Origin of the sequence: Bacillus sp. MSP13 (genome assembly GCF_000815295.1) — a bacterium.
Lineage (GTDB): Bacteria > Bacillota > Bacilli > Bacillales > Bacillaceae > Bacillus > Bacillus vallismortis.
In genome coordinates, this window is record NZ_JXAQ01000004.1 from 57672 (window position 1) to 288357 (window position 230686).

The 230686-nt window shown below is 42.3% G+C and carries 223 protein-coding genes and 17 pseudogenes (2 of these 240 only partly in view); 190 read left to right on the forward strand and 50 right to left on the reverse strand.

From position 1 onward, the window contains the following. The 9 genes from recG to ftsY form a co-directional block, all read left to right on the forward strand. Positions 1–581, forward strand: partial view of an ATP-dependent DNA helicase RecG gene (recG, locus tag SC79_RS03655; protein ID WP_039073934.1) — the end only. The gene continues 1468 nt to the left of window position 1, outside the view; 581 of the gene's 2049 nt are visible here — the last part of the coding sequence; the start codon falls outside the window, past its left edge; its stop codon occupies positions 579–581. Positions 582–689: 108 nt separating this feature from the next. After that, entirely contained in the window at positions 690–1256 is a 567-nt protein-coding gene (gene fapR / locus SC79_RS03660) for a transcription factor FapR (protein ID WP_010327883.1), read from the forward strand. A gap of 13 nt (positions 1257–1269) precedes the next feature. Continuing rightward, positions 1270–2271 carry a phosphate acyltransferase PlsX gene (gene plsX, locus SC79_RS03665; protein WP_039073935.1) on the forward strand — a complete coding sequence of 334 codons (1002 nt, stop codon included), beginning with the start codon at positions 1270–1272 and terminating at the stop codon, positions 2269–2271. A 17-nt stretch (positions 2272–2288) separates the two neighbouring features. Continuing rightward, a complete protein-coding gene (gene fabD / locus SC79_RS03670; protein ID WP_039073936.1) occupies positions 2289–3242 on the forward strand; it encodes an ACP S-malonyltransferase in 954 nt (317 codons plus the stop codon). Further along, entirely contained in the window at positions 3235–3975 is a 741-nt protein-coding gene (fabG, locus tag SC79_RS03675) for a 3-oxoacyl-[acyl-carrier-protein] reductase (RefSeq protein WP_039073937.1), read from the forward strand. The genes fabD and fabG overlap by 8 nt, the downstream gene beginning before the upstream one ends. Before the next feature lie 84 nt (positions 3976–4059). Beyond that, positions 4060–4293: an acyl carrier protein gene (acpP, locus tag SC79_RS03680; protein ID WP_003154310.1), complete on the forward strand. Its 234-nt coding sequence runs from the start codon at positions 4060–4062 to the stop codon at positions 4291–4293. Between the two features lie 139 nt (positions 4294–4432). Further along, on the forward strand, positions 4433–5182 hold the full coding sequence (rncS, locus tag SC79_RS03685) for a ribonuclease III (protein WP_039073938.1): 750 nt from the start codon (positions 4433–4435) through the stop codon (positions 5180–5182). 101 nt (positions 5183–5283) lie between these two features. Next, the gene (gene smc, locus SC79_RS03690) at positions 5284–8844 is read left to right on the forward strand and encodes a chromosome segregation protein SMC (protein ID WP_039073939.1); all 3561 of its coding nucleotides are present in this window, start codon (positions 5284–5286) and stop codon (positions 8842–8844) included. A gap of 19 nt (positions 8845–8863) precedes the next feature. Beyond that, the gene (gene ftsY, locus SC79_RS03695; RefSeq protein ID WP_039073940.1) at positions 8864–9853 is read left to right on the forward strand and encodes a signal recognition particle-docking protein FtsY; all 990 of its coding nucleotides are present in this window, start codon (positions 8864–8866) and stop codon (positions 9851–9853) included. Positions 9854–9890: 37 nt separating this feature from the next. On the opposite strand, the gene SC79_RS03700 is transcribed toward ftsY, so the two are convergent. Continuing rightward, positions 9891–10376, reverse strand: a complete 486-nt coding sequence (locus SC79_RS03700) for an Ig-like domain-containing protein (protein ID WP_039073941.1) — start codon at positions 10374–10376, stop codon at positions 9891–9893. Positions 10377–10556: 180 nt separating this feature from the next. Here SC79_RS03700 and SC79_RS03705 point away from each other — a divergent pair, with 180 nt between their 5' ends. The 108 genes and pseudogenes from SC79_RS03705 to mutL all read left to right on the forward strand — a co-directional run bounded on the left by SC79_RS03705 (position 10557) and on the right by mutL (position 119466). Continuing rightward, complete coding sequence (locus tag SC79_RS03705; RefSeq protein ID WP_010327873.1) at positions 10557–10889, forward strand: putative DNA-binding protein; 333 nt, start codon at positions 10557–10559, stop codon at positions 10887–10889. A 13-nt stretch (positions 10890–10902) separates the two neighbouring features. Beyond that, a complete protein-coding gene (gene ffh / locus SC79_RS03710) occupies positions 10903–12243 on the forward strand; it encodes a signal recognition particle protein (protein ID WP_010327872.1) in 1341 nt (446 codons plus the stop codon). Between the two features lie 105 nt (positions 12244–12348). Next, on the forward strand, positions 12349–12621 hold the full coding sequence (gene rpsP, locus SC79_RS03715) for a 30S ribosomal protein S16 (RefSeq protein ID WP_003220815.1): 273 nt from the start codon (positions 12349–12351) through the stop codon (positions 12619–12621). Continuing rightward, positions 12621–12866 carry a KH domain-containing protein gene (locus SC79_RS03720; RefSeq protein WP_039073942.1) on the forward strand — a complete coding sequence of 82 codons (246 nt, stop codon included), beginning with the start codon at positions 12621–12623 and terminating at the stop codon, positions 12864–12866. Before rpsP ends, SC79_RS03720 begins: the two co-directional genes overlap by 1 nt. Positions 12867–12987: 121 nt before the next feature. Next, positions 12988–13374 (forward strand): YlqD family protein, encoded by a 387-nt coding sequence (locus tag SC79_RS03725; RefSeq protein ID WP_010331118.1) that lies wholly within the window; start codon positions 12988–12990, stop codon positions 13372–13374. Positions 13375–13378: 4 nt separating this feature from the next. Continuing rightward, positions 13379–13903 carry a ribosome maturation factor RimM gene (gene rimM, locus SC79_RS03730; RefSeq protein ID WP_039073943.1) on the forward strand — a complete coding sequence of 175 codons (525 nt, stop codon included), beginning with the start codon at positions 13379–13381 and terminating at the stop codon, positions 13901–13903. Next, complete coding sequence (trmD, locus tag SC79_RS03735) at positions 13900–14631, forward strand: tRNA (guanosine(37)-N1)-methyltransferase TrmD (RefSeq protein WP_039073944.1); 732 nt, start codon at positions 13900–13902, stop codon at positions 14629–14631. The genes rimM and trmD overlap by 4 nt, the downstream gene beginning before the upstream one ends. Positions 14632–14771: 140 nt before the next feature. Beyond that, on the forward strand, positions 14772–15119 hold the full coding sequence (gene rplS / locus SC79_RS03740; protein WP_003220825.1) for a 50S ribosomal protein L19: 348 nt from the start codon (positions 14772–14774) through the stop codon (positions 15117–15119). A gap of 143 nt (positions 15120–15262) precedes the next feature. Continuing rightward, the gene (gene ylqF / locus SC79_RS03745; RefSeq protein ID WP_039073945.1) at positions 15263–16111 is read left to right on the forward strand and encodes a ribosome biogenesis GTPase YlqF; all 849 of its coding nucleotides are present in this window, start codon (positions 15263–15265) and stop codon (positions 16109–16111) included. A gap of 70 nt (positions 16112–16181) precedes the next feature. Then, on the forward strand, positions 16182–16949 hold the full coding sequence (locus SC79_RS03750) for a ribonuclease HII (protein WP_039074260.1): 768 nt from the start codon (positions 16182–16184) through the stop codon (positions 16947–16949). Between the two features lie 29 nt (positions 16950–16978). After that, complete coding sequence (locus tag SC79_RS03755) at positions 16979–18718, forward strand: hypothetical protein (RefSeq protein WP_039073946.1); 1740 nt, start codon at positions 16979–16981, stop codon at positions 18716–18718. Beyond that, positions 18715–18996 carry a FlhB-like flagellar biosynthesis protein gene (locus SC79_RS03760; RefSeq protein WP_010331114.1) on the forward strand — a complete coding sequence of 94 codons (282 nt, stop codon included), beginning with the start codon at positions 18715–18717 and terminating at the stop codon, positions 18994–18996. Before SC79_RS03755 ends, SC79_RS03760 begins: the two co-directional genes overlap by 4 nt. A gap of 174 nt (positions 18997–19170) precedes the next feature. Continuing rightward, on the forward strand, positions 19171–20328 hold the full coding sequence (gene sucC, locus SC79_RS03765) for an ADP-forming succinate--CoA ligase subunit beta (RefSeq protein ID WP_039073947.1): 1158 nt from the start codon (positions 19171–19173) through the stop codon (positions 20326–20328). A 28-nt stretch (positions 20329–20356) separates the two neighbouring features. Next, a complete protein-coding gene (gene sucD, locus SC79_RS03770; protein WP_039073948.1) occupies positions 20357–21259 on the forward strand; it encodes a succinate--CoA ligase subunit alpha in 903 nt (300 codons plus the stop codon). Positions 21260–21319: 60 nt separating this feature from the next. Then, positions 21320–22213: a DNA-processing protein DprA gene (dprA, locus tag SC79_RS03775; protein ID WP_039073949.1), complete on the forward strand. Its 894-nt coding sequence runs from the start codon at positions 21320–21322 to the stop codon at positions 22211–22213. A 186-nt stretch (positions 22214–22399) separates the two neighbouring features. Next, positions 22400–24475: a type I DNA topoisomerase gene (gene topA, locus SC79_RS03780; RefSeq protein WP_039073950.1), complete on the forward strand. Its 2076-nt coding sequence runs from the start codon at positions 22400–22402 to the stop codon at positions 24473–24475. A 75-nt stretch (positions 24476–24550) separates the two neighbouring features. Beyond that, positions 24551–25858, forward strand: a complete 1308-nt coding sequence (trmFO, locus tag SC79_RS03785; RefSeq protein WP_010331110.1) for an FADH(2)-oxidizing methylenetetrahydrofolate--tRNA-(uracil(54)-C(5))-methyltransferase TrmFO — start codon at positions 24551–24553, stop codon at positions 25856–25858. A 66-nt stretch (positions 25859–25924) separates the two neighbouring features. Further along, positions 25925–26839: a tyrosine recombinase XerC gene (xerC, locus tag SC79_RS03790; RefSeq protein WP_010331109.1), complete on the forward strand. Its 915-nt coding sequence runs from the start codon at positions 25925–25927 to the stop codon at positions 26837–26839. Between the two features lie 12 nt (positions 26840–26851). After that, complete coding sequence (gene clpQ, locus SC79_RS03795) at positions 26852–27397, forward strand: ATP-dependent protease subunit ClpQ (RefSeq protein ID WP_039073951.1); 546 nt, start codon at positions 26852–26854, stop codon at positions 27395–27397. A 16-nt stretch (positions 27398–27413) separates the two neighbouring features. Further along, positions 27414–28817, forward strand: a complete 1404-nt coding sequence (gene hslU, locus SC79_RS03800; protein WP_039073952.1) for an HslU--HslV peptidase ATPase subunit — start codon at positions 27414–27416, stop codon at positions 28815–28817. Positions 28818–28856: 39 nt separating this feature from the next. Continuing rightward, positions 28857–29636: a GTP-sensing pleiotropic transcriptional regulator CodY gene (codY, locus tag SC79_RS03805; RefSeq protein WP_003238551.1), complete on the forward strand. Its 780-nt coding sequence runs from the start codon at positions 28857–28859 to the stop codon at positions 29634–29636. Between the two features lie 382 nt (positions 29637–30018). Beyond that, a complete protein-coding gene (gene flgB, locus SC79_RS03810) occupies positions 30019–30408 on the forward strand; it encodes a flagellar basal body rod protein FlgB (protein ID WP_010331105.1) in 390 nt (129 codons plus the stop codon). Next, positions 30408–30860, forward strand: a complete 453-nt coding sequence (flgC, locus tag SC79_RS03815) for a flagellar basal body rod protein FlgC (RefSeq protein WP_039073953.1) — start codon at positions 30408–30410, stop codon at positions 30858–30860. The genes flgB and flgC overlap by 1 nt, the downstream gene beginning before the upstream one ends. Positions 30861–30871: 11 nt before the next feature. Further along, positions 30872–31192, forward strand: coding sequence for a flagellar hook-basal body complex protein FliE (gene fliE, locus SC79_RS03820; protein WP_010331103.1), 321 nt, complete (start codon positions 30872–30874; stop codon positions 31190–31192). Between the two features lie 45 nt (positions 31193–31237). After that, complete coding sequence (gene fliF, locus SC79_RS03825) at positions 31238–32845, forward strand: flagellar basal-body MS-ring/collar protein FliF (RefSeq protein ID WP_039073954.1); 1608 nt, start codon at positions 31238–31240, stop codon at positions 32843–32845. Between the two features lie 12 nt (positions 32846–32857). After that, on the forward strand, positions 32858–33874 hold the full coding sequence (gene fliG / locus SC79_RS03830) for a flagellar motor switch protein FliG (RefSeq protein ID WP_039073955.1): 1017 nt from the start codon (positions 32858–32860) through the stop codon (positions 33872–33874). Beyond that, positions 33867–34619 (forward strand): flagellar assembly protein FliH, encoded by a 753-nt coding sequence (gene fliH, locus SC79_RS03835; protein ID WP_039073956.1) that lies wholly within the window; start codon positions 33867–33869, stop codon positions 34617–34619. Before fliG ends, fliH begins: the two co-directional genes overlap by 8 nt. Beyond that, positions 34616–35932, forward strand: coding sequence for a flagellar protein export ATPase FliI (gene fliI, locus SC79_RS03840; RefSeq protein WP_010331100.1), 1317 nt, complete (start codon positions 34616–34618; stop codon positions 35930–35932). The genes fliH and fliI overlap by 4 nt, the downstream gene beginning before the upstream one ends. A 2-nt stretch (positions 35933–35934) precedes the next feature. Then, a complete protein-coding gene (gene fliJ / locus SC79_RS03845; RefSeq protein WP_010331099.1) occupies positions 35935–36378 on the forward strand; it encodes a flagellar export protein FliJ in 444 nt (147 codons plus the stop codon). A gap of 11 nt (positions 36379–36389) precedes the next feature. Continuing rightward, positions 36390–36998 (forward strand): MotE family protein, encoded by a 609-nt coding sequence (locus SC79_RS03850; protein WP_039073957.1) that lies wholly within the window; start codon positions 36390–36392, stop codon positions 36996–36998. A 12-nt stretch (positions 36999–37010) separates the two neighbouring features. After that, entirely contained in the window at positions 37011–38450 is a 1440-nt protein-coding gene (locus SC79_RS03855; RefSeq protein ID WP_039073958.1) for a flagellar hook-length control protein FliK, read from the forward strand. Then, positions 38447–38869 (forward strand): flagellar hook assembly protein FlgD, encoded by a 423-nt coding sequence (gene flgD, locus SC79_RS03860; protein ID WP_039073959.1) that lies wholly within the window; start codon positions 38447–38449, stop codon positions 38867–38869. Before SC79_RS03855 ends, flgD begins: the two co-directional genes overlap by 4 nt. A gap of 21 nt (positions 38870–38890) precedes the next feature. Then, on the forward strand, positions 38891–39685 hold the full coding sequence (flgG, locus tag SC79_RS03865) for a flagellar basal body rod protein FlgG (RefSeq protein ID WP_039073960.1): 795 nt from the start codon (positions 38891–38893) through the stop codon (positions 39683–39685). A 38-nt stretch (positions 39686–39723) separates the two neighbouring features. After that, positions 39724–39939, forward strand: a complete 216-nt coding sequence (swrD, locus tag SC79_RS03870; protein ID WP_010331095.1) for a swarming motility protein SwrD — start codon at positions 39724–39726, stop codon at positions 39937–39939. Further along, a complete protein-coding gene (gene fliL / locus SC79_RS03875; protein ID WP_010331094.1) occupies positions 39936–40358 on the forward strand; it encodes a flagellar basal body-associated protein FliL in 423 nt (140 codons plus the stop codon). Before swrD ends, fliL begins: the two co-directional genes overlap by 4 nt. A gap of 33 nt (positions 40359–40391) precedes the next feature. Then, the gene (fliM, locus tag SC79_RS03880; protein ID WP_039073961.1) at positions 40392–41390 is read left to right on the forward strand and encodes a flagellar motor switch protein FliM; all 999 of its coding nucleotides are present in this window, start codon (positions 40392–40394) and stop codon (positions 41388–41390) included. Continuing rightward, on the forward strand, positions 41380–42534 hold the full coding sequence (fliY, locus tag SC79_RS03885) for a flagellar motor switch phosphatase FliY (RefSeq protein WP_039073962.1): 1155 nt from the start codon (positions 41380–41382) through the stop codon (positions 42532–42534). Before fliM ends, fliY begins: the two co-directional genes overlap by 11 nt. 25 nt (positions 42535–42559) lie before the next feature. Then, positions 42560–42922, forward strand: a complete 363-nt coding sequence (gene cheY / locus SC79_RS03890; RefSeq protein ID WP_039073963.1) for a chemotaxis protein CheY — start codon at positions 42560–42562, stop codon at positions 42920–42922. 14 nt (positions 42923–42936) lie between these two features. Continuing rightward, on the forward strand, positions 42937–43596 hold the full coding sequence (gene fliZ / locus SC79_RS03895; protein WP_039073964.1) for a flagella biosynthesis regulatory protein FliZ: 660 nt from the start codon (positions 42937–42939) through the stop codon (positions 43594–43596). Then, complete coding sequence (gene fliP, locus SC79_RS03900) at positions 43589–44254, forward strand: flagellar type III secretion system pore protein FliP (protein WP_010331090.1); 666 nt, start codon at positions 43589–43591, stop codon at positions 44252–44254. The genes fliZ and fliP overlap by 8 nt, the downstream gene beginning before the upstream one ends. A gap of 14 nt (positions 44255–44268) precedes the next feature. Further along, positions 44269–44538: a flagellar biosynthesis protein FliQ gene (gene fliQ / locus SC79_RS03905; RefSeq protein ID WP_010331089.1), complete on the forward strand. Its 270-nt coding sequence runs from the start codon at positions 44269–44271 to the stop codon at positions 44536–44538. A gap of 7 nt (positions 44539–44545) precedes the next feature. Beyond that, on the forward strand, positions 44546–45325 hold the full coding sequence (fliR, locus tag SC79_RS03910) for a flagellar biosynthetic protein FliR (RefSeq protein WP_039073965.1): 780 nt from the start codon (positions 44546–44548) through the stop codon (positions 45323–45325). Further along, positions 45325–46407, forward strand: coding sequence for a flagellar biosynthesis protein FlhB (flhB, locus tag SC79_RS03915; RefSeq protein ID WP_039073966.1), 1083 nt, complete (start codon positions 45325–45327; stop codon positions 46405–46407). Before fliR ends, flhB begins: the two co-directional genes overlap by 1 nt. 32 nt (positions 46408–46439) lie before the next feature. After that, a complete protein-coding gene (gene flhA, locus SC79_RS03920; RefSeq protein ID WP_039073967.1) occupies positions 46440–48473 on the forward strand; it encodes a flagellar biosynthesis protein FlhA in 2034 nt (677 codons plus the stop codon). Then, positions 48473–49573 (forward strand): flagellar biosynthesis protein FlhF, encoded by a 1101-nt coding sequence (locus tag SC79_RS03925; RefSeq protein ID WP_039073968.1) that lies wholly within the window; start codon positions 48473–48475, stop codon positions 49571–49573. Before flhA ends, SC79_RS03925 begins: the two co-directional genes overlap by 1 nt. Next, positions 49564–50460 (forward strand): flagellum location/number ATPase FlhG, encoded by an 897-nt coding sequence (gene flhG, locus SC79_RS03930; protein ID WP_082022534.1) that lies wholly within the window; start codon positions 49564–49566, stop codon positions 50458–50460. The genes SC79_RS03925 and flhG overlap by 10 nt, the downstream gene beginning before the upstream one ends. 1 nt (position 50461) lies before the next feature. After that, complete coding sequence (gene cheB, locus SC79_RS03935; RefSeq protein ID WP_039073970.1) at positions 50462–51532, forward strand: protein-glutamate O-methylesterase CheB; 1071 nt, start codon at positions 50462–50464, stop codon at positions 51530–51532. Positions 51533–51537: 5 nt separating this feature from the next. Next, positions 51538–53553: a chemotaxis protein CheA gene (gene cheA / locus SC79_RS03940; protein WP_039073971.1), complete on the forward strand. Its 2016-nt coding sequence runs from the start codon at positions 51538–51540 to the stop codon at positions 53551–53553. Positions 53554–53574: 21 nt separating this feature from the next. Next, positions 53575–54045 carry a chemotaxis protein CheW gene (gene cheW, locus SC79_RS03945; RefSeq protein WP_039073972.1) on the forward strand — a complete coding sequence of 157 codons (471 nt, stop codon included), beginning with the start codon at positions 53575–53577 and terminating at the stop codon, positions 54043–54045. Between the two features lie 18 nt (positions 54046–54063). Beyond that, positions 54064–54693: a CheY-P phosphatase CheC gene (gene cheC, locus SC79_RS03950; RefSeq protein ID WP_010331080.1), complete on the forward strand. Its 630-nt coding sequence runs from the start codon at positions 54064–54066 to the stop codon at positions 54691–54693. Next, entirely contained in the window at positions 54690–55190 is a 501-nt protein-coding gene (cheD, locus tag SC79_RS03955; RefSeq protein WP_039073973.1) for a chemoreceptor glutamine deamidase CheD, read from the forward strand. Before cheC ends, cheD begins: the two co-directional genes overlap by 4 nt. A gap of 22 nt (positions 55191–55212) precedes the next feature. After that, positions 55213–55977 carry an RNA polymerase sigma-28 factor SigD gene (gene sigD / locus SC79_RS03960; protein ID WP_010331078.1) on the forward strand — a complete coding sequence of 255 codons (765 nt, stop codon included), beginning with the start codon at positions 55213–55215 and terminating at the stop codon, positions 55975–55977. A 28-nt stretch (positions 55978–56005) separates the two neighbouring features. Beyond that, positions 56006–56509, forward strand: a complete 504-nt coding sequence (locus tag SC79_RS03965; RefSeq protein ID WP_039073974.1) for a hypothetical protein — start codon at positions 56006–56008, stop codon at positions 56507–56509. A gap of 143 nt (positions 56510–56652) precedes the next feature. Beyond that, positions 56653–57393 (forward strand): 30S ribosomal protein S2, encoded by a 741-nt coding sequence (gene rpsB / locus SC79_RS03970; RefSeq protein ID WP_039073975.1) that lies wholly within the window; start codon positions 56653–56655, stop codon positions 57391–57393. Positions 57394–57494: 101 nt separating this feature from the next. Further along, the gene (tsf, locus tag SC79_RS03975) at positions 57495–58376 is read left to right on the forward strand and encodes a translation elongation factor Ts (RefSeq protein ID WP_039073976.1); all 882 of its coding nucleotides are present in this window, start codon (positions 57495–57497) and stop codon (positions 58374–58376) included. Positions 58377–58520: 144 nt separating this feature from the next. Then, the gene (gene pyrH / locus SC79_RS03980; RefSeq protein ID WP_039073977.1) at positions 58521–59243 is read left to right on the forward strand and encodes a UMP kinase; all 723 of its coding nucleotides are present in this window, start codon (positions 58521–58523) and stop codon (positions 59241–59243) included. Between the two features lies 1 nt (position 59244). Then, entirely contained in the window at positions 59245–59802 is a 558-nt protein-coding gene (gene frr / locus SC79_RS03985; RefSeq protein WP_039073978.1) for a ribosome recycling factor, read from the forward strand. A 130-nt stretch (positions 59803–59932) separates the two neighbouring features. Beyond that, positions 59933–60715 (forward strand): isoprenyl transferase, encoded by a 783-nt coding sequence (locus tag SC79_RS03990; RefSeq protein WP_039073979.1) that lies wholly within the window; start codon positions 59933–59935, stop codon positions 60713–60715. Between the two features lie 3 nt (positions 60716–60718). Beyond that, a complete protein-coding gene (gene cdsA, locus SC79_RS03995; RefSeq protein WP_082022535.1) occupies positions 60719–61528 on the forward strand; it encodes a phosphatidate cytidylyltransferase in 810 nt (269 codons plus the stop codon). A 60-nt stretch (positions 61529–61588) separates the two neighbouring features. Continuing rightward, on the forward strand, positions 61589–62740 hold the full coding sequence (gene dxr, locus SC79_RS04000) for a 1-deoxy-D-xylulose-5-phosphate reductoisomerase (RefSeq protein WP_039073981.1): 1152 nt from the start codon (positions 61589–61591) through the stop codon (positions 62738–62740). Positions 62741–62746: 6 nt separating this feature from the next. Next, positions 62747–64015 carry an RIP metalloprotease RseP gene (gene rseP, locus SC79_RS04005; RefSeq protein ID WP_082022536.1) on the forward strand — a complete coding sequence of 423 codons (1269 nt, stop codon included), beginning with the start codon at positions 62747–62749 and terminating at the stop codon, positions 64013–64015. A 32-nt stretch (positions 64016–64047) separates the two neighbouring features. Then, the gene (proS, locus tag SC79_RS04010) at positions 64048–65742 is read left to right on the forward strand and encodes a proline--tRNA ligase (protein ID WP_039073983.1); all 1695 of its coding nucleotides are present in this window, start codon (positions 64048–64050) and stop codon (positions 65740–65742) included. A 108-nt stretch (positions 65743–65850) separates the two neighbouring features. Further along, positions 65851–70164, forward strand: a complete 4314-nt coding sequence (locus SC79_RS04015) for a PolC-type DNA polymerase III (RefSeq protein ID WP_039073984.1) — start codon at positions 65851–65853, stop codon at positions 70162–70164. 329 nt (positions 70165–70493) lie between these two features. Further along, on the forward strand, positions 70494–70964 hold the full coding sequence (gene rimP, locus SC79_RS04020) for a ribosome maturation factor RimP (protein ID WP_039073985.1): 471 nt from the start codon (positions 70494–70496) through the stop codon (positions 70962–70964). Positions 70965–70998: 34 nt separating this feature from the next. Further along, positions 70999–72117 (forward strand): transcription termination factor NusA, encoded by a 1119-nt coding sequence (gene nusA, locus SC79_RS04025; RefSeq protein WP_039073986.1) that lies wholly within the window; start codon positions 70999–71001, stop codon positions 72115–72117. A gap of 13 nt (positions 72118–72130) precedes the next feature. Beyond that, positions 72131–72406 carry a glucose-induced regulator RulR gene (rulR, locus tag SC79_RS04030; protein WP_039073987.1) on the forward strand — a complete coding sequence of 92 codons (276 nt, stop codon included), beginning with the start codon at positions 72131–72133 and terminating at the stop codon, positions 72404–72406. A gap of 1 nt (position 72407) precedes the next feature. Then, the gene (locus SC79_RS04035; RefSeq protein ID WP_003220946.1) at positions 72408–72710 is read left to right on the forward strand and encodes a YlxQ family RNA-binding protein; all 303 of its coding nucleotides are present in this window, start codon (positions 72408–72410) and stop codon (positions 72708–72710) included. 19 nt (positions 72711–72729) lie between these two features. Beyond that, a pseudogene (infB, locus tag SC79_RS04040) lies at positions 72730–74876 on the forward strand (translation initiation factor IF-2). Next, positions 74873–75151, forward strand: a complete 279-nt coding sequence (locus SC79_RS04045; protein ID WP_010328005.1) for a DUF503 domain-containing protein — start codon at positions 74873–74875, stop codon at positions 75149–75151. Before infB ends, SC79_RS04045 begins: the two are co-directional and overlap by 4 nt. Positions 75152–75167: 16 nt before the next feature. Further along, entirely contained in the window at positions 75168–75521 is a 354-nt protein-coding gene (rbfA, locus tag SC79_RS04050; RefSeq protein WP_009967251.1) for a 30S ribosome-binding factor RbfA, read from the forward strand. Between the two features lie 79 nt (positions 75522–75600). Beyond that, complete coding sequence (truB, locus tag SC79_RS04055) at positions 75601–76530, forward strand: tRNA pseudouridine(55) synthase TruB (RefSeq protein ID WP_039073988.1); 930 nt, start codon at positions 75601–75603, stop codon at positions 76528–76530. A gap of 18 nt (positions 76531–76548) precedes the next feature. After that, positions 76549–77499, forward strand: coding sequence for a bifunctional riboflavin kinase/FAD synthetase (ribF, locus tag SC79_RS04060; protein ID WP_039073989.1), 951 nt, complete (start codon positions 76549–76551; stop codon positions 77497–77499). A gap of 157 nt (positions 77500–77656) precedes the next feature. After that, on the forward strand, positions 77657–77926 hold the full coding sequence (rpsO, locus tag SC79_RS04065; RefSeq protein WP_003154182.1) for a 30S ribosomal protein S15: 270 nt from the start codon (positions 77657–77659) through the stop codon (positions 77924–77926). A 173-nt stretch (positions 77927–78099) separates the two neighbouring features. Further along, complete coding sequence (gene pnp, locus SC79_RS04070; RefSeq protein ID WP_010328001.1) at positions 78100–80220, forward strand: polyribonucleotide nucleotidyltransferase; 2121 nt, start codon at positions 78100–78102, stop codon at positions 80218–80220. 118 nt (positions 80221–80338) lie between these two features. Continuing rightward, the gene (locus SC79_RS04075) at positions 80339–81298 is read left to right on the forward strand and encodes a polysaccharide deacetylase family protein (RefSeq protein WP_039073990.1); all 960 of its coding nucleotides are present in this window, start codon (positions 80339–80341) and stop codon (positions 81296–81298) included. 39 nt (positions 81299–81337) lie between these two features. Continuing rightward, positions 81338–82567, forward strand: coding sequence for a M16 family metallopeptidase (locus SC79_RS04080; RefSeq protein ID WP_039073991.1), 1230 nt, complete (start codon positions 81338–81340; stop codon positions 82565–82567). A gap of 269 nt (positions 82568–82836) precedes the next feature. Continuing rightward, the gene (locus SC79_RS04085) at positions 82837–83094 is read left to right on the forward strand and encodes a YlmC/YmxH family sporulation protein (protein ID WP_010327998.1); all 258 of its coding nucleotides are present in this window, start codon (positions 82837–82839) and stop codon (positions 83092–83094) included. Between the two features lie 187 nt (positions 83095–83281). Beyond that, on the forward strand, positions 83282–84175 hold the full coding sequence (gene dpaA, locus SC79_RS04090) for a dipicolinic acid synthetase subunit A (RefSeq protein ID WP_039073992.1): 894 nt from the start codon (positions 83282–83284) through the stop codon (positions 84173–84175). Positions 84176–84177: 2 nt separating this feature from the next. After that, positions 84178–84780: a dipicolinate synthase subunit B gene (gene dpaB / locus SC79_RS04095; RefSeq protein ID WP_039073993.1), complete on the forward strand. Its 603-nt coding sequence runs from the start codon at positions 84178–84180 to the stop codon at positions 84778–84780. Positions 84781–84905: 125 nt separating this feature from the next. Further along, positions 84906–85946 carry an aspartate-semialdehyde dehydrogenase gene (gene asd, locus SC79_RS04100; RefSeq protein ID WP_039073994.1) on the forward strand — a complete coding sequence of 347 codons (1041 nt, stop codon included), beginning with the start codon at positions 84906–84908 and terminating at the stop codon, positions 85944–85946. A 91-nt stretch (positions 85947–86037) separates the two neighbouring features. Next, complete coding sequence (dapG, locus tag SC79_RS04105; protein ID WP_039073995.1) at positions 86038–87252, forward strand: aspartate kinase; 1215 nt, start codon at positions 86038–86040, stop codon at positions 87250–87252. A 30-nt stretch (positions 87253–87282) separates the two neighbouring features. Then, a complete protein-coding gene (gene dapA / locus SC79_RS04110) occupies positions 87283–88155 on the forward strand; it encodes a 4-hydroxy-tetrahydrodipicolinate synthase (RefSeq protein WP_039073996.1) in 873 nt (290 codons plus the stop codon). 177 nt (positions 88156–88332) lie between these two features. Further along, a pseudogene (rnjB, locus tag SC79_RS04115) lies at positions 88333–89999 on the forward strand (ribonuclease J2). 115 nt (positions 90000–90114) lie between these two features. Further along, the gene (gene tepA / locus SC79_RS04120) at positions 90115–90852 is read left to right on the forward strand and encodes a translocation-enhancing protein TepA (protein WP_010327991.1); all 738 of its coding nucleotides are present in this window, start codon (positions 90115–90117) and stop codon (positions 90850–90852) included. Next, entirely contained in the window at positions 90849–91061 is a 213-nt protein-coding gene (gene tepJ / locus SC79_RS04125) for a TepA modulator TepJ (protein WP_039073997.1), read from the forward strand. Before tepA ends, tepJ begins: the two co-directional genes overlap by 4 nt. 130 nt (positions 91062–91191) lie before the next feature. Next, positions 91192–93555 carry a DNA translocase SpoIIIE gene (gene spoIIIE, locus SC79_RS04130; RefSeq protein WP_039073998.1) on the forward strand — a complete coding sequence of 788 codons (2364 nt, stop codon included), beginning with the start codon at positions 91192–91194 and terminating at the stop codon, positions 93553–93555. Positions 93556–93702: 147 nt separating this feature from the next. Next, on the forward strand, positions 93703–94428 hold the full coding sequence (locus tag SC79_RS04135; RefSeq protein WP_039073999.1) for a GntR family transcriptional regulator: 726 nt from the start codon (positions 93703–93705) through the stop codon (positions 94426–94428). A 138-nt stretch (positions 94429–94566) separates the two neighbouring features. Next, the gene (bcbE, locus tag SC79_RS04140) at positions 94567–95778 is read left to right on the forward strand and encodes a bacillibactin exporter BcbE (protein ID WP_082022558.1); all 1212 of its coding nucleotides are present in this window, start codon (positions 94567–94569) and stop codon (positions 95776–95778) included. A 504-nt stretch (positions 95779–96282) separates the two neighbouring features. After that, on the forward strand, positions 96283–97563 hold the full coding sequence (yfmF, locus tag SC79_RS04145; RefSeq protein ID WP_039074000.1) for an EF-P 5-aminopentanol modification-associated protein YfmF: 1281 nt from the start codon (positions 96283–96285) through the stop codon (positions 97561–97563). Continuing rightward, positions 97560–98846, forward strand: coding sequence for an EF-P 5-aminopentanol modification-associated protein YfmH (yfmH, locus tag SC79_RS04150; protein ID WP_039074001.1), 1287 nt, complete (start codon positions 97560–97562; stop codon positions 98844–98846). The genes yfmF and yfmH overlap by 4 nt, the downstream gene beginning before the upstream one ends. A 54-nt stretch (positions 98847–98900) precedes the next feature. After that, positions 98901–99629 (forward strand): elongation factor P 5-aminopentanone reductase, encoded by a 729-nt coding sequence (gene ymfI / locus SC79_RS04155; RefSeq protein ID WP_039074002.1) that lies wholly within the window; start codon positions 98901–98903, stop codon positions 99627–99629. Positions 99630–99709: 80 nt separating this feature from the next. Beyond that, a complete protein-coding gene (locus tag SC79_RS04160) occupies positions 99710–99967 on the forward strand; it encodes a DUF3243 domain-containing protein (RefSeq protein WP_010327983.1) in 258 nt (85 codons plus the stop codon). A 129-nt stretch (positions 99968–100096) separates the two neighbouring features. Continuing rightward, the gene (locus SC79_RS04165) at positions 100097–100888 is read left to right on the forward strand and encodes a DUF3388 domain-containing protein (protein WP_010327982.1); all 792 of its coding nucleotides are present in this window, start codon (positions 100097–100099) and stop codon (positions 100886–100888) included. 18 nt (positions 100889–100906) lie between these two features. Then, complete coding sequence (gene rodZ, locus SC79_RS04170; protein WP_039074003.1) at positions 100907–101821, forward strand: cell shape determination protein RodZ; 915 nt, start codon at positions 100907–100909, stop codon at positions 101819–101821. 49 nt (positions 101822–101870) lie between these two features. Beyond that, positions 101871–102452 carry a CDP-diacylglycerol--glycerol-3-phosphate 3-phosphatidyltransferase gene (pgsA, locus tag SC79_RS04175; protein WP_039074004.1) on the forward strand — a complete coding sequence of 194 codons (582 nt, stop codon included), beginning with the start codon at positions 101871–101873 and terminating at the stop codon, positions 102450–102452. An 18-nt stretch (positions 102453–102470) separates the two neighbouring features. After that, complete coding sequence (locus SC79_RS04180; protein ID WP_039074005.1) at positions 102471–103721, forward strand: competence/damage-inducible protein A; 1251 nt, start codon at positions 102471–102473, stop codon at positions 103719–103721. Positions 103722–103891: 170 nt separating this feature from the next. After that, positions 103892–104938 (forward strand): recombinase RecA, encoded by a 1047-nt coding sequence (recA, locus tag SC79_RS04185; RefSeq protein ID WP_039074006.1) that lies wholly within the window; start codon positions 103892–103894, stop codon positions 104936–104938. A gap of 165 nt (positions 104939–105103) precedes the next feature. Next, positions 105104–106279, forward strand: coding sequence for a serine hydrolase domain-containing protein (locus tag SC79_RS04190; protein ID WP_039074007.1), 1176 nt, complete (start codon positions 105104–105106; stop codon positions 106277–106279). Positions 106280–106555: 276 nt separating this feature from the next. Continuing rightward, positions 106556–108118 carry a ribonuclease Y gene (gene rny, locus SC79_RS04195; RefSeq protein ID WP_010328352.1) on the forward strand — a complete coding sequence of 521 codons (1563 nt, stop codon included), beginning with the start codon at positions 106556–106558 and terminating at the stop codon, positions 108116–108118. Between the two features lie 70 nt (positions 108119–108188). Beyond that, a complete protein-coding gene (gene ymdB, locus SC79_RS04200; protein ID WP_010328353.1) occupies positions 108189–108983 on the forward strand; it encodes a 2',3'-cyclic-nucleotide 2'-phosphodiesterase in 795 nt (264 codons plus the stop codon). 199 nt (positions 108984–109182) lie between these two features. Further along, positions 109183–109443: a stage V sporulation protein SpoVS gene (gene spoVS / locus SC79_RS04205; protein WP_003154135.1), complete on the forward strand. Its 261-nt coding sequence runs from the start codon at positions 109183–109185 to the stop codon at positions 109441–109443. A gap of 265 nt (positions 109444–109708) precedes the next feature. Continuing rightward, the gene (tdh, locus tag SC79_RS04210; protein ID WP_039074008.1) at positions 109709–110752 is read left to right on the forward strand and encodes an L-threonine 3-dehydrogenase; all 1044 of its coding nucleotides are present in this window, start codon (positions 109709–109711) and stop codon (positions 110750–110752) included. Between the two features lie 13 nt (positions 110753–110765). Next, on the forward strand, positions 110766–111944 hold the full coding sequence (locus tag SC79_RS04215) for a glycine C-acetyltransferase (RefSeq protein WP_082022538.1): 1179 nt from the start codon (positions 110766–110768) through the stop codon (positions 111942–111944). Between the two features lie 144 nt (positions 111945–112088). Continuing rightward, the gene (miaB, locus tag SC79_RS04220; protein ID WP_039074009.1) at positions 112089–113618 is read left to right on the forward strand and encodes a tRNA (N6-isopentenyl adenosine(37)-C2)-methylthiotransferase MiaB; all 1530 of its coding nucleotides are present in this window, start codon (positions 112089–112091) and stop codon (positions 113616–113618) included. A gap of 1 nt (position 113619) precedes the next feature. Further along, positions 113620–114051, forward strand: a complete 432-nt coding sequence (gene ricA, locus SC79_RS04225) for a regulatory iron-sulfur-containing complex subunit RicA (protein ID WP_039074010.1) — start codon at positions 113620–113622, stop codon at positions 114049–114051. 258 nt (positions 114052–114309) lie between these two features. Then, positions 114310–114855 (forward strand): outer spore coat protein CotE, encoded by a 546-nt coding sequence (cotE, locus tag SC79_RS04230; RefSeq protein ID WP_003231833.1) that lies wholly within the window; start codon positions 114310–114312, stop codon positions 114853–114855. Between the two features lie 132 nt (positions 114856–114987). After that, a complete protein-coding gene (gene mutS, locus SC79_RS04235; protein WP_039074011.1) occupies positions 114988–117564 on the forward strand; it encodes a DNA mismatch repair protein MutS in 2577 nt (858 codons plus the stop codon). 15 nt (positions 117565–117579) lie between these two features. Continuing rightward, complete coding sequence (mutL, locus tag SC79_RS04240; RefSeq protein WP_039074012.1) at positions 117580–119466, forward strand: DNA mismatch repair endonuclease MutL; 1887 nt, start codon at positions 117580–117582, stop codon at positions 119464–119466. Positions 119467–120556: 1090 nt separating this feature from the next. Here mutL and SC79_RS04245 read toward each other — a convergent pair. Together SC79_RS04245 and SC79_RS04250 are read right to left on the reverse strand one after the other, a co-directional pair. Beyond that, complete coding sequence (locus tag SC79_RS04245) at positions 120557–120991, reverse strand: YrvL family regulatory protein (RefSeq protein WP_039074013.1); 435 nt, start codon at positions 120989–120991, stop codon at positions 120557–120559. Between the two features lie 187 nt (positions 120992–121178). Then, positions 121179–121736, reverse strand: a complete 558-nt coding sequence (locus tag SC79_RS04250; RefSeq protein ID WP_039074014.1) for a hypothetical protein — start codon at positions 121734–121736, stop codon at positions 121179–121181. 119 nt (positions 121737–121855) lie between these two features. Between SC79_RS04250 and SC79_RS04255 the strand changes: the two genes are divergently transcribed. Further along, positions 121856–122512: a TetR/AcrR family transcriptional regulator gene (locus SC79_RS04255; RefSeq protein ID WP_052245573.1), complete on the forward strand. Its 657-nt coding sequence runs from the start codon at positions 121856–121858 to the stop codon at positions 122510–122512. An 88-nt stretch (positions 122513–122600) separates the two neighbouring features. Here the strand turns inward: SC79_RS04255 and SC79_RS04260 are convergent, their stop codons facing one another. The 3 genes from SC79_RS04260 to SC79_RS04270 all read right to left on the reverse strand — a co-directional run bounded on the left by SC79_RS04260 (position 122601) and on the right by SC79_RS04270 (position 125297). Beyond that, positions 122601–122957 (reverse strand): hypothetical protein, encoded by a 357-nt coding sequence (locus tag SC79_RS04260; protein WP_039074015.1) that lies wholly within the window; start codon positions 122955–122957, stop codon positions 122601–122603. A 78-nt stretch (positions 122958–123035) separates the two neighbouring features. Then, complete coding sequence (locus SC79_RS04265; protein WP_039074016.1) at positions 123036–123860, reverse strand: MBL fold metallo-hydrolase; 825 nt, start codon at positions 123858–123860, stop codon at positions 123036–123038. Between the two features lie 108 nt (positions 123861–123968). Continuing rightward, positions 123969–125297: a S8 family peptidase gene (locus SC79_RS04270; RefSeq protein ID WP_039074017.1), complete on the reverse strand. Its 1329-nt coding sequence runs from the start codon at positions 125295–125297 to the stop codon at positions 123969–123971. Positions 125298–125512: 215 nt separating this feature from the next. Here SC79_RS04270 and SC79_RS21220 point away from each other — a divergent pair, with 215 nt between their 5' ends. The 3 genes from SC79_RS21220 to SC79_RS04285 all read left to right on the forward strand — a co-directional run bounded on the left by SC79_RS21220 (position 125513) and on the right by SC79_RS04285 (position 127258). After that, positions 125513–125746, forward strand: coding sequence for a hypothetical protein (locus SC79_RS21220; RefSeq protein WP_039074018.1), 234 nt, complete (start codon positions 125513–125515; stop codon positions 125744–125746). 277 nt (positions 125747–126023) lie between these two features. Next, on the forward strand, positions 126024–126731 hold the full coding sequence (locus tag SC79_RS04280) for a poly-gamma-glutamate hydrolase family protein (protein ID WP_039074019.1): 708 nt from the start codon (positions 126024–126026) through the stop codon (positions 126729–126731). Positions 126732–126805: 74 nt separating this feature from the next. Further along, positions 126806–127258: an OsmC family protein gene (locus SC79_RS04285; RefSeq protein ID WP_039074020.1), complete on the forward strand. Its 453-nt coding sequence runs from the start codon at positions 126806–126808 to the stop codon at positions 127256–127258. Between the two features lie 11 nt (positions 127259–127269). On the opposite strand, the gene ebrB is transcribed toward SC79_RS04285, so the two are convergent. The 3 genes from ebrB to SC79_RS04300 all read right to left on the reverse strand — a co-directional run bounded on the left by ebrB (position 127270) and on the right by SC79_RS04300 (position 128344). Continuing rightward, the gene (gene ebrB, locus SC79_RS04290; protein ID WP_039074021.1) at positions 127270–127623 is read right to left on the reverse strand and encodes a multidrug efflux SMR transporter subunit EbrB; all 354 of its coding nucleotides are present in this window, start codon (positions 127621–127623) and stop codon (positions 127270–127272) included. Positions 127624–127636: 13 nt separating this feature from the next. Further along, entirely contained in the window at positions 127637–127954 is a 318-nt protein-coding gene (ebrA, locus tag SC79_RS04295) for a multidrug efflux SMR transporter subunit EbrA (RefSeq protein ID WP_039074022.1), read from the reverse strand. A 144-nt stretch (positions 127955–128098) separates the two neighbouring features. Continuing rightward, positions 128099–128344 (reverse strand): hypothetical protein, encoded by a 246-nt coding sequence (locus SC79_RS04300; protein WP_039074023.1) that lies wholly within the window; start codon positions 128342–128344, stop codon positions 128099–128101. Between the two features lie 90 nt (positions 128345–128434). Here SC79_RS04300 and SC79_RS04305 point away from each other — a divergent pair, with 90 nt between their 5' ends. The 9 genes from SC79_RS04305 (at position 128435) to SC79_RS04345 (ending at position 135299) form a co-directional block, all read left to right on the forward strand. Next, positions 128435–128848, forward strand: coding sequence for a YmaF family protein (locus SC79_RS04305; protein WP_082022539.1), 414 nt, complete (start codon positions 128435–128437; stop codon positions 128846–128848). Positions 128849–128947: 99 nt separating this feature from the next. Next, positions 128948–129886: a tRNA (adenosine(37)-N6)-dimethylallyltransferase MiaA gene (gene miaA, locus SC79_RS04310; RefSeq protein WP_039074025.1), complete on the forward strand. Its 939-nt coding sequence runs from the start codon at positions 128948–128950 to the stop codon at positions 129884–129886. Between the two features lie 45 nt (positions 129887–129931). Further along, a complete protein-coding gene (gene hfq, locus SC79_RS04315; RefSeq protein WP_003221097.1) occupies positions 129932–130153 on the forward strand; it encodes an RNA chaperone Hfq in 222 nt (73 codons plus the stop codon). A gap of 193 nt (positions 130154–130346) precedes the next feature. Next, a complete protein-coding gene (locus SC79_RS04320) occupies positions 130347–130619 on the forward strand; it encodes a YmzC family protein (protein WP_039074026.1) in 273 nt (90 codons plus the stop codon). A gap of 79 nt (positions 130620–130698) precedes the next feature. Next, a complete protein-coding gene (locus SC79_RS04325) occupies positions 130699–130920 on the forward strand; it encodes a hypothetical protein (RefSeq protein ID WP_039074027.1) in 222 nt (73 codons plus the stop codon). Between the two features lie 251 nt (positions 130921–131171). After that, positions 131172–131564, forward strand: a complete 393-nt coding sequence (gene nrdI, locus SC79_RS04330; protein ID WP_003221104.1) for a class Ib ribonucleoside-diphosphate reductase assembly flavoprotein NrdI — start codon at positions 131172–131174, stop codon at positions 131562–131564. Continuing rightward, positions 131524–133626 carry a class 1b ribonucleoside-diphosphate reductase subunit alpha gene (nrdE, locus tag SC79_RS04335; protein WP_039074028.1) on the forward strand — a complete coding sequence of 701 codons (2103 nt, stop codon included), beginning with the start codon at positions 131524–131526 and terminating at the stop codon, positions 133624–133626. Before nrdI ends, nrdE begins: the two co-directional genes overlap by 41 nt. Before the next feature lie 17 nt (positions 133627–133643). Next, complete coding sequence (nrdF, locus tag SC79_RS04340) at positions 133644–134633, forward strand: class 1b ribonucleoside-diphosphate reductase subunit beta (RefSeq protein WP_039074029.1); 990 nt, start codon at positions 133644–133646, stop codon at positions 134631–134633. A 45-nt stretch (positions 134634–134678) separates the two neighbouring features. After that, positions 134679–135299 (forward strand): hypothetical protein, encoded by a 621-nt coding sequence (locus SC79_RS04345; RefSeq protein ID WP_039074030.1) that lies wholly within the window; start codon positions 134679–134681, stop codon positions 135297–135299. A gap of 62 nt (positions 135300–135361) precedes the next feature. Here SC79_RS04345 and SC79_RS04350 read toward each other — a convergent pair whose 3' ends face one another. Next, the gene (locus SC79_RS04350; RefSeq protein WP_039074031.1) at positions 135362–136129 is read right to left on the reverse strand and encodes an N-acetylmuramoyl-L-alanine amidase; all 768 of its coding nucleotides are present in this window, start codon (positions 136127–136129) and stop codon (positions 135362–135364) included. 785 nt (positions 136130–136914) lie between these two features. Here SC79_RS04350 and spoVK point away from each other — a divergent pair. The 10 genes and pseudogenes from spoVK (at position 136915) to SC79_RS04405 (ending at position 146481) form a co-directional block, all read left to right on the forward strand. Beyond that, positions 136915–137883: a stage V sporulation protein K gene (gene spoVK / locus SC79_RS04360; RefSeq protein ID WP_039074033.1), complete on the forward strand. Its 969-nt coding sequence runs from the start codon at positions 136915–136917 to the stop codon at positions 137881–137883. A gap of 134 nt (positions 137884–138017) precedes the next feature. Further along, positions 138018–139280: a GTPase HflX gene (hflX, locus tag SC79_RS04365; protein ID WP_039074034.1), complete on the forward strand. Its 1263-nt coding sequence runs from the start codon at positions 138018–138020 to the stop codon at positions 139278–139280. A gap of 16 nt (positions 139281–139296) precedes the next feature. Then, complete coding sequence (locus SC79_RS04370; RefSeq protein ID WP_039074035.1) at positions 139297–140562, forward strand: methionine gamma-lyase family protein; 1266 nt, start codon at positions 139297–139299, stop codon at positions 140560–140562. Positions 140563–140671: 109 nt separating this feature from the next. After that, a complete protein-coding gene (gene glnR, locus SC79_RS04375; protein WP_039074036.1) occupies positions 140672–141079 on the forward strand; it encodes a transcriptional repressor GlnR in 408 nt (135 codons plus the stop codon). A 58-nt stretch (positions 141080–141137) separates the two neighbouring features. Then, the gene (gene glnA / locus SC79_RS04380; RefSeq protein WP_010328577.1) at positions 141138–142472 is read left to right on the forward strand and encodes a type I glutamate--ammonia ligase; all 1335 of its coding nucleotides are present in this window, start codon (positions 141138–141140) and stop codon (positions 142470–142472) included. Positions 142473–142775: 303 nt separating this feature from the next. Beyond that, a pseudogene (locus tag SC79_RS21225) lies at positions 142776–144031 on the forward strand (HNH/ENDO VII family nuclease); the annotation flags it as partial. A gap of 9 nt (positions 144032–144040) precedes the next feature. After that, positions 144041–144490: pseudogene (locus SC79_RS04390) on the forward strand (SMI1/KNR4 family protein). Between the two features lie 128 nt (positions 144491–144618). Beyond that, positions 144619–144831, forward strand: a complete 213-nt coding sequence (locus tag SC79_RS21230; protein ID WP_231559178.1) for a hypothetical protein — start codon at positions 144619–144621, stop codon at positions 144829–144831. Between the two features lie 615 nt (positions 144832–145446). Then, a pseudogene (locus SC79_RS04400) lies at positions 145447–145666 on the forward strand (hypothetical protein); the annotation flags it as partial. A gap of 20 nt (positions 145667–145686) precedes the next feature. Continuing rightward, the gene (locus SC79_RS04405; RefSeq protein WP_231559179.1) at positions 145687–146481 is read left to right on the forward strand and encodes a hypothetical protein; all 795 of its coding nucleotides are present in this window, start codon (positions 145687–145689) and stop codon (positions 146479–146481) included. A gap of 57 nt (positions 146482–146538) precedes the next feature. Here the strand turns inward: SC79_RS04405 and SC79_RS04410 are convergent. After that, a pseudogene (locus SC79_RS04410) lies at positions 146539–147688 on the reverse strand (IS3 family transposase). A gap of 95 nt (positions 147689–147783) precedes the next feature. After that, positions 147784–148119 carry a hypothetical protein gene (locus SC79_RS04420; RefSeq protein ID WP_039074039.1) on the reverse strand — a complete coding sequence of 112 codons (336 nt, stop codon included), beginning with the start codon at positions 148117–148119 and terminating at the stop codon, positions 147784–147786. Between the two features lie 172 nt (positions 148120–148291). Between SC79_RS04420 and SC79_RS20385 the strand changes: the two are divergent. Continuing rightward, positions 148292–148622: pseudogene (locus tag SC79_RS20385) on the forward strand (YolD-like family protein). After that, positions 148615–149841 (forward strand): annotated as a pseudogene (locus SC79_RS19815) (DinB/UmuC family translesion DNA polymerase). Before SC79_RS20385 ends, SC79_RS19815 begins: the two co-directional pseudogenes overlap by 8 nt. 39 nt (positions 149842–149880) lie before the next feature. Here SC79_RS19815 and SC79_RS04440 read toward each other — a convergent pair. The 4 genes from SC79_RS04440 to SC79_RS21235 all read right to left on the reverse strand — a co-directional run bounded on the left by SC79_RS04440 (position 149881) and on the right by SC79_RS21235 (position 151998). Beyond that, complete coding sequence (locus SC79_RS04440) at positions 149881–150057, reverse strand: hypothetical protein (protein ID WP_039074040.1); 177 nt, start codon at positions 150055–150057, stop codon at positions 149881–149883. Further along, positions 150047–151183 (reverse strand): response regulator aspartate phosphatase, encoded by a 1137-nt coding sequence (locus SC79_RS04445; RefSeq protein WP_039074041.1) that lies wholly within the window; start codon positions 151181–151183, stop codon positions 150047–150049. The genes SC79_RS04440 and SC79_RS04445 overlap by 11 nt, the downstream gene beginning before the upstream one ends. Positions 151184–151311: 128 nt before the next feature. Continuing rightward, complete coding sequence (locus SC79_RS21585) at positions 151312–151431, reverse strand: phage holin (protein ID WP_371807367.1); 120 nt, start codon at positions 151429–151431, stop codon at positions 151312–151314. Positions 151432–151764: 333 nt separating this feature from the next. After that, positions 151765–151998 carry a hypothetical protein gene (locus SC79_RS21235; RefSeq protein ID WP_039074042.1) on the reverse strand — a complete coding sequence of 78 codons (234 nt, stop codon included), beginning with the start codon at positions 151996–151998 and terminating at the stop codon, positions 151765–151767. A 336-nt stretch (positions 151999–152334) separates the two neighbouring features. Between SC79_RS21235 and SC79_RS21240 the strand changes: the two are divergent. The 4 genes and pseudogenes from SC79_RS21240 to xynB form a co-directional block, all read left to right on the forward strand. Further along, a pseudogene (locus SC79_RS21240) lies at positions 152335–152529 on the forward strand (UPF0715 family protein); the annotation flags it as partial. Between the two features lie 175 nt (positions 152530–152704). Further along, on the forward strand, positions 152705–153196 hold the full coding sequence (locus tag SC79_RS04460; RefSeq protein WP_039074043.1) for a hypothetical protein: 492 nt from the start codon (positions 152705–152707) through the stop codon (positions 153194–153196). A gap of 733 nt (positions 153197–153929) precedes the next feature. Then, the gene (locus SC79_RS04465; RefSeq protein ID WP_039074044.1) at positions 153930–155321 is read left to right on the forward strand and encodes an MFS transporter; all 1392 of its coding nucleotides are present in this window, start codon (positions 153930–153932) and stop codon (positions 155319–155321) included. Between the two features lie 30 nt (positions 155322–155351). Then, on the forward strand, positions 155352–156953 hold the full coding sequence (gene xynB / locus SC79_RS04470; RefSeq protein WP_039074045.1) for a xylan 1,4-beta-xylosidase: 1602 nt from the start codon (positions 155352–155354) through the stop codon (positions 156951–156953). A gap of 148 nt (positions 156954–157101) precedes the next feature. On the opposite strand, the gene xylR is transcribed toward xynB, so the two are convergent. Beyond that, complete coding sequence (gene xylR, locus SC79_RS04475; RefSeq protein ID WP_039074046.1) at positions 157102–158253, reverse strand: transcriptional repressor XylR; 1152 nt, start codon at positions 158251–158253, stop codon at positions 157102–157104. Between the two features lie 251 nt (positions 158254–158504). On the opposite strand from xylR, the gene xylA reads away from it, so the two are divergent. Both xylA and xylB read left to right on the forward strand, forming a co-directional pair. Further along, positions 158505–159842, forward strand: coding sequence for a xylose isomerase (gene xylA / locus SC79_RS04480; protein WP_039074047.1), 1338 nt, complete (start codon positions 158505–158507; stop codon positions 159840–159842). A 160-nt stretch (positions 159843–160002) separates the two neighbouring features. Beyond that, positions 160003–161508 (forward strand): xylulokinase, encoded by a 1506-nt coding sequence (xylB, locus tag SC79_RS04485; RefSeq protein ID WP_039074048.1) that lies wholly within the window; start codon positions 160003–160005, stop codon positions 161506–161508. 586 nt (positions 161509–162094) lie between these two features. Here the strand turns inward: xylB and alr are convergent. Further along, positions 162095–163279 carry an alanine racemase gene (alr, locus tag SC79_RS04490; protein WP_039074049.1) on the reverse strand — a complete coding sequence of 395 codons (1185 nt, stop codon included), beginning with the start codon at positions 163277–163279 and terminating at the stop codon, positions 162095–162097. A gap of 372 nt (positions 163280–163651) precedes the next feature. Between alr and SC79_RS04495 the strand changes: the two are divergent. Both SC79_RS04495 and SC79_RS04500 read left to right on the forward strand, forming a co-directional pair. Further along, a pseudogene (locus tag SC79_RS04495) lies at positions 163652–164076 on the forward strand (DUF2691 family protein). Between the two features lie 27 nt (positions 164077–164103). Continuing rightward, complete coding sequence (locus SC79_RS04500; protein ID WP_039074050.1) at positions 164104–164538, forward strand: dUTP diphosphatase; 435 nt, start codon at positions 164104–164106, stop codon at positions 164536–164538. Positions 164539–165133: 595 nt separating this feature from the next. Here SC79_RS04500 and SC79_RS04505 read toward each other — a convergent pair. After that, a complete protein-coding gene (locus tag SC79_RS04505) occupies positions 165134–165439 on the reverse strand; it encodes a hypothetical protein (protein ID WP_082022541.1) in 306 nt (101 codons plus the stop codon). 571 nt (positions 165440–166010) lie between these two features. On the opposite strand from SC79_RS04505, the gene SC79_RS04510 reads away from it, so the two are divergent. Further along, entirely contained in the window at positions 166011–166850 is an 840-nt protein-coding gene (locus tag SC79_RS04510; protein WP_039074051.1) for a thymidylate synthase, read from the forward strand. 142 nt (positions 166851–166992) lie between these two features. On the opposite strand, the gene SC79_RS04515 is transcribed toward SC79_RS04510, so the two are convergent. From SC79_RS04515 to cotC, 3 genes are all read right to left on the reverse strand, one after another. Continuing rightward, the gene (locus tag SC79_RS04515; protein WP_142354824.1) at positions 166993–167277 is read right to left on the reverse strand and encodes a hypothetical protein; all 285 of its coding nucleotides are present in this window, start codon (positions 167275–167277) and stop codon (positions 166993–166995) included. A 45-nt stretch (positions 167278–167322) separates the two neighbouring features. Continuing rightward, complete coding sequence (locus tag SC79_RS04520; protein WP_156122657.1) at positions 167323–168045, reverse strand: YrpD family protein; 723 nt, start codon at positions 168043–168045, stop codon at positions 167323–167325. 671 nt (positions 168046–168716) lie between these two features. After that, entirely contained in the window at positions 168717–168929 is a 213-nt protein-coding gene (gene cotC, locus SC79_RS04525; protein ID WP_039074054.1) for a spore coat protein CotC, read from the reverse strand. 451 nt (positions 168930–169380) lie between these two features. On the opposite strand from cotC, the gene SC79_RS04530 reads away from it, so the two are divergent. The 11 genes and pseudogenes from SC79_RS04530 to SC79_RS04580 all read left to right on the forward strand — a co-directional run bounded on the left by SC79_RS04530 (position 169381) and on the right by SC79_RS04580 (position 179955). Next, on the forward strand, positions 169381–169641 hold the full coding sequence (locus SC79_RS04530; protein ID WP_039074055.1) for a hypothetical protein: 261 nt from the start codon (positions 169381–169383) through the stop codon (positions 169639–169641). Between the two features lie 22 nt (positions 169642–169663). Next, positions 169664–169852 carry a hypothetical protein gene (locus SC79_RS04535; RefSeq protein ID WP_039074056.1) on the forward strand — a complete coding sequence of 63 codons (189 nt, stop codon included), beginning with the start codon at positions 169664–169666 and terminating at the stop codon, positions 169850–169852. Positions 169853–170014: 162 nt separating this feature from the next. Next, the gene (chrA, locus tag SC79_RS04540; RefSeq protein ID WP_039074057.1) at positions 170015–171205 is read left to right on the forward strand and encodes a chromate efflux transporter; all 1191 of its coding nucleotides are present in this window, start codon (positions 170015–170017) and stop codon (positions 171203–171205) included. A 238-nt stretch (positions 171206–171443) separates the two neighbouring features. Beyond that, positions 171444–173008, forward strand: a pseudogene (locus SC79_RS04545) (spore germination protein). A 27-nt stretch (positions 173009–173035) separates the two neighbouring features. Continuing rightward, positions 173036–174127 carry a spore germination protein gene (locus SC79_RS04550; protein WP_039074058.1) on the forward strand — a complete coding sequence of 364 codons (1092 nt, stop codon included), beginning with the start codon at positions 173036–173038 and terminating at the stop codon, positions 174125–174127. Next, positions 174117–175330 (forward strand): annotated as a pseudogene (locus SC79_RS04555) (Ger(x)C family spore germination protein). The gene SC79_RS04550 and the pseudogene SC79_RS04555 overlap by 11 nt, the downstream one beginning before the upstream one ends. A 195-nt stretch (positions 175331–175525) precedes the next feature. Further along, positions 175526–176299, forward strand: coding sequence for a hypothetical protein (locus tag SC79_RS04560; protein WP_039074267.1), 774 nt, complete (start codon positions 175526–175528; stop codon positions 176297–176299). A gap of 4 nt (positions 176300–176303) precedes the next feature. After that, positions 176304–176924 (forward strand): DUF4166 domain-containing protein, encoded by a 621-nt coding sequence (locus SC79_RS04565; RefSeq protein WP_039074059.1) that lies wholly within the window; start codon positions 176304–176306, stop codon positions 176922–176924. Continuing rightward, the gene (locus SC79_RS04570; RefSeq protein ID WP_039074060.1) at positions 176918–178558 is read left to right on the forward strand and encodes a YndJ family protein; all 1641 of its coding nucleotides are present in this window, start codon (positions 176918–176920) and stop codon (positions 178556–178558) included. The genes SC79_RS04565 and SC79_RS04570 overlap by 7 nt, the downstream gene beginning before the upstream one ends. A gap of 93 nt (positions 178559–178651) precedes the next feature. Continuing rightward, positions 178652–178966 carry a hypothetical protein gene (locus tag SC79_RS04575; RefSeq protein WP_039074061.1) on the forward strand — a complete coding sequence of 105 codons (315 nt, stop codon included), beginning with the start codon at positions 178652–178654 and terminating at the stop codon, positions 178964–178966. Positions 178967–179196: 230 nt separating this feature from the next. Next, positions 179197–179955: a poly-gamma-glutamate hydrolase family protein gene (locus SC79_RS04580; RefSeq protein ID WP_039074062.1), complete on the forward strand. Its 759-nt coding sequence runs from the start codon at positions 179197–179199 to the stop codon at positions 179953–179955. Positions 179956–179981: 26 nt separating this feature from the next. Here the strand turns inward: SC79_RS04580 and SC79_RS04585 are convergent, their stop codons facing one another. Beyond that, on the reverse strand, positions 179982–180434 hold the full coding sequence (locus tag SC79_RS04585) for a YndM family protein (RefSeq protein WP_039074063.1): 453 nt from the start codon (positions 180432–180434) through the stop codon (positions 179982–179984). Positions 180435–180643: 209 nt separating this feature from the next. Between SC79_RS04585 and fosB the strand changes: the two genes are divergently transcribed. Then, positions 180644–181063, forward strand: a complete 420-nt coding sequence (gene fosB / locus SC79_RS04590) for a metallothiol transferase FosB (protein ID WP_442852859.1) — start codon at positions 180644–180646, stop codon at positions 181061–181063. An 82-nt stretch (positions 181064–181145) separates the two neighbouring features. After that, on the forward strand, positions 181146–181565 hold the full coding sequence (locus SC79_RS04595; protein WP_039074268.1) for a hypothetical protein: 420 nt from the start codon (positions 181146–181148) through the stop codon (positions 181563–181565). A 391-nt stretch (positions 181566–181956) separates the two neighbouring features. On the opposite strand, the gene lexA is transcribed toward SC79_RS04595, so the two are convergent. Further along, entirely contained in the window at positions 181957–182574 is a 618-nt protein-coding gene (gene lexA / locus SC79_RS04605; RefSeq protein WP_039074065.1) for a transcriptional repressor LexA, read from the reverse strand. 150 nt (positions 182575–182724) lie between these two features. On the opposite strand from lexA, the gene yneA reads away from it, so the two are divergent. The 6 genes from yneA (at position 182725) to SC79_RS04635 (ending at position 187085) form a co-directional block, all read left to right on the forward strand. Further along, positions 182725–183042, forward strand: a complete 318-nt coding sequence (yneA, locus tag SC79_RS04610; RefSeq protein ID WP_082022543.1) for a cell division suppressor protein YneA — start codon at positions 182725–182727, stop codon at positions 183040–183042. Between the two features lie 18 nt (positions 183043–183060). Beyond that, the gene (locus SC79_RS04615; RefSeq protein ID WP_039074067.1) at positions 183061–183714 is read left to right on the forward strand and encodes a YneB family resolvase-like protein; all 654 of its coding nucleotides are present in this window, start codon (positions 183061–183063) and stop codon (positions 183712–183714) included. A gap of 63 nt (positions 183715–183777) precedes the next feature. Further along, positions 183778–184011: a DUF896 domain-containing protein gene (locus SC79_RS04620; RefSeq protein WP_039074068.1), complete on the forward strand. Its 234-nt coding sequence runs from the start codon at positions 183778–183780 to the stop codon at positions 184009–184011. A gap of 168 nt (positions 184012–184179) precedes the next feature. Continuing rightward, on the forward strand, positions 184180–186183 hold the full coding sequence (gene tkt, locus SC79_RS04625) for a transketolase (RefSeq protein WP_039074069.1): 2004 nt from the start codon (positions 184180–184182) through the stop codon (positions 186181–186183). 151 nt (positions 186184–186334) lie between these two features. Then, positions 186335–186781, forward strand: a complete 447-nt coding sequence (sirA, locus tag SC79_RS04630) for a sporulation inhibitor of replication protein SirA (RefSeq protein WP_039074070.1) — start codon at positions 186335–186337, stop codon at positions 186779–186781. 85 nt (positions 186782–186866) lie between these two features. Further along, positions 186867–187085: a YneF family protein gene (locus SC79_RS04635; protein WP_003221221.1), complete on the forward strand. Its 219-nt coding sequence runs from the start codon at positions 186867–186869 to the stop codon at positions 187083–187085. 70 nt (positions 187086–187155) lie between these two features. Here SC79_RS04635 and ynzD read toward each other — a convergent pair whose 3' ends face one another. Beyond that, a complete protein-coding gene (ynzD, locus tag SC79_RS04640; protein ID WP_082022560.1) occupies positions 187156–187329 on the reverse strand; it encodes an aspartyl-phosphate phosphatase YnzD in 174 nt (57 codons plus the stop codon). A 216-nt stretch (positions 187330–187545) separates the two neighbouring features. Here ynzD and ccdA point away from each other — a divergent pair, with 216 nt between their 5' ends. From ccdA to SC79_RS04655, 3 genes are all read left to right on the forward strand, one after another. Beyond that, positions 187546–188253 carry a cytochrome c-type biogenesis protein CcdA gene (ccdA, locus tag SC79_RS04645; protein ID WP_010328596.1) on the forward strand — a complete coding sequence of 236 codons (708 nt, stop codon included), beginning with the start codon at positions 187546–187548 and terminating at the stop codon, positions 188251–188253. A gap of 87 nt (positions 188254–188340) precedes the next feature. Further along, complete coding sequence (locus SC79_RS04650; protein WP_010328597.1) at positions 188341–188703, forward strand: response regulator; 363 nt, start codon at positions 188341–188343, stop codon at positions 188701–188703. A gap of 77 nt (positions 188704–188780) precedes the next feature. Continuing rightward, positions 188781–189272: a CcdC family protein gene (locus SC79_RS04655; protein WP_082022544.1), complete on the forward strand. Its 492-nt coding sequence runs from the start codon at positions 188781–188783 to the stop codon at positions 189270–189272. Between the two features lie 229 nt (positions 189273–189501). Here the strand turns inward: SC79_RS04655 and SC79_RS04660 are convergent, their stop codons facing one another. From SC79_RS04660 to sspO, 4 genes are all read right to left on the reverse strand, one after another. Continuing rightward, a complete protein-coding gene (locus SC79_RS04660; RefSeq protein WP_039074073.1) occupies positions 189502–189930 on the reverse strand; it encodes a DUF2621 domain-containing protein in 429 nt (142 codons plus the stop codon). 232 nt (positions 189931–190162) lie between these two features. Continuing rightward, positions 190163–190555: an outer spore coat protein CotM gene (gene cotM / locus SC79_RS04665; protein WP_082022562.1), complete on the reverse strand. Its 393-nt coding sequence runs from the start codon at positions 190553–190555 to the stop codon at positions 190163–190165. Positions 190556–190635: 80 nt separating this feature from the next. Further along, entirely contained in the window at positions 190636–190782 is a 147-nt protein-coding gene (locus SC79_RS04670) for a small acid-soluble spore protein P (RefSeq protein WP_003221237.1), read from the reverse strand. A 31-nt stretch (positions 190783–190813) separates the two neighbouring features. Then, entirely contained in the window at positions 190814–190960 is a 147-nt protein-coding gene (gene sspO / locus SC79_RS04675; RefSeq protein WP_003221239.1) for an acid-soluble spore protein SspO, read from the reverse strand. A gap of 226 nt (positions 190961–191186) precedes the next feature. Between sspO and acnA the strand changes: the two genes are divergently transcribed. From acnA to SC79_RS04705, 7 genes are all read left to right on the forward strand, one after another. Then, positions 191187–193916, forward strand: coding sequence for an aconitate hydratase AcnA (acnA, locus tag SC79_RS04680; protein WP_039074075.1), 2730 nt, complete (start codon positions 191187–191189; stop codon positions 193914–193916). Positions 193917–193987: 71 nt separating this feature from the next. After that, complete coding sequence (locus tag SC79_RS04685) at positions 193988–194500, forward strand: redoxin domain-containing protein (RefSeq protein WP_039074076.1); 513 nt, start codon at positions 193988–193990, stop codon at positions 194498–194500. Between the two features lie 79 nt (positions 194501–194579). Next, on the forward strand, positions 194580–194705 hold the full coding sequence (locus SC79_RS19830; RefSeq protein WP_003328742.1) for an FbpB family small basic protein: 126 nt from the start codon (positions 194580–194582) through the stop codon (positions 194703–194705). Between the two features lie 64 nt (positions 194706–194769). Continuing rightward, positions 194770–194916, forward strand: a complete 147-nt coding sequence (locus SC79_RS04690; RefSeq protein WP_010328560.1) for an acid-soluble spore protein N — start codon at positions 194770–194772, stop codon at positions 194914–194916. 35 nt (positions 194917–194951) lie between these two features. After that, positions 194952–195203, forward strand: coding sequence for a small acid-soluble spore protein Tlp (gene tlp, locus SC79_RS04695; protein WP_039074077.1), 252 nt, complete (start codon positions 194952–194954; stop codon positions 195201–195203). Positions 195204–195286: 83 nt separating this feature from the next. Then, positions 195287–195703, forward strand: a complete 417-nt coding sequence (locus SC79_RS04700) for a YbgC/FadM family acyl-CoA thioesterase (protein WP_010328562.1) — start codon at positions 195287–195289, stop codon at positions 195701–195703. A 15-nt stretch (positions 195704–195718) separates the two neighbouring features. Further along, positions 195719–196018, forward strand: coding sequence for a hypothetical protein (locus SC79_RS04705; RefSeq protein WP_039074078.1), 300 nt, complete (start codon positions 195719–195721; stop codon positions 196016–196018). A 32-nt stretch (positions 196019–196050) separates the two neighbouring features. Here the strand turns inward: SC79_RS04705 and SC79_RS04710 are convergent, their stop codons facing one another. Both SC79_RS04710 and plsY read right to left on the reverse strand, forming a co-directional pair. Further along, positions 196051–196338, reverse strand: a complete 288-nt coding sequence (locus SC79_RS04710; RefSeq protein ID WP_010328564.1) for a HesB/YadR/YfhF family protein — start codon at positions 196336–196338, stop codon at positions 196051–196053. Positions 196339–196425: 87 nt separating this feature from the next. Next, on the reverse strand, positions 196426–197007 hold the full coding sequence (gene plsY / locus SC79_RS04715) for a glycerol-3-phosphate 1-O-acyltransferase PlsY (protein ID WP_010328565.1): 582 nt from the start codon (positions 197005–197007) through the stop codon (positions 196426–196428). A 168-nt stretch (positions 197008–197175) separates the two neighbouring features. Between plsY and SC79_RS04720 the strand changes: the two genes are divergently transcribed. From SC79_RS04720 to parC, 3 genes are all read left to right on the forward strand, one after another. Further along, positions 197176–197583: a CoA-binding protein gene (locus SC79_RS04720; RefSeq protein ID WP_010328566.1), complete on the forward strand. Its 408-nt coding sequence runs from the start codon at positions 197176–197178 to the stop codon at positions 197581–197583. A 395-nt stretch (positions 197584–197978) separates the two neighbouring features. Next, positions 197979–199946, forward strand: a complete 1968-nt coding sequence (parE, locus tag SC79_RS04725) for a DNA topoisomerase IV subunit B (protein ID WP_039074079.1) — start codon at positions 197979–197981, stop codon at positions 199944–199946. A 3-nt stretch (positions 199947–199949) separates the two neighbouring features. Then, a complete protein-coding gene (gene parC / locus SC79_RS04730) occupies positions 199950–202367 on the forward strand; it encodes a DNA topoisomerase IV subunit A (RefSeq protein ID WP_039074080.1) in 2418 nt (805 codons plus the stop codon). Between the two features lie 51 nt (positions 202368–202418). Here the strand turns inward: parC and SC79_RS21495 are convergent, their stop codons facing one another. Next, the gene (locus SC79_RS21495; RefSeq protein ID WP_052245566.1) at positions 202419–202544 is read right to left on the reverse strand and encodes a hypothetical protein; all 126 of its coding nucleotides are present in this window, start codon (positions 202542–202544) and stop codon (positions 202419–202421) included. A gap of 25 nt (positions 202545–202569) precedes the next feature. Beyond that, positions 202570–202923, reverse strand: a complete 354-nt coding sequence (locus SC79_RS04735) for a hypothetical protein (protein ID WP_039074081.1) — start codon at positions 202921–202923, stop codon at positions 202570–202572. A gap of 484 nt (positions 202924–203407) precedes the next feature. On the opposite strand from SC79_RS04735, the gene SC79_RS04740 reads away from it, so the two are divergent. The 3 genes from SC79_RS04740 to SC79_RS04750 all read left to right on the forward strand — a co-directional run bounded on the left by SC79_RS04740 (position 203408) and on the right by SC79_RS04750 (position 206968). Next, positions 203408–204805 carry an alanine/glycine:cation symporter family protein gene (locus SC79_RS04740; protein WP_039074082.1) on the forward strand — a complete coding sequence of 466 codons (1398 nt, stop codon included), beginning with the start codon at positions 203408–203410 and terminating at the stop codon, positions 204803–204805. A gap of 325 nt (positions 204806–205130) precedes the next feature. After that, positions 205131–206630, forward strand: coding sequence for a cellulase family glycosylhydrolase (locus SC79_RS04745; protein ID WP_039074269.1), 1500 nt, complete (start codon positions 205131–205133; stop codon positions 206628–206630). Positions 206631–206704: 74 nt separating this feature from the next. Beyond that, positions 206705–206968, forward strand: a complete 264-nt coding sequence (locus SC79_RS04750) for a YnfE family protein (RefSeq protein WP_039074083.1) — start codon at positions 206705–206707, stop codon at positions 206966–206968. 250 nt (positions 206969–207218) lie between these two features. On the opposite strand, the gene SC79_RS04755 is transcribed toward SC79_RS04750, so the two are convergent. Together SC79_RS04755 and SC79_RS04760 are read right to left on the reverse strand one after the other, a co-directional pair. Continuing rightward, the gene (locus tag SC79_RS04755) at positions 207219–208490 is read right to left on the reverse strand and encodes a glycoside hydrolase family 30 beta sandwich domain-containing protein (protein WP_039074084.1); all 1272 of its coding nucleotides are present in this window, start codon (positions 208488–208490) and stop codon (positions 207219–207221) included. 69 nt (positions 208491–208559) lie between these two features. Then, positions 208560–210098, reverse strand: a complete 1539-nt coding sequence (locus tag SC79_RS04760; protein ID WP_039074085.1) for a glycoside hydrolase family 43 protein — start codon at positions 210096–210098, stop codon at positions 208560–208562. 757 nt (positions 210099–210855) lie between these two features. Between SC79_RS04760 and SC79_RS04765 the strand changes: the two are divergent. The 3 genes and pseudogenes from SC79_RS04765 to SC79_RS04775 form a co-directional block, all read left to right on the forward strand. Then, positions 210856–211020, forward strand: a pseudogene (locus SC79_RS04765) (GtrA family protein); the annotation flags it as partial. An 18-nt stretch (positions 211021–211038) separates the two neighbouring features. Further along, positions 211039–211934: pseudogene (gene galU / locus SC79_RS04770) on the forward strand (UTP--glucose-1-phosphate uridylyltransferase GalU). A gap of 72 nt (positions 211935–212006) precedes the next feature. Continuing rightward, on the forward strand, positions 212007–212603 hold the full coding sequence (locus SC79_RS04775; protein WP_010330644.1) for a DedA family protein: 597 nt from the start codon (positions 212007–212009) through the stop codon (positions 212601–212603). Here SC79_RS04775 and SC79_RS20885 read toward each other — a convergent pair. The 3 genes and pseudogenes from SC79_RS20885 to SC79_RS04790 form a co-directional block, all read right to left on the reverse strand. Beyond that, positions 212604–212799 (reverse strand): annotated as a pseudogene (locus SC79_RS20885) (oligoribonuclease); the annotation flags it as partial. A 479-nt stretch (positions 212800–213278) separates the two neighbouring features. Further along, positions 213279–214028, reverse strand: coding sequence for an SDR family NAD(P)-dependent oxidoreductase (locus SC79_RS04785; protein WP_039074087.1), 750 nt, complete (start codon positions 214026–214028; stop codon positions 213279–213281). Between the two features lie 142 nt (positions 214029–214170). After that, positions 214171–214461 (reverse strand): annotated as a pseudogene (locus SC79_RS04790) (YolD-like family protein). Positions 214462–214622: 161 nt separating this feature from the next. Between SC79_RS04790 and SC79_RS04795 the strand changes: the two are divergent. Further along, positions 214623–214940: pseudogene (locus SC79_RS04795) on the forward strand (DedA family protein); the annotation flags it as partial. Between the two features lie 44 nt (positions 214941–214984). Here the strand turns inward: SC79_RS04795 and nrnB are convergent. From nrnB to SC79_RS04855, 12 genes are all read right to left on the reverse strand, one after another. After that, positions 214985–216184: an oligoribonuclease NrnB gene (gene nrnB, locus SC79_RS04800; RefSeq protein ID WP_039074088.1), complete on the reverse strand. Its 1200-nt coding sequence runs from the start codon at positions 216182–216184 to the stop codon at positions 214985–214987. A 173-nt stretch (positions 216185–216357) separates the two neighbouring features. Further along, entirely contained in the window at positions 216358–217893 is a 1536-nt protein-coding gene (locus tag SC79_RS04805) for an acyl-CoA carboxylase subunit beta (protein ID WP_082022545.1), read from the reverse strand. Positions 217894–217901: 8 nt separating this feature from the next. Next, the gene (locus SC79_RS04810; protein ID WP_039074090.1) at positions 217902–218684 is read right to left on the reverse strand and encodes an enoyl-CoA hydratase; all 783 of its coding nucleotides are present in this window, start codon (positions 218682–218684) and stop codon (positions 217902–217904) included. A 17-nt stretch (positions 218685–218701) separates the two neighbouring features. Then, the gene (ldeG, locus tag SC79_RS04815) at positions 218702–219604 is read right to left on the reverse strand and encodes a hydroxymethylglutaryl-CoA lyase (RefSeq protein ID WP_039074091.1); all 903 of its coding nucleotides are present in this window, start codon (positions 219602–219604) and stop codon (positions 218702–218704) included. A gap of 17 nt (positions 219605–219621) precedes the next feature. Beyond that, positions 219622–219840: an acetyl-CoA carboxylase biotin carboxyl carrier protein subunit gene (locus SC79_RS04820; protein WP_039074092.1), complete on the reverse strand. Its 219-nt coding sequence runs from the start codon at positions 219838–219840 to the stop codon at positions 219622–219624. A 14-nt stretch (positions 219841–219854) separates the two neighbouring features. Further along, positions 219855–221189, reverse strand: coding sequence for an acetyl-CoA carboxylase biotin carboxylase subunit (locus SC79_RS04825; protein ID WP_039074093.1), 1335 nt, complete (start codon positions 221187–221189; stop codon positions 219855–219857). A 9-nt stretch (positions 221190–221198) separates the two neighbouring features. Then, positions 221199–222845 (reverse strand): AMP-binding protein, encoded by a 1647-nt coding sequence (locus SC79_RS04830; RefSeq protein ID WP_039074094.1) that lies wholly within the window; start codon positions 222843–222845, stop codon positions 221199–221201. A 43-nt stretch (positions 222846–222888) separates the two neighbouring features. Then, positions 222889–224031: an acyl-CoA dehydrogenase family protein gene (locus SC79_RS04835; RefSeq protein WP_039074095.1), complete on the reverse strand. Its 1143-nt coding sequence runs from the start codon at positions 224029–224031 to the stop codon at positions 222889–222891. A 403-nt stretch (positions 224032–224434) separates the two neighbouring features. After that, on the reverse strand, positions 224435–225001 hold the full coding sequence (locus SC79_RS04840) for a GNAT family N-acetyltransferase (protein WP_039074096.1): 567 nt from the start codon (positions 224999–225001) through the stop codon (positions 224435–224437). A gap of 119 nt (positions 225002–225120) precedes the next feature. Then, positions 225121–226653 (reverse strand): glycoside hydrolase family 10 protein, encoded by a 1533-nt coding sequence (locus SC79_RS04845; RefSeq protein WP_039074097.1) that lies wholly within the window; start codon positions 226651–226653, stop codon positions 225121–225123. A 151-nt stretch (positions 226654–226804) separates the two neighbouring features. Next, positions 226805–227197 carry a DUF1360 domain-containing protein gene (locus tag SC79_RS04850; protein WP_039074098.1) on the reverse strand — a complete coding sequence of 131 codons (393 nt, stop codon included), beginning with the start codon at positions 227195–227197 and terminating at the stop codon, positions 226805–226807. Positions 227198–227305: 108 nt separating this feature from the next. Then, positions 227306–230686, reverse strand: the 3' portion of a protein-coding gene (locus tag SC79_RS04855; RefSeq protein WP_082022546.1) for a non-ribosomal peptide synthetase. Its footprint extends 450 nt past the window's final position; 3381 of the gene's 3831 nt are visible here — the last part of the coding sequence; its start codon lies off the right edge, out of view; the stop codon is at positions 227306–227308.

Consider the following 230686-nt stretch of genomic DNA (forward strand, 5'->3'; position numbering starts at 1 on the left):
TGTACAATATGCTTTCTGATATTTTCCGGGAGAAATGGAATGTCGGCCTGATGCACGGAAAGCTTCATTCCGATGAAAAGGATCAGGTCATGCGGGAGTTCAGTGCGAACCACTGTCAAATTCTCGTATCAACGACAGTTGTTGAGGTTGGCGTGAATGTTCCGAATGCAACCATTATGGTGATTTATGACGCCGACCGTTTCGGATTATCTCAGCTTCACCAGCTGCGCGGCCGTGTCGGACGGGGCGAGCACCAATCGTTCTGCATTCTGATGGCCGATCCTAAATCAGAAACAGGGAAAGAACGGATGAGAATCATGTCCGAGACCAATGACGGTTTTGAGCTGTCTGAAAAGGATCTGGAACTGAGAGGACCGGGAGATTTCTTCGGAAAAAAACAAAGCGGTATGCCTGAATTCAAGGTGGCGGACATGGTTCATGATTACAGAGCGCTTGAAACGGCGAGGCAGGATGCCGCGAATCTTGTGGCTTCTGACGCGTTTTGGAAGGAGCCGGAATATGGGGCGCTGAGAGATCAATTGCTGAAGAGCGGAGTAATGGACGGGGAAAAATTAAGTTAGTCACCAGAAGTTTTTAGTGTCCAGCTAGAAACAATCGTTGCATTCCAATCTATGAAATTATATACTACTATTAGTACCTAGTCTTAATTGTCCGGATGGTGTTTAGATATGAGAAGAAATAAGAGAGAACGCCAGGAATTACTTCAGCAGACGATTCAAGCAACCCCCTTTATTACAGATGAAGAATTAGCGGGTAAATTTGGGGTGAGCATCCAGACAATTCGTTTGGACCGCTTAGAGCTTTCGATACCGGAGCTGAGAGAAAGAATTAAGAATGTTGCAGAGAAAACGCTTGAAGATGAAGTGAAATCCCTGTCACTGGACGAAGTGATCGGAGAAATTATTGACCTTGAGCTGGATGATCAAGCGATATCCATTTTAGAAATAAAACAGGAGCATGTGTTCAGCCGGAATCAAATTGCCAGAGGACATCATTTATTTGCACAGGCGAATTCCTTGGCTGTGGCAGTTATTGATGACGAGCTGGCACTGACCGCAAGCGCAGACATCCGCTTTACAAGACAGGTGAAGCAGGGGGAACGTGTTGTAGCGAAAGCGAAAGTGACGGCGGTCGAAAAAGAAAAAGGAAGAACAGTTGTCGAAGTGAACAGCTATGTTGGCGAAGAAATTGTTTTTTCTGGACATTTTGACATGTACCGTTCAAAACAATCATAAAGGTGGAGCATGCATGAGAATAGCTGTAGATGCAATGGGAGGAGACCACGCTCCCAAAGCTGTTATTGACGGAGTTTTAAAGGGTATAGAGGCATTTGATGATCTCCATATCACACTTGTCGGTGACAAAACAACGATAGAATCACATTTAACAACAACATCAGACCGCATCACGGTGCTGCACGCAGATGAAGTGATTGAGCCAACGGATGAACCGGTTCGCGCCGTGCGAAGAAAAAAGAACTCATCTATGGTCCTTATGGCGCAGGAAGTTTCGGAAAGCAGAGCTGACGCCTGCATTTCAGCAGGAAATACCGGCGCATTAATGACAGCCGGTCTGTTTATTGTCGGCCGAATTCAAGGGATTGACCGTCCGGCGCTTGCCCCGACGCTTCCCACCGTTTCAGGAGATGGATTTCTCCTTCTTGATGTCGGCGCCAATGTCGATGCCAAGCCGGAGCACCTCGTCCAATATGCCATCATGGGTTCTGTTTATTCTCAGCAAGTGCGCGGTGTCACTTCACCGAGAGTCGGGCTTTTAAATGTTGGAACAGAAGATAAAAAAGGAAACGAACTGACGAAGCAGACGTTTCAATTATTAAAAGAAACAGCTAATATTCATTTTATCGGAAACATAGAAGCGCGAGACCTTTTAGATGATGTGGCGGATGTTGTAGTAACAGACGGCTTTACCGGGAATGTTACACTCAAAACGCTGGAAGGTTCTGCGTTGTCTATTTTTAAAATGATGAAAGAAGTCATGACGTCTAATTTCACATCAAAGCTTGCGGCAGCTGTGCTGAAGCCGAAGATGAAAGAAATGAAAATGAAAATGGAGTATTCGAATTATGGCGGAGCGAGTCTGTTCGGCTTAAAAGCGCCTGTGATCAAGGCGCATGGCTCTTCAGATTCTAATGCTGTATTTCATGCGATTCGCCAAGCAAGAGAGATGGTCAGCCAAAATGTGGCTGCGCTCATTCAGGAAGAAGTAAAAGAAGAAAAAACAGATGAATAGTCTGGAGGTTTTGCATCATGAGTAAAATTGCATTTTTGTTCCCGGGACAGGGATCACAATTTATCGGCATGGGGAAAGAGCTTTATGAGCAGGTGCCTGCTGCAAAGCGTCTGTTTGATGAAGCGGATGAAACATTGGAAACAAAACTCAGCTCACTGATTTTTGAAGGTGATGCGAAAGAATTAACACTTACATACAATGCGCAGCCTGCTTTGCTGACGACAAGCATTGCTGTTCTTGAGAAATTTAAAGAATCTGGCATTACACCTGATTTCACAGCAGGACACAGCCTTGGTGAATATTCCGCGCTTGTTGCGTCTGGCGCGCTGTCTTTCAAAGATGCTGTTTATACCGTCAGAAAACGCGGAGAGTTTATGAATGAAGCAGTTCCTGCTGGCGAAGGAGCTATGGCCGCGATTCTTGGCATGGATGCCGAAGCATTAAAGCAAGTAACCGATAAAGTCACGGAGGATGGCCATCTGGTTCAGCTTGCGAATCTCAACAGTCCTGGACAAATCGTTATTTCCGGTACAGCTAAAGGGGTAGAGCTTGCAAGTGAACAGGCAAAAGAGAACGGTGCAAAACGCGCGATCCCGCTTGAAGTAAGCGGTCCCTTCCATTCTGAACTGATGAAGCCAGCTGCGGAAAAGCTGAAAGAAGTATTGGATTCCTGTGACATAAAAGACGCTGGCGTTCCGGTCGTTTCAAATGTTTCTGCTGATGTCATGACCGCTAAAGCAGAAATCAAAGAGAAGCTCATTGAACAGCTCTACTCTCCGGTTCGTTTTGAGGAAAGCATTAACAAGCTGATTGAAGAGGGTGTTACGACCTTTATTGAAATTGGCCCCGGAAAAGTGCTTTCAGGCCTTGTGAAAAAAGTAAACAGACGCTTGAAAACAATTGCTGTATCAGATCCGGAAACGATCGAGCTGGCAATTCAAACGCTTAAGGAGGAGAATGAAAATGCTTAATGACAAAACAGCTATTGTCACTGGGGCATCCCGCGGAATCGGCCGCGCAATTGCCCTTGACCTGGCAAAAAGCGGCGCGAACGTTGTCGTCAACTACTCCGGCAATGAAGCGAAAGCAAATGAAGTGGTGGATGAAATCAAATCAATGGGCAGAGAAGCAATTGCTGTCAAAGCGGATGTATCAAATCCTGAAGATGTACAAAACATGATAAAAGAAACGTTATCTGTTTTTTCTGCGATTGACATTCTTGTTAATAATGCCGGAATTACAAGAGACAATCTCATCATGAGAATGAAAGAAGATGAATGGGATGATGTCATTAACATTAACCTTAAAGGTGTTTTCAACTGCACGAAAGCTGTTACAAGACAAATGATGAAACAGCGTTCAGGCCGAATTATTAACGTATCGTCTATCGTCGGCGTCAGCGGAAATCCTGGACAAGCCAACTATGTGGCTGCAAAAGCTGGCGTAATCGGTTTAACAAAATCTTCTGCTAAGGAGCTTGCAAGCCGAAATATTACGGTAAATGCGATTGCGCCTGGATTTATCTCAACTGATATGACAGATAAGCTTGCCGAAGACGTTCAAGACGAAATGCTGAAACAAATTCCGCTCGCGCGCTTTGGTGAACCAGGTGACATCAGCAGTGTTGTCACGTTCCTTGCTTCAGAGGGAGCACGTTACATGACAGGCCAGACGCTTCATATTGACGGCGGAATGGTGATGTAAGTTTTTTTCTCGAAAATTTCATCATAGTTTCTCTAGTTTTTTAAAAACGAATCCACTATAATACTTGAGGGGAGGTGAATTGCTATGGCAGATACATTAGAGCGTGTAACGAAAATCATCGTAGATCGCCTTGGCGTTGATGAAGCAGACGTCAAACTTGAAGCTTCTTTCAAGGAAGACTTAGGTGCTGATTCCCTAGATGTAGTTGAGCTTGTTATGGAACTTGAAGACGAGTTTGATATGGAGATTTCTGACGAAGATGCTGAAAAGATTGCAACAGTCGGCGACGCTGTGAACTACATACAAAACCAGCAATAAGCTGATGCTAAAAGTCCCGCCGAGATGCGGGGCTTTAGCCCTTTATTCGTGCAGTTATTACAGCATGCCGCTTTTACGCGCGCTGTATCCGGTTTAGTCAGAGAAGCGCGGTGAACCTGATGTGCCTATGGAGGTTACTATGTCAAAACACTCACATTATAAAGATAAAAAAAAGTTCTATAAAAAAGTAGAACAATTTAAAGAGTTTCAAGAACGGATTTCGGTTCACTTTCAAAATGAAAAGCTTTTGTATCAAGCATTTACACATTCATCTTATGTGAATGAGCATCGGAAAAAGCCGTATGAAGATAATGAAAGGCTTGAATTTTTAGGTGACGCTGTTTTGGAACTGACGATCTCCAGATTCTTATTTGCCAAGTATCCGGCTATGAGTGAAGGAGATTTGACGAAATTGAGAGCCGCGATTGTATGCGAACCATCTCTCGTTTCATTGGCTCACGAACTGTCATTCGGCGATCTTGTCCTGTTGGGCAAAGGTGAGGAAATGACAGGCGGAAGAAAGCGTCCTGCCCTATTGGCGGATGTATTTGAGGCATTTATAGGAGCCTTGTATCTTGACCAGGGATTAGAGCCGGTCGAAAGTTTCTTAAAAGTCTATGTGTTCCCTAAAATTAACGATGGTGCTTTTTCTCATGTGATGGATTTTAAAAGCCAGCTGCAGGAATACGTGCAGCGGGACGGCAAAGGCTCTCTGGAGTATAAAATTTCCAACGAAAAAGGGCCTGCGCACAACCGTGAATTTGAAGCCATCGTATCGCTAAAAGGTGAACCACTCGGAGTCGGAAACGGCCGATCAAAGAAAGAAGCCGAACAGCATGCTGCTCAGGAAGCTTTGGCTAAATTGCAAAAATATCATACGAAACAATAAAATCCCCCTGAATCATAAGGGGGATTTCAGTATGTATGCCGTCTTATTTTATCCATGTTTTATGATAGAATTGAAATACTTATTACATAAGGAGGATCGCTATGTTCCTCAAACGTTTAGACGTTATAGGATTTAAATCATTTGCAGAACGGATTTCCGTGGATTTTGTAAAAGGCGTTACAGCGGTTGTCGGTCCAAATGGTAGCGGAAAAAGCAACATCACTGATGCCATTCGCTGGGTTCTTGGAGAACAATCGGCACGGTCTCTTCGAGGCGGAAAAATGGAAGATATCATTTTTGCCGGCAGTGATTCGAGAAAGCGATTAAATTTGGCTGAAGTTACACTTACCCTTGATAATGATGATCATTTCTTGCCGATTGACTTCCATGAGGTCAGCGTGACACGACGTGTATACAGATCAGGCGAGAGTGAGTTTCTGATTAACAATCAGCCGTGCCGCTTAAAAGATATTATTGATTTATTTATGGACTCTGGCCTCGGTAAAGAAGCATTTTCTATTATTAGCCAAGGAAAAGTGGAAGAGATCCTGAGCAGTAAAGCGGAGGATCGCCGCAGTATCTTTGAAGAAGCGGCCGGGGTGCTTAAATATAAAACGAGAAAGAAAAAAGCAGAAAATAAACTGTTTGAGACACAGGACAATTTAAACCGGGTAGAGGACATATTACATGAGCTTGAAGGACAGGTTGAACCTCTTAAAATTCAAGCATCCATAGCGAAAGACTATCTGGAGAAAAAGAAAGAGCTGGAGCATGTTGAAATAGCGCTGACTGCCTATGATATCGAAGAACTGCATGGTAAATGGTCAGCTCTCAAAGAGAAAGTGCAGCTCGCAAAGGAAGAAGAGCTCGCTGAATCGGCTGCGATTTCTGCGAAAGAAGCAAAAATTGAAGAGGCGCGAGACAAAATTCAAGCGCTGGATGAATCAGTAGATGAGCTCCAGCAGGTCTTATTGGTGACAAGTGAAGAGCTGGAAAAGCTTGAAGGCCGTAAAGAAGTCCTAAAAGAACGCAAGAAAAACGCTGTGCAAAACCGAGAACAGCTTGAAGAAGCCATTGTTCAGTACCAGCAAAAAGAAACGGTCCTGAAAGAAGAGCTTGCGAAGCAGGAGGCTGTCTTTGAAACGCTTCAGGCAGAGGTGAAACAGTTAAGAGCTCAGGTAAAAGAAAAACAGCAGGCTCTCAGTCTTCACAATGAAAATGTCGAAGAAAAAATCGAGCAGCTGAAAAGCGATTACTTTGAGCTGTTAAACAGCCAGGCTTCGACCCGCAACGAGCTCCAGCTGCTTGATGACCAGATGTCCCAATCCGCTGTCACATTACAGAGGCTTGCGGACAACAATGAAAAGCATCTAGAGGAACGGCGCGATATTTCTGCGCGAAAAGCCGCATGTGAAACGGAGTTTGCCCGAATTGAGCAGGAGATTCACAGCCAAGTCGGCGCATATCGTGACATGCAGACAAAATATGAGCAGAAAAAGCGCCAATACGAAAAAAATGAATCCGCTCTGTATCAGGCATATCAATACGTTCAGCAAGCGAGATCGAAAAAGGACATGCTTGAGACGATGCAGGGTGATTTCTCCGGCTTTTATCAAGGTGTTAAAGAAGTCCTGAAAGCGAAAGAGCGGCTCGGCGGAATTCGCGGAGCGGTCCTAGAGCTGATCTCAACAGAACAGAAGTATGAAGCGGCCATTGAAATTGCGCTCGGCGCTTCTGCCCAGCATGTCGTAACCGACGATGAACAGTCTGCCCGTAAAGCGATTCAATATTTAAAACAGAATTCCTTCGGCCGGGCGACGTTTCTGCCTCTTTCTGTAATCAGAGACCGGCAGCTTCAAAGCCGGGACGCGGAAACAGCGGCGCAGCACTCGTCGTTTCTCGGGGTCGCCAGTGAACTTGTCACATTTGATCCTGCGTATCGGCGCATCATCCAGAACCTTCTTGGAACTGTGCTGATCACAGAGGATTTAAAGGGAGCAAACGAGCTTGCGAAGCTTCTCGGGCACCGGTACCGCATCGTAACCCTTGAGGGAGATGTCGTGAATCCGGGTGGTTCAATGACGGGCGGAGCGGTTAAAAAGAAAAATAACTCGCTGCTCGGGAGAAGCCGTGAGCTTGAAGATGTGAGCAAACGGCTCACTGAAATGGAAGAGAAAACAGCGCTGCTTGAACAAGAAGTGAAAACACTTAAGCAATCTCTTCAGGATATGGAGAAAAAACTGGCTGACTTAAGAGAAGCCGGGGAAAGCTTGAGAGTAAAGCAGCAGGATGTAAAAGGCCAGCTGTACGAACTTCAAGTTGCCGAGAAAAATATCAACACTCATTTAGAGCTCTATGATCAAGAAAAATCTGCTCTGTCAGAAAGCGATGAAGAGAAGAAAACGCGTAAACGCAAGCTGGAAGAAGAGCTTTCTGCCGTATCGGAAAAGATGAAGCAGCTTGAAGAGGATATAGATAGGCTGACAAAACAAAAACAAACGCAATCCTCAACGAAAGAGTCTCTTTCCAATGAGCTGACTGAGCTGAAGATCACAGCAGCCAAAAAAGAGCAGGCATGCCAGAGTGAAGAGGACAACCTTGCCAGACGTAAGAAAGAGCTCGCAGAAACAGAGTTTGCGTTAAAAGAAGCGAAAGAAGACTTAAGCTTCTTAACGTCAGAGATGTCATCAAGCACCAGTGGCGAAGAAAAGCTTGAAGAAGCTGCAAAACATAAATTGAATGACAAAACGAAAACGATTGAACTGATCGCGTTAAGGCGCGACCAGCGTATCAAGCTTCAGCACGGGCTTGATACATACGAGCGTGAGCTGAAAGAAATGAAACGTCTGTATAAACAAAAAACAACGCTTCTAAAAGACGAAGAGGTCAAACTGGGCCGAATGGAAGTTGAGCTTGATAATTTGCTCCAGTACTTACGGGAAGAATACAGCTTGTCCTTCGAGGGGGCAAAAGAGACCTATCCGCTGGAAACCGATCCAGAAGAAGCCAGAAAGCGCGTGAAGCTGATTAAGCTCGCAATTGAAGAACTTGGTACTGTAAACCTTGGAAGCATAGATGAGTTTGAGAGGGTCAACGAACGGTATAAGTTTCTGTCAGAACAAAAAGAAGATTTGACAGAAGCGAAAAATACCCTGTTCCAAGTGATTGAAGAAATGGATGAAGAAATGACAAAGCGCTTTAATGACACATTCGTCCAAATCCGATCACACTTTGATCAAGTCTTCCGCTCCTTATTCGGAGGAGGACGAGCTGAACTGAGGCTCACCGATCCGAACGATCTGCTTCACTCAGGAGTCGAGATTATCGCACAGCCGCCGGGGAAAAAACTGCAAAACTTAAATCTTTTGTCAGGCGGAGAACGTGCCCTTACTGCTATAGCGCTCTTATTCTCAATCTTAAAGGTTCGCCCTGTACCGTTTTGCGTCCTCGACGAAGTAGAGGCTGCGCTTGACGAAGCGAATGTGTTCCGATTTTCACAGTATTTAAAAAAATACAGCAGCGATACCCAGTTTATAGTGATTACCCACAGAAAAGGGACGATGGAGGAAGCGGATGTGCTATACGGCGTAACCATGCAGGAGTCTGGTGTTTCCAAGGTAATCTCAGTTAAGCTGGAAGAAACAAAAGAATTCGTTCAGTAACGAGGAAAGAGGGTAAAAGATGAGCTTTTTTAAAAAATTAAAAGAGAAAATCACAAAACAAACAGATTCCGTATCTGAAAAGTTTAAGGATGGCCTTGAAAAAACAAGAAACTCCTTTCAAAACAAAGTGAATGATCTTGTATCCCGTTACCGTAAAGTGGATGAGGATTTCTTTGAAGAGCTTGAAGAGGTTCTTATCGGCGCGGATGTCGGCTTTACAACCGTTATGGAATTAATAGATGAGCTGAAAAAAGAAGTGAAACGAAGAAATATTCAAGATCCGGCGGAAGTCCAGTCTGTGATTTCCGAGAAGCTGGTCGACATTTATAATAGCGGTGATGGGCAAATTTCTGAGTTGAATATTCAGGATGGGCGTTTAAATGTAATCCTCCTCGTAGGTGTAAACGGAGTCGGCAAAACGACAACAATCGGAAAGCTTGCCCATAAATTAAAGCAAGAAGGAAAGTCTGTCGTACTTGCTGCCGGAGACACATTTAGAGCGGGTGCTATTGAACAGCTGGAAGTATGGGGAGAGCGTACGGGAGTGCCTGTCATTAAGCAAACGGCCGGAAGCGATCCCGCGGCTGTTATCTACGATGCTGTCCATGCTGCCAAAGCAAGAAATGCTGATGTTTTAATCTGTGATACGGCAGGTCGTCTTCAAAACAAAGTGAATCTGATGAAAGAGCTTGAAAAAGTGAAGCGCGTCATTGAGAGAGAAGTGCCTGAAGCGCCGCATGAGGTGCTGCTTGCCCTAGATGCCACGACCGGCCAAAACGCGATGGCGCAGGCGAAAGAGTTCTCTAAAGCAACAAATGTTACGGGTATTGCTTTAACGAAGCTCGATGGTACGGCAAAAGGCGGGATCGTTCTCGCGATCCGCAACGAGCTCCATATTCCGGTTAAACTAGTCGGATTAGGTGAAAAAGTGGATGATCTTCAGGAATTCAACGCAGAATCGTATGTATACGGCCTGTTTTCAGATTTAGTGGAAAACGCCGATGATTAACAAAAAAAGGCCCCCGAAAAAGGGCCTTTTTCCTTTATTATCTTCTCACTTGATAGGCGAAATGATAAAGGCTGTTATCTGTGGATACCAGTCTCGCATCTCCTGAATAAACTCTGAATGGGATGATGTCGTAGTAATGAACGGAAACAGATGTGTAATACGTATAGTACCCAGCGGCTGGCCCCAAATACATTGGAACCTCAAATGTTCCGTTTTCATCGGTTGTTCCTGAAGCTGTTTTTGTTGTGTTTCCGACTTTCGTATCTGCCTCAAATCGTACTGGAGCGTTTGGCACTGGCTGTCCGTTTTGATCGAGTAATTTGCCGCTTACGGTGATATTGTACTTCACTCGCCAATATTGACCTTGGCCGTAATTGATTTTACCGTAAACTCCTCCATCTGTGCTGATATTTGTGATCGAAGCCTTATAAGGCGCCTCAGCAGCGTCTGCTTGCTGTGCCGGGACAATGAGTGTAAACACAGCTGCCAAGCATAGCGTAAACAATAAACCGATTTTTTTCATATAAACTCCTCCTTTAAAATAGGGTTCATATATAACATCGGAATAAAATGGATAATATTTAGTGTATTTTGGAAAAAAGGCAATCATTGCTTTGACAAGATAAAAACTTGACAGTCTTCATGAAACCGTGTAAACTAAGTTATCGTAAAGGGATTTGACTTAACAAAGGGGAGAGCTCAAATGTCGCTTGAAAAGACAACGAGAATGAATTATCTGTTTGATTTTTATCAGTCGTTGTTGACGTCAAAACAGAAGAGCTATATGTCGCTTTATTATTTGGACGATTTCTCCCTAGGCGAAATAGCCGAAGAATATGAGGTTTCAAGACAAGCTGTTTATGATAACATCAAACGAACAGAAGCGATGCTTGAACAATATGAAGAAAAGCTGCTCCTTTTGAAAAAGTTTCAGGAGCGTAAAGAGATGTTTAATAAGCTGAAGGAGCTTGCTTCCGGTTCAATAGAAGAGGAAGAAATTACAGCTCTGATTGAAGCGCTTGAGAAATTAGATTAGGAGGCGGCAAACTATGGCATTTGAAGGATTAGCCGACCGACTGCAGCAGACGATTTCCAAAATTCGCGGAAAAGGGAAAGTCAGCGAACAAGATGTCAAAGAGATGATGCGTGAGGTTCGTCTTGCGCTGCTTGAGGCTGACGTTAACTTTAAAGTAGTCAAGGATTTTGTCAAAAAAGTAAGTGAACGCGCTGTAGGCCAAGACGTCATGAAAAGTCTGACGCCCGGCCAGCAGGTCATTAAAGTTGTTCAAGAGGAACTGACTGAGCTGATGGGCGGCGAAGAGAGCAAAATCGCCGCCGCAAAAAAGCCGCCGACTGTTATTATGATGGTCGGTCTACAAGGTGCCGGTAAAACGACAACAAGCGGTAAGCTTGCGAACCTGCTGCGCAAAAAGCATAATCGCAAACCGATGCTGGTTGCTGCCGATATTTACCGTCCGGCCGCTATTAAACAGCTGGAAACGCTCGGCAAACAGCTTGACATGCCTGTTTTCTCACTTGGTGATCAGGTCAGTCCTGTAGAAATAGCGAAACAGGCTATTGAAAAAGCCAAGGAAGAACATTATGACTATGTCATTTTGGATACGGCAGGCCGCTTGCATATTGACCATGAATTGATGGATGAACTCACCAGCGTGAAGGAAATCGCGAATCCGGAAGAAATTTTCCTGGTTGTCGATTCAATGACCGGACAGGACGCTGTGAATGTCGCCCAAAGCTTTAATGAACAGCTCGGTTTAACCGGTGTTGTGCTGACTAAGCTTGATGGCGACACACGCGGCGGTGCTGCGCTTTCTATTCGCGCGGTCACAAACACGCCGATTAAGTTCGCTGGTCTAGGCGAAAAGCTTGATGCGTTAGAACCGTTCCATCCTGAACGCATGGCATCAAGGATTCTCGGTATGGGCGATGTGCTGACATTAATTGAAAAAGCACAGGCCAGCGTCGATGAAGATAAAGCCAAAGAGCTGGAACAAAAAATGAGAACCATGAGCTTCACATTGGACGATTTTTTGGAGCAGCTCGGGCAGGTCAGAAACATGGGGCCTCTTGATGAGCTTCTGCAAATGATGCCAGGTGCCGGCAAAATGAAAGGCCTGAAAAACATCCAAGTGGATGAAAAACAGCTGAATCATGTGGAGGCAATCATTAAATCAATGACTGTTCGTGAAAAAGAACAGCCGGATATCATCAATGCCAGCCGGCGAAAGCGGATTGCGAAAGGGAGCGGGACATCCGTTCAGGAGGTCAACCGTCTGCTTAAGCAGTTTGACGAAATGAAAAAAATGATGAAGCAGATGACAAACATGTCAAAAGGTAAGAAAAAAGGGTTTAAGCTACCTTTTATGTAATCGGTTATACATGATAAAACCGTTGTTAAGAAAAAACACTTTACAAACACTTTTATCATTGTTAATATACTATCTTGTTGAAATATTTTCGGAGGTGCTAGTAAAATGGCAGTAAAAATTCGTTTAAAACGTATGGGAGCAAAAAAATCTCCTTTCTATCGTATTGTTGTAGCAGATTCTCGTTCACCGCGTGACGGCCGTTTCATCGAAACAGTCGGAACATACAACCCGGTTGCAAAACCAGCGGAAGTAAAAATCGACGAAGAGCTTGCTCTTAAATGGCTTCAAACTGGAGCGAAACCATCTGATACAGTTCGCAACTTGTTCTCTAGCCAAGGAATCATGGAAAAATTCCACAACGCTAAACAAGGCAAGTAATGACTGATCGACACTTGGAAGATTTGATTGTCCAAATTGTGACGCCGCTTGTTGATCACCCAGATGACATTCGCGTCATAAGAGAAGAAACCGATCAAAAGATTGCGCTGCGCTTATCTGTCCATAAGTCAGATACCGGTAAAGTTATCGGAAAGCAAGGCCGGACTGCAAAAGCGATTCGAACAGCTGTATTTGCAGCTGGCGCACAGTCTTCTAAGAAAGTTCAATTTGAGATATTTGACTAAAAGGGAGAGGGCCGGCACCTCCCCTTTTTTTACACGCAAAAAAAGGGTAAACTGATAGAAGCTTAGGCAAAATAGAGAGGCCTGAGCCAAAAAAAGTTTTAAAAGCGGGGAGCTTGGTGCGATGCAAATTATTCACCGTGTAGCCGTTATGCAAGTCTTAACCGAGCACAGCAAGGAAAAGCTTTTAGCTTCTTTTGCCGAAAAGAAACAAATGCTTGAACGAGAATGCAGCCAGCTCTATTTTCAGCTAAGAAAACATGAGAAAGAACAGCAAAACCCTGATATGATCGAACAATTTAAAAAGGCAATAGAAAAGCGGAAAGACAACATAAAAATAATCGATTTTCAAATTGCTCAAGTACATACATTGCCGCTTGGCAGTGAGATGAAAGAAAAGGAAGTCGATGCGCTGCTGACAATTGAAGCCGGAGATAACTGGCATGAGAAAACAGCAGCAAACACCATCGTCATAAAAGACGGACAAGTAATTGAAATTCGCCAGAGGTGATCATATGACAAAGCGATGGTTTCATGTAGGTAAAATCGTAAATACCCACGGAATTAAAGGCGAGGTACGGGTGATTTCGAAAACAGATTTTGCCGAGGAACGGTACAAGCCGGGCAACACGCTGTATTTGTTTAGGGAGGGACATAACGAACCCGTTGAAGTAACGGTAAACACGCACAGACTGCATAAACAATTTCATCTGCTGCAGTTTGAAGAAAGACAAAGCCTGAATGAAGTGGAAGAGCTGAAAAACGCAATCATTAAAGTTCCAGAAGAAGATTTAGGAGAGCTGAATGAGGGAGAATTTTATTTCCACGAAATCATTGGGTGTGAAGTATTTACCGAGGACGGCCAACTAATCGGAAAGGTAAAAGAAATTTTGACGCCTGGAGCTAATGACGTGTGGGTCATCGGCCGAAAAGGGAAAAAAGACGCGCTGATTCCTTACATTGAATCAGTGGTCAAACATATCGATGTCAGCGAAAAGAAAATTGAGGTTGAACTCATGGAAGGATTAATAGACGAATGAAAATCGATTTTTTGACGCTGTTTCCCGACATGTTTGAAGGCGTGCTCGGTTCATCGATTCTTCAAAAAGCGCAGGATAAAGACGCGGTGCAGTTTCAGGTCGTAAATTTCCGACAGTATTCTGATAACAAGCACAATACTGTCGATGATTATCCTTATGGCGGCGGCGCAGGCATGGTTCTCAAGCCTCAGCCTGTTTTTGACGCGGTCGAGGACCTGACATCAAAGGCGGCCGCTGCTCCGCGTATTATCCTCGTTTGCCCGCAAGGTGAGCGTTTCACCCAAAACAAAGCCGAACAATTAGCGAAGGAAGAGCATTTGCTGTTCATTTGCGGCCACTATGAAGGCTATGATGAACGCATTCGCGAGCATTTGGTAACGGATGAAATATCCATTGGCGATTTTGTCCTGACCGGCGGCGAGCTCCCTGCAATGATGATTGCAGACAGTGTGGTCCGACTGCTTCCGGGTGTGCTGGGCAAAGAGGCTTCCCATATTGAGGATTCATTCAGCACCGGCCTCTTAGAGCACCCGCATTATACAAGACCGGCAGATTACAAAGGTTTAAAAGTGCCTGAAACACTTCTGTCAGGAAACCATGCAAAAATCAAAGAGTGGCGGAATAAAGAATCAATCAGAAGAACCTATGTAAGACGCCCGGATCTTCTGAAAGACTATCCGCTTACAGACCAGCAAAGAAAATGGATTTCTGAATGGGAAAAAGAATAGATTTTATTGCACAGATTATGAAATTGTGATAAGATACTACTTGTGGCTTAAAGCGGGCTTATCCGCTGCAAGCTTGAAAACGATGTTCCGCTGTGCCGGGGTATGTGGCCAAGAGCATCTGTTGGAAGGAGTTGAAAACGATGCAAAAACTAATTGAAGATATCACAAAAGAACAGCTTCGCACTGATCTTCCTGCGTTCCGTCCTGGTGACACTTTACGTGTACACGTTAAAGTTGTTGAGGGTAACCGTGAGCGTATCCAGATCTTTGAAGGTGTTGTGATCAAGCGTCGTGGTGGTGGAATCAGCGAAACGTTCACAGTTCGTAAGATTTCTTACGGTGTTGGTGTTGAACGTACTTTCCCTGTACACACACCAAAAATCGCGAAAATCGAAGTTGTGCGTTACGGTAAAGTACGCCGTGCTAAGCTTTACTACCTGCGTGAACTTCGCGGAAAAGCGGCTCGTATTAAAGAGATCAGACGATAATGATAACGACGAAAAGAGCTTGTTACCTGTAACAAGCTCTTTTTTTATACACAATTTGAAAATGCCGGACAGGCATCGTAAAATACATAAAGGACAACAAAGAATCTTGCATACTGAAGAGATAAAGGCGGTGTTCGTGTCACATGACAATTCAATGGTTCCCGGGCCATATGGCCAAGGCAAGAAGGGAAGTAACCGAAAAATTAAAATTAATCGATATTGTATATGAATTGGTAGATGCCAGAATTCCGATGTCATCAAGAAACCCAATGATTGAAGACATTCTAAAAAATAAACCGAGAATTATGCTGTTAAATAAAGCTGACAAAGCAGATGCGGCAGTTACACAGCAATGGAAAGAGCACTTTGAAAAGGAAGGGATCCGCTCTTTATCCATAAATTCTGTAAACGGACAAGGCTTAAATCAAATTGTGCCTGTGTCAAAAGAGATCCTCCAACAAAAATTTGACCGGATGAGAGCCAAAGGTGTAAAGCCTAGAGCAATTCGCGCTTTAATTATCGGCATTCCAAACGTCGGAAAATCAACGCTTATCAACCGGCTGGCAAAGAAAAACATCGCAAAGACGGGAGACAGACCTGGTATTACGACATCTCAGCAGTGGGTGAAAGTCGGGAAGGAATTAGAGCTCTTAGATACACCGGGGATTTTATGGCCTAAATTTGAAGACGAGCTTGTCGGCTTGAGGCTGGCAGTCACCGGCGCTATTAAAGACACAATTATCAATCTGCAGGATGTGGCCGTGTTTGGTCTTCGTTTTCTCGAAGAACACTATCCTGAACGGCTTAAAGAGCGTTACGGCCTTGAGGAAATCCCAGAGGACATTGCGGAGCTGTTTGATGCAATAGGTGAAAAGCGCGGCTGCCTCATGAGCGGAGGGCTTATTAACTACGATAAAACGACTGAAGTTATCATTCGCGATATCCGCACTGAAAAGTTCGGCAGGCTGTCATTTGAACAGCCCGCTAAGTAAAGGCGCGCAGAAATGCGGGTCTTTATTTTTGCCTGACCGAACCGATACATACAGTAAGGGAGAAGAGAAAGTGAATACATTAACCGTAAAGGACGTTAAAGACCGTTTGCAGGAAGTGAAGGATGAGCAGGACCCATTCCTTACCCTATGCGAAAACGACCCGAGAAAGAGCGTTCAAACGCTTGTAGAGCAATGGCTTAAAAAGCAGGCGAAAGAAAAAGCGCTGAAAGAACAATGGCTGAATATGACTTCCTTTGAAAGGTTGGCAAGAAACAAAGGATTTCGCTTGATCGCAGGTGTAGACGAGGTCGGCCGGGGGCCATTGGCGGGACCCGTTGTCGCCAGCGCAGTCATTCTTCCGGAGGAAGGTGAAATACTTGGGCTGACAGACTCCAAAAAGCTTTCAGAAAAAAAGCGTGACGAATATTATGAGCTTATTATGAAAGAAGCACTGGCGGTCGGAATAGGAATTGTAGAAGCCTCTGTCATTGATGAAATCAATATATATGAAGCTTCAAAGATGGCAATGGTGAAAGCGATACACGATTTGTCAGATACACCTGATTATTTGCTTGTTGACGCAATGACGCTACCGATCGGCATAGACCAGTCGTCAATTATAAAAGGCGATGCCAAAAGCGTGTCTATTGCGGCAGGTGCGTGTATCGCGAAAGTGACAAGAGACCGGATGATGAGCGCCTATGCCGAAACCTATCCTATGTACGGCTTTGAAAAAAATAAAGGCTATGGGACAAAAGAGCATCTCGAAGCTCTCGCCGCATACGGCCCGACTGAATTGCACCGCAAAACTTTCGCTCCTGTTCAATCTGCCAGATAAATCAATGGACAAGGAGGCACCTCTTGTAAATGAATATAAGAAATGATATGCAAAAGGCGCTGCAGCACCTTTTTAAACATACAGCAGTCCCGCAGGAATCATCAAATGTCAGCGAATCGCAAAACGGGGAGAAGCGCCTTCTTTTAGGAAAAGTCCTTCGTTTATTAGGCGATCAGCATGCATTGATCCAAGTCGGCAATCAAACTGTCCAGGGAAAACTTGAAACTCAGCTTCGTCCCCAGGCGTACTATTGGTTTTCCTACGAAAAAAAAACATCAGAACAGACAGGCCGTCTTCAGGTCGTTCAAAGCTTTGACCAACATCCCAAAACCATTCAGGAAGCCGCTGGAAAGCTTCTGAATGCCATATCGGTAAAGCAGACAAACGCTGCTCTAATGATGGCAGGAGCGATGCTGAAGAGCAAAACACCAGTAACAGAAAATGATATTAAAACAGCTGTTCGCTGGATGGATGCGCTGCCTGCGTCAGATACAAAAAAAGCGATTGAAACGGTCTTGTTCGCTTTAAAACGTGAATTACCCATTCACCCCGAGGTTTTGAGCGGCATACATGCTGTGAAATCGCCTGTTCCGCTCCATCAGCACGTATCCAAGCTGCTTCAGGCTATCAATCAAAATCCTCAGCAGAGCCAAATGATGACAAAGCTAAAAGAAGCAATTACAATGCTTTTTAATAGTGAAATCGATGTCCATGCAGAACGTCTGATCGATAAGCTTGTCTCTATAACGGACAATGCCAAAGCGCATTCTTCAGGCACTACAGCCGGAAACAGGGAGCTTAGCGCACCATCCGGCTCTCTCGAAAAGGCCGGCTTGCCGCCTGTAAATCATCCAGCGGAACAGAGAAGCATACAAGAAGCGCCCGCTAAAACCGTAGCGGACATTCCGATGAAAGAAGCCCGGCAGCTGCTGACAAAACTGACAGAATCTGCAGAAAAAAACAATCTTCAACTTGTAAAAGAAGCAGCAAATTGGCTGAAGGCGGCTGCTTCATCGGGGGACAGTAAGTCACCGTCACCTGCCGCTTCAGCTGTTTTACAGGCTGCACAAGTCACAGATCAGGAAGCCGAAGTCTTTTTAAAGGCTGTTCAGCAAACTGCACCTAGTCTGGCCGATAAGGCAGATGTTCTTTCTTTCTTGGCCAAAGTGAAAATGGCAATCGGCGCAAGGGACGAGCTTGCATTCATAAAAGCGTTTGAACAAGGGAGCGCCGCGGCCCCTCCTGATGAAATGCAATCCATCAAGCTGGCTCTCCAGGCCGCAAAAGGGTCGCATGAGGTAGCGGAACCTGTCAAACAGGAAGCCGATCAGCTTTTTCACAAATTAAACGGCCAGCTTTTCATGCAGCAGCATCACCCGTCATACAGCCAAATTATGCTGTCATTTCCGCTATTTTCGAAGTCAGGCGTACAGGATATGACAGTTCTGTTCAAAGGCAAGAAAGAAGCCGATGGAAAGCTTGATCCTTCCCATTGCCGCCTTTTGTTTTTGCTGCAACTGGACACGTTAAAAGAAACCGTTGTTGATTGCTTGATACAGCAAAAAGTCATGACCATTACAATTGAGACTGAATTTGACCTTCAGGCTGCGATCGATCCGATGGTGCCTGCACTTAAACAGGGTCTTATGGAAATGGGATACAGCCTTTCAGGGGTGAACGCTAAAAAAAGAATTCACACCGAAGAGAAGGCTGCAATTGACCAATATGTAACAAGCATCAGTGACCGGGAAGTGGATGTGAAAATATGAAAGAGCAGATGCCAGCCAGAAAAGCTATGGCTCTCCATTATGACGAACAAAAAGACAAGGCGCCGAGAGTGGTTGCGACAGGGAAAGGCCATGTAGCCGACAACATTATCAAAGAAGCAAAAAAGGCAGGGGTTCCGATACAAGAAGATCGGACCCTTGTCGAATTAATGCGTCATTTGACTGTAGATGATCAAATCCCGGAAGCTCTCTACGAAACGGTAGCTGAGATTTTTTCGTTCATTTACAGATTGGACGAAAGCGTAAAAAACAAAAAATAACAATAATATTCCCCATCCTCTGTTTGAAATTTTATGTTTTTAATAAAATAAAAGTTTGAATGTTTAGAAGGATTTAAAGATTTTGCATCGAACTCTAGACAATTCTTCCAGTATTATTATAGAATGAAAGCGCAGTCTATTTTAGTTTTGTTACATAAGTTAGGAGGATGGGAAATGAATATCCATGAATACCAGGGAAAAGAAGTCCTCAGAAAATATGGGGTATCTGTTCCTGAAGGTAAAGTGGCTTTTACAGCAGAAGAAGCAGTTGAGAAAGCAAAGAACTTATCCAGCTCGGTTTATGTCGTAAAGGCTCAAATTCATGCTGGCGGTCGAGGCAAAGCTGGTGGGGTAAAAATAGCAAAATCATTAGACGATGTGAAAGCGTATGCCGAAGAACTCTTAGGGAAGACTCTAGTAACACATCAGACCGGTCCGGACGGCCAAGTAATAAAACGCTTACTTATTGAAGAAGGCTGCGATATTAAAAAAGAATACTACGTGGGTCTTGTGCTTGACCGCGCCACTTCCAGAATCGTTCTGATGGCTTCTGAAGAAGGCGGAACAGAAATCGAAGAAGTTGCGGAAAAAACACCGGAAAAAATCATAAAAGCTGTTATTGATCCGGCTGTCGGCCTCCAAGGCTATCAAGCCAGAGAAATCGCATTCGCTATTAATATTCCAAAAGAGCTCGTGGGAAAAGCTGCTAAATTTATGCTTGGACTATATAAAGCGTTTGTTGAAAAAGACTGCTCAATCGCTGAAATCAACCCGCTCGTTGTTACCGGCGACGGAAATGTGATGGCGCTTGATGCGAAATTGAATTTCGACAGCAATGCGTTGTATAGACAAAAGGACATTATGGAATACAGAGATTTGGATGAGGAAGATCCGAAAGAAATCGAAGCGTCCAAATATGATCTAAGCTACATTTCCCTTGATGGAAACATCGGCTGTATGGTTAACGGCGCGGGACTTGCGATGTCAACAATGGATATTATCAAGCATTACGGAGGAGAACCGGCCAACTTCCTTGATGTGGGGGGCGGTGCAACCGCGGAAAAAGTCACGGAAGCATTTAAAATCATTCTTTCAGATCAAAACGTTAAAGGGATTTTTGTCAACATTTTCGGCGGCATTATGAAATGTGATGTTATCGCAGAAGGGGTTGTTGAAGCGACAAGACAAGTCGGTTTAACATTGCCGCTTGTCGTCCGTCTAGAAGGCACAAACGTGGATCTAGGGAAGAAAATCCTTAGTGAATCAGGATTAAATATTACATCTGCGGAATCCATGGCTGACGGCGCGCAGAAAATCGTATCCTTAGTTTAGGAAAGAATGAAAGGCAGGGGACCAGATAATGAGTGTTTTTATTAATAAAGATACAAGAGTTATTGTGCAAGGGATTACAGGTTCTACCGCTTTATTTCATACGAAACAGATGCTCGAATACGGCACAAATATCGTAGGCGGTGTAACACCTGGAAAAGGCGGGACTGAAGCGGAAGGTGTTCCTGTATTTAATACGGTGGCTGACGCAGTTCAAACGACCGGTGCTAACGCGTCTGTTATTTATGTGCCGGCACCGTTTGCAGCTGATGCGATTATGGAAGCGGTAGATGCGGAGCTTGATCTTGTGATCTGCATCACTGAACATATCCCGGTTCTGGATATGATAAAGGTCAAACGCTTTATGGAAGGCAAGAAAACGAGATTGATAGGGCCGAACTGCCCTGGTGTCATCACGCCTGAAGAATGTAAAATCGGCATTATGCCTGGATATATCCATAAAAAAGGTCATGTAGGCGTTGTATCGCGTTCAGGAACATTAACATACGAAGCGGTGCATCAGCTTTCAGAAGCAGGTGTAGGACAATCTACAGCTGTCGGAATCGGCGGCGACCCTGTAAATGGAACAAATTTTATCGACGTTTTAAAAGCGTTTAACGAAGATCCTGATACACATGCTGTCATTATGATCGGTGAAATCGGCGGTACTGCCGAAGAGGAAGCGGCAGAGTGGGTAAAAGCCAACATGACAAAACCGGTAGTCGGTTTTATCGGTGGTAAAACAGCACCGCCAGGGAAGCGCATGGGGCATGCCGGCGCCATTATTTCCGGCGGAAAAGGTACAGCTGATGAAAAAATCAAAACCCTTAATGCATGCGGTATCGAAGTTGCAGAGACACCTTCTGTAATGGGTGAAACCTTAATTAAGGTACTGAAGGAGAAAAACTTGTTCGAGACTTGCAAAACGCATTAATAAAAAGGGACAGCCGCCAAGGCTGTTCCTGCTTTTTCCGTCAAAAAGGAGGTCAATATATTGGATCAGGCCGCTGCGTGTTTAATGATTTGCAGAATCAATCAACTATTATCCCCATCTCTTCTATTAAAATGGTGGAAAGCCGATGCATCTATGTCGCTGACATCACCTGTGTTAGAAACTGTTACTCGCGATAAAGGAAAGGCGGCTGCATTAAAGAACAAAATTGAAGAACATTATCCAAAGCTTCAGCGTGTACTTGCTGCTTACCGTGGGCAAGGCATTATCCCCATCCCGATTTCTTCTAAACAATATCCTTTCTGGCTGAAAACGATTTATGATCCCCCCGCCGTCCTGTTTGCAAAGGGTGATATGGCCCTTCTTTCTCAAGGGAGGAAAATTGGAATTGTAGGGACAAGAAATCCAACATCTTATGGGATACATGTTGTTAACCACCTTACAAAAGAGCTTTGCCGCAAAGAGTGGGTGATTGTCAGCGGGCTGGCGTCTGGGATAGACGGAATGTCCCATGCGGCAAGCATTAAGGCGAAGGGGCGGACAATCGGCGTTATTGCAGGGGGATTTCAACACATTTATCCCCGCGAAAACCTTCAGTTAGCAGATCACATGGCGAAACACCATATCCTTCTGTCAGAGCATCCACCTGAAACGAAACCCCAAAAATGGCATTTTCCTATGAGAAATCGTATCATCAGCGGATTAAGTGAAGGCGTTATTGTCGTGCAGGGCAAAGAAAAAAGCGGTTCTCTGATTACTGCATATCAAGCACTGGAACAAGGGAGAGAAGTTTTTGCCGTACCCGGTTCATTATTTGATCCTTGCGCCGGAGGTCCTATAAAACTGATCCAGCAGGGGGCTAAAGCCATATGGTCAGCAGAGGATATTTTCGAGGAGCTTCCTGAGAGAAACGTTCAATATACGGAACCCTTTTGAATTATCGTTTGACAAATGGCGTTGTAATATTTAATAATAGTGAGGATTTGAAGTTGCATATTGTTTTCTATTTAAATAATAATGTTCATCATAAAGAATGAAATGTTGAAAGCCAAATAAAGACAGCAGCAAAAATAAGATTGAAATACTTGAAAAGAGAGAGAACACCTCTTGAGGGGGATGAAAATGTCTGATTATCTAGTCATCGTGGAATCGCCTGCTAAGGCGAAAACGATTGAACGTTACTTAGGTAAAAAATATAAAGTGAAAGCATCAATGGGACATGTCCGGGATCTCCCAAAAAGTCAAATGGGAGTTGACATAGAACAGAATTTCGAGCCGAAATATATTACCATTCGAGGCAAAGGCCCGGTATTAAAAGAGCTGAAAACGGCTGCGAAAAAAGCGAAAAAAGTCTATCTCGCGGCCGACCCCGACAGAGAAGGGGAAGCGATTGCATGGCACTTGGCGCACAGCCTTGATTTAGATCTCGATTCAGACTGCCGGGTGGTGTTTAACGAAATTACAAAGGACGCCATTAAGGAATCGTTTAAGCATCCCCGCATGATCAATATGGATTTAGTGGATGCACAGCAGGCGAGACGTGTTTTAGACAGGCTTGTAGGCTATAAAATCAGTCCTATCCTATGGAAAAAAGTCAAGAAAGGACTTAGCGCAGGCCGCGTCCAATCCGTTGCCCTCCGTTTGATTATTGACCGCGAAAAGGAAATTAACGACTTTAAGCCGGAGGAATATTGGACAATAGGCGGTACGTTTTTAAAAGGAAAGGAATCGTTCGAGGCGGGCTTTTTCGGAAAAAACGGCAAAAAACTTCCTTTAAATAGTGAAGCAGACGTAAAAGACATTCTTTCTCAGCTCAAAGGCAATAAATATACAGTTGAAAAAGTAACGAAAAAGGAACGGAAACGTAATCCGGCCTTGCCTTTTACCACTTCCACCCTGCAGCAGGAAGCGGCTCGCAAACTCAATTTCAGAGCGAAGAAAACGATGATGATTGCACAGCAATTATATGAAGGAATCGATCTTGGAAGAGAAGGAACAGTCGGTTTGATCACATATATGAGAACGGATTCAACCCGTATTTCAAATACGGCGGTTGATGAAGCTGCTGCATTTATTGATCAGGCATACGGCAAAGAGTTTTTAGGCGGCAAACGAAAACCTGCGAAAAAGAATGAAAATGCTCAGGATGCCCACGAAGCCATCCGTCCGACATCAGTTCTCAGAAAACCTAGTGAATTAAAAGCAGTACTCGGCAGAGATCAGATGAGATTGTATAAATTAATTTGGGAACGTTTTGTTGCCAGCCAAATGGCACCTGCAGTTCTCGACACAATGAGTGTCGACCTGGGGAACAATGGTTTGACATTTCGCGCAAATGGAAGTAAAGTCAAGTTTTCCGGGTTTATGAAGGTGTATGTTGAAGGAAAAGACGATCAAACGGAAGAAAAAAACCGAATGCTGCCTGACTTAAAAGAAGGCGACACAGTATTATCTAAAGATATAGAACCGGAGCAGCATTTTACCCAGCCTCCTCCGCGATATACAGAAGCAAGGCTCGTGAAAACCATGGAAGAACTTGGTATCGGACGTCCTTCCACATATGCTCCGACGCTTGATACCATTCAGCGGCGCGGCTACGTGTCTTTGGATAACAAACGTTTTGTTCCAACAGAACTGGGGCAAATTGTATTAGACTCGATGATGGAATTTTTCCCTGAAATCATTAACGTTGAATTTACAGCGAAAATGGAAAAAGACCTTGATTATGTTGAAGAAGGCGATACCGAATGGGTTAAGATTATTGATAACTTCTACGCCGATTTTGAAAAACGCGTGAAAAAAGCTGAAGCGGAAATGAAAGAAGTTGAAATCGAGCCTGAATACGCAGGGGAAGATTGTGAACTGTGCAGTTCTCCAATGGTATATAAAATGGGCCGATACGGTAAATTCTTAGCTTGCTCCAATTTCCCGGACTGCCGGAACACAAAACCGATTGTGAAACAAATCGGCGTGAAGTGCCCGAGCTGCGGTGAAGGAAATATTGTTGAACGAAAATCGAAAAAGAAACGGATTTTTTACGGCTGTGACCGTTATCCGGAATGTGAATTCGTTTCCTGGGACAAACCAATTGAACGAGAATGCCCGAAATGCGGAAAAATGCTTGTCGAGAAAAAACTCAAAAAAGGCATACAAGTCCAATGCGTGGAATGCGATTATAAGGAAGAACCACAGAAGTAGCGGTGAGCAGGGTCTTGCTCACCTTCTTTGTGTGTTAAAAGAAGACCTTGAATAATAAACTAGGAGATGTGAAAGATGAACCAACAAACAGTGAATGTAATCGGAGCCGGACTCGCAGGAAGTGAAGCGGCTTGGCAGCTTGCCAAACGGGGAATTCAAGTCAAATTATATGAAATGCGTCCTGTTAAACAAACGCCTGCTCACCATACAGATAAATTTGCCGAACTTGTGTGCAGCAACTCTCTGCGCTCCAACACACTTGCTAATGCTGTCGGTGTATTAAAGGAAGAAATGCGGGTGCTAGACTCAGCAATCATCGCGGCTGCTGACGAATGTTCGGTGCCTGCCGGCGGTGCTCTCGCGGTAGACCGACATGAATTTGCCGCAAGCGTGACAAATCGGGTGAAAAACCATCCGAACGTAACCGTTATGAATGAAGAAGTGACAGAAATTCCAGAAGGTCCAACAATTATCGCGACAGGACCGTTAACGTCTGAATCGCTGTCTGCCCAGCTGAAAGAGCTGACGGGAGAAGACTATTTATATTTTTATGACGCAGCGGCGCCAATTGTAGAAAAAGACAGCCTTGATATGGATAAAGTATACTTGAAATCCCGTTATGATAAAGGTGAGGCGGCGTACTTAAACTGCCCGATGACAGAAGAAGAGTTTGACCGTTTTCATGAAGCATTAACATCAGCAGAAACAGTCCCTTTAAAAGAATTTGAAAAAGAGATTTTCTTTGAAGGATGCATGCCGATCGAAGTGATGGCAAAACGTGGAAAGAAAACAATGCTTTTTGGACCGATGAAGCCGGTTGGACTAGAGCATCCTGTCACAGGAAAACGTCCTTATGCTGTTGTTCAGCTCAGACAGGATGATGCTGCAGGGACACTCTATAATATTGTAGGGTTCCAGACTCATTTAAAATGGGGAGACCAAAAGGAAGTTCTCAAATTGATTCCGGGGCTGGAAAATGTAGAAATCGTCAGATATGGCGTAATGCACAGAAATACATTTATTAATTCTCCAAGCCTGTTAAAGCCGACTTATCAATTTAAAAACCGCACTGATTTGTTCTTTGCAGGCCAAATGACGGGTGTAGAAGGGTACGTGGAATCAGCTGCATCAGGACTCATTGCAGGCATTAATGCGGCTAAACTTGTACTAGGAGAAGAGCTGGTCACTTTCCCTCAGGAAACAGCAATAGGCAGTATGGCTCACTATATTACAACAACAAACCAGAAAAACTTTCAGCCGATGAATGCGAACTTTGGGCTTTTGAAAGAATTGCCTGTTAAAATTAAAAATAAAAAAGAGCGGAATGAACAATACGCGAACCGCGCAATTGAGACAATTCAAACAATTTCGAAAACAATATAGGTATTGATTGCAACCTGAACGCGATTTGTGATACCATTTAAAAGCCCTTTCTGGGGAGGTTTAGGCATGGAGAATGTTAAGAATTTCGTAAAGTTATTCGTTGAATATTTACAAATTGAAAAAAATTATTCACAATATACTATTGTGAATTATGTGGATTCAATTGAAGAATTCGAGACTTTTCTGCGCGTTCAAGGTATAAATGGATTTGAAGAAGCTGCATATCAGGATACTAGGATTTTTTTGACTGAAGCCTATGAAAAAGGTTTATCGAGAAGAACGATAAGCAAAAAGATATCTGCATTAAGAAGCTTTTATAAGTTTCTGATGCGGGAAAAGCTTGTTGAAGAAAATCCGTTTCAGCTTGTTCATCTGCCGAAACAAGAAAAACGGATACCGAAGTTTCTATATCAAAAAGAGCTTGAGGAGCTGTTTGAAGTTTCAGATATAAGCCAGCCGGCCGGAATGAGGGATCAAGCGTTGTTGGAGCTTCTCTATGCCACCGGAATGAGGGTCAGTGAATGCTGTTCCATAACTGTTAACAATGTTGATTTATTTATGGACACTGTGCTTGTTCACGGTAAGGGAAAGAAGCAACGCTATATCCCCTTTGGGTCTTACGCCCGCGAAGCGTTGAAGTTATATATGAATAGCGGAAGACAGTGCTTGCTGATGAAAGCAAAAGAACCTCATGATCTATTATTCGTGAATCAAAGAGGCGGACCGCTTACAGCCCGAGGCATCAGGCATATTTTAAGCGGGCTGGTTCAAAAAGCGTCCGGTACTTTACATATCCATCCGCATATGCTTCGACATACGTTCGCCACTCATCTGTTAAACGAAGGAGCAGATTTGAGAAGCGTTCAAGAGCTGCTCGGGCATTCCAATCTGTCTTCGACACAGATATACACGCACGTTTCGAAGGAAATGTTGAGAAACACATATATGTCTCACCATCCAAGAGCTTTTAAGAAAAATTAAAGGAGGCCTCTTATGTCATCTTTTCATGCGACCACAATATTTGCCGTACAGCATAAGGGACGAAGTGCTATGTCCGGAGACGGCCAAGTGACATTCGGTCAGGCTGTTGTCATGAAACACACTGCAAGAAAAGTGAGAAAACTGTTTAACGGTAAGGTTCTTGCTGGGTTTGCGGGATCTGTTGCAGACGCTTTCACTTTATTTGAAAAGTTTGAAGCTAAACTTGAAGAGTATAATGGCAACTTAAAACGAGCCGCTGTTGAGCTTGCAAAGGAATGGCGCAGCGATAAAGTGCTTAGAAAGCTTGAAGCCATGCTAATCGTTATGAACCAGGATACTTTGCTTCTTGTATCGGGAACAGGCGAGGTAATCGAACCAGATGACGGCATTCTCGCGATTGGATCAGGAGGCAATTACGCTTTAGCGGCCGGGAGAGCTTTGAAAAAGCATGCCGGTGAAAATATGTTTGCAAGCGAGATTGCCAGAGCCGCGTTAGAAACAGCGGGAGAAATTTGTGTTTACACGAACGATCAAATCATACTGGAAGAACTTGAATAGAAAGGACTTGAGGCGCATGGAAAATAAACCGTTAACACCAAGGCAGATTGTAGATCGGTTAGACCAATATATTGTCGGTCAGCAAAACGCGAAAAAAGCTGTCGCCGTGGCATTAAGAAACCGCTATAGAAGAAGTCTTCTAGATGAAAAATTGAAGGATGAAGTCGTTCCGAAAAACATTTTAATGATGGGGCCAACCGGCGTTGGAAAAACTGAAATTGCCAGACGAATCGCCAAGCTCTCAGGTGCGCCATTTATCAAAATTGAAGCAACAAAATTTACCGAAGTCGGCTATGTAGGCAGAGACGTTGAATCAATGGTCAGAGACCTTGTGGAGACTTCTGTTCGGCTTATAAAAGAAGAAAAAATCAATGAAGTAAAGGATCAGGCTGAAGAGAATGCAAATAAACGCATTGTACGCCTGCTAGTTCCTGGAAAGAAAAAACAATCAGGCGTTAAAAATCCGTTTGAAATGTTTTTTGGCGGCAACCAGCCAAGTGGCGAAGATGAAGCGGAGAGCCAGGAAGAAGCAAACATTGAAGAAAAAAGAAAGCGCATGGCGCATCAGCTGGCTTTAGGAGAGCTAGAAGACCACTATGTAACAGTAGAAGTCGAAGAACAGCAGCCTTCTATGTTTGACATGCTGCAGGGCTCGGGTATGGAGCAGATGGGCATGAATATGCAGGACGCGCTAAGCGGATTAATGCCAAAGAAGAAGAAACGGCGTAAAATGACAGTCAGAGAAGCGAGAAAAGTCCTGACGAATGAAGAAGCAAGTAAGCTTATCGATATGGATGAAGTCGGCCAGAAAGCTGTTCAGAGAGCAGAAGAGAGCGGAATTATCTTTATCGACGAGATTGATAAAATTGCAAAAAACGGCGGCGCGTCATCCTCTGCCGATGTATCAAGAGAAGGTGTTCAGCGAGATATCCTCCCAATCGTTGAGGGTTCTACCGTTGTCACTAAATATGGTTCGGTGAAAACAGACCATGTGTTATTTATTGCAGCAGGAGCGTTTCATATGGCCAAACCATCTGATTTGATTCCTGAGCTGCAGGGGCGTTTCCCGATTCGTGTAGAACTGAGCAAACTTACGGTTCACGATTTTGTGAGAATTTTAGTGGAGCCGGATAATGCGCTGCTGAAACAGTATCAGGCATTATTGCACACAGAAGGTATATCTCTTGAATTTTCTGACGAAGCTATTCATAAGATTGCTGAAGTAGCGTATCATGTGAATCAGGACACAGACAATATCGGTGCGAGACGCCTTCATACAATACTTGAACGCCTATTAGAAGACCTGTCGTTTGAAGCTCCTGATGTAACAATGGAGAAAATAACAATTACACCGCAGTATGTCGAAGATAAGCTCGGAACGATAGCCAAAAACAAAGATTTAAGTCAATTTATATTGTGAAAAATTTAATATGAGGAATATTTAGGAGGATTATTTATCATGGCTTTATTACAAAAAACAAGAATTATTAACTCCATGCTGCAAGCTGCGGCAGGGAAACCGGTGAACTTCAAGGAAATGGCGGAGACGCTGCGGGACGTAATCGATTCCAATATTTTCGTTGTAAGCCGCAGAGGCAAACTCCTTGGATATTCTATTAACCAGCAAATTGAAAATGATCGTATGAAAAAAATGCTTGAGGATCGTCAATTCCCTGAAGAGTATACAAAAAATCTGTTTAATGTACCTGAAACATCTTCTAACTTGGATATTAATAGTGAATATACAGCTTTCCCTGTTGAGAACAGAGACCTGTTCCAGGCTGGTTTAACAACAATCGTACCGATCATCGGAGGCGGAGAAAGATTAGGAACGCTCATTCTTTCACGTTTACAGGATCAATTTCATGACGATGATTTAATTCTCGCAGAATACGGTGCAACTGTTGTCGGAATGGAAATCTTGCGAGAAAAAGCAGAAGAAATTGAAGAGGAAGCAAGAAGCAAAGCTGTCGTACAAATGGCCATCAGCTCTCTTTCTTACAGTGAGCTTGAAGCAATTGAGCACATTTTTGAAGAGCTTGACGGAAACGAAGGCCTGCTCGTTGCAAGTAAAATCGCGGACCGCGTTGGCATTACCCGTTCTGTTATTGTTAACGCACTGAGAAAGCTGGAAAGCGCCGGTGTCATCGAGTCAAGATCATTAGGAATGAAAGGGACTTATATTAAAGTCCTTAACAACAAATTCCTAATTGAATTAGAAAATTTAAAATCTCATTAATCATCGACATAGAACTCCTTTAAAGGGGTTCTTTTTTATACTCAAATAAAGGAAATTGATAAGCTTTATTTCCTGGGTTGAAAGTCTTTCTTTGTCATATTTTTAATAAATCTTACAATTCCCACAAAAATGGCTTGAAAAAGGTGAGAAAAATGTCGAAAAAACAGAAATTCGGCTATTTTCAGGCTTATATCAAGGCAAAAAACATAGTTCTAATAATCTAGGACTATATACCTAGTTACAAAATAGATAATTGTGAGGACATTTTTTTACACGAACTTCATAGACTTTATGCCTGTTATTTCTTACAATAAGCATATAGTTTTACAATTCTCGACAAGGATATTGAGGTTGAAAAAAACTGAAATGGAGGTAAGTGGATTTGAGCTTATTTTCTGGAACGATACAAAATCTTGAAAATGCCTTGAGCAGAGCGAATATTAAGCAAAAAGTCATAACTAATAATATCGCCAATATAGATACACCGAACTATAAGGCAAAAAAAGTCTCTTTTCAAAATTTATTGAATCAAGAATCCTCGCGTCTCGAAGCGACAAAAACAGACTATCGTCATGTTGATTTTTCTGATACTGATTCGAATTATTCAATTGTAACGAGCGCGGATACATCGTACCAGCAAAACGGAAACAATGTTGATGTCGACAAAGAAATGACAGAATTGGCGCAAAACCAAATCAACTATCAAGCTTTAGTTCAAAGAATGAACGGTAAATTTAATTCGCTGAAGACCGTATTAACAGGAGGGAAATAATGACAGCTTTTCACAGCTTAAATGTTTCAGCATCAGCTTTAACAGCTCAGCGTGTCAGGATGGACGTTGTATCATCTAACTTGGCTAATATGGATACGACAAGAGCTAAGCAGGTCGACGGAGAATGGGTGCCTTACAGAAGAAAGATGGTTTCTCTTCAGTCAAAAGGTGAATCGTTCTCTTCCATTCTCAATTCTCAAATGAGCGGAAGCGGTAATGCTGGAAACGGTGTAAAGGTTTCTAAAATCACAGAAGATGGTTCGGATTTTAATCTTGTTTACGATCCGACAAACCCTGATGCCAACGCTGAAGGATATGTACAAAAGCCTAATGTTGACCCATTGAAAGAAATGGTTGACCTTGTCAGCAGCACAAGATCATATGAGGCGAATGTCACAGCAATGAATGCGACAAAAGGAATGCTGATGAAGGCGTTAGAAATCGGAAGGTAAGGTGAACGAACGTGATTAATGCAATTTCTCCTTTTCAGGTTCAAAATACTCAAAACACTCAAAATGCAACAAATCAAATAAACAATAGCCAAAAAACAGACTCTTCAAATCAAACAAGCTTTTCGGAGCTTTTAAAAAACTCTATTAGTTCGTTAAATGATTCCCAAGTAGCTTCTGACAACATGACTAATGCCTTGGCTGCAGGAAAAGATGTAAATCTAGATGAGGTCATGATCGCCGCTCAAAAAGCAAGCGTCTCACTAACTGCTGCAACAGAGTTCCGCAATAAAGCAGTGGAAGCCTATCAGGAGATAATGAGAATGCAAATGTAGGGGGTCTGACGATTAAGAGAAAGAGTGGAATGACCGGGGGTTAACATGAATCGTACTCTAATGCAAATGAAAAACAAAACGAGTGAGTTTTGGAATAATAGATCTAAATTACAAAAGATATTCATGATTAGTGCTTTAGCGGCAATTATTATTATTGGTATTATTATCAGTGTTTTTGCTTCTAGTTCAAAAATGGCGCCGCTGTACAAAGATTTGTCTGCCGAAGAAGCGGGGCACATCAAAGAAGAGCTTGACGCGAAAAAAGTGTCAAACGAACTTTCAAACGGAGGAACAGTGATAAGCGTTCCGGAAGATCAGGTTGATTCATTGAAAGTGCAGCTGGCTGCAGAAGGACTTCCCAAAACCGGATCAATTGATTATTCATTTTTTGGACAGAATGCCGGCTTTGGTTTGACAGACAATGAGTTTGATATGGTCAAAGTGAAAGCGACACAGACAGAACTGTCGAATTTGATCAATGAAATGGACGGTATTAAAAATTCAAAAGTCATGATTAACCTTCCGAAAGACGCTGTGTTTGTCGGTGAGGAGCAATCTGCGGCATCCGCATCAATCGTGCTGCAGGTACAACCGGGCTATACGCTTAATCAAAGTCAGGTCAACGGACTGTATCATCTGGTGTCGAAAAGTGTGCCGAACCTAAAAGAAGATAACATCGTCATCATGGACCAGAATTCTACATACTACGACAAATCAGACAGCGATGCAGGGTCCTACGCGGATAGTTATTCTTCACAGCAGGGAATTAAATCTCAAGTCGAAAAAGACATTCAAAAGCATGTTCAGACATTGCTCGGTACGATGATGGGACAAGATAAAGTCGTTGTTTCCGTTACAGCAGACATTGATTTTACAAAAGAAAATCGGACAGAAGACATTGTCGAACCTGTTGATAAAGAAAACATGGCAGGCATTGCGGTCAGCGCGGAAAAGGTATCTGAAACATACCAGGGTAACGGTGCCGCTAATGGCGGAGTCGCCGGAACCGGTGAAGATGATATACCAAATTATGAAGCTGACGGGGAAAACACCGAAGGCGGAGGTTATGAAAAAAGCAGCGAAAAAATCAACTATGAGGTTAACCGGATCCATAAAGAAATCGCAGAAAGTCCTTATAAAGTCAGAGATTTAGGAATCCAAGTCATGGTTGAGCCGCCGGACGCTAAAGATGTCGCGTCGCTTTCAGCTGAAAGACAAGAAGATATTCAAAAAATACTTTCAACTGTAGTCAGAACTTCTATTGATAAGGATGCACAAGAACAAGAGCTTACTGACGAGGACATCAATAATAAAATTGTCTTATCCGTTCAGCCTTTTGACGGCAAAGTAAATATGGATGCTGGTACAGAAGAAGCCACAGGTGTGCCGATTTGGGTTTATATTGCAGGAGGCATCTTGATTGCTGCTATCATCGTCCTCATTATAATGCTGGTTAGAAAGAAACGGGCGCAAGAGGATGAATTTGAGGAATATGAGTATGAGGTTCCTCAAGAACCGATCAACCTGCCTGATATCAACGAAGAGGAAAATGAAACAGAGGAAACAGTCAGACGAAAACAGCTTGAAAAGATGGCGAAAGACAAGCCCGAAGATTTTGCTAAACTGCTGAGAAGCTGGCTGGCCGAGGATTAGGAGGATTTAGAAATGGCGAGACGTGATCAAGATAAGCTTACAGGAAAACAAAAAGCAGCCATTCTTATGATTTCCTTGGGGTTAGATGTGTCAGCTTCTGTATATAAGCACTTAACCGATGAAGAAATTGAAAGGCTTACCCTGGAGATATCAGGGGTTCGAAGTGTCGATCATCAAAAAAAGGATGAAATTATAGAAGAATTTCATAATATAGCCATTGCGCAAGATTTTATTTCTCAAGGAGGCTTAAGCTATGCGAGACAAGTTCTTGAGAAGGCGCTTGGAGAGAATAAGGCGGAAAACATTTTAAACAGGCTGACTTCTTCTTTACAGGTGAAACCATTTGATTTTGCCAGAAAAGCAGGGCCTGAACAAATTTTGAATTTTATCCAGCATGAGCATCCTCAGACAATGGCTTTAATTTTGTCTTATTTAGATCCTGTGCAAGCTGGACAAATTTTATCCGAGCTGAATCCTGAAGTGCAGGCTGAGGTCGCGAGAAGAATTGCTGTTATGGATAGAACGTCACCGGAAATTATCAATGAGGTAGAACAGATACTAGAACAAAAATTGTCTTCTGCATTTACTCAGGATTATACACAAACAGGCGGAGTTGAAGCTGTTGTGGAAGTCTTAAACGGGGTAGACAGAGGAACAGAGAAGACGATCTTGGATTCATTGGAAATTCAGGATCCTGATCTTGCTGAAGAAATTAAAAAGCGGATGTTTGTCTTTGAAGACATTGTTACACTTGATAACCGCGCGATTCAGAGAGTCATTCGTGACGTTGAAAATGACGATTTGCTCCTTTCACTAAAAGTTGCAAGCGAAGAAGTCAAAGAAATTGTATTCAACAATATGTCACAGCGTATGGTTGAAACTTTCAAAGAAGAAATGGAATTTATGGGCCCTGTGCGCTTGAAAGATGTGGAAGAAGCTCAGTCTAGAATTGTAAGCATCGTCAGAAAGCTTGAAGAGGCCGGTGAAATTGTAATAGCAAGAGGCGGAGGGGACGATATTATTGTCTAATATCATTAAACAAGAATCATCTTTTTCTCCACAAAAGGAAAGAAGAAAACTCTCTATCCAAGAGGTGCAAATCGATCATTCTCACCTTTTGCAGGCTGAAGAGGATCCAGAAGCGCTTATAGCACGGGTGAAAGAGGAAGCTGATCGGATTTCTGAGCAGGCCAACAGCCATATCGAAAATATTCGCCGTCAAATTGAACAGGAAAAAAACAATTGGGCGGATGAAAAACAGAAGCTGATTGAGGAAGCAAAAGCTGAGGGCTTTGAACAAGGCATGGCATTAGGTAGAGCTGAAGCAATTGAACAGTATACCGAACTGCTTGGCCAAGCGAACAGCATAACTGAAATGTCCAGAAAAGCCGTAGAGGATAAGCTTGAAGACGCTTCTGAAGAAATCGTTGAGCTTGCCGTTGCACTAGCTAAAAAAGTGTGGCAGCAAAAATCTGATGATAAAGAAGCCTTTCTCCTGCTTGTGAAACAGGTCGTAAACGAAGTAAAGGAATATGACGATATATCAATATATGTGGATCCGCATTACTATGAGACAGTTTTTCAGCAAAAGGATGAAATCATGCAGCTTCTTTATAAAGAATGCCGGCTTGGCATATATGCTGATGAAAAAGCTCAAAAAGGATCATGTTATATAGAAACTCCTTTTGGCAGAGTAGATGCGAGTGTTGACACTCAATTAATGCAATTGAAAGAAAAACTTCTGACAGCGCTGGAAGCGGGTGCAGCTGAATGAAGACACAGAGTCTGATAGATTGTATAGAAATGACGGACTCGTATAAACGGTATGGTAAAGTCAAACGGGTAATCGGCCTGATGATTGAATCAAAAGGGCCTGCAAGCTCAATTGGAGACGTGTGCCTGATTTATGCAAAAGGGCAATCAGGTAAAGTCATTAAAGCTGAAGTAGTCGGCTTCCAGGAAGAAAATATTTTGCTTATGCCTTATTTAGAGGCAGCAAGCATTGCGCCTGGCAGTATTGTTGAAGCCACTGGTGAATCTCTTCGGGTTAAAGTTGGAGCCGGACTGATCGGACAAGTCATCGATGCATTTGGTGAGCCGCTTGATGGAAAACTTCTGCCGAAAGGGCTTTCGCCTGTATCGACTGAGCAATCACCGCCCAATCCGATGAAGCGGCCGCCTATTCGAGAAAAGATGGGCGTCGGTGTCAGGTCGATTGACAGCTTGCTGACAGTCGGTAAAGGACAGAGGATTGGTATTTTTGCAGGAAGCGGTGTCGGAAAAAGCACATTAATGGGGATGATCGCCAAGCAGACAGAGGCTGACTTAAATGTCATTGCACTTGTCGGAGAACGCGGGCGAGAGGTTCGTGAATTTATTGAAAAAGATCTTGGGGAAGAGGGGCTGAAACGATCGATTGTAGTTGTTGCCACCTCAGATCAGCCGGCATTAATGAGATTAAAAGCGGCATATACAGCAACTGCAATTGCCGAGTATTTCCGTGATAAAGGCCAAAATGTCATGTTTATGATGGATTCAGTCACTAGGGTGGCAATGGCGCAGCGTGAGATTGGGCTGGCTGCCGGCGAGCCACCGACGACAAAGGGTTATACACCTTCTGTGTTCGCTATTTTACCTCGTTTATTAGAACGGACCGGTGCAAACGAGCACGGAACCATTACGGCGTTTTATACAGTATTGGTAGATGGCGATGACATGAATGAGCCGATTGCTGATACCGTTCGCGGGATTTTAGACGGGCATATTGTGTTGGACAGGGCGCTTGCGAATAAAGGCCAGTTTCCAGCAGTTAATGTACTAAAGAGCATCAGCAGGGTGATGTCTAACATATCGACAAGGCAACACTTGAATGCAGCAAACAAATTTCGTGAGCTTTTATCGACTTATCAAAATTCGGAAGATCTTATAAATATCGGAGCTTATAAACGAGGATCCTCAAGAGAAATAGATGAAGCAATACAATTTTATCCGCAGCTTATTCAATTTTTAAAGCAGGGAACAGACGAAGCGGCATTATTGGAAGAAAGCATTGCTGCATTAACTAGTTTGACAGGAAATGAGGAATAAACGTGGCCTATCAATTTAGATTCCAAAAGCTGCTGGAACTAAAAGAAAATGAGAAAGATCAATCCTTATCTGAGTATCAGCAATCCGTTTCTGAATTTGAAAATGTTGCTGAGAAATTATATGAGAATATGAACAAAAAGGAACTGCTCGAACAAAATAAGGAAGAGAAATTGAAAAGCGGCATGAGTGTACAAGAAATGAGACATTACCAGCAATTTGTGTCAAATCTTGATAACACGATTTATCATTATCAAAAGCTTGTCATTATGAAACGAAATCAAATGAATCAAAAACAAGAAATTTTGACAGAGAAAAATATTGAAGTGAAAAAGTTTGAAAAAATGCGTGAAAAACAGTTTAAAATGTTTGCACTTGAAGACAAAGCTGCAGAGATGAAAGAAATGGATGACATTTCGATCAAGCAGTTTATGATTCAAGGCCATTAGGAGCGAATGTAATGTCAGGCAAAAAGAAAGAATCAGGTAAGTCCCGTTCGGTTTTGCTTATCATTATCCTTCCGCTGATGTTTCTTCTCATCGCAGCGGGAATTGTTCTTTGGGCTGCTGGTGTGAATGTTTTAAAGCCGGTACAGGAAGCTGCGGCAAAAACGCCGATTCTTAAAGAATTGGTTCCTGAAACCGAAAATAAAAAAGACATAGCGTCAAGCAAGGATAGCAGTAATACGGCAGCTCTGGAAAAGACCATTAAGGACCAAAAAAGTGAAATCAGCATATTGAATAAAGATTTAGAAACGAGTAAATCTGAAATCGACAGGCTCAACCAAAAGATCCGTTCTCTTGAAAAGACGGCGGAGGATCAAAAAAAGTCATCAGATGATACTGAAGAAACTACGGGTTCAAATTCTTCTAAGGATGACAAAGTCATCAGTGTATATAAGAGCATGGATAGCGGAAAGGCTGCTAAAATTATTGCCCAATTAAATGAGCAGGAAGCGCTAAAAATATTGAATGGCCTAAGCAAAAAGCAGCTTGCCGACATATTGGCGAAAATGACTCCTGAGCAAGCGGCAACCTATACGGAAAAAATTGCTGCCAGCCAAGAATAGGGGGAATTAAAGGTGAAGCTGCTTGAATTGGCGGGACCTTTGCTGCAAACTACAGCAGGTACTGCGGCTAAAACCATGAATAGTAGCCAGGGGGTTTTTCAAAACTGGCTTATGTCTGAGGCGGGTTTGAAGGGGATCTCAGAACAAGGGAAGGGAACCCCTTATTCCGGAGATCAGCTTTTAACAGATGCACTTCATAAGATCAGTGATTGGCTGAAAGCAAGCCCTGAAGATCAAGACAAACATAAAGCGGAACTTCTGCAAACCTTAACCAAACTAACAGGGAAGCAGTTGGATGGAACTGCTCAGCAAATGCTGCAGAATCTTCTGCAAGCGGTTGAATCAAAAATGTCCGGCGAGACAGAAGACAATATTCTTTCGGAAGGTAAAACGGCTCTGATTGAAAATGATTCTTTTGCTGACAGTAATGAAAATCTGAAAGTTGATACAGAACAATCAACTTCGGAAAATGAAGTCCCTGAGAATGAGAAAGAACTTGCCCTTATTCAGATGTTTATTAGCCAGCTGCTAGAAGAGAATAAGCTGATTGACAGCGGGAATGCCGATGAAGCCCATCGCATTTACAAGAATGGAGAACAATTTCTTGCTGCATTAGAAAAAAAGGGCGTACCTCAACAGCTCATTCAGGATCTTAAACAGCAAATGTTCACTAAAGACGAGTCGAGTTCAAAACTTTACTCGATGACAGCGTCAGAGCTGAAAAGCTTTCAAAGTTTAATGGAGCAAATGTCTATGCTTCCCCAAAAAGGGACTAAAGAATGGAATTTAGCTGAAAGCCAGCTGAAAGCTTTCTTGTTATCGAAATCATCCGAATCATCGCAAGATTTTGGAAAGCGTGTCCTCACACCGCTTTCACAGAATTCAAGCAGCAAAAGCGGATCTGATGCTTCTGGGAGTATTCAGCCCGTAGATAGTAAATCAGGACTTCAAATGCTGTTTTCAGGGTACAGGGGTACGGGAGCAGTTCAAACATTCGATTTGCAGCAGCTCTCATCTGATTTACCGGCTGCCGAGACAAAAACGGTGGCTGATCAAGTGGTCAATGCGTGGAAGCAGATGAAATATACGCCATTCGGCAGATCAACGGGAAGCTTCACCATCCGACTGAATCCTGAACATTTAGGATTTGTCACAATCAAACTGACAAATGAAAATGGGATGTTTCAGAGTAAAATTATTGCATCGAGCCAATCAGCAAAAGAACTGCTAGAACAGCATCTTCCTCAGCTGAAGCAATCACTGCCGAATATGGCTGTTCAAATTGACCGTTTTACGCTCCCGGTTCAAAGCGGGGATCAGCCGTTATATGGCCAGCTTGCTGATGAACAGAGACAGCAGCAAGAGGAACAAAAACAGCAAAAACAGAAAAAGCAATCAAATGATTTTGGCGAACTGCTCGATGAAGTGTCGAAAATGGAGGAAGAAGAATGACTTCTATCAGTTCAGAATATAAACTGCCTGAAAAAACAAGCACCGTGTCAACTAACAATAGCAGCTTAGGGAAAGATGAGTTCTTGAAAATATTAATGACCCAAGTCCAAAACCAAGATCCGCTTAACCCGGTTGATGACAAAGAATTTATCAGCCAGATGGCGACTTTTTCAAGCTTGGAGCAAATGGTGAATCTAAATACTACAATGACTCAATTCGTCGAAAAACAAGATCCGTTTACCACGTATCTTAATTGGATGGGGAAAGAAGTTTCTTGGACTGCTGACGGAAGTGCAACAGAAAAAACAGGCACAGTAAGCTCAGTTAAACAGTCAAAAGGAAAATATTATCTCGTTCTTAATGATGGTACTGAAATCAGCCCGTCTCATGTGTTGGCTGTAGCACAGTCTTCTAAATAAAAAAATCTGGGGGAATACATTATGTTACGTTCACTTTATTCTGGAATCAGCGGTATGAAAAACTTTCAAACAAAGCTTGATGTTATCGGCAACAACATCGCCAACGTGAATACAGTAGGATTTAAAAAGAGCCGTGTTACCTTTAAAGATATGATAAGCCAAACGGTTGCCGGCGGTTCTGCGGCTGGCGGGGCAATTGGAGGAACGAACTCTAAGCAGATCGGTTTAGGTTCATCATCCGGCACAATTGATACCATTCATTCAACAAGCGCGCCACAAAGCACAGGAAGAACCCTTGATTTAGCGATTGACGGTGACGGTTACTTTCAAATTGATTCAGGCGACGGAACAGTTTATACACGAGCAGGAAACTTCTATTTGGATAATACGGGAACACTCGTTACCGGTGATGGCTACCATGTGTTGAATATGACCGGGGGCACAATTAAAATCCCTCTTGATGCACAAAGCTTCAGCATCGGTTCTGATGGAAACGTATCAATCGTTGATGCAGGCGGCCAAACACAAGATGGCGGGCAAATCGGGATTGTTACTTTTGCAAACAGCGACGGTTTAGATAAAATCGGAAGCAACTTATACCGTGAATCTCTAAACTCTGGAGCGGCCAGTGCAGCCAACCAGCCTGGCGACGGCGGAACAGGTTCTCTTAAATCAGGATTTCTCGAAATGTCTAACGTTGATTTAACTGACGAATTTACTGAAATGATTGTTGCCCAACGCGGATTCCAATCAAACTCAAAAATTATTACAACATCAGATGAAATCCTTCAGGAACTGGTTAACCTTAAACGTTAAGGAGGGAGGGGAGGCGATAATCGCTTCTCCGCTGTTTTATGATTAAAGTAACCCGTTTGAATGGGCAGCCCTTTACACTGAATGCGCTGTTTATAGAACAGATTGAATGCTTTCCGGATACGACTATCACTCTTTCAAATGGCAAGAAGTTTGTCGTAAAAGAAGATGAAGAAGCTGTTATGGAAAAGATCGCATCTTTCTACCGAAAAATACAAATATTTTCAATGGATCAAGGAATAGAGGAACCAGAATGAAGAATAAATTAATGATCATTTTACTAATTATGCTTATCGTAATTGGTGCTCTTGGGGCGGCAGCTTATTTTGTCCTAGGTGGTGAGTCCGAAGATAGTAAAGCGGAAAAAAGTATTGACGAAATCGTTGCATCTTCTGTCGATGTAGAAGAGATTACAACCAATTTAAAGTCCGATAACATTATCCGGCTTGCTATTAAGCTTGAAACTGACTCTGATAAATCAAAAGAAGAACTTGAGAAACGTGATTTTCAAGTGAAGGACGCTGTAATATCATTGCTGGCTGATACGAATGCTAATGCGATTGAGGGAGACAAGGGAAAAGAAGCCTTTAAGAAGGAACTAAAAGATAAAATCAATAGCTACCTCCAAGAAGGAAAAGTAGAAAAAGTGTATATTACCTCCTTTAATCTGCAATAAACCATCATTTGACAGAATACGGAGGTGAGGAAGATGTCAGGAGAAGTTCTCTCCCAAAATGAAATAGATGCACTGCTTTCCGCAATATCAACTGGTGAAATGGACGCTGAAGAGCTGAAAAAAGAAGAAAAAGAGAAGAAAGTGAAGGTCTATGATTTCAAACGTGCGCTGCGGTTTTCTAAGGATCAGATCCGCAGTTTAACGAGAATACATGACAATTTTGCAAGACTTTTAACGACTCACTTTTCTGCTCAGCTCAGAACCTATATTCATATATCTGTCAGTTCAGTTGACCAGGTGCCGTATGAGGAATTCATCAGGTCAATACCGAATATGACGATTCTGAATCTGTTTGACGTCCATCCAATGGAAGGCAGAATTATGATGGAGGTTAATCCGACAATCGCTTATACGATGATGGATCGGGTAATGGGCGGTATTGGACTCAGTCATAATAAGGTAGACAGCTTGACAGAAATTGAAACAAAAATCATTTCTAATTTATTTGAAAATGCACTGGGAAATTATAAAGAAGCTTGGCAGTCAATTGCTGATATTGAACCGGAAATGACTGAGTTTGAGGTGAATCCGCAATTCGTTCAGATGGTGTCTCCTAATGAAACGGTCGTGGTGATCTCTCTCAATACCCAAATCGGTGAAATCAGCGGTGTCATTAATCTTTGTATCCCGCATATTGTCCTCGAGCCGCTCATACCGAAGCTTTCGGTCCACTATTGGATGCAATCAGATAGAAACGAGCCGCAGCCTGAGGAAACAAAGTCGCTTGAAAAACGTATCATGACAGCACAAATACCTGTCGTGGCCGAGCTCGGCACATCTGAACTGACAATAGAAGAGTTTTTACGTTTAGAAGTCGGAGACTGCATAACTTTGGACAATTCAGTCACGGATCCTCTTACTGTATTGGTCGGAGATAAGCCGAAATTTTTAGGACAAGCCGGCCGGGTGAATCGAAAGCAGGCAGTGCAAATTTTAGATCACGACCTAAGAGGTGAACAAGATGGAGAATAATAGATTATCTCAAGATGAGATTGACGCGCTTCTTAACGGTACTGGCAGTACGCCGGATGAACCAGAGGCTCCGGAAGTACATGACTTATCGGAAATGGAGCGTGATGCGATCGGTGAAATCGGGAATATTTCATTCGGCAGTTCTGCGACAGCCTTGTCAACGCTTTTAAATCAAAAAGTTGATATTACGACTCCGAGTGTAGCTGTCATTCCTAAAAGTAAAATCAGCGATGCGTTTCCTGAACCGTATGTAGCGATTGAAGTGAATTATACGGAGGGCTTCAGCGGCAGCAACCTGCTGGTCGTGGAACAAAATGACGCGGCGATTATCGCTGACTTAATGATGGGGGGAGACGGAAAAGGCGCGGACCCTTCACTGGGTGAAATTCATTTAAGTGCGGTTCAAGAAGCGATGAACCAAATGATGGGATCGGCAGCCACGTCAATGTCTACTGTATTCAGCAAAAAAATTGATATTTCACCGCCTCGGGTTGAATTGCTCGATGTTACTGAAGAAAAGGGAACAGACCGCATACCTGATGATGAAATGCTGGTGAAAGTGTCTTTCAACTTAAAGGTGGGAGATTTAATAGATTCCAGTATTATGCAGCTGTACCCGCTGTCATTTGCAAAAGATTTAATTGCAAATCTGATGAACACAGAAAGTGCAGAGGAAGAAACTGCGCCGCAGCCTGATGTTACATATGAGCAGCCGAAAGCGCCTGTGACCCCAGAGCCGCGTATGGAACCGCAGCAGCAACAACAGCAGCAACAACAGCAACTGCCGCCAAAAAGGCAGGGAACACCAAAAAAAGCAGCACCAGTTCAGGTTTCGCCAGTGGAATTTTCCGCGTTTGATCCCAATGAGGCTTCTCAGGCCCCTGTAAACAACCTGGATATGCTTTTGGACATTCCGCTTTCAATCACTGTTGAGCTTGGCAGAACGAAGAGAAGTGTAAAAGAGATTTTGGAGCTTTCTGCCGGAAGTATTATTGAGCTTGATAAATTAGCCGGGGAGCCGGTAGATATTTTAGTGAATCGGCGTATCGTTGCCAAAGGCGAAGTCGTTGTCATTGAAGAAAACTTCGGTGTAAGAGTCACTGACATTTTAAGCCAGGCAGAGCGCATTAATAATTTAAAATAACGAAACACAAGGAGAGAGATAGATTATGGCACACAGAATTTTAATTGTAGATGACGCAGCATTTATGCGAATGATGATTAAAGACATTTTGGTAAAAAACGGTTTTGAAGTAGTAGCGGAAGCTGAAAATGGAGCGCAAGCAGTAGAAAAATATAAAGAGCTTACTCCTGATCTTGTTACTATGGATATCACGATGCCGGAAATGGACGGCATAGCAGCATTAAAAGAAATTAAACAAATTGATGCACAGGCTAGAATCATCATGTGTTCAGCTATGGGACAACAATCAATGGTTATTGATGCCATCCAGGCCGGTGCCAAGGATTTTATCGTAAAACCTTTCCAGGCAGACCGTGTGCTTGAAGCAATCAACAAAACATTAAGTTAAAGGGTGTACGACTGTTGAAAAAGAGTCAATATTTCATCGTTTTTACTTGTTTTTTCGTTTTATTCAGTGTACAGCCGATTGCGGCTGCCGCGGCAGACTCTGACAATTCAACTGTAAACGAATGGTTTCAAAAGAAAGATGAAAAAACTGCAGATAAGCCAGAGCAAAAGGAAGAAAAAACAACACAAACTGCTGATGAGACGGAGGGGGCGGCTGCTCCTTCTGTCTCAGCTTTTGATTTCGTGAAGATGATTTTCGCTTTACTGTTTGTTGTCGTGCTGATTTACGGGCTGGTTAAGCTTATGAACAAAAGAAATCGGCTCCTCAAGCCTTTTCAATATGTTGAAAATATTGGCGGCACATCGGTCGGGCAAAATAGATCCATCCAATTGATCAAAGTCGGAAACAATGTGCTCGTCGTTGGTGTAGGAGAGACGATCCAGTTGCTGAAAGAAATTGAGGATGAAAAAGAGATTGAGATTATTCTCAGCCAGCATGAAGAGGCAATGTCAAGCAAAATAGAGTGGACAAAGCTAGTAAAGCCGCTGAAGGGTGCTGAACATCAGCCGCAGCAAAAACTGCCTTCATTTTCAAAAGCGTTAAAAGAGCAGCTTGAAGAGTTAAAACAAAATCGTTCTGAAGGAAAGAAGAAAGGCCCACGTCATCATGAATGAGTTTATAAATATTTTCAGTTCAAGCGATCCGGAAAACGTAAGTTCATCTGTTAAATTACTATTATTGTTAACTGTATTTTCAGTGGCGCCTGGAATATTGATTCTTATGACTTGTTTTACTCGCATCGTCATTGTTCTATCATTTGTCAGAACTTCACTGGCGACACAATCTATGCCGCCAAACCAGGTTCTGATTGGGCTGGCGCTGTTTTTAACGTTTTTTATTATGGCTCCTACTTTTTCAGAGATTAATAAAGAGGCGCTGACACCATTGATGGACAACAAAATCAGCTTGGACGAAGCGTATACAAAAGCTGAGGAACCGATTAAAGAGTTTATGAGTAAACACACAAGGCAGAAGGATCTGGCATTGTTTATGAATTACGCGAATATGGATAAACCTGAATCATTAAAGGATATCCCGCTAACAACAATGGTTCCCGCTTTTGCCATATCGGAGCTCAAAACAGCGTTTCAAATAGGTTTTATGATTTTTATCCCATTTTTAATTATAGATATGGTCGTAGCGAGCGTCTTAATGTCAATGGGAATGATGATGCTCCCTCCAGTTATGATTTCTCTGCCCTTTAAAATATTACTTTTTGTTTTAGTAGACGGCTGGTATTTAATTGTGAAATCTTTGCTTCAGAGCTTTTAGGGTAGGTGCTAAACGTGAGTTCAGAATTTGTAATTTCTATGGCGGAAAAAGCCGTATACGTAACGCTGATGATCAGCGGGCCATTATTGGCTATTGCTTTACTGGTCGGTTTAATCGTCAGCATATTTCAGGCGACAACTCAAATCCAGGAACAGACTTTGGCGTTTATTCCGAAAATCGTGGCAGTTCTTCTGGCCCTGATTTTTTTTGGTCCATGGATGCTGTCTATCATTCTTTCATTTACAACAGAGTTGTTTTCTAATTTAAATCGTTTTGCAGGGTAGTGTAGAGATGAATTCGATTATTGATTTATTTCCTGCTTTTTTATTGGTTTTTATTAGAATTTCTGCTTTTTTTGTAACGATTCCGCTATTCGGACACCGAAATGTACCAGCTGTTCATCGAATTGGATTTGCTTTTTTTCTCGCGGTCATTTGTTTCAGCACCATTGATAAGCCTCCCTCTTTAGAGATAGATGGACAATATATGCTCCTGGCGTTTAAAGAAGCTTTGGTTGGTCTCTGTCTGGGATTAATCGCTTATATGATGATTGCCGCAGTTCAAATTGCCGGCTCGTTTATTGATTTTCAAATGGGTTTTTCAATTGCGAACGTTATTGATCCGCAAACCGGGGCACAAAGTCCGCTAATCGGCCAGTTTATCTATACGATGGCACTTTTGTTTATGCTCAGTGTCAACGCCCATCATTTGCTGCTCGACGGTATTTACTACAGCTTTCAGTATATTTCAATTGATCAGGCATTTCTGAATTTCGGCGATGAGAAGTTTGCTTATTTTATCGCCAAAAGCTTTAATGCGATGTTTATTATCGCTTTTCAAATGTCAGCGCCTGTTGTGGCCAGTTTGTTTCTGGTTGACTTAGCATTGGGCATTGTTGCTCGAACTGTTCCGCAATTAAATGTATTTGTGGTCGGTCTGCCTTTAAAGATCGCTGTCAGTTTTATCATGCTTATTGTGTGTATGTCTGTTATCTTCGTCGTTGTGAGGAATGTCTTCAGTTTAACGATTGAAACGATGCGGAATCTTTTAGCATTGGTCGGTGTTTCTTAATGAAGCTTAGAGTTGACCTGCAGTTTTTTGCGGGAGAGAAAACAGAGAAAGCCACTCCAAAAAAACGGCAGGATACGCGAAAAAAAGGACAGGTTGCCAAAAGTGCTGATGTCAATACTGCCGTTTCTTTAATAGTGATATTCCTTTCATTCATTGCGATTGGGCCTTTTATGAGGGACAGGCTACTGTCATTTATAGAAACATTTTATACCAAGTCGCTCTTAATGAAGCTCTCAGAATCGAATGTGCATATGCTGTTTATCAGCTTATTAAAAGATACGGCCTTTGTGCTTGCGCCTATTATGCTTGTCGCTCTTGTCGCAGGGGTCGCCAGCAACTATATGCAGGTGGGCTTCTTATTTTCTACAGAGGTCATAAAGCCTAAGCTTGAAAAACTGGACCCGATTAAAGGCTTTAAACGAATTTACAGCATGCGGGCCATAGTAGAACTGCTTAAATCCATTTTGAAAATCACTGTAGTCGGTTTTGCTGCTTTCGCTGTACTTTGGCTGCATTATGGAGAAATTCTCCGGCTCCCGCTTCTGACACCCGAAGAAGCACTTTCTTTTGTTTCAAAACTCACCCTGTGGATGGGGCTGAGCGGTGCAGGGGCTTTGTTGATTCTTGCTGGTCTCGATTATTTATATCAAAAGTTTGACCATGAGAAAAACATCAAAATGTCAAAGCAGGATATAAAAGATGAGTACAAAAAGTCTGAAGGAGACCCGATTATCAAGTCTAAAATTAAACAAAGGCAGCGAGAAATGGCAATGAGGCGGATGATGCAGGAAGTTCCAAAAGCAGATGTCATTATCACAAACCCGACTCACTATGCGATCGCCCTGAAGTATGACGAAGAAAAAATGGACGCTCCTTATATTGTTGCAAAAGGTGTTGACCACCTCGCGTTAAAAATCAGGAAAATTGCGAAAGAGCATGATGTCACGATGGTCGAAAACAGGCCGCTTGCCCGTGCGTTATATGATCAGGTAGAAATTGATCAGGCTGTGCCGGAAGAATTTTTTAAAGTCTTGGCTGAAATTCTGGCTTACGTATATAAAACAAAACAAAAAGTATATTGAATTTTTCGATTTAAAAGGAGAGAAAAAACAGCATGTCAACAAGAGATTTATCCGTTTTAATAAGTGTTGTCCTCATTGTGGCGATGCTGGTGATTCCATTTCCTCCATGGCTGTTAAGTATTTTGATCATTATTAATATTTCTCTTGCGTTGATCGTGCTTCTCACCACAATGAATATGCAGGAAGCGCTGCAGTTTTCAATTTTCCCGTCACTGTTGCTGCTTTTAACCCTATTTCGTTTGGGCTTGAACGTCTCAACGACCCGTTCAATTCTTTCACATGGTGAAGGCGGAAAAGTCGTCGAGACGTTCGGAAATTTCGTTGTCGGCGGAAATGTATTAGTTGGACTTGTTGTATTTATCATCCTGATTATTATTCAGTTTATCGTCATTACGAAAGGTTCTGAACGTGTTTCCGAGGTTGCAGCAAGATTTACGCTGGACGCAATGCCGGGGAAGCAAATGAGTATTGATGCTGATTTAAACGCAGGGATGATTACCGAACAGGAAGCGAAGCACCGCCGCGAAAAAGTGGCAAGAGAGGCTGACTTTTATGGAGCGATGGACGGTGCCAGTAAATTTGTAAAAGGTGACGCGATTGCCGGAATCATCATTGTCATGATCAATATTATTTTCGGTATCGTAATCGGAATGCTTCAGCAGGACATGTCCATTCAAGAGGCAGCTTCAAAATTTACGATGCTGACCGTAGGAGATGGAATTGTTTCGCAAATACCGGCCCTGTTAATTTCTACAGCCACGGGTATTGTCGTGACAAGAGCTGCCTCTGAAGGAAACTTAGGGCATGACATTACAGGTCAGCTTTTTGCTTATCCAAAGCTTTTATACGTCGCAGCATCTACGATTTTGCTTCTTGGTATTTTCACTCCGATTGGCATTTTTCTGACGGGCCCGCTTGCAGGGCTGCTTGCTTTCGGCGCATATATGCTATCTAAATCAGGTAAGGAAAAAGAAGAAGTGGATGAGATTCTCGAGGAAGAGGCTGAGGTCGACGACCTTAAAAGTCCTGAAAGCGTTGTGCAGCTTCTGCACATCGATCCGATAGAATTTGAGTTTGGATATGGTTTGATTCCGCTTGCTGATGCCAATCAAGGCGGTGATTTATTAGACAGAATTGTAATGATTCGCCGTCAATTGGCCCTGGAACTCGGCCTTGTCATTCCTGTTGTGCGTATCAGAGACAATATAGCATTGCAGCCTAATGAATACCGATTAAAAATTAAAGGGAACGAAGTAGCAAAAGGCGAGCTGTTGCTTGATCATTATTTAGCGATGTCGCCTACGCCTGAAGATGATCTCATTGAAGGGATTGAAACAGTTGAACCGTCATTCGGACTTCCGGCCAAATGGATTGCTGAATCGGTAAAAGATGAAGCTGACATGCTTGGTTATACAGTGGTTGATCCTGCTTCAGTCGTTTCCACCCATATTACGGAGAAGATTAAGCAGTATGCCCACGAACTGATCGGGAGACAGGAGACGAAACAGCTGATCGATCACTTGAAAGAAACGTATCCCGTTCTTGTTGAAGAGGTTACGCCTAATCCGTTGTCTGTCGGTGATATTCAGAAGGTGCTGGCTAAGCTTTTAAAAGAAAAAGTTTCAATCCGAAACTTAGTAACGATTTTTGAAACGCTTGCTGATTATGGAAAGTTAACAACAGATTCCGATCTTTTGACAGAGTATACAAGACAGGCGCTGGCCAAACAAATTACAGCCCAGTTTGCAAAAGAAAATGAAGTGTTAAAGGTTGTTACTTGTTCGGGCCGTGTAGAAAAGGCGATAGCTGACGGTGTACAGCAAACGGAACACGGAAATTATTTGTCGCTTGAACCAGATATTTCAGAAAGTATTGTGCGCTCTGTCGCTAAAGAAGCCGAACAGCTCTCATTACGTCAGGAAACAGCGATTCTTCTTTGCTCGCCCCCTGTCAGAATGTATGTAAAACAGCTTCTGGAACGATACTTCCCTGATCTTCCGGTCCTCTCATATAACGAACTTGAGGCGAATGTTGAGGTACAAAGCATTGGAGTGGTGGATATTTAATGAAAATAAAAAAATTTACTGCTGCTTCAATGCAAGAAGCGGCACTTCTTATCAGAAAAGAGTTAGGTAATGATGCCGTCATCTTAAATTCGAAAAAGATTAAAAAGCAAAAGTGGTTTGGACTCATCAACAAGCCTGCTGTTGAAGTCATTGCTGTATTGGATCAGGACTTTCCTAATAAAAAAACGCCTCAGAAGGAAATTGAGCCGCAACAAACATTAAAAACTCCGGTCAGCAGTCCGAAAATAGAGGAGAGGACATATCTCCCTCAATTTCCGTCGCCGCATGAGCCTGGTGATTTTTCAGCGTATCAATCTGTACTTCCTGAACCGCTGCGAAAAGCGGAAAAGCTTTTGCAAGAAAGCGGGATTAAAGAGTCAGTGAAGACGAGCGTGCTGAAAAAATTGCTTCGCTGCTCTGTGGAAGCAGGCGGTCTGACGGAAGATAACGTGATCGGTAAACTCGAGGATATACTATGCGATGCATTGCCTGGATCAGACAAGTGGCAGGAGCCTATTCATTCAAAGTATATCGTGCTGTTTGGTTCAACGGGCGCAGGTAAAACGACAACACTGGCAAAGCTCGCAGCTATATCTATGCTTGAAAAACAGAAAAAAATCGCTTTTATTACAACAGATACGTATCGGATTGCAGCCGTTGAACAGTTGAAAACATATGCCGAACTGCTGCAGGCTCCTCTGGAAGTTTGTTATACAAAAGAAGAATTCCAGAAGGCGAAAGAGTTATTCAGTGAGTATGATCATGTGTTTATTGATACAGCCGGAAGAAACTTCAAGGAGCAGCAGTACATTGATGAATTGAAAGAGACAATCCCTTTTGAGAGCGGTATTCAGTCGTTTCTTGTTTTATCCGCGACTGCGAAATATGAGGATATGAAGCATATGGTCAAACGGTTTTCATCTGTCCCTGTCAATCAGTTTATTTTTACGAAAATTGATGAAACTGCTTCCTTAGGTTCTGTATTTAATATACTTTCAGAAACCAAGATAGGTGTCGGATTTATGACAAACGGCCAGAATGTGCCAGAGGATATACAGACTGTATCAACTCTTGATTTTGTAAGGATGCTGTGCAGATGAACAGATTTGACCAAGCAGCAACTTTACGGGCGAAAATGGAAAAGCGTCAGCGTGTTCTGCCAATGGTTCATTCACAAAAAGCGAAAACACTTGCTGTCATCAGCGGCAAGGGCGGTGTCGGAAAGTCCAATATTACCTTAAACATGGCTCTTGCGCTTCAGGATAAAGGTAAGAAGGTATTGCTCATCGATCTTGATATCGGCATGGGGAACATTGATATATTAATGGGAAACTCATCATCCGCCACAATTATCGATATATTAACCGATCGCAAGCCTTTGCTGCAGTCATTATCCACTGGCCCAATGGGTTTGCGGTATATATCTGGGGGAACCGGTCTGGATGTGATTTTTCAGCTGGATCAGAGAAAATGGGCGTTTTTTGCCAATGAGCTTTCTCACGCGTTAAGCCAGTTCGATTATGTCTTGTTTGACATGGGAGCGGGCTTATCAAAAGATCAGCTGCCCTTTATTTTATCAGCGGAAGATATTTTGATCATAACAACACCTGAACCGACGGCCATCATGGACGCGTACAGTGCTGTCAAGCACTTGGTTTTGACAGGAAATAAGCTTTCAATGAAGGTGGCTGTCAATCGGTGCCGAGATCAAAAGGAAGGGCTGGACGCTTTTACACGCCTTTCCCGCACGATTCATATGTTTTTAGATGTTCAGATTCAGTTTGCGGGTTCCATTTCTGATGATGCGATCGTAAGCAAAGCGGTTGTCGAACAGGTTCCTTTTTTTATAAAAAGTCCTCAGGCGAAAGCCAGCCGGTCAGTCCGTCTTTTAGCGGACGCCTTGTTTGAAAGAGAAGAAACCAGACACAAAGAAGGCAAACAGACATTTATTGAGAAATTATCTTCTTTTTTAATGAGGAGGGCTTAATTTGATTCGTGTGCTTGTAGTTGATGATTCAGCTTTCATGAGAAAAATGATAAGTGATTTTCTAACCGAGGAAAAGCAGATTGAAGTAATCGGAACTGCGAGAAACGGAGAAGAAGCGCTTAAGAAGATCGAGTTACTAAAGCCGGATGTTATTACGCTTGATGTGGAAATGCCGGTCATGAATGGGACAGACACACTGCGCAAAATTATTGAAATTTATAACTTGCCGGTCATCATGGTGTCAAGTCAGACTGAGAAAGGAAAAGCGTGCACAATTAATTGTTTGGAGATCGGTGCCTTTGACTTTATCACAAAGCCATCAGGTTCTATCTCTCTGGATCTGTATAAAATTAAAGAACAATTAGTTGAGCGTGTCCTCGCGGCTGGACTTTCCGGTCAGGGAAAACACTCAGTTTCGCAGGCAGCGAGTCCTGAGCCTATCGTACGTCCTGTAAAGCCTGATGTAAGCAAGCCGAGGACAAGCACAGGCGGACAAATTGTATGTATCGGTACATCAACAGGCGGTCCGAGAGCGTTACAAAAGGTGATACCGAAGCTCCCGAAGGGGTTGAATGCACCAGTGGTTGTTGTTCAGCACATGCCTGAAGGTTTTACTGCTTCTTTGGCCGAGCGTCTGAATCATTTATCTGATATTCAAGTAAAAGAAGCAAAAGATGGTGAAGCGGCTCTCAACGGCTGTGTGTACATAGCGCCGGGCGGAAAAAACATATCCGTTATCAAAAATAGCGGAGGGCTCCAGATCGTTCTTGATAATCTCGACACGCCAAGCCGGCATAAACCATCAGCCGATTATTTATTCCGTTCTGTTGGTAAGCTTGCAGACTATGAAAAAATAGCGGTTATCATGACCGGGATGGGCAGTGACGGCACTGCCGGCCTTAAAGACATGCTTACAGCCGGCAATGTGAAAACCATTGCGGAGTCTGAGGAATCTTGTGTCGTATATGGAATGCCAAAAGCTGCTGTTAAAGCGGGTCTCATTCATGAGATTAAACATGTGGAAGATATCGCAGCATCCATCACAAGCTGTGTGAAAAAAGAGAGGGTGTGATTCAAATGGATATGAATCAGTATTTAGATGTCTTTATTGATGAGAGTAAAGAACATTTACAAACATGTAATGAAAAGCTTCTCCTTTTAGAGAAAGACCCGGCTGACCTTCAGCTCGTTCATGATATATTCAGGGCTGCCCATACATTAAAAGGAATGAGCGCAACGATGGGCTATACAGATTTAGCACATCTAACCCACCTGCTTGAAAACGTGCTGGATGCATTCCGAAATGGAGACATGGCAGTTACCGCAGATTGGCTTGACATTTTGTTTGAAGCTCTGGACCACCTAGAAGCTATGGTCCAATCTATTATTGACGGCGGAGACGGTAAAAGAGATATTTCAGAAGTGAGCGCCAAGCTTGATGTGAATGGTGCGCATGCTGAAACAGCTGCCTCTGCGGAGCCTGCAGAAGAACAGAGTTCAGCAGTTGATTGGGGATATGACGAATTTGAACGGACTGTCATACAAGAAGCGGAGGAGCAAGGTTTCAAACGATATGAAATCAAGATTTCTCTGAACGAAAACTGTATGTTAAAAGCAGTTCGGGTATATATGGTGTTTGAAAAACTTAATGAAGTCGGAGAAGTGGCTAAAACAATCCCAAGTGCGGAAGTGCTTGAAACAGAAGATTTCGGCACTGACTTTCAAGTTTGCTTCTTAACACATCAATCATCTGAAGAAATTGAACAATTAATCAATGGAGTTTCAGAAATTGAGCATGTCGAAGTCATTCAAGGGGCTCCTTTAACATCAGCTGAAAAGCCGGGAGAATCTAAGCCGGCGGAATCACAAGCGCCTGTACCGGTAAAGCAGGAAAAACAAAAACAGCCTGCCAAAAATGACGATCAGGCGAAGCATACCGCTGGGGGATCTAAAACAATCCGTGTCAACATTGACAGACTGGATTCTTTAATGAACTTATTTGAAGAGCTTGTCATTGACCGCGGGCGTCTAGAACAGATTGCAAAAGAGCTTGAGCACAATGAACTGACTGAAACGGTTGAACGAATGACCAGAATTTCCGGAGATTTGCAGTCAATTATTCTCAATATGAGAATGGTTCCGGTTGAAACTGTTTTTAACCGGTTCCCGAGAATGATTCGCCAGCTTCAAAAAGAGCTGAATAAAAAAATAGAACTCTCGATCATTGGTGCAGAAACTGAACTTGATCGAACAGTAATTGATGAAATCGGAGATCCTCTCGTTCACTTGATCAGAAACAGTATTGATCACGGTATCGAGTCTCCGGAAACGCGTTTGCAAAAGGGGAAACCGGAATCAGGAAAAGTTGTGCTAAAAGCTTATCACAGCGGCAACCATGTCTTTATCGAAGTAGAGGACGACGGCGCAGGCCTTAATCGCAAAAAAATTCTTGAAAAAGCGCTTGAGCGCGGCGTCGTTACGGAAAAAGAAGCTGAAACTTTAGAAGATAACCAAATTTACGAATTGATCTTCGCTCCAGGGTTCTCAACTGCTGATCAAATTTCTGACATTTCCGGCCGCGGCGTCGGACTTGACGTTGTGAAAAATAAACTGGAATCTCTTGGCGGTTCAGTAAGTGTGAAATCTGCAGAAGGCCAAGGCTCTCTATTCAGCATTCAGCTTCCGCTTACATTGTCCATTATTTCAGTTCTGCTGGTCAAATTGGAAGAAGAGACATTTGCCATTCCGATTTCTTCAATCATTGAAACAGCAGTTATTAACAGAAAAGACATTTTACAAACACATGACCGTGAAGTGATTGATTTTAGAGGGCACATTGTCCCTGTCGTTTATTTAAAAGAAGAGTTTAAAATAGATGATACAAGACAAGATGCGGAACAGCTCCATATTATTGTCGTGAAAAAAGGCGACAAACCTACTGCATTTGTAGTGGACTCCTTTATTGGTCAGCAGGAAGTTGTGCTGAAATCACTCGGAGATTATTTAACAAACGTCTTTGCAATTTCCGGAGCTACTATTTTAGGAGATGGAGAAGTAGCGCTCATTATTGATTGTAATGCACTGATTATTTAACCATTCGAGGAGGTGTCTCACATGACTGCAGAAATTAAAACAGGCGAAAAAATGATTGTTTTTGTGGTAAATGGCAAAGAATATGCCATTTCCGTCACTGAGGTGAAATCAATTGAAAAATGGCAAAAGCCGACGAGAGTGCCTGGCGTCGAACCATATATTTGCGGGGTAATCAATTTGCGCGGGGTGGTGACTCCGGTTATTGATTTTAGAAAGCGCCTGAATTTGCCAGAATATCAAATTACAGATGAAACACGAATTATCATTATTGCTTATCGTGATATTGAAGTTGGCTGGATTGTAGATGAAGCTAATGATGTGATTACCGTACACGAAAATGAAATAGAATCTGCTCCAGAAAGCGTCCAGAAAGATACGGGTGTGGCAATCGAACAGATTGTGAAACAAGAGAACAGACTCTTAAATATTATTGATGCGAACGCGGTTTTGGATAAAGAATCATCTCAGTCCGCTGTGCCCGATCAAGCTTAATCTTAAAGGGGTTATGACATGAGTATTTTTAATGGAATCAAAGAAGAGCAGATGGACATTTTGCGGGAAGTCGGCAATATTGGCGCCGGCCACTCCGCCTCTGCAATGGCCCAGCTGTTAAATAGAAAGATAGATATGGAAGTCCCGTTTGCAAAGCTGCTGTCTTTCGATGAACTTGTCGATTTTTTCGGCGGCGCCGATACCCCGGTTGCCAGCATCTTCTTAAGGATGGAAGGCGATTTAACGGGTTCAATGTTCTTTATAATGCCTTTTTATCAGGCGGAGCAGTTTATCAGAGAGCTGATTGGAAACCCCGAATTTGATATAGAGGATTTAGGTGAAGATCAAATGAGCTCATCCGCTTTGCATGAACTGGGCAATATTTTAGCAGGGTCATATTTAACAGCCTTGGCGGATTTGACGAAACTCCAGCTTTACCCAAGCGTACCTGAAGTTTCATTGGACATGTTCGGCGCTGTGATCAGCGAAGGGCTGATGGAGCTCAGTCAGGTTGGAGAACACGCTATTGTTGTCGACACGTCAATTTTTGACCAAAGCCATCAGCAGGAGCTGAAAGCGCATATGTTTATGCTGCCGGACTATGATTCATTTGAAAAGCTCTTTGTCGCCTTGGGTGCATCATTATGAGTACAACTGAGGCTGTTGTTGTAAAGGTTGGAATTGCTGATGTGAAGATCGCCCGCTTCCCGGAGACCATCAGGACCTCTGGCTTGGGGTCATGTGTGGGGCTGGTGCTTTATGATAAAGAAAAGCAAACAGCAGGGCTTGTTCACGTCATGCTGCCGGATTCAACATTATCGAAAACTGCCGAACTCAACCGGGCCAAGTACGCTGATACTGCCGTGAAGACCACAATTGATATGCTGGTAGAAGCGGGGTGCAGGAAATTTGCATTAAAAGCAAAGCTAGCCGGCGGATCGGAAATGTTTAAATTTAAATCAACAAATGATTTGATGAAGATCGGACCGAGAAATGTATTAGCGATAAAGGAACAGCTGTCTTTATATAAAATTCCTATCATTAGTGAAGATACGGGCGGCTCAAGCGGCCGGACGATAGAATTTGAACCGAAGTCCTGCATGCTGCATATTCGAACTGTTAAACAAGGTGAAAAAACGATTTAATAAAGGTATTAGGGGGATAACGATGCAATCCTTGAATTATGAAGATCAGGTGCTTTGGACGCGCTGGAAAGAGTGGAAAGATCCTAAAGCCGGTGACGATTTAATGCGCCGTTACATGCCGCTTGTCACATATCATGTAGGCAGAATTTCTGTCGGACTGCCGAAATCAGTGCATAAAGACGATCTAATGAGCCTTGGTATGCTTGGTTTATATGATGCCCTTGAAAAATTTGACCCCAGCCGGGACTTAAAATTTGATACCTACGCCTCGTTTAGAATTCGCGGTGCAATCATAGACGGGCTTCGCAAAGAAGATTGGCTGCCCAGAACCTCACGTGAAAAAACAAAGAAGGTTGAAGCGACAATTGAAAAGCTTGAACAGCGCTATCTTCGGAACGTAACGCCCGCAGAAATTGCAGAGGAACTCGGAATGACGGTACAGGATGTAGTGTCAACAATGAATGAAGGCTTTTTTGCCAATCTGCTGTCAATTGATGAAAAGCTCCATGATCAAGATGATGGTGAAAACATTCAGGTCATGATCAGAGATGACAAAAATGTTCCGCCTGAGGAAAAGATTATGAAGGATGAACTGATTGCGCAGCTTGCAGAAAAAATTCACGAACTCTCTGAAAAAGAACAGCTGGTCGTCAGTTTGTTCTACAAAGAGGAGTTGACATTGACAGAAATCGGACAAGTATTAAATCTTTCTACGTCCCGCATATCACAAATCCATTCAAAGGCACTATTTAAATTAAAGAATTTGCTTGAAAAAGTGATTCAATAAAGAATTTCATGGTTAGCGAGTGAAAAACATGTCAACACTATTATGGCTTTTAAGCTTTGCGCTCCACGGCGTTCTTCTGTACGCTGTCATGATCCTATATACAAGGCTCGCGGCTGTGAAAGAAACAGAAAAACAACAAAAGAAGATACTTGAAGAAACAGAAAACACCTTGGCGGCATTTCTTCTTGAATTAAAAGAAGAAAATGAGAAACTGATAGAAAATACCGATTCACTTCCAAGCCAAGCCGATGGAGAAGCCCAAACGCCAGACCTTCAGGACGCTAAAACATATTCAGAGCGGAATATAGTTCAAGAAGAAGAGAATCTTCCTGAACATATTGAAGGCCTGATTACTGAGGTTGAGCGTCAGGAAGAGAGCGTAAACAGCGATGCCCAAACTTTTGAAGACCAGGTCATAGATTTATATGAGCAGGGGTATTCAGCCAGTCAAATCGCTCAGAAACTGAAGAGCGGAAAGACAGAAATTGAGCTATTTTTAAAATTTCGCTCCAAAGGTGTAAAGGATTCTTGATTGTCGGATAAAGCTGTGTTATATTATGTCTTGGTGTTAAATACACACGCTTAACGATTTATGCAGAGGGTGCTGCAGGCGGCAGTTCTGCACAAAAATGACCTAAGCGGAGGAAAAAAACCATTATATTAGGAGGAAATAACATGTCAGTCATTTCTATGAAGCAATTGCTTGAAGCTGGTGTTCACTTCGGTCACCAAACACGCCGTTGGAACCCAAAAATGAAGCGTTACATTTTCACGGAGCGTAACGGAATCTATATCATTGACCTTCAAAAAACAGTCAAAAAAGTAGAGGAAGCTTACAACTTCACTAAAAATCTTGCTGCTGAAGGCGGAAAAATCCTTTTCGTCGGAACAAAAAAACAAGCTCAAGATTCTGTTAAAGAAGAAGCTCAGCGCTCTGGCATGTACTATGTCAACCAACGCTGGTTGGGCGGTACATTAACAAACTTTGAAACAATCCAAAAACGTATTAAACGTCTTAAAGACATTGAAAAAATGCAAGAAAACGGTACGTTTGAAGTACTTCCTAAAAAAGAAGTCGTTCAATTGAAAAAAGAATTAGAGCGTCTTGAAAAATTCCTAGGCGGAATTAAAGATATGAAGGATCTTCCTGATGCATTATTCATCATCGATCCTCGCAAAGAGCGTATCGCTGTTGCGGAAGCTCGTAAATTAAACATCCCTATCATCGGTATCGTTGATACTAACTGTGATCCTGATGAGATCGATGTTGTAATCCCAGCGAACGATGACGCTATCCGCGCTGTTAAACTTCTAACTTCTAAAATGGCAGATGCAATCTTAGAAGCGAAGCAAGGCGAAGAAGAAGCGGAAGTTGCTGAAGAAACTGCACCAGAAACTGAAACAACAACTGCGTAACCTATTTAAAAGGTGATAAGAGGGACTGCCTTTTATCACCTTTTTTCAAGAAAAATGTGTAATATACATACTCTTGTTTAAACATATAAGGAGGAATACAAATGGCAATTACTGCACAGCAAGTAAAAGAACTGCGCGAAAAAACTGGCGCGGGCATGATGGATTGTAAAAAAGCGTTAACTGAAACTGACGGAAATATGGACAAAGCAATTGACCTTTTAAGAGAAAAAGGAATTGCGAAAGCGGCGAAAAAAGCTGACCGTATCGCAGCGGAAGGTTCTACTATTATTAAAACTGACGGCAACAAAGGTGTTATCCTAGAAGTAAACTCCGAAACTGACTTCGTTGCGAAAAACGAAGGCTTCAAAGAGCTTCTTAACACGTTAGCTGACCACCTTCTTACAAATGCTCCAGCAAATGTTGAAGAAGCAATGGGTCAAAAAATGGAAAATGGTGCTACTGTTGAAGAGTACATCACAAGCGCAGTTGCTAAAATCGGTGAGAAAATCACTCTTCGCCGCTTTACAGTTCTTACAAAAGACGACAGCTCTGCATTCGGTGCTTACCTTCACATGGGCGGCCGCATCGGTGTATTAACTGTTCTGAACGGTACAACTGACGAAGAAATTGCGAAAGATATCGCTATGCACGTTGCTGCGGTTAACCCTCGTTACATTTCTCGCGATCAAGTATCTGAAGAAGAAAGAAATCATGAGCGGCAAATCCTAACTCAGCAAGCCCTTCAAGAAGGCAAACCTGAAAACATCGTAGCGAAAATGGTTGAAGGCCGTCTGAACAAATTCTTCGAAGAAATTTGTCTTTTAGATCAAGCGTTCGTTAAAAACCCAGATGAAAAAGTGAAACAAGTTGTCGCAGCGAAAAATGCAACTGTTCAAACTTATGTCCGCTATGAAGTTGGAGAAGGCATCGAAAAACGTCAAGAAAACTTTGCTGAAGAAGTAATGAACCAAGTGAAAAAATAATGGCGAAAAGATTTCGCGGCCAAGTCGCGTCTTTTCAGGCAGTATAGGGGACACAATTGTGTTCCCTATTTTTAAAACTATATTTACAAACCTTTTTTTCTCTTGCATAATAGAAAACGGCAATGTTTACACTTGGAGGTTATCATGGAAAAACCAAAATACAAACGTATCGTATTAAAGCTTAGCGGAGAAGCATTGGCAGGAGAACAGGGTAACGGAATTAACCCAACTGTCATTCAATCCATTGCAAAGCAAGTGAAAGAAATCGCTGAGCTTGAAGTCGAAGTGGCTGTTGTAGTAGGCGGCGGCAACTTATGGCGCGGAAAAACAGGAAGTGACCTGGGTATGGACCGTGCAACTGCTGATTATATGGGAATGCTGGCGACAGTTATGAATTCGCTTGCTCTTCAAGACAGCTTGGAAACACTCGGAATCCAGTCCAGAGTGCAAACATCCATTGAAATGAGACAAGTTGCTGAACCGTACATAAGAAGAAAAGCGATACGCCACTTAGAGAAAAAACGTGTCGTTATTTTCGCTGCGGGTACAGGAAACCCATATTTCTCAACTGATACGACAGCTGCACTGCGGGCTGCTGAAATTGAAGCAGACGTTATTTTAATGGCTAAAAATAATGTTGACGGTGTGTATAATGCGGATCCTAGAAAAGATGAAACAGCTGTTAAATATGAATCACTTTCTTATCTTGACGTTCTAAAAGACGGCCTGGAAGTCATGGATTCTACAGCATCATCTTTATGCATGGATAATGACATTCCGCTTATCGTCTTTTCTATTATGGAAGAAGGAAATATCAAACGTGCCGTTATCGGTGAATCAATCGGAACGATCGTGAGGGGGAAATAACGTGTCAAAAGAAGTCTTAACTCAAACTAAAGAAAAAATGGAAAAAGCAATTGCTGCTTATCAGCGCGAATTGGCTGCTGTACGTGCAGGCCGTGCCAATCCATCTTTGCTAGATAAAGTAACGGTAGAATATTACGGAGCACAGACACCTTTAAATCAGCTGTCTTCAATTAACGTGCCTGAAGCTCGTATGCTTGTGGTAACGCCTTATGACAAAACAGCTATCGGTGATATTGAAAAAGCGATTTTAAAAGCTGACTTAGGCGTAACGCCGACAAGTGACGGGAATATGATTCGAATTGCGATTCCTGCATTAACAGAAGAAAGACGTAAGGAATTAGTGAAAGTTGTAAAAAAATATGCTGAAGAGGCGAAAGTAGCTGTCCGTAACGTTCGCCGTGATGCTAACGATGATCTCAAAAAGCTTGAGAAAAACGGAGACATTACTGAAGATGAACTGCGTGCTTCCACTGAAGACGTTCAAAAACTGACAGATGAATATGTGTCAAAAATTGACAGTGTCACAAAAGACAAAGAAAAAGAAATCATGGAAGTTTAATGAAAAACTATGTACAATAGATAATAGTGAAAAGACCCTCTCATGTTTACAGGGGGTTTTTTTGTTAATACTGTTGATTACATCGGTTATCAGCAGGGAATGCAACCTTTTTGGGTGACGGAGGAATCTCATGCTCAACATACTCAAAAATTGGAAGAATCAGCAAACTGCGGCTTCCAACTTAGAACATTATACAAAAGAAGACATACTTAAGGGAGAAATTCCCGAACACATTGCCATTATCATGGATGGAAATGGCCGTTGGGCTAAAAAACGCTCTCTTCCCCGAATTGCAGGTCACCATGAAGGGATGAAGGTGGTAAAAAGGACAACGAAGCTTGCGAACGAACTTGGTGTCAAAGTACTGACGTTGTATGCATTTTCAACGGAAAACTGGAAGAGGCCGAAAATAGAAGTCGATTTTTTAATGAAGCTTCCTGAAGAATTTTTAAATACGTATCTCCCAGAGCTTGTTGAGGAAAATGTACAGGTCCGGATTATAGGGGATGAAACGGCTTTGCCGGCGCACACATTACGTGCGATTGAAAAGGCTGTACAGGATACAGCGCAAAATGATGGAATGATCCTTAATTTTGCTCTCAATTATGGTGGTCGTACCGAAATTGTCACTGCTGCAAAAACGCTTGCGGAAAAAGTGAAGGACGGGTCTTTGCATATTGAAGATATTGATGAATCACTTTTTGCTAATTACTTAATGACTGAATCTTTGCAGGATCCTGAACTTTTAATTCGGACGAGCGGCGAGATTAGGCTGAGCAATTTTATGCTATGGCAGGTTGCCTACAGCGAATTTGTGTTTACTGACGTCCTGTGGCCTGACTTTAAGGAAGATCACTTCTTAAAGGCGTTAGGAGAGTATCAGCAAAGGGGCCGGAGGTTTGGCGGAATTTAGAGGATGGTGGACATGAAACAAAGAATTTTGACAGGTGTTCTGGCAGCAATTGTATTTTTATTTTTGGTTATTGTCGGGAAATTGCCGTTCACCATATTAGTTTATGTAATGGGCAGTGTAGCGTTTTTTGAACTTTTACGGATGAAAAAGCTGAGGATGGTTTCACTGCCGGGTTTGATCGGTCTTTTCTTATTATGGGTGTTCTTATTGCCAAGCCAGTACTCGTTTTTTGAGGCGGATGGTATTTCAAAAATGGAAATCGCTTTGTTCGCGGTACTGCTTTTGCTGACTTACACAGTGTTGGTGAAAAACACCTTTACGTTTGATGAAGTCGGGTTTATTACGCTTGCAGCAATTTATATCGGAATGTGTTTTCATTATTTTATAGAAATCAGAAATCTTGACCAATATGGGTTAATATACATTTTCTATGCTTGTATTGTGATTTGGTCTACTGATTCCGGTGCATATTTTGTCGGAAAAGCGCTCGGTAAGCGAAAACTGTGGCCTGAAATCAGTCCGAATAAAACAGTGGAAGGATTCGCAGGCGGAATTGTCATCTCGCTTGTACTTGCGACGATTTTTCAACTTGTTGTACACCTTCCGATCCCGTATATCTATCTGCTGTTGATTACGCTGTTTTTATCTATTTTCGGCCAGCTTGGAGATTTAGTGGAATCCGCCTTGAAAAGACATTACGATGTTAAGGATTCCGGGCGTATTCTTCCAGGGCATGGCGGTATCTTGGACCGTTTTGACAGTTTCTTGTTTGTCATGCCTTTCTTGTACTTTCTGCTTGCCCTTTTTTCATAAAAAAGTCTAATATGAATATAAGAATGATCATGCAGCAAAAAGAATAGGAGTAGTGGCACTTTGAAAAATATTTGTCTTTTAGGAGCAACAGGGTCAATCGGCGAACAGACGCTCGATGTATTGCGTACGCATCAAGATCAATTTCAGCTGGTATCTATGTCGTTTGGCAGAAATATTGAGAAGGCTGTTCCGATGATAGAGGCCTTTCAGCCGAAATTTGTTTCTGTCGGTGATCTGGATACATATCATAAATTAAAACAAGTATCTTTTTCTTATGAATGCCAAATTGGGCTGGGAGAAGAAGGATTGATAGAAGCAGCGGTGTACGAAGAGGTAGACATTGTTGTCAACGCTTTGCTCGGAAGCGTCGGTCTTGTCCCGACGTTAAAGGCAATTGAACAGAAAAAAACAATTGCGCTTGCAAATAAGGAAACTCTCGTCACTGCAGGGCATATAGTTAAAGAACATGCGAAGAAATATGATGTTCCGCTGCTGCCTGTCGACAGTGAGCATTCGGCGATTTTTCAAGCACTCCAAGGCGAACAGGCAAAAAATATTGAACGCCTCATCATTACGGCCTCCGGCGGAAGCTTTCGGGACAAGACGCGGGAGGAGCTCGAATCGGTAACAGTTGAGGACGCATTAAAACACCCAAATTGGTCAATGGGTGCAAAAATTACGATCGATTCGGCTACAATGATGAATAAGGGATTAGAGGTGATCGAGGCACATTGGCTTTTCGATATACCATATGAACAAATTGATGTCATTTTACATAAGGAGAGCATCATCCATTCAATGGTTGAGTTTCATGACAGAAGTGTGATCGCACAGCTTGGAACTCCCGATATGAGGGTTCCAATTCAATATGCCCTCACTTATCCGGATCGGTCGCCATTACCGAATGCGAAAAGTCTTGAATTATGGGAAATCGGCAGCCTTCATTTTGAGAAAGCTGATTTTGACAGGTTCCGTTGCTTACAATTTGCTTTTGAATCAGGTAAAATAGGAGGAACAATGCCGACAGTGCTAAATGCGGCGAATGAAATAGCTGTCGCTGCCTTTTTAGCAGGCAAGATACCGTTTTTGGCTATTGAAGACTGTATCGAAAAGGCACTATCCCGCCATCAGGTAATGAACAAACCGAGCCTGGCGGACATTCAAGAAGTGGACAAAGATACCCGGGGATACGTCAACTCAATACTCACATAAGGTGGTATGTTCGTGAATACAGTTATAGCGTTTATCATTATTTTCGGAGCGCTCGTTTTCTTCCATGAACTGGGCCATTTATTGCTAGCCCAAAGAGCGGGAATTCTCTGCCGTGAATTTGCGATCGGATTCGGTCCAAAGATTTTTTCTTTCAAAAAAAATGAAACGGTTTATACGATTAGGCTGCTACCGGTCGGCGGATTTGTCCGTATGGCCGGGGAAGACCCGGAAATGATTGAGGTAAAACCCGGTTACACGGTAGGGCTTTTGTTTAATAAAGATGATCAAGTTGAGAAAGTCATTATTAATCAAAAGGAAAAGTACCCGGATGCTCTAGTCATTGAAGTAGAAACTGCTGATTTAGAGCATGACATGAAGATCACTGGCTATGAACAGGGGAAAGAGGATGAACTTTCCAACTTTACTGTCAGCGAAACATCCTTCTTCATTGTAGACGGAGAAGAAGTGCAAATTGCGCCGTATAATCGCCAATTTGGTTCCAAACCTGTGTGGCAGCGAATCAAAGCAATTGCTGCAGGGCCGATTATGAACTTTATTTTAGCTTACGTCATATTAGTGATGCTTGGGCTCATTCAAGGCGTACCTTCAAATGATCCTATGCTGGGACAGCTGACTGACAATGGGCGGGCAGCCGAAGCTGGGCTAAAAGAAGGAGATTATATTCAAAGCATTAACGGAGAGAAAATGAGGTCTTGGACGGACATTGTATCCGCTGTAAAGGAAAATCCGGAAAAAGAAATGGATGTTGCCGTAAAAAGAGATAACAAAACGCTTCATATTTCAGTGACTCCGGAAGCAGTAAAAGATGAGAACAAAAAAACGATCGGACGTTTCGGCTCCTATGCGCCGACTGAAAAAGGCGTTCTCTCAGCGGTTGCTTACGGCGCGACATCAACAGTTGATGTCACTAAAGCCATTTTAACCAACTTAAGCAAATTAGTAACAGGCCAATTTAAACTTGACATGCTGTCAGGTCCTGTCGGCATATATGACATGACAGACCAGGTGGCGAAAACAGGGTTAGTGAACTTATTCCAGTTTGCTGCGTTTTTAAGCATTAACCTTGGGATTGTCAACCTGCTTCCGATTCCGGCACTTGACGGTGGAAGACTGTTATTTCTCTTTATTGAAGCGATTCGGGGCAAACCGATTAACAGGGAAAAAGAAGCTTTTGTTGTGTTTATCGGGGTGGCTTTCCTAATGCTTCTTATGCTGGTTGTCACATGGAACGATATCCAGCGGCTGTTCTTGTAAACGAAAAGTAAATCAATCAGAGGTGCGAAGAAATGAGACAAAGTTTGACGCTTATTCCTACGCTCCGTGAAGTTCCAGCTGATGCCGAAGCAAAAAGTCATCAGCTTCTTCTGAGAGCAGGATTTATCAGACAGAATACGAGCGGGGTATACAGCTATATGCCTCTGGCATATAAAGTGATTCAAAACATTCAGCAGATTGTTCGTGAAGAAATGGAGAAAATTGATGCCGTGGAAATGCTTATGCCCGCATTGCAGCAGGCTGAAACATGGCAGGAATCAGGCAGATGGTATACGTATGGTCCTGAGCTGATGAGGCTAAAAGACCGTCATGGCCGTGAATTTGCTTTAGGGGCAACGCATGAAGAAGTTATCACTTCACTTGTACGCGATGAGGTTAAATCTTATAAGCGTCTCCCTCTGACCCTTTATCAAATTCAATCTAAGTTCAGAGATGAAAAACGTCCTCGCTTCGGCCTGTTAAGAGGCCGCGAATTTATTATGAAGGATGCGTATTCTTTCCATGCATCTGAAGAGAGCCTGGATGAAACGTATCAAAAAATGTACGAGGCCTATTCTAATATTTTCGCCCGCTGCGGGATCAATGTTAGACCTGTTATCGCAGATTCAGGCGCAATGGGAGGAAAGGATACGCACGAGTTTATGGCGCTTTCTGCCATCGGAGAGGATACAATTGCGTATTCCGATGAATCACAGTATGCGGCTAATATCGAAATGGCTGAAGTTCTTTATCAAGAAGCACCTTCTGATGAGGAGCCTAAAGCTTTAGAGAAAGTCCACACGCCTAACGTGAAAACAATAGAAGAACTGACTGCGTTTTTACAGGTGTCCGCCGACGCATGCATCAAGTCAGTCTTGTTTAAAGCAGATGACCGTTTTGTCTTAGTGCTTGTAAGAGGCGACCATGAAGTCAACGATATTAAAGTGAAAAACTTGCTTCATGCAGAAGTTGTTGAGCTTGCTTCCCATGAAGAGGTCATTCAGCAGCTCGGAACAGAGCCTGGCTTTGTCGGCCCTGTCGGTGTCAATCAAGATGTTGAAGTATATGCAGATCAAGCAGTGAAAGCAATGGTCAATGCTGTTGCCGGTGCAAATGAAGGAGATCATCATTATCAAAATGTCAACGTAACCCGTGACGCGCAAATCAAAGAATTTGCTGATCTTCGTTTTATTAAAGAAGGCGATCCTTCACCAGACGGCAAAGGCACAATCCGTTTTGCAGAAGGAATCGAAGTCGGACAAGTCTTTAAGCTTGGAACACGCTATTCAGAAGCGATGAATGCGACATATTTAGATGAAAACGGGCGCGCACAGCCAATGCTGATGGGCTGTTACGGAGTCGGCGTGTCAAGAACACTTTCTGCTATTGCTGAACAGCATCACGATGAAAAAGGATTAATATGGCCAAAAAGCGTTGCCCCGTACGATCTTCACATTCTTGCTTTGAATGTGAAAAACGATGGGCAAAGAGAGCTTGCTGAAAAGCTGTATGCTGAATTAAAAGTGGGAGGCTATGAAGTGCTTTATGACGATCGTGCTGAGCGCGCCGGTGTAAAATTCGCTGATTCAGATCTCATCGGCCTTCCAATCCGCATCACAGTCGGAAAACGTGCGGACGAAGGAATTGTCGAAGTGAAAGTCCGCAAAACAGGTGAGTCAACTGAGATTTCAGTAGACGAATTATCTGCATTTATCAGCAAGCAGTAATCACCATAACGATTTATCAAAAAACATGTTAAAATAGAAATAATAGAAGGTACCTCATTGCCTGGGGTACCTTCACTTATGATGTTTTTAGGGAGGGATACTGTCTGAATGGAACAGTTATCAGTCAACAGAAGGCAGTTTCAAATTCTTCTGCAGCAGATTAATATGACAGATGATACCTTCATGACATATTTTGAAGATGGCGAGATTAAAAAGCTGGCGATACACAAAGCTTCAAAGTCTTGGCATTTTCATTTTCAATTTAAATCTTTGCTGCCTTTTCAAATATATGACACATTAACAACGAGGCTGACGCAATCGTTTGCCCACATAGCAAAAGTGACATCTTCAATCGAAGTGCAAGATGCCGAGATCAGTGAAAGTCTTGTACAAGACTACTGGTCACGCTGCATTGAAGAGCTGCAAGGCATTTCACCGCCGATTATCAGCCTATTAAACCAGCAAAAACCGAAACTGAAGGGCAATAAGCTGATTGTCAAAACAAAAACGGACACGGAGGCAGCTGCTCTTAAGAGCAAATATAGTTCCATGATTCAAGACGGCTACCGCCAATTTGGTTTCCCGGACCTTCAGCTTGATGCCGAAATCTTTGTATCCGAACAAGAAGTTCAAAAGTTTCGGGAGCAAAAGCTTGCGGAAGACCAAGAGCGAGCCATGCAGGCGCTGATTGAAATGGAGAAGAAAGATAAAGAAAGTGATGAAGACCAAATGCCATCCGGTCCTCTTGTTATCGGTTATCAAATTAAAGATAACGAAGAAATCCGGACACTTGACAGCATTATGGACGAAGAACGGAGAATTACGGTCCAAGGTTACGTGTTTGATGTGGAGACCCGAGAGCTGAAAAGCGGGCGCACGTTGTGTATCTTCAAAATTACAGACTACACAAATAGTATTTTAATCAAAATGTTTGCACGTGAAAAAGAAGATGCGGCACTGATGAAATCTCTGAAAAAAGGAATGTGGGTAAAAGCACGCGGCAGCATTCAAAATGACACTTTTGTCAGAGATCTCGTTATGATCGCAAATGACGTGAACGAAATGAAAGCGAAAACCCGTGAAGATTCGGCTCCTGAAGGAGAAAAAAGAGTGGAATTGCACTTGCATTCCCCAATGAGCCAAATGGATGCTGTCACGGGTATCGGAAAACTCGTCGAACAGGCGAAAAAATGGGGTCATGAGGCCATCGCTTTGACGGACCATGCTGTCGTTCAATCCTTCCCTGATGCGTATTCCGCCGCTAAAAAGCATGGAATTAAAATGATTTACGGGATGGAAGCGAACCTCGTTGATGATGGCGTGCCAATCGCTTATAATGCTGCACATCGTTTGCTTGAGGAAGAAACATATGTTGTGTTTGACGTCGAGACGACTGGCTTATCTGCTGTATACGATACGATCATTGAGCTGGCTGCAGTAAAAGTAAAAGACGGAGAAATTATTGACAAATTTGAGGCGTTTGCGAACCCGCATCGTCCGCTTTCAGCCACAATCATAGAGCTGACCGGCATCACCGATGATATGCTTCGCGACGCTCCAGATGTCGTAGATGTCATAAGAGATTTCAGAGAATGGATCGGCGATGATATCCTTGTCGCCCATAATGCGAGTTTTGATATGGGATTCTTAAACGTAGCTTATAAAAGGCTTCTTGAAGTCGAAAAAGCTAAAAACCCAGTTATTGATACGCTTGAGCTTGGCCGTTTTCTCTATCCTGAATTTAAGAACCACCGTTTGAACACACTTTGTAAAAAGTTTGATATCGAACTCACACAGCATCACCGTGCGATCTACGATACGGAAGCGACTGCTTATTTGCTCCTGAAAATGCTGAAGGACGCAGCTGAAAAAGGCATTCAGTATCATGATGAGCTGAATGAAAATATGGGGCAGTCCAACGCTTATCAAAGATCGAGGCCTTATCACGCAACCTTACTTGCTGTAAATAACACAGGGCTTAAAAATTTATTTAAGCTTGTGTCACTATCTCATATTCATTATTTTTACAGAGTGCCTCGTATCCCAAGATCTCAGCTTGAGAAATACAGGGAAGGGCTTCTCATCGGTTCAGCCTGTGACAGGGGAGAGGTTTTTGAAGGCATGATGCAAAAATCGCCTGAAGAGGTGGAAGATATCGCGTCATTCTACGATTATCTTGAGGTTCAGCCGCCGGAAGTATACCGTCACTTGCTGGAGCTTGAACTGGTGCGCGATGAAAAAGCGCTGAAAGAAATTATTGCCAATATCACGAAACTGGGTGAAAAGCTTAATAAACCGGTTGTGGCTACAGGAAATGTTCATTACTTGAATGATGAGGATAAAATCTACAGGAAGATCTTAATTTCCTCCCAAGGCGGGGCTAATCCGCTGAACAGGCATGAACTGCCGAAAGTGCATTTCAGAACGACAGACGAAATGCTTGAAGCATTTTCATTCTTAGGTGACGAAAAAGCGAAGGAAATCGTTGTCGCCAATACCCAAAAGGTTGCTTCTATGATCGATGACATCAAGCCGATTAAAGACGATTTGTACACACCGAAAATCGAAGGCGCCGATGAAGAGATCAGAGAAATGAGCTATCAGCGTGCTAAAAGCATTTACGGAGAAGAGCTGCCTGACATTGTGGAAGCGCGGATTGAAAAAGAATTAAAGAGTATCATTGGCCACGGCTTCGCTGTTATTTATTTGATCTCTCACAAACTTGTAAAACGTTCACTGGATGACGGATATCTCGTAGGTTCCCGTGGTTCCGTAGGCTCCTCATTGGTTGCGACGCTTACTGAGATCACTGAGGTCAACCCGCTGCCGCCGCATTATGTATGCTCTGAGTGCCAGCATTCTGAGTTCTTTAATGACGGGTCTGTCGGTTCGGGTTTTGACCTGCCTGACAAGCTCTGTCCTCATTGCGGAACGCCTCTGAAAAAAGACGGCCATGATATTCCGTTTGAAACGTTCTTAGGATTTAAAGGGGACAAAGTGCCTGATATTGATTTGAACTTCTCAGGGGAATATCAGCCGCAAGCACACAATTACACAAAAGTATTGTTCGGAGAGGACAACGTATATCGAGCGGGAACGATAGGAACCGTTGCAGAAAAAACAGCTTACGGGTATGTAAAAGGCTACGCCGGAGACCATAATCTTCATATGCGCGGGGCCGAAGTAGATCGGCTCGTACAGGGATGTACAGGTGTCAAACGGACGACCGGACAGCACCCTGGGGGTATTATCGTAGTTCCGGATTATATGGATATTTATGATTTTTCACCAATTCAGTTTCCGGCAGATGCCACAGGTTCAGAATGGAAAACGACGCACTTTGATTTCCATTCCATCCATGACAACCTGTTAAAGCTGGATATTCTCGGACACGATGACCCGACCGTCATTCGGATGCTGCAAGACTTAAGCGGAATTGATCCGAAAACCATTCCAACTGATGATCCTGAAGTAATGAAGATCTTCCAGGGAACCGAATCACTCGGTGTTACAGAAGAACAGATTGGCTGTAAAACAGGTACTCTTGGAATCCCTGAATTCGGAACCCGATTTGTGCGGCAGATGCTTGAAGATACAAAGCCGACAACTTTTTCCGAGCTCGTTCAGATTTCAGGCTTGTCTCACGGAACTGATGTATGGCTCGGCAATGCGCAGGAACTCATCCACAATAATATCTGCGAGCTGAGTGAAGTGATCGGCTGCCGTGATGACATTATGGTTTATTTAATCTATCAAGGCCTTGAGCCGTCCCTTGCCTTTAAAATCATGGAATTTGTGCGTAAAGGAAAAGGATTAACGCCTGAATGGGAAGAAGAAATGAAAAATAACAATGTCCCGGACTGGTATATTGATTCTTGTAAAAAGATTAAATACATGTTCCCGAAAGCCCATGCCGCGGCTTATGTATTAATGGCGGTCCGTATCGCTTACTTTAAAGTGCATCACGCACTATTGTATTATGCGGCTTATTTTACTGTTCGTGCAGACGACTTTGATATCGATACGATGATTAAAGGCTCTACAGCAATCAAATCCGTAATGGAGGACATTAACGGTAAAGGGCTTGATGCTTCACCGAAGGAAAAAAACCTTCTCACTGTGTTAGAACTATCGCTTGAAATGTGTGAGAGGGGCTATTCATTCCAAAAAGTCGATTTATATCGCTCCAGCGCTGCTGAGTTTATCATAGACGGCAATAGCCTGATCCCGCCGTTTAACTCCATTCCAGGACTAGGGACGAACGCAGCTCTGAATATTGTAAAGGCTCGTGAAGAAGGCGAATTCCTCTCTAAAGAAGATTTGCAAAAAAGAGGGAAAGTGTCCAAAACGATTTTAGAGTATTTAGATCGCCATGGCTGTCTGGAATCACTGCCTGATCAAAACCAATTGTCACTGTTTTAACATGGAAAGCAGAGTTTCTTTGGAAATTCTGCTTCTATGTATACATAAGCGCAAAAAGTGACATTGTAACATCAAACCCTCTGTCACGTTGCTTAGGTGAAAGTAAGCGCATATCCATTTGCAATAAAAATATGGTTATGGTATAGTTTTATTGGAAATGCTAACGATTACCGAGGCAAAGAGTGGGGAAACCCGCTCTTTTGTATTGAACAGGAGAATTTTGTCTCGACATGTTCATCGTTTACTTTTAACCCCTGCTCTTTTGAAGCAGGGTTTTTATGCAGAGTGACGAGACGAATATGAGATCGACAGCACAAGGAGGAAGAACATTGAGCAAAAAAGTGACTGACACCGTTCAAGAGATGGCTCAGCCAATCGTAGACAGCCTTCAGCTGGAACTCATCGACATTGAATTTGTCAAAGAGGGTCAAAGCTGGTTCCTTCGCGTGTTTATTGATTCCGATGACGGTGTGGATATTGAGGAATGTGCCAAAGTAAGCGAAGCTTTAAGCGAAAAGCTTGATGAGGCAGACCCAATCAGCCAAAATTACTTTCTTGAAGTCTCATCTCCAGGAGCTGAGCGTCCGCTAAAGAAAAAAGCCGATTTTGAAAAATCACTTGGAAAAAATGTGTACATTAAGACGTATGAGCCTATTGAGGGCGCAAAAGTGTTTGAAGGTGAACTGGCTGAATTTGATGGACAAACAGTGACAGTTGAGATCACGATCAAAACAAGAAAGAAACGGATCAATATTCCGTATGACAAAATAGCTAATGCAAGACTAGCTGTTACATTCTAATGAATACAAATGCTTTAAGGGGGGAGACCGTTAAATGAGCAGTGAATTATTAGATGCTCTCACGATTCTTGAAAAAGAAAAAGGCATCAGTAAAGAAATTATCATTGAAGCAATCGAAGCTGCGTTAATTTCTGCTTATAAGCGGAATTTTAATCAAGCGCAAAATGTACGGGTAGATTTAAACCGTGAAACAGGCTCCATCCGTGTTTTTGCTAGAAAAGATGTCGTTGACGAAGTATACGACCAAAGACTGGAGATCTCTATTGAAGAGGCGCAGGGCATCCATCCGGAATATATGGTCGGCGATGTCGTTGAAATCGAAGTAACACCTAAAGATTTCGGGCGCATAGCTGCTCAAACAGCGAAGCAGGTCGTCACACAGCGTGTGCGGGAAGCTGAGCGCGGCGTGATTTATTCTGAATTTATCGACCGTGAAGAAGATATTATGACAGGTATCGTTCAGCGGCTGGACAATAAGTTTATCTACGTGTCCTTGGGCAAAATAGAAGCTTTGCTGCCGGTTAATGAGCAAATGCCAAATGAAAGCTACAAGCCTCATGACCGCATTAAGGTATTTATCACAAAAGTGGAAAAAACGACGAAGGGCCCGCAGATTTACGTATCTAGAACACATCCAGGCCTGTTAAAGCGCTTGTTTGAAATCGAAGTGCCTGAAATTTATGATGGAACTGTGGAGCTGAAATCTGTTGCCAGAGAAGCCGGCGACCGTTCAAAAATTTCGGTTCGCACAGACGACCCTGACGTCGATCCTGTCGGCTCATGCGTAGGCCCTAAAGGCCAGCGTGTTCAGGCGATCGTCAATGAATTAAAAGGTGAAAAAATTGACATTGTCAACTGGTCTAGTGATCCTGTAGAATTTGTCGCGAATGCACTCAGCCCTTCGAAAGTGCTGGATGTCATCGTTAATGAGGAGGAAAAAGCGACAACTGTTGTTGTTCCTGATTACCAGCTGTCTCTAGCGATTGGCAAAAGAGGACAAAACGCACGCTTAGCTGCTAAACTGACAGGCTGGAAGATTGATATTAAGAGCGAAACGGACGCAAGAGAACTTGAAATCTATCCGAGAGAACTTGAAGAAGAAGACGATGAGCCGCTCTTTACGGAGCCTGAAACTGCTGAATCGGATGAATAAGAGGTGACCTTAGGTGAATAAACACAAGAAGATCCCGTTACGCAAATGTGTAGTGACTGGTGAAATGAAGCCTAAAAAGGAACTGATCCGAGTTGTACGTTCGAAAGAAGGCGAAATCTCCGTAGACCCGACCGGAAAGAAGAACGGGCGGGGTGCGTATGTAACGCTGGATAAAGAGTCTATCTTAGCAGCAAAAAAGAAAAACACTTTGCAAAATCAATTTCAATCACAAATCGATGACCAGATTTTCGAAGAATTGCTGGAGCTGGCGGAAAAGGTGAAAAAATAAAATGTCTGGAATGGAATGGTTTCCCTTGCTGGGTCTGGCCAATCGAGCTCGTAAGGTCGTGTCAGGCGAGGACTTGGTAATTAAAGAAATCAGGAATGCGCGTGCAAAGCTTGTCCTGCTTACAGAGGATGCGTCTTCTAACACAGCGAAAAAAGTAACCGACAAGTGCAATTATTATAAAGTCCCTTATAAAAAAGTCGAGAGTCGCGCGGTTCTTGGACGCTCTATCGGTAAAGAAGCCCGTGTCGTTGTCGCCGTCACTGACCAAGGTTTTGCGAATAAGCTGATCAGCTTGCTCGATTAATATTTTTGGGGGTGAACGAATGGCTAAAATGAGAGTATACGAATATGCAAAAGCGTTAAATGTTTCAAGTAAGGAAATTTTGACCGCACTGAAAAACATGAATTTAGAAGTGAATAATCATATGGCCATGCTTGAAGAAAAGGCTATTAAACAGCTTGATGCCAAATATAAAAAGGGCGGCGCAGCCGTTAAATCTCAAAAGCCTGCAGAAACGAACAAAAACAAACAGACGCAAGGGGTTAATCAGCAATCTGCTGGAAATCAACCAAATAAAATTCGAGACGGAAAGAAGAATGACGTGCAGAATAATCAATTTAACAAAAACAAGAAGAATAACAACAACAAAAAAATAAACGCAACCACAATAACAAAAACCAACATCAGCAAAAGCCTGTAAAGCCGAAAAAAGAGCTTCCTGAGAAAATTACATTCTCTGGCACTTTAACAGTCGGCGCATTGGCTGAGGAGCTTGGCAAAGAGCCTTCAGAACTCATTAAAAAGCTGATGCTTCTTGGCGTAATGGCAACCATTAACCAAGAGCTTGATAAAGATACAATTGAACTCATTGCATCGGAATATGGTGTAGAAACAGAAGAAGTCATTGTGCTTGAAGAAACAGAACTTGAAAAATATGAAGAGCCCGATAAAGAAGAGGATCTTGAAATTCGTCCTCCTGTCGTGACAATCATGGGTCACGTTGACCATGGGAAAACGACGCTTCTTGACAGCATCCGTAAAACGAAGGTTGTTGAAGGAGAAGCAGGCGGAATCACCCAGCATATCGGTGCTTACCAAATTGAAGAGAACGGCAAAAAAATTACGTTCTTGGATACTCCGGGCCACGCCGCATTTACGACAATGCGTGCGCGCGGTGCAGAAGTAACTGATATTACGATTCTCGTTGTGGCTGCAGATGACGGTGTAATGCCGCAAACTGTAGAAGCGATTAACCATGCAAAAGCAGCTGAGGTTCCAATTATCGTTGCTGTGAATAAAGTTGATAAAGAATCCGCAAATCCTGACCGTGTGATGCAAGAACTGACGGAATACGGACTTGTCCCTGAAGCTTGGGGCGGAGAAACCATTTTTGTTCCACTTTCCGCTTTAACCGGAAAAGGCATTGATGAACTCGTTGAAATGATTTTGCTTGTCAGTGAAGTAGAGGAACTGAAAGCGAATCCGAAACGCCAGGCAAAAGGAACGGTTATTGAAGCGGAACTTGATAAAGGCAGAGGATCAGTTGCGACATTGCTCGTACAGACTGGAACACTGCATGTCGGTGATCCGATTGTAGTCGGCAACACATTTGGCCGTGTCCGTGCAATGGTAAACGACATTGGACGCCGCACGAAAACTGCTGGCCCGTCAACTCCGGTTGAAATTACCGGCTTGAATGATGTCCCTCAAGCGGGAGACCAATTCCTTGTCTTTAAGGATGAAAAAACAGCACGTTCTGTCGGGGAAGCCCGTGCTTCGAAACAGCTTGAAGAGCAGCGCAGCGATAAAGCGAAGCTCAGTCTTGATGACTTATTCGAGCAAATTAAACAAGGTGATGTAAAAGACATCAACCTTATCGTAAAAGCTGACGTTCAAGGATCGGCAGAAGCCTTAACCGCTGCCCTTCAAAAAATTGAAGTGGAAGGCGTTAAAGTGAAAATCATCCATACAGGCGTTGGTGCGATTACTGAATCTGACATTATCCTGGCATCTGCTTCCAATGCAATTGTTATCGGGTTTAATGTGAGACCGGACGGAAATGCTAAGAGTACGGCTGAAGCTGAAAATGTAGATATTCGACTTCACCGTATCATTTACAAAGTCATTGACGAGATTGAAGCTGCTATGAAAGGTATGCTTGATCCTGAATATGAAGAAAAAGTAATTGGTCAAGTAGAAGTGCGCCAAACATTCAAAGTATCTAAGATCGGTACAATTGCCGGCGGATATGTTACTGAAGGAAACATTACGCGCGACAGCGGCCTCCGTTTAATTCGTGATGGTGTTGTCATCTTCGAAGGCGAAGTAGATGTTCTGAAACGCTTTAAAGACGATGTGAAAGAAGTTTCACAAGGCTATGAATGTGGTATTACAATTAAGAAATACAATGACATTCGCGAAGGTGACATCCTTGAAGCGTTTGTCATGCAAGAAATTGAAAGAAAGTGATCGGATTTGCGGAATGTGAATGCATCATTTATGATGCAGGATCGTTAAAAGAAAAGCGTGCCGTTCTGAAGCGTGTTTTAACCAGGGTTCAAAACAAGTTCAATGTCTCGATTTCGGAGATTGACTATCAGGACACATGGCAAAGGACCAGCTTCGGAATCGCCGCTGTTTCTTCCTCTCGCGTTCAAACAGAAAAAGAGCTGCAGCGCGTCCTAGCGTTTATCGATTCTTTTCCTGAAATTGAACGGACGATCACTAGGACAGAGTGGTTTTAACTTAGAGGTGATTGAATTGAGTATGAGAGCAAACCGTGTCGGCGAGCAAATGAAAAAAGAACTCGGTGACATTATCAGCCGCAAGCTGAAAGATCCGAGAATTGGTTTTCTGACAGTAACCGATGTACGTGTATCAGGTGATTTGCAAATTGCAAAGGTGTATATCTCGGTTCTCGGTGACGAGAAAAAACGGGAGGAAGCGCTGAAAGGGCTGGCAAAGGCGAAAGGGTTTATCCGATCCGAAATCGGCAGCCGCATCAGACTTCGAAAAACGCCTGAAATTGAATTTGAGTTCGATGAATCAATCGATTACGGAAATCGAATCGAAACGCTGATTCACGAATTGCATTCAGAGAAACCATCTGAATAAAAAAGGAGAGGATAGGCGTATATCGTCTGTCCTCTTTCTTCGTTTAACGAAAAAACTCAAAAGAAGGAGTGAAAGACAAATGGTTAATGGAGTTCTCCTTTTACATAAACCGGTTGGCATGACATCGCACGACTGTGTCATGAGAATCCGAAAACTGTTAAAAACAAAAAAAGTAGGTCATACGGGAACGCTCGATCCAGAAGTCTCAGGCGTACTTCCGATTTGTGTGGGAAGGGCGACTAAAATCGTCGAATACTTAACTGAAAAATCTAAAACATATGACGCGGAAATAACACTTGGCTTTTCTACGACAACAGAGGACCAAACAGGAGAAACGGTTGAAACAAAGCCTGTTAACCAAGACATTGATAAAGCAGATGTTGAAAAAGTTCTAAACAGCTTAAAGGGTAAACAAGAACAAATTCCTCCCATGTATTCAGCTGTCAAAGTAAACGGCAAAAAGCTATACGAATATGCTAGGGCAGGGATTGAAGTAGAACGTCCGAAACGTATGATTACCATTGAAGACATTGATTTAACGACAGAGATTAAACATAATGGAGAAACCGCAAGCTTCCGTTTTACAGTGACATGCTCCAAAGGAACCTATGTCAGAACGCTGGCGGTCATGATTGGGGAAAAGCTCGGATATCCGGCTCACATGTCTCATTTAATCCGTACAGCATCCGGAGATTTTTCTCTCGACGAATGCTTTACCTTTGATGAACTGGAAGCACAGGCTCAGTCCGGAAACGTGGAAGAGCATGCAGTTCCTATTGAACGCGCGCTCAATCATTTGCCGAAATGGGTCATAAGTGATACATTAGCTAAGAAAGTAGAAAATGGGGCTTTGCTTGAGACGCCCGAGCAGTTTTCTGAAATGACCAGTGAAGACCGCATTGCCGTCTTTACTGAATCCGGAAGCTGTTTGGCGATCTATTTCCCCCATCCTGCTAAAATAGGGCTGTTAAAGCCGGCAAAAGTATTGATGCAAAAAAGCGAACAATAGAAAAAAGGTGACCGTTCTGTGAAGACGATACATATTACACATCCTCATCATTTAATCAAAGAGGAGCAGGCAAAGTCTGTGATGGCGTTAGGGTATTTTGACGGCGTTCATCTGGGACATCAAAAGGTAATCGGCACAGCGAAGCAGATAGCTGAAGAAAAGGGCCTGACATTAGCTGTAATGACCTTTCATCCTCATCCTTCTCATGTATTGGGCAGGAATCGGGAGCCAAAGGATCTGATTACGCCTCTTGAAGATAAAATTAATCAAATTGAACAATTAGGCACAGATATTCTGTATATTGTTACATTTAATGAAGCATTTGCTGCCCTTTCTCCTAAGCAGTTTGCAGACCAGTATATTATCGGTCTTAATGTGCAGCACGCAGTGGCGGGCTTTGACTTTACGTACGGCAAATACGGCAAGGGAACTATGGAGACCATGCCGCTTGATTTAGACGGAAAAGCTGAGTGCACAATGGTTGAAAAATTAATGGAACAGGACAAAAAAATCAGTTCTACGTATATCCGCACCGCGCTTCAAAACGGAGATGTTGAATTGGCAAAAGTCTTGCTTGGACAGCCTTATTATATCAAAGGAATTGTCATTCACGGTGATAAGAGAGGGCGGACCATCGGGTTTCCGACAGCAAATGTCGGTTTAAATAATAGCTATATCGTTCCGCCGACAGGTGTATATGCCGTAAAAGCGGAAGTGAACGGCGAAGCCTACAATGGCGTTTGCAATATCGGTTATAAGCCGACGTTTTATGAAAAACGTCCGGAGCAGCCTTCAATCGAGGTCAATTTGTTTGATTTCGATCAGGAGGTATACGGAGCCGCTATAAAAATCGAATGGTATAAACGGATTCGGAGCGAGCGGAAATTCAATGGCATCAAAGAATTAACAGAGCAAATTGAGAAGGATAAGCAGGAAGCCATCCGTTATTTCAGCAATCTGCGGAAATAACATGCAATGGACACAAATTTTATTCTAAAATATTTGCATATAGGCCTGATTTTTAGTATGATAGTTCTCGTAGTCTTAAAACCATTGCTTGGCAATCCGAAGTCACCGACGGTTGCTAGGTAACTGGGGCTAAATTTGATTTTGGAGGTGAAACAGGATGGCAATTACTCAAGAGCGTAAAAACCAACTCATCAGTGAGTTCAAAACACACGAATCTGATACTGGATCTCCAGAAGTTCAGATCGCTATCCTAACTGACTCAATTAACAACTTGAACGAGCATTTACGTACTCACAAGAAAGACCACCATTCACGTCGCGGTCTTCTTAAAATGGTAGGTAAGCGTCGTAATCTTCTTACGTATCTGCGTAATAAAGACGTAACTCGTTACCGTGAGTTAATTAACAAACTAGGCTTACGTCGATAATCGTAAAAAGCGGGAGGATTCCCGCTTTTTTATCGTATTAAAGCGAAAATTACTTATAACAAATCATTGAAATCCTTTTACATACTACTTTGACATTGATATGTTCAATTCATTTCGTTCATAATAGGAGTAATTGATTATTTCACACAACGAAGAGAGGAGTTCGTAATTGTATGGGACAAGAAAAACATGTCTTTACCATAGATTGGGCCGGCAGAACGCTTACCGTTGAAACCGGCCAGCTTGCCAAACAGGCAAACGGTGCTGTGATGATCCGTTACGGTGATACAGCAGTGCTTAGTACAGCAACTGCTTCAAAAGAGCCAAAACCGCTTGATTTCTTCCCGCTTACTGTAAACTATGAGGAAAGATTATATGCGGTAGGGAAAATTCCGGGCGGATTTATTAAAAGAGAAGGACGCCCGAGCGAAAAGGCAATTCTCGCCAGTCGTTTAATCGACCGTCCGATCCGTCCTTTGTTTGCTGATGGATTCCGTAATGAGGTTCAAGTTATCAGCATTGTCATGAGTGTTGACCAAGACTGCTCTTCTGAAATGGCTGCTATGTTCGGTTCATCTCTTGCTCTTTCTGTATCGGATATTCCGTTTGAAGGGCCGATTGCAGGGGTTACTGTCGGGCGCATTGATGACAAATTTATCATTAATCCGACAGTCGATCAGCTTGAAAAAAGCGATATCAATCTTGTGGTGGCCGGTACGAAAGATGCCATTAACATGGTAGAAGCAGGCGCGGACGAGGTTCCTGAGGAAACGATGCTTGAAGCCATTATGTTCGGCCATGATGAGATTAAACGCCTGATTGCATTCCAAGAAGAAATTGTAGCTGCAGTTGGCAAAGAAAAATCAGAAATTGCGCTATATGAAATTGATGAAGAGCTTAGTGAAAAAGTAAAAGCTTTAGCAGAAGAGGATCTGCTGAAAGCTATCCAGGTTCATGAAAAGCATGCCCGAGAAGATGCCATTAATGAAGTGAAAAATACCGTTGTGGCAAAATTCGAGGATGAAGAGCATGATGAAGACACAATCAAACAAGTGAAGCAGATTTTATCCAAGATGGTGAAAAATGAAGTTCGCCGCTTGATTACTGAAGAGAAAGTAAGACCGGACGGCCGCGGTGTCGATCAAATCCGCCCGCTTTCTTCTGAGGTCGGCCTCTTGCCAAGAACGCACGGATCAGGGCTATTTACAAGGGGACAAACACAGGCCCTCAGCGTATGTACGTTAGGCGCTCTAGGTGATGTGCAAATCCTTGACGGCTTAGGTGTGGAAGAGTCGAAACGGTTTATGCATCATTACAATTTCCCGCAATTCAGCGTTGGGGAAACAGGGCCAATGCGCGGACCGGGACGCCGTGAAATCGGACACGGAGCACTGGGTGAGCGAGCGCTTGAGCCAGTTATTCCGTCTGAAAAAGACTTCCCTTACACTGTCCGTCTTGTGTCAGAAGTGCTGGAATCAAACGGTTCTACGTCTCAAGCAAGTATTTGCGCAAGCACACTTGCAATGATGGATGCCGGTGTACCGATCAAAGCCCCGGTTGCAGGTATTGCGATGGGTCTTGTTAAATCAGGCGAACATTACACTGTTCTGACCGATATTCAAGGCATGGAAGACGCGCTTGGAGATATGGACTTTAAAGTAGCCGGAACTGATAAAGGCGTAACGGCGCTGCAAATGGATATTAAAATCGAAGGCCTTTCCAGAGAGATTCTTGAAGAAGCGCTGCAGCAGGCGAAAAAAGGAAGAATGGAAATCCTTGACAGTATGCTTGCGACATTAAGCGAATCACGAAAAGAGCTTTCTCAATATGCGCCTAAGATTTTAACAATGGCCATTAATCCTGATAAGATCCGCGATGTCATCGGGCCAAGCGGAAAACAAATCAATAAAATCATTGAAGAAACCGGTGTTAAAATTGATATTGAACAGGACGGCACCATCTTTATTTCTTCAACAGATGAAAGCAGCAACCATAAAGCGAAAAAAATCATCGAAGACCTTGTCAGAGAGGTTGAAGTCGGCCAGCTTTATCTAGGTAAAGTGAAACGAATCGAAAAATTCGGGGCTTTTGTTGAAATTTTCAGCGGAAAAGACGGTTTGGTGCACATCTCAGAGCTTGCGCTTGAACGCGTAGGGAAAGTTGAAGATGTTGTGAAAATCGGGGACGAGATCCTTGTCAAGGTCACTGAAATTGATAAACAAGGACGAGTCAATTTGTCCCGTAAAGCGGTGCTCCGTGAAGAGAAAGAAAAAGAAGAACAACAACAATCTTAAATGAAAACATAAAAGGAGCCTGGGAGACCCGGCTTCTTTATTTTGAAGCTTTTAAAAAAGCTGACGGGTTCTACCTTGTCCTTCTCCTTCATAATGTGAGGTGAGGGGGGGACAGAACATGTACAAAAAATTTGTGCCGTTTGCCGTGTTTCTATTTCTGTTTTTTGTTTCATTTGAGATGATGAAAAATCCGTATACACTTGATTATATAGGGGCTATGAAAAAAGATACGGTGACTGTCACGGCATCTAAAGACCCGTTATATGAAGAATTGCTTCAAAAAGCGCCTGAGTACGAAGTGAAGCCCCAGGATGCCAGAATCGATAAGGTGTGGAAAAGTATTCCTGGTTACAATGGGTTAAAGGTCAATATAGAAAAATCATATAAAAAAATGAAAAAGCAAGGCGAGTTTCGGGAAAGTAATCTAGTGTACAGCCAAGTAAAACCAACCGTTCATCTTGAGTCTCTTCAACCTGAGCCTATTTATAAAGGAAATCCAGACAAACCGATGGTGTCTTTTTTAATCAATGTGGCATGGGGAAATGAGTGTTTAGAAAAAATGCTCCCTATTTTGCAAAAGCATCAGGTCAAGGCTACGTTCTTTTTAGAAGGCAATTGGGTGAGGAAAAATGAACAGCTCGCTAAGAAGATTGCGGAAGATGGACATGAGATAGGAAATCATTCATACAATCATCCGGATATGAGCAAACTGACTACAGAAAGAATTTCCGAACAGCTCGACAAGACAAATGAGCAAATAGAAAAAACGATCGGTGTTAAGCCGAAGTGGTTTGCTCCGCCGAGCGGAAGTTTTCGAAAAGCGGTCGTCGACATTGCAGCTGAGAAACAGATGGGAACAGTCATGTGGACAGTTGATACGATCGATTGGCAAAAACCGGCTCCGTCTGTACTTCAAACGAGAGTGTTAAGCAAGATACATAATGGTGCCATGATTTTAATGCATCCGACTGACCCTACGGCGGAAAGTCTTGAAGCGCTGATTACAAAGATAAAAGATAAAGGATACGCGCTTGGAACAGTCACCGAACTAATGGATGAAACAAGACTGTTGAAGTAACAGTTACAGGTAGCTTGTCTTTGAATAGGAGGAACAAATTTGATGAAACGATATACGTGTCAAAATGGTGTAAGAGTTGTGCTGGAAAATAACCCGACAGTCCGTTCTGTTGCGATTGGCGTGTGGATCGGCACAGGTTCGCGGCATGAAACACCGGAGATCAACGGGATTTCTCACTTTTTAGAGCATATGTTCTTTAAAGGGACGAGCACAAGATCTGCACGTGAGATAGCAGAATCTTTTGATCGTATTGGCGGTCAGGTTAATGCGTTTACCTCAAAGGAATATACGTGCTACTATGCAAAAGTGCTTGACGAGCATGCGAATTACGCGCTGGACGTATTAGCAGATATGTTCTTTCATTCAACGTTTGATGAAAACGAGCTGAAAAAAGAAAAAAATGTAGTATATGAAGAGATTAAAATGTACGAAGATGCGCCGGACGATATTGTGCATGATTTACTGAGCAAAGCCACTTACGGCAATCATTCTTTAGGCTACCCGATTCTAGGCACAGAAGAAACGCTTGATTCCTTCAACGGTGATTCTCTCAGACAATACATGCATGATTATTATACACCGGACCGAGTGGTAATTTCGGTAGCGGGCAATATATCTGAAAGCTTTATCAAAGATGTAGAAAAATGGTTCGGATCATACGAAGCGAAAGGCAAAGCGACAGGCCTTGCAAAGCCTGAGTTCTACACGGAAAAACTGACGAGAAAAAAAGAAACAGAGCAGGCTCATTTATGCCTTGGTTTTAAAGGCCTAGAGGTTGGCCATAAAAGCATTTATGATTTAATCGTCCTGAATAATGTGCTCGGAGGCAGCATGAGCAGCCGGCTGTTTCAAGATGTCCGCGAAGATAAAGGGCTCGCTTATTCTGTTTACAGCTATCACAGCTCTTATGAGGACGGCGGAATGCTTACCATTTACGGCGGGACCGGTGCAAATCAGCTTCATCAGCTGTCAGAAACCATTCAAGAAACCCTTGCCACATTAAAACGCGAGGGGATTACCTCGAAGGAGCTGGAAAACAGCAAAGAGCAAATGAAAGGAAGCTTGATGCTGAGCTTAGAAAGCACAAACAGCAAAATGAGCCGAAATGGGAAAAATGAACTGCTGCTTGGCAAACATAAAACATTAGATGAAATCATCAAGGAATTAAACGCCGTGAACTTAGAGCGGGTCAACGGCCTTGCCAGACAGTTATTTACTGAAGACTATGCATTGGCGCTCATCAGCCCTTCCGGCACTATACCGTCTTAACAAGGAAAAGCCTGTACCATAACGGAGCAGGCTTTTCAGCATATGGATAAATCCTCGCATTCGTTGCCTGCGCGCGGCGCTCACGAATGAGAACTTTTGCTCCGCTCCAATGCGTCTTTCCTAGTTCTCCATTTTCAATCACGCAGAAAAAATGCAACCCCAAACTAAAAGTGTTTGAGGATCTTGTCAATAACTGAATGCCTGCCTCCGTTAAACGGCAGGCATTTTTCCCCCTCTTTAATCATACATAGTACAAGGGGGTGACAGACATGCGGCTCAGTGAATTATCAGGGAAGGAAATTGTAGACATCAAGAGAGCTGAACGGCTGGGAGTGCTAGGACAGACAGATTTAGAAATTAATGAACAGGATGGACAGATTACGGCACTTCTCATTCCGACAGTTAAGTGGTTTGGTTTGAGAAAACAAGGCCATGGCATTCGTGTCCCCTGGCATCATATTCAAAAAATCGGCTCCGATATGATTATATTAGACGTACCTGAGGAAATATCTCCTCGGCAAGAGTGAATGAAAAAGCCCAAAAGAATGTAGAGAGCGCCCTAAAGTAAACTGATGAAACACCGGCTTCGGCAGCCGGTGTTTTTTTGTGTGAAAAAAGCGCGTTTTAATTCACCGGTCCTCCCTTTCCATCATAAGATGAAGGGGAGCTTAACAACTAGAGATCCAGTATATACAAAGAAGGTGAACGTTTAACATGTTAACCGGATTGAAAATTGCAGTTATCGGCGGTGACGCAAGACAGCTCGAAATTATAAGAAAGCTCACTGAACAGCAGGCTGATATTTATCTTGTTGGTTTTGACCAATTGGATCACGGTTTTACTGGAGCAGTAAAATGCTATATTGATGAAATTCCTTTTCAGCAAATTGACAGTGTTATTCTCCCAGTATCAGCAACAACAGGAGAAGGTGTCGTATCGACTGTATTTTCGAATGAAGAGGTTGTGTTAAAACAGGAGCATCTCGACAAAACGCCTGCACACTGCATCATTTTTTCAGGAATTTCTAACGCCTATTTAGAAAGCATTGCAGCTCAAGCAAACAGAAAACTTGTTAAGCTGTTTGAACGGGATGACATTGCGATATACAATTCTATTCCGACAGTAGAAGGAACGATTATGCTGGCTATTCAGCACACGGATTATACGATACACGGATCTCAGGTGGCCGTTCTCGGCCTGGGGCGCACCGGGATGACGATTGCCCGTACATTTGCCGCGCTCGGAGCGAATGTAAAAGTGGGGGCAAGAAGTTCAGCGCATCTGGCGCGTATTACTGAAATGGGACTCGTTCCTTTTCATACCGATGAGCTGAAAGAACATGTGAAAGATATAGATATTTGTATTAATACAATACCGAGTATGATTTTAGATCAAAAGGTGCTTTCTAGCATGACACCAAAAACCTTAATATTGGATCTGGCCTCACGTCCCGGAGGCACGGATTTCAAATTTGCCGAAAAACAGGGAATTAAAGCACTTCTTGCCCCTGGTCTTCCAGGAATTGTCGCTCCTAAAACAGCTGGGCAAATCCTCGCGAACGTCTTGAGCAAGCTATTGGCTGACATACAAGCTGAGGAGGGGAAATAAGCATGTCGTCATTAAAAGGAAAAAGAATTGGGTTTGGACTCACGGGATCACACTGCACATACGAAGCGGTTTTTCCGCAAATCGAGGCACTGGTTAACGAAGGGGCGGAAGTCCGGCCGGTTGTCACGTTTAATGTAAAATCCACAAATACCCGATTTGGCGAAGGAGCGGAATGGGTTCGTAAAATAGAAGACCTGACCGGATATGAGGCCATCGATTCGATTGTAAAGGCTGAGCCCCTTGGGCCGAAGCTGCCCCTTGACTGCATGATCATTGCTCCCTTAACCGGAAACTCAATGAGCAAGTTTGCAAATGCCATGACAGACAGTCCGGTGCTGATGGCGGCAAAAGCGACAATTCGGAACAATCGGCCGGTCGTTCTTGGCATCTCGACAAATGATGCTCTCGGTTTAAACGGAACAAATTTAATGAGACTCATGTCAACAAAAAACATCTTTTTTATTCCATTTGGGCAAGATGATCCATTTAAAAAACCGAATTCAATGGTAGCCAAAATGGACCTGCTTCCGCAAACCATTGAAAAGGCGCTTATGCATCAACAGCTTCAGCCGGTCCTGGTTGAGAATTATCAGGGAAATGACTAAATTTACAGAAAATCTTACCCAAACTAAAAAATTCGGTCATCACCCGCATATTCTATGGTAAAATAAAACGTAAAATCATAGTCAAATCAATTCAATGAGGCTGATTGGCGGAAGGAGTTTTACAGATGGGAAGAGGTTTACACGTAGCTGTTGTCGGAGCGACAGGGGCTGTAGGACAACAAATGCTGAAAACACTTGAAGACAGAAACTTTGAAATGGACACACTTACATTGCTATCTTCAAAACGCTCTGCGGGGACAAAAGTCACGTTTAAAGGCGAAGAGCTGACTGTTCAAGAAGCTACTCCTGAGAGCTTTGAAGGGATAAATATTGCTTTGTTCAGCGCCGGTGGAAGCGTATCACAGGCATTGGCACCAGAAGCTGTAAAACGCGGCGCTATATGTATCGATAATACGAGTGCGTTCCGTATGGACGAAAATACACCGCTTGTTGTGCCTGAAGTGAATGAGGCAGACTTGCGTGAACACAACGGCATCATTGCCAATCCGAACTGCTCTACAATCCAAATGGTTGCGGCCCTTGAACCGATCCGCAAAGCATACGGTTTAAACAAAGTCATCGTATCAACGTACCAGGCGGTATCAGGAGCAGGAAATGAAGCTGTAAAAGAGCTTTACAGCCAAACACAGGCGATTTTAGACCAAGAAGAAATTGAGCCTGCGATCATGCCTGTAAAAGGTGACGAAAAGCACTATCAAATCGCCTTCAACGCGATTCCACAAATTGATAAATTCCAAGATAACGGCTATACGTTTGAGGAAATGAAAATGATAAATGAAACGAAAAAAATCATGCACATGCCTGACCTTCAAGTAGCGGCTACATGTGTGAGACTGCCAATTCAAACTGGACACTCAGAGTCCGTCTACATCGAGGTAGACCGTGATGACGCTACGGTTGAAGATATCAAAAATCTTTTAAAAGAAGCTCCGGGCGTGACGCTTCAGGACGACCCAAGCCAGCAGCTTTATCCGATGCCTGCTGATGCCGTTGGCAAAAATGATGTGTTTGTTGGCCGCATTCGCAAAGACTTGGACAGAGCAAACGGTTTTCATTTATGGGTTGTTTCTGATAACCTGTTAAAAGGCGCGGCATGGAACTCTGTTCAGATTGCAGAAAGCCTGAAAAAACTAAACCTCGTATAAAAGAGAGAATTTCCCAAAGACGAATAGAAGAGAGTAAGGCGCTATCAGCCTGCTCTCTTCTGTTACGTCCGAATAATTTGGAGTGAAAACAGTGAAGATAATTGTTCAAAAGTTCGGCGGAACATCTGTAAAAGATGATAAAGGCCGGAAACTGGCTTTAGAGCATATTACAGAAGCAATCAGTGAAGGATATAAGGTTGTCGTTGTCGTTTCAGCGATGGGCCGGAAAGGAGACCCATATGCAACGGATTCTTTGCTTGGGCTGCTTTACGGCGATCAGTCAGCGATTTCTCCGAGAGAGCAGGATTTGCTTTTATCATGCGGAGAAACCATTTCCTCTGTCGTCTTTACAAGCATGCTGCTTGATAACGGTGTGAATGCAGCTGCGCTGACAGGGGCTCAGGCTGGCTTTTTAACGAATGATCAGCATACCAATGCAAAAATCCTTGAAATGAGACCGGAGCGTTTATTCAGTGTGCTCGCGAATCATGACGCTGTAGTCGTCGCAGGGTTCCAGGGCGCAACTGAAAAGGGTGATACAACTACGATCGGCAGAGGGGGCAGCGATACGTCCGCAGCCGCACTCGGCGCAGCGGTTGACGCGGAATACATCGATATTTTCACCGATGTAGAAGGTGTGATGACTGCTGACCCAAGAGTAGTAGAAAATGCGAAACCGCTTCCTGTCGTGACGTATACGGAAATTTGCAACCTGGCGTATCAAGGGGCAAAGGTCATTCATCCGCGGGCCGTGGAGATTGCGATGCAGGCCAAGGTTCCGATCCGCGTCCGTTCGACTTATTCAAAAGATAAAGGCACACTGGTGACATCACATCACTCTTCCAAAGTCGGAAGCGATGTTTTTGAAAGGCTGATTACGGGAATTGCCCATGTCAAAGATGTCACGCAGTTCAAAGTGCCAGCGAAAATCGGCCAGTATAACGTTCAGACTGAAGTGTTCAAGGCAATGGCGAATGCGGGAATCAGTGTCGATTTCTTCAACATTACACCTAGTGAAATCGTATATACGGTGGCCGGGAATAAAACAGAAACAGCTCAGCGCATTTTAATGGATATGGGCTATGATCCGATGGTTACGAGAAATTGCGCAAAGGTTTCGGCAGTCGGAGCGGGCATTATGGGTGTTCCTGGTGTCACGTCAAAAATTGTTTCGGCTCTTTCAGATAAAGAAATTCCGATTCTTCAATCGGCTGACAGCCATACGACGATATGGGTGCTTGTCCATGAAGCCGATTTAGTTCCTGCTGTAAACGCTTTGCATGAAGTGTTTGAACTTTCCAAGTAAATGTGATTGAATCATGATGAGGTGAATAAAATGAATTTCGGAAATGTGTCTACAGCGATGATTACACCTTTTGACAATAAAGGGAACGTAGACTTTCAAAAACTGTCTACACTGATTGATTACTTGTTAAAAAACGGAACGGATTCTTTAGTAGTGGCGGGAACAACTGGGGAGTCGCCAACCCTTTCCACTGAAGAAAAAATTGCGCTTTTTGAATATACGGTAAAAGTAGTAAACGGACGGGTGCCGGTTATCGCGGGTACTGGAAGCAACAACACGAAAGATTCCATTAAGCTGACAAAAAAAGCTGAGGAAGCTGGCGTTGACGCGGTCATGCTCGTTACGCCGTATTACAATAAACCTTCTCAAGAAGGGATGTACCAGCATTTTAAAGCAATTGCGGCAGAAACGTCTCTTCCTGTCATGCTGTATAATGTGCCGGGCCGCACAGTCGCTTCCCTCGCTCCGGAAACGACGATTCGTTTGGCGTCAGACATTCCGAATGTTGTTGCGATTAAAGAAGCGAGCGGAGACCTCGAAGCGATTACGAAGATTGTTGCGGAAACGCAGGAAGACTTTTCTGTCTATTCAGGGGATGACGCCTTGACGCTTCCTATTCTCTCAGTCGGAGGAAGAGGAGTGGTGTCAGTCGCGAGCCATATTGCAGGCTCTGATATGCAGCAAATGATCAAAAATTATACGAATGGGCAAACAGCTAATGCGGCACTGATCCATCAGAAACTGCTGCCGATTATGAAGGAACTGTTTAAAGCGCCTAACCCGGCTCCTGTCAAAACAGCGCTTCAGCTGAGAGGCCTTGATGTCGGATCAGTGCGGCTTCCTCTTATTCCGCTAAGCGAAGATGAACGGCTGAGCTTAAGCAGCACGATCAGCGAACTGTAAGAAAAATTCATACAGTGGAACAAACGCGGTCATTCTCACATTTAGCTGAGTTTGACCGTTTCTTATACATATTGGTTTTCCCTAAACCTTCTGCTTTATCTTGTTTTCTAAATTTACTTTCAGTTATAATAGGAACAAGTGATGATGGACGGGTATGAGACTAGGAGGATATAGATTTTGAAAAAGAAAAATACAGAAAACGTTAGAATTATCGCCCTTGGCGGTGTCGGAGAAATTGGGAAGAACCTTTATGTCATCGAAATTGACTCAGACATATTTGTCGTTGATGCCGGCCTTATGCATCCAGAAAACGAAATGCTCGGTATTGATGTAGTGATTCCTGACATATCATATTTGATTGAACGGGCTGACCGCGTCAAGGCCATCTTTTTAACACATGGGCATGATGAAAATATCGGCGGCGTTTTTTACTTATTAAACAAGCTGTCCGTTCCAGTGTATGGAACAAAACTGACGCTTGCGCTATTAAGAGAAAAGTTAAAACAATACGGACATAACCGAAAATCTGATTTAAGAGAAATTCACTCCAAATCTGTCATTACATTTGAATCGACTAAAGTATCGTTCTTTAGAACAATTCACAGCATCCCTGATTCAGTAGGTGTGAGTTTTAAAACATCACTTGGATCTATTGTATGCACGGGCGATTTCAAATTTGACCAAACACCTGCGCTTAATCAAATCTGTGACATTGGCGAGATCGCCAAGATCGGAAATAGCGGCGTGCTTGCCCTGCTATCTGACAGTGCAAATGCGGAACGTCCGGGACATACACCTTCGGAAGCAGCTGTCAGCGGAGAAATTTCGGACGCGCTGTATAATTCAGAGAACCGGGTCATTGTTGCTGTTTTCGCATCTAATATTAACCGGATTCAGCAAGTCATTCATGCAGCGTCTCAAAATGGAAGAAAGATTGCCATCGCCGGAAAAAATCTTCAATCTATCTTGCAGCTGGCAAGAAAGCTCGGCTATATTGAAGCGGATGATGAATTGTTTATTTCTGTGCAGGATGTTAAAAAATATCCGAAGCGTGAAGTGGCCATTATAACTGCCGGCAGCCAAGGTGAACCGTTAGCTGCCCTGACAAGAATGGCAAACAAGGCTCACAAACAGCTGAATATTGAAGAAGGGGATACAGTTGTCATTGCGTCCACACCAATCCCTGGACAGGAACTCATTTATTCGAAAACAGTAGATCTTCTTGCGAGAGCCGGAGCGCAAGTCATCTTTGCCCAAAAGCGTGTCCATGTTTCTGGCCACGGCTCACAAGAAGAGTTAAAGCTGATGATCAATCTGCTTAAACCAACTTATTTAATTCCTGTAAACGGCGAATACAGAATGCAAAAAGCTCATTCGAAAATCGCTGAAGAAACCGGCATGAAGCGCAGTGACATCTTCTTAATTGAAAAAGGAGACGTCGTTGAATTTCGCGGCCAGAACGTAAAAATTGGGGATAAAGTTCCGTATGGCAATATTTTAATTGATGGTTTAGGTGTCGGTGATATCGGTAATATCGTACTGAGAGACCGCCGTTTGCTTTCACAGGACGGAATCTTAATCGTTGTCATTACACTTGATAAAAAAATAAACATCTTGTATCCGGACCAGAAATTATCACACGCGGTTTTGTTTATGTAAGAGAGTCTGAAGGCCTTATCGTACAGGCTACTGAACTTGTCCGTTCCATCGTGACAGAAGCGACTGAAACATCAAATGTGGAATGGTCAACGCTGAAGCAGGCGATGCGGGATGCTTTGAACCAATTCCTATATGAAAAAACGAAACGTAAACCGATGATCATCCCAATTATTATGGAAGTATAATGTCAGACGAAAGACCGGAGCTGCTCCGGTCTTTATTTTTTGCCTTGTAAACCGGGGATTGAATGCAGTGACTTTGTTCATAATACAAAGAGAAACTCGGAAAGGGTGAAAGCAAATGGATCATCGTATGGAAAACACAGAAGAAGAGCGTCCTGAAAAAAATGATGCGAAGGACAGCATTATGAATAAAATACAGCAGCTTGGTGAAACGGCGCTCCCCCAGCTGCCTCAAGATACAAATATTCATTGTCTGACCATTATCGGACAAATAGAAGGCCATGTTCAGCTTCCTCCGCAAAACAAAACAACCAAATATGAGCATGTGATCCCGCAGATTGTCGCAATTGAACAGAATCCCAAAATTGAAGGCCTGCTGATTATATTAAATACTGTCGGAGGAGATGTTGAAGCAGGTCTTGCAATAGCAGAAATGCTCGCATCTTTATCAAAACCGACTGTTTCCATTGTGCTTGGCGGAGGACATTCCATCGGCGTTCCGATTGCCGTATCCTGTGATTACAGCTATATCGCTGAAACAGCAACAATGACCATTCATCCGGTTCGGCTGACCGGATTGGTAATCGGCGTGCCGCAAACGTTTGAATACCTGGATAAAATGCAAGAAAGAGTTGTTAATTTTGTGACTAGCCACTCCAATATAACCGAAGAGAAGTTTAAAGAGCTGATGTTTTCAAAAGGAAATTTAACACGCGACATCGGAACAAATGTTGTCGGCAAGGATGCAGTTGAATACGGATTAATCGATCACGCAGGCGGTGTCGGGCAGGCGATCAATAAACTGAATGAGCTTATTGAGGAAGCAAGGGAAGAAGAAGGACGGATGATTCAATGATACTGTATACCGTGATGCCGCAGGAAATTGTGTTTGCAGAACAGAACCAGGAGACAAACATACACGAGCAGATTGAGTATAAAGGTGTGCCGCTTCTTGTCGAGATGAAAGGCAATGAAGCGGAAGTCATTCAAATCATGAGCACAAATCCAATGCATTTTCTGCACCCAGACATTTCTCCGGGACAAAAGCTGAAATTAAACGTATAAGATTCCAACCCTTTTTTAAGGGCAAAATATGCTATAATAGGGGAATCCTACAGAAAAAACGCAGCCTGTAAACGGCTGCTTTCTTCATTATGTATGAACTTACATTTTTTAACGCAGTAAGGTGATGAGTGTGGCAAAGAAAAAACGAAAAACAAGAAAAAAACAGGCGAAACAGCTCAATATAAAGTTCGAACTAAACGGATTGCTGTGTATCGCCATTTCCATTATCGCGATTCTGCAGCTGGGAGTAGTCGGGCAAACCTTTATCTATTTGTTCCGCTTTTTTGCTGGAGAATGGTTTATTTTATGCTTGTTAGGTTTATTGGTCTTAGGAGTCTCGCTGTTTTGGAAGAAGAAAACGCCAAGCCTATTAACGAGACGAAAGGCCGGATTGTATTGTATTATCGCAAGCATATTGCTGCTTTCTCACGTGCAGCTGTTTAAAAACTTGACGCACAAGGGGTCGATTGAGTCCGCAAGCGTGGTGCGCAACACGTGGGAATTGTTTTTGATGGACATGAACGGCAGTTCCGCTTCACCTGATTTAGGCGGAGGAATGATCGGAGCGTTGCTGTTTGCGGCTTCACACTTTTTATTTGCGTCAACCGGTTCTCAGATTATGGCGATTGTCATGATTTTAATTGGAATGATTTTAGTCACTGGGCGATCTCTTCAAGAAACGCTGAAAAAGTGGATGAGTCCGATTGGCCGCTTTATAAAAGAGCAATGGTTTGCATTTATTGATGATATGAAATCCGTCAAAACAAATATGAAGTCATCGAAAAAAACGAAAGCTCCTAGCAAAAAGAAAAAGCCGGCCCGCAATAAACAGCAAATGGAACAAAAGCCTCCTGATGATGAGGAGGACCCGGAAACGGCATCGCCTCTCCTTCATTCAGAGCCGATTATCTCAAGCTTTTCAGATCGTAACGAAGATGAAGATTCTTCAGTCGTAGAACAACGCGCTGAATCTGTATCAGAGCCGCTTCAGGACATCCAAACGGAGACAGGTGACCAAGAAGCTGTTTCTGCTCCCGCAATGACCTTTACAGAGCTTGAAAATAAAGATTACGAAATGCCGTCACTGGATTTACTGGCCGATCCAAAGCATACCGGCCAGCAGGCTGACAAAAAGAATATATATGAAAATGCAAGAAAGCTCGAACACACCTTTCAAAGCTTTGGGGTAAAGGCGAAAGTTACACAAGTTCATCTAGGTCCGGCGGTAACAAAATATGAGGTATATCCTGATGTCGGAGTGAAGGTTAGTAAAATTGTCAATTTAAGTGATGATTTAGCGCTTGCACTTGCTGCGAAGGATATCAGGATAGAGGCGCCTATACCAGGGAAATCAGCGATTGGAATTGAGGTTCCGAACGCAGAAGTGGCGATGGTATCGCTGAAGGAAGTGCTGGAGTCTAAATTGAATGACAGGCCTGATGCAAAGCTGCTAATCGGACTCGGCCGCAATATTTCAGGTGAAGCTGTACTGGCGGAGTTAAACAAGATGCCTCACCTTTTAGTCGCAGGCGCAACCGGAAGCGGGAAGAGTGTGTGTGTCAATGGCATTATTACGAGTATTTTGATGCGCGCGAAACCGCATGAAGTGAAAATGATGATGATCGATCCTAAAATGGTAGAGCTGAATGTCTACAACGGAATTCCGCATCTGCTTGCACCAGTCGTAACCGACCCGAAAAAAGCGTCACAGGCCTTGAAAAAGGTTGTCAATGAAATGGAGCGGCGTTACGAATTATTTTCTCATACAGGTACAAGAAATATTGAAGGATACAATGATTATATAAAACGCTCTAACAATGAAGAAGAAGCGAAGCAGCCGGAGCTGCCCTATATCGTAGTCATTGTGGACGAGCTTGCCGACCTCATGATGGTCGCTTCATCTGATGTGGAAGATTCAATTACAAGGTTGTCTCAAATGGCGCGGGCTGCCGGCATCCACCTCATTATTGCAACACAGCGGCCGTCGGTTGACGTTATCACAGGGGTCATTAAAGCGAATATTCCGTCACGAATCGCGTTTAGCGTATCTTCACAGACGGATTCAAGGACGATTCTTGACATGGGTGGTGCTGAGAAGCTGCTAGGCCGCGGCGATATGCTGTTTTTGCCTGTCGGGGCTAACAAACCTGTCCGTGTACAGGGAGCATTTTTGTCGGATGACGAAGTGGAGAAGATCGTCGACCATGTGATTACGCAGCAGAAAGCGCAATATCAGGAGGAGATGATTCCTGAGGAGACAACGGAAACCCATTCCGAGGTGACCGATGAACTTTATGATGAAGCTGTTGAATTAATCGTCGGCATGCAGACGGCATCTGTTTCCATGCTGCAAAGAAGATTTAGAATCGGTTATACGAGAGCGGCCCGCCTCATTGACGCAATGGAGGAACGAGGCGTTGTCGGGCCATATGAAGGCAGCAAACCGAGGGAAGTTCTATTATCCAAAGAGAAATATGACGAACTCTCTTCTTAATGAAGGGAGTTTGTTATATTTGAATTTGGTCACCAATAATAACATTATGTAAACTAAAACCTTTCTATTTATTTTTTCGACAAAACATGATATAGTTGTCCCAATTGTTCAATAATTTTTATCGAAAGTGGTTTACGGAGGGAAAACATGTCTACAAAAGCTGATAATCGGCACTTGTATTTAAAAGTAATTGAACGAATCAAAGAGGATATTAAAAATGGAATCTACACTGAGAAGGAAAAGCTGCCTTCCGAATTTGAGCTTTCTAAAAAGCTTGGTGTCAGCAGAGCGACGCTAAGAGAAGCCTTGCGGATCCTTGAAGAAGAGCATGTGATTATCAGAAGGCATGGTGTAGGCACTTTTGTCCATTCTAAGCCGTTATTTCTTTCGGGCATTGAACAGCTGAACAGTGTAACCAAGATGATAGAACAGGCGAATATGACGCCTGGCACGATTTTTTTATCATCGCAAGTGCTTATGCCGTCTGAGGATGATATCAAGAGATTTCACTTGGAAGAGGGACAAGAACTTTTTTATCTCGAACGTGTCAGGACAGCTAACGGACAGCCGATTGTGTATTGTATAGACAAAATTCCGATGAATATTCTGCCGGATTCTTTTTCTCATCAGCAAGAATCTATGTTTGATTTGCTTGAGAAAAATTCAGGCTCCGTGATCAGCTATGCTGTGACTGATATTGAGCCAATCGGCTATCATGATACCATTTCTCCAGTGCTTGAATGCGATCCGGAAACAGCTCTATTGCTGTTAAAACAAACCCATTACGATCAGCACGATAAACCGGTGCTTTACTCCTTAAATTATTTTAGAGCGGATAAATTCAGATTTCATGTTTTACGTAAACGATTCTAAAACGGACGCCTGTGATGTGTCTGTTTTTTTATTTGGGCTGATTCATGTTTCTTTGTACATACTTTCACTCCGGTTAACGCAACATATAAGGGATGACAAGAAAGTGAATGGGTGAAAATGTTGAGAAAGAAAAATGGAATGAAACATATTATTGCATTGTCTTCCGTACCGCTTGTGATGACACTTGGGAATTCCATGCTGATTCCCGTTCTGCCGATGATGGAGAAAAAACTCTCGGTGACTTCATTTCAAGTATCTTTAATCATAACTGTATATTCGGTAGTGGCAATTATTTGCATTCCGATTGCGGGGTATCTGTCAGATCGATTCGGGAGGAAAAAAATATTGCTTCCGTGTCTCCTCATTGCAGGATTGGGAGGGGCGGTGGCTGCTTTTGCCTCAACCTATATGAAAAACCCGTACGCTATGATTTTGGCGGGACGGGTACTTCAAGGCGTCGGTTCTGCAGGGGCCGCTCCTATCGTCATGCCGTTTATCGGCGATTTGTTTGAAGGAGACGATGAAAAGGTCAGCGCCGGTCTTGGCGATATTGAAACCGCCAACACGTCAGGGAAGGTACTGAGTCCCATACTCGGCGCCTTATTGGCTACCTGGTACTGGTTTGTACCGTTTTGGTTTATTCCGTTTTTCTGTTTGATCAGCTTTTTGCTCGTGTTGTTTCTGGTGGCTAAACCTGAAAAAGATGAAGATGCGCCCGCGGTGTCTGAGTTTATTAAGAATGTGCGAAAAATCTTTAAGCAAGACGGACGCTGGCTTTATACGGTCTTTATTATCGGGTGTGTCATTATGTTTTTGCTATTCGGCGTCTTATTTTATTTATCAGATACGCTGGAGAAGAAGTATGCCATTGACGGAGTGGCTAAAGGCGGTTTACTGGCGATCCCGCTTTTATTTTTATCAACCAGTTCCTATATAGCTGGAAAAAATATTGGCAAAGATAAAGGCCGAATGAAGTTTTGTGTGGTTACAGGAATGATTATGTTAACCCTTTCGTTTATAGCTTTGTGGTGGAACCATAGTTTTTATTTTTTATTTGTCTTTTTAAGTTTTGGCGGAATTGGGATCGGGATGGCGCTTCCTGCTTTAGATGCACTGATAACCGAAGGGATTGAAAGTGAGGAATGCGGAACCATTTCGTCCTTTTACAATAGCATGCGCTTTATAGGAGTAGCTCTCGGCCCCCCTGTTTTTGCTGCATTAATGTCTAAAGCAAACTGGCTTATTTTCATTCTATCGGCGTTTTGCAGTATCGTTGCTTTATTCTTAGTCATCTTCACTGTGGATACGAAAAAAAGTGAAGAGGAAGAAAAAAACTTAGGGACGGTCTAGCCAACCGTCTCAGCGTGTCGACAAACCCTCGCATTCGTTGTCAGGCCTGCGCGTCGGTGCTCACGAATTACGAAAGGAACGGCGGGCTAAATGCTTAGGCGTCCTGCCTAAACACCGCCGTCATCACATCCTGTGAAAGTCTGCTCCGATGTTCGTCCTTCTTAGACTTCAGGGGTTTTCAATCACGCTGAAAAGATGACAAAGTCATAAAACAAAAACCGTTTTATGACTTTATCAACAATCTGGGACGGTCTAGCCAACCGTCTTTTTTGCTATTATCGAAAATCTTCTCTCTCCTGCAATGTCCAACTGTCGTTCTGCAGCCGCAACCAGCTGTCTTTCAGTTGAAAATGGATTAATCTAGCAGCCTCCGTTCAGTCAGACGGAGGTTATTGTTTCCTTATAAATCCTACAGTTGCTATAATTACATGAAAGAGTGATTCTGCGTATGCTGAAAATGGGTCATAATACATACTAATAAGAAATGAACGAAGGAGGTTCCATATGTCATATGTAAATGAAATCAAAACAAAGCACGGCGGTTTAACCGCGCACATTGTAAAAACAGAAAAATTCAAAACCGTCTCGCTTATTTTTAAAATGCTTGCGCCGCTGACAAAGGAGCAAGTCACCAAAAGGGCGCTGCTTCCGCATGTGCTCCTTCGCGGCACAAAAAAACATCCGAAAACCGCAGAATTACGTTCTTATTTAGATGAACTGTACGGCACGTCCGTTTCGGCTGATCTTTCAAAAAAAGGAGAGCGGCACGTTATTACGTTCAGGCTTGAAATCCCGAATGAAAAGTATTTAAAAGACCAAACGCCGCTTCTTGAAAAGGGACTGAAGCTTCTTGCAGAAATTGTCTTTTCGCCAGCTCTAGAGGGAGGCACTTTTCAATCGCAATATGTGACTCAGGAAAAACGGACGCTCAAACAAAGAATCCAAGCGGTTTATGATGATAAAATGCGCTACTCAAATTTAAGGCTGATACAGGAAATGTGCAAAAACGAGCCTTACGCGCTCCATGTCAACGGGGAAATTGAAGATGTCGAAGCCATTACGGCTGATCAATTATATGAAACATACAAAAGCGCTATCCAACAAGACCAGCTTGATCTTTATGTTGTTGGCGATGTGGACAGCAACCAAGTGCAAGCGTCAATCGACAAGTATTTTCAAACAGAAGAGCGCGGCCTTGGGGCGATGGGAAACAATCACGCCGAGCAAAACGCACAGCCTAAAGAAGTGATTGATGAAGAAGATGTCAAACAAGGAAAGCTGAATATCGGCTACCGCACCAGCATCACTTATACGGATCGGGATTATCCTGCCTTACAAGTGTTTAACGGGCTGTTTGGCGGATTCTCTCACTCCAAGCTTTTCATCAATGTTCGGGAAAAAGCCAGTCTTGCTTACTACGCCGCTTCGCGTATAGAAAGCTTTAAAGGCTTGTTGATGGTGATGTCGGGCATTGAAGTGGAAAATTATGAACAGGCTGTTTCTATTATTGCTGAGCAATTTCAAGCAATGAAAAACGGCGACTTTAGTGAGCAGGATATCGCTCAGACAAAGGCTGTCATTCGAAATCAAGTGCTGGAAACCATTGATACTGCGTACGGTTTATCGGAATTTTTATATCAGCAGGCCGCTGCCCAAGTCGACGTTCCAATTGAAGATTTTCTCGCCAATATTGATCAGGTCACAAAAGAGGATATCATGAAAGCTGGCGAAAAGATTCAGCTTGATACGACTTATTTCTTAAAAGGGACGGAGGGTGCATCTTGATCAAACCAATCAAATATGAACAGCTTCAGGAGACACTGTACCATGAAAAAATGCCAAACGGCCTTGATGTTTACGTTTTGCCGAAAAAAGGCTTCAACAAGACGTATGCGGTCTTTACTACAAAGTATGGCTCTATAGATAACCGATTTGTCCCTTTAGGCAAAAATGAGATGGTTCATGTGCCGGACGGCATCGCCCATTTTCTTGAGCATAAGCTGTTTGAAAAAGAGGACGGAGACGTTTTTCAAGATTTCAGCAAACAGGGCGCTTCTGCCAATGCGTTTACGTCATTTACAAGAACCGCTTATCTTTTCTCAAGCACATCGAATGTTGAACGCAATTTAGAGACGCTAATTGATTTTGTGCAGGATCCGTATTTTACTGAAAAAACGGTTGAGAAGGAAAAAGGGATTATCGGGCAGGAGATTAACATGTATGACGACAATCCTGATTGGAGGCTTTACTTCGGGGTCATTGAAAACATGTACAAAGAACATCCTGTCAAAATTGATATAGCCGGAACGGTGGAAAGCATTTCGCCTATCACGAAAGACCTTCTGTATGAATGCTATGAAACGTTTTATCACCCGAGTAACATGCTCCTCTTCATTGTAGGGCCTGTAGATCCTGAAGCGATCATTTCTCAGGTAAGAGAAAATCAGGAGAGAAAGCCATATACTGACCAGCCGGAGATCCAACGAGAGGAAGTACAGGAACAAGAAGCGGTGTTCCGCAAAGAAAAAGAGATCAAAATGAACGTGCAGGGACCGAAATGCCTGGTCGGGCTAAAATCAAAGAACCCGTATAGATTAGGCAAAGAGCTGTTAAAGCATGAACTTTCTATGAACTTATTGCTTGAAGCTCTTTTCGGCAAAAGCTCTGCCCAGTATGAATCACTTTATGAAAAAGGATTTATTGACGAAACGTTCAGCTTTGATTTTACTGCTGAATATGGGTTCGGTTTTGCAGCGATTGGCGGCGATACGCCCGATCCTGATCGATTGGCTGAAGACATTTCAAGCATGCTTCTGCGCGCCGGTGAATTGATTACTGCTGAAAAGATTGAACTTGCCAGAAAGAAAAAGATCGGTACATTCTTAAAAGCGCTGAATTCACCTGAGTACATTGCAAATCAATTTACCCGTTATGCTTTCTTGGATATGAGCCTGTTTGATGTCGTATCGGTTCTCGAACAAATTACCCTCGAGGATGTCCGGCAAGTCATACAAGAGGAAATGGCTGCGGATAGACTGACTGTCTGCAAGGTTGTTCCTAAATCATAAACAAAACATCCCTCCAGTGTGAGGGGTGTTTTTCTGCGGAAAGAAGGAAAGAGGATGAATAAAACAGCACTCATTACCGGAGCAAGTGGCGGCATCGGCAAAAGCATAAGCGAAACGCTTGCGGCAGAGGGATACAATCTGCTGCTGCATTACCATACAAATCAAAACGCGGCAGCGGCGCTTGCTGAAAAACTTAAAGAGGCGTATGGTGTGCATGCTGAGATCTTGCAAGCCGATCTGTCCGCACCGGAAGGAGCAGATAAGCTGACAAATTTAATTGTTCAGCCAATTGATGCCATTATTTTAAATAGCGGAAAAAGCCATTTTGGGCTAATTACGGATGTAGATAATGCAACGGTTCAGGAAATGGTTCAGCTCCACGTGGCGAGTCCGTATATGCTGACGAGAAACCTTCTTCCAGGGATGATCCGGAATAGATCCGGGGCAATTGTTGCTGTCAGCTCTATTTGGGGAGAAACTGGAGCATCTTGTGAAGTGCTGTACAGTATGGCAAAGGGAGCCCAACACTCGCTTGTGAAAGGACTGGCTAAGGAGCTGGCGCCAAGCGGAATCAGAGTAAACGCCGTAGCGCCGGGCGCGGTTGATACAAATATGATGAATCAATTTTCTCCGCCTGAAAAAGAAGAGATTGCAGATGATATTCCGATCGGCCGGCTGGCCCGGCCGCAAGAAATTGCGGATGCAATAGCTTTTCTCTTGTCTGAAAAAGCGTCATATATCACCGGACAAATTCTGTCGGTGAATGGCGGCTGGCATTGCTGATCCGAAAATATTCGGTGTATAGTATCTTTTGTGAAGGACACAATAAGCTTGTAACTTCACATGAAATGGAGGAAAAGAGCATGTCAGTATTAGAAAACTGGGATAGCTGGAAAAACTTCCTTGGCGACCGTTTGAACTATGCGCAAGATAAAGGCATGAGCCAGGATACCATTACAGAACTTGCGACAGAAATAGGCGGTTACTTGGCAAATGAAGTGGAATCTAAGAACGAGCAGGAAAAAGTGCTGGCAGATCTTTGGAGCGTTGCATCAAAAGATGAACAGCGCGCCATTGCCAATATGATGGTTAAGCTTGTTGAAAATAACAGCACGCACTAGCAAGAGAGGAGATTTTTCCTCTCTTTTTTATGTTTTCCTCGTCACAGCAACATTCTTCTTTCTAATTAGAGAAAAATGCTTTATGATAAAGGAAGGTAAAATTTTGCCACAATGAAGGGGGTATATCATTTGGCAAAGCTCGAATGGTATTTTGAATATGAAATTCAAGTCAACCGCCCCGGACTGCTCGGGGATATTTCATCTCTTCTTGGGATGCTATCTATTAACATTGTAACGATTAACGGCGTCGACCTTTCCAGAAGGGGAATGCTTCTCAGGTGCCGCCATATAGATCAAATCAAGCGATTAGAATCAATCTTAAAAACGATGGAAACAATTAAAGTAACGAAGCTGCGAGAACCGAGGCTTCGCGACCGTCTTGCGGTACGCCACGGCCGCTACATACAAAGGGATGCCGATGACAAAAAAACGTTCCGCTTTGAACGGGACGAGCTAGGCTTATTAGTCGATTTCATGGCGGAATTGTTCAAAAAAGAAGGCCATAAATTAATCGGGATCCGGGGGATGCCGCGTGTCGGAAAAACGGAATCGATTGTGGCCTCTAGTGTATGTGCAAGCAAAAGGTGGCTGTTTGTGTCATCAACTTTGCTAAAGCAGACGATAAGAAGCCAGCTGATCGCCGATGAATACAGCACTGAAAATGTCTTTATCGTTGACGGAATTGTGTCAACAAGAAGAGGATCAGAACGCCATCTCCAGCTGGTCAGAGAAATCATGAGACTGCCTGCAACAAAAGTGGTGGAGCATCCGGACATATTCGTTCAAAACACAGAGTATACACTAGATGACTTTGATTATATTATTGAACTGAGAAATGGCCCCGATGAGGTTATTACATATGAACATGCTGAAGAACCCCAAATGTTTGATCAATCCGGGTTTTCAAGCTTTGATTTTTAAAATTGGAAGGTGTTTGTTGTGACTGAACTAGGAATCCGGCTGAAAGAGGCCAGAGAGGAAAAAGCAATGTCATTGGATGATCTCCAAGCGGCAACAAAGATTCAAAAAAGGTATTTAACCGCCTTGGAGGAAGGAAACTATGACATTATTCCGGGGAAGTTTTATGTTCGGGCATTCATTAAGCAATATGCTGAAGCCGTTGGGCTTGATGCCGATCAGCTGTTTGAGGAGCATAAAAAAGATATCCCGAATACGTATCATGACGATGTGTCTGAAAAAATTTCCGGCATGAAGCTTCAAAAGGAAATGCCAAAGCCAGCATCTAGAGTGCTGGACTTGCTGCCAACGATACTGGTGATTCTCGGCGTGATTGTCGTGATTGCGATTGTGTACGCGATCATACAATTTGCGATCCATAAAAGCAGTGAGGGTGACAATGCAGCTTCAGAAAAATCAATTACGCAAAGTGAAAGCAAGTATGAAATCCCTAAAGATTCTACGCTAAAAGAGAATCAAAATAACAGCTCTGAAAAAGAGGAAGACACTAAAAAAGAAACAAAAGAAAATGAAGATCAAAAAGAAGAAAATGACAGTGAAAAACTGGAGATGAAAGCAACTGGCACTGAAGGATCGTTAACGACTTATGAAGTGTCCGGCGCTGACAAAATCGAGCTTGAACTGAAGGCATCAGACAGCTCTTGGATTCGGGTGCGTGATGAAAACAGCAGCTCTTTAAAAGAGGGAACGCTGAAAAAAGACGAAACCTATAAAAAAGATATAACTGATCAGAAACAAGTTGAGATCCGCACCGGATATGCACCTAATCTGAAAATAAAAATCAACGGCAAGGTTCTTTCCTATGAACTTGATCCGAAAAAAGTGATGGCACAAACGATTAAGATTGTAAATAAAAAGGAAGAAAAGTCATCTTAATTACCAGATGACTTTTCTTCACGTCCGAGTATGAAATTGGAGGGGCTTTATGTTTAACTTACCAAATAAAATTACACTAGCTAGAATCGCATTAATCCCAATCTTCATGATTATCATGCTGGCGCCGTTTGACTGGGGCAGGCTGGAATTTGGAGACGAATCGATCCCGGTCGCACATTTGGCGGGTGCCATTCTATTTATTGTTGCATCCACAACAGACTGGGTGGACGGGTACTATGCCCGAAAGCTGAATCTCGTGACAAACTTCGGGAAATTTCTTGATCCGCTTGCGGACAAACTGCTTGTATCCGCGGCGTTAATTATCCTTGTTCAATTTGATCTTGCTCCTGCTTGGATGGTCATTGTGATTATCAGCAGGGAGTTTGCCGTGACAGGTTTAAGGCTTGTCTTAGCCGGAACAGGAGAAGTGGTAGCTGCTAATATGCTTGGTAAAATTAAAACATGGGCACAAATCATTGCGGTTTCAGCATTGCTTCTTCATAATCTTCCGTTTGAACTCGTGTCATTCCCGTTTGCTGACTTGGCGCTATGGGTAGCCGTCTTCTTTACTGTCGTCTCAGGTTGGGAATATTTCTCGAAAAACTGGGAAGCGTTAAAAACAACCAATTAAGAAAGAAGGACTTACGTCATGGAATTTCCAAAGAAAGCAGAAATTATTGCAGTCGGTTCTGAGCTGTTGCTTGGCCAAATCGCCAATACAAATGCTCAATTTATCAGCAAACAGCTTGCTGACATCGGAGTGAACGTATTTTATCATACAGCAGTCGGAGATAATCCGGAGCGGCTGAAGCAGGTCATTCGCATTGCTGAAGAACGCTCTGACTTCATTATTTTTTCAGGAGGTCTCGGGCCGACAAAAGATGATCTGACGAAAGAAACGATTGCAAATGCGCTGGGACGTCCGCTTGTGTTAGATGATGAGGCGTTCCAATCCATTGAGGACTATTTCAAACGGACCAAACGCACGATGTCACCTAATAACCGAAAACAGGCGCTTGTGATCGAAGGATCTGACGTACTGGCAAATCACTTCGGAATGGCGCCGGGAATGCTCCTAGAGCACGATTCGCGCTTTTATATGCTTCTTCCTGGGCCGCCAAGCGAATTGCGTCCCATGTTTGAAAACGAGGCAAAGTCTCTTCTGCTGAAAAAGATGGGCTCAAATGAAAAAATCGTATCAACCGTTCTTCGTTTTTTCGGTATCGGCGAATCTCAGCTTGAAGCTGATTTAGAAGATATTATTGATGCGCAAACCAATCCGACAATCGCTCCTTTGGCAGCCGACGGAGAGGTGACGCTGCGTCTGACAGCCAAACATGCTGACGAAAAGGAAACGGAGCGTCTGCTAAAAGAAACAGAGGCTGTTATCTTAGAGCGTGTAGGAGAATTTTTCTATGGCTACGATGATACTTCCCTAGTAAAAGAGCTTTCTAAAGCATGTAAGGAAAAAGGCATTACAATTGCCGCGGCAGAAAGTTTTACCGGCGGGCTGTTTTCTGAATGGCTGACGGACCTTAGCGGTGCTTCAACATTGTTTGCCGGCGGCATCGTTTGCTATACAAACGACGTGAAGGAGCATGTGCTTAGCGTCAAGAAGGATACATTAGACCGTTTTGGAGCGGTCAGCAAAGAGTGCGCATTAGAGCTGGCAAAAGGTGTTCAACAGCTCACTGGCAGCGATATCGGCATCAGTTTTACCGGTGTAGCAGGTCCTGATACTCAAGAAGGGCATGAGCCTGGACATGTGTTTATCGGCATTTCAGCAAATGGAACAGAAGAGGTTCACGAGTTTCATTTTGCGGGGTCCAGAACGGGAATCAGAAAACGCGGCGCCAAATACGGCTGCCATTTACTCTTGAAGCTTTTAGAGCAAAAATAATATTTTCAGCACATTATCCTCCTAAAAAACATGATTTCTCTGATACATGATGGTATTTTGATAGAAATCTGCCAAGAAAAAATCCGAATATGCGTTCGCTTTTTTCTTGGCAAATCCCTTCAAACAGGGTATAGTATATGTAGTGGTAACATAAAGGAGGAAAAAATAGAATGAGTGATCGTCAGGCAGCCTTAGATATGGCTCTTAAACAAATAGAAAAACAGTTCGGCAAAGGTTCCATTATGAAACTGGGAGAAAAGACAGATACAAGAATTTCCACTGTCCCAAGCGGCTCCCTCACTCTTGATACAGCATTAGGAATTGGCGGATATCCGCGCGGACGGATTATTGAAGTATACGGTCCTGAAAGTTCAGGTAAAACAACTGTGGCACTTCATGCGATTGCTGAGGTTCAGCAGCAGGGCGGACAAGCCGCATTTATCGATGCAGAGCATGCATTAGATCCGGTATACGCACAAAAGCTCGGTGTCAACATCGAAGAGCTTTTACTGTCTCAGCCTGACACGGGCGAGCAGGCGCTTGAAATTGCGGAGGCATTGGTTCGAAGCGGTGCAGTTGACATTGTTGTTGTTGACTCTGTGGCAGCTCTCGTTCCGAAAGCAGAAATTGAAGGAGACATGGGAGATTCGCATGTTGGTTTACAGGCACGCTTAATGTCCCAAGCGCTTCGTAAGCTTTCAGGCGCCATTAACAAATCGAAGACAATCGCGATTTTCATTAACCAAATTCGTGAAAAAGTCGGCGTTATGTTCGGGAATCCGGAAACAACTCCTGGCGGCCGCGCGCTGAAATTCTACTCTTCCGTACGTCTAGAAGTGCGCCGTGCTGAACAGCTGAAACAAGGAAACGACGTAATGGGGAATAAAACGAAAATCAAAGTTGTCAAAAACAAGGTGGCACCGCCGTTCCGTACAGCCGAGGTTGATATTATGTACGGAGAAGGCATTTCAAAAGAAGGCGAAATCATTGATCTTGGAACTGAACTTGATATCGTGCAAAAAAGCGGTTCATGGTACTCTTATGAAGAAGAGCGCCTCGGACAAGGCCGTGAAAATGCAAAACAATTCTTGAAAGAAAATAAAGATATCATGCTAATGATCCAGGAACAAATTCGCGAACATTACGGCTTGGATAATCACGGAGCAGCGCAGCAGCAAGCTGAAGGTGCACAAGAAGAACTTGAATTTGAAGAATAAAAATAAAATCAGTTTGAAATGATACAAAAGGCTGGGTGAAAAACTCAGTCTTTTTATTTTTGTAAAAAATGATAAAAATATTGCTTTTTTTGACAACTTTTTCGGTGCTTCATTCGTCTAACAAAACGTGTGCAAGATGGAATTTATTTTGGGAGGAAAAACTGAATGACAAGCCCAGCCAGCAGAAGAACTGCGAAACGCAGACAGAAAAAACTAAATAAAAGAAGCAAACTTTTGCTTGGTTTTTTAGCAGCGATGATTTGCTTTACGATTTGGAATGCGCTTCACCGAGATAATGAAGAGAACGAGCCATCTCAAGAAACTGCAGCAGCTTCAAATAGCGGTCAGAAAAAAGAGGTTAAAAAGAAAACCGCCAAAAAAACAGAGGAACAAATCAAAACAGTGGACCGTAATCAAAAAATCAGCCATTATTTAAATGAGATTGGCTTCAGTGGAACAGCCATGATTGTCAGAAATGGAGAAATCGTAACACATAAAGGTTTTGGTTATGCCGATCGTAAACATCACATCCCTAATAATCCATTGACCGCTTTTTATGTCGGTTCGTCACAAAAAGCGCTGATTGCAACCGCTATTTTGCAGCTAGAGGAGAAGGGAAAACTTCAGACAAGTGATCCGGTAAGCGCGTATTTACCTCGATTCCCTAACGGGCAAACGATTACTTTGAAAAACCTGCTCACACATACATCGGGAATACACGGGCATGTTGAAGGAAATGGTGCAATCACTCCGGACGATTTAATAAAAGACATAGAACGTCAGGGAATCAAACGTCAGCCAGGTGTATGGGACTATCAGGATTCCAATTATTCCGTTCTCGCTTATATTGTTGCTGAAGTAAGCGGTGAGTCATATGAACAATACATAACGAATCATATTTTTAAACCAGCGAAAATGACGCATGCAGGCTTTTACAAAACATATCATAAAGAACCTTATCCGGCTGTCGGTTATAAGCTGAAGGGCGGCAAGCCGATTACACCGTATATGCCTGATTTATCCCAGCTGTATGGAGCCGGTGATATTTATATGAGCGCTTCAGATATGTACAAATTTGACCAAGCGCTGATAAACGGCAAACTATATTCGCAAAAAAGCTATGAAAAGATGTTTACGCCGGGAAGCAGCTCCACATACGGTATGGGATTTTATATTGCTCCCGGAAGCTATTCAAACCATGGTGTCATGCCGGGCTTCAACATCTTAAACAGCTTTAGTAAATCTGGGCAAACCATTGTGCTTTTGTTGTCAAACATTCAAAATAACGCTAAACTGGGCCAAGTGAACAATAAAATATACCAGCTTCTGAATCAAGAATGATCCATGATCTTCTTTTGGATGAATTGCATTCGGCACGGGATAAGACGTCGGCTCTGCAAACGTTAAGATGGCAAGCTTGACAAGTATTTCCGACACATTTACAATGAAGTTGTAACATTTGTTTTTTTAACATGATTGTTAAACCATTTAAACTTGACAAGGGCGATGAAAATACTCATTCCCTGTGAAGGTTCTGTATGTTGAGAAAACTAGACAATGTACATGCCGACACTTAATGAAGCAACAACCAAGTTCATAGCAAGAGGAGGTGAAAGTATGACCCCAATTATGATGGTTCTCATCTCCATTTTGCTGATTCTACTCGGTTTAGTTGTTGGCTACTTTGTTCGTAAAACCATTGCCGAAGCGAAAATTGCGGGCGCACGCGGTGCAGCCGAGCAAATTCTTGAAGATGCTAAGCGTGATGCTGAAGCACTGAAAAAAGAAGCTCTGCTTGAAGCAAAGGATGAAATCCACACACTTCGAATAGATGCTGAACAGGAAGTTCGTGAAAGACGAAATGAGCTTCAAAAACAAGAAAACCGTTTACTCCAAAAGGAGGAAAACCTTGATCGCAAACATGAGGGAATTGATAAACGGGAAGCGATGTTGGAGAAGAAAGATCATTCTCTGAATGAACGACAACAACATATTGAAGAGATGGAAAGCAAAGTGGATGAGATGATTCGTATGCAGCAGTCAGAGTTGGAACGAATTTCGAGCCTGACTCGCGATGAAGCAAAACAAATCATTCTTGAACGGGTTGAAAACGAGCTTTCACATGACATCGCCATCATGACAAAAGAAACTGAAAACCGCGCGAAAGAAGAGGCGGATAAGAAAGCGAAAAACATTCTTTCACTCGCCTTACAGCGTTGCGCAGCGGACCACGTTGCTGAAACAACGGTATCAGTTGTTAATCTTCCAAATGATGAGATGAAAGGACGTATCATTGGGCGGGAAGGGCGTAATATTCGTACGCTTGAAACGCTGACAGGAATTGACCTGATTATTGATGATACACCTGAAGCTGTCATTCTTTCCGGATTTGATCCGATCAGACGTGAGACAGCAAGGATCGCTCTAGACAAACTCGTTCAGGATGGCCGTATTCATCCGGCACGGATTGAAGAAATGGTTGAAAAATCTCGCCGCGAGGTCGATGACTATATTCGTGAGATGGGTGAGCAAACGACATTTGAGGTTGGCGTTCACGGTCTCCACCCAGATCTCATCAAGATCCTCGGCCGCTTAAAGTTCCGTACAAGCTATGGTCAAAATGTGCTTAAGCATTCCATGGAAGTCGCATTCTTGGCCGGTTTAATGGCATCGGAGCTCGGAGAAGACGCAAAGCTTGCTAAACGTGCGGGCCTTCTTCACGACATCGGTAAAGCAATTGACCATGAAGTAGAAGGCAGCCACGTTGAAATCGGGGTAGAGCTTGCGACTAAATATAAAGAGCACCCAGTCGTGATTAACAGTATTGCATCACACCATGGGGATGAGGAGCCGACTTCCATTATCGCTGTGCTGGTAGCTGCAGCAGATGCGCTTTCAGCTGCAAGGCCTGGCGCAAGAAGTGAGACGCTCGAGAATTATATTCGAAGACTTGAAAAGCTCGAAGAAATTTCTGAGTCCTATGAAGGTGTTGAAAAATCATTTGCCATTCAGGCTGGACGCGAAGTGCGTATTATGGTGAAGCCGGATTCAATTAATGATCTTGAAGCTCATCGACTGGCGCGAGATATCCGTAAGCGAATTGAGGACGAGCTCGATTATCCAGGTCATATTAAAGTGACAGTAATCAGAGAAACTCGAGCCGTTGAGTATGCAAAATAAAGTGATGCGCTAAGCATCACTTTATTTTTTTGACGGCGAAAGAATTTTAAGAATAGAAGGGATTTACAAAATGAGAATGTTATTTATTGGAGATGTTGTCGGTTCACCAGGCCGTGACATGGTAAAAGAATATGTGCCAAAGCTAAAAACAAAATATAAGCCGCACTTTACCATTATTAATGGTGAAAACGCCGCACATGGGAAAGGGCTCACGGAAAAAATTTATCACAGTTTAATCCAGGCTGGCGCCGATGCAATCACGATGGGAAACCACACATGGGACAAAAAAGAAATTTTTGATTTTATAGATGACGTTCCGAACTTGGTTCGTCCTGCAAACTTTCCTGAAGGAACACCGGGAAAAGGGATCACATATGTGAAAGCAAACGGTAAAGAGCTTGCTGTTATTAATTTACAAGGCCGCACGTTTTTACCGCCGCTTGATGATCCGTTTTTAAAAGCGGATGAGTTAATTGCCGAAGCTGCAAAAAGAACACCGTACATTTTTATCGACTTCCATGCCGAGGCGACAAGTGAAAAGCTTGCACTCGGCTGGTACACGGATGGACGGGCGTCCGCTGTCGTCGGAACTCATACACACGTGCAAACAGCGGATAACCGCATTTTGCCGAAGGGGACGGCATATATTACTGATGTAGGAATGACTGGCCCATATGATGGTATACTGGGGATGGACAGAGAAACGATTATTAAGCGATTCAAAACGAACCTTCCAGTACGATTTACTGTCGCTGAAGGAAAAACAACATTGAGCGGAGTAGTGATTGACATCGACGACCAAACGAAAAAGGCTGTCAAAATTGAGCGAATTTTGATCAATGATGATCACATGTTCTTTGAATAATTGAGCATATGGTTATTTTATAAAAATATTAAAAAGAAAAGCAGGAATATAGCGACTCCTTAGTGAATATAGTAAAAATGGAAGGTAGCCCGCTATTTTTGAAAAGCATTGTGGGGATGGCTTTTTGGATAGCAACATCTAATAATGATTGTTCTAATGAACACTCACTTATCCATTGTAAAACTAAGGGGGAGCAGAAATGGAAATCTTAAAAGTTTCAGCAAAATCGAGTCCAAATTCAGTGGCAGGTGCGCTTGCAGGCGTGTTAAGAGAACGAGGAGCCGCCGAGATTCAAGCGATTGGAGCGGGTGCATTAAACCAAGCTGTAAAAGCTGTGGCGATTGCCAGGGGATTTGTGGCGCCAAGCGGCGTTGATTTGATTTGTATTCCGGCTTTTACAGATATTCAGATCGATGGGGAAGAAAGAACGGCGATTAAATTAATCGTGGAGCCTCGCTAAAAACTAATAAAGCATTCTCAACCTGTTTGCGTCATGCAGACAGGTTGTTTTTCATTTGTTGTGATATTTTCTTCCGATAATATTTTCGACATATAAATGATGAATATACAAAAGTAAGGAATAACGTAGAACGATTCAGAAAAAAATTACGCCCATTTTTCAAGACGAACACTTTTGTCTTTTTCAGAAAGACAGTGCTGTTTACGCTTATTCCATATCATGGTACAATCCGAATGTAACAAGAATTTGTTAAGGAGGATTGTACATGCAGGGTGGAAAGATGAAAGCTCTAATGAAAAAGGACGGGACGTTCGGTGCTGTGCTGACTGAAGTTCCCATTCCTGAGATCGACAAACATGAAGTCCTCATAAAAGTGAAAGCTGCTTCCATATGCGGCACGGATGTGCACATTTATAATTGGGATCAATGGGCACGCCAGAGAATCAAAACTCCCTATGTTTTCGGCCACGAGTTCAGCGGCATTGTTGAAGCTGTAGGAGAGAATGCCGGGAATGTAAAAGTGGGAGAATATGTGTCTGCGGAAACGCATATCGTCTGCGGTAAATGTGTGCCTTGCGTAACCGGAAAAGCTCATGTTTGCACCAATACCTCTATTATCGGGGTAGACACGGCAGGCTGTTTTGCGGAGTATGTGAAAGTTCCGGCTGATAACGTTTGGAAGAATCCCGCTGATATGGACCCGGCGGTTGCATCCATTCAAGAGCCTTTAGGAAATGCGGTTCATACAGTGCTTGAGAGCCAGCCGGCAGGAGGAACAACTGCAATCATTGGATGCGGACCGATTGGCCTTATGGCTGTTGCGGTTGCAAAAGCAGCAGGTGCTTCCCAAGTAATAGCGGTTGATAAAAATAAATACCGATTGGCGCTTGCCAAACAAATGGGAGCCACACGTACTGTTTCTATTGAAAAAGAAGATCCGCTCAAAATTGTAAGCGCTTTAACTGATGGGGAAGGAGTGGATCTCGTTTGCGAGATGTCGGGCCACCCCTCTGCTATCGCGCAAGGTTTGACGATGGCTGCGAATGGCGGGAAATTTCATATTCTCAGCTTGCCGGAACATCCGGTGACAATTGATTTGACGAATAAAGTGGTATTTAAAGGACTAACGATCAAAGGTATCACAGGAAGAAAAATGTTTTCGACATGGCGGCAGGTGTCTCAATTGCTCACATCCCATGTGCTTGATCTTTCACCTGTTATTACCCATCAGTTTCCGTTAGAGGAGTTCGAGAAAGGGTTCGAGCTGATGAGAAGCGGCCAGTGCGGAAAAGTGATTTTCATTCCATAAAAGGGGGATAAACATGATGAAGGAATTTGAGTTTTTAAAAGCAGAGCTTGATAGAATGAAAGAAAATCATACGTGGCAAGAGATAAAACAGCTTGATTCAATGCAGGGACCCTCTGTCACAATCAATCACAAAAACGTCATTCAGCTTTCTTCTAATAATTACCTCGGTTTTACTTTACATCCAAGACTCATCAAAGCTGCGCAGGAGGCCGTTCAGCAATTTGGAGCCGGCACCGGATCAGTGAGAACAATTGCCGGCACATTTACCATGCACCAAGAGCTTGAGAGAAAGCTGGCAGCCTTTAAAAAAACAGAGGCGGCGCTTGTATTTCAATCAGGATTCACAACAAATCAAGGCGTCCTTTCAAGTATTCTTTCAAAAGATGATATTGTCATCTCAGATCAATTAAACCATGCCTCTATTATTGACGGAATCAGACTGACAAAGGCGGATAAAAAGGTGTATCAGCATGTCGATATGAGTGACTTAGAGAGAGTGTTGAGAAAGTCAATGAATTATCGGATGCGCCTGATTGTGACAGACGGCGTATTTTCCATGGATGGCAATATAGCCCCTTTGCCTGATATTGTAGAGCTTGCTGAGAAATATGACGCATTTGTAATGGTGGATGACGCTCATGCATCCGGAGTACTTGGCGAAAACGGCAGGGGAACGGTGAATCACTTCGGTCTGGACGGCAGAGTCCATATTCAAGTCGGAACGCTAAGCAAGGCAATAGGAGTTCTCGGCGGCTATGCTGCCGGTTCAAAGGTGCTGATCGATTATCTGCGCCATAAAGGCCGCCCGTTTTTATTCAGTACGTCCCATCCGCCGGCTGTGACCGCGGCTTGTATGGAAGCGATTGATGTCTTGCTGGAAGAGGCCGAGCATATGGAGCGCTTGTGGGAGAATACGGCCTATTTTAAATCTATGCTTGTGAAAATGGGTCTGACTCTCACGCAGAGTGAAACACCGATTCTTCCTATTTTAATAGGTGATGAAGCTATGGCGAAGCAATTTTCTGATCAGCTCCTTTCACGCGGCATATTTGCCCAAAGCATCGTTTTTCCAACTGTAGCAAAGGGAAAAGCCAGAATTCGGACGATCATTACCGCTGAGCACTCAAGAAAAGAACTGGATCAGGCGCTTCATGTCATCGAAAAGACAGCTAAGGAGCTCCAGCTGTTGTAAGAGGAAGAGAATGCTCTTCCTCTTTTGAATCCTTATTGATTATTATTCTCAACGAGTGTACAATAATAGGTTGCCAGTTGTGCAGAGCTTCAATAACCTTTATACTGAGGGGTGGAAGTTTGGTTTGAAAGGAGAAATGATCACATGAATGAAAAACAAAAATTAGAGAGCGGACAAGTTCATCCATCGGACAAAAAATCCGAGAAGGATTACAGCAAGTACTTTGAAGCTGTTTATATTCCGCCTTCTTTAAAAGATGCGAAAAAACGGGGCAAGGAAGCCGTTACTTATCATAATGACTTTACAATTTCTGAACAATTTAAAGGATTGGGAGACGGGCGAAAGTTCTATATCCGTACGTACGGCTGCCAAATGAATGAACATGATACAGAGGTTATGGCAGGGATTTTTATGGCGCTCGGTTATGAAGCGACAAACTCCGTTGACGATGCCAATGTCATTTTGTTAAACACATGTGCGATCCGTGAAAATGCCGAGAACAAGGTGTTTGGTGAACTGGGGCACTTAAAAGCGCTGAAAAAAAACAATCCCGATCTGATTTTAGGCGTGTGCGGCTGTATGTCCCAAGAGGAATCAGTCGTGAACCGGATTTTGAAAAAACATCCGTTTGTCGATATGATTTTCGGAACGCATAACATCCACCGCCTGCCGGAGCTTTTGTCAGAAGCATACCTTTCAAAAGAAATGGTCGTAGAAGTTTGGTCCAAGGAAGGGGACGTGATTGAAAACCTTCCGAAAGTCCGGAACGGGAAAATTAAGGGCTGGGTCAATATCATGTACGGCTGTGACAAATTCTGTACGTATTGCATCGTGCCTTACACACGCGGAAAAGAAAGAAGCCGCCGCCCTGAAGAAATTATTCAGGAAGTGAGAAGGCTCGCAAGTGAAGGCTATAAGGAAATTACACTATTAGGCCAAAACGTAAACGCGTACGGAAAAGACTTTGAAGATATCACGTACGGCCTCGGTGATTTGATGGATGAACTGAGAAAAATCGATATCCCGAGAATCCGTTTTACAACGAGTCATCCGCGTGACTTTGACGACCATCTCATTGACGTGCTGGCAAAAGGCGGCAACCTGCTTGATCACATTCATCTGCCGGTTCAATCAGGAAGCTCAGAGGTTCTGAAGCTGATGGCCCGCAAATATGACAGAGAGCGATACATGGAGCTCGTTAGAAAAATCAAAGAGGCAATGCCAAACGCTTCTTTAACAACAGACATTATCGTCGGATTCCCGAACGAAACGGACGAACAGTTTGAAGAAACGCTATCTCTTTACCGTGAAGTGGAATTTGACAGCGCCTATACGTTCATTTACTCTCCGCGCGAGGGCACTCCGGCTGCCAAAATGAAAGATAATGTACCGATGCGTGTGAAAAAAGAACGCCTGCAGCGTCTGAACGCACTGGTGAAAGAAATTTCTGCTAAAAAAATGAAGGAATACGAAGGCAAGGTTGTCGAAGTATTAGTTGAGGGTGAAAGCAAAAATAACCCTGATATTCTTGCCGGCTACACTGAAAAAAGCAAGCTTGTCAATTTCAAAGGGACGAAGGAAGCCGTCGGCAAAATCGTCCGCGTGAAAATCCAGCAAGCGAAAACATGGTCGCTTGACGGAGAGATGGTAGGAGAAGCAATCGAGGTGAAATAAGATGACGGTCTACTCAAAAAAAGACATTGTACAGCAAGCGCGAAACCTTGCAAAAATGATCTCTGAAACAGAAGAGGTTGATTTTTTCAAACGGGCTGAAGCGCAAATCAATGAGAATGACAAAGTGTCTGCAATCGTTAATCAGATTAAAGCCCTGCAAAAGCAGGCTGTCAATCTGAAGCATTATGAAAAGCAAGAAGCGCTCAAACAAGTAGAAGCAAAAATTGACGCGCTACAGGAAGAGCTTGAAGAGATTCCTGTCATTCAGGAATTCAGAGACTCGCAGCTGGAGGTCAATGACCTTTTGCAGCTCGTTGCACACACCATTTCCAACCAAGTCACAAATGAAATCATTACATCAACCGGAGGCAACCTGCTGAAAGGTGAAACCGGTTCGAAGGTGAAACATTCTAATAACAGCTGTTCTTTCTAAACACGGTGCCTTTACAGGCCCGTGTTTTTATTTTGCAGGGGTTAGAAATGAACTAAATAATCTGTGTACCAAATGTTCAATTTGTTTTTCTGTGCTCAGCCGCGAGTAAACTTTATCGTATCTAAAAGTAAAGTTTCTAGGCACACCTGCATACAATGGAACAGAAACTTTGTATTTTTATATTTTAATTATAAAAATGCACACTAGACAAATGCCCAGCATAAGATAACACGAAGAAGAACAAGGAGGCATGCCGGAATGTCTGAATACAGGGAAATTATTACGAAGGCGGTAGTAGCGAAAGGCAGAAAATTTACCCAATGCACCAATACCATCTCCCCTGAGAAAAAACCGAGCAGCATTTTGGGCGGTTGGATTATTAACCACAAGTATGACGCAGAAAAAATCGGGAAAACAGTAGAAATTGAAGGGTATTATGATATAAATGTATGGTACTCTTACGCGGACAACACCAAAACAGAGGTTGTCACAGAACGGGTAAAATACGTTGATGTCATTAAACTCAGATACAGAGACAACAATTACTTAGATGATGAGCATGAAGTGATTGCCAAAGTCCTTCAGCAGCCTAACTGTCTTGAAGTGACCATTTCACCGAACGGAAATAAAATCGTTGTGCAGGCAGAGAGGGAGTTTTTGGCGGAAGTGGTAGGAGAAACAAAGGTAGTGGTTGAGGTCAATCCTGATTGGGAAGAGGATGACGAAGAAGATTGGGAAGATGAGCTTGATGAAGAGCTGGAAGACATCAACCCGGAATTTTTAGTGGGAGATCCTGAAGAATAAAAAAGGGACTAGGGGAGGCAGTACCCCCAAGTCTCTTTTTTATATTGATATATCATTCTTTTATCACTTTTTGTTTATGTTATAATGAAGGATAGGAAATAGAAACGTTGATACATAGTGAGGGATTAAACAATGGCCGGTTATACGCCTATGATACAGCAATATTTAAAAATAAAGGCAGAGCACCAGGATGCCTTTTTATTTTTTCGCCTGGGTGATTTTTACGAAATGTTTTTTGAGGACGCCAAAAAGGCGTCACAAGAGCTGGAAATTACGTTAACGAGCAGAGACGGCGGTGCGGCCGAAAAAATACCGATGTGCGGGGTGCCGTATCATTCTGCTTCCGCGTATATCGAGCAGCTGATTAAAAAAGGGTACAAAGTGGCGATCTGCGAACAGACAGAAGATCCAAAAGCCGCAAAGGGCGTTGTGAAACGAGAAGTGGTTCAGCTTATTACGCCTGGAACCGTAATGGACGGCAAAGGCATCCATGAATCAGAAAATAACTTTATCGCATCTGTTTCCGCCTGCTCGAACGGATACGGGCTGGCGCTGTCTGATTTAACAACGGGGGAAAATTTGGCTGTCTTGATTGAACGGCTCGAAGATGTCATATCAGAGATTTATTCAGTCGGCGCACGTGAAATCGTCGTTTCAGGAAGCATGGATGCCAAAACGGTCGCACAGCTGAAAGAGCGATGCGGTGCAACGATCTCAATTGAAGATGGAGAAACAGACGAGCATGTAACGATCGTTGAACACTTAAATAATGAAGATATAACAAAAACATTTATGCGTTTATATACGTATCTGAAAAGAACCCAAAAACGCAGCCTTGATCATCTTCAGCCCGTTCAGGTGTATGAGCTTGAGGAAGCGATGAAAATTGATTTGTACTCAAAGCGAAATCTGGAACTGACTGAAACGATCCGTTCGAAAAATAAAAAAGGATCTCTTTTGTGGCTGCTGGATGAAACAAAAACGGCAATGGGAGGCCGGCTGCTGAAACAGTGGATTGACCGGCCGCTCATCAGAGTCAATCAAATTGAAGAGCGCCAAGAAATGGTGGGAACCTTGATGTCCCATTTCTTCGAGCGGGAAGATCTGCGTGAACGGTTAAAAGAAGTATATGACTTAGAACGGCTTGCAGGCCGCGTCGCATTTGGAAATGTTAATGCACGGGATCTCATTCAGCTGAAGGAATCGTTGAAGCAAGTGCCTGGCATCAAACAGCTTGTTGCTTCACTGGCTCATGACAAGGCCAAGGAACGCGCAGAGCGGATTGACCCTTGCGGAGATGTCCTTGAATTGCTGGAAGAAGCGCTGTACGCAAACCCTCCTTTATCGTTAAAAGAAGGGAACCTGATTAAAGATGGATACAACCAAAAGCTTGATGAATATCGTGATGCAAGCAGAAACGGAAAAGACTGGATTGCCCGCCTGGAACAGCAGGAACGGGAATACACCGGCATTCGCTCTTTAAAGGTCGGCTTCAATAAAGTCTTCGGTTATTACATTGAAGTGACAAGAGCGAATTTGCATTTGCTTGAGGAAGGGCGCTATGAGCGGAAGCAAACGTTAACGAATGCAGAGCGCTACATTACACCTGAATTAAAAGAAAAAGAAGCGCTCATTTTAGAAGCGGAGAATAACATCTGCGAGCTGGAGTACGAGCTGTTCACCGAGCTGCGCGAGAAAGTGAAATTGTATATTCCGCGGCTGCAGCAGCTTGCCAAACAGATGAGCGAGCTTGACGCACTGCAATGCTTTGCGACAATCAGTGAAAATCGCCATTATACGAAACCGGAGTTCTCAAAAGATGAAGTCGAATTGATTGACGGCAGACACCCGGTCGTTGAAAAAGTCATGGACAGCCAGGAATACGTTCCGAACAGTTGTATGATGGGCGATAACAGACAAATGCTTCTCATTACCGGTCCAAACATGTCAGGGAAAAGCACGTATATGAGACAAATCGCGCTCATATCCATCATGGCTCAAATCGGCTGCTTTGTACCCGCGAAGAAAGCGGTGCTTCCGATTTTCGACCAAATTTTTACGAGAATCGGCGCTGCGGATGATTTGATTTCCGGACAAAGTACATTTATGGTGGAAATGCTTGAAGCGAAAAATGCGATTGTCAATGCGACGGAAAACAGCCTCATACTGTTTGATGAAATTGGGCGGGGAACGTCCACTTATGACGGCATGGCGCTGGCACAAGCAATTATCGAATATGTTCACGACCATATTGGCGCCAAGACGCTATTCAGTACGCACTATCACGAGCTGACCGTTCTTGAGGACAAGCTGCCGCAGCTGAAAAATGTTCATGTGCGCGCTGAAGAATATAACGGTACGGTTGTCTTTCTTCATCAAATGAAAGAAGGGGCGGCTGACAAAAGCTATGGGATCCATGTAGCCCAGCTTGCCGAGCTGCCGAAAGACCTTATTTCGCGCGCTCAAGATATTTTAATAGAACTTGAGCATTCAGGGAACAAACCGGAAGTGCCGGTGCAACAACCCCAGGTGAAAGAAGAGCCGGCACAGCTGTCCTTTTTCGAGGAAGCGGAAAAGCCGGCTGAAGCGCCGAAGCTTTCCAAAAAAGAAAAGCAAGTGCTCGATGCCTTCAAATCACTTAATATACTGGATATGACGCCGCTTGAAGCGATGAATGAAATGTACAAGCTGCAAAAGAAATTACATTAAAACGGGGTGATGAATGTGGCAAAAGTCATCCAGCTGTCAGATGAGCTTTCGAATAAAATAGCGGCCGGCGAGGTTGTGGAACGGCCCGCCTCAGTCGTCAAGGAATTGGTGGAAAATGCGATCGACGCTGACAGCACAGTCATTGAAATCGATATTGAGGAAGCAGGTCTTGCATCCATTCGAGTGTTGGATAACGGCGAAGGAATGGAAACGGAAGATTGCAAGCGTGCTTTTCGCCGCCACGCAACGAGTAAAATAAAAGATGAAAATGATTTATTCAGGGTGAGAACGCTTGGTTTTAGGGGAGAGGCACTGCCGAGTATCGCGTCAGTCTCACATCTCGAGATGACGACAAGCACCGGTGAAGGAGCAGGGACGAAACTCGTGCTCCAAGGAGGAAATGTCATTTCCGAATCGCGTTCCTCAAGCAGAAAGGGAACTGAAATTGTCGTTTCCAACCTGTTTTTTAACACACCGGCCCGCTTGAAATATATGAAAACCGTTCATACAGAGCTTGGGAACATTACAGATGTGGTCAACCGCATTGCGCTGGCCCATCCAGAGGTATCGATCCGCCTGCGCCATCACGGGAAAAACCTGCTTCAAACGAATGGAAACGGAGATGTGCGCCAAGTCCTGGCAGCGATTTACGGCACGGCTGTCGCCAAAAAAATGCTTCCGTTGCATGTAAGTTCTTTGGATTTTGAAGTGAAGGGATATATCGCCCTCCCAGAGATTACACGTGCGTCGAGAAACTATATGTCGTCTGTCATTAACGGCCGTTACATTAAAAATTTCCCGCTCGTCAAAGCGGTGCATGAAGGATATCATACGCTTCTGCCGATCGGACGCCATCCGATTACCTTTATAGAAATTACGATGGACCCGATTTTAGTCGATGTCAATGTGCACCCATCGAAGCTTGAGGTCCGTCTCAGCAAGGAAACAGAGCTTCATGATTTAATTCGTGACGGAATTAAAGATGTGTTTAAACAGCAGCAGCTGATTCCGAGTGCCCAGCTCCCGAAAAAATCGGCACCTGTTATCAAAAATGAGCAGCAGTTCATCACCTTTGATGAAAAGCCTGCGGAAAGAAAAGTTCCGGAAAAAACGCCTGCGCCATCTTATTCACCAATGAAGTTAAGCTCAGTCGTGAAAGACCCGGTTGACACGGAGGAAGAACTGCCGCCTCTTCAATTTGATGCTCCTCCTATCGTTGAGCAGGAACAAAGCATTGAGGCACCTGATGTTTCAGAAGAACAGCCTGAAGCATTTGAGCAGGAACACCATCAAGAAGAACAGCCTGAGCCAACGTCTGAGCGGGTTCCGATTATGTATCCGATCGGCCAGATGCATGGGACATATATTTTGGCACAAAACGAAAACGGCTTGTATATTATTGACCAGCACGCCGCACAAGAGCGTATTAAATACGAATACTTCCGGGAAAAAGTAGGAGAGGTTGAGCCTGAGGTGCAGGATATGATCGTGCCGCTGACGTTCCACTACTCCACGAATGAGGCGCTGATTATTGAACAGCACAAACAAGAGCTTGAAAGCGTCGGCGTCTTTTTAGAATCATTTGGATCGAACAGCTACATCGTCCGCTGCCACCCAGCCTGGTTTCCAAAGGGAGAAGAAGCCGAGCTGATCGAAGAAATCATTCAGCAGGTGCTCGATTCCAAACAGATTGATATTAAAAAACTGCGCGAGGAAGCGGCGATTATGATGAGCTGCAAGGGCTCCATCAAAGCAAACCGCCACCTCAGAAACGACGAAATCAAAGCGCTTCTGGACGACCTCCGAAGCACATCAGACCCATTTACATGCCCACACGGCCGTCCGATTATCATTCACCATTCCACTTATGAGATGGAAAAGATGTTCAAACGCGTGATGTAGCGGGGGTTGGGCGAAAGGGAATATACTCTTTGCCCATATATTTTTTCAGCATTGAAACATTCTTTGAATGGATCAATGCTTTTTTTGTACACATTTGGAATAACAGATTACAACAAGCTTTCATTTACAAATAATTAAATGTATATTTTGGATATAAGGGGATGAGAACATGACATTAAGCCCAAAGATAGTTATCATTTTGGATGAACTGACTATTGAGAATGTAGGAATCCTTGTTTTTGAATACAGAATCTAAATTCAATCATCATTGTTTTGCTTCCTGTTTCTTATGAGCAGAGAGTTTTGTTTTGCGTTGAAGGAATTTGAGGCTGTCGCCCGGTTTTATACATGAGTAATTAAAAAATGAGAAGAGGGTGTTTCGTGATGGACATGTGTTTCTGGCGTACATTTATTTTTAATGAATTATGAACCGATATTTGGATACTTTGATTTTCAAAGGTTTAAAAGAAATATCAAGACTGGTGAAAATGGAAATGAAAAAGTGAAGTGTTATGTTCGTACGATGATCGGATTATAGATTCCCGCGCCGGCAATACAAATAGATCCTCTCGGTCCGCTTGTATCCTATTTTTTTCAATGATTAAGTCTTTCATATGTAATCCCTGTAATGTATTGTATCATCGGTTTTAGACTTAGCCCAAAGATAAGTCGAGATATAGCAAAGAAAAAAGCGGAGTTAAAGGCTTCGACCGCTGAGCACATCCTGCCTGTTTCGTTGAATGAGAATGTTGTATTCTTAACAGCCGGTGTAACGGAGGAAATCATTTATAGAGGGTTTTTAATGTTTGTTCTCGTGTTTTTGTTCCCGCACATTTCAAACTGGGTCATCATCCTGATTTGATCACTCCTTTTGGATTAGCTCATACATATCAGGGGCTATAGCAGGGAGTGATCAGAACTTCACTGGCTAGGGCTTTGTTTTCCGCTTATATATCATCATTGATTCTATTATTCCGCTGATCATTTTACATTTTCTTGTCAATTGTCTCGCAAAATTAGACAATGGGAATGATGTAAAGACAAAAGCCGCTTGAATCATCCCAGGCGATTTTAAGTCGCTTCCGGCTAGTTAGTTACCAAAGGCAAGTTCAATGAAAGCCATCAATGCTGATATTACAAAAAGAAAGACATCTGGAATATATATAGACTGCATAAAGTAATCTGCGAAACAGATTGTGATGAAGTTGCTCACAAAGTAAAGTGTAAAAGTAAAGAGAGCAGTCTTTCTCAATGAAAATGATTTTGCCAGAATCATAGAGACAATCTTTGTGAGTGGATCTATGATCAAGCCGACAGCAAAACAGACCAAAATAAATAAAACCAATGTTTGATTGGAATCGTAAGTAATGCCCAGAATGGAGAATAATCCTTTCATTCCGAAGAAAAAGCCGCCGAAGATCACCGCAAGTGCAACGGCAACGATAAGAATGATAGATACAATTGCGATTAATGTTGAGCTCAGGTTTAGCTTTTTACACTGCTCGTTCTGTCCTTTTTGGCTCAAGCATGCCACTCCTTTCACCTGCTAACTCATACAACGGTTACTCGACTAGAATCTGAAGCTCTTAAGCTAAGTTCTATAAAAATAGCTAGAGTTTAGGGGCCTCTAGTATTTCGAAAAACAGTATAACATATATTGACAACAACCAAAAAGCCCTTTACTAGCGGAAAGGACCCTCTTTTTCATCAAATTAACTTCTGAAATTCTTCGAAGCTTTTTCTTTTTTTGGCCAAATAAAATAGCTGGCTGTAATGAGAAAGTCAATGCCTATGATGACAGTCCACAGTTTAAGAATGCCGCTCAATGCCCCGGTTCTGGCAGAATCATTGATAAAATAGATCATTCCTGCTAATAATCCCGCACCAATAAGGTAAGCCAGCACATGTCTGACCCAGCCTTTCGCATAATGCTTGGCATGATCCATTCCATAGCGTTTCAGCGGTTTAGACCCTTGTTTTGTCACATAATATTGAAATGTTTCATCAGCCCATTGAATCATTTGTTTTCCAAAAGCAATCGATACACCGATATAAACAGCCGCAATCCCGTGTGCTGCAGTTGCTGAAGCCCCTCGGTAAAGGTCCGCAGCAGTTGCCGCTAGTAAAATCAAATCGATCACTGGGGTTAAGGCAAGGAATAGCAGTCCTAATGTATGCTGTTTGAATAGGTAGCGTACAGCAAGCCCTAAAGCAATCACAATCCAAAACGCAATTTCGCAAGAGACAATCATCCATGCGATACCGTTCAATCCATTCCCCTCTTTTCAATACAGTTGTGTTATTTAGTACTATGTTATCACCTTTATTTTTGCGATACAACTGTATTATAAAAATTGCTCTCTTATTTTTTTCTTGCTACAATAAAGCCATGCCAAAACAAATTGACCATAAGAAAAGAAGAAGACAAATTGCAGAAGCGACGTGGCGGGTGATTTTAAAGCGGGGGATGGAGGGAGCCTCAGCCAGAAACATTGCAAAGGAAGCAGGGCTTTCATTAGGTGCGCTGCGCCATTATTTCCCTACTCAGGATGACCTGCTTGATTTTGCAATGAAACTCGTTCAAGAAAAAGCGATGGCCCGAATTCAGGACATTACAATGAAGGATTTGCCTCCTAAGGAAAAGGTGTTGCATATTTTGCTTGAAATTGTCCCGACAAATGAAGAAACAATTAGAGAGATGGAGGTGTGGTTTGCTTTTACGGTCTACGCCAGACATAAAAAGGATATGTATGATGCGAATCATGACGGGATTTACAGCGGCATGCGGAAACTGATTGCCTATTTAGATGAATTCGATTTACTGAAGCAGGGTGCTGATAAAGACATTGAAGCCGAGAGACTTTACGCATTGATTGACGGCTTGGCTTTACATGCGATGCTTGACCCTGTGCGAGTGAATAAAGAACGGATCAATCGTGTCATTATGCAGCATGTAGAATCAATTTGCGTGGAAGAAATATATGAGACTGAAGGGAAGAAATTTAATAAAGCTGTAAAAGGAAACGGTTCAAATCACCAAGTATAGCATGCATAAACATATATTGTATGTAAAGCAGCGCCTTTGAATGAAAGCTCAAAGGCGCTGAGCTATATTATTTTGATAAAAGTGACTGTCAGCTGTGCTGGACATCAATTGTGTAGACTGCACGATCTGTTACAACCTTCAATCCTTCGTTTTCTTGGTGGATATGAATATCACCTAATAAAGGAATCTCATAGGCATTTTGCGGAAGCGGTATGTTGCCTTCTTCTGTGAATGTTGTTCCTTCTCCTTCTAAAACGAGTTCTTCATCTGCAACATAGTCATCAGGATGATTAGTGCTGCGCATCCCTACTTTTTTAAGGTGGAGAACAATCTGATCCAGGTCTGAAATCTCTTCATCATGGGTCAATTCACCTTTTCTAATATCAAGTGTTTGGCCGACTTTTGATTCCAGCCATTGAGAAAGCTGTGTATTCGAGTGTGCCATCAATATTCCTCCTTTTAATCTACACGATACTATTCCCAATTGCTGCATCTTTTACACGGAAAAGAGCCGCCTCACCCTTTATGTATGAAATAACTTGTTGTTCAGTGCCTTGATATAACGTACAGCAGAACGCTGGACCGCTTCGTCGGCATTTTCTTTGACAACTTTTGAAAAAGCATTATAAATCCGGTTAAATTGAATCGGTTTTACTTTGGCTGCTATTTCTTCAACTTTGGAGGCGGGGAGGGGGATGAGATTTGGATAGCTGTACATAAAGCTGACCCAGTTCCGATCGGCCGCAACCGCAATGATATCCCCGGTCAATAGACAGCCTTTCCCTTCATTGCCGTTGCGCCAATGGAGAACAGCACCGCCTTTAAAGTGTCCGCCCAAGCGGTGAAGAGCCAGTCCCGGCTTCAAGTTTAACGTTTCACCTGACCAGAACTGAATGTGATTGCTTGGCCTTGTCACCCATTCTTTGTCATCTTCATGAATATAGATCGGGGCCTGAAACGCTTCAGCCCACTCCACCTGAGCAGAGTAATAATGCGGATGAGACAAAGCGATGGCTTGAATTCCGCCTAATTCATTGATTTGGTCAATTGTCTTTTGATCAAGATATGAAATACAATCCCATAGCGCGTTGAAGCCCTCTTGCTGGATCAAATGTGCTGTTTGTCCGATTGCAAACTCTGGTTCGGTTTTGATGCTGTAAAGATGCTCTTCTTCCTTTTTAAGGATGTTTTGAAGGTTACCATTTTCACGCATGTTTTCAAGAGTTGTCCAAGCTTGTCCATCCGGATGAATATACTGCCTTTCGTCATCGCAAATCAGACAAGAGGACGGCGGATTTACAGTCTGTGCATGTTGTGCGCCGCATGTTTTACAGATAAAATATGGCATTTTTCCACTTCCTTGATCCATTTTCTACTATTCTATCTCATTATTGGAAATATTCAAAACATAAAGCCGGCAGTTCCGCAGAGGGATTTGCCGGCTTTATGAAGCTGTCTATTGGCCGGGAATGGAATGTTCTGCGTTAATAGCGCCCGCTCCGTATACGTTTGGGTCTTCATCTTTCCATTTGTCCGTGCCGTTTTTCAAAAGCTCTTTCACTTCATCAGGTGAAAGGTCCGGGTTTTGCTGAAGAATTAAAGCTGTGATACCTGCGCAGATTGGGGTTGCCATCGATGTTCCTGACATTGTAAAGTACTGAGATCCTACACGGCTTGACTTTTGAAGCTTATCGATATAAGAATTCGGAGAGCGAAGGGAAATGATATCAACACCCGGCGCTAAAATATCGGGCTTTACTTTCCCATATACTGTCGGCCCGCGGCTTGAGAAGGATGCGACCGTATCATCATCGCTGGTTGCGGTATTGTTATCGTCAAGGGCACCTACAGTAATCACCTTTTCGCTCACGCCCGGGCTTGCGATCGTTTGTGGATCAGGCCCGGAGTTTCCGGCAGCGACACAGACGACAATCCCTGCGTTCCACGCTTCGTCAACCGCTCTGACTAACGGGTCTTCCTGTTCATTATCATATCTAAGCGCATCGCCCCCAAGCGACATACTGATAATATCGATCGCTTCATTCGGGTTGTCTTCATTGTAATGGATACACCACTCCACACCTTCGATAATATCTGCTAACGTTCCAGATCCTGTCTTGTTCAATACCTTCACGCCGATTAAATTGGCTTCGGGCGCAGGTCCGCGGTATTGGCCGGAAGAAGATGCTCCGCTGCTGGCGACATCACCTGCACAGTGTGTGCCATGGCCATTATCATCATACGGCTCTGTTTTTTGATTGACCATGTCCGCAAATCCGATAATCCTGCCTTCTAAATCAGGATGCGGGTAGATTCCTGTGTCGACAACAGCGACAGTAACACCTTTTCCTGTCAGGGTCTGCCCGTTTCTGACGATTTCCTTCGCGTGACTTGCTTCGGTTGCCGTGTCTAGAAGCGCTTTGACTTCGCGGTTTAAATACACTTTGCGGATATCGCTGCATTCAGAAAGAAGTGAATCTAACGCTTGTGGGGTCACCTCCGCGCTGCAGCAATTGATTTTGTTGAAACGTTTTTTTAGCTTGCTGCGTTTTTCTTTTTGCAGCACCTCTCCAGCCATTTGAAAGCCTGTCTCGTGACAGCCTTCCTCAAATTCAATAATGACTGACAATTTTTTTCGGTTTTTCAATTTGGTTTCGAAAAATGGATGCAAGAAGCAAGGAGTCCATTTGAAGGGCTTGTAAAGCTGCAAGACGCTTTCCCGTAACGGCCAATCTAGCTTATGAGCATTTGCTCTCACCATTTGTACCATAGAGTACCCAAACATGTATTTTCCTCCTAGTATAAGGTTTTCTGTATACTCTATGAGCAGAGGAAAGGTTTGGTAAGTTTGTTTGTCCTTTATAATAGATGGACAAGAGTTGGTTTTTATGAATCTGTCAAATCAAACTTGGAGCCGTGGCATTTATTGGGGTATTGAAAAGGAACATACGTTCGTATTATAATGTTGTTATATCAAACTGGCAAGGGGAGAGCAGCTGTATGAATGTCTTCTTACATCGGTCTTTGGAAAGCCAAATACCAATCAGCATTATATATATGAAGAAAGACGGAACGATCAGTAAGAGAACAATTATTGTTAGACAGAAAAGCAAAACGCAAATCAAAGCTTTTTGTTTTTCGAAACAACAGATCAGAACGTTTTTGTTAGATTCGATCCTCTCCTGTGACTTTGTAAGAACAAATAAACAAGACCTTTATTTGGCAGGCCGATAAGGCTGTCCGTCTCAGCAATCGGACAGCCGTTAATAAAACCCTCCTTACACCTCTATACATGTAATTGCCAAGTGAGGTTATTCCTACCTTTTTTGTCTTTCCTCTCAATCTTTTTTCACTCATATTTGAAATGAACCGTTATGAACCGTGACAATCAATTGATTTTTTGAAACCGGGAACTTTTTCACTGATGATATAGCGTATACAATGGTAAGATAAAACCTATTGGCTAAACCTCATATAATGAACCGTGCCATTCTTATGAAAGGAGTTAAACATGAGAAGATTTCTATTAAATGTCATATTAGTCTTAGCCATTGTCTTATTTCTGAAATACGTTCATTACTCATTAGAACCTGAACCATCTGATCAGCCAGATACATATTCAAATTTCAGCAGCTTGGCAGAGAATGAGAGCCCGGCTGATTATGATATTTCCTATAATGAGAAAAAAGGAAGCAAAGTGTTAATTATGTCTCCGCACGGCGGCAGAATTGAAGGCGGAGTAAGCGAGCTTGTGCGGTATTTCAATAATGAATACTCTACATACCTGTTTGAAGGGCTGAAGTCACAGGATAACCAAACACTGCACATTACAAGCACCAACTTTGATGAGCCATTGGCTGAAAAGAAAATCAAGGAGCATCAATATGTTGTGGCTTTTCACGGATATAAAGGGGAGAACAAGCATACACTTGTTGGGGGCACAGACCGAAAGCGAGCGAAAATGATGGTAAGGGCCCTTGAGAGAAGAGGGTTTTCCGCTGAGTTAGCGTCATCTAAAAGCGGCCTTGCCGGGTTAAGTGCAGAAAACATTAACAACAAAGGGGAAACGGGGCTTAGTATCCAGCTTGAAATTAGCCGCGAGCAGAGAGAGGCATTTTTCGATGATTTTTATTATAAAAATAGGAAATACACAAAGAACAATGAATTTTATGATTATGTCCGTGCGGTCAACAGTGTCCTTGAAAAAGAGTATTCGTAACAAGCAGATCAGGAGACAAAAGAAGAGAAGACCAGTAGACTGAAATAGGATGATAAAAGGAGGCGAAACGGACGATGGCAGACCATCATTTTTATTTAAAGGCAAACTGGCCGGGTAAACGCAACGACGTTGGTACGATCGAAAGCGGGAACCTGGTTACATCCATTTCCATTCCTAAAGAAATGGATGGACCGGGAGAGGGGACCAACCCGGATGAAATGCTTCTCGGGGCGGCCGCAACCTGTTACATTATTACACTCGCTGCGATGATGGAAAGAAGCGGGCTGGAAAAAGAAGACCTGCAGATGGAGTCAGAAGGCGTTGTCGACGTCACCAAAGGAGTCTTTACATACAAAAAAATTATTCACCGTCCCTCCGTTGTCCTCAAACAGGATGCTTCACAAGAGGATGTCGCTTTAGCGCACAAGCTTTGTGAAAAGGCGGAGTCGTCTTGCATGATTTCACGCGCCATCCAAGGGAATGTCGAGCTGAAGCTAGAAGCCTCTGTAAAACAGGCTGGTGAATAAGAAACAGACGGTCACTCACAGACCGTCTGATTTTTTTCTTTAGCAGGGGCTTTCGACTGATTTAACACGACAACGCCTGCAATGACAAGCGTGAGTCCGAACACTCCCTTTAAACTGATGGTTTCGCCAAAAAGCAAAAATCCGACAATGGCTGTAAGCGCCGTTCCAACACCCGACCATGTCGCATACGCGCTAGATAAGTCAACGGTTTTTAAAGAAAAGCTCAGGAAGGTAAAAGCAGAAAGAAATCCGGCTACGACCCCGGCAATGGGCAAGGCTTGTGTAAATCCTTCTGAAAGCTTCAGCATGGTACTCCCGAAAACCTCAAATACAATGGCAAGAGCCAAATAAAACAATCCTTTCATCATGAGCACTCCTTTACTGCCAATTAAGTAGCACGACTCCCGATAGTAATAAAAGAATGCCGATAAGCCCTTTGACATTCAGTTCTTCCTTAAACCATTTCACTCCGATCACAGCTGTCAGCACCGTGCCCACACCGCTCCAAGTCGCATATGAGAGGCTCAGGGGGATGTGGTTTAAGGTGAGTGACAGCATGTAAAAGGCGATGAAATAGCCAATTATGACCATGGCGCTGGGTTTCCACTTTTTAAAGCCGTCAGACACCTTCAGCATAGCCGCTCCAAGTGATTCTGAGCATATCGCAATCGTGAGGAATATGTATCCTAACAACATTGTGAATTCTCCTCACTTCAAATTTGTTTTGAGATTATAAAATCGTCAGCTAGAAAAATAGTAGTGCATGCCTAACGGCCAGTCAAGAGATTCATTTTACTCACAGACAAGAGACCTCTTTTTAAGAGGCCTCTTTTTTCATTATTAGTAATAAGGATATGGAGGATAATAGGGATAACCGCCATAAAAATAAGGATTAAATAAAGCGCTTCCTATAAGCCCGCCTGCAAGGCCGCCGATAAACGGTCCCCCAAAAAAGCCGAATGGCCGCCCAAAACCAAATCCATAGCCAAATCCAGGTCTTCCAAACCCAAATGGTCTTCCGAATCCGAAAGGCCTTCCAATGATCCTTGTATCTGCAGCAGTGAAATAATGATCTACTTCATTCATGTTTTCTTTCCTCCTGTCATAAAGTGTAGATGATGCAGTGTATTCAGCCTATCGGGATTTGATTGGGCGAATCGAGGAAATGGAAGGGAAGTGAACATATTGGGCCTGTATCCATCTGACTGGTCAAAAGCGCCGCCTCACGTACACGCTTATCATGCCAAAACGACGAGGGAACAGGGGCATTATCATCTTATTGAAGGGTTTACACAGCCGGCAAATGGATCGAATACGGATCAGCATACACACTATTTTTCAGGGATTACATCTTTTGAAAACGGTCATTTTCACCGGTATTATGGAATCTCGGGTCCTGCGATTCCTCGTACTGACGGCACTCATTATCATAAAATCGAAGAAACGACGTATCTGGCCTATAACGAACCGATTGAGATCCAGTACGGAGGCGTTGTATATGCTTCTGGTAATGACGAAAAGAAAACGCATCGGCATATCCTGAAAGGAAAGACGAGAGAAATCGTCGGCAATGAGCCGCTCGGCTGGTAGAAGAATGTTTACCGATGCAAAAAAAGGGCAAAATGGATAGGTGGTTATACATGATGAATGCTATAATGGGGGGAGATTTATAAAAGAGAGTGATACATATTGAATAATACAAAGCAGCCCGTTGTCATTTTAGTAGGACCGACGGCAGTGGGGAAAACAAATTTAAGTATTCAGCTGGCTAAATCCTTGAACGCTGAAATTATCAGCGGAGATTCAATGCAGGTTTATAAAGGGATGGATATTGGAACAGCTAAAATCACCGAACAGGAGATGGAGGGAGTGCCCCATCATCTGATTGACATTTTAGATCCCCAAGATTCCTTCTCCACCGCAGATTATCAAAACGTAGTGAGAAACAAAATCACTGAGATTGCAAAAAGAGGAAAGCTTCCGATGATTGTCGGCGGTACAGGGCTTTACATACAATCTGTGCTTTACGATTATACATTTACGGAAGAGGCGAACGATCCTGAGTTTCGGCAGAGCCTGCAAATGGCTGCTGAGCGGGAAGGCGCTGATTTTCTTCACGCCAAACTTGCTGCGGCAGATCCAGAAGCAGCAGCTGCGATTCATCCCAATAATACAAGAAGGGTTATTCGCGCCCTGGAAATTTTACATACGTCTGGAAAAACGATGTCTCAGCATTTGAAGGGGCAAAAACGAGAACTCCTGTACAATGCAGTGTTAATCGGGCTGACGATGGAGAGAGAGACGCTGTATGCAAGGATTAATCAGCGGGTCGACATGATGATGGAGGCAGGTCTTCTTCCGGAAGTAAAGCGCCTCTACGACAGGAATGTGAGAGACTGTCAATCAATTCAAGCGATAGGCTATAAGGAGCTATACGCCTATTTTGACGGTTTTGTGACAATTTCTGATGCCGTCGCTCAACTAAAGCAGAACTCAAGGCGGTATGCGAAACGCCAGCTGACATGGTTTCGCAACAAAATGCAGGTTACCTGGTTCGATATGACACCGCCCGTTGATATGGAGCTGAAAAAAAAGGAAATTTTCACACATATAGCAGGAAAACTCTAACTTTAATCGAAACTGTATGATATAGAGAATCAAGGAGGACGAAACATGAAACCGATTAATATTCAGGATCAGTTTTTGAATCAAATCCGGAAAGAAAATACGTATGTCACTGTTTTTTTGCTGAATGGCTTTCAGTTGCGGGGCCAGGTAAAAGGTTTTGATAACTTTACCGTATTGCTGGAATCAGAAGGGAAGCAGCAGCTTATATATAAACATGCGATCTCAACGTTTGCGCCGCAAAAAAACGTCCAGCTTGAACTCGAATAGATCAAAAATCAACATGTTAATGCATGCGAAGGCTGTCGGGAAATCCCGGCAGCCGTTTTTTAACATCATCCAATTTCGATTCGACAATTTGTAAGAAGACCATGCCAAGGCACGGTCTTTTTTTATGGTATCAACATATGTGAATTGAAATGGTATATTATGTATTAAAAAAGAATCCGGGGGTGACGCAACCTTGTTTGAAAGTGAGACAGAACTGAGACGAATTAGGATAGCGCTTGTGTGGATAGCTGTATTTTTGCTGTTCGGGGCGTGTGGGAATCAAGATACCATCATCGAAACAAACAGCGGTAATTCAGGTTATGAAACGCCTCAGCCAACCACGTTTCCTCTTGAGCATAATCATTTTGGTGTTATGGAGGACGGCTATATCAAAATTTATGAGTATGATGAGTCCCGCAATGAGGTAAAGCTGAAGAAAGAATACGCTGATTATGAGCTTGAATAAATTTCACAAGCATCCGAATTTACAAAGCGAATGCTTCCCGCTAAACTAAATACAGACAGATCAAACAGAGGGTGAAAAAATGAAGCATAAAGTGATCGTGAATCATTGGGAAGAAATTTGCGAAGATGATTCTTGCTATGAATATGGAACAAGCATCATTGTGAATGGAAAAGAATTAATTAGAGAAGCGTCAATTATCAGCGCATTGAAGGCGGTATTAGAAGAAATCGGTGCGGATGTTGAAATAGAAGAAACAGTAGAGAGTGAAAAATGCTGTGATAGCTTAAGAAAAAAAATCTAGACTACTAAGCAGTTTTTTTTCATGTTATGATATACATCGGCTTAAAAACGACACCCCGAGTAGGACGAGAGACCATTCTCGTTCTGCTCTCTTTTTTGGGCCCTAATGAGCCTGCCCATTTGCCTGATTTGATCAAAATATGAATTTTTCATAAAAACAAATCTATATGTTGTGTTTTCGCTAGAGGATAGTATACTATATATAGTGTTAGTGATGAGAGATTCATATTTTTTGATAGGTCGTGATAAATCGTGGTACAAATCATATTTGATTCAAAAACAGGGAATGTTCAGCGGTTTGTGAATAAAATAGGCTTTCAGCAGATACGCAAGGTGGACGAAATTGACCACCTGGACACTCCGTTTGTTTTGGTCACCTACACGACAAACTTCGGTCAGGTACCGGCATCAACACAATCATTTCTCGAAAAATACGCCCATCTTTTATTAGGAGTCGCTGCGAGCGGCAATAAAGTATGGGGCGATAACTTTGCAAAAAGCGCCGATACCATTTCAAGACAATATCAGGTGCCGATCTTGCACAAATTTGAACTCAGCGGCACATCTAAAGACGTTGAATTGTTTACTCAGGAGGTAGAAAGAGTTGTCACAAAATCAAGTGCCAAAATGGATCCAGTTAAATAACGAAATCATGATCCAAAAAGATGGAAAATTCCAGTTTGATAAGGATAAAGAGGCTGTACATAGCTATTTTGTAGATTATATCAATCAAAACACAGTGTTCTTTCACGATTTAAAAGAGAAGCTGGATTATTTGATTGAAAACCAATACTACGAAGAGGAATTCTTAAGCCTGTATTCTTTTGAAGACATTAAAGACGTGTTTAAGACAGCTTACGCTAAGAAGTTTCGTTTTCCTTCCTTCATGAGTGCGTTTAAATTCTATAATGACTATGCTTTGAAGACGAATGACAAGAAAAAAATCCTCGAGCGTTATGAGGACCGAATCTCAATTGTTGCGCTGTTCTTCGCAAACGGCGACACGGAGAAAGCAAAAGAATATGTGAATCTGATGATCAATCAGGAATATCAGCCAAGCACACCGACATTTTTGAACGCCGGCAGAAAACGCCGCGGTGAACTAGTGAGCTGCTTCTTGCTTGAAGTCAATGATTCTTTAAACGACATTTCACGAGCAATCGATATCTCCATGCAGCTTTCTAAGCTCGGCGGAGGGGTTTCTCTTAACTTGTCCAAGCTTCGCGCCAAAGGTGAAGCCATTAAAGATGTTGAAAATGCCACAAAAGGCGTTGTAGGCGTCATGAAGCTTCTTGATAACGCGTTCCGCTACGCTGACCAAATGGGGCAAAGACAAGGATCAGGAGCGGCGTACTTGAACATTTTCCATCGCGATATCAATGATTTTCTTGATACGAAAAAGATTTCAGCGGATGAAGATGTGCGCGTCAAAACGCTCTCTATCGGTGTTGTCATTCCGGATAAGTTCGTTGAGCTTGCGCGCGAAGACAAAGCGGCTTACGTATTTTATCCGCACACGATTTATAAAGAGTACGGCCAGCACATGGATGAACTGGACATGAACGAAATGTACGACCAATTTGTCGACAATCCTCGGGTGAAAAAGGAAAAAATCAACCCGCGGAAACTGCTTGAGAAACTGGCGATGCTTCGTTCAGAATCAGGCTATCCATACATCATGTTCCAAGACAACGTGAATAAAGTGCATGCGAATAACCATATCTCCAAGGTGAAATTCTCTAACCTTTGCTCTGAAGTGCTTCAGGCATCTCAGGTTTCTTCATATACAGACTATGACGAAGAAGATGAAATCGGTTTGGATATTTCCTGCAACCTTGGTTCGCTTAACATTCTCAACGTCATGGAGCACAAATCAATCGAGAAGACAGTTAAGCTTGCGACAGACTCTTTAACACACGTGTCTGAAACGACTGATATTCGTAATGCGCCTGCTGTAAGACGGGCGAACAAAGCGATGAAATCAATCGGTCTCGGTGCTATGAACCTTCACGGCTATCTTGCGCAAAATGGCATTGCGTATGAAAGCCCGGAAGCGCGCGACTTTGCAAACACGTTCTTTATGATGGTGAACTTTTACTCCATTCAGCGTTCTGCGGAAATCGCAAAAGAGAAGGGCGAAACGTTTGATCAATATGAAGGATCAACCTATGCGACAGGTGAATACTTCGACAAGTACGTTTCAACTGATTTCTCACCAAAATACGAAAAAATCGCTGCTCTGTTTGAAGGTATGCATATCCCGACGACAGAGGATTGGGAAAAGCTAAAAGCATTTGTGGCTGAAAACGGCATGTATCACAGCTACAGATTATGCATTGCGCCGACAGGCTCTATCTCATATGTTCAATCAAGCACGGCGTCTGTCATGCCGATTATGGAACGGATTGAAGAAAGAACATACGGCAACTCAAAAACGTACTACCCAATGCCTGGGCTTGCATCTAATAACTGGTTCTTCTATAAAGAAGCCTACGATATGGATATGTTCAAGGTTGTAGATATGATCGGGACAATCCAGCAGCACATTGATCAAGGAATCAGCTTCACGTTGTTCTTAAAAGATACAATGACGACTCGTGATTTAAACCGAATCGATCTGTATGCACATCACAGAGGAATAAAAACCATTTACTATGCAAGAACAAAAGATACTGGGCAAGACAGCTGCCTTTCTTGTGTTGTTTGATTAAAGGAGAGTTTATAGTGACAAAAATTTATGACGCAGCAAACTGGTCAAAGCATGAAGATGATTTTACCCAAATGTTCTATAACCAAAATGTGAAACAGTTCTGGCTTCCGGAAGAGATTGCTTTAAACGGCGATCTCCTCACATGGAAGTACCTTGGAAAAAACGAGCAGGACACTTATATGAAGGTGCTGGCCGGACTGACTCTTCTTGATACAGAGCAGGGGAATACGGGGATGCCGATCGTGGCTGAACACGTAGACGGCCACCAGCGGAAAGCGGTGCTGAACTTTATGGCGATGATGGAGAACGCTGTCCATGCGAAGTCGTACTCTAATATTTTCATGACCTTGGCACCGACTGAAACAATTAATGAAGTATTCGAATGGGTTAAGCAAAATAAATATTTGCAGAAAAAAGCGCAAGTCATCGTCGGCCTTTACAAAGCCATTCAAAAAGATGATGAAATCTCACTGTTCAAAGCGATGGTTGCTTCCGTCTATCTCGAAAGTTTCCTTTTCTACAGCGGTTTCTATTATCCGCTATATTTCTATGGACAAGGGAAACTGATGCAAAGCGGTGAAATCATTAACCTGATCCTTCGTGATGAAGCGATCCACGGCGTTTATGTGGGTCTCCTTGCTCAGGAAATCTATCATAAGCAGACAGAAGAGAAAAAAGCAGAGCTACGCGAATTTTCGATCAACCTTCTGAATGACTTATATGAAAATGAGCTTGAGTATACAGAGGACTTGTACGATCAAGTCGGACTTTCACACGATGTGAAGAAATTTATCCGCTATAATGCCAATAAAGCGCTCATGAACCTTGGATTTGAGCCATACTTTGAAGAAGAAGATATTAATCCGATCGTTTTAAACGGATTAAATACAAAAACAAAATCGCATGACTTCTTCTCTATGAAGGGGAACGGCTATAAAAAAGCGACAGTTGAGCCGCTCAAAGACGATGACTTTTATTTTGGAGATGAAAAAGAGCAGATCTAATATCTGCTCTTTTCGGCTTGAATGAATGAGGAGGACGCAGCAATCATGGGAAAGATGGACGAAATCATTTTGGTCGCCCCGCGCGATGACGTGTTTAAGAAGGAACGCTTAACCTTTCAGGGTGTGAACAGTGAAGATAGCAGAGTAGCAGAAATCATGGCTCAGATCGAAACGGGCTATCGTGAAATGAGAAGGGGAGACGCAGAAGAAAATCCGGATTATAAGCAGCCAATTCCTTATGTCGTCATTAAGCGAGAAGATGAAGTTTTCCTTTACGAGCGGCTGGCTGGCGGAGGAGAATCACGTCTGCACAATAAGCTTTCTCTCGGCTTTGGAGGGCATATGAACTCCATCGAAGGAGCAGCCTCATTTGCTGAAGTCTTAAAGCTGAACACAGATCGCGAGCTTGAGGAAGAACTGCAAATCAACGAAGAGGATAAACAGGCGATTGTCACACTGGGATTGATTAATGATGATGAAAACAGTGTCGGCAAAGTGCATATCGGTATTCTTTCTGCGCTTCAATTAAAGCCAGGCTCACAAGTGGAAGTGAAAGAAAAGGAGCAAATTGCAGGAAAATGGATGAAAGTCTCTGAATTAAAACAGGACGAGATCTATAACCGCCTGGAAACATGGTCCCAATTTGTTGTTGATATTCTAGTATAAAAAACCCCGGTTTCTCGTAATGAGGAGCCGGGGTTTTTTTGAGACGCTCGTCTGTGTCTTGATTATGATTCTAGAATGACAATCGCGTCGAAGCCGGCACTTTTTGCTCTGGCAGCAAGGTCATCTGCATTGGCTTTGGATGAAAATGCGCCAATCTGTACTTTATAGAATCCGTCCTTTAAAAGGACAATCGTGTCAAAGCCTTTAGCTTCGGCACGATTAGCGAGAGAGTCTGCATTCGCTTTTACTTTAAATGCGCCGATTTGAACCTTATATAATCCTGAGCCGGATGTCTTTTTAAGATGAAAGGCTTGCTCCAATCCGTTTGCATGCCCTCTCGCCAAGCTTTGAATAAAACTGCTTGTTTTCAGCTTATTTGCATCTGCAACGGTATCAATAAACCCGTTCTCAGTTAATAGGGCAGGCATTGCAGACTCCCTTAGGACGTGGAAGTTCGCTGTTTTTTTGCCGCGGTCCGCAAAGTCGACAGCTTGTATCACTTCAGAGTGAACTGCCGATTGGTACGTCGTCGTCGGGGCTCCCACGCCCGGGTAAATATAGCTTTCAAAACCTGTGCCTCCCCCGGCATTAATGTGAATGGACAAAAAGAAATCTGCTCCCCAGTTATTTGCAGCGTTTGTCCGATCGCTTAAGCTGACATACTGGTCGCTTGTCCGGCTCAACAGCAAAGAAACGCCTTCATACTCATTAGTCAATATCGTACGCAAAACAAAAGCGATTTGCAGGGTTAACGTTTTTTCTTGAAGGCCATTCCCTGTTGCGCCTGGGTCAGAGCCGCCATGGCCAGGGTCAATAAAAATTTTAACCATTCTCTATCACCTCATTACAGGATATGAAAAAACACGGCAGATGCTTGTACGATTATCATTCGTATGTAAAATGAGGAAATAACCCTTTCGCATGCGGAAATTATTTCTCGGGAAAGCGCACAATTCCACATGAAGCGACAGCAGATTCAATCTGAATGAAACCTGTGAATCTGTCATGAGTTTGTAAGTATTATGATCCCACTGATCCCCGGCGTTGATGTAAGGCATGTGAAACATAAACGAATGCACATAACTCCTTACATCTGCTGAGAGGAAAAAAGGAAGGTGTGTCGCTGAAGACATCTCTCCGGTATTTTAGGCCGAATGAGAAGGGGAATGAATCGCAGTCCCATAGATGGACAGGTGTTTTGGCTCGGTTCCTGTTCAAATGCGAGTGCGTTATGTTATGCAAAAGAAGTATGCAGATGACGCTGAACACCGCTTTTGGAGGGCTTCCGATGACAGATTCGTTTGAGCTGTTAAAAATGAGCGGTATAGAAGTGTCTGTCACGGAATTATAGAGACGTGATAGTGATTATGAGGGTTATAGGCCAAAGGCATATCACTATATTCATATCTCCAGTGTTCCTTACAAAATTGTTAAAAATAAAATCTCTTGGTTTGTCCACCCCATGTCCGTGAATACAATAAGAAATAAAGTATTTCTCGGGAAAGCGCAAGATTCCTTAGCATTCCCTATAAAAGCAATTGTTTCGACACATGATAGGCGTTTGTCACAAAGGGCATCCGCTTGAATATCATATAGAGAGAATAGAGAGGTGAAAATGTTGGAGCGCGCTGTGACATATAAAAACAACGGACAGATCAACATTATTCTTAACGGACAAAAGCAGGTGCTGACGAATGCTGAGGCAGAGGCGGAATATCAAGCTGCATTGCAAAAAAACGAAGCGAAGCACGGCATTTTAAAGGAAATCGAAAAAGAGATGAGCGCACTAGTTGGGATGGAGGAAATGAAACGCAACATCAAGGAAATATACGCCTGGATTTTTGTGAACCAAAAACGCGCAGAGCAAGGCTTGAAGGTGGGGAAGCAAGCGCTGCACATGATGTTTAAAGGAAATCCGGGAACAGGAAAAACAACGGTTGCGCGGCTGATAGGCAGGCTGTTCTTTGAAATGAATGTTTTATCAAAAGGCCACCTGATAGAAGCGGAGCGGGCTGATCTGGTAGGGGAATATATCGGGCACACCGCCCAAAAAACAAGAGATTTAATCAAAAAGTCATTAGGCGGCATTTTGTTTATAGACGAAGCCTATTCGCTGGCGAGAGGCGGAGAAAAGGACTTTGGGAAAGAAGCAATCGACACGCTCGTCAAGCATATGGAAGACAAACAGCATGAATTCATTTTGATACTCGCCGGATATTCTCGGGAAATGGATCATTTTCTTTCATTAAATCCCGGTCTCCAATCAAGATTTCCCATTTCTATTGACTTTCCGGATTATTCTGTCACCCAGCTCATGGAGATTGCGAAACGAATGATCGCTGAAAGAGAATACCAGCTGAGTCAAGAAGCGGAATGGAAATTGAAAGATTACTTAATGACAGTCAAAAGCACGACAAGTCCCATTAAATTCAGCAATGGCCGTTTTGTCAGAAATGTGATCGAAAAATCGATCAGAGCGCAAGCCATGAGGCTTTTAATGGGCGATCAATACTTAAAAAGCGACTTGATGACCATTAAAAGCCAAGATCTTTCTATTCAAGAAGAAGCATCTGGCTCTGTATAGGCCTCTCAGCTTTTCGAGAGGTCTGTTTTTTTGTTGTATTTCTAATTTTTCAAAGCAATCGATTTGTGGTATACACATGCAGGGTTTGGTATGATAATACTACTGCCCAATATGCAAAAGAAAGGAACATCCATTTGAACGAACAGGGAACAAGACAGGAAAAAGCCATTTTAGTCGGATGTCAGCTGCCGCATATCACGGATGAGCATTTTGAAAATTCTATGGAAGAGCTTGCATCTCTGACAAAAACCGCAGACGGAACCGTATTAACCAGCGTCACGCAAAAACGGAACAGGGCTGACGCCGCTACATATATAGGAAAAGGGAAGGTAGAAGAGCTGAAGGCATTGGTGGAAGAGCTTGAAGCTGATCTCCTCATCTTTAATGATGAGCTGTCGCCAAGTCAATTAAAGTCGTTGGCAACCGCGATTGAAGTGAAGATGATTGACCGCACGCAATTGATATTAGATATTTTCGCAAAACGGGCGAGAACGAGAGAAGGCAAACTCCAGATTGAGCTGGCCCAGCTGCAATATGCACTGCCGCGTCTGACGGGGCAAGGGATCAATCTCTCCCGGCAAGGCGGTGGAATTGGGGCGAGAGGTCCCGGGGAAACAAAACTGGAAACAGACCGCCGCCATATCAGAAATCGCATTCATGAAATCAACACACAGCTCTCGACTGTCATTCGCCATAGAAGCCGGTACCGTGAGAGAAGAAAGAAAAATGGCGTGCTTCAAATCGCGCTTGTCGGTTATACAAACGCGGGGAAATCTACATGGTTCAACCGCCTGACAAGTGCGGACAGCTATGAAGAAGACCTCCTGTTTGCCACATTGGATCCCATGACCAGAAAAATGGTCCTGCCAAGCGGTTACAGCGTGCTTCTGTCAGATACAGTAGGGTTTATTCAGGATCTTCCGACGACACTGATTGCTGCATTTCGGTCAACGCTTGAGGAAGTCAAGGAAGCGGATTTGATCCTGCATTTAATTGATTCTTCAAATGAGGATTACGCAGGACACGAAAAAACGGTGCTTCGGTTGCTTGAGGAGCTTGAAGCCGATGATATTCCGATGCTGACAGCCTACAACAAACGTGATCAAAAACTGCCTGATTTTATACCGTCCGCCGGAAGGGATCACATTATGGTCAGTGCGAAGCGTGGGGAAGACGCTGATACATTTAAAGAAGCGATTCAGCGCTATTTGCGCCAAGAGCTGTTAACGTCTTTTGAAGCGCATGTGCCGGCAATTGAAGGTAAGCTTCTTTCTAGAATCAAATCGGAAACGATGGTTGATCGCTTCTACTTTGATGAAGAAAATGAACGATACGACATATCAGGCTATGTACAAGAGGAGCAAAGCATCATCGGTGAATTAAAGAAGTATATGTAGGAAGGACATACAAAACATGTTTGACACATTAACACACGGAGAATTATTGAAAAAAACGGCAATGGAAGTGGAAGCGGACATTTCCGGTGTTCATAACCAAATAGAAGAAATCAGTGAACGCAATGAGTGGAGAGTGCTTGAAAGCTATAGAAAACATAAAGTAAGCGACACTCATTTTACGCCGTCTACAGGATACGGCTATGATGATATCGGGAGGGACACGCTTGAAAGCATTTATGCGGATGTGTTTGGCGGAGAAGCGGGTCTTGTAAGGCCGCAAATTATCTCAGGCACACATGCCATCTCGATTGCTTTGTTCGGTGTTCTCAGACCGGGGGACGAGCTTCTTTATATCACAGGCAAGCCCTATGATACGCTAGAAGAAATTGTGGGCGTCAGAGGAGAAGAAAACGCTGGATCGTTAAAGGATTTTCACATCGGCTACAATGCGGTTAATCTGACAGAAGATGGAAAAATAGACTATGATGCGGTCGCCGCTGCGATCAATCCGAAGACAAAAGTAATTGGCATACAGCGCTCAAAAGGATATGCAAATCGCCCTTCTTTCTTAATCAGTGAAATAGAAGAAATGATCCGTTTTGTAAAAGAAATCAATGAAAACCTAATCGTATTTGTCGACAACTGTTACGGAGAATTTGTGGAGGAACTGGAACCTTGCCATGTAGGAGCCGATCTGATGGCGGGATCTCTTATTAAAAACCCCGGCGGCGGCCTTGCGAAAACAGGAGGCTATCTCGTCGGAAAAGCGAAATGGATTGATGCTTGCTCGTACCGTATGACATCACCGGGCATCGGCAGGGAAGCAGGGGCATCCCTTTATTCGCTCCAAGAAATGTATCAAGGCTTCTTTTTGGCCCCTCACGTTGTGTCGCAGAGCTTAAAGGGAGCTGTGTTTACAGCGAGATTCCTTGAAAAGCTGGGCTTTACTTCAAACCCGAAATGGGATGCGAAAAGAACGGATTTGATTCAATCTGTTGAGTTTTCTAATAGAGAAAAAATGATTGCCTTTTGCCAGGCGATTCAATATGCATCACCGATCAATGCACATGTGACACCTTATCCGGCCTACATGCCTGGATACGAAGATGATGTCATTATGGCAGCAGGCACATTTATTCAAGGAGCAAGCATCGAATTATCAGCAGATGGCCCTATCCGCCCGCCGTATATAGCCTACGTTCAGGGAGGATTAACCTATTCGCATGTGAAAAATGCCATCTGCAGTGCAGTGGATTCACTCATGGAAAAGCAATTAATTTAAATTTTTTAAAAATTTCACTGATTTTGATGTTAAGATTTCTTACATCTTATTGACACAAAATATAACATCACCTATAATGAAACTAAGTTAAGAAAAGGAGGAAATTGAGATGAGTGATAATATTCGCCGCTCAATGCCTTTATTTCCAATAGGAATTGTCATGCAGTTAACGGAGTTATCAGCAAGACAAATTCGATATTATGAGGAAAATGGACTGATATTTCCAGCGAGAAGCGAAGGGAATAGACGATTATTTTCGTTCCATGATGTAGATAAACTGTTAGAAATCAAGCACCTGATAGAACAAGGTGTAAACATGGCAGGGATTAAACAAATTCTGGAAAAGGCAGAAGCCGAGCCGGGGCAAAAACAAAACGAAAAGACGAAAAAACCAATGAAACATGATCTGTCCGATGACGAACTAAGACAGCTCCTGAAAAACGAGCTCATGCAAGCCGGCCGTTTTCAAAGAGGGAACACATTTCGCCAAGGCGACATGTCCCGCTTCTTTCATTAATCCGTTAGCAACTGTTTTGCTATATACATTTACCTTTTAAGAGGAGGAGTTTTACGAAATGGCAAAGTACACTAGAGAAGATATCGTAAAATTAGTAAAAGATGAAAACGTGAAGTATATCCGTCTTCAGTTTACTGACATTCTTGGAACAATCAAGAACGTTGAGATTCCTGTAAGCCAGCTTGAAAAAGCGCTTGATAATAAAGTCATGTTTGACGGTTCTTCTATTGAAGGATTCGTTCGCATCGAAGAGTCAGACATGTACCTGTATCCAGATCTGAATACATTTGTTATCTTCCCATGGACGGCTGAAAAAGGTAAAGTAGCACGTTTCATCTGTGATATCTACAATCCAGATGGCACACCTTTCGAAGGTGACCCGCGAAACAACTTAAAACGGATTTTGAAAGAAATGGAAGACCTTGGTTTCAGTGATTTTAACCTCGGGCCTGAGCCAGAATTCTTCTTATTTAAATTAGATGAAAAAGGCGAACCGACGCTTGAATTAAACGACAAAGGCGGATATTTCGACTTGGCTCCAACCGACTTGGGAGAAAACTGCCGCCGCGATATCGTTCTTGAGCTTGAAGAGATGGGCTTTGAGATCGAAGCGTCTCACCACGAAGTAGCGCCTGGCCAGCACGAAATCGATTTTAAATATGCTGGTGCAGTCCGCTCATGTGATGATATCCAAACATTTAAGCTAGTTGTTAAAACAATTGCCCGCAAACACGGCCTGCATGCGACATTTATGCCAAAACCGTTGTTCGGTGTGAACGGTTCCGGTATGCACTGCAACCTATCACTCTTCAAAGATGGCGTTAACTCATTCTATGACGAAAATGCTGATCTTCAGTTAAGTGAAACAGCGAAACACTTCATTGCAGGTATCGTGAAGCACGCAACAAGCTTTACAGCAGTAACAAACCCGACAGTAAACTCTTACAAACGTCTTGTTCCTGGCTATGAAGCACCTTGCTACGTAGCATGGAGCGCGCAAAACAGAAGCCCGCTTATCCGTATCCCGGCTTCCCGCGGCATCAGCACACGTGTTGAGGTCCGCAGCGTAGACCCAGCTGCTAACCCGTACCTTGCACTTAGCGTATTGCTTGCTGCAGGCTTAGACGGAATCAAAAACAAACTGGAAGCGCCAGCTCCAATCGATCGCAACATCTATGTGATGAACAAAGAAGAGCGCATGGAAAACGGAATTGTTGACCTTCCAGCAACACTTGCGGAAGCGCTAGAAGAATTCAAATCAAACGAAGTCATGGTCAAAGCGCTGGGCGAGCACCTATTCGAACACTTTATCGAATCAAAAGAAATCGAATGGGATATGTTTAGAACTCAAGTTCACCCTTGGGAGCGCGAACAGTATATGTCTCAGTATTAATTTCTCAATCCCTTGGCACTGTTGGTGTCAAGGGATTTTTTTATTTGGTCAATAGAATGAGAGAAAAACATTTCGGGTTGTTGACCAAAATATGACCAAAAATATTTGAAGTTATAATTTTACTCCATGAGTGACGAGACTAATTCTCGTAATCCTCATTCGGTTTTGGGTTAGTCTTTACTTACATGGGAATTAACATTGGCGGTTAATGACCTAGTCGCACTTGAATATATTTTGCGCCTAATGCAGCAAGCGTACAGTGTAATGCAAAGAAAGTAATAACGACATCAATGATATTCTTCCATTCAACAAGAATTTACAAAGCTGCAGGAATCAACAGGCAAAGGGAAGAACGCTACACCGATTCACTATAATGCCAAAGCGTATAGAGAAAGTGACATACATAAGAAAAAAGGCGATATTGAGAAGCGTTCTGAATCTTATTTAAACTTGAAAAAAGAAGAAGCAAAAGAACGAGAAATCAAGGAACTGAAAAAGAAACTTAATGGTGGTGTGTCTGATCTTGATGAGTATTTAGAGATTGCTAAAAAAGTAGGTTACGAGAATCTTGAGCCGGTTCAAGTACAGCTTGCTGTGCAAATCGAACAGGCCAACCAGATGGAAGAAGCAGGAGAAGTCACCTGGGATATCGTAAAAGGTGTAGGAGTTGGTTTATATGATGTTGGCAAAGATACTGTAACCGGCATATGGAACTTCATCACCGATCCAGGAGAAACACTCTCAGCCCTGGGCAATGCAGTTATTCATTTAGTTAAAACATATAATGCAGTATCTGCTGCAATTGAATAGTCATATCAAAAGGATATGGTGAATGGAGATGCCTATTCAAGGTCAAGATGGGTGACGTATGCAATTGGCTCAGTGGCGGCAGCTGTTGTTGGAACCAAAGGTGCAGGCGCTGTTAACAAAGCAGATGCAGCGGGCAAGGTAATAAATAAGGCAAGTCAATCAGGGAAGAAGATTAAGGATGTCAATATTTTAGATATGTTGCCTTACAACCCTAAGTATAAACTTGCTATGGCGGGGGACGTGCCATACAATGTGGTTGATAGCCAAAACCTTAAGAATGAACTATTGACTAATGCGAAGAAAATACCGGATGGAACAAGAAAAACTCTTACTGGCCAAAAGATAACCACCCCTTGGCTAAACAAAGAAAAGTATGAAGCATATGAAATAGAGGGAAAGGGAAAGGCGAAGGGAAAGTTAAAGATGTAAGCCGAAGAGTGTATACTATGAAAGATATTGATATTAATCAAAAAACAGAATTCGGCGTTACAAATTTTCAGCTAATGAAAAACGGTATGCCCCTTATGCAAAAGATGGTATACAGATTAATTACATCACTTGATTCAAGAAGAACCTGGCCCAATGCTTAAATCCCGAACAGTTTACATACAAAATATAGTGATGTCATTCATAAGCTTAAGTCTGATGGTGAAAACTTTAGAAATGATAAGGTTTTAAAAGCACAATACGAGAGCTTTAGAAAGAGATATTGGAAGTGGAGAGCGAAACAATTTGAGAATGGAAATTGAGGTGTTTAAATGATTTATTCGAAGGTTGAAAACTTTATTAATGAAAATAAACAAAATGCGATATTTACAGATGGCGCAAGTCATGAGAACATTGATCGCATTGAAGAAACCCTCCTATGCGATCTTCCCAATAGCTATAAATGGTTTTTAGAAAAATACGGTTCTGGTGGTTTATTCGGTGTTTTAGTTTTAGGTTACAACTTTGATCATGCATCAGTTGTAAATAGAACTAAGGAATATAGAGAACACTATGGCCTTCCTAATGGACTTGTGGTTATTGAATATGTTGATTACTTTGCTTACTGTCTAGATACGAATAAAATGAAGGACGGAGAATGTCCAGTAGTTGAATGGGCTAGGGTAATTGGTTATTAAGATACTGTTGCTGAAAGCTTTATTGAATTTTTTTATAATAAGATTCAAGAAGCGAAAGATGATTGGGAAGAGGATGAAGACTAGGAAGATTAACTTGATAAACCCTCTGAACGCTGATGAAAACATTCGATGATTTTAACGCCATGCTACGAGAAAAATAGTTTATGAATAAATACAAGGAATAAAGTTTTCCTCGAACAGCAAGGATAATAGTGGAAATTTATGAAGAATATAGTAATCAATCTTTACCGTCAAGAAAATATAGGGAATTGTTAGGAAGTGCAATCTGTGTTTTCAACTCTACCAATGTATTTTTCATTGAAAATATACTTAAAAAAGATGAGGGAAATTGGTTTAATTGGCAAGAATTAATTGATTATACTTCTGGTCAACATAGTCAAACCAATAAAGGAAACTATAACTAAGTTTTCAGATACAAAAATTACTTCTTGTTTTTCTGAAGTTATTGGGATGAGAAATATAATTATTCATAGTTTTCAAATAACTTGTGGTGATGGTAAACAGACTTTAGCAACTAAACATAAGGATGGAAAACAGTTTATTATTACAGAGGATTACCTTTATAATTTTACTAAATAAACGAAGAGTTAAGTAATCTCCTTCATGAATTTAGAGGGCATTAGATCTATCAGGAAAAAGGCGGGCGTCTTTTTCAAACTATTCCACACATTAAATGAGAAATAAGGTGTAAAAGATTGTGAAGGATTACATTCAAATTATCGGATGGGTTAGTTGAACAATATCAAACATTTACTGGTTAACGAATAGTTTAAATATGACGTTTCACAAAAGTGAATAAAAATAAGTTAACATCCTTTTTCAACGGGTGTTAAAAGAGGACTACAATCTAAATAAAATAATGGTTTTATCCATAAACCTAATGAAGCTCTCGCAATGAGAGCTTATTTTATTGGATTAAATAATTAAAGTGGACGTTTTCTAGTCCCGTTTCATAACTGAAACTTTTTTTATTTAAGTCTGTATTAAAAGTAAGTTCAGAGAGAAGTGGAGAAGCTTAATTGGAGTTATTAGATATTTGGAATTGGATACAACAAAAGGGTATTCTTACTGCAGTAATTACGGGTGTAGTTGCATTGCTATTCAACCAGAGGCAAAAAAGTATAGAACGATTCTACTCTCAATCAGGTGAAACATTAGAAAAAATTTTGGAGCCTATGTATTATTCTCTAAAAGAATGAAGAAGATAAAAACCACAAAATGGTTCTTATGAAAAAATTTGAATGACAGGAGAGATTAGGTTGGGCATCATTGTTGAAAAGTTAGAAAAAAGATATGAAGCTTCTAATGGAGTTACTCTGACTTATTTAGAAGATCCTTATCCAGTGAAGAATGCAGCTGGAGAACGAAAATTACTTGTTATATTTCAACCTGTTGGCACAGAAGGAAAAGAAGACCGCTTCAAATTCCCTTATTCCCTTATTGATGGACTACGCTATTATAACTGCAGAAAAATTTATATTAAAGACAATTTTGGTGAACTGGGAAGTTTTTATATAGGGTTAAATGGAAGTACGAACATATATAGTGCTGTTCAAGAGTTTCTAATGAAAAAGATTAGTGAATATAAAATCTTGAAAAAAGATGTTACCTTTTATGGTGGTTCAAAGGGTGGGTATGCCTCTCTTGCTCATGGATTTGATTTAGGGGTTGGGAACATCGTAAGTGCTATTCCTCAATTTAAATTGTTTGATTACATTTCACGCTGGAAGCCAATAATGTTCGATGTCTTCCCAACTGCTGTTAATGATTCAATCAAGGATTACTACAACAACTTTTTAAAAACAAAAATTGTTAAAGGTTATAATAAACCTAATGTTTTCATTGTCACTTCCAGAAAAGATGAGCTATTTGAAGATCATGTAGTTCCTCTAATTGAGACCCTCAGAGAGAGTGGCTGTAGGCCTCATGTTTGGGAAAATAACGAGGAGTACGTGTTACGGCATAATAAAGTTGTTGAAAACTCACTGAATGAGATTCTAACAATGATCTCGATGTGTTTATCAGATGAAAAAATTAGAGACTTCTTCCAATAAAAAATTCCCATCTTCTGGGACTGCCCCCCGTTTTTGAGACAGGGATCAAAACACCTTTTAAACAGCCAATTGCCGATAGTTTATCGGTGATTGGCTGTTTAGTTTCGTTTGAATACGAATGTTGTTATAATAATAAATGTATTCTTTGACAGTACGTTCTACGATGGCGGTCGTGGTTCGATCAATGCTGTTAAGATAGAACGTTTCAGGCTTTAGTGAGGAATGAAACGATTCGATGGAGGCATTATCAGCGGGCGTCCCTTTGCGGGACATGCTCATGGTAATGCCTTTTGTTTTAACAGCTTTCTGATACTCGTAAGATGTATACACAGATCCTTGGTCACTATGTAACACGCAGTTCTCAGGCAGTGTTGGCAGTTGATCAAGTGTGTGTAAGACAAAGTCTGTGTCCTGCTTATCTCCAATCGTAAAAGCAATCACTTCTCCATTATATACATCCAATATACTGGAAAGGTATAATTGTTTCTGTCCATAAGGCAAATACGTGATGTCCGTTACTAGTTTTTCAAGAGGGTGATCAGACTGAAAGTTCCGATCTAATATATTATCGACCACGGCATATGGCTGCCCATTCTTCTTGCGCTTTTTCACCTTAACCCGGCACTGCCACTGATTTTTCTGCATCATACGCTGAACCGTTTATGGTTAATACACATTCCCTTTTTTAATATGGCTGTGATTTTTCGATATCCATATCGATACTTGTGCTCTCGGCACAACGTGCCGATTTGTCTTTCTAAATGGCGTTTAGGTTGATCCTGCGTCAGATTCTTCTTCCAACGATAATAAGACGAGCGACAGATACCTAAATGAACACAGATATCCTGTACGGTCATTGATCGGTGCATTACTTCTACAAGTTCGACTGACGTTTGGCTATCAACTTCCTTTCCAATTCGTTGTACTTTTTTAACACTTCATTCTGTTGTCTCAGGTAACGATTCTCTGCCTGCAGTTTCTCTAATTCGGAAGAATACTCCGGACCTTTTCCGTAAGTATATTGCTTTCCAACAGGCTGTTCAAATCGATGTGTATTCCTAGCCTTATGCCATCTAACCCATGTCTGAACCTGTGTCTTATTCTTAATATTCAATTTCTGCATGATCTCTTTCATCGGCACGCCTGCCAATCTCATTTCTACAGCCTTCTGTTTCACTTCAACCGGATAACTCACTCTTGTCCCCATAGAAAAAACACCTCCAAGTCTAATTTCGGATAACAATCATCCGTTTTCAAGCTTGAAGGTGTTATTATTTGTCTCATCTTATGGGGGCAGTCCCTTTACTTATTAGGGTTATTTGCTTGCAAATACTCTCGATGTTCTCTCTCCAATTTATCAATATCATCTTTGAATATATAAATCTTATATTTTTCCTTTGCTTCTCTTGACAGATTATGTTCTAAATATTCACGGAGCTTTGTCTCACTTTTGGTTTGATCCATGCCAATTGTAATTGCCGGATCTGTTATTCCAATTTGAAAACTAAATAAACCAAATTCATCCCAAGCACTTTCTAAAACTTCTTCAGGTGCTTTTTTGTTTGATTCGATTAAAGTAATACCCGACATAATCAAAGCAGGGACTAAGATCAAAAATCCGATTAGCCTCTTCTTCATTCACCAATACACTCTCCTTTGTGGAAAAGAATCCCTCCTTTATTAATACTACGTATATCATTATTGACCTTTTATTTTATTTCCAACATTTACATCGAACTTTTGTTCTGGTTTTTCTTGAATGAAGAACATTTGTTCTGTTAATATTAGATCAATAAAGGAGCGTGTCGATATGCTTAGGGATCGAGGAACAATCAAATGGACATCAATGATGCTTCCAGAACATTTAACAGCTTAAACAAGATTTGATTGATGTATCAAAAATTGAAAAGCCATCCTTAGATGACCAACAAAATGAAGAGATGGATCTTCTCGTCTCTGAGGCATTGGAATTTAATAAAGAATTGCAATTCAAGCTTTTTAACAAAGGATTCGTGAAGCATATTGCCGGCAGAGTACATTACATTAATTTTGAACAACAAAAGCTTCACGTAAAAGACCAGAACGACAATACAGTTTATATCAACATGAATAACATCATAGGAGTTACATACAATGATTGATTACTCACAATTTCCACGCAAGAATATACTTTGTGTCGATATGAAATCCTCGGCTGTAACAATGGGGCTTCACCCTTTAACATGTTATCTTGCTGTTGTAGGGAATACGGAGAGACAGGGAAGTGTTGTGTTAGCTGCATCTCCTGCACTTAAAAAAGATTTTGGGATCAAAACAGGATCAAAACTATTTTGAAGATCCAAGAATACACATTGTAAATCCGCAAATGAAGCTTTTCATCAGAGTTTCAACTGAAATTACAAAGTTGTTTTACAGATTTGTTCCTGAAAAATGTGTCCATACGTATTCAATTGATGAATCTTTTTTAGATGCAGGAAAAGAAGATCCTGAAGAAATGGCCAAAGCAATCCAAAGTAGCATGTGGAGAGAATTTGGCCTAATGTGCACAGTAGGCATCGGAGACAATATGTTGCTCAGTAAGCTTGCACTTGACCTGGAGAGTAAGAAAACGAAGAGCGGCATTGCACGTTGGAGATATGAAGATGTGCCAAATAAACTCTGGAATGTTCATCCGTTATCTAAAATGTGGGGGATAGGAGGGAGGATGGAAAGAAACCTGAACCGAATGGGGATATCAACTGTAGGTCAGCTAGCTAAATTTCCATTAGAGTTGCTTGAGAAGAAGTTCGGAATAATGGGAAACCAGTTGTACTACCATGCATATGGAATCGATTTATCCGAAATTGGTGCTCCATTAATGCAAGGGCAGATTAGTTTTGGTAAGAGTCAGATTTTACTGAGGGATTACACAAGGAGAGAAGAGATTAAGGCAGTTCTTTTGGAGATTTGTGAGGAAGTCGCAAGAAGGGCACGTACACACAACAAAGCTGGTCGAACAATTAGCCTGGGTATTGGATACAGTAAAGATGAGCTTGGTGGTGGATTTCATCGAGCAAAAACAATTGATCTTCCCACAAATATCACAATGGATATTTATAGATGCTGCTTAATGCTCTTTAATAAGTTTTACTCGGGTAAAACAGTAAGAAGTATCTCAGTTACGTTATCAAATATTGAGGATGATGTAAATCAGCAGTTGAGTTTATTTGAAGTGGATAATGAAAAGAGAAGGAAACTCGGGTTTGTCATGGATGGGATTAGAAGCAAATATGGATCAAAAGCGATTCTGAGAGCAGTTTCTTATACACCTGCTGGTACTCGCTTCATAGAGCTGGTCTTACGGGGGGACATAAATCATAAAAATAACCCCCTGAATTTGGAGGGGGTAAGAAAAACATATTAAGAAGTATGTCCTCTGCTTGCAATTTCATACGAATGACCATCAGTAAAACCAATACTGGCTGTATGTCCTCTGCGTGCTTCTTGGACACCTTTTTGAATGTTAGTTAAATAAATGCTTACAAATCCAATTAAAACAATTGCTAGAATAAAAACAGATGCATGCTTAAGTTTCATAAAGACAATCCCCTCTCTGAATTTGTTTACGGGCATAAAGCACTTTCTCATAATAAGCAACAGCCACTTTATGGTCTTCTTTTTCATTGTAATACTTCGCTGCATCTGCTGCTAAATCCTCCACGTCTGAAAACATTGACTTTAATTCTAAATCATTTAGAATCGAACTTAATTTTCCTTTGTCGTTATCTACATATAGGGCATGAATGAATTCAAACATTTTGGCCATGATCTCATCGTTTAATTCTTCTGACAAAGACAGACCATGTGCACACCATGAAATTCCCTCGGAGTGATTTCTCATCTTAAATGTGGTTTTTGTCAACATAAGTAAGATGTCCAATAAACGATTTGAGTGCTCATACCCATTATCCTGGTATACTCTTATACCCTCCTTAAAGTACTCAGCTGCTTTTTCATAAGCTTCCTCAGCAAATGAACATAAGCCAAGATTGTACAGAGATGATCCGATTATTCGTGACATATCGATTTCTCTTGCTTTATCTAAAGCATCTTTAAAATGAGGGATCGCTTTTTCAGGGAAGTCCATATCCAAATAATTTAGACCGATGACAAATGAGCATTGAATAACTCTTACAGTGTAGTTTTCATGTGCTTTATAACTATCGATTGCTTGAACAATGTGATGCATCGACATATGAGTTTGCTTCATATGATAATAAATTTCTGCAACCTTGTAGTGGAATTCTGCTCGTTCAATCTCATCTGCAACAAGTGATAATTTTCTCTCGGCTTGCTTATAAAAGCTTATGGCATTAAGATATTCGTATTGTTCAAATTCATACATTCCACGGAAAAAGTTAAAATAATATTCAAGAATCCCTTTCAAATCAGTTTGACTACTCTCGATCTTTTCTAATAAGTCTGAAATTTTAGGGCGTTCTTCATTCAATGACTTAGGTTCTAGGTAATCGAGCATTAGCTGATGACGAAAACACATGAGAGAATAATACAGCAATAAGTCTTGGTCTTCCTTCATATGCCTTATTTCTTCCTCAACCTCAGCTTTCAATATTTCTGAATCTGGGACACTAAATAATCTTATGTATTTATACCACTCATTTATTTTCACTCCAACTTTTGAAGAAGAGATCATTTGCTCCAACACAAGCCCTCCTATATTCAAATGTCTACACATGTAATATTTTATCATATTTAAATGAATAAGGAAGATTAACGTTATCTTAAAAAACGAAAAAAGTACCCTCCTCAATTAAGAGAAGGGTAGGGGCTTTATCTTGGTGAATCATAATCTATTGCTTGTTCACTATCAGAAATACCTGAAGTTGTTGGGTTAACAATGATACCCATTGCAGATAAAAAAGTTAGAAGAGTGTTAAATTCCTCTGTCAAATGGTCAACCCGTTTAATGTACAGAAAACAGCCTCAGCGTTTAACAGTCAAAATAGTAAAACATCTGCTAATGACTGGGAATCAGCAGGAACCGAGTATGTAGACAAAATTTGAAAAATATGCTTTAGCCGCAGTTGTTCATATCCTGTTGCATATTGTAAAGACCGTAAAGGGTTTAAAATGGCCGATGCTAGACACGTCACAGTTACAATATATGAAAGTTCGAAGGAAAAAATTGGATATGGTAGCTTTATCATGACAGATAGGGGTGAGCCAAAAGCTGCTGAGAAAATAAATGTAAGGAAAGACCCTCACAGAAATGGAGGATTGCTATTATATATTAACTAAAGTGTAAGTTAATGAAACAATGCATAATAAATACGAAATATAAGCAATTGCTTTTGAGGAACTTGTTTTATGTCTTTGGAATGTGTAAATCAGAGCAAAACCGAGAAAGAAAATAGTTACAAACCAAGAAGTGTATTGTGGAAAGCTGGCAACCAGCAATACCATGATTGTTGAAAAAATAAATGAAGAAAAATAAGTAACTTTGTGATCATCATTCAAAGAAATCACCTCTAGAGATTTTTATCCGATTTGGTGTGTATTAAAACATGATGCTAAAGAAAAAGATAAAGCAATCAAATACTCTATCAACCAATTGATTTTAATGGGACAAATGTTCGTTTTTCTATAAAAGAAGCTTATGTTATGAAAGGGGCTATTCACATGCAAGTTTTGAGGATCATTTTTGTTCATGTTTTGTCTGCATTATCAGCTGCCGTTGTGTATGTTTGTGGTATTGGTTATGATGGCTACATTCCATACTTCGTCATAAGTATTATTCTCTATATCTGTTATTTCATTTTTGCAGCACCTGTTTAATATTTATTAAATCGTAAACCAAAAAGGTTTAACATGAAATATTTGCTTATATACTTACTCTTTTCCTTCTTCGTTTGGTTAGTCTTCGCTGTAATGACTGATTCGAAAAAACTCTTTGATTTTCTAATGGGATACGAAATTTACTTATTTAGCTTCTCATTTGCTGTAATCTTTTGGATCTGGGATTCAGTTTTTCTGCTTAAGGCTCCTTAGGTCTTGAACTTTCACCCACAAGATTTTACATCGTTATTCCTTTCATTCTATTAGAGGAGGAAAAGTAGGGAAAACGAAAAAATGATAGAATTTCATAAAGCCACTATACCCAGAGAGTTCCTTCGCATTCTTTCTGGGGTTTAGTATCGCTTTAAACTGTAAGGAGGACAACGCTGTGCGGAAAGCTTTAAGACCTTTATTCAAGACAAAGAAAAATCAAAGACCAGAAGCGGATGGCTATTTGCATGTGCTAGCGAAGGGTATAAACCTGGAATTAAAACAAAAAATATTTGCGTTGGAAGGCTTAGGGGAAGTAGTGGCAGAAAAATTGCAGCGTAAATACACAGATGTTTTTGAAGGTCATGGCAAACGTAACCTCAGCATTAAAATTTGTAGAGATATAGATGGAGATGTGATAAGTGATTTAACAGCTGAGAGGTGCTTGGAAAAAGAATACCGTTCCCAAGTCACAATTCATTTTAGACCTGTAACTGCCAATGAAGATGAAGATGTAGACGCTTTTACAATTGATTTATGGTATTACTACGGTGGATTTATAGGAAGCGGTTGTGGCACATTATTCGATTTAAATAATAATGACTTAGAAAAGGAAATGGTAGAGGCCCTGATATTTTTACTGCACGACAACATTAGTTCATTTGGATAGCCAATCGGATAGTTCTTCCTAGCTCAATACAATGTGTAAACGGTTGTGTTTCTCAGTTGATGTTGGGGAGGACGAACTTCGGTTTCTTTTATTTTGCACTTGGTGCTTATCTGATTTAAACCGTTGTGTGTTTCTGTTTAACCTTGTGATTAGCTCCTCGGCCATTCAGATACCCGTCAACAGACTTGACATAAGCGGTAGCTAACAGCCTTCCAATTATCTCTGCGATCATATGTACCAAACTCTACTTCCCGCTTACCAATTCCTTGTTTCGTTTAGATCATCTTTGCCATATAGTAAACAACAAAAACACATGAATTGATGATGAGGTTTCTTACATATTGAGAAACGATATAAAAAAACAAGCCCCAAATCAAGATTTATCTCAGGGCGATATGATTTATCTGAAAAAAACGTTGAAAAAGCTGAAAGGATTTTATAATATTAAACCAAGTTAGTTTGTTTGATCAACAAACTAATGAAATGAACTTACAGTTGTCCATAAGATAAGTTCTTATTCAATACGGATTAAAAGGGGGAGAGGCTCGATGACCAACAGATGAATGTACTGCTTGCTGATCACGATTTAGAGGATGATAATGCTCAGTAAAGTAACCACTAAGATTTTCAACACCTTTTTTTGAAAGCGCTTTTATAAACACTGGGCATAAGTCTGAAGAGATTTTTCCATTTCTTACTGTTCCATATTAAAGGATCGAAAAGGGGAGTAATCATGCTCAGTGAAAATGTAAAGAAGATTAGGATGGTTGAAAAAGTTGGATATGCGTCCGGGGATTTCGCATGTAATTTAATTTATGCAACGGTGTCTACTTACCTTTTGTTCTTCTATACAGATGTATTTGGTTTATCGGCGGCAACAGCCGGCACGATGTTTTTAGTGGTTAGAATAATTGACGCTCTCGCTGATCCTTTTATTGGAACAATGGTAGACAGAACGAACAGCAGATTTGGACGCTTTAGACCGTATCTATTATTCGGAGCTTTCCCATTTGTCATACTGGCCATACTCTGTTTTACAACTCCAGATTTTTCGGATATGGGGAAATTACTATATGCCTATATCACCTATGTTGGCTTGTCGCTTACATATACAATGATAAACGTTCCATATGGCGCGTTAACTTCTGCAATGACTAGAAATAATCAAGAAGTTGTTAGCATAACATCCGTTCGCATGCTATTTGCAAATCTTGGAGGCCTTGTCGTTGCTTTTTTTGTTCCCTTACTGGCTGCCTATTTAAGCGATATTTCCGGTAACGAATCTCTTGGCTGGCAACTAACCATGGGTATTTTGGGTATGATAGGCGCGTTCCTTTTAATCTTTTGTTTTAAAAGCACAAAAGAGCGTGTCACTCTTCAAAAATCTGAAGAGAAAATTAAATTCTCTGATATATTTGAGCAATTTCATGTGAATCGTCCCCTTGTTGTATTAAGTATTTTCTTTATTATCATTTTCGGAGTGAATTCAATCAGTAATTCAGTTGGCATTTATTACGTGACGTATAACTTAGGAAGAGAGGATTTAGTGAAGTGGTACGGTTTGATAGGAAGCTTGCCTGCATTGGTCATTTTACCGTTTATTCCAAAGCTTCATCAGCGATTGGGGAAGAAGAAATTACTAAACTATGCATTATTACTGAATATAATCGGCCTCCTAGCTTTACTGTTTGTTCCGCCAAGTAATATATACCTCATACTCTTCTTTCGATTAATCGCTGCTGCTGGAAGCCTCACTGCCGGGGGATATATGTGGGCGCTCATTCCTGAAACAATAGAATATGGAGAGTATAGGACTGGGAAAAGAATGGGCGGGCTCATATACGCGATCATCGGATTTTTCTTTAAATTTGGCATGGCCTTGGGAGGGGTTGTACCGGGATTGGTTCTTGATAAGTTTGGATATGTGGCAAACCAGGCACAAACGCCCGAGGCATTAACTGGAATTTTAATTACAACAACCATTATTCCCGCGATTTTGCTTGTTTTAGCCATGATCGATATTCATTTCTATAACTTAGATGAGAAAAAATATAAAAATATGCTTCGAGAATTAGAGAATAGAGACAAAGTTTATTTGGATCATATTGATGATTTCAAAGCTTAAAAAAGGAAATAAACTGAGGAGGAGTCCCAAATGAAGATTATCAATCCAGTACTTAAAGGATTCAATCCCGATCCAAGTATTTGTAGGGTAGGAGAGGATTATTATATCGCTGTATCTACATTTGAGTGGTTTCCAGGAGTACAGATACATCACTCAAAAGATTTAGTGAATTGGCACTTAGTTGCACATCCATTACAGAGAGTTTCACAATTAGACATGAAAGGAAACCCTAACTCAGGTGGGGTTTGGGCGCCATGTTTAAGTTATAGCGACGGAAGGTTTTGGCTGGTCTATACGGATGTTAAGGTCGTAGATGGCGCTTGGAAAGATTGTCACAATTATTTGGTGACTTGTGAAACGGTTAATGGTGACTGGGGAGAACCGATTACATTAAATAGCTCGGGGTTTGATGCATCTTTATTTCATGATACAGATGGGAAAAAATATTTATTAAATATGTTATGGGATCAGCGTATTGACCGGCACTCTTTCGGAGGAATAGTTATACAAGAGTATTCTGATAAGGCGCAAACATTAATTGGTAAACCGAAAGTTATATTTAAAGGAACGAATAGAAAACTGACAGAAGCTCCGCACCTTTATCGTATCGGGAACTATTATTATTTATTAACTGCAGAAGGAGGAACACGGTTCGAACACGCTGCTACAATTGCCCGTTCTGCAAATATTGAAGGGCCATATGAAGTTCATCCCGATAATCCACTCTTAACGTCGTGGCATGACCCAGAAAATCCGCTGCAAAAATGTGGACATGCCTCCATTGTTCAAACACATACAGGTGAGTGGTATGTAGCTCATTTAACAGGGCGTCCTATACATCCTGACGATGATTCCATTTTTCAGCAGAGAGGATATTGTCCTTTGGGCAGAGAAACAGCTATTCAAAAACTCTATTGGAAAGATGAATGGCCTTATGTAGCAGGTGGAAAAGAAGGAAGCTTGGAGGTAGAAGCCCCGGCTGTATCAGAAAAGGTGTTTCCAGCAACCTACCCGGAAGTTGATGAATTCGTAGATCCAACATTAAATATTCATTTTCAAACGTTAAGGATCCCGTTTACAAATGAACTAGGCTCGTTGACTCAAGTGCCAAATCATTTGCGATTATACGGTCATGAATCATTAACCTCGACATTTACTCAGGCATTTGTCGCCAGACGCTGGCAAAGTCTCCATTTTGAAGCAGAAACTGCAGTTGAGTTTTATCCGGAGAATTTTCAACAAGCCGCCGGATTGGTGAACTACTACAATACCGAAAACTGGACGGCTCTTCAAGTCACGCATGATGAAGAACTTGGCCGTATTCTTGAATTAACAATATGTGATAACTTCTCTTTTTCACAGCCGTTGAAAAATAAAATTGTGATTCCCCATGAGGTAAAGTATATCTATCTAAGAGTAAGCGTTGAAAAGGAAAACTATTATTATTTCTATTCGTTTAACAAAGAAGATTGGAGAAAAATTGACATTGCATTGGAATCGAAAAAATTATCAGATGATTATATTCGTGGAGGAGGCTTCTTCACAGGTGCTTTTGTAGGAATGCAATGTCAAGATACCAGCGGAAACCATATTCCGGCCGACTTTAGATATTTTCGTTATAAAGAAAAATAATATACACCTGAAAAAGGAGACTTCTAGTGAAGAACTCCTTTTTCATAGGAGAAGGTATCCTTAATAAAATGGTCTTATTCATGAAATCAGCAAAACAAAAACTCATCTTCGAAAGATGAGCATAGAACATAGCGTGTTGTACAATTCATCATGTAACGATATCTAGAAAATGTTCAATCACAATAGAAGACATTCCTAATGCCGGTGCACTCTTTCCTAAGGAAGATGGCAATAACTCATAGCTATTGGCTAATTGGGAATAACCCCTGGATGACACTTCACTTCTAATTGAATGTAAAACCATTGGATGCGATTCAATTATGGTGTTTCTTAAAATGATGGCTTGTGGGTTGAACGTATTTAAAATATTGGTAAGGCCTATGCCTAAATAGAATCCAAAATTTTGTAGCGCGTTTAAAGTTCCAATATCATTCAGATGGGCGCGGTCTATGATATCTTGAGTGGACACTTTTTTCTCTTTCGTCTGAAGAGATGTTAATAAAGCCTTCTCCGATGCATACAATTCCCAGCAGCCTCGGTTTCCGCAACTGCATTTAGGGCCATTAAAGTCTATTGTCATATGTCCCATTTCTCCAGAGAATCCGCTTACCCCTCTATATAAATGATTGTTGATAATGACACCGATCCCTATTCCTGTACTAATACTTGCATAAATAATGTTTTCGTGATTTTTTGCAGCACCGAATACTTTTTCTCCATATGCACCGGCATTTGCCTCATTTTCAATAAAAACAGGAACATTGAACGTCTCTTGAATGAAAGGTTTTAAGTCAATATTTCTCCAGTTGGAGTTCGGAGTGAAAACAATTTTTTGATTTTCATCAATGAGCCCAGGAACGCATATGCCTATACCAATAAGCCCGTACGGAGATTGTGGCATATGTGTTATAAAGTGATGAATCATATTCACTAGAATGTCTTTCGTTATTTCTGGAGAATGACATTCCAAATGGTGGTGTTGATCCAGGACGATCGTCCCTTCAAGGTCTGTTAAAATGCCATTAATATAATCCACACCAACGTCTATCCCTACGGAGTATCCCGCCTTTTGATTAAAAACAAGCATGACAGGTCTTCTGCCGCCGCTTGATTGGCCCTGGCCGATTTCAAATACAAGGTTTTCTTTCATTAATGTGTTTACCTGTGATGAAACAGTTGATTTATTTAATCCAGTCTTTTCAGATAATTTCGCTCTTGAAATAGGTGAGTTCTTAAGTATTTCTTTTAATAATAATTTTTGATTTACTTTTTTGACAAAGGTTTGATCTGCGATAACCACTTCATCCACTCCATTTGTATAACCTATAAATTAAGTTGACATTTTATGTGTTCAGTATGAAACATGGTACATATCGAATCTTACCCTTATTATATCTAATGTGTTCATAAAAAACGAAAAAAATATTGAAAATACGGATGAGGTTATATAAGATGAAAATAAGTTAGTTTGTTTAGTCAACAAACTAATAAACAGCTTACTTACCATATGACATAAAATGCGCCTGAATTTATTTTTAAGGGGGAAATCACATGGTTCAATCTCATTCTAGTTCAGTTAACTATTTTGAAAGCGTAAACAAAGTGGTTTACGAAGGGACAGAATCCACTAATCCTTTAGCATTTAAATATTATAATGCTAAAGAAGTAATTGGCGGAAAAACGATGAGAGAGCATTTACGTTTTTCGATTGCTTATTGGCATACATTTACCGCTGATGGCACAGACGTTTTTGGAGCGGCTACGATGCAAAGACCGTGGGATCAGTATAAAGGAATGGATCTGGCCAAGGCGAGAGTAGATGCAGCATTTGAGCTTTTTGAAAAACTGGATGCACCATATTTTGCTTTTCATGACCGAGATATTGCACCGGAAGGAAGTACGTTAAAAGAGACGAATCAAAATGTAGACAGTATCGTGAGCATGTTGAAAGAATACATGAGAACCAGCAACGTTAAGCTATTATGGAATACTGCAAACATGTTCACGAATCCCCGTTTCGTTCATGGTGCCGCGACTTCCTGCAATGCAGATGTGTTTGCGTATGCTGCAGCACAAGTAAAAAAAGGGCTAGAAACAGCAAAAGAACTTGGCGCTGAGAATTATGTGTTTTGGGGCGGCCGTGAAGGATACGAAACACTGTTAAATACCGATTTGAAATTTGAGCTTGATAATTTGGCCAGATTTATGCATATGGCAGTGGATTATGCGAAGGAAATCGGATATACAGGGCAGTTTTTGATTGAACCAAAACCAAAAGAGCCGACCACTCATCAATATGATACAGATGCAGCAACAACCATTGCCTTTTTAAAGCAATATGGCTTAGACAGTCATTTTAAATTAAATCTCGAAGCCAATCATGCCACATTAGCCGGGCATACATTTGAACATGAATTACGCATAGCAAGAGTACATGGTCTGCTTGGCTCTGTTGACGCGAACCAAGGTCATCCTCTTTTAGGCTGGGACACGGATGAATTTCCGACAGATTTATATTCTACGACATTAGCGATGTACGAGATCCTGCAAAATGGCGGCCTTGGTAGCGGTGGATTAAACTTTGACGCGAAGGTCAGCAGATCGTCTTTTGAGCCTGATGATTTAGTGCATGCCCATATTGCGGGGATGGATGCATTTGCAAGAGGGTTGAGAGTAGCTCATAAATTAATCGAAGATCGTGTGTTTGATGATGTGATTCAACATCGTTATCGCAGCTTTACTGAAGGAATTGGTCTTGAAATTACAGAAGGAAGAGCTAATTTCCATACTCTTGAGCAATATGCGCTAAATCATAAAGCGATTAAAAACGAATCAGGAAGACAGGAGCGATTAAAAGCTATATTGAACCAATACATTTTAGAAGTATAACAGATTAAGAGAACTGCTATAAAAAGGTTTAACATGATAGCCAATACTTGAGACTACCCGTCATGATTCCTTAACTATTGCTTATTGTTATGACGGGTCATTTCTATAACTGGGCATTTATTTAGAGTGAATGGTTTTTATAAGGGTAAGAGGTGAAAACATGAAGTATGTCATTGGAATAGATCTTGGAACGAGTGCTGTTAAAACGATTTTAGTCAATCAAAACGGCAAGGTTTGTGCAGAAACGTCCAAAAGTTATCCGCTCATTCAAGAGAAGGCTGGATATAGTGAGCAAAATCCTGAAGACTGGGTGCAGCAAACAATTGTTGCATTGGCTGAATTGGTTTCTATATCTAACGTTGGAGCCAAGGACATTGACGGCATAAGCTATTCAGGACAAATGCATGGGTTGGTCCTGCTTGACCAAGATAAACAGGTGTTACGTCATGCCATTCTTTGGAATGATACCAGAACGACGCCTCAATGTAAGAGGATGACCGAGGAATGCGGCGATCTTCTGCTTGGCATCACAAAAAACCGTGTTCTGGAAGGGTTTACATTACCAAAAATGTTATGGGTGAAGGAACATGAACCTGAACTTTTTAAAAAAACTGCTGTTTTTTTACTTCCGAAGGACTATGTGAGATTCCGTATGACTGGTGCGATTCACACCGACTACTCCGATGCGGCAGGAACTTTACTTTTACATATGACTCGCAGGGAGTGGAGTGATGATATTTGTAACCAATTTGGTATTTCTGCAGCTATTTGTCCTCCGCTTGTTGAATCTCATGAATGTGTAGGATCGCTGCTTCCTAACGTTGCGGCGGAGACGGGGCTATTGGAAAAAACAAAAGTGTACGCTGGGGGAGCAGATAACGCTTGTGGTGCTATCGGAGCCGGTATCCTCTCATCAGAAAAAACACTATGCAGTATTGGGACGTCAGGGGTCATACTTTCCTGCGAAGAAGGCAATGAAAGAGATTTTAAAGGGAAAGTGCATTTTTTTCATCATGGAAAAAAGGATTCTTTTTATACGATGGGAGTCACGCTTGCTGCAGGATACAGCTTGGACTGGTTTAAAAGAACGTTTGCACCAAACGAATCGTTTGAGCAATTACTGCAGGGGGTGGAATCCATTCCGATAGGAGCAAATGGACTATTATACACTCCTTATTTGGTTGGTGAAAGAACGCCGCATGCGGATTCTTCTATTCGGGGAAGTTTTATCGGAATAGATGGAGCTCATAAAAGAGAGCATTTTGTGAGGGCAGTAATGGAAGGCATCACATTCTCTTTACATGAATCAATTGAGCTATTTCGCGAATCGGGAAAATCAATTCATACTGTTGTTTCTATCGGTGGGGGAGCTAAAAATGAATCGTGGCTTCAAATGCAGGCAGATATTTTCAATGTGAGGGTGATTCAGTTAGAAAATGAACAAGGCCCAGCCATGGGGGCCGCTATGTTAGCTGCTTTTGGAAGTAGGTGGTTTGAATCCCTTGAAGAATGTGCAGAGCAGTTCATCCGTGAGGCTGCTGTATTTTACCCAAAGGAACAAAATGTTCAAAAATATAAAACACTATTTGATTTGTATAAGAAAGTTTACAGCCAAACAAAGGATCTCAATTCGGCTTTGAAGAGCTTTCGAAAAGCAAAAGCCTAATGAGAAGTGCGGGACGTAAATAGTGTATTATGTTTACGCACAACACCCCTCACGTTAACGCAAGGGGTGTTTTCGCTGTTTCTATATCATTCAACAAGCTTAAAAAGCACGATTGACTCTATCTATAATGAGTTACTAAAACAGATAAAAAATATAGAGTATTATAAAACATCTACTAATCCCTTTTGATCATGAGACGCTGTATGTCTTAAATAAATTCAAGAAGATAAGCGTGCAGAAGCAGAAAAAACACACAACTAGGCAAGAGATCAGACAAGGAGAGCGGTCTTTATCGAGCGGAAACATTTCCTCGAAGATGAAGAAAACTTAGTTCTCGGATAAGTCTTTTTTCTTTGGATAGCAAACTTTGTGATGGTTTTTGCACAAAATCATGCCGGAAACGAAGGGGTGTACATGTAAAGAACGCAAAGAGCATTTTCGTTGTCGACACGATAAAAATACCATGAAAAATCAGTTCTTGACGTATATCAAACATTAATTGGGCGCATTACATGTAGGTTTTGGAAAAGTAAATTCCCCCGTTAGAATCTTGGTCAGCATAACGTGCAAAAAACGCAAGAAAACCCTACACGTACATTACTGGGGTTGATACCTTGAAAATCTCACCATCTCTTATATAAAAACGAGGGATGCGGCGGCTTAATGTTGACACCACTTCGTAGTTAATCGTATTAAGCATGTCAGCAACTTCATCAACGGTGATCTCAGCTCCTTTTTGCTGACCGTAAATCACGACTTCCTCTCCTTGTTTACCTTCACCGTCCTCACCTAAACTAACCATGATCATATCCATTGTCACTCTCCCCGCCACTCGCACTCGTCTTCCGCGATGAAGAACAATTCCGCGATTGGAAAGTTCACGGGAATAACCGTCAGCATAGCCGACCGGGAGTGTAGCGATGACTTCATCGGGTTCTGCGATGTATGTAGCCCCATAGCTAACGGTTCGGGGTTCTGTCCGCATGGTTTTTACATAAGCGATGCGCGCTTTTAAACTTAATGCAGGTTCAAGCTTCACGAGGCCTAGTTGTTTAATATAGTCTGAAGGGTATAAGCCATACATGCCGATGCCTAAACGAATCATATCAGCACTATATTCTGGAAAAGCGATCGCTGCAGCCGTGTTGCACATATGCACGGTAGGCAATTCAATTTCTTGTTTTTTTAAGAAGCTGAGAAAACTGATAAATGTATCGTGCTGCAGCTTGGTTAGTGTAGTGTCTGGTTCATCAGCTGTTGAAAAATGTGTATAGATGCCTGCCCATCTTAGGAGTTTACTTGCTGTTACTGCATTCACTACTGCTAAAAGTTTTTCTTTTGTGCGTACACCTAATCGTCCCATTCCGGTGTCTACATTAATATGAATACCCAATTGATTAGCACTATCTTCGTTTTCCAATATCTTGTTCGCGTTTTGAATCCAATCAGCCTGGAATGCGGTTAACTCTATATTCCAATCCGCTGATTTTTTCACACAACTAAGGGATGTAAAACCAAGCACAAGGATAGGTGCTGTAATGCCCGCTTTTCGTAAAACGATTCCCTCCTCTACGCTGGCAACAGCGAGCTCACTCGCTCCGTGCTCCAGAGCATGGCGCGCCACTTCTACAGCTCCATGGCCATAACCGTTTGCTTTTACGACAGCCATAATTTTGCTCTTATTAGGAATATGGCGGCGAATCGCTCGCAAGTTTTTTTTTATGGCATCAAGATTGACTTCGATCCAAACTTCTCGGCAAAGCTTTGTCATCAAGGTTTCCTTCTTTCTTATGGAATAATAAAAAACGCATATAGCGATAACATAAATTGTTAATTGTTGGATACGTTCAATTTTATTTTATTCAACTTCATTTGAAATCATTCAATAGTAAATCTATGATAGAGAAGAAGGTGCTTATCAATGCCGACGCTGGCTCCAGCAGGATTTCATTAATGGGAAATCCCCCATAAAGAGTAAGACTGGCTATTATTGATAAAAACCTGGAAAATACGGGGCGCCTTTTGTTACAGACGCGAAAATTTATGAAATGAGTATTCAGAAGAAAGAAGATCGGTATCAAATGGCAGTCGATTTCGTGTAAAAGGAACCTAACAATGGAGTAAATGTAAGAGAGGAGTATATATGTTAAGGGGAGTTCACTTTCAAATACCGAATGAATACGGTGTTTATTTATGGAGGATGCTTCAGCATTTTGACATATCTAATTATATGTGGCTTACGAGTGGAGAATCTTATTTTGTTATAGACGGAGAGCTAGATAATGAGGAGCTTTTTAATGATTACGCAATTGTTGAAGGGACTGACTTTGCGAATCGGTTAGAAACAAATCAGTACTATACCATTTTCGTTGAACTGCAAGCATTTCCATTTGCGAAAGCAGTTGCGAACTTGTCCTATTGTTGGCAGATAGCAGCTATGTTGAAATATATTGCAAAGACAGAAATGCCATTGAAAAACTTTTCTCCAATGCTTTACAGAATAATTTTGAAGAAGCTCAATTGATAACTGAAGAAAACGGCACAAGAACAAGTCTTACCGTGTGGTAACTCAATAATCTTAAAGGAGTCATACAAATGACAATGCAAATAAAAATCAAATATCTAGATGAAACACAAACAAGAATCAGCAAAATTGAGCAAGGAGATTGGATTGATCTTCGAGCAGCTGAAGAGGTTGCAATGAAAAAAGGTGAATTTAAACTTGTCCCATTAGGTGTAGCTATGGAATTGCCCGAAGGCTATGAAGCACATGTCGTTCCCCGTTCAAGTACATATAAAAACTTTGGCGTTATTCAAACAAACTCAATGGGTGTTATCGATGAGTCATACAAGGGTGACGGCGATTTCTGGTTTTTCCCCGCTTATGCGTTACGGGATACTGAAATGAAAAAAGGAGATCGGATCTGCCAGTTCAGAATCATGAAAAAGATGCCGGCAGTTGAATTGATTGAAGTGGAGCATTTAGGCAATGTAGATAGAGGCGGACACGGTTCTACGGGAACGAAGTAAAAGCAATAACCTTGGCTGATTTTCTGAAGGAGGATTCATTTCATGGAGGGTTAGCCAAGGCACACCTTATCGTATTCAAAAATGAATAATGTATTATAATGTTAAAATGGGAAGTTTTGAAAAAGTAAAATCGTAATAACTAAAGTTGAAAAAGAACCTAAAGATGTCAAAGAAACAATTTTTCGGGTGCTTTGCGTTTTTGAAGGTTTATTTAGTTCATGGATCACTGCACCCCATAAAAGCATGGATGCTAATATGATAATACTCATATACATATCAACGCTTCCTTTCTTGAATATTCACATTTTTAATATTAATTTTTACCATTTTGTGATAAAAATGTCGATGGATTAAGCATCTCTACAAAATAATAGTTTTAAATAGTAGGGGTGGTTCACTAAATACTAGCAATAATACTAATTACAAGCTAAATTGTTAAATGAGATGTATTCTTTAGTCATTGAACTCATTGAGCCAAGTTCAACATACAAGATGAAATAATGCTAGACTGACCAATACATACTGATATCCTCGACAAATATCATAAAAAAAGCCCCGGTCTGTCACCGAGGAAGGAAATAGATGTGTAAGAGTTTTAGTGATATTTTTTATACGATTTGACATAATCATAATAATAATCATCGTCATCATAATATTTTTTGTCATAATGATAATCATGTTCATCACAATGCTTTTTGTCATGATCATAATGCTTTTTGTCGTGATCACAATACTTTTTGTCATGGTCATAATGCTTTTTGTCGTGATCACAATACTTTTTGTCATGGTCATAATGCTTTTTGTCGTGATCACAATGCTTTTTGTCATGGTCGTAATACTTTTTGTAATACTTTTTCTTCCAAGTGTAGTACTCTTCTTTATATTTTTTATAATACCCCACTTAAATTCCTCCTTTGATTATATTCGAAATTAATATATGTGGTTTAAATCAATTGGTATGGTCAAATTTAATACTAGTTTACAAATAGGGCTGTTTCTGATACATCTGTTACTAATTAGTTAGGAGAACGGATTCCATCACAATGAATGGGAGTAATATTAGAAGAAGGGTTTTCTTTATTTCAAGAGATTGACGAACAATCCTTAGTGAGTATGCTGTCATGCTAATCAAGAAAACTGGCAGGAAAAATTGTAGGAGGTATTGGAACATTGGCGAACATAAGTAAAGGTATGTTTGTTGCTGATCATTGAATAAAAGGAGATGTGGTTTGAATTTGAGCTGCCATTGACAGTAGTGACTGCGATGGAACAGCAGAGGAAGTGTAGAAGCTTTATACTTAATGCAATAGAGTTGAATCTGTCATTTAAGAAAAATGTACAAGGGTGAATGTAACTGACATGCTTGCTGTAAACCTAATGTGTTACAATACAAAATTGGAGATAAAGGCAGCACAAACCTATGTTAAGATAATGGCATCACATAGCTGATAACGGTTAAAGGAAGGGTAAACATGACACAATTCGACAAACAATACAATTCAATTATAAAGGATATTATGAACGATGGAATCTCAGATGAAGAATATAATGTAAGAACCAAGTGGGACTCTGATGGAACACCTGCTTACACACTAAGCATCATCAGCAAGCAAATGAGATTCGACAACTCAGAAGTTCCTATTTTAACAACAAAAAAAGTTGCCTGGAAAACAGCGATTAAAGAGCTGCTCTGGATTTGGCAGCTGAAATCGAATGATGTTACAGAATTAAACAAAATGGGCGTACATATCTGGGATCAATGGAAACAAGAAGACGGCACCATCGGACAAGCCTATGGATTCCAGCTGGGCAAGAAAAACAGAAATCTAAATGGAGAAAAGGTGGATCAGGTTGATTATCTTCTACATCAATTGAAAAACAACCCATCTTCACGGAGACATATTACAATGCTGTGGAATCCTGATGAATTAGATTCAATGGCTTTAACACCATGTGTATACGAGACACAATGGTATGTGAAGCAAGGTAAACTTCACCTTGAGGTAAGAGCACGGAGCAATGATATGGCGTTGGGAAATCCATTCAATGTATTTCAGTATAATGTGTTGCAGCGCATGATTGCTCAGGTGACTGGTTATGAGCTTGGTGAATATATCTTTAACATTGGTGATGGCCATGTGTATACACGCCATATCGACAATTTGAAAGTTCAAATGGAAAGAGAGCAGTTTGAAGCCCCTGAATTATGGATCAATCCCGAAGTCAAAGATTTTTATGACTTTACCATTGATGATTTCAAGTTAATCGACTATAAGCATGGCGACAAGCTTTTATTTGAGGTAGCGGTTTAATGCTGCCTCTTTATTAATTACTGATTGGTTTGGTGCGAACCTTCATTTTAGTAAGAAAGACATCATGAAGCTGAATAAGATTGAGCAAAAAGATAATACATATATTTTAAAAACTCATTATAAAAAAGATTAACGTTGTAAGCTAATCTTTTTTATTCAGAAGAAAGTATCCTAATTTTGTAACTAGATACAGGGTAAAAGCGATCATTAAAGTTCTTGATATCACAATTCCGTGAATAGCCAGATCATACCCAGCAGGTATCAACGCTTTTGTGTTAAACAGAAAATATATTGAGATTAAAAGAGCTATAATAACCAAAATCATTCCAATAGGACCTGTTTTTCCAAATTTCATACCAATTTCCACCCTATAATATAATGAGATAAGCAAACACAAGAGCTGTAAATTCTGATGATTATTACGAATATGCTGAGCAAAACCGCCTGGCAATGCCGGCGGTCTTTTCTTCGTTTATTTATTAAGAGAAATCGTCACATTATTTCCTGAAACGACAACCTTTGCGAAATCCTGTGTATCTACTACAGGTGTGACTGCTTTATTGTCGATTGTGATGTTATTGAAAGCTGTCGAAAAGGTTGCTTTGATGGCAGAACGCTGACTTTCATACGAAACAGCCGCGGTAGCAAGAGTTTTCCATTTTGAGATTGTGCCGATATTGGTTCCTTGGATTTCTGTGATAATCCGGCCCGTATACCCGTCATTGTTCGTTCCCCAAAGGGTCATGCGTGTATTGCCGTTCAAATTTTTATAAATTGTCATTTGGACTGTGCTACCAGGGCGGAAACCTTTGGTATATGTGAATTTGTCTTTTCCTTCGATATACGTTTCATTATTTTTGGATCCGACCTTCATGAGAGGTTTCCAGACATTGTATTGTTTGCTGTACTGAAGCCCGAGATCTGCCTCAGTTCCGCTTTTTGCGCTAAATCCTGAATAAATATACGGAGTAGAGACCGAGTCATCATTTTTTACGGTGTCAGGAAGCTTGATTTTAGCTGTGAAAACAGCGCCTGTACTGTTCAGATAGGCGCGGCCGCCGATTCCCTTAGGCAGCTGGGAGGCTGCTTTTGCGACCTGAGTGTCTGCCGCGGGCAAACCTGGAATACCCGTTGATAGTGTTCCCAAAAGAACCGCTGTTCCTACTGCTCCTGCAATCAATACTTTTTTCAACACAATTCCCCCTTATTTGCAATGATTTCATCATTTATTATACCTTATTTTGGAACCTAATTTATGTATATAAATCGACAAATTTTTCATTTTATCACTATATTTTCCCATGGAGAAAAACTGTTTCTCTAGAAGGATTTACTCGCAGCTTTTTTAAATGAGTTGAAATCCTTCTCAACAAAAATACACAAATGAGGAAAGAAACGATAATCAAAAGTGTGACAGCGATCATTTCCCAGCTGGTAACGAAGAGCGGGCTATTCATATATGTTTGCCCCTGCAAAACGTCAGCGCTGTGTGTATATTATTTTCAGTTCCTCTTTAACATAGAACAAAATGAAAAGTAAGCAGGTCACATTGGCAATCGATCTTATGACCTATAATCTTTTCGTGGCAATTGATATAAATAGACAGAGAAAAATGAGATGAAATACTATGTTTTTAGAACAAAAATCTCACCTTTTATGGCTACAAAATTTTCTTTATAACTGCAAATACTTATAAACACTTTTATAAACTAATAAAACTATGTACTAAATATTCAATATGATTTTAAATTCTGTCATTAAGGCTAATTAAAGAAAGGAAATTTCAAATTATACCCCAATAGTAGATCAAAAAAACCCGGCATTCAGCCGGGGAACAAGTGAAAAATGAGGAGATGTTAATGGAGTTTAGTAATGTTTCTTATGCTTTTTATACTCTACAACATAATCATAGTCTTTTTTGTCGTGGTCATCATGTTTTTTATGGCAGTCATCATATTTTTTGTCATAGTCTTTTTTATCATGGTGATCACAGTATTTTTTATCATATTCGTAATACTTTTTATAATACGTTTTTTTGACCGTATAATACTCTTCTTTATATTTTTTGTAATAACCCATATATACTCCTCCTTTATTGTTAATACGCTATATTATATGGCGAATTGGTCGTGCGGCTTGGACAGTTACAACCATAGAAGAAAAAAAAGGCTGTCCAAAATCTTTAAAAGAAGAGGGGATGGAAACAGGTCAAAAACATCCGGTTTTTCATCGAGACATATCATTTTCTGAGATTAGTGGTCTTCTATGTTTCTGAATCACTTTTTCTACACCGCAGGGCGAAATGAAATCGATGCCTTCTAAAGCGAAGGCTGTCTCCCAGACTTTCTGAAAAGGCGCTTTCAGAGTAATGTTTTTCGTATTTTACGATTAAGATCCATTCGTTTACCTCTTGACACATGATGTTTTACCAATTATGTCATATAATAGTAATTAATAAGATCATGCCCGCCGTTTACATGATTTATTGTGCATTCTGTCGATGAACATTCTGTTAAAGGGGGAGTACTGCATGTATGAGAAAGAAAATACAGTGAGAGAGTGGAAAGTGTATATTTTCGTCTTTTTATTTATGATTGTTTGTGCAGCTGCAATTGTTATTGTTGAAAAAGAAATCCAGTTCAGCCAACTTGTTCTGCGCGGATTTGATGGGTTTATCAGTTTTGTTTTATTAGCCAACGTACTGTTTTTCTGGAGGCGGAGCAAAGGGATCGCATTTTTTTCAGGAGTTTTAGCCGTACTCAATTTCATGATGGCCCTATCTCTGAGTTAGAATCTAAAACAGGGGGGGTTTTATGCTAGGAAAAATCAAAGCAGCCATTGATAACAGCCCGGGAAAACCGGCCAGGATTGTAGTCAGCGAAAAAGCGTTTCAGCAACTAGAGAAAGAGATGCGCTTTGTTTACGTTTCTAAACCGAAAACGATTATGGGAATACCTGTGGAAGTGTCAGATCAGGCAGAAAGCTTCAAGCTGGAATTTTAATTGATTCTGAATGGCGAAAAGGCTCATGCTGCGCTTTTTTTATTATATGAAAGTTAAGATTCGTTATCATTTTAAACAAGCGCTTGCAAACATGGTTCAGTTTTTTATACTTAAGTGGAGTATTTCTGCTTTACTAAAATGCTGAGAACATGGGAGGAAGCAATGCGCGAACATAAAAGCAACAGCTTTAAAACTCTGATAGAAATTTTTATTATTTCAACAAGACTTGGATTTACATCATTCGGAGGTCCCATTGCTCATCTGGGCTATTTCTATGAAGAATATATTCGCAAAAGAAAATGGCTCGATGAAAAAAGCTATGCCGATTTGGTTGCATTGTGCCAGTTCTTGCCTGGTCCAGCGAGCAGCCAAGTTGGGATAGGGATTGGTGTGATGCGTGGCGGGTTACTTGGCGGAATCGTTTCATTTCTCGGCTTTACGCTGCCCTCTGTTTTGGCATTGATTATATTTGCTCTTATGTTACAACATATCAATGTAGAGCAAGCCGGCTGGATTCATGGTTTGAAAATCGTAGCGGTCGCTGTTGTTGCCCACGCTATAGCGGGAATGGCTCAAAAACTGACGCCCGATGCCAAACGAAAAACGATTGCATTGTTTGCATTGATTGTTGCACTCTTATGGCAAACCGCGTATACGCAAGCTGGCATTATCATCCTTGCGGCGGCAATTGGTTTTCTAATGTTTAAAGAGTCTGCCGGCAAAAAAGAATCAGCTGTCCGTTTTCCAATTTCTAAGACATTCGGAACAGTGTGTCTTTCTGTATTTTTCGGGTTGCTTGTTCTTCTGCCCGTCCTTCGAGAAGCTGCGGACTTGCGGTGGCTTTCAATGTTTGACAGCTTTTACAGGGCTGGTTCCTTGGTTTTTGGCGGGGGACATGTTGTTTTGCCGTTATTGGAACAGGAATTTGTACCGGCCGGAATGGTCAGTAAAGAAGCATTTTTAGCAGGATATGGCGCAGCACAGGCTGTGCCGGGGCCATTATTTACATTCGCCGCCTATCTTGGTGCGGTCATGGGCGGCTGGCAGGGCGGCATGTTAGCTGCTATTGCCATCTTCCTGCCTGCTTTTTTGCTGATTTTAGGTGCGCTGCCCTATTGGGATGTTTTGCGGAGGAATCCTCATCTAAAAGGAGCTCTTGCAGGAGTGAATGCAGCGGTAGTCGGAATTTTAATTTCAGCTTTTTATTTTCCGATTTGGACAAGTGCGATTTTGAATCCAATTGATTTTGCGTTTGCGGCCGTATTGTTCAGTATGCTTGCTTATTGGAAACTGCCTCCGTGGGTTGTCGTAGTCACGGGTGTGATTGGCGGCTTTCTTTTGAGCCTTCTTTAACCTTGATATCTCTAAAGCGTGATGAAACATTCATCACGTTTTTTTATTGTGAAAAAGATGAACATAAAAAAGAGATGTACGGGAAAAATAATCCTATTAGAGGGAAAGGAATTGACAGATGGATAATATGATATCAACACTTACTGACTGGACAGTATGGCTTCAAGCGTTAGTTGTATTCCTCGTTCCATATGCAATCAATAAGGTATTTACTTGGATTGATATATAAGAAGGTGCAATTATGAGATGGCGGAACCATCAGTACATAACACAGAAGCAGCATCAAGGCTCAGATCAATCAAAAGCTGAAACGCCGGACCAAGAAGTATTATCCGGTCATTTCGGGGATGACATTGAACTAGTGAAAAGAAAAATCGGGCATAACGGAGACGTTCATATCCGGGAATTTGAAATCAATCATTCACATGTGAAATCGGCATTGATCTTTGTTGACGGACTGTCTGATCAGGATTTGATTAATAAAGGGATATCAGCTTTAGTCATGAATCAGTCTCATCAGGCAAGAGAGGACATTTCTCAACCCGGTAAAGACAAATTTACTTCGCAGGATATCAAGAATCAAATCGGATCAATTTGTGATGTCGCAGAATCGGAAAAAATCAGTGCTATCGTGTTGAATGTTTTCATGGGTTCCACAGCGCTTCTTATCGATGGAATGCCGCAGGCCTTTCTTCTGGGAACCGTAAAAAAACAAAATCGAAGCATTGAGGAGCCGCTTTCAGAAGCGCTTGTCAGAGGGCCGCGGACGGGCTTTACAGAAGAGTTGAGTACGAATACAGCTCTTTTAAGGCAGCAAGGGAAAAATGATCAGTTGACATTTCAGAAATTTGAAGTAGGGACACGGCTAAAAAAGGATTTAATCATCGCTTACATGAATGACATAGCAGATCCAGAAGTGGTCGAGGAAGTAAAAAAAGAGTGAAAGGAATCGAGATCGACCATCTGCCGGAATCTGGCTATGTTGAACAGCTAATCGAGGACAATTATCTCAGTCCCTTTCCGCAAGTACAAGGTACAGAACGGCCTGATCGCGTCATCAGCGGATTAATGGAAGGGAGAGTAGCCATTCTGCTTGATGGCACTCCGTTTGCTTTGCTTGTTCCGGTTACTTTCAGCATGGTGCTTCAATCGCCTGAAGATTATTATGAAAGGTGGTTCCCAAGCTCGTTCATCAGATTGTTGAGGTTCATTGCGGCAATCATAACCTTATTTGCACCGGCTTTATATATATCATTTATTTCTTTTCATCCGGGGTTAATTCCGACCAAACTGGCCATTTCAATTTCCGGAACGCGTCAGGGCGTTCCGTTTCCCTCACTCATTGAAGCTTTATTTATGGAAATTGCGATCGAAATTTTACGGGAAGCGGGGCTTCGTCTGCCAAAGCCCATCGGACCTGCAATAGGCATCGTTGGCGGGTTAATTATTGGGGAAGCAGCTGTGCAAGCGGGTATTGTCAGCCCAATCATGGTCATTGTCGTTGCGCTCACAGCCATTTCTTCATTTGCCATTCCGCATTACAGCACAGGCATTGCGCTTCGGGTGCTTCGGTTTGGCGCGATGTTTTGCGCGGCGGTGTTTGGGTTATTTGGTGTCATTATGTATTATTTGCTGTTAAGCAGCCATGTTGTAAAATTGAAAAGCTTTGGCCTTCCATACGCAAGCCCGGCGGTCCCTTATTATGTGAAAGATTGGAAGGATTTTATCATCAGAATGCCTCTCTTAGTCATGAAGCGCAGGCCGAAAATCATGAATACAGATAATGCAAAACGGGTGAAATGATGACCTCGACAGGATGGTGCTAAGCTTATGTCCAGCCCAAAGAGTAAAATTACTACCGCACAAGCAACGGTGATCATCATTAATTATATGCTCGCTGCAGGAGTTCTTACGCTCCCTCGGACAGTGACAGAACAAACAAAATCCCCTGATGGATGGATGTCCGTTTTATTAGGCGGGGGTATCGCGATCATTGCCGGAATAGTCATCGTCAAATTAAGCCAGCAGTATCCTAAGGAGACGTTTTATGAATATTCCGGCCATATTGTGGGCAAATGGCTCGGTGCTTTCATCAGTCTCATTTTCATTACTTATTTTTTAACTCTCAGTGCCTTTGAAGTGAGAGTGATGTCAGAAATTGTTGTGTTTTTTCTCCTTGAAGGGACTCCATCGTGGGCCATTGTCATGACGGTTCTTTGGATCGGGCTATATTCGATTACACAAGGTCTTGATCCAATTGCCCGGCTGTTTGAAATGATCTTTCCGGTTACGGTCATCATCTTTTTAACTGTAGCTCTTATGAGTATAGGCATATTTGAGGTCAACAATTTACGCCCTGTATTAGGAGATGGAATCATGCCGGTTCTCAAAGGAGTGAAAACAACGGCCCTTTCGTTTACATGTTCTGAAATTATGCTCATTTTAGTAGCGTTTATGAAGAAACCGAAAAAAGCAGTGAAAGCGGTTATAATCGGGACAGGCGTTGTGACATGTTTTTATATTATTACCGTGGTTATGGTTATCGGTGCCATATCTGTTGATGGTGTTGTAACGAGAACATGGCCGGCGCTTGACCTGATGAGAAGCTTTGAAATATCTGGTTTAATATTTGAGCGGTTCGAATCATTCCTTCTGGTCATTTGGATTATGCAGCTTTTCGCCACGTTCACTATCACTTTTTATGCAGCTTCCTTGGGTGTCTCGCAAGTTTTCAAAAAGAAACCGATTTCTTGTATGTTTGGACTGCTTCCTGTTGTTTTTATTCTCTCTTGTATGCCCAAAAATGAAAATGATGTATTTATTTTGGGCGATTTGGTCAGTAATCTAGCTTTATATATTTTTGGCGCTTTGCCGATCTTGCTTTTAGTCATATCGAAATGGAGGAAAAGAGGTGAAACGTAAACTCAAACACCTAGTGGCCGCTATTGTCATAGTATGTTCGCTGATGATTTTTGCAACAGGGTGCTGGAGCAGCCGGGAAATAGAACAGCTAGGTCTCACATTCGCTATCGCAATCGATAAAGGAAAAGAAACAAATGTTGAGAAAGAGCTAAAAGAAGAGGGGGGAGCTACCCGAAAAAAGACAACATGACGCTGACTTATCAATTTGTTAATGAAAAAGTAGCCGGCGCGGGACAGAGCGGAGGAGGCAGTGGCGGACAAGGAACGCAAAAAGCGTATCAAAATATAAGTGAAACAGGGGATTCCTTACAACAGATTGGGAGTGAGGTTGCGTTAAGAAGGGACCGCGAAGTGTTCAGCCCGCATTTAAAAGTGGTTGTGATGAGTGAAGATGTATTGCGTACATACCCGATGGACAAAATGCTGGATCAATTTGTTCGTGATAATGAAATTAGGCTGAGCTGTCTTGTTTTATCTGCAAAAGGGAAGGCGAGAGATGCCCTCCAGCTGAAAGAGAGTAGTGAAATTCCGGCATTTCGGCTGACTGGATTAGCTGAGAATGAACATAAAGTTTCCAGAATACTGCGCCCTGTAACACTTGCGAAGCTAATCGGCAAACTGCATTCTGGCAGCAGTTTTTTACTGCAAAATGTGGTCTCGGCAAATGGAGCGGTCAAGTATTCCGGAGCAGCGGTCATTAATGGGAAATCAAAAAAAATGATCGGTTCTTTAAATGAGTATGAAACGGAGGGGATTACATGGATAGCCGGGGAAGGCAAAGGCGGGGTTGTCAAAGCCCATGATAAAAAGAGCGGGCAGATTATTGCGTACGATATCAATGATATAAAAAGTAAAATCAAGCCTATTGTAAAAGGAACAGATATCTCATTCCATGTTGACATTGAATCAGAAGGGGACTTGGTTGAAAACTGGAAAACCAATGAAACGTTAGACACCCAGTTTATAGAACGCATTGAGACCAATATTGAAAACGAAGTGAAAAAAATAGTCGGCCATGTATTAAAAAAAATCCAGAAAGAGTATAAAGCTGATGTTGCGGGTTTTGACGAATCATTAAGACTGGAACATCCTGACTTATGGAAAAAGGTGAAAAAGAACTGGGAAGACACCTTCAGTAAGGCTGCGATCACGTACAGCGTCAACGTCACAATTGCTCATTATGGAACGGTTAAAACCCAGTAATGGATCACATAGCTCTTTAAAAAGAAGAGAAGAAAACATCTCTTCTTTTTCTTATGCATTTTTCAGGATGAAAATACTTTTTTGGGGATATATCCCTTTTTTAAAAGGATCAATATGCTAATATAGAATTGCTTGAAATAGAAGGGAGGAGGGGCTGTGAGACAGAGACAGAAACCGATTTATGTAGAAATCGAAATGAGATCTGATCTGGATAAGCTCTGGGAATATACGCAAACCCCAGCACTGCATAAAGAATGGGATCTCCGGTTTTCAAATATCACATATTTGCCTAAGCAGCCAGACGAAAAGCAGAAGTTTCTTTACGAAACAAGGGTAGGCTTTGGGGTAAAGGTATCGGGTACAGGAGAAACAGTCGGTGTTTTCGACAAATGTTCATCTGAAAGAGTGTCCTCACTGGCTTTTGGCTCTGATCATTCGTTATCCCTGATTCGGCGCGGGAATGGCTACTGGAAGTATATACAGAGAGACAACGGGAAAATGACATTTTTAACACAGTACCAGTACAAAACAGCCTACGGACTGCCTGGAAGATGGATTGATCGTTTGTTTTTTCGGCCGCTGCTTGGCTGGGCGACTGCATGGAGCTTTGACGCATTAAGGCTTTGGATTGAGCAAAATAAACATCCGAAACACTTCATCCGATCTGCTATTGTCTATGTTTTGATGTGTTTAATTTTTAGTCTGTTTTGGTTTTATCAGGGCTTTACGGGTTTTGAAACTAGTATTTTTACAGGAACAGCGAAGATAGGATTGGGTATTTTGTGGCTCATTCCCTTAAAGAGAAAATGGATCCTTCATGCTGTCCAGGCTGGTCTCTTTGCTGGATTCGCTTTTTTACATTCCGAGGTATTATTATCAATCCTGTTGAGTGTGTGTTCTGCGGCAAGCGGCGTTCTTAGTGTTCAGCTTCCCAGTGCCCGTCACACAAAACGAAAAAGAAAGAAGTGACATTGTGAGCTCGATTTATGAAAAAACGATCAAGAACTATCATTTGCTGCATCCCAAATTGCAAAAACGATATCAATTAGACGAATCTCATACATTCAGCGGGACAGGAACGATGTCAGAAATAAGCGGAGGCTCTTTTCTGGTCAGAATGCTGTTAAAGCTGGGTGTTTTTTTCAGGTGCTTCTTTTCAGAAAGAGGCAAAGACATCCCTTTTACGATACAAAATAAAGCTAGTCTTCTGTATCGGGACACCGTCGGAATAGAATGGAACCGTACATTTTTCTTTAAAGGCAAAAAACGTTTCTTTGATGCGATCATGGTATATGACGAAAAAGACGACAGAATACTTGATTTCTTCGGCAGTCCTCATCTTTTGCTCTCTGTTTTAGCGTTTGAGGCTGCTCTTGACGGCTCTCTGACAATTACATCGGGAAAGCAATGGCTGTTGTTATGCGGAAAACGAATACCGCTGCCAAAATGGCTGACGGGGACATCTGTTGTTTCCGAATCGTTTGATGAAAGCAAGAATTGCTTCACCATTCAAGTACATGTGCAAAATACAATTCTCGGCACTCTTTTCTTTTATAAAGGAACATTTCAGGGAGAAGCGAATAAATCATGTTAAAACGAAATGGCATGATCAGTACGCTTTTCTTTATAGGATTTCTTGCTGTGGAAGCACCCGATTTATCAGTGGCTGAGGCACTTGTATTGTTATCCATCCTATTTTTTGTGCCGGGAGTTTTTCCTTTTGTCTTTCAACAATCGCCGCTTAAGGCTGTTCAATTTCTGGAATGTGGCTTCGTGCGATGCTATCCGGCATCCGCTTTCTTTGCGGTGCTGGCTCTAGTGACAGACGTCGGGTGGTTCGCTCTGGTCTGGTGGATCTACACCGTTTTATTGGCGTTGTACGCGCTCCTTCGATTACGGGATACAAAAATACATAGAATCGAAGAGACATCAATTTTGTTCGGGCTTATCTATTTGGCGGGCGGAGGGTTTTGGTTTTTTGCTTATGCTGCACAATTGCAAATCATGCAATTTAGCCCTCTCATCATTTTGCTGACTGCTGTCCACTTCCACTATTCAGCTTTTCTGATCCCGATCTTTAATGGCTTGCTCGGGAGAATCACCAGAAAAAATCGGCTGTTGTACAGTTGGATGACATGGGTGATTTTGTTTTCGCCCATTCTTATCGCGCTTGGGATTTCATATTCCAAAATACTTGATATCATTGCAGTTGGCCTCTATATGGCGGCGCTTTATCTTCAAGCATATTTGGTGCTCACCACAGCTTTTCGCAGTAAGACGGGGAAAATCCTTATTCGGCTTTCTTCTGCCGTTTTAATGGTGACAATCACATTCTCGATGATTTATTCACTCGGTGTATTTCGACAGGAAGTGACACTGACCATCAATCAGATGATTTGGATTCACGGTTTTGTCAACGCATTTGCCGTGATATTGCCTGCACTAATCGGATGGAGAATAGAAGGCCCGAAGCCTTTTGATGCAGTCAGTGTAAAGACATTCAGTCGAATCTACGGAAAAAGAAAGATTGGAAAAGACTTTTTAGCTCATATTCAAGCTGAAAATAACGTCCAATACAGAGGGCTTGTGGATGATATGAGAAGCCTTCGCTCAAAAGATTTTTCACCTGAAAAACTGGCGCCGTTCATTCTATCGTTTTATGAACAAACCGTTGAGTATGATGTGAAGGCAAAAGTGGCGTGGAGCACGTGGTTTCGGCCGCTTGCTGTTGTTTACGAGTGGTTTAGCAAAAGAACCGGACAAATTCATTTATCGACGAACCCTGATTGGTATAAAATGTACAGCACGATAAAGGGTGTTCATTCGAAAAAAGACGGCAGAAAAAGAGTGCGGGCCTGGATCAGAACAAACGAAAAAAACGAAACCATTTTTACCGCGTTGTATTCTGTGTATCGCTCAAATGAAGAGGGATATATGAACATCTCTCTCCCGCTCCCATTCAGCAGCATGACAGGCATTTTAAAGCCTTATCATCATCAGGAAAAACTGGTTTTGACAAGCAAACGGAGAAAAAACAGAGCTGGGGATGAGGGGATTTATCTGCAAACCAGAGCGGGGACATGTCCGCTTCCATTATCTGAGACCTTTCTGATAGAAGCTGCACATGACAACAGATTAACCGCTGTTCATCACATGTGGCTGTTTGGATTAAAATTTTTAACTGTCCATTACATCATTACATATATTCGCCCAAAGGAAAGAACCTAACACCAGGAAGTGACTTCGTATGACAGCTGTTTAGCGATTCCATCAGTTACATTCCAATTCTGCGCCGCATCTGGACGGGAAAGGAAGGGATTAATGATGTTTTATATCAGTTTATTTTTGATTCTTTGGCTGGCTGCTGGATTTGCAGTGGGAATGAAACAAGTGTATGTCGATCAGCTGTTCGATCAAGATGTGATCGAAAGGCTGGAAAAAGAGAAGGGGGATCACAGGCGCGCTGGCCGATTTATCAAACGCCGCTTTCTTTACATCGCAGCAGTAACTTTAAGCGGGTTTATCGCTGTTTATTATGAAGTGAAAACAATCCCGCAAAGGCGAAAAATAAGAAAAATCGAAAAAAACATTATGAAATTGAATAAAGCAAAGAAACGAAGAAGCGATAGAAAATAAAAAATGCACAAGCCAAGAGCAGGTGCGTTTTTTTTATGTTAGATATGGGAATTGGGAAACAAGCGGGGCCAATTCCTTTTCATAAATTCAGAAATGGGAAGAACAGCGCCCGGGCTAATGGTATATAATATTGTGAATTTAACAAAAATTTAATAAGGAGGACGAGAGAATTCGTGCGAAAGCCTCAAAGAAACCGACATCCTGTTGATTTGGACTTAGAGGCGGAGTAGATGAAACCGGCCAAAGTATCCCTGCTCCGCCGTGTGCTCCATTGCTTGAAGCATGTTGATTGTAACATAGTCAAACGTTTCCCATCAACTTTTAAAATTGTTAAATTATTGATTGTTTTTGTGATGTTCATTCCCATTTCTTCACTTTACGCTAAAGATGTCTATCAGAATTTTGAGGAATTAAAAAACAATGAAGAGCCTTCAGATTACCGTATTGTAACGAAAGAAGCCGGACACCCTGTCCTTGTGTTAGCCATTCATGGAGGAGGGATTGAAGGCGGAACAAGTGAAGTAGCCAGAGAGCTGAGCAAAGAGTATTCGATGTATGTATTTGAAGGCTTAAAATCGTCAGGGAATTTTGCGCTGCATATTACGAGCACGCATTTTGATGAACCCAGAGCCTTGAGGATGACGAAAAACCACGAATATGTCATTTCATTGCACGGGTATGCAGAAGAAGATCAGCAGATTGAAGTTGGCGGTACAGATCGCGAAAGAGCTGCAGGTTTAGTTGAAGAACTGCAAAATGCAGGTTTTCCTGCTGTCTTGCTTAGTACGGACCACCCGCATGCAGGCGTTAGCCCGAATAACATTGCAAATAAATCAAAAACAGGGCTGAGTATCCAGATCGAAATGAGCACAGGTTTTAGAAGATCTTTGTTCGACATTTTTTCTTTAAAAAGCAGATCTGTTACTCAAAATGAGAGATTTTATGATTTTACAGAAGTAATGTCCCGTTTTCTGAAAAGTAACTACTGAAAAATAGGAGGCGATAAGTCGGCCTCCTATTCCTCATGCTTCTCGTTTGTAACGTCAGGATACATCTCATCAGCGGCTTCTGTTTGATATTGTAGAGTGTTATCTCTGGCTGTCAGTTCATTTCGGAATGTTTCATCCAGCACATTCTTCAGTAAATACCGATGAAAAAAGTATTCAAAAACAGTTAGGCAGACAGCGGAAAGAAGGGCGGCTGCAAACGGTGAAAAATCATTTCTTGTTTGGGTTAAAGCAAAGACCCAAATCAAAACGAATGAAAGTCCAAAGTCAGCTAATGAAGCTGTAATATTGTTTGTTCTTGGAAGAACGAGCATGTCACCGGAAAGATATGAGACAAAACCTAAGAAAATCGCAATCAACATCACACTTAAAAACGATGCGTAGTAGACCCTGTCTAATATCACATATAAAAGGGCGAGAGTGAAAGCAATCTTTGAGGATAGTGCAATGATATGTTTCATTTGATCACCTACATTGTTATTTTTAAGAAAAAACCTTTACAGTAAATGAATGATAAACACATTAAGCCATTTAGTTGAACCCATTTAACAGTCATTATTTTAAACAATCCGATTTTGTTTACACTGGTATTTTTTGCTTGTTGCATGAAACTTTCTTGGTGCAAAAACGTACATATGGTTGATCAGCCTTAGAGGGGGATTTTATTGTGGTGATACAAGGAATCAATCATTTGTTATTTTCTGTTTCTCATTTGGACAAATCGATCGATTTTTATTGCAAAGTGTTTGATGCCAAGCTGCTGGTCAAGGGAAGAACAACAGCATATTTTGATTTGAATGGCATCTGGCTTGCACTTAATGAAGAGCCTGACATTCCGAGAAATGACATCAAGGCATCTTATACACATATTGCTTTTACTATTCAAGATCGCGAATTTGAAGACATATTAGCAAAATTAAAAAGGCTTCATGTCAATATTCTGCCTGGCAGAGAACGAAATGAACGCGATCGAAAGTCTATTTATTTTACCGACCCTGACGGCCATAAATTTGAATTTCATACTGGAACCCTTCAAGACAGACTTCAGTTTTATATACAGGAAAAAACACACATGAAATTTTATGATTGAAGCGTCCTCGAGATTTCCCAAAGAACATATACATAAACGTGAGGAAAGAGTAAAATATGGTAAGGAAGGGGTTTGATTGAAAATGAAAATAGTGGTTTTAACGGCAGTTTTGGCGTGTTTTTTAGGCATTTGTACAGATGCGTCAGCATTAGAGTTTGATCACAAAACCGACTTTACTTTAAATGACAACACTAAGTCGTTTGTTTTGGAAAACATCAGTGATGTTCCGGCTATCGAGTATTTTTTAGGCTATCAGTTTACGATCTTGGGAGCTAAAAGTTGTTCGGTTGAGTTTAAACTTCAACGGATGGGGCTTACCGGGCAATATACCACGCTGAGCACGAAACAATTCAGAGGCAACTGGTTTGATTTTAGTGCTCAAGATAAGATTTCAATTGATCCATTTCATCGATACCGTATCTTTGCGGAAGAACATTCGGAAAACTGTACAAAAGTTCGGGTAAAAGGGAGTTATGGTATTCAATATTTTCATTTTGATTGAATTGAAGCTCATGATCATACGGTGAGCTGTTTTTTTTACATTAAGAAGAACTAACTATACTATGTACTAAATTTTCCATATAAATTTAATCGCCGCGCTCCCTCGATAATATCTGAGGCCATATCATTCCCCGACCTAAACATGAAACCTTTTTAAGCAGATTACGTCTAAATTTGATAGACAGCATTTTGATAAAAAGTTTCCTGAGGGAAAGAATATTTCTTGACTTCAACAATCAATTGATGGATAATTGTGGTGTAAACATGATGTTCTTTTTCCTCCTATTCAGGCTCGCCCCTATAATTCAGGGCGAGCCTGCTTTTTTTTATACAAGAACCCCCCTCTTCATCAAGGAAGAGGGGGGTATTTCATCATTTGATAGTTCAATAGATTAATGGACGGTTCTGAACACGCCAATCACTTTCCCTAGAATACTGACATTCTGTAAGATGATCGGTGCCATCGTTGGGTTTTCAGGCTGTAAGCGAATGTGAGTATTCTCTTTATAGAAACGTTTTACCGTAGCCTCATCATCTTCTGTCATCGCAACGACAATTTCCCCGTTGTTCGCTGTGTTTTGCTGTTTAACGATGACATAATCCCTATCGAGAATACCTGCATCAATCATACTGTCTCCCATAATCTCAAGCATAAACACATGCTCGTCTGGGGGAACCATACGGTCGGGAAGCGGAAAATATTCTTCAATATTTTCTACTGCTGTAATAGGAGATCCCGCCGTGACTTTCCCGATGACCGGTACATTAACGACCTGGCTTTGCGGAATGTCTACTTCTTCATCAAGAATTTCTATTGCTCTTGGTTTTGTCGGATCTCGTCTAATCAGCCCTTTTGTTTCCAAACGGGCCAAGTGGCCGTGGACAGTTGAGCTGGACGCAAGCCCGACAGCCTCTCCGATCTCTCTTACGGAAGGCGGATATCCTTTTGATTTAACCTCTGCTTTAATGAAACTGAGGATATCAAGTTGCCTTTTTGATAGCTTCGTCATTTTTCGCACCTCAAAACGTCGATTTTAAGAAGATTATAGCATGATTTTCCTGACAGTACAAACATAGGTTCGAAAAAAACAATTGACAGAAACATTTGTTCGTATATACTGAAGTTATAAAAAAGCGAACAAACATTCCTGTTGGAGGTTATGATCATGGGTAAAGAATCTATTATTTTTGTCGGTCTGTTCACAGTGATTTTGAGCGCGATTATCCTTTTGCTGTCATATACAAGCAGCGGCCAGGAGCTTGATCAGTATGTTAAAATAGAAGTCCAGCAAGGCGATACACTTTGGTCTATAGCTGACCAGGTAACAGATAAAAAGAAAATGAACAAACAAGATTTTATTGAATGGGTAGCTGATAAGAATTATCTTCAGACGACTGATATCCAGGCGGGAGATGAATTGGTGATTCCGTTGAAAAAAAAGCATCAGGATGCATATGAATTGGCAACTGTAAGATAGAGAGGAAAGATAGGAAAAATGAAAGCACTCATTTATGCCCGCGTAAGCACAAATAAAGAACAGCAGGAGACGTCATTAAAGCGGCAGGAGGAGGAGCTTACGGCCATTGCGGCCGAGAACGGTATGGAAGTCGTCAAAGTGATTTCCGAAAAAGCAAGCGGATATGAAATGGATCGGGATGGTGTATTTGGGCTGCTTGATGAGATCAAGAATTTTGAAATTGATGTCATTTTGGTTCAGGATGAAACTAGGCTCGGACGGGGAAATGCAAAAATCGCACTGCTTCATTGCATCTATAGAGAAGGTGTGAAAGTCTATACAACCGCTCACAAAGGCGAACTGGAGTTATCGGAGGCTGATTCGATGGTGCTGGAGATCGTCAGCATTGTGGAAGAGTACCAGCGGAAAATTCACAACATGAAAATCAAGCGGGGCATGAAACGTGCAGTGAAAAACGGTTTTAAACCGCAAAAAAACCTGAAAAACCAACATGAAAACAGCGGAAAAGAAAGAATAGAGGTGCCCATCTCAGAAATTGTCCGCTTAAGGGCGAATAAACTGACGTTCTCAGAAATTGCGGCTACGCTCAGAGGGTTTGGCTATGATGTGTCTAAAGCGACAGTCCACCGGCGGTTTCAGGAATACATAGAGAATGATGATACAGCCGATTGAATCAGTTGTAAAACTCTTTTTGATCTAGTAGTATATAGGCAAAATGCAATAAAGGAGTTTAACATGATTTCAAACGAAAAAATTGCCAGAATTAATGAACTTGCTGCCAAGGCCAAAGCTGGCGTTATAACAGAAGAAGAAAAAGCCGAACAGCAAAAGCTTCGTCAAGAGTACCTGAAAGGTTTTCGCTCTTCTATGAAAAACACTTTAAAAAGTGTGAAAATCATTGACCCAGAAGGCAATGATGTTACACCAGAAAAACTTAAAAAAGAAAAAAGACATAATAAACTTCACTAATATAGGAGGAATACGGCAATAACGTATTCCTCTTTTGCATATACTATAAGCAAAACTTTTATGTTACAAATTTCAACAAGTTTCTCTCAATTTTAAGCTGAAACAGTTGAGAAAAAGTCGTCAGACATTTATGATGTAAGGGTACAACACATAAGGAAGGGGATTATTATGGATACAATTGAAAAGAAATCGGTTGCTACCATTCGCACACTCTCAATAGACGCTATTGAAAAAGCAAATTCTGGTCACCCAGGTATGCCAATGGGGACAGCTCCAATGGCATACACACTATGGACAAAATTTTTGAACGTAAGTCCGTCAAACCCTGGCTGGTTTAACCGTGACCGTTTTGTTTTATCTGCCGGACATGGATCAGCACTTTTATACAGCATGCTTCATTTAAGCGGGTTTGATTTGAGCATCGAAGATCTTAAGGGATTCCGCCAGTGGGGCAGCAAAACACCTGGACATCCGGAATTCGGACATACTGCCGGTGTTGATGCGACAACAGGTCCGCTCGGCCAGGGAATTGCCATGGCTGTCGGAATGGCTATCGCTGAACGCCATTTAGCGGAAACTTACAACCGCGATTCATTTAACGTAGTCGATCATTATACATACAGTATCTGCGGTGATGGTGATTTAATGGAAGGTATTTCTTCTGAAGCAGCTTCACTTGCAGGCCACCTTCAGCTTGGCCGTCTGATCGTATTATACGATTCTAATGATATTTCTCTTGATGGAGATCTCGACCGTTCATTCTCTGAAAATGTGAAGCAGCGTTTTGAAGCAATGAATTGGGAAGTTCTATATGTTGAGGATGGAAACAATATTGAAGAATTAACAGCGGCTATTGAAAAAGCACGCCAAAATGAAAAGAAACCTACATTAATCGAAGTGAAAACAACGATCGGATTTGGTTCACCTAACCGTGCCGGCACATCCGGTGTTCACGGTGCTCCGCTTGGTAAAGAGGAAAGCAAATTAACAAAAGAAGCATACGCGTGGACGTATGAAGAAGATTTTTACGTTCCTTCAGAAGTTTATGAGCATTTCGCTGAAGCGGTTAAAGAGTCAGGCGAGAAAAAGGAACAAGAATGGAATGCCCAATTCAATAAATATAAAGAAGTTTATCCTGAACTTGCTGAACAGCTTGAACTGGCAATCAAAGGAGAGCTTCCGAATGATTGGGATCAAGAGGTTCCTGTTTATGAAAAAGGAAGCAGCTTGGCATCCCGTGCATCTTCCGGTGAAGTTCTTAACGGACTTGCGAAAAAAATTCCTTTCTTTGTTGGAGGATCTGCTGACCTGGCGGGTTCAAACAAAACAACAATTAAAAATGAAGGTGATTTTACAGCGGTTGATTACTCAGGCAAGAACTTCTGGTTTGGTGTTCGTGAATTTGCGATGGGTGCAGCATTAAATGGCATGGCGCTCCATGGCGGACTTCGTGTATTCGGCGGGACTTTCTTCGTCTTCTCTGACTACCTGCGTCCGGCGATTCGCCTTGCAGCATTAATGGGTCTTCCTGTCACATATGTCTTCACACATGACAGTATTGCGGTTGGTGAAGACGGCCCGACACACGAGCCTGTTGAACAGCTTGCTTCACTCCGTGCAATGCCTAATCTTTCCTTGATCCGTCCTGCAGATGGCAATGAGACAGCGGCAGCATGGAAGCTCGCGGTGCAAAGCACTGAACAGCCAACAGCGCTAGTATTGACACGCCAAAACCTTCCGACAATTGACCAAACATCTGAAGAAGCATTGGCAGGAGTAGAAAAAGGTGCGTATGTCGTTTCTAAACCTAAAAACGAAACACCTGACGCTCTTCTCATCGCTTCAGGCTCTGAGGTAGGTCTTGCGATTGAAGCGCAGGCTGAATTGGCAAAAGAAAATATCGATGTTTCTGTTGTCAGCATGCCATCAATGGACCGTTTTGACAAACAATCAATTGAATATAAGAACGCCGTCCTTCCTGCAGATGTGAAAAAACGTCTTGCAATTGAAATGGGCGCATCATTCGGATGGGGCAAATACACAGGACTTGAGGGAGATGTGCTCGGCATAGACCGCTTCGGTGCATCCGCTCCTGGTGAAACCATCATCAATGAATACGGCTTCTCAGTTCCAAACGTAGTGAACCGAGTCAAAGCACTACTCAATAAGTAAGTCTTTCAAAGAGGATGAGTCAAATCATCCTCTTTTTCTTGTATATCCGACAAAAATAGTATTGGCTGTTTAACAGTAATAGACAATTCTTTCTTTTCTTCTTTTGTATAATAGAGTGCAAATCACTTGCTGCTGAAAAGGGGATGAAAAGATGGAACGTCACTACTATACGTACCTGATAAAAGAGGAATTTGCCAACCACTATTTCGGACGGGAATCGATTATATTTGAGCTGTTTCAAGACTATCATTGGACAAGCCTAACAAAGCAGCGGTATGAAATGACAGAGAAACAGATTCAATATATTACACAGCCAATCCCGATTTTACATATGCATCAGCGGTTAAAAATGAATTTAAGCAATGTGGATTACAGGCAGCTGGATTATATTTATAGATTAGCTTTGCCAAAAGCAAAAGGCCACGCGACGTTAATGATGAAAGAGAACATGATAGAAATTGTGGCTTCGGGACATTACGAGGCAGAAACGATTTTCTTTGAAGTGTTGAGAAAAATAAGTCCGTGCTTTCTGGCAATGGATTTCAATTCGAAGCGTTATGGATGGCTAAATCCGGTGAAAGAAAGAAATTTTGTCTAAAACCGAAGAAAAAGAGATGTAAATGTTGTATAATAGCTTTTGGTTTAGTACACTTTAAACTAGACAACATGAAGGAGGAAATAAAATGACTTTATGGGTTGGCATCCTAGTGGGCGTTGTTGCATTGCTCATAGGTGTTGCACTCGGGTTTTTTATTGCTCGTAAATATATGATGAGCTATCTTAAAAAGAATCCGCCTATTAATGAACAAATGTTACGCATGATGATGATGCAAATGGGAATGAAACCTTCTCAAAAGAAAATCAATCAAATGATGAAAGCCATGAATAATCAAACGAAATAATACGTAAAGATTATGATATAGAGAAACATGGTTATAAAATAAAAACCCTTAACGGGTTTTTATTTTGCAATCATTCGTCACCCGCTACTGCTCGAAGGCGCTGCTTTTGATATTGTATGAGAAGATGGTCAAGCTCCTGACTGAGCTCTATCGTAATATGAGATGTCATTCCGTTCGCCATGACAATTTGCAGCAGCTCTGCTCTTTTTTTTTCGATTTCATTTAATAGATGCTCTTTAATCACAGGGATGTATCCTTTCATACATTAGATCTTCAAAGTGAATGTTTATATTATATCCATTTTTATACTAATTTTCAAATGAGAAGGAGTACAATATCTCAATGTCAAATTAAATTATATAAGTTTTTTCTAAAAATAGAAATCCTTCAAGTGAAAGTGTTAAAAAAATGAAATGATTTTGTCATTTGAAGGAGTGTCAAATCGTGAAGGGATGATGACATGGGAGACGTGAATTATTTTTTGACATTCGGAGCGGGATTTTTATCTTTTATTTCGCCTTGCTGCCTGCCGCTTTATCCAGCTTTCTTGTCATATATTACAGGGGTCAGCATGGATGATGTGAAAACAGAAAAGCTGCTGCTCCAGAGAAGAAGCTTGTTTCATACTTTGTGTTTTTTGCTTGGTTTTTCAGTCATTTTTATTGCTTTAGGCTATGGAACATCGTTTATTGGCAGCCTGTTTAGGGATTATCACGATGCGATTCGGCAAATTGGCGCGTTGCTTATTATTTTGTTCGGTTTCATTACACTTGGCGTGTTCCGGCCTGAGGCGATGATGAAAGAGCGGAGAATCCATTTTAAGCATAAGCCAGGCGGGTTTTTAGGTTCCATCTTAATCGGAATGGCATTTGCGGCGGGATGGACGCCATGTACCGGTCCGATATTAGCGGCCGTTATCACGCTTGCAAACACAAATCCAGACTCAGCGGTGCCGTACATGATGTTATATGTACTCGGTTTTGCTCTTCCGTTTCTTTTAATGTCTTTTTTTATCACAAAGCTGAAATGGATAAGAAAGAACCAGCTTTTGATCATGAAAGCAGGCGGCGTCTTGATGATTGTGATCGGGGTGCTATTATTCTTCAATTGGATGAGCCTGATCATTATTTTGCTGTCGGATCTATTTGGAGGATTTACTGGTTTTTGAGATAAATTACTTTCGCACTACTACTCATGCTGTTGTTTTTGGTACAATAAGACTATTATCTATGGAAATCGAGTTTTGGAGGGGAATATGACAAGAGTTTTAGTTGTAGACGACGCCAAGTTCATGAGAGTGAAACTCAGAGAGATCTTGGAAGAGGCAAATTACATAATCGCAGGCGAAGCGGCGGACGGCGAGCAAGCAGCGAACCTGTATAAAACACTGCGGCCAGACATCGTGACAATGGATGTTACAATGCCAGTGAAAAATGGCATTAAGTCGCTTCGTGATATCTTAACCTTCGATCCAAAAGCGAAGGTTATCATGTGCACCGCTATGCGCCAGCAAAGAATTGTAACGGAAGCGATTGAACTAGGGGCAAAAGATTTTATTGTCAAGCCGTTTGAGGAAACAAAAGTGCTAGAAGCTGTCAGCCGTGTTATGGGACATTAACGTCATTTCTTTTCAAATGGTTTTTTTTATTGTTTTGGAGTATAGTATATAGTATCAACACTCCTAGAAATAAAGGAATGATAAATATGATGATTATAGTTTCATCGATCCTTGCTGTGTTAATGGCTGTAGCTGTGATGGTGGTCAGAATAAAGTCTTCTGATAAGCCCGTTTCGCCGAAAAAGATCATTCTTCCGCCGATTTTTATGAGCACGGGGGCGTTAATGTTTTTATTTCCGGTATTTTGGGTAACTGGAGCAGAATTTTTAGAATCAATCACTTTAGGCGTGATTTTCTCTATTTTTCTCATTAAAACGTCTAAATTTGAAATTAAAAATAATGAAATTTACATGAAACGCTCGAAAGCATTTGTATTTATATTGGTCGGCCTTTTGGTGATCAGAATCGTCATGAAATCGATCTTGAGCACATCAATTGATTACGGCGCCCTGAGCGGAATGTTCTGGATTCTGGCTTTCGGTATGATTGTGCCATGGAGAATCGCCATGTACTTGTCATACCGAAAACTTCATAATGAGCTGCAGTCAGCTAATATTCAAATGCATTAAAAAACCTTTCCTCTATTCAGGAAAGGTTTCAGATAGATGACAAAGTCCTAAAACGTTTTTTGTTTTAGGACTTTGTCATCTTTTCAGCGTGATTGAAAACCCTTGAAGTCTAGGAAGGACGAGCATTGGAGCGGAGCGAATGTTATGATTCGTGAGCACCAACGCGCAGGACTGACAACGAATGCGAGGGTTTGTCGACACGCTGAAACCTTTCCTCCAGGAAAGGTTTTTATTTAAGAAGAGCTTGATATGGTTCGAGATCAATTTTTTTGTCTCTCAGATGTCTTTTTAAGAAGGTGTGGTCTCTTTTAGGAGTTGCGAGAATATAGCCTCTGATCATAAGCTGCTGATCAATCTTTGCTGCCTTTTCTTTTAATACAAGCTCACCGATTTTACCCGCGATTTTGGCTTTTGCTGCATCTCTGAACAGCTCCGGAACCGGAGAAACCAATTCATTAAGAAATTGTTTGTTTTCATTGCTCCACAGGTCCCTGCTCTTTTCGATATAGTAATCCTGCCAATCGAGCTCTGACCTGCCGTCTTCTTTTGGCAAACGCTTTAAAAACTTTCGAAACATAAAAAAGCCGCCGATTGATAATAAGACAACCATCGTGATCACCCAAAACAGAATAAACCACAAAAACCAGCCTTCCAGCATCAATCATACCCCCTTATTCTAACCATATTGTATACGAAGAGAGATTAGAAGAACACAGGAAAAAAAGAATAGAAAAAAGTGATAGACGTCTAGTCAAAAGAGATAGTAGATCATACTCTATTGTATAGTGAATCTGCTATTTGGCCATGGGAGAGGCACTAGAGGGTATTTGACGATAAACGGACGGAAAAAAAGTCACTTTCATAATAGGGGATGAAAGTGACTTTTTATGTTAGCTAAGAGGAAATTGAAGAGAAAAAGAAGAATCCTTTTCTGTTTCTTTATTAACGGCAACTGTGAGTATTTGGTTTTCGCATTCAGTTTGAATGGTTTTGTCATGTAAATAAAAAGGAAGCATCATTTGTTTTTCAAAGGTCTGTCCTGATGATTTAACCTTTAAGATGAACTCGCATCCAGACAGGGTAATGGTTACTTGTGTCGGCTGCAAGAAAGTCAAATCCGCTTCGATAATATATTGCTGACTTGTTTCATATAAATCAATAGGCAATGTTTCGTCGTACCAGGCGAAGGGATCTTCAAAGAATATCCGAAGCCATTCATCCATACTATCGAAATCATTAGCGTCATTACGTTTCGAATGGGTCATGGAAGCATTCCTCCACATATCAACCTTGCTTTCCATCATATGCGGCGGATCAGAAATGGGTGAACACATAAAAAAACAGACACTGAGGTCTGCTTTTTTTACATATCGTGGCTTGAATTGTGCTTCTGTCTGGTATGGTTCCGGTTCTTCACTTTTTTGCTTCCGCTAAGTGGCTCCGGCTGGCCTGGATTGTGTCCTTTAGGGGCGTTCTTATGCATATCTTTACTAGTATTTTTATTGGTCATAAAATGAGAACCTCCTGAAAAGAGTTCGTTGTTATTGATTGGTTTTTCTTTTCTTATTATTTTGGCGTTCCGCTTCAGTCAGTACAAGCTGGTCGTTTTCGACGTAGCCGGCGCCTTTGCCTTGGCTTTTTGCGTCATTCATTCCGTTAATGACGTGATTCGCTTTTCTTTTGACCACCATTATCACCTCCGTCATAATATGGCTTCTTTTGTTGCGTTCTATGAGAGATCATAAACAGCAATAATTACCGGTACATTTGTCCGATAAGGCCAACTTATTGTATTTGATAAAAACATTGATATTTACTTATGTATGATTTTGTTTTAATATGAAATTGTGAGAAAATTGTGATGGAATTTACGTTCATCTGAGAATGATCTGATCTGAAGGGGGATTTTGGAGAATGGCAAACGAGCAAAAAACTGCGGCAAAAGACGTTTTCCAAGCGAGAAAAACGTTTACTACAAATGGGAAAACATATCATTATTACTCTTTAAAAGCATTGGAAGATGCAGGGGTCGGGAAGGTTTCGAAGCTTCCTTATTCCATCAAAGTTCTTTTAGAATCTGTATTGCGTCAAGTTGACGGATTCGTGATCAAACAAGAACATGTGGAAAATTTGGCAAAATGGGGAACTGCCGAATTAAAGGAAATCGACGTTCCGTTTAAACCATCTCGTGTTATTTTACAAGACTTTACAGGGGTTCCGGCGGTAGTAGACCTCGCTTCACTGCGTAAAGCGATGGCAGCCGTCGGGGGAGATCCTGATAAAATCAATCCTGAAATTCCTGTTGATCTTGTTATCGACCACTCTGTACAGGTTGATAAAGCCGGCACGGAAGATTCGTTAGCGATTAACATGGACTTAGAATTCGAAAGAAATGCAGAGCGCTACAAATTTTTGAGCTGGGCAAAGAAAGCGTTTAATAATTATCAGGCAGTGCCGCCTGCAACAGGTATCGTCCACCAGGTAAACCTTGAGTTCCTGGCAAGTGTCGTCCATGCCATTGAAGAAGACGGCGAGCTTGTCACGTATCCTGATACGCTTGTCGGAACAGATTCACATACAACAATGATTAACGGTATCGGTGTTCTCGGATGGGGTGTCGGCGGAATTGAGGCTGAAGCGGGAATGCTTGGACAGCCTTCTTACTTCCCTGTTCCTGAGGTAATCGGCGCGAAACTTGTCGGAAAGCTTCCGAACGGAACAACGGCTACTGACTTGGCGTTAAAAGTGACCCAGGTGCTGCGTGAAAAAGGTGTTGTCGGCAAGTTTGTTGAATTCTTCGGACCGGGAGTTGCTGAATTGCCGCTTGCAGACCGTGCAACAATTGCGAACATGGCTCCGGAGTACGGGGCGACATGTGGATTCTTCCCAGTGGATGAAGAAGCGCTCAACTACATGCGCCTGACAGGCCGCGATCCTGAACATATTGATGTCGTCGAAGCATATTGCAGAAGCAATGGCTTGTTCTACACTCCTGATGCGGAAGAACCTTCATTTACTGATGTGGTTGAAATTGACCTGTCTCAAATTGAAGCAAACTTATCAGGTCCAAAGCGCCCTCAGGATTTAATCCCGCTTTCTGCTATGCAGGAAACGTTCAAAAAACATTTGGTCAGCCCTGCGGGTAACCAAGGATTCGGTTTACAAGCTGAAGAAGAAGACAAAGAAATTCAGTTTAAACTCCTTAACGGTGAAGAAACAATGATGAAAACGGGTGCGATTGCCATTGCCGCAATTACAAGCTGTACGAATACATCAAACCCGTACGTTCTGATCGGAGCCGGACTCGTGGCGAAAAAAGCGGTTGAATTAGGGCTTAAGGTGCCTAATTACGTGAAAACGTCACTTGCACCGGGTTCTAAAGTCGTTACAGGATATCTTGTGAATTCAGGCCTTCTTCCATATATGAAAGAGCTTGGTTTTAACCTTGTTGGGTATGGATGTACAACATGTATCGGAAACTCAGGTCCGCTTTCACCAGAAATCGAAGAAGCGGTTGCGAAAAACGATCTTCTGATTACATCGGTCCTATCCGGAAACCGTAACTTTGAAGGACGTATTCACCCGCTTGTTAAAGGCAACTATCTTGCTTCTCCGCCGCTTGTTGTGGCATACGCGCTGGCTGGAACGGTGAATATTAACCTGAAAACCGATCCGATCGGTGTGGGCAAAGATGGTCAAAACGTCTACTTTAACGATATTTGGCCGTCAATGGACGAAATCAATTCACTTGTTAAGCAAACTGTGACACCTGAGCTCTTCCGCAAAGAGTATGAAACGGTATTTGACGACAACAAGCGCTGGAATGAAATTGAAACGACAGATGAAGCGTTATATAAATGGGATAATGAGTCAACATACATTCAGAACCCGCCATTCTTCGAAGAAATGTCTGTTGAACCAGGCAAGGTTGAACCATTGAAAGGTATGCGTGTTGTCGGTAAATTTGGCGATTCCGTCACAACGGACCATATTTCTCCTGCGGGGGCAATCGGAAAAGACACGCCTGCCGGTAAGTACTTGCAAGAGAAAGGGGTTTCTCCTCGTGACTTTAACTCCTACGGCTCCCGCCGCGGAAACCATGAAGTCATGATGAGAGGAACATTTGCCAACATCCGCATCAAAAACCAAATCGCGCCGGGTACCGAAGGCGGATTTACAACGTACTGGCCGACTGGTGAAGTAGCATCAATCTATGATGCGTGCATGAGATACAAAGAAGATAAAACCGGTCTTGTCGTATTAGCTGGAAAAGACTACGGTATGGGATCTTCGCGTGACTGGGCGGCAAAAGGAACAAATCTTCTCGGCATCAGAACAGTTATTGCTGAGAGCTTTGAAAGAATTCACAGAAGCAACCTCGTATTCATGGGTGTGCTGCCGCTTCAGTTTAAACAAGGTGAAAATGCGGAAACTCTCGGCTTAACCGGTAAAGAAGTGATCGAGGTAGATGTTGATGAAAGCGTACGTCCTCGTGATATCGTTACGGTAAGAGCGATTGATGAAGATGGAAATGTAAAAACATTTAAAGCACTTGTCCGCTTTGATAGTGAAGTTGAAATTGATTACTATCGCCATGGCGGCATCCTGCAAATGGTGCTTCGTGAAAAAATGAAACAGTCCTGATGAATTGATAGGAAGAGAAGGCATGTCGCTTTCTCTTCTTTTTATGACAAAGTGTGCTGCGGAGGTGGCATATGATGAAAAAATGGCTCGCAGGGATCTTGCTCATTGTGCTTGCCGGTTATACGGGGTGGAATTTGTATCAAACATACAGCAAAAAAGAAGTCGGAATTGAAGAGGGACAGCAAGCACCCGATTTTTCTTTGAAAACGTTATCAGGAGAGAGAAGCTCTTTACAAGACACAAAAGGCAAAAAAGTCCTCCTTAATTTTTGGGCAACTTGGTGTAAACCTTGCCGTCAGGAAATGCCAGCGATGGAACAGCTGCAAAAAGAACACGCTGACGAACTATCAGTTGTTGCGGTTAATTTCACTTCAGCTGAGAAAAGCGAGAAACAGGTTCAGGCATTTGCTGATACGTATGAATTAACATTTCCTATTCTGATTGATAAAAAAGGGATCAATGCTGACTATAACGTGATGTCATACCCAACAACATATATCTTAGATGAAAATGGCATGATTCAAGACATCCATATCGGCACCATGACAAAAAAAGAAATGAAACAAAAACTGGATCTTGATTAGATTCAGTTTTTTTATGTTCAGGTATGCTTACAAGTTTTCAGAATTGGAAAAAATAAATGAATATGCGGAGGTGAGAAGAGTGAAGAAGATGAGAAAGCGTTCGTTTCATGAGCTCGTCATGGAAAACAAAAAAGAGCTGATGACCAATACAGAGTATTTACATCAGCTTGAAGAAAAGCTTGAACAGCGATTTAAGCAAAAATAACCTTTAAATTGTATTCATGTTTACCCCTCCTTTTGAGAATCCTATCTATTGAGGAGGGATAAACATGGGAAACAACAAGAAAAACGGTCAGCCTCAATTTGCTCCAAGCCACTTGGGTACGAAGCCTGTAAAATATAGAGCCAATAAAGGGGAAAAAATGCAGGATAAGTCCGGACAGCAGCCGATCATCATGCAGACAAAAGGCGAGTAACGCGAATCGAGTATATATTTAGGAGGTTCATCCACATGACAAAAAACCGAAATCAATATCAGCACCCTAATCCTGATGATCGTTCTGATAATGTAGAAAAACTGCAGGATATGGTTCAAAATACAATCGAAAACATGGAAGAAGCAGAAGCATCAATGGAATTTGCTTCAGGAGACGACAAGCAGCACATCAAAGAAAAAAATGCTAGACGCGAACAGAGCATTGAAGCGTTTCGCAATGAAATTCAAGACGAATCCGCAGCGAGACAAAACGGATACCGTTCATAAAAACCAGGGAAACCTGGTTTTTTTCTTTCTGATTTGATTATGGTAAAATGAGGCTAAATTGACGTTAAGGGAGCAGAGTAATCTTGCAGGTATCAAAAAAAGAAATAGAAGTGCGTTATGCAGAAACAGATCAAATGGGGATTGTCTATCACGCAAATTATCTTGTGTGGATGGAGGTCGGCAGAACGGCTCTCATTAAAGATTTAGGCTTTTTGTACAGTGATATGGAAAAGAGAGGCGTTCTCTCACCAGTCGTTGATATCAATATTTCCTATAAAAAGCCGCTTCATTACGGAGAAACCGCGGTTGTGCATACATGGATAGAGGAATACAACGGGTTTAAAACCGTCTATGGTTATCATATTTATAATCCGGCCGGTGAGCTTTCTATAGAAGCCACCTCATCTCATATTTGTGTGGATAAAGAAAGCTTTAAGCCTATTCAGTTCCGTAAAGCTTTTCCTGATTGGCACGCAGCATATGAAAAGGCCAGAAAATAGGGAAGTGAACGAAATATGGCGTTTGGTGTGAAGCGGGAGGAACTCAACCGGTGGAAACAAGCAGTGAAAAGAGGAGACATCGCATTTTTAACACATTACTGGCTGGATGACCGGTTCCCGGAAGCAAAGACTGTGACAAAAGCAGGCTGTGCAGATATTGATAAGCTGATTCAATGGGGAGCGGCGTACGGTTTAAAAAAAGAATGGATACATAAAAAAAGTGAATTTCCTCACTTTGATTTGCTGGGTGAAACACAGAAGTATATCTTGGAACAAGAGAACCTGACCGATCATCTTAAAAGATTTCATTTATAAAAAAAGGAACGCACGTGATGTGCGTTCCTTTTTTATTGGTATTCAAAAACCGGTTCGTCAGCGTCCTCTGAGTAGCTGACTAGAAGGTCGTGGTTATCGAAGTACCATAGATCACTCTCTTCAATAAAGAAGGTAATGCCGCCGGCTTCTGCAGTGGCTCCAGCCTCTTGTGGAGCATCTTTCGCCACACCGAGGGAAAACCCCTTTTGTACATTGCTGCAGCCGCCGTAGCGGACGAAAAAGCGAACCTGGTCTCCGCTTTCTAAATCAAGCTCTTCTTTATACCAGTTCAGTGCGTCTTCTTTAATTGTCATATTCATAACAGAACACCCCTTTGTTCTTCTTTTGAATTTTCTCTATTATAAACGTATTAGGCTATTCTGTGTCAAAAGAGAAGGTTTTTACGTTTATAACCACTTTACTTTAGGTTCTGTTTTATTGATAATTCGTTTAATGTTCGCCCGGTGTCTGTATATCACAAAAATAGTGAGCAGGGTAACAACAATCAATAAATACTTGTCATGGACAAAGAGACTATATATCACAGTATAGATTCCTGTTAACATCGATGACAGGGAAACAAATTTAGTCAAGTATAAAAAGATGAAAAATACCGCGACCATCGTGATAAATAACAAAGGTGCGTAAAATAGCAAAACGCCTCCGGACGTTGCCACGGCTTTGCCGCCTTTAAATTTGGCGAAAATAGGAAACACATGGCCTAAAACTGCAAACACTCCTGCAAGAAGCGGATGAATATCAACATGCATGAGATGAGGCAATGCAGTTGCCAGCGTCCCTTTCAATATATCTCCGGCGATGACGACGGAACCAGCTTTTACGCCCAGCGTACGGAATGCGTTGGTTGCGCCTAGGTTGCCGCTGCCGTGTTCCCGAATATCGATTCCCTTGGCAAGCTTGCCCACAATTAAGCCAGATGGAATGCTGCCTATCAGGTAGGCCAAAATAATCAATAAAGCAATTAACATCTACATTTCTCCTTTTTCAAAGTCCCTTCTTTTTATTTTAACACGAGATGTCATGATCTGATGACAAGTTTTTTGTAAAGTTTGCTTACAAATCCACACAAACATACATCATCTTTTGATTTCTTTCATTTTGATCGTGTAAAATAGATAAAAAAGGAGTGGTACAGGATGCAAAACCCTACCAAAGCGGAAATAAAAGAGATTCTTGATAGAAGCAAGCGAATAGCGGTAGTCGGGCTTTCAGACCGGCCGGATAGAACGTCTCATATGGTTTCAAAAGCGATGCAGGATGCGGGCTATGACATCATTCCTGTCAACCCGACAATTGATGAGGCGCTTGGTGTCAAAGCCGTCTCTTCTTTAAAAGAGATTGACGGTCCTGTTGACATCGTCAATGTATTCCGGCGCTCAGAACAGCTGCCAGGCGTTGCGGAAGAGTTTTTGGAGACAGATGCTCCGGTATTTTGGGCACAGCAAGGGCTGGTCAACGACGAAGCTTACAAGATGCTAAAGGAAAAAGACAGAACCGTTATCATGGATCTGTGCATAAAAGTGGCGCACGCAGTAACAAAATAGGTGCAGAACTGCAAAAATCCTTGTGAATTCAAGGATTTTTGCTTTTTAATTTTAAGATATTGTTTGCGTATTGCGATGAAACAGATACAATAAAGCTTGAACAGCTTTTTTTGAATACCTTGTCTAACTGGGTTTCGACCGTTCAATTTGTGAAGGTCTGCTGCTTTATATATAATAAACAAACATACGTTCTCATGGTGTGAAAACAGCACTTACTGATGTTTTGCAAACTGATTCGTTGGCTTTATGTTGCGATCGCAAACATATTGGTTATAATGAGGAGTCCAAGCAGTACCGGCTTAAGATAAGGTTTTATAAAACATATTTTATACAATTGATGCGCAACACTGAAAAAAAGAGAAAGACAATGTAGTTTTTGAAAGGGGTTTGTACGTTTGGCTAGAAAACAGCAATTTGATTACAACGAAGATGCCATACAGGTGCTCGAAGGCCTTGAGGCCGTCAGGAAAAGGCCGGGTATGTATATTGGTTCTACTGACGCGCGGGGCTTGCACCACTTGGTTTATGAAATCGTAGATAACTCTGTCGACGAGGTGCTTGCGGGCCATGGAGATCACATCATCGTCAAAATACATAAAGACAACAGTATTTCCGTACAGGATAGAGGCCGCGGCATGCCAACTGGAATGCATAAGCTCGGCAAACCAACCCCTGAAGTGATTTTAACGGTGCTTCATGCCGGAGGAAAGTTCGGCCAAGGCGGCTATAAGACGAGCGGAGGGCTGCACGGAGTTGGTGCATCAGTCGTAAACGCTTTATCTGAATGGCTGACGGTAACCATTGAGCGGGACGGTTTCATTTATCAGCAGCGGTTTGAAAATGGAGGAAAACCGGTTACATCTCTCGAAAAAATCGGCAAAACAAAAAAGACAGGAACGCTTACGCATTTTAAGCCAGATCCAACGATGTTCAGTGCAACAACTTATAATTTTGAGACGCTTTCTGAGCGCTTAAGAGAATCTGCGTTTTTGTTAAAAGGATTAAAAATTGAGCTGATTGACGAGCGCAATGACCAGCATGAGGTCTTTTATTACGAAAACGGCATAGAAGCGTTTGTCGCTTACTTAAATGAAGAAAAAGACGCCTTGTCTGAAGTGGTTTCTTTTGAGGGGGAACATCATTCAATAGAAGTCGACTTTGCGTTCCAGTTTAATGACGGTTATTCTGAAAACATCTTGTCATTTGTAAACAACGTCAGAACAAAAGACGGCGGTACTCATGAGTCTGGTGCAAAAACAGCGATGACACGTGCATTTAATGAATATGCGAGAAAAGTGGCTTTGCTGAAAGAAAAAGATAAGAACCTTGAAGGAACGGATATAAGGGAAGGGCTTTCAGCCATTATCTCTGTCCGCATTCCCGAAGAGCTACTTCAATTTGAAGGACAAACAAAAGGAAAGCTAGGTACAAGTGAAGCGAGGTCAGCGGTTGATGCGATTGTTTCAGAGAAGCTTGCTTACTTTTTAGAGGAAAATCGGGATACCGCAACACTCCTTGTTAAAAAAGCCATCAAAGCGAGCCAGGCGCGCGAAGCGGCCCGCAAAGCCCGTGAAGAAGCAAGAAGCGGCAAAAAACGCAAAAAATCCGAAGCGACATTAAGCGGAAAGCTGACGCCTGCTGGTTCGAGAAACCCGGCAAAAAATGAGTTGTATCTTGTTGAGGGAGATTCTGCAGGCGGATCAGCCAAACAGGGGAGAGACCGCAGATTTCAAGCGGTTCTGCCTTTACGCGGTAAAGTCATTAATACGGAAAAAGCGAAACTTGCTGATATATTTAAAAATGAAGAGATCAATACGATCATTCATGCGATCGGCGGCGGAGTTGGAGCGGATTTCTCAATCGATGACATCAACTACGACAAAATCATCATTATGACCGACGCTGATACGGATGGCGCTCATATCCAAGTGCTGCTTCTCACCTTTTTCTATCGCTATATGAAGCCGCTTATTGAGCATGGCAAGGTGTTCATTGCGCTGCCTCCTTTATATAAGGTCAGCAAAGGAAGCGGGAAAAAGGAAATCATTGAATACGCATGGTCTGATGAAGAGATGGATGATGTCCTGAAAAAAGTTGGCAAAGGCTATACCATTCAGCGATACAAGGGTCTTGGAGAGATGAACGCAGACCAGCTGTGGGAGACAACGATGAATCCTGAGTCCCGCACGCTTGTAAGGGTTAAAATCGACGATGCGGCGCGCGTAGAGAGACGTGTGACGACGTTAATGGGAGACAAAGTGGAACCGCGCAGAAAGTGGATTGAGAAAAACGTCGCTTTCGGCTTAGATGAAGAAAGCAATATTTTAGAAAATGAAAATTTATCGGTCGCTGAGGAGGTTTAATGATTGTCACAGCCAGAATTATTTCATGATTTACCATTAGAAGAGGTGATCGGCGACCGTTTTGGGCGCTATAGTAAATATATTATTCAAGACAGGGCGCTTCCGGATGCGAGAGACGGCTTAAAGCCGGTACAGCGCAGAATTTTGTATGCGATGCATACGGATGGAAACACGTTTGATAAAAACTTCAGAAAAGCGGCCAAAACGGTCGGTAACGTCATCGGTAACTATCATCCGCACGGTGACAGTTCGGTTTATGAAGCAATGGTGCGGATGAGCCAGGATTGGAAAGTGCGAAATGTGTTAATCGAAATGCATGGAAACAACGGAAGCATCGATGGAGATCCTCCGGCAGCCATGCGTTATACAGAGGCGAGATTATCTCCGATTGCATCTGAGCTTCTTCGGGATATTGACAAAAATACGGTTGAGTTCGTCCCGAACTTCGATGATACAAGCAAGGAGCCTGTCGTCCTTCCAGCGATGTTTCCTAACCTATTGGTCAACGGATCTACCGGGATTTCAGCGGGATATGCGACCGACATTCCCCCTCATCATCTCGGAGAAGTCATTGATGCTGTTATCAAACGCATCCAAATGCCATCCTGTTCTGTTGATGAACTTATGGAAGTCATAAAAGGGCCTGATTTTCCGACAGGCGGTATTATTCAAGGTGTTGACGGCATAAGAAAAGCTTACGAAACCGGAAAAGGAAAAATCATTATCCGCGGTAAAGCTGAAATAGAAGGAATCAGAGGCGGACGTGAACAAATTGTCATTACCGAGATTCCATATGAAGTAAACAAAGCGAACCTTGTGAAAAAAATGGACGAGTTCCGCATTGATAAAAAGGTTGAGGGCATTTCAGAGGTTCGCGATGAAACAGACCGAACAGGGCTGAGAGTGGTTATTGAACTGAAAAAAGAAGCGGATGCCAAGGGCATTTTACATTTCTTATATAAAAATACCGATTTACAGATCACTTATAACTTTAATATGGTGGCCATTCATAACCGCCGTCCGATGCTGATGACTCTGCCTGCTATTTTGGATGCATATATCGGCCACCAAAAGGAAGTTGTTACAAACCGGTCCGTTTATGAGCTTCAAAAAGCAAAAGACAGACATCACATTGTAGAAGGGCTTATGAAAGCTTTATCCATTTTGGATGAGGTCATTGCAACAATCCGCTCTTCAAGCGACAAACGTGACGCTAAAAACAATTTGATAGAGAAATATGAATTTACAGAGCCTCAGGCTGAAGCGATCGTGTCATTGCAGTTGTATCGTTTAACCAATACAGATATCACAGCGCTAAAGGAAGAGGCGGAAGAGCTAGATAAAAAAATTGAAGAGCTCGAATCCATTCTGAGCAATGATAAAAAGCTCTTAAAAGTGATCACAAACAGCTTAAAAGCACTGAAAAAGAAATATGCAGATACACGGCGCTCTGTGATTGAAGAGAAAATTGAGGAAATTAAAATTAACCTTGAAGTCATGGTTGCGTCTGAAGATGTATATGTGACCGTTACGAAGGATGGGTACCTAAAACGGACGAGCCAGCGCTCATTTGCCGCTTCCAATGGCCAGGATTTTGGAATGAAGGATACGGATAGGATACTGCATCAATTCGAAATGAATACGACGGATGTACTGCTGCTCTTTACGAACAAAGGCAGCTATATTTACTGTCCGGTTCACCAGCTGCCTGATATCAGATGGAAGGACATGGGCCAGCATTTTTCAAATGTGATTAGCATTGATGGTGATGAAACGATTGTAAAAGCAATACCGATAAAAGAATTTGATCCATCGGCGTATCTTTTGTTCTTTACGAAAAACGGTATGGTGAAGAAGACAGAACTCACCCATTATAAAGCACAGCGTTATTCTAAAGCGCTTGTGGCATTAAATCTGAAGGGTGAAGATGAACTGATCAATGTACATGTAACAAATGGGAAAAGCCAGATCTTTATAGCCACTCAGCTTGGGTACGGCCTATGGTTTGGAGAAGATGAAGTAAATGTAGTTGGCGCGCGTGCGGCAGGTGTCAAAGGGATTAACTTAAAAGAAGATGACTTTGTGGTTTCCGGAGAGATCCTTCAGGAATCTGATTCCATTGTATTGTTCACACAACGGGGAGCGGTTAAACGCATGAGTCTTGCCGAGTTTGAAAAAACGTCCCGTGCAAAACGCGGTGTTGTGATGCTGAGGGAATTGAAGAAGAACCCTCACCGTGTCGTATCAGTATTCACTTGTGGTTTGGATCAGCGGCTGATGGCGGAAACGGAAAAAGGCGACAGAAAGGAACTTCAGGCAAAAGACTTGCGGACAAACGACAGATACAGCAATGGCTCTTTCTTTATTGATGAAGAGGAATCAGGCAGGGTCACAGCTGTTTGGCGCCTTCAAACAGAATAAATCATCAAAAAACCCGCTCACATGATGCGAGCGGGTTTCGTTTGTTTTCAATTAGCTTTCATGGCTTGTGAAAAGATCTGTAAAGGCATGAACAAATTCAATTCCTTGCCATACAAATAAATTCAGTGCTGTGAAAGAAAATAAGCCTAAAATCACCATTCTTACGATAAACAACATGTTTAACAGCCTCCTCATATTTTCGTTATATAATCGGGTGATGTTGAACATGAAGTTTGCCGAAATAAGACGATTGATAAAATTTGGCCAGGATAAAGCTTTTTTTCCGCTGGCGCCTGCGGGAGTCACCCGTATCTTTGCTTTCAGCGGTCAGAAGCAGAACAGCCATTGCCCATAAAGCAATCAGCGCGATTGCTCCTGTGATGGATTTCTTCTCATCATCAGCATTTTGGCCGGTTTTCAACTCATGCATTTCCTGCTGGTCGGCTACGGCTTTATAATGATGGCCGATATCAAAGGCGTGGGGAATTGAGAACAAATGAAAACTGGCAATCGCCAAGAATAAGATGGACGCTTTCAGTATCGTTACTTTTTTCAAATGATCTCCCCCCTTTAATATTACTGAATATTCTTATAATAATACCCTAACCCAATCTGAAAGTAAACCTGATTTTTTAAATTTAAAAATAAATTTCACTTTGTTAAGTATATATCTTTTTGCTTACTTTTGAAAGAGAAATTGCTTTTATTAGTGTATGTATACCCGTTCTGAGATGTGAATAAAAACACATTTTAAATGATATGGTCGGTGTTTAGGATTTATCACTTTATTTATAAAAGTGTCAAGATAACATTCTTACTTTTTAATAGAGAACACTTTTTCTATGAAAGTTTATCATAAATTTTTTTATTCATAGGAAAATAATAGAAAGGAGGAACGAGAGAGTAAGTATCAATCTAAACAATAATCTTCACGAAAAAACTTCCTAATTCGACATATTGTGATATAATAAGACTCAGCATGTTAAAAAATCTAACATCAAAATTGAATTTACTAAGAATTGATGAAACGGGAGGGCAATATGGAGTCTTTATTCAATAACTTAATCAATATTCCAAGTGCTTTTATTTGGAAATATTTATTTTATATTTTAGTAGGGCTTGGTTTATTTTTCACACTTCGTTTTGGTTTTATCCAATTCCGTTACTTTATTGAAATGTTCAGAATAGTAGGAGAGAAGCCTGATGGAAATAAAGGTGTCTCATCTATGCAGGCGTTTTTTATCTCGGCGGCATCCCGAGTCGGTACAGGGAATTTGACAGGTGTAGCCTTAGCCATTGCGACGGGCGGCCCAGGGGCTGTCTTTTGGATGTGGGTTGTAGCTGCTGTAGGCATGGCTTCAAGCTTTGTTGAGAGTACGTTGGCACAGCTTTATAAAGTGAAGGACGGAGACGATTTCCGCGGCGGTCCGGCCTACTATATTCAAAAAGGCCTTGGAGTCAGATGGCTTGGGATCGTATTCGCTGTCTTAATTACCGTATCATTCGGATTAATTTTTAACGCTGTTCAATCCAATACAATTGCAGGAGCGTTAGAAGGCGCTTTTCATGTAAATAAAATTGTTGTCGCCATTGTTCTTGCTGTTTTAACAGCCTTTATTATTTTTGGCGGTTTAAAACGTGTTGTCGCTGTGACACAATTGATTGTTCCGGTCATGGCTGGACTGTATATTTTAATTGCGCTATATGTTGTATTCGCAAATATTTCTGCATTCCCAAGTGTTATTGCGATTATTGTTAAAAACGCTTTAGGAATTGATCAAGTTGTCGGCGGAGGACTGGGAGCTATCATCGTCATTGGTGCCCAGCGCGGACTTTTCTCTAACGAAGCGGGAATGGGTAGCGCGCCAAACGCTGCTGCGATAGCTCATGTTTCGCATCCGGCAAAACAAGGCTTTATTCAGACATTAGGCGTGTTTTTCGATACATTTATCGTATGTACGTCTACTGCGTTTATCATTTTACTGTACAGTGTAACACCAAAGGGTGACGGCATACAGATTACACAGGCTGCTCTGAGCCACCATATTGGAGGCTGGGCTCCTAGTTTCATAGCCATCGCTATGTTCTTGTTCGCTTTTAGTTCAGTTGTCGGAAACTACTATTATGGTGAGACAAATATTGAATTTATTAAAACAAGCAAAACATGGCTGAACATTTACCGTATCGCGGTTGTTGCTATGGTTGTCTTTGGGTGTGTAGCAGGGTTCCAGATTGTGTGGGACATGGCGGATCTCTTTATGGGAATTATGGCGCTGATTAACTTAGTTGTGATCACGCTCTTGTCAAACGTAGCTTATAAAACGTATAAAGATTACGCGAAACAGCGTAAACAAGGACTTGATCCTGTATTCAAATCGAAGAACATCCCAGGTCTGAAAAACGCTGAAACATGGGAAGATGAGAGACAAGAAGCATAAAAACACGGCTGCATTCACTTCAATGAATGCAGCTTTTTATTTGCCTAAAAGAAGCGGAATATTTTGATTTGATAAAATAATCATGTGTAAAGTCCTGATTATATGCTTTTATCTTTGTTCCCCCATGTGTCAGCAGTATCTGACATAACTCGAAAAGAGCAAATAGACAGGCTTTTAAGCCGGCTAAAAACAAGAAATTAGGTTGATAGACAAACATGAGAAAGCTTTTTACAATGAGTCCGTGGTACAAAAGCGAAGGGAGGAGAGCAGTAAGATACTAGGCATTGTTTTTACATAACGATTGAAGGAGGAAAAAGTGTCTGATATGAAACGTTCAGTCTCTATTTTAACCGTATGTTTATTCATTGCATTACTAGCAACCGGCGGCTTAACGGCTCCAAAAGCATCTGCAAAAGGGGCAAAAACGCCAGTATCAATCAATGGCCAGCTAAGCATAAAAGGCACGCAGCTAGTCAATCAAGACGGCAAAACGGTGCAGCTGAAGGGAATCAGCTCACACGGATTGCAATGGTTTGGCGATTTTGTCAATAAAGACAGCTTAAAATGGCTGAGAGACGATTGGGGCATTACCGTATTCCGAGCGGCGATGTATACGGCAGACGGCGGTTATATTGATAATCCGTCTGTGAAAAACAAGGTGAAAGAAGCGGTTGAAGCGGCAAAAGAGCTTGGGATATATGTCATCATTGACTGGCATATCTTAAATGACGGCAACCCAAATCAAAATAAAGAGAAAGCAAAAGAATTCTTTAAGGAAATGTCAAGCCTTTATGGAAACACGCCAAACGTCATTTATGAAATTGCGAACGAACCAAACGGCGATGTGAACTGGAAGCGTGATATTAAACCATATGCGGAAGAAGTCATTTCCGTCATCCGTAAAAACGATCCCAATAACATCATCATTGTCGGAACAGGTACATGGAGCCAGGATGTGAATGATGCTGCCGATGATCAGCTTGCGGATCAGAATACCATGTACGCGCTTCATTTTTATGCCGGCACACACGGCCAGTTTTTACGTGATAAAGCAAACTATGCCCTCAGCAAAGGAGCGCCTATTTTTGTAACGGAATGGGGGACAAGCGATGCTTCGGGAAATGGCGGAGTATTTCTAGACCAGTCCCGGGAATGGCTGAATTATCTCGACAGCAAGCACATCAGCTGGGTCAACTGGAATCTTTCTGATAAGCAGGAATCATCTTCAGCATTAAAGCCGGGAGCGTCTAAAACAGGCGGCTGGCCGTTGTCAGATTTATCTGCTTCAGGAACATTTGTAAGAGAAAACATTCTCGGCAGCAAAGATTCGGTGAAGGACAGACCTGAAACGCCGATTCAAGATCAACCGATACAGGAAAAAGGCCTCTCTGTGCAATACAGAGCAGGGGATGGAAGTGTGAATGGCAACCAAATCCGCCCGCAGCTTCACATCAAAAATAATGGCAACAATGCGGTTGATTTACAAGATGTCACTGTGCGTTACTGGTATAACGCGAAAAACAAAGGCCAAAACTTCGACTGTGACTACGCGCAGATCGGATGCGAAAATGTGACCCACAAGTTTATGGCGCTGCATAAACCTAAGAAAGGCGCAGATACCTATCTGCAAGTAGGGTTTAAAACCGGAACGCTGTCACCGGGAGCAAGCACAGGGGAGATTCAGATTCGTCTTCACAACGATGACTGGAGCAATTATGCGCAAGGCGGAGATTATTCCTTTTTCCAATCAAATACGTTTAAAACAACGAAAAAAATCACATTATATAATCACGGAAAACTGATTTGGGGAACAGAACCCAAATAGTTTAGCTTTTGGCGGGCATCAGCAATGATGTCCGTTTTCATCATCTCATAAAGGAAAACAAGGAGGTTTAGGTTGTGGATGAAACACTGAAGCAATATATGATGCTGTTCAAAAAAATAAATAATGCGGTAAATGGTCCGGACTATCCAGAGAAGGAAACAGATATTCAACATCAAAAAGAACAGCTCGAATCTTACGAAACAAAGCTGCAGCAACGTTTTTCTACGGATTATGACTACGATGTATTTGCTGATTCAGTTATCAAATGCGCATATGGCGATTTGACGCTCGAAGATTTAGAAGCAGTTTATGATGAATTGACTACGCCATTTTTTTGATTAAACCTCCAACAGTAAAATTCTCATTTCTGTCTCACTAACTTAAGTATACTTTGTGATTGAGACAGGAATTTATTGATTTCATGTACTTCCTAGAATATATATTATGTAAACTAAGAAATCGAACGACATCATTAGTCATCTTCCCTTGTGACCATTCGGCCTTTATGCAGCGTGCTTCAGACAAAAAAGCGATTTCCCGATCGGAAAATCGCTCAGTTTCAACGCGGTACGCTTGCCTTAGGTGCCTTTAACGATTTACGACAAATGTTGTCACACTTTGAGCTGGAAGATGCGCCCAAAAATGATTGCCCGTTACATTAAGATTCGTTCCAGGTTGAAGATTGCTGTTGCTACTCGTGATCCATCTAGATACACGGGAAGCAGATCCATTCTGCAAAACAAAGTTTTGGTTGACCCCTGTGTTGCTTTTGTTAATGGCAACAATCACAACCTTGTTGTCACCTTTATAAGCTGATACGTAAACGTTCGGATTAGGATTTTTCGTGGCATCAACCCTTACATAGCCGGGGCGCACAAACTTCGAGAAATGAGCCATGTTGTAACCGCGTTTGCTGATTGTACCGTCTTCTTTCATAGGACCGTATGATCTGCGGATGTACCACCAAACATAAGCTTGAAAATCTCCCTCTACCATTGAATGGTGAATATGCTCTGAAACGCCTAATGCCTCGGGCCAGCGATCCGCAGAGTTATTGTCACTGTTCGGGTAGTATACTTCCGTCATCCATAGCTCTTTCCCTGCTCCTTTTTGTTTGAAAAGAGGATAAGGAAACTGACTGACCTGAGTACCGTACAGGTGAGTGCCGAGAATATCCATGTTCCTAAGCGCCTGCGGATCGTTCAAAATCGGATCCGATATATTTTTAAAGTATTGAAATGACTCAGGCGCGATGACACGGGTATTAATCGAGCCAGCGTTTTCTCTCATAAAGCGAAGTATTTCTTGCGGTGTCCACCACGTCCATTCGTGTGCATAATCAGGCTCGTTTTGGACAGAAATCGCATAAAGATTCACGCCATGATTCTTCATGTAGGTAACAAAATCGTTAAGATGCTGCGCGTATGCGGCGTACTTATCGTATCTCAGCCGTTTAGCGGATGTGTCACCATTACGATTGAAGGTTTCAACCATATCGCTTGGCGGATTCCAGGGAGACGCAAAAACGATCGCCCCATGTTTGATCGCACTCTTTGCCGTCTCTACTTCTTTGTACCAATTATTTCTATTTTCGTCCACATGAATTCTTAACATTGAAAAACCTAACTGATTTTGCCCATTTCCAAAAGCGGTTTCTCTTTGAGCTGCTGTCAAATCTCCAATCCAAGCTGGGTGGTTCATTCCTCCAAAACCGCGAATCACTTGTTTTTCAGCAGATACATTAACTGTTATATCACTTGCTGCCAAAACTTCAGTAGCACCTGGCCCGGTAAACATGACTGACAGCGCAGTGAAACATACCATTAATACACAAATTGTTTTTTTTACGCATGAAATCATTTTTTTCCTCTCCCTTATATGGTTTTTACGGTACTGTCACTTTTTATGTTGCAAATGAAAGGTTTTCTCCTACCTTTGCGTAAACTGCCAGTAATCAAAATTAAACAAATTTCCTGAACCAGTTCCGGTAAATACAAAGAAAACGTTGTGCACACCGGTTGCGCCGCTTACCGCAGTTTCTATTTCTCTCCAGCTTTGTGCTCCACCTGTTGAAGGTACATTCAGGGTTCCTGCAAGCTTACCGTTTGGACTATCGAGACGCACTTCTATTTTCCCGCCTATAGCCGATGCTACATGTGCTTTAAACGTCTTGGCACCGCCTGACCCGAAGTCTGCATTTCCTACAGCAATCCAGTCTCCGTTATGAATGCTTGTGACATGTTGATTATTGACCGGCCCGCCGGGTGCAGAGGATACCTCGGTCAAAATGCGTCCATTCCAGGCAAACGTTTCAGCTTCTACCCTGTTATAGGGATTCAAATTGGAAAGCTGTGTTACACCTGCATAATTTGCCGCAACCTCTTGAATGGAGCCATCTGCATGATGCACCAGCTTATTAATATGGGGAGAACGGTATCCTTTGCCAGCCCCGAACAAAGCGGAACTGACAGTTTGAGCATGGTACACTACATACCACTCATTTTTAAAATTGAAAACAGCATGATGGTTGTTTCCGCCACCTCCGAAAAATGCACCCGGATTTTTCAGGAAGTGCCCTCTATATGTAAAGGGACCCATGGGATTTGAGCTGGTCATGTAGCCGATTTCACCTGGGGGTTTATCGGCCGGGTGTGTGCCGCCGAAATTGATGCAATAGGAATAGTAATATGTTCCGTTATACTTGTGCAATCCCGAATCTTCAAACATGAAAGGCGCATCAATTGTAGATGCACTTCCCTCAACACTCGTCATATCAGGCCCCAATTTTATGACTCTTGCCGTTTTAGGATTGGCCCATTGTCCCTGCGTGGGATTTGAACCGCCCGGAACGCCTCCTCCGGCATACAGGTAACCTGTGCCATCATCATCTACAAATGCTGCCGGATCAAAAAGCCATACAACACCAGCCATTCCTGGTGTACTTGGCGTGACGAGCGCTTTTCCGATTGGATCGGTCCATGGACCAATCGGGCTGTCTGCGGTGAGAACGCCGATACCTCCGCCGCTGTTTGCGAAATAGAGAAAGAATTTATCCTTGCCATTGATTTTTTTAACTGCGATTGACGGGGCCCAGGACGCACCTGCCCATTTTGCAATTCCACGGCCTCCATTAGCTCCATTGGCACCTGCTACCGGAATCGCTCCGTGATCTGTCCAGTTCACCATATCCGCTGAAGATATGACGAATATTTTATTCAAATTGGCAAATGAATTATCTTTAATCGTACCGTCGCTATTATATTCATAGTCATCGCTTGACATATAGATGTAGACTCTTCCTTTATAAGTCAGCGCAAAGGGATCGGCTCCCAAATGATGGTCGATAAGCGGGTTTGAATTCCCTATATATTTTGCAATTGTAGGACTGGCAGCATACGCAGACTTCCCAATGAAGCAACTCAATAATAAAGCAAGAACCCATAAACATACGCTACACTTTTTAAACATCACTTCACATCCTCCTTTTTTCTTAAAATGAAAGGTGCTTTTGGAATTTGCTAACAACAGGTCATGAAGATCGCACCGCTTATTTCTACATGATCAATCTAGAAAATTTCCCCCATGCCTAGCGACCATTGTCCAGATAATAAAATGGCAGGATTGTTCATGAGCCCCCTCTACTTCCGTTGAACAGAGATGTATTTTTATCCAAAATATCCCTTTATCTAACATCCTACATCATGAAAAAAATTGTGCATAGGATATTTTGGAGGAATTTGAGTTCGATTCTACAAAGGAACTGGATACATTTATTCATTGATAAGATGGGGCTGACATAGCCGGCTGTTACCGACTCCGCTCCCTCGATTCTCGGTGTTTTAGAGCTATTGCAATAATTAGACATCTCTGCTGATAAGGAATCAAGGCTTGAAACTTCTCAATCTATTGAATTCCGGCTGCTTTTTCTCCTGATTTGTTTACATTGTTCTCTTCTTTGTCAGACATTTCGTTATCATTCCGCCCTCCCCCTTCGGAGAACTCTTCTATTTTCGCACCCTTATATAAAGAGAGTTTTCAGGCAGGCTCCAAAAAAACAGCCGTTCAATACATCTGTTTTTTAAAAGAGTATAAGAACAATTGAGCAGTATGCCTGCTTTTTCATGTTTTGTTCTTATTTTAGTAATTGTTTATTCAACATTGTCCGGTAAAGTAATCCATATCAACAAATATGACAGCCATCCTCATCTTTTATGAAGGGGTAAAGATGAATATCGTCGCGTCGGGGATCACCTTTTTGCTGCTTTATTTGTTTCAAAAAGGCGGTTGTTCGCTTTTGGTGAGTAAGCTCGCCGCCACTGTCGGCGGAATGATGGTGAATTTTAGCGGAAGCCGAATCTGGGTATTTGGAGATTCGCTGAAAAACATATAGGATCAGGAGTGAAGATGCATGAGAAAAAAAGTGAGAAAAGCGGACATTCCCGCAGCGGGTTTAGGAACAAGATTTTCTGCCGGCGACAAAGGCGCAGCCGAAAGAAATGCTCCCGATCGTCGACAAACCAGCAATCCAATAATACATTGTAGAAGAGGCCGCAGAGTCAGGAATTGAAGATATACTGATTATTACAGGGAGAAACAAACGCTCGATTGAAGATCATTTTGACCGGTCGGCGGAATTGGAATTCAATTTGCGGGAAAAAGGCAAGACGGAGACGCTTAAAGAAAGCAGCAGATTGCCGATTTGGCCAACATTCATTACATCCGCCAGAAAGAACCGCTCGGATTAGGCCATGCGGTGCTGTGTGCGGAGCATTTTATCGGCGATGAGCCTTTCGCCGTTCTCTTAGGCGATGATATTATGGTGTCTGAAAAACCAGCTCTTCGGCAACTAATGGATGTATACAATGCTTACGGCACAGAAGTTGTCGGTGTCCAGTCGGTTCTCCCTGAGGATGTCAGCAAATATGGTATGATAAATACATCTGGAACTCATGGGCATGTGTATGAGGTCAAGGATGTAGTGGAAAAGCCTTCACTTGATGAAGCGCCTTCCGAAAACGCCGTAATCGGACGTTATGTGCTGAATTCATCAATCTTCCTCGTTTTGAAGTTAATTGGCAGAGGTGCGGGAAACGAAATTCAGCTTACAGATGCGCTTCGTGAGGTTTGCTGTAAGCAGCCGTCCATGCCCGGATGCTGGAAGGAAATCGATATGACATTGGCGATAAGCTGGGCTGTTTTAAAGCGAGCACTGAAATCCGCTTAATGCGCCCCGATATGCGATCTCAGCTTTTGGCTTATGTAGAAGATGTGATCAAACGGGAAACAAAAGACATGCCGCGATAAAAAAATTGTAACCATCTTGCTCGTCAATCAGTCATATAATAGTGAAAAAGATGAGGACAGGTTGTGAAGAATGTGGGCAGTTTGATAAGCGAAATGTTAGCATGGCTGACGAATATGGGATATGCGGGCATTGCGATTGGCTTAATGATTGAAATCATTCCGAGTGAAATTGTATTGGCCTATGGCGGCTACATGGTATCGGAGGGCACGATTGGATTTATTGGCGCCATCATTGCGGGTGTTATCGGCGGCACCATTGCCCAGATCTTTATTTATTGGATCGGGCGCTATGGCGGCAGACCGTTTTTGGACAAATACGGAAAGTACCTATTGATTAAAAAGCATCATATTGACATGTCAGAAAACTGGTTTCAAAAGTACGGCACGGGGGTTGTCTTCTCGGCACGGTTTATCCCAGTTGTCAGACATGCGATATCTATTCCCGCAGGCATTGCGAAAATGCCGTTTCTCAAATTTGTGGTACTGACTGTACTTGCGATCATTCCGTGGTCTATTCTGTTTGTTTATTTAGGCATTCAGCTCGGAAGCCAGTGGGATGACGTTGAGAACATTGCGGGCACTTATACAACGCCGATTATGATACTGGCTATTGTCGTGATTGCCCTTTACTTTGTGATTAAAAAACGTGCAGTTATCTTTAAACGATAACTAGCTGATATGCATAGGGATGGTTGATTCTCCCCTATGCATATTTTTTATCTGCGATGCTGGTTTGCCAGCTTCAAATGCGACAAATCCTTCATCACGCACAAGAGATGCTGCATAATTTCTTTTGATAAACCATTCTGCTTCTTTAAAAGATGCGAATTTCTTCCTGTGTTTCTCCGTTGATTTGGGTATTCCACACTCCACACTACGTAAAAAAATTATTACGTACGGAATGATACACATAACTTCTAATTGTTATTATTGATGATCACTAAACCTTTTTAACATGCAAAAAAATGTATCAATCATCAACATGGTGATTGATACATTTTTATTTTTTACAGTTAAAGGTATTATCGGAGCGATCCCTTCCGATGAAGAGATAATCTCAATTAGCATTTCTTTTTCTTTGTACTAACAGCAGCATTGATAGCACCGATCATTTCACCGTTATCTACACCAAACTCGTCGGCTGTTACGTGAACAAAGGTTATGCCCTGCTTGTTTACCATTGCATAATTCAAATAGCTCTCAGGCAATGGATCACCAGGCTTATGTCCAAAATTGAGCTCGGAGCTCGGTGCATAATAAAGGTGCTTGTCTTGATCAAATACCAGCTTTCATGTATGGGACAGAAGTAATAAAAGCTTCTACTTTATTCAAAAGCATTATTATTTACTTCGTATTTGTAAAGCCACCATCGATACGAATGACTTCACCATTTATATAGTTAGTTTTAGAAGTTAATAAGAATGTAACTAGTTCTGCTACTTCTTCTGGTGTTCCAAGACGTTTTTGCGGAATACCACTAGTTGCATTTTCTTTCATTTTAGGGTTTGCTTCATAAAATTCTTTTACCATTGGTGTTTCTGTTGGACCTGGTGCGATAGCATTCACACGCAAACCATTTTTTGCATATTCTGCCACCATACTTTTCGTAATACCAACAATAGCATGTTTAGTAGCAGAATATGTGACAACAGAATCTTGTCCAATAACACCAGCACTTGATGAAGTGTTGACGATAGATCCTCCACCATTTTTAAGCATTACTTCTGCTACATAACGAACGCCATATAATGCACCAAATAAATTAATTTCTACAATTTTCTCAATTTCTTCAATGTCTGTATCTAAAAAGTATTTTCCGCTACCAGAAATTCCAGCATTGTTAAAGAAATAATCAATTGTGCCAAAGTGTTCGACTGTTTTATCTACGTAATTTTTAACATCTGCCGCTTTGGAAACATCTGCTTTCACAAAAATGGCATCTACACCTTGCCCTTTTAATTGTTCTACAGCTTTAGCTCCTGCTTCTTCATTGACGTCTACGACAGAAATATTCACTCCTTCCTGAGCCAATCTGTTCGCCGTTGCTAGTCCAAGACCACTTGCTCCACCTGTAATAATTGCTGTTTTACTCATTGTTGCATCCCTCCATCGTATTAGGTTTTAATGACTAACTATGTTGCCTATTTATAATAACTCCTTATTTGAATTAAATGAAAATAATATGACTTAAAATATGAAAAAAGTGTCGAAAATTCTTACATAGACAGTTTTTTTGCTAAAAAATAGACATTTTCATTTGAATAACGTGCAGCTTTTGTTGCTCAAAAATAATGTAATGGACTCTGCCTCAACATTTTCAACAAAACCATTGTTAAAAAACTTAAATTGCAACTCGTTATTAAATTCAAATGCCTTAGAGACGAGAATATTCATTTCTTCAATTTGTTGTTCATCTAAGGATGGCTTTTCAATTTTTAATAACATCAATCAAATCTTGTTTTAGCTGCGTTAAATGTTCAGGAAGCATTAGCGATGTCCGCTCAATAGTTCTGCAATCTCTAAGCAATTCGACTCACTCCTTTGTTGACCTAATATTAACGGAACAAACGTTCTTTATTCAACATATAAGAATAAAAGTTATATGTAAATAGTGGGAATATAGGTCCCCTCCACTTATTATGAGGATGAGTAATAAGCTATTGCCCCTGCAGCGGGAAAGTACTAACTGATTTGTCAGAAAACTGGTTTCAAAAATACGGCACGGGGGTTGTTTTCTTGGCACGGTTTACCCCAGTTGTCAGACACGCGATATCCATTCCCGCAGAGATTGCGAAAATGCCGTTTCTCAAATTTGTCGTATTGACTGTACTTGCGATCATTCCGTGGTCTGTTCTGTTTGTTTATTTAGGCATTCAGCTCGAAAGCCAGTGGGATGACGTTGAGAGCATTGCGGGCACTTATACAACGCCGATTATGATACTGGCTATTGTCGTGATTGCCCTTTACTTTGTGATTAAAAAACGTGCAGTTATCTTTAAACGATAGCTAGCTGATATGCATAGGGATGGTTGATTCCCTATGCATATTTTTTATCTGCGATGCTGGTTTGCCAGCTTCAAATGCTCCGCTAAAAATGCGACAAATCTTTCATCACGCACGAGTGATGCCGCATAATTTCTTTTGATAAACCATTCTGCTTCTTCAAAAGATGCGAATGTTTCTTCCTGTGTTTCCCCGTTAATCTGGATATTCCACTCGTTATCTAAAGGAAACAGAAAAAATCTCATTTGTGCGCGATTTTCATACAGTGATCCGTTCGCCGATCCCTTTAGATTATAGATATTACGAAAAGCATCTGGTCGGACAGGATCGATTCGGAATGCTTCAGCAACGAACAATTCGTATACTTCATCGGTGATGGAACAGCCGGACGCCTTAGCATGCCCGCCGCCTCCGTATCGGCCGGCGATTTCTGACACATCGATGTCATCATGGATGGTGCGCAGGCTGACCCGCTTTGACCCCATGCTTAAAATCGCAATGTAATCAAGATGCGGATTTTCTTTTCCAAGCCTGTTACCAAGCTCAGAATGATAAGATTCTGCGTGAACGATGCCCACACAGTGTTCGTGAACAAACGTTTGCACCAATTCCCTTTTCTTCCTGCGTAGGTAGCGCTCGATTTTAGCATCTTCTAAATCAAGCAGTTTCTCTTCGAAATCATCAAAGAAAAATTCATCATGCGCAGAAAGACGCTCAATCATTTTTTGTTCAAATTCATCAATTGACAGCAGGAAGAAAAGATCATTAAGCCGCTTCGCTTGTTTTTGATCATACCGCTCCCACTCCCATGTATCATATTGGCGGACGAGTTCTGTAAATTGATCTAAGGCATTTGTCGGTTTCATGAAACCATTCTCAACAAGATAGCCATATAAAAGCGATGTGGCCGATGAGAGCCTTCCATCATCGTATTCCACTTGGACAAATCCCCATTCATGCTCATTCAAATGAAGCGCTGTTTTATGATGGTCAATCAGCTTTACTTTTCCGCCCGCATGAACATACTCATTTAATCTCTCTTCGTTTTCTTCGTTGACAGCAAGATCAGTGATGAATAATGCGTCTTGTCTCTTGTTCTCTTTCGCTTTTTCTAAAAAGTACTGCACTTGAGCGTTTAAGCCGTTGATAGAGTTATACCGGACCTCAACATCTTTTGCGAATGCCAATTTTGCTACGATTCCGCACCCTACTCCGTCTAAGTCGTTATGTGAATATAAATGATACATCATGTAGGCCCCTTTTTATGATGAACTGACAATTGCCGCTAGAGAAGCGGCAGCCTTTATTTACTATTCTAAAAAACATCGCGTTTTATGCAAAGTTGACTAGTTAACATAATGCTATTATTGTTAATAAATAAAAGGAACGCTTTTTTGCGCTCCCTAAAGTCCTTGCTTTTTTATACCGGATAAACCGGATGCTTTCGATTCGTAAATGTCATTTCCTTTGTCATGTATGCTTTGAGCCGTTTGGCCAGCTCATCGCGCAGCGAATTGGCCGGGATCACGGCATCGATGATCATTTCTGAAGCCAGGCGGTATATATTGATGTCCTCTTTGTATTCCTCCCGTTTGCTGCTGATAAACGGCGCCCTCTCTTCTTTCGGCAACTCGGCAATTTTTTTTGCATAGACGGCGTTTACAGCTGCTTCTGGGCCCATGACGGCGATTTGGGCGGTTGGGAGCGCCAGGCAGCAATCCGGTTCAAATGCCGGCCCTGCCATTGCATACAACCCCGCTCCGTACGCTTTTCGGACAATGACAGAGAGCTTAGGAACAGTTGCCTCTGACATCGCTGAAATCATTTTAGCGCCGTGCCTGATAATGCCCGCTTGTTCTACCTTTGTGCCGATCATAAAGCCGGGGATATCTGCTAAAAACAGCAATGGGATATGAAACGCGTCACATAAGGTAATAAACTTAGCCGCTTTGTCTGCCGAATCGTGGAATAAGACGCCGCCTTTTATGTTCGGCTGATTGGCAACAATGCCGACAGGCTGCCCGTGAATTCGCGCGAGGCCCGTTATTAATTCAGGTGCGAATAAAGCTTTGATTTCAAAAAAAGACCCTTCATCAATGACCCGCTCTATGAGCTCATACATATCAAAAGGCGCATTTTGGTTTTGCGGAATGATGTCGGCAAGCTGGGAGTCGAAGTGTTTTGGCGGGCGTTTCTTTTGCATAGGTGCTTTTTCTTGATAATTTGCCGGGAAGTAAGACAAATAAGTCCGTGCCAGACGTATGGCTTCTTTCTCTGTTTCTGCTAGAATATCTCCGCAACCGGAAATTGAGCAATGCATACGGGCGCCGCCCATTTCTTCGAGAGTCACTTTTTCGCCGATAACCATTTCCGCCATCCGCGGTGAGCCTAAATACATGGAGGCGTTACCGTCTACCATGACGACAATGTCACAGAAGGCCGGGATATAAGCGCCCCCTGCCGCAGATGGCCCGAAAAGCAGGCAGATTTGCGGAATGCGTCCTGATAATTTGACTTGATTGTAAAAAATCCTTCCCGCACCTCTCCGCCCTGGAAATACATTGATTTGGTCGGTGATTCTGGCGCCTGCTGAATCGACTAAATAAAGGAGCGGACAGTTTAATTTTTCCGCTGTTTCTTGAATTCTGATGATTTTTTCAACGGTTTTTGCTCCCCATGATCCTGCTTTTACCGTTGAGTCATTGGCCATGGCGCAAACGGTTTGGCCGCCGATTTTTCCGATGGCTGTAATGACTCCGTCAGCGGGAAGCCCGTCTGACATGCATTCCGCAAAAAAAGCGTCTTCAAGCTCGATGTCATCGTCAAACAAAAGAGCAAGCCGCTCTCTGACAAAGAGCTTGCCTTTTTCTTGGTTGCTGTGATGATACTTTTCCGCCCCGCCTTTTCGAATCCGTTCGGCCCGTTCTGTTCGTTCCTTTTCATAATCCATGAACATTGCCTCCTTTATATGCCCTTATATACGGCCCGTCTTTTTTCTTGAAACGCTTCAAGCCCTTCTCTTCTGTCTTTTGTCGGAATGGTATGTTCATATGCTGTTTGTTCAATCGCCAGACCTGTAGCAAGATCTGTCTCCATCCCTTTATTGATCGCGAATTTAGCCTGGCGGACGGCGATCGGCCCGTTGGCAGAGATGGCTGCGGCCAGTTCCTCTGCTTTTGGCATGAGGTCACAGGGAGTTGTGACATGCTCTACAAGGCCAATTTCTTTTGCTTCGTGTGAGGTGACGCGGCAGCCTGTATATATTAATTCTTTTGCTTTTCCTCTGCCAATCAGCCGGGGCAGCCTTTGGGTCCCTCCAGCGCCTGGGATAATAGCTAACCCTGTTTCCGGAAGGCCCAGCACAGTTGATTCAACTGCGATTCGAAGGTCACATGCCAATGCCAATTCAAGCCCGCCGCCTAATGCAATTCCGTTTATCGCAGCTATGACTGGCTGCGGCAGGGCTTCAAGTAAAGCCGCCGTTCTTTGAATGAGAGATACATGTTCCAGAACCTGATCTTCTTTCAGTTTTATCCGTTCTTTCAGGTCTGCCCCCGCGCAAAACGCTTTTTCACCGGTACCTGTGAGGATGACGCAGCGGATGTTCGCGTTGAATTCAATTTCCTGAAGAATCAATTGCAGATTTCGAAGCATTTCCGCTGAAAGAGCATTTGCCGCCTCAGGCCTGTTTAAGGTGATCAACGCAATATGTTCATGTTGGACAGTAAAAAGAATCGATTCTCCCATTGTATTTGCCCTCTCTTTTATGAAGATGATTTAAATACCTGTAAATTTCGGCTTGGCAGCTGTTTGCCCATTTTTTCTTCTATCCATTTGGCTGCGGACAGCAGTTTATCAAGATTGACATTTGTGTTGATGTCCATCTGTTCAAGCATGTATACGATATCCTCAGTTGCGGCGTTTCCTGATGACCCTGGGGCATATGGACAGCCTCCAAGCCCGCCTGCCGAGCCGTCGAACACAGTGATGCCCATTTGGAGAGCTGTGACCATGTTGGCCAGAGCGGTTCCTCTCGTATCATGAAAATGCAAGGCCAATTGATTGGCCGAAAATCGTGCCAAAAGAGCTTCAAGCACGGTTTCAACTTGGGCGGGATTGGCTGCCCCGATCGTATCTCCAAGCGATAGTTCAGAAATCCCGAATTCAAATAGGGCTTCTGAAAGGCGAATCACTTGTTCAATGGGAACATCTTTTTCATACGGACAGCCGAAAACGGTTGAGAGGTAGGCTCTTGTTGTGAGGTTTGCTTGTATTGCGTCTTCGTTTACTTGTTTGAGAATGTGAAGAGTATCAGAAGTGGACTTGTTGATGTTTTTTCTATTGTGCGTCTCGCTGGCGGACATAAAGACGCAAGCTTCGTCAATGCCTCCTTCAAGCGCATTCTCCAATCCCTTTTGATTCGGGACAAGTGCTGCATACGTTACGTCCTTTACACGATCGATGCCTTTTGCGACGTGTATAGCATCTCGAAGCGCGGGAATCCATTTCGGGTGAACGAAGGATGTGATTTCGATGTAAGAAAGCCCTGACTTGGAAAGCTGGTTGATCCAAGCGGTTTTATCTTCTGTTTGTATCCATATGGGCTCGTTTTGTAAGCCGTCGCGCGGGCCGACTTCTTTGATGGTCACTTTTTTAGGATATGACATGGTCTGCCTCCCCATCATTAAATGGAATCACTTAGTTCGAGCAGCACATCTCCTTCATTTACAAAATCCCCCTCTTGTTTTTTGACCTCTTTTACGGTTCCGCTTCTGTCTGCAACGATCGGGATTTCCATTTTCATTGATTCCAAAATGGCAACTTCCTGGCCTTTTTCAATGTGATCGCCGGCTTTAACATGGACTTTCCACAGGTTTCCCGCCATTTGTATCATAACCGTCATAGCAACTGCCTCCTTTATAGGTGCTGTTTCAAAAAGTCAGTCGTGATATCCCCTTCCTTAAATGCTTTTGATCTCGCAGCCTGTATGAGAAGCGGTAGATTTGTTTTGATTCCTTCTATCCGATAGTCGCAGAGCGCTGACTCCAGCTTTGCAATGGCTTCCGCTCTGGTTTGGCCTTTGACAATCATTTTGGCGATCATCGGGTCATAAAAAGGGGTCACGGTGCTGTCTTTTTCTACCGCGCATTCGTGTCTCACCCCTTTTTGGTCAGGGAGTGAAAACGCAGTGATCGTACCTGGTGACGGAAAGAAGGTCTTCGGATCTTCCGCGTATATTCTGACCTCTATCGCATGCCCGTTTCGTTCGATCTCTTTTTGGGAGAGTGTAAGAGTCTGGCCCGCGGCAATCCGTAACTGCTGCTCCACTAAGTCCAGGCCTGTTATTTCTTCAGTCACGGGGTGTTCAACTTGCAATCTCGTATTCATTTCGAGAAAATAAAAGTTTTGATTCTGGTCAACTAAAAATTCGATGGTGCCTGCGTTCGTATAACCGATCGCTTTTGCTGCCTTTACGGCTGTTTGCCCAATCTTCATTCTCAGTTCATCGTCTACAAATGGAGACGGCGCTTCCTCAATGACCTTTTGATGCCGTCTTTGAACTGAGCAATCGCGTTCAAACAGGTGTACTGTATGGCCATGCTGATCGGCCAAAAGCTGAACTTCAATGTGGCGGGCATGCTCAATGACTTTCTCCATATACATTGACCCATCGCCGAAAAAAGTTGCGGCGCGCTTTTTGTTTCCCTCGTACGCCTTTACTAATCCTTCCTCGTTTTGAACAAGCTGCATGCCGATGCCTCCCCCGCCCGCTGAAGCTTTCAGCATGACAGGATAGCCGAGTTGGCTTGCAGTGCGGCAGGCTGCCTGAATGTCTCCGAGGGATTCGGAAACACCGGGAACGACAGGGACACCTGCCGCTTCCATTGCTTTACGGGCTTCAATTTTGCTGCCCATCTTTGCGATGATATCGGGTGCAGGGCCGATAAACATGATGTTTTCTTGTTTGCAGCGTTCAGCAAATCGGCTGTTTTCTGATAATAACCCGTATCCCGGGTGGATGGCATCGGCGTTTGCTTTTTTCGCTGTTTCTATGATTCTCTCTCTATTTAAATAACTTTCACTGACTCTTGATTCCCCGATGAAATAAGCCTCTGTGGCAGCCTTTGTATGGGGCGCGTCTTTGTCTGCTTCTGAATAAATCGCGACCGTTTTGATGCCGAGGCGGCTGCACGTTCGGATAATTCTCATTGCGATTTCTCCGCGATTGGCGATCAGTACTTTTGTAAACATGAATTCACCTCATTGACATGATAAGTTGAACATTTCAATCGTTTGTTCACGCAGTTTATATTTTTGAATCTTGCCTGAAGCCGTCATCGGGTACTCGTCTGTAAAAATCACATAACGCGGAATTTTGTGGCGGGCGATTTTCCCTTTGCAATAAGATGTAAGCTCTTCAGATGAAACGCTTTTTTCGGCCTTCAGCTTAATCCAAGCTGCGGCCTCCTCTCCGAATTTAGTATCAGGCACACCAACGACCTGTACATCTAAAATAGCGGGATGCCGGTATAAAAATTCTTCGATCTCCCGCGGATAAATGTTTTCGCCGCCTCTGATGAGCATGTCTTTTAATCTTCCGGTGATGCGGCAGTACCCGTCTTCATCCATGACAGCAAGATCTCCGGTAAACAGCCATCCATCGGGATTGATTGCTTTTCTGGTCGCTTCTTCGTCTTTATAATAGCCTTTCATAACGTGATAGCCGCGGGTGCAAAGCTCTCCCTGCACGCCTCTTTGAACTTCTTGACATGTCCCGGGTTCTACAATTTTCACTTCTGCATGCGGCAGGGCGCGGCCGGTTGTTTCGACTCTCCTTAAGAAGGAATCATTTGCCCTCGTTTGCGTAATGACTGGTGAAGCTTCGGTTTGTCCATAGGCGATCGTAATGTCTTTCATGCCCATCTTTTCAATAACAGCTTTCATCACTTCGCTTGGGCAGGAAGAGCCTGCCATGATGCCTGTTCGAAGCATCGATAAATCATATGCATGAAAATCCGGATGATGCAGCTCGGCGATAAACATGGTCGGCACGCCGTGAAGCCCTGTGCATTTCTCTTTTTCGACTGTCTTAAGGACGGTAACGGGGTCAAATTCTTGTACAGGTATCATGGCTGCCCCGACGGACACACACGCCAAAACCCCAAGCACGCAGCCGAAGCAGTGAAAAAACGGGACCGGAATGCACAGGCGGTCTTGAGAAGTGAATGCCATACATTCAGCGATATTAGAAGCGTTATTGATGACATTAAAATGGGTCAGCATCACTCCTTTAGGAAAGCCTGTCGTTCCTGAAGTGTATTGCATGTTAATCACATCATCTTTTTCAAGGCTGTTCATTCTAGATTCCAGCTCAGCATCCGTCACTGTTTTCGCCAGTATCTCTGTATCGTTCCAATGATACATGCCCGGCAAACGTTTTTCGCCAATATAGATCAGCGTTTTTAAAAAGGGATAGCGGTCTGATGTCAGCTTTCCGGGCTCAGCGGTTTGCAGCTCTGGAATGAGGCTGTTTAAGATGTCTGTGTAAGAAGTGCCCCGGTAGGAATCCATGACAATAAGCGCAGCGGCATCCGATTGTTTTAACAAGTAATCGAGCTCGTGTGCTTGGTAATTGGTATTGACAGTCACGAGCACGGCCCCGATTTTTGCGGTGGCGAACTGAACGGCAAGCCATTCGGGAATATTCGAAGCCCATATGGCTACGTGGTCTCCTTTTTCGATCCCCATCCGCATGAGTCCTTTAGCGGTTTGACGGCACAGACTGTCAAATTGGGCGTACGTATAGCGGATATGTCTGTCTGGATAAACAACCGCTTCTTGGTCGGGATAGGTTGCAGCGGTTTGTTCAAGCAGTCTGCCGATTGTGGAATGGATGAGTTCTGCCATGCACTTTTCCACCTTTCTACGTAATGAGAAAGCGTTTACATTTTTATATTAAAAGCTGTCTGGCGATCACGATACGCTGAATTTCAGATGTGCCTTCACCGATTTCCATTAATTTTGCGTCCCGCAGCATCCGTTCCACCCCATATTCCTTCATGTAGCCTGAACCTCCGTGGATTTGAATGGCTTGATTGCATGCTCTTGTCGCCATTTCAGATGCAAACAGCTTGGCGTACGCCGCTTCTTTTGTGAACGGGCGGTGATGATCTTTCAGCCAAGCGGCTTTTAACACCATTTGTCTGGCGAGGTCAATTTCCATCGCCATGTCAGCAAGCTTAAATTGAATCGCCTGAAAGGAAGAAATCGGCTGTCCGAACTGCTTCCGTTCTTTCGCATATGCCAATGAGGCTTCAAGTGCCGCTTGAGCGATGCCGACTGCAAGAGCAGCAATGGAGATCCGCCCGCCGTCCAGCGTGTATAGAAACTGCTTAAACCCTTTTGTTGGGTCGCCGAGTAAGTTGCCCGCAGGCACTCTGACATCCTCAAGCAAAATTTCCGCTGTATTTGAACCGCGGACGCCCATTTTATCGTACGGGCTCGTAATCGTAAGTCCGGGTGTGTCAGTGGGCACGATCAAAGCGGAAATGATGTTTTTTCCGTCTTTGTTTTTGCCTGTTACTGCGGTTACAATCACTGTGCGTGCGTAGCTTGCATTCGTGATCCAGCATTTCTCGCCGTTGATGACATAATGGTCTCCATTTGTCATGGCTTTCGTTTGAGTGCCTCCTGCATCTGAGCCTGCATTTGGTTCCGTTAAGCCGAATGACCCGAGTGCTTTACCCGAAGCCAGCGGAGTCAAATGCGCCTGTTTTTGTTCTTCTGTTCCGAAGTAATAAAGCGGGCTTGCGCCGAGCGAGACCGCCGCTGCATAGCTCAATCCAGTACTGCCGCAGGCTTTGCCGATCTCTTCAACCGCTACGGCATATGAAATCGTGTCGCCCCCTGATCCGCCGTATTCTTCCGGAAATGGAATGCCCATTAGTCCGATGTCACCCATCTTTTTGAATGTTTGGATCGGGAACTCGCCTGTTTGATCTACATGTTCAGCGTGAGGAGCAATTTCTTTTTTCGCAAAATCCTTTACCATTTCACGTACCATTTGCTGTTCTTTTGTCAGCTCAAAATTCACATGGTTTCCTCCTTCACATCTTTGTAACATCCTATTAGGCGAGTTCTGTAATCATTCCCTGAGATAAGAAGTCTGAAAATTAAAAACCAAGTCGTTTTTATGCGGAAATATCAACGGGTTGATCAAATTTAGGCGGACATCATCCACATCGCAAACGCATTGATTTGCCTGTTGATCGTGTACGGGAAGATGAGAGTGATTTCAAGTGGGAAACGTGCAATTCAATCAACCGCAGCTCCCATAAACCGAGCAATATCAACGGAAAGCATAAAACCTATGCTGTACCGATTTGTTTCCGACTCGGACAAAAAATAGTGCAGCGCCTAAACCAGAATTCACTCCGCAATTGAGTGAGCTCCTCTGTCGGACATTGATATTCGAATCGTATTTGAAAAAGAAAGACTTATATGTAGTCATTCTTAAGAAGGCCATATATCTCTACATCAACAACTCCTTTCCCTGACCAATAGGTAGCCTGTCTGAGCAATCCTTCTTTTGTAAAATTGTTTTTTAAGAGGACGTTTTTTGAAGCTTCATTTTCAGGCATGACTTCAGCTTGAATTCTGTTTACATTGACGTTTTCAAATAAAAAAGCTGCAAGCATGCGGACGGACTCTGTAGCAAAGCCCTTCCTCCAGTATTCTTCAGCTAAGTAGTATCCAATTGTTACCATATTTGCTTTCTGGTTAAAATCCATCGCTTCTATAATCCCAACCAGTGCATTCTCTTGGCTCTTCGGAAACATTCCCCACTTGATCCTGCTTTTTTTCTTGTAATCCCGATCAAAATGGCCAATCATTTTATGTACTGTTTTTAAGTTATGTTTTGGGATAATCCCGCAGTATTCAAATACTTTGACATTATCATAGATCGAAAATACATCCTGTAGGTGCTCCTCATCAATTTTACTTAAAACTAGACCTTCAGATTCCAATACTGGGAAATGTCCGAAAACCGCTTCCATATTCATGTGAGTCTCTCCTTTGCTTTTTCTTTTCTTTAACCAATTCAGCGGCTTATGATAATGATCCTGTTTCAACATCGCTTTTTTAAAAAAAGGACGACTTTGAGAGCCGTCCTTCTCACTCCTTATTTTGTCTTTCGTTTGGAAGCCTTGCTTTCATTATGGAGCCGGTCTGCTGCCGTGACATAATACGTATACCTCTTGTTTGGGTCTGCCGTTTTATCTAAGAAGGTTTGCTGCTCATTTGTTTTTCGTGTGGTTGCCAGCAATGTTTTGTTCTTTTTCCCGTCAGCTCTGTATATCGCATAATAGGCTGTTTCTTTCAATTTTTGATTTGATGGGTGGTCTTGAATGTGCAGAAGATTGCCGTGATTGTCTCCGGTCACTTTCGTAAGCTTCGGTTTTTTTGGTGCGGTACTGTCAAGCCAAGGCGTTTGCGGAATGAGTGCCGGTTTGCTGTAAAGCTCGTTGATGAGTCTGTCTTTGATGCCAAGAGGATTTTTGTTGAGGTCTTTGAGGCTGAAGTGCATGCTTCCTTTTACAAGCTCAAGCTGCCGGTTTAAGGTGATTTGTCTTCCGTACTCCTCCGGGTCGGACCATGGCGGGTCAAAGTTGTTATTGATTTTATAGGCTGCTTGCCCAATGTATAAATGAACAGGCCTGTTTTTGACTTCATTGCTCCACCAATCAGCCAGCACATCGTAAGCGGCTGCGTGAAAGCCGATGCTCCAATAGATTTGCGGGGCAATATAATCAATATTCCCTTCTTGTATCCAATGTCTTGTGTCGGCGTATAGATCGTCATAGTTCCTGACGCCAGCTTTGGTATTTGATCCGGTCGGGTCATCTGCCGCGTTTCTCCATACACCAAAGGGACTGATGCCGAATTTGACGTAGGGCTTTCCGGCCTTAATCGTTTGGTTGATTTGTTTGACTAGCTGGTTCACATTATCACGCCGCCAGTCATCAATATTGGAAAATACGTCTTTTCCGTATTGTTCATATTGAACTTGATCAGGAAACTCCTGCCCCGCTATTTTATAAGGATAAAAATAATCATCCATATGAACGGCATCGATATCATAATGCTTTACGACTTCCTCAATGCCTTTGACGACAAAATCTCTCGCTTCAGGAATGCCCGGATGGTAATAAAGCTGGTTTCCGTAAGCGGCAACCCATTCTGGATGCTTTCGTGCCGGATGATCCTCAGATAATTGATTGAGGTCTGTATGATTCATCGTAATACGATAAGGATTAAACCATGCGTGAAATTCCAAATTTCGTTTATGGGTTTCTTCAATTAAAAACGCAAGCGGATCATAGCCCGGGTCTTTTCCTTGGACACCGGTTAAGTATTCAGACCACGGTCCGTAAGCGGATGGATAAAAGGCATCTGCCGCCGGTTTAATTTGAACAATAACGGCATTCATTCCCATTGTCTGTACATCGTCAAGCAGTTTCATATACTCTTGTTTTTGCTCTTCCGCTGATAACCCTTTTTTTGATGGCCAATCAAGGTTTAAGACGGAAGCGATCCATACGGCTCTCAGTTCCCTGTCAGGCTGTGCGTTAGCCATAAACGGAACGGAGATGACAAACGTTCCGATGATTAAACTGACAAGAAAGCGGACAATCGGCTTTTGGCGAACCTTCATTCTGATTCTTCTCCCCCATTACATCACTTTCACTTTTTGCTATTACGGTATTCCCGGGCTGTAAAAGGGTGCTTGTTCGGTTAGAAGAAATCAGGATTTATGTCTATATCACCAAAAAAAACGAAAAAAGCCCAAAGCATATTTGCGTTGCTTAGGACTTTTTATCATTTAACATCGTTTGCAGGCTCTTTAACACATCAATGAGTTTTACGCCGACACCGACAGCTGTTTCAAGAATCGCTTGTGCTCCTGCGATGGCTAAAATAAAGATGACTGGGATCGCAATACGAGGGAAAAAGAGATAGCCCAGTCCAATCAAGATCGCACACCAAACGCCGGCACACCAGTAGCAATTGAGCATGTATCCAAAATTAGAAGCCGGCACGTTTTTTTCATCTATATGACCATTTTGATCAACGATCCTTTTCTTTTTCATAAAAGGTTTTCGGATAAATTCCGTGATTTTATCGAATACAATTAAATGTGTCAGCCTGTAACTGGCTAGTATCAGCATAATAAAAGTAAGCAAAGAAAGACGATCCATGACAAGCCTCCAAGAAAAAGGATGATGTTATCATTCCCTAGTGTTCTTTATCCATTCTTGATGTAAAAAGAAAGACGGACAGAGAATGCCTCTGTCCGCTAAATCGCTTTATCGTTTGTGCAGCAGTGCTTTATTTGAAGTGATCTTGTCTAAAATGTCGAGGATAATGTCAGCGTTCTTTTCAGCATATGTGCCTTCCAGCATGTCTTTGTGAGCGCCAAAACCAGTGTATTCGCTGTAGTTTCCGCAGGCGGCGCGTTTCCATTTCGTTAAGCCTGTATGCCCGGTTTCGGTTTGAATTCCAGCTTCAATGAAATGAATGTTTGTTTTTACATGCCCTTCATTCAGTAGCTGGGCCCAATATGCTTGATAGTTTCTTTTTTTCTTCATCACCTTTTCTCTGACCGCTTCAGGCAAGTATGATGCAGATTCGTCATTTCCAGCATCGATAGGGACGGGCTGTTCTTTTAGATAAGCGTCCACGATCATGAAGTCACTGACTTCCAATCCTCTGCGCTCCATAGCCTGTACCACTTCAAAAGCCAGATTTCCGCCCGCGGAGTAGCCTAATAAAACGTAAGGGCCTTCAGGCTGTATGTCTGTGATGCTATTGACATATTGTTCAATGCGGGTGTCATCTTCAATAAAGTGAAAGCCGTATACGGACGCCTTGTCATTCAGCAATAATGCAAGATCTTTAAAATAAATGCCAAATCCAGATATCGGCGGAAAGCAGAAAAGGTTTTGCGCGCCTTGCTGATTTAATTTGATTACATGTTGTTCATCTGCCGCTGTCAGCTGTTTGGAATAAAGTTTTTCGGCAAGCTGAGCGATTGTCGGATATTCGAACAAGAGATCAATCGGTATGTCTATTTGCTGCTGATGCTTCAATTTGTGTATGACTTGCAGTGCTTTTAGTGAATGTCCGCCAAGAGCAAAGAAGTCATCATCAATACTGATGGTCTGGACATCGAGAACATGTTTCCAAATGTTCGCCAATTCTTCCTCAACCAAGTTTCTGGGCAGTGTGATGTTCTGGCGTTTGTCAGGTTCAGTTTTTGGAATAGTAAGGGCGCTGCGGTCTATTTTTCCGTTTCCGGTGAGCGGCATCTGGTCCACACGCACCCAGTGCTGCGGGATCATATAGTCAGGGAGAACTCGGGCCAAATCGGAACGGATCACCTTTTCTGTTCGTTTCCCATCGCTGACGTAATGAGTGTACAGCTCTGCCTCTCCATCTTTTTCTCTCAATGTCACTGCAGCTTCCTGCACGCCTTCTATTTCTAACAGCCGCGCTTCGATTTCGGCGGGCTCGATTCGTTTTCCGCGAATTTTCACCTGCCTGTCGATCCTGCCGATGTATTCTACATTTCCATCGGGCAGCCAGCGCGCCAAATCACCGGTTCGATAGATTGTTTCTCCAGACAAGAAAGGGTGAGGAGAAAAAACAGCATTTGTCAGGTCTTCTCTGTTCAAATAGCCTTTTGCAACCCCATCACCTCCGAGACAAAGCTCGCCGGGAACACCTATTGGCATAAGGCGTCCTTGTGTATCTAAGATGAATGCGGTGCTATTGCTAATTGGTTTTCCGATCGGAATCGGCCCTGCATAGTCTCTTTTTATCTTAAAAAATGTTGAAAATGTCGTGTTTTCCGTAGGTCCGTAAATATTATGAAGTGCCAGATCTGGACAGGCGTGTCTGACAGCATTGATAAGGGCGGGCGAGAGTGCTTCTCCGCCGACATATAACGTATGGAGCCCGCGAAACATGTCTGCTTGAGCTTGAGCCAGTTGATTAAAAAGAGCCGTTGTTAAAAAGAGCACTGTGGTGCCATTTTTAAGCAAATACGCCCCAAACCGATCAGGTGACAGCATTGTTGATTTATCGATGATATGAAGGCTTGCGCCATTTAAAAGCGCCCCGAACATTTCAAAGGTGACGGCGTCAAAGCTGATAGATCCAGTCAGAATAAACCGGTCATCAACGGACGCAGACGTGTAATTGCTGTTTTTGACAAGGGACACGACATTGCGATTGGTGATCATGACGCCTTTTGGCCGGCCTGTGGAGCCTGAGGTGTACATGATGTATGCAAGATCCTCCGGGCTGGAGCTGATGTTGATTGGGATATCATTCTCTTCCGTCAATGCCTGCGCATCTGAAATGATACTTGTCCCTGAGAACGCAGCGTTTTGCTCCAGTCCCTTTTGAATAATCAGCATTTTTGCCTGCGTTTCCTCAAGCATAAAGCAGACACGTTCAGACGGAAGCTCGACATCAAGCGGGAGGTATGCTCCCCCTGCTTTTAAAACGGCAAGCACACTGATGATGAATTCAGGAGAATGAGCAGCTAATATGCCGGCTGTCTCGTTCTTCCGAAACCCTTTTTGATCTAACGCTCTGGCGAGTGAATTAGAGCGTTGATCAAGTTCTTTATACGAAAAAGTCAAATTCCCACACACAAGTGCGATATGGTCTGGCGTCTTTTCTGCTTGTTCACGAAATAAATCGATAATTGTATGATTCTTTGGATATTCTGTTTTTGTATTGTTGAACTGTGTGACAATCAACTCTTTTTCTGTTGCATCAAGAAAAGAAAAATCAGCAATGGGAATGTCAGGGTGATGCGCCGCTGTGTCTAGCGCTTGTGTAAATTGTCTTTTGATACAGCTGATCCAGGCAGCATCGTAAATGAACGCATTATAGCTGAATTTGATGATCAGTTCTTCGCCGGGAGCAACGACAAGATTAAAGTGATATCCTGATTGCTCGGATACCTTCACTTGATCGATTTGCAGCGGTGAATCGGTTTGATCGGCGATTTTCTGCTGTATCGGGTAGTTTTCAAAAACGATAATGTGGTCAATCAGTTCCTGTTTTAAAGCGGTGTTTGCCTGAATATCAAATAAAGGCTGGCAGGTAAACGGCTCAGCTTCCAGCATTTCTTTCTGGCATCGTCTGACCAGCTCCTGAAACGTTTCGCCTTGAAATGTTTTAATGCGAACCGGAATGGTATTGATAAACAATCCTATCATTTGTTCCACACCCGGAATTTCTGACGGTCTGCCTGAGACAACCGCGCCAAATACAACGTCGTCAGTGCGGTTATATTGCTGCAGCATCAAACCCCATACTGCCTGAATAAAGGTGGCAAGCGTGACCCCATGTTGTTTGGCAGTCTCTTTGAGCTTGTCTGTCAGTGGTTTATTTAATGAAAATATCAAATCTTCACGTTGATAACCCTCTTTTGTTTCTTCATCAGACACACGAGGCAGCGGTGATGGGGTGCTGTAGTTCTTTAAATAGGAATCCCAGTACTCCGCCGCTGTTTCTTTGTCACGGTTTGTCAGCCAGGAAATATAGGTGCTGTACGGACGGACAGCGTCTAAAGAAAGCGGTCTTCCTGTATGAATCGATTGATAAATCCGCATAAATTCCTGAAGAACGATGCCAAGGCACCAGCCATCCATTAAAATGTGATGGTGGCT

What these genes read in the sequence shown, in the direction of transcription:
- fapR (WP_010327883.1), top strand. Translation starts at nt 690, where the DNA reads ATGAGAAGAAATAAGAGAGAACGCCAGGAATTACTTCAGCAGACGATT.
- plsX (WP_039073935.1), top strand. Translation starts at nt 1,270, where the DNA reads ATGAGAATAGCTGTAGATGCAATGGGAGGAGACCACGCTCCCAAAGCT.
- fabD (WP_039073936.1), top strand. Translation starts at nt 2,289, where the DNA reads ATGAGTAAAATTGCATTTTTGTTCCCGGGACAGGGATCACAATTTATC.
- fabG (WP_039073937.1), top strand. Translation starts at nt 3,235, where the DNA reads ATGCTTAATGACAAAACAGCTATTGTCACTGGGGCATCCCGCGGAATC.
- acpP (WP_003154310.1), top strand. Translation starts at nt 4,060, where the DNA reads ATGGCAGATACATTAGAGCGTGTAACGAAAATCATCGTAGATCGCCTT.
- rncS (WP_039073938.1), top strand. Translation starts at nt 4,433, where the DNA reads ATGTCAAAACACTCACATTATAAAGATAAAAAAAAGTTCTATAAAAAA.
- smc (WP_039073939.1), top strand. Translation starts at nt 5,284, where the DNA reads ATGTTCCTCAAACGTTTAGACGTTATAGGATTTAAATCATTTGCAGAA.
- ftsY (WP_039073940.1), top strand. Translation starts at nt 8,864, where the DNA reads ATGAGCTTTTTTAAAAAATTAAAAGAGAAAATCACAAAACAAACAGAT.
- SC79_RS03700 (WP_039073941.1), bottom strand. Translation starts at nt 10,376, where the DNA reads ATGAAAAAAATCGGTTTATTGTTTACGCTATGCTTGGCAGCTGTGTTT.
- SC79_RS03705 (WP_010327873.1), top strand. Translation starts at nt 10,557, where the DNA reads ATGTCGCTTGAAAAGACAACGAGAATGAATTATCTGTTTGATTTTTAT.
- ffh (WP_010327872.1), top strand. Translation starts at nt 10,903, where the DNA reads ATGGCATTTGAAGGATTAGCCGACCGACTGCAGCAGACGATTTCCAAA.
- rpsP (WP_003220815.1), top strand. Translation starts at nt 12,349, where the DNA reads ATGGCAGTAAAAATTCGTTTAAAACGTATGGGAGCAAAAAAATCTCCT.
- SC79_RS03720 (WP_039073942.1), top strand. Translation starts at nt 12,621, where the DNA reads ATGACTGATCGACACTTGGAAGATTTGATTGTCCAAATTGTGACGCCG.
- SC79_RS03725 (WP_010331118.1), top strand. Translation starts at nt 12,988, where the DNA reads ATGCAAATTATTCACCGTGTAGCCGTTATGCAAGTCTTAACCGAGCAC.
- rimM (WP_039073943.1), top strand. Translation starts at nt 13,379, where the DNA reads ATGACAAAGCGATGGTTTCATGTAGGTAAAATCGTAAATACCCACGGA.
- trmD (WP_039073944.1), top strand. Translation starts at nt 13,900, where the DNA reads ATGAAAATCGATTTTTTGACGCTGTTTCCCGACATGTTTGAAGGCGTG.
- rplS (WP_003220825.1), top strand. Translation starts at nt 14,772, where the DNA reads ATGCAAAAACTAATTGAAGATATCACAAAAGAACAGCTTCGCACTGAT.
- ylqF (WP_039073945.1), top strand. Translation starts at nt 15,263, where the DNA reads ATGACAATTCAATGGTTCCCGGGCCATATGGCCAAGGCAAGAAGGGAA.
- SC79_RS03755 (WP_039073946.1), top strand. Translation starts at nt 16,979, where the DNA reads ATGAATATAAGAAATGATATGCAAAAGGCGCTGCAGCACCTTTTTAAA.
- SC79_RS03760 (WP_010331114.1), top strand. Translation starts at nt 18,715, where the DNA reads ATGAAAGAGCAGATGCCAGCCAGAAAAGCTATGGCTCTCCATTATGAC.
- sucC (WP_039073947.1), top strand. Translation starts at nt 19,171, where the DNA reads ATGAATATCCATGAATACCAGGGAAAAGAAGTCCTCAGAAAATATGGG.
- sucD (WP_039073948.1), top strand. Translation starts at nt 20,357, where the DNA reads ATGAGTGTTTTTATTAATAAAGATACAAGAGTTATTGTGCAAGGGATT.
- topA (WP_039073950.1), top strand. Translation starts at nt 22,400, where the DNA reads ATGTCTGATTATCTAGTCATCGTGGAATCGCCTGCTAAGGCGAAAACG.
- trmFO (WP_010331110.1), top strand. Translation starts at nt 24,551, where the DNA reads ATGAACCAACAAACAGTGAATGTAATCGGAGCCGGACTCGCAGGAAGT.
- xerC (WP_010331109.1), top strand. Translation starts at nt 25,925, where the DNA reads ATGGAGAATGTTAAGAATTTCGTAAAGTTATTCGTTGAATATTTACAA.
- clpQ (WP_039073951.1), top strand. Translation starts at nt 26,852, where the DNA reads ATGTCATCTTTTCATGCGACCACAATATTTGCCGTACAGCATAAGGGA.
- hslU (WP_039073952.1), top strand. Translation starts at nt 27,414, where the DNA reads ATGGAAAATAAACCGTTAACACCAAGGCAGATTGTAGATCGGTTAGAC.
- codY (WP_003238551.1), top strand. Translation starts at nt 28,857, where the DNA reads ATGGCTTTATTACAAAAAACAAGAATTATTAACTCCATGCTGCAAGCT.
- flgC (WP_039073953.1), top strand. Translation starts at nt 30,408, where the DNA reads ATGACAGCTTTTCACAGCTTAAATGTTTCAGCATCAGCTTTAACAGCT.
- fliF (WP_039073954.1), top strand. Translation starts at nt 31,238, where the DNA reads ATGAATCGTACTCTAATGCAAATGAAAAACAAAACGAGTGAGTTTTGG.
- fliG (WP_039073955.1), top strand. Translation starts at nt 32,858, where the DNA reads ATGGCGAGACGTGATCAAGATAAGCTTACAGGAAAACAAAAAGCAGCC.
- fliI (WP_010331100.1), top strand. Translation starts at nt 34,616, where the DNA reads ATGAAGACACAGAGTCTGATAGATTGTATAGAAATGACGGACTCGTAT.
- SC79_RS03850 (WP_039073957.1), top strand. Translation starts at nt 36,390, where the DNA reads ATGTCAGGCAAAAAGAAAGAATCAGGTAAGTCCCGTTCGGTTTTGCTT.
- flgD (WP_039073959.1), top strand. Translation starts at nt 38,447, where the DNA reads ATGACTTCTATCAGTTCAGAATATAAACTGCCTGAAAAAACAAGCACC.
- flgG (WP_039073960.1), top strand. Translation starts at nt 38,891, where the DNA reads ATGTTACGTTCACTTTATTCTGGAATCAGCGGTATGAAAAACTTTCAA.
- swrD (WP_010331095.1), top strand. Translation starts at nt 39,724, where the DNA reads ATGATTAAAGTAACCCGTTTGAATGGGCAGCCCTTTACACTGAATGCG.
- fliL (WP_010331094.1), top strand. Translation starts at nt 39,936, where the DNA reads ATGAAGAATAAATTAATGATCATTTTACTAATTATGCTTATCGTAATT.
- fliM (WP_039073961.1), top strand. Translation starts at nt 40,392, where the DNA reads ATGTCAGGAGAAGTTCTCTCCCAAAATGAAATAGATGCACTGCTTTCC.
- fliY (WP_039073962.1), top strand. Translation starts at nt 41,380, where the DNA reads ATGGAGAATAATAGATTATCTCAAGATGAGATTGACGCGCTTCTTAAC.
- cheY (WP_039073963.1), top strand. Translation starts at nt 42,560, where the DNA reads ATGGCACACAGAATTTTAATTGTAGATGACGCAGCATTTATGCGAATG.
- fliP (WP_010331090.1), top strand. Translation starts at nt 43,589, where the DNA reads ATGAATGAGTTTATAAATATTTTCAGTTCAAGCGATCCGGAAAACGTA.
- fliR (WP_039073965.1), top strand. Translation starts at nt 44,546, where the DNA reads ATGAATTCGATTATTGATTTATTTCCTGCTTTTTTATTGGTTTTTATT.
- flhB (WP_039073966.1), top strand. Translation starts at nt 45,325, where the DNA reads ATGAAGCTTAGAGTTGACCTGCAGTTTTTTGCGGGAGAGAAAACAGAG.
- flhA (WP_039073967.1), top strand. Translation starts at nt 46,440, where the DNA reads ATGTCAACAAGAGATTTATCCGTTTTAATAAGTGTTGTCCTCATTGTG.
- SC79_RS03925 (WP_039073968.1), top strand. Translation starts at nt 48,473, where the DNA reads ATGAAAATAAAAAAATTTACTGCTGCTTCAATGCAAGAAGCGGCACTT.
- cheA (WP_039073971.1), top strand. Translation starts at nt 51,538, where the DNA reads ATGGATATGAATCAGTATTTAGATGTCTTTATTGATGAGAGTAAAGAA.
- cheW (WP_039073972.1), top strand. Translation starts at nt 53,575, where the DNA reads ATGACTGCAGAAATTAAAACAGGCGAAAAAATGATTGTTTTTGTGGTA.
- cheC (WP_010331080.1), top strand. Translation starts at nt 54,064, where the DNA reads ATGAGTATTTTTAATGGAATCAAAGAAGAGCAGATGGACATTTTGCGG.
- cheD (WP_039073973.1), top strand. Translation starts at nt 54,690, where the DNA reads ATGAGTACAACTGAGGCTGTTGTTGTAAAGGTTGGAATTGCTGATGTG.
- sigD (WP_010331078.1), top strand. Translation starts at nt 55,213, where the DNA reads ATGCAATCCTTGAATTATGAAGATCAGGTGCTTTGGACGCGCTGGAAA.
- SC79_RS03965 (WP_039073974.1), top strand. Translation starts at nt 56,006, where the DNA reads ATGTCAACACTATTATGGCTTTTAAGCTTTGCGCTCCACGGCGTTCTT.
- rpsB (WP_039073975.1), top strand. Translation starts at nt 56,653, where the DNA reads ATGTCAGTCATTTCTATGAAGCAATTGCTTGAAGCTGGTGTTCACTTC.
- tsf (WP_039073976.1), top strand. Translation starts at nt 57,495, where the DNA reads ATGGCAATTACTGCACAGCAAGTAAAAGAACTGCGCGAAAAAACTGGC.
- pyrH (WP_039073977.1), top strand. Translation starts at nt 58,521, where the DNA reads ATGGAAAAACCAAAATACAAACGTATCGTATTAAAGCTTAGCGGAGAA.
- SC79_RS03990 (WP_039073979.1), top strand. Translation starts at nt 59,933, where the DNA reads ATGCTCAACATACTCAAAAATTGGAAGAATCAGCAAACTGCGGCTTCC.
- cdsA (WP_082022535.1), top strand. Translation starts at nt 60,719, where the DNA reads ATGGTGGACATGAAACAAAGAATTTTGACAGGTGTTCTGGCAGCAATT.
- rseP (WP_082022536.1), top strand. Translation starts at nt 62,747, where the DNA reads ATGTTCGTGAATACAGTTATAGCGTTTATCATTATTTTCGGAGCGCTC.
- proS (WP_039073983.1), top strand. Translation starts at nt 64,048, where the DNA reads ATGAGACAAAGTTTGACGCTTATTCCTACGCTCCGTGAAGTTCCAGCT.
- SC79_RS04015 (WP_039073984.1), top strand. Translation starts at nt 65,851, where the DNA reads ATGGAACAGTTATCAGTCAACAGAAGGCAGTTTCAAATTCTTCTGCAG.
- nusA (WP_039073986.1), top strand. Translation starts at nt 70,999, where the DNA reads ATGAGCAGTGAATTATTAGATGCTCTCACGATTCTTGAAAAAGAAAAA.
- SC79_RS04035 (WP_003220946.1), top strand. Translation starts at nt 72,408, where the DNA reads ATGTCTGGAATGGAATGGTTTCCCTTGCTGGGTCTGGCCAATCGAGCT.
- truB (WP_039073988.1), top strand. Translation starts at nt 75,601, where the DNA reads ATGGTTAATGGAGTTCTCCTTTTACATAAACCGGTTGGCATGACATCG.
- rpsO (WP_003154182.1), top strand. Translation starts at nt 77,657, where the DNA reads ATGGCAATTACTCAAGAGCGTAAAAACCAACTCATCAGTGAGTTCAAA.
- pnp (WP_010328001.1), top strand. Translation starts at nt 78,100, where the DNA reads ATGGGACAAGAAAAACATGTCTTTACCATAGATTGGGCCGGCAGAACG.
- SC79_RS04075 (WP_039073990.1), top strand. Translation starts at nt 80,339, where the DNA reads ATGTACAAAAAATTTGTGCCGTTTGCCGTGTTTCTATTTCTGTTTTTT.
- SC79_RS04085 (WP_010327998.1), top strand. Translation starts at nt 82,837, where the DNA reads ATGCGGCTCAGTGAATTATCAGGGAAGGAAATTGTAGACATCAAGAGA.
- dpaA (WP_039073992.1), top strand. Translation starts at nt 83,282, where the DNA reads ATGTTAACCGGATTGAAAATTGCAGTTATCGGCGGTGACGCAAGACAG.
- dpaB (WP_039073993.1), top strand. Translation starts at nt 84,178, where the DNA reads ATGTCGTCATTAAAAGGAAAAAGAATTGGGTTTGGACTCACGGGATCA.
- asd (WP_039073994.1), top strand. Translation starts at nt 84,906, where the DNA reads ATGGGAAGAGGTTTACACGTAGCTGTTGTCGGAGCGACAGGGGCTGTA.
- dapA (WP_039073996.1), top strand. Translation starts at nt 87,283, where the DNA reads ATGAATTTCGGAAATGTGTCTACAGCGATGATTACACCTTTTGACAAT.
- tepA (WP_010327991.1), top strand. Translation starts at nt 90,115, where the DNA reads ATGGATCATCGTATGGAAAACACAGAAGAAGAGCGTCCTGAAAAAAAT.
- tepJ (WP_039073997.1), top strand. Translation starts at nt 90,849, where the DNA reads ATGATACTGTATACCGTGATGCCGCAGGAAATTGTGTTTGCAGAACAG.
- SC79_RS04135 (WP_039073999.1), top strand. Translation starts at nt 93,703, where the DNA reads ATGTCTACAAAAGCTGATAATCGGCACTTGTATTTAAAAGTAATTGAA.
- bcbE (WP_082022558.1), top strand. Translation starts at nt 94,567, where the DNA reads ATGAAACATATTATTGCATTGTCTTCCGTACCGCTTGTGATGACACTT.
- yfmF (WP_039074000.1), top strand. Translation starts at nt 96,283, where the DNA reads ATGTCATATGTAAATGAAATCAAAACAAAGCACGGCGGTTTAACCGCG.
- ymfI (WP_039074002.1), top strand. Translation starts at nt 98,901, where the DNA reads ATGAATAAAACAGCACTCATTACCGGAGCAAGTGGCGGCATCGGCAAA.
- SC79_RS04160 (WP_010327983.1), top strand. Translation starts at nt 99,710, where the DNA reads ATGTCAGTATTAGAAAACTGGGATAGCTGGAAAAACTTCCTTGGCGAC.
- pgsA (WP_039074004.1), top strand. Translation starts at nt 101,871, where the DNA reads ATGTTTAACTTACCAAATAAAATTACACTAGCTAGAATCGCATTAATC.
- SC79_RS04180 (WP_039074005.1), top strand. Translation starts at nt 102,471, where the DNA reads ATGGAATTTCCAAAGAAAGCAGAAATTATTGCAGTCGGTTCTGAGCTG.
- recA (WP_039074006.1), top strand. Translation starts at nt 103,892, where the DNA reads ATGAGTGATCGTCAGGCAGCCTTAGATATGGCTCTTAAACAAATAGAA.
- SC79_RS04190 (WP_039074007.1), top strand. Translation starts at nt 105,104, where the DNA reads ATGACAAGCCCAGCCAGCAGAAGAACTGCGAAACGCAGACAGAAAAAA.
- rny (WP_010328352.1), top strand. Translation starts at nt 106,556, where the DNA reads ATGACCCCAATTATGATGGTTCTCATCTCCATTTTGCTGATTCTACTC.
- ymdB (WP_010328353.1), top strand. Translation starts at nt 108,189, where the DNA reads ATGAGAATGTTATTTATTGGAGATGTTGTCGGTTCACCAGGCCGTGAC.
- spoVS (WP_003154135.1), top strand. Translation starts at nt 109,183, where the DNA reads ATGGAAATCTTAAAAGTTTCAGCAAAATCGAGTCCAAATTCAGTGGCA.
- tdh (WP_039074008.1), top strand. Translation starts at nt 109,709, where the DNA reads ATGCAGGGTGGAAAGATGAAAGCTCTAATGAAAAAGGACGGGACGTTC.
- SC79_RS04215 (WP_082022538.1), top strand. Translation starts at nt 110,766, where the DNA reads ATGATGAAGGAATTTGAGTTTTTAAAAGCAGAGCTTGATAGAATGAAA.
- miaB (WP_039074009.1), top strand. Translation starts at nt 112,089, where the DNA reads ATGAATGAAAAACAAAAATTAGAGAGCGGACAAGTTCATCCATCGGAC.
- ricA (WP_039074010.1), top strand. Translation starts at nt 113,620, where the DNA reads ATGACGGTCTACTCAAAAAAAGACATTGTACAGCAAGCGCGAAACCTT.
- cotE (WP_003231833.1), top strand. Translation starts at nt 114,310, where the DNA reads ATGTCTGAATACAGGGAAATTATTACGAAGGCGGTAGTAGCGAAAGGC.
- mutS (WP_039074011.1), top strand. Translation starts at nt 114,988, where the DNA reads ATGGCCGGTTATACGCCTATGATACAGCAATATTTAAAAATAAAGGCA.
- SC79_RS04255 (WP_052245573.1), top strand. Translation starts at nt 121,856, where the DNA reads ATGCCAAAACAAATTGACCATAAGAAAAGAAGAAGACAAATTGCAGAA.
- SC79_RS04260 (WP_039074015.1), bottom strand. Translation starts at nt 122,957, where the DNA reads ATGGCACACTCGAATACACAGCTTTCTCAATGGCTGGAATCAAAAGTC.
- SC79_RS04265 (WP_039074016.1), bottom strand. Translation starts at nt 123,860, where the DNA reads ATGCCATATTTTATCTGTAAAACATGCGGCGCACAACATGCACAGACT.
- SC79_RS04270 (WP_039074017.1), bottom strand. Translation starts at nt 125,297, where the DNA reads ATGTTTGGGTACTCTATGGTACAAATGGTGAGAGCAAATGCTCATAAG.
- SC79_RS21220 (WP_039074018.1), top strand. Translation starts at nt 125,513, where the DNA reads ATGAATGTCTTCTTACATCGGTCTTTGGAAAGCCAAATACCAATCAGC.
- SC79_RS04280 (WP_039074019.1), top strand. Translation starts at nt 126,024, where the DNA reads ATGAGAAGATTTCTATTAAATGTCATATTAGTCTTAGCCATTGTCTTA.
- SC79_RS04285 (WP_039074020.1), top strand. Translation starts at nt 126,806, where the DNA reads ATGGCAGACCATCATTTTTATTTAAAGGCAAACTGGCCGGGTAAACGC.
- ebrB (WP_039074021.1), bottom strand. Translation starts at nt 127,623, where the DNA reads ATGAAAGGATTGTTTTATTTGGCTCTTGCCATTGTATTTGAGGTTTTC.
- ebrA (WP_039074022.1), bottom strand. Translation starts at nt 127,954, where the DNA reads ATGTTGTTAGGATACATATTCCTCACGATTGCGATATGCTCAGAATCA.
- SC79_RS04300 (WP_039074023.1), bottom strand. Translation starts at nt 128,344, where the DNA reads ATGAATGAAGTAGATCATTATTTCACTGCTGCAGATACAAGGATCATT.
- hfq (WP_003221097.1), top strand. Translation starts at nt 129,932, where the DNA reads ATGAAACCGATTAATATTCAGGATCAGTTTTTGAATCAAATCCGGAAA.
- SC79_RS04325 (WP_039074027.1), top strand. Translation starts at nt 130,699, where the DNA reads ATGAAGCATAAAGTGATCGTGAATCATTGGGAAGAAATTTGCGAAGAT.
- SC79_RS04345 (WP_039074030.1), top strand. Translation starts at nt 134,679, where the DNA reads ATGGGAAAGATGGACGAAATCATTTTGGTCGCCCCGCGCGATGACGTG.
- SC79_RS04350 (WP_039074031.1), bottom strand. Translation starts at nt 136,129, where the DNA reads ATGGTTAAAATTTTTATTGACCCTGGCCATGGCGGCTCTGACCCAGGC.
- spoVK (WP_039074033.1), top strand. Translation starts at nt 136,915, where the DNA reads ATGTTGGAGCGCGCTGTGACATATAAAAACAACGGACAGATCAACATT.
- SC79_RS04370 (WP_039074035.1), top strand. Translation starts at nt 139,297, where the DNA reads ATGTTTGACACATTAACACACGGAGAATTATTGAAAAAAACGGCAATG.
- glnR (WP_039074036.1), top strand. Translation starts at nt 140,672, where the DNA reads ATGAGTGATAATATTCGCCGCTCAATGCCTTTATTTCCAATAGGAATT.
- glnA (WP_010328577.1), top strand. Translation starts at nt 141,138, where the DNA reads ATGGCAAAGTACACTAGAGAAGATATCGTAAAATTAGTAAAAGATGAA.
- SC79_RS04420 (WP_039074039.1), bottom strand. Translation starts at nt 148,119, where the DNA reads ATGAAGAAGAGGCTAATCGGATTTTTGATCTTAGTCCCTGCTTTGATT.
- SC79_RS04440 (WP_039074040.1), bottom strand. Translation starts at nt 150,057, where the DNA reads ATGAAACTTAAGCATGCATCTGTTTTTATTCTAGCAATTGTTTTAATT.
- SC79_RS04465 (WP_039074044.1), top strand. Translation starts at nt 153,930, where the DNA reads ATGCTCAGTGAAAATGTAAAGAAGATTAGGATGGTTGAAAAAGTTGGA.
- xynB (WP_039074045.1), top strand. Translation starts at nt 155,352, where the DNA reads ATGAAGATTATCAATCCAGTACTTAAAGGATTCAATCCCGATCCAAGT.
- xylA (WP_039074047.1), top strand. Translation starts at nt 158,505, where the DNA reads ATGGTTCAATCTCATTCTAGTTCAGTTAACTATTTTGAAAGCGTAAAC.
- xylB (WP_039074048.1), top strand. Translation starts at nt 160,003, where the DNA reads ATGAAGTATGTCATTGGAATAGATCTTGGAACGAGTGCTGTTAAAACG.
- alr (WP_039074049.1), bottom strand. Translation starts at nt 163,279, where the DNA reads ATGACAAAGCTTTGCCGAGAAGTTTGGATCGAAGTCAATCTTGATGCC.
- SC79_RS04500 (WP_039074050.1), top strand. Translation starts at nt 164,104, where the DNA reads ATGACAATGCAAATAAAAATCAAATATCTAGATGAAACACAAACAAGA.
- SC79_RS04510 (WP_039074051.1), top strand. Translation starts at nt 166,011, where the DNA reads ATGACACAATTCGACAAACAATACAATTCAATTATAAAGGATATTATG.
- cotC (WP_039074054.1), bottom strand. Translation starts at nt 168,929, where the DNA reads ATGGGTTATTACAAAAAATATAAAGAAGAGTATTATACGGTCAAAAAA.
- SC79_RS04530 (WP_039074055.1), top strand. Translation starts at nt 169,381, where the DNA reads ATGTATGAGAAAGAAAATACAGTGAGAGAGTGGAAAGTGTATATTTTC.
- SC79_RS04535 (WP_039074056.1), top strand. Translation starts at nt 169,664, where the DNA reads ATGCTAGGAAAAATCAAAGCAGCCATTGATAACAGCCCGGGAAAACCG.
- chrA (WP_039074057.1), top strand. Translation starts at nt 170,015, where the DNA reads ATGCGCGAACATAAAAGCAACAGCTTTAAAACTCTGATAGAAATTTTT.
- SC79_RS04550 (WP_039074058.1), top strand. Translation starts at nt 173,036, where the DNA reads ATGTCCAGCCCAAAGAGTAAAATTACTACCGCACAAGCAACGGTGATC.
- SC79_RS04560 (WP_039074267.1), top strand. Translation starts at nt 175,526, where the DNA reads ATGAGATCTGATCTGGATAAGCTCTGGGAATATACGCAAACCCCAGCA.
- SC79_RS04570 (WP_039074060.1), top strand. Translation starts at nt 176,918, where the DNA reads ATGTTAAAACGAAATGGCATGATCAGTACGCTTTTCTTTATAGGATTT.
- SC79_RS04575 (WP_039074061.1), top strand. Translation starts at nt 178,652, where the DNA reads ATGATGTTTTATATCAGTTTATTTTTGATTCTTTGGCTGGCTGCTGGA.
- SC79_RS04580 (WP_039074062.1), top strand. Translation starts at nt 179,197, where the DNA reads ATGAAACCGGCCAAAGTATCCCTGCTCCGCCGTGTGCTCCATTGCTTG.
- SC79_RS04585 (WP_039074063.1), bottom strand. Translation starts at nt 180,434, where the DNA reads ATGAAACATATCATTGCACTATCCTCAAAGATTGCTTTCACTCTCGCC.
- SC79_RS04595 (WP_039074268.1), top strand. Translation starts at nt 181,146, where the DNA reads ATGAAAATAGTGGTTTTAACGGCAGTTTTGGCGTGTTTTTTAGGCATT.
- lexA (WP_039074065.1), bottom strand. Translation starts at nt 182,574, where the DNA reads ATGACGAAGCTATCAAAAAGGCAACTTGATATCCTCAGTTTCATTAAA.
- yneA (WP_082022543.1), top strand. Translation starts at nt 182,725, where the DNA reads ATGATCATGGGTAAAGAATCTATTATTTTTGTCGGTCTGTTCACAGTG.
- SC79_RS04615 (WP_039074067.1), top strand. Translation starts at nt 183,061, where the DNA reads ATGAAAGCACTCATTTATGCCCGCGTAAGCACAAATAAAGAACAGCAG.
- SC79_RS04620 (WP_039074068.1), top strand. Translation starts at nt 183,778, where the DNA reads ATGATTTCAAACGAAAAAATTGCCAGAATTAATGAACTTGCTGCCAAG.
- tkt (WP_039074069.1), top strand. Translation starts at nt 184,180, where the DNA reads ATGGATACAATTGAAAAGAAATCGGTTGCTACCATTCGCACACTCTCA.
- sirA (WP_039074070.1), top strand. Translation starts at nt 186,335, where the DNA reads ATGGAACGTCACTACTATACGTACCTGATAAAAGAGGAATTTGCCAAC.
- SC79_RS04635 (WP_003221221.1), top strand. Translation starts at nt 186,867, where the DNA reads ATGACTTTATGGGTTGGCATCCTAGTGGGCGTTGTTGCATTGCTCATA.
- ccdA (WP_010328596.1), top strand. Translation starts at nt 187,546, where the DNA reads ATGGGAGACGTGAATTATTTTTTGACATTCGGAGCGGGATTTTTATCT.
- SC79_RS04650 (WP_010328597.1), top strand. Translation starts at nt 188,341, where the DNA reads ATGACAAGAGTTTTAGTTGTAGACGACGCCAAGTTCATGAGAGTGAAA.
- SC79_RS04655 (WP_082022544.1), top strand. Translation starts at nt 188,781, where the DNA reads ATGATAAATATGATGATTATAGTTTCATCGATCCTTGCTGTGTTAATG.
- SC79_RS04660 (WP_039074073.1), bottom strand. Translation starts at nt 189,930, where the DNA reads ATGCTGGAAGGCTGGTTTTTGTGGTTTATTCTGTTTTGGGTGATCACG.
- cotM (WP_082022562.1), bottom strand. Translation starts at nt 190,555, where the DNA reads ATGTGGAGGAATGCTTCCATGACCCATTCGAAACGTAATGACGCTAAT.
- SC79_RS04670 (WP_003221237.1), bottom strand. Translation starts at nt 190,782, where the DNA reads ATGACCAATAAAAATACTAGTAAAGATATGCATAAGAACGCCCCTAAA.
- acnA (WP_039074075.1), top strand. Translation starts at nt 191,187, where the DNA reads ATGGCAAACGAGCAAAAAACTGCGGCAAAAGACGTTTTCCAAGCGAGA.
- SC79_RS04685 (WP_039074076.1), top strand. Translation starts at nt 193,988, where the DNA reads ATGATGAAAAAATGGCTCGCAGGGATCTTGCTCATTGTGCTTGCCGGT.
- SC79_RS04690 (WP_010328560.1), top strand. Translation starts at nt 194,770, where the DNA reads ATGGGAAACAACAAGAAAAACGGTCAGCCTCAATTTGCTCCAAGCCAC.
- tlp (WP_039074077.1), top strand. Translation starts at nt 194,952, where the DNA reads ATGACAAAAAACCGAAATCAATATCAGCACCCTAATCCTGATGATCGT.
- SC79_RS04705 (WP_039074078.1), top strand. Translation starts at nt 195,719, where the DNA reads ATGGCGTTTGGTGTGAAGCGGGAGGAACTCAACCGGTGGAAACAAGCA.
- SC79_RS04710 (WP_010328564.1), bottom strand. Translation starts at nt 196,338, where the DNA reads ATGAATATGACAATTAAAGAAGACGCACTGAACTGGTATAAAGAAGAG.
- plsY (WP_010328565.1), bottom strand. Translation starts at nt 197,007, where the DNA reads ATGTTAATTGCTTTATTGATTATTTTGGCCTACCTGATAGGCAGCATT.
- SC79_RS04720 (WP_010328566.1), top strand. Translation starts at nt 197,176, where the DNA reads ATGCAAAACCCTACCAAAGCGGAAATAAAAGAGATTCTTGATAGAAGC.
- SC79_RS21495 (WP_052245566.1), bottom strand. Translation starts at nt 202,544, where the DNA reads ATGTTGTTTATCGTAAGAATGGTGATTTTAGGCTTATTTTCTTTCACA.
- SC79_RS04740 (WP_039074082.1), top strand. Translation starts at nt 203,408, where the DNA reads ATGGAGTCTTTATTCAATAACTTAATCAATATTCCAAGTGCTTTTATT.
- SC79_RS04745 (WP_039074269.1), top strand. Translation starts at nt 205,131, where the DNA reads ATGAAACGTTCAGTCTCTATTTTAACCGTATGTTTATTCATTGCATTA.
- SC79_RS04755 (WP_039074084.1), bottom strand. Translation starts at nt 208,490, where the DNA reads ATGATTTCATGCGTAAAAAAAACAATTTGTGTATTAATGGTATGTTTC.
- SC79_RS04760 (WP_039074085.1), bottom strand. Translation starts at nt 210,098, where the DNA reads ATGTTTAAAAAGTGTAGCGTATGTTTATGGGTTCTTGCTTTATTATTG.
- SC79_RS04785 (WP_039074087.1), bottom strand. Translation starts at nt 214,028, where the DNA reads ATGAGTAAAACAGCAATTATTACAGGTGGAGCAAGTGGTCTTGGACTA.
- nrnB (WP_039074088.1), bottom strand. Translation starts at nt 216,184, where the DNA reads ATGTATCATTTATATTCACATAACGACTTAGACGGAGTAGGGTGCGGA.
- SC79_RS04805 (WP_082022545.1), bottom strand. Translation starts at nt 217,893, where the DNA reads ATGTTCATGGATTATGAAAAGGAACGAACAGAACGGGCCGAACGGATT.
- SC79_RS04810 (WP_039074090.1), bottom strand. Translation starts at nt 218,684, where the DNA reads ATGGGAGAATCGATTCTTTTTACTGTCCAACATGAACATATTGCGTTG.
- ldeG (WP_039074091.1), bottom strand. Translation starts at nt 219,604, where the DNA reads ATGTCATATCCTAAAAAAGTGACCATCAAAGAAGTCGGCCCGCGCGAC.
- SC79_RS04820 (WP_039074092.1), bottom strand. Translation starts at nt 219,840, where the DNA reads ATGACGGTTATGATACAAATGGCGGGAAACCTGTGGAAAGTCCATGTT.
- SC79_RS04825 (WP_039074093.1), bottom strand. Translation starts at nt 221,189, where the DNA reads ATGTTTACAAAAGTACTGATCGCCAATCGCGGAGAAATCGCAATGAGA.
- SC79_RS04830 (WP_039074094.1), bottom strand. Translation starts at nt 222,845, where the DNA reads ATGGCAGAACTCATCCATTCCACAATCGGCAGACTGCTTGAACAAACC.
- SC79_RS04840 (WP_039074096.1), bottom strand. Translation starts at nt 225,001, where the DNA reads ATGAATATGGAAGCGGTTTTCGGACATTTCCCAGTATTGGAATCTGAA.
- SC79_RS04845 (WP_039074097.1), bottom strand. Translation starts at nt 226,653, where the DNA reads ATGAAGGTTCGCCAAAAGCCGATTGTCCGCTTTCTTGTCAGTTTAATC.
- SC79_RS04850 (WP_039074098.1), bottom strand. Translation starts at nt 227,197, where the DNA reads ATGGATCGTCTTTCTTTGCTTACTTTTATTATGCTGATACTAGCCAGT.